This window comes from Flindersiella endophytica (genome assembly GCF_054779015.1).
In genome coordinates this window covers 1-227,403 of the sequence record NZ_BAAGYY010000020.1, presented here as the reverse complement: position 1 = coordinate 227,403, position 227,403 = coordinate 1, and the positions used below count along the sequence as shown (strand labels likewise).

Below are 227,403 nucleotides of genomic sequence, written 5' to 3'. Positions count from 1 at the left end.
AGCTCCACTTCAGATGGCCGGTCATCGGCTTGCCGATCGGTTCGCCGGTGGTGAGGTCCCAAAGCCACAACTCGGCGCTCTCGCCGCCGGCCACGGCGACCGGGCGGCCGCGCAGTTCGGTGCAGGCGAGGGCGAGCATCGCCTCGGAGTCCCAGGGGTCGGCAGGTTGGTCGCGGGTCAGCAACGGCGACATCGGCTCGCCGGTGAGGAGGTCCCAGCGGCGTACGGCCGCGGCTTCGCCCGAGCCGGCGATCAGCGCGATCGGACGACCCTCGACCATCGAGCAGGCGGTCGCGTTGATGACGAGGGACTCGCCGGCGGCGAACGGGCGGCCGATCGGTTCGCCGGTGGAACGGTCGCGGACCTGCAGGCCGTCGTCCCAGCTGCCGGTCAACGTGACCGGGCGGCCGGACAGTTCGGTGGTCGCCCATGCCTCGGCGGGTGTCGCGCCATCGGACGGTAGACCGCCCGATGGGTGCTCCGCCGACAGGTCCCACAGCCGCACCTGGTCGCGGTTGTCCGCGGTCACGGCGAACAGCCGGTGCCCGACCCTCTCCGTCACGCCGATCGCCACCGCGGAGACGCGGCCGCGGTGCCCGGACAACGGACGTCCGAGCCGCGCACCGGTGGCCAGATCCCACGCGTGTGCGACGGAATCGGTGTGGGAGCCGGTCACCGCCAACGTTCGGTCCGGCAGGACGACGGTACGAAGCTCGTCGACGTAGGTGCCGTGGCCGGTGGGCAGCGGCGCACGGACGGGTTCGCCGGTCAGCAGGTCCCAGACCCTCAGCTGGTCGTCGCTTCCGGTCACGATGACCGGCCGGGCGTCGAGCTCGCTGATCGCGACCGAGCTCAGCCAGTCCGGACTGTCGAACGTCAGGGAGCAGGTCCAGGCGTCACCAGGTCGGCTCCACACCTGCACGGTCTGGACCTTCGCGGTCACGATGACGGGCGAGCCCGCAACGGTCGCGCACGCGACTGCGACGTTGTCGTCTTCGGGATCGAGCAGTGCACTGCCACCCGGCCAGACCGCCACGGGCTCGCCGCGGGTGAACGTGACGACGACGGGAACGCCATCGCATACGGTGAAAGCGACCTCGGCGAGGTACTCATGCGGGCCGTCGAACGGCTCGCAGATCGGCCGGCCCGCCGCCAGGTCCCAGACCTGCAGGCGGCGCTCGCCGTCCTCCGAGCCGTAGCCGGCGTCTTCGTCGTCCTCGTCGTAGAAGTTCTCGGGATAGTCGTCCTCGCCGCCGGCCTCGAAGACCTCGGCCAGCGCGAGCACTCGGCCGTCGGTCTCGGTGACCGTGACGACGTGCTTCAGCTCCGCAAGAGCACCGATCGGCTCGCCGGTGGCCAGGTCCCAGGCTCGGAGGCCGTCGAAGCCACCGACCACGGCGATCGGCCGGCCGTCCAACTCGGTGACGGCCGCCGTTCGTGCCTGCTCGGGTCCGTCGAACGAGAACAGGAAAGCGGCGTTGACCCCGGTGCCGCCGGCCGACGTGACCTGCCACTGCGGCGCCGCGCCGCCAGCAACAGGTACCGCCGCGAACCGTTCCGCCAGCTCCCGCGACCCCCACCGCGCCGCGTCGAGCGACAGCAACTGCCGCCGTACGAAAGGGCTGGCATCGCGATGCTCGTGCAGCGAGGTCCGATAGACGGCGGCGGCGAGCTGCGCCGCGGCCCCGGTCGCCTGCGGCAGCAGGGGGATCACCTGTCGTGGATCGGCGTGTACGAGGAACGCGCAGTCGTCCAGACTCATGCGCGACACCCTAGCCAAACGGTCGCTCAGTCGCCGGTTGGCCGAACGCCCGCCTGCTCGATCATCAGCACGATCACGCGTTCCACGGCGATCGGACGGTGGAGTACACCCTTCGGTACGACGTAGGCCTGCCGCGGCTGAAGCTCCACCGGGGGCTCGGCTTCGAGCTCGATCCGCAGCACGCCCTCGACGACGTAGAAGAACTCGTCCTCGTTGTCGTGCTTGTGCCAGTGGTACTCACCTTCCAGCACGCCGAGCCGTACGAGCGAGTCCTTGACCTGGCAGAGGGTCTCGTTGTACCAGCGCGCGGTGTTCGCCTCGACCAACGGCCGCAGGTCGATCAGCTCGCCGGCCTCGAACCGCGGCTCCATCCGGACGTCGTACGGCTCAGGCATTCCCTGCCTCCATGGCGATCCGCTCGATCCGCGGCCGCGCGAGCGCGGCGTAGTCCTTGCTGTTCAGGGCGACCGAACGATCCAGCCGCGCGGCGTTGAAGTAGATCTCCTCCGACTCGAACAGGCCGGGATCGACGATCAGGTCCAGTGAGGGATCCAACGCGAACGGCAGGATCGTCCCGCTCACGCTGCCGGCCAGCCGTTCGGCGATGTCGCGCGAGGCGAACGAGACGTACGTTCCGTCGTACAACCGCTTGATGCCGTCCAGGTCGACCCGGCGGTCGCCCGGCACGACGGCGAGGACGAACTGCTTGTTCTTCTTGCCCAGCTTCACCATCACGATGACGCACTTGGCCGCCTGCGACACGTCGTGCCCGCGGAACCCGCTGACGACCTCCGTACGCCCTTCCGGCTCGTGGTCGATCAAGCGGTAGTCGGCCTCAGCAGACTCCAGCAGCTCGACCAGCCGGTCGTAGGCGTCACCAGCCTCGCTGGAACGCATCCTTCACCTCCGCGATCCGTTGCTCGTCCCGCCGGTAGAAGACCCATTGCCTGATCCGCGTGCCGACGATCAGGCCGGCACGCTCCAGCACTTTCAGATGCTCGGCCGCGGTCGGCTGGCTCACTCGCAGCTTGTTGGCGATGAACACCGAGCACACGCCATCGCTGACCAGATCCCCGTCGACCTGCGGCGGGAAGTGCGCCACCGGATCGCGCAGCCAGTCGAGGATCTGCAGCCTGCGCTCGCTCGCGAGCGCCTTCAACACCTCGACCGGGGGTGCGACTGGTCTCTTAGGCACTTAGCTAGTTTGCTTAATCCCTAAGCGCTTGTCAAGCCCGTCCGCGCGGGCCGGAACAAGTAGGCGTCGATACGGACGACCTGTCAGGCGGTCTCCGGCCAGCGGTTCTTGTCAGCCGAGGCACTCGGATAGCGGCCGGCGAAGCGGGCGAGTTTCAAGCCCAGATACAAGCTCATGCGGTCCTTCCCATCGTGCAGGTCCAGCCCGCCGGTCTGCTCGACCTTGTTGAGCCGGTAGTACAGCGTGCCCCGTGACAGGTGGAGCTCGTCGATGGTGGCGCGGGCGTCGGAGCCGTGGTCGAGGTAGCGTTCGACGGTTTCCAGGACTTGCGGGTCCAGTTCGGCGAGCAGCCGCGCGACTCGAGGGTCCAGGGCGTCCTCCACCGCCTCGCCCGACAGTTGGGCCAGCACGCGGTACACGCCGAGGGAGGACCACACCCCGACGCCACAGAACTCAGGGATCGCCGCGGCCGCCGTCGCTGCCATCCGGGCCTGCCGGTACGACAAGTACGCGCCCGGCGGGCGGTCCTGCGGGTCGCCCACGCCGAGGACGACCTCGCCCGCGAGCCCTGACGAGGACAGGCGGTCGGCCACTGCTCCACGTACAGCCCGGGCCGCGTCGACGACCTGGGTGGCCACCAGCCGCGCGCTGCGCGCCCGGCTCAGCACGACCGCGTGGTCGGCGTGGGCCAGGCCCAGGAACTCCGCCCGCGGGCGGACGCGGCTGACGTCGCGCAACGCCTCCGCGATCAGCGCTTTCGGCTGCGCGACCTCGGCGTCCGGAAGGCGGACGACACCGACAGCCACCTGAGCGTCGGCCTCGAGCAGGCCGGCTTCCGTCGCCTGCAGGCACGCCGTCGCGCGCAGCTCGTCGGACGGGGACAGCAGATGTCCGACGAGGTTGTCGGCGAGCCGGGAGGCCAGCAGCTCTTCGTACATCAGCAGCCCGGCATGGCGGGCGGCCGACACCGCGACCGAGAGATCGGCCTCACCGAGGCGTTGTTCGTCGTCGATCAGCCAGAGGTAGCCGATGAGGAGCCCGTGGTGGCGGACCGGGATGCAAACCCGCCCCAGGATGCCGGCGGACCGGTCGGACGGGATTCGTACCGGTGCGGTCGACGCCACGATCCCGAACTTGCGGAACCAGTCGCGCACCTCCGGCCGGGTCGTGCGGCGCAGGATCGAGTCTCTGCGTACGTCGTCGATCGGCTGGGTCTGGGAGGAGTACGCCACCATGCGCTGCTCCTCGTCCTCCAGCACGGTCGCGGCGCCGAGGCGCGTGGCCACGTCGTCGGTCAGTGCCTGAAGCTCTGTCAACAGCATGTCGCGTCCCCTTCTAGGCCAGTGGAAGTGTCGCGTTTCCGGTTCCCACACCTCCGTCCACGTTCAGGACCGCGCCCGTGACCCACGTCGCGTCGGTGGAGCAGAGGTACGCCACGGCACCCGCGATGTCGGACGGGGTGCCGGGGGACGGCCACGGCCGGCCGGACTCGATCGCTTGAACGTAAGCGGTATTCAGCGGGTTCACCGAGCTGTCGACGGCGACGAAGCCCGGCGAGACCGCGTTCACGTGAATCCGATGCGGAGCCAGCTCGAGCGCGAGCGCCTTGGTGAGCATGGTGAGCGCGGCCTTCGACGTGCAGTAGTGCGCACCACCGCGCCGAGCCCGATCGGCCGCACCCGACGTGATGTTGACGATGTGCCCCGGCCGTCCGGCGGCGACCAGCAGCCGCGCGAACTCCGTGCACAACACGTAGGGCGCGTTCAGGTTGATGTCCAGCACGCGGTCCCAGGACGCGTCGTCCAGCTCGAGCAGCAGCCGGCTGGGATAGATGCCGGCGGCGTTGACCAGCACGTCCAGCCCGTCGAGCCGTTCCCAGGCCGAACGCAGGCACTCGCGAGCGGTCCTACGATCGCTCAGGTCACCGGTGATGGACACCGCGCCGGCAAGCTCGCCGGCCCGCAGGTCCACCACCGCGACCGAGCAGCCATCGGCGACGAACCGTTCGGCGATCGCCCGGCCGATGCCGCCGGCGCCTCCGGTGACGAGGACTTTTCGCTTGCTCACCAAGCTTCTGCCTCCCAGCGAGCCTGCCCGTCCAGGCTGCGCCGCAACGCGAGATAGTCGTCGAGCGAACGCCGCGGGCCGTACGCCGAGACGATCCGCCGGGCGGCGGCCGCGTCGTCGGTGAGCAGGTCGATCACGGTCATGGCCAGGTAGATGGCGGGCTCGACAGCGGCCTGGCGGTGGTCGGTGACTTGGTACTCCGTGCCGTGCGCGGAGCCGACCGCCCCGGAGGCCATCGGGTGGCTCACCGGCATCACGTGCCCGAGGTCGCCCATGTCGGTGCAGCCGCCACGGTGCCCGCCCCGCGCGACGCCATCCGCGCCGACGATCTGGGCGGCGTTCGCCGTCAGCACCTCGTCCAGCCGAGGGTCCGGAGTCAGCGGCAGGTACGCCAGCAGCGTCTCGATGTCCAGGCCGGTGCCGAGCGCCATCGCGCCCGCTCGCAGCGCACGGTCGACCTTCTCACAGGTCTGCTTCAGCACCTCCAGCGTGCGACCGCGGATCAGCACCTCGAGCTTCGCGTTCCCTGGTACGACTCCGGGCACGGCGTCGACCTGTGTCATGACCGGATTGACGCGAACAGCCTCGTCGTCGGGGAACGTGTCGCGCTGTGCGTCGATCGCCTGAACGGCAAGGGTCGCCGCCTTGAACGCGTTGACGCCGAACCACGGCCGCCCACCCGCGTGCGCCGCCTTGCCGGTGAACCGGACGCGCTTGATGACCGCGCCGTTCATCGTGTTGCCCACGCTGAAGCGGGGCGCGCCTTCGCTGGCGGTGTGCACCAGCATCGCGAGGTCGATGTCGTCGAACTCGCCGAGCCGCAACAGCTCGGCCTTGCCCACCGGGAAGTCCAGCTTTCCCTCGGCTCGCAGCGCGAGCCGCCAGTCCACTTCGGTGAACTCCTCGGCCGGAACGGCGAGCAGCGCCACGTCGCCGGTCAGCGAGTCCATGACCGAACGCAGCCCCAGCCCGGCGCCCAGCATCGCCGCCAGCATGGCGTTGTGCCCGCACGCGTGTGCGGCGGACGTGGCGGGGTCGGCCAGCGGATGCCCGGGTACGAGCACAGCGTCCAGCTCGCCGAGCAGGCCTACGGTCGGCCCGCCCGGACGACCTCGCAAGATAGCCTTGACGCCAGTGAGGGCGAGCTTGTCGCGGTACGGAAGCTCCAGCCTCCCGAACCATTCGGCGACCTTCGAAGCGGTCGCGTGCTCGGCGTACCCAGGCTCCGGTCGCAGCATCACCTCCTGGCTGAACGCGATGATCTCGTCGGCGTGGGCCTCGATCTCCGCCCGTACACGTTTCTTGAGGTCGTCCGTCATGCCAGCGCTCCAACGGGTAGGGGACTGTTCACCGGCTCGGCCAGCAGGCTGGTGCGCAGCTGGATCGCCGCCATCAGGCGTTCGTCGGGATCGTCGAGGTCAAGTCCGCAGATCTCGGTGACCCGGCGGACGCGGTACCGCAGGGTGTTGGGGTGGATGTTCAACGTACTCGCCGCCCGGTTCACATCGCCGAACGCGTCCAGGTACGCCGACAGGCTTTCGGCGTAACACGTGTGATGCTCGCGGTCGTGGGAGAGCAACGTGGCGATCCGGCCGCGGCGCAACTCTGGGTTGGCGGCGATCAGGTCGGACAGCAGGAGCAGTTCTGCCGTGGCGCGGACATCGGAGAGCGTGGCGATCCGGCTCTGGTACGCCGACCCCGGGTCGCGAAGCAGCACGCGTAGCACCAGGTCGGCCTCCGCGCGGGACTCCCGAGCCGAGGCGAGGGTGGGGGAGAGCGCGCCGACCGCCGTCAGCACCGGATGCCGCAGCGCCCGCACGGCCCGCCGTACGAGTTCCCGGACGCGGCTCACCTGCGCCGAGTCGTCGGCGTCGTCGGTGTCGGCGTCGAGCCCGCAGCACAGCAGATCCACCCGGCCGCGCCAGATCACGGGGATCGCCGTGCTCCGGTACGCCGCCAGGTGCATCGTCAGCAGATCCGCCAGCCGGCGCTCGATGCCAGGGCTCTCGCCGGCCGGCACGCAGCTCACGACCAAGCAGGGCAACGCGGCATTGACGCCCAGCCAGGCGGCCGCCGAGGTCGCATCGGACTCGCCGGTCAGAACCTGCCGGGCCACGCTCTCGGAGAACCGCTGAGCCTGCGCTTGTACGCCCATCCGCAGCAGTAACCGCGCGGCAGGCGCTGCCGCCATCCGTAACGTCGTGATGGCGTCCGGCGCCAGCCCACTGCCGCCTTCGGCGACCCAGATCGAGCCGAGGATCTCCTCGCCGGCGCGGATCGCGATCGCCAGCCGGCGGCCGGCACCGAAGTCGGGCTCGGCGTCGATCTCGACCACCTCCTCGCCGCCGCCCCAGAGCCGGCGGTAGACGCCCTTCTGCCGAAGGCGTTCGCGGTACTGCGAAGGCCCGTGCTGGTCGAGCACCGCCTGCCTGCGCATCGGATCGTCGTCCGGGCGGAGCCTGGAGGCGACCAGCACGTCCTGCTGTGGACTGAAAACCATCACCGAACCGCCGATCGCGTCGGCCAGCGCGTTGGCGAAGCCGGTCAACGTGTGTTCGGGCAGGTCCGGCCCGGCGCCCCAGGCCGCCAGTACACCACGCAGCCGGCCGGTGAGCTGTGCCCAGCCGATCGCGGGATCGAACGCCAGCAGGCCGATTCCTGCCTGCCGCGCGATACTCGTCAAGCCGGCCCTATCGGAGACGTTGTTGCGTACGACGACAGCGGCCACACCGGCGGCCGCGGCCTCCAGGATGACCGGCGCCGGATCGGCGCCGATGGCGAGCAGCAGGTCACCTGGGCCGGCCTCCAGCCCTGCCGCGGCATCGTGGATGACCACGTCGCGTAGCGGAGTTCGGGCGTGGGAAGGCCCCGCCCACACGGTGAGCGTGGTCGTTTCCAGCAGTTGCACGAGATCGCGTACCGATGGACCGTCCATGCCTCTATTCGATACCAGGCCGCGATGACGCCGTCATTGCTTTTGTTGCCAAGGCGTGCTCCTGTCCGTCCGGACAAACGCCGGCCCGATCTTCGGTACGGACGAACCAACACAGGGGAGGCGCCGCTGGTCGAGGCTTGGCTGCATGCGACAGCTGCGCGAGGCGCTGCGGGAACTGGTCGAGGTCGAGTCGCCGTCTTCGGAGGCGCTCGCCGTGGAGCGCTGTGCGGACCGGCTGGCCGAAATCGGCCGTACCCTCACAGGTTTCGAGCCACAGCGGATCCCGCTCGAGGCCGGAACGCCGGGTGCCCTGACGTGGCGGTTCGGCGAGCCGGCCGACGCGCGTCGCGTCCTGCTGCTGGGCCACGTCGACACCGTGTGGCCGCTCGGCACGCTGGCGGACTGGCCAATCACGGACACCGGCGACCGGATGAGCGGACCGGGTGTGTTCGACATGAAGGCGGGGCTGCTGGTCGCGTTGTTCGCGCTGGCCCGGATCGGGGCCGACGCACCATTGACGTTTCTGGTCACAAGCGACGAGGAGATCGGTTCGGCGGCGAGCCGGTCGCTGATCGAGGCGGAGGCCCGGCAGGCCCAGGCCGTGCTCGTGTTGGAGGGCGCCGGCCCCGGCGGCACGCTGAAGTCGGCGCGCAAGGGCTGGTCGATCTACCAAGTACGGCTGCGAGGCAAGGCGGCACACGCGGGGCTGGAGCCGGACAAAGGCCGCAACGCCCTGGTGTGCTTGGCCGAACTCGTCCAGTCGGCGGCCACCCTGAGCCGGCCGGCGACCGGCCTGACCGTGACGCCGACGCTGGCCAAGGCCGGCACGACCGTCAACACCGTACCGGCGCAGGCGGAGTTCTCCTTGGACGTAAGGGCTTCCACAGCAGACGACCAACAGACGATCGACGCGGCGATCCGGCGGCTTGGCTCGGCCGACCGCGGCGGCGTGCGGGTCGACGTCGACGGTGGCGTGAACCGGCCACCGATGGAGCCCACGGCGGCCGGCTCGCTGCTGCGCCGGGCGGAGGCCTGCGCCGGACAGCTCGGGCTGCCCTGTCCTGGCGCCGTCACGGTCGGCGGGATCTCGGATGCGAATCTCACCGCCGCGTTGGGCATTCCGACACTCGACGGGCTGGGAGCGGTCGGTGGTGGCGCGCACGCCGCCGGCGAGTGGGTCGACATCCCTGCCACAGTTGAACGAATCGACTTGCTCACCGCGCTGGTCACGGACCTGGTCGAGCATCCGGAGGTGGGAAGGCATGACTGAACCGGTCGACGAGCCGTTCGAGGAGGATCCGCGCTACGCGATCGCCAAGCGGGAGCTGCTGCTGGCGTTGGCGTACTGGGCGGCGTTCACGATCGTCGTCACCACGACCGCCTGGCTCCTCGGGGGCGGCAAGGAGGCTTCGGAGCTGACGTTCGTCCTGGGTTTTCCGGCCTGGTTCTTCTGGTCCGTTCTGGTCGCGTGCGTGGCGTTCTCGGTCGTTCCGTACTTCATCGTCAAGTACGGCTTCACAGACGTCCCGCTCTCAGCAGACGGCGACGCGGAAGCGAGGTAAGCCACCATGCGGTGGGGCATCATCATCCCGATCTTCCTCTATCTGCTGGTGCTCGCCGGCATCGGCGCGTGGGCGTTCATGCGACGCCGCCAGGCGGCGGCCGGGTCGAAGTCCGCGGAGTACTACATCGGCAGCCGCTCGCTCGGCTGGGGCGTGCTGGTGTTCACGCTGCTCGCGACGGCGGCCAGCGCGGGCACGTTCATCGGCGGGCCGGGGCTGGTCTACCAGGGCGGCTACGGCTGGGTGCTGGTGTCGATCTTCCAGGTGCCGACGGCGTTCGTCGCGCTGTCGTTGCTCGGCAAGAAGTTCGCGATCCTCTCGCGCAAGCTGAACGCGATCACGGTCACCGACTTCCTCAAGCACCGTTACGAGAACCCGGCCGTGGTCGTGCTCGCGTCACTCGGCATCGTGCTGTTCCTGACGTCGTACATGATCCCGCAGTTCGTGGGCGGGGCTCGCGTGCTGCAGGCGGTGACCGGCGTCGACTACAACGTCCTGCTGTTCGTGTTCGCCGGCGTCGTCATGCTGTACACCGCGTTCGGCGGCTTCCTGGCCGACGCCGTCAACGACACGCTGCAGGGCATCATCATGTTCGTCGGCGGCATCGTGGTGTGGATCGTGCTGCTGTCGGCGGCCGGCGGCATGGGTCCGGTCAACGATCAGGTGATGCGGACACATCCGGAGCTGTACACGCTGCCCGGGCCGGGCGGATTCACCGCGCAGATGGTGGCGTCGTACTCCTTCCAGCTCGGGCTGATGTTCTGCGTGCTGCCGCACCTGGCCGTACGTGCGATGAGCTACCGCGACTCCAAGGCCGTGCACACGGCGATGTCGGTCGGTCCGATCATCATGACGGTGATCACGCTCGGGTTCCTGACGATGGGGCTGGTCGCGCGGTTCTTCGAGCCGTCGATGCAGGTCGGCGACCTCGCGTTGCCGACGACGCTGGTCGACGTCCTGCCGGAGGGAGTGGCGGGCGCGCTGTTCGCGGCGCCGCTGGCGGCGATCATGTCGACGGTCGACTCGATGATCCTGGTGATCAGCGGTGCGATCGTCCGTGACGTCATCGCCGGGTACGCCAGGCCGGCCTGGTCGGACGACCGCGTGGCCAAGCTCGGGCCGATCGTGAGCCTCGCGCTGGGCGGCGTTGTGCTCCTGCTGGCCTACGAGCCGCCGCCTTACCTGGAGTACCTCATCATCTACGCGATCGGCGGGCTCGAGGTCGTGTTCTTCGTGCCGTTGATCGGCGGGCTCTACTGGCGACGCGGCAACGCGCTCGGCGCCGCGCTGGCGATGGTCGGCGGGATGACGTGGTACATCGTGGCCAACCAGTGGGTGCCCGCGCTCAAGCTCGGCATGTTCCCGATCGTCACCTCGTCGGTGGTGGCGGTGGTGCTGTACGCGCTCGGCAGCCTGCTGGGGCCGAAGCCGCGCCGGGAGGTGCTGGTGAAGTTCTGGGGCACCCAGCGCGCGATCGACCAGCTCGCAGCTACGACCGGCGGCGATCGGGTCCGGTGAGCGTGCTGCCCGGTTCTCCGGGAAGCGGACTGTGGGTTCAGGCCGGCCGGCGCACCAGGCGGATGACGGGGAGTTCGCGGTCGGTCTGCTCCTGGTACTGCGCGAAGCGGGGCGAGGCGGCGATGATCTGCTGCCAGGCCTGCTCGCGTTCGGCGCCGTGGAGCTGCTCCGCGGTGACGGAGATGCTCTGGCCGGCCAGTTCGATCTCGACCTGGTCGGGGTGGGCGGCGAGGTTGTAGTACCAGGCGGGGTTCTTGGCCGCTCCGGCCGCCGACGCCACGATCAGCCGGCTGCCGTCCTCGCCGGGAAACCAGCCGACCGGCGTCTTGCGTTCGACTCCGCTCTTCGCGCCGACGGTCGTCAGCACCAGGGCGTCGAAGCCCATGAACGTGCCGCCGCCCTTGCGGCCGATCCGGTTGGCGACTCGCTGGTTGAACCATCGCATCAGCCGGCTCGCACTGGGCTGCCGCGCGCCGCGGGTTCCGTTCCGGGTGTCGAAGCTCATCTCGTTCCTCCTGGGTTCGCTGGGCAGGTAGTACGCAAGATGAACAGTACGCGGCATTAACTGTATTCCGCGTGTACGGTAAAGGCCGTGGACGTACAGGCGCGAGGGCAGGCGGACGTGGCGGCCGGGCTGGTGCAACTCAGCTATGTCGTCCAGGCCGTCTACGCGCGGGTCGCCGCCCGGCACGAGCTGACGCCCGTTCAGGCCAAGCTGTTGTGCATCCTGATGGGCGGGCCGAGGGGGATGGCCGAGCTCGCGCAGTTCCTGGGCGTGGAGAAGGCCGCCCTGACGGGACTCGTGGATCGGGTCGAGCGGCGTGGGCTGGCGAAGCGGTCGGCCGTACCCGGCGACCGGCGCGCGCTGAGCGTCACGCTGACCGACGCCGGCAGCCGGGCGATCGCCGCGTTCCACTCCGAGATGTCCGCCGAGCTCAGCGGGCTGGTCGCGCCGCTACCGGCCGACCAGCGCGAGTCGTTCGGGCGCACGATGGCCGAGATCCTGGCGTTCTGCGGGGGCCAGTGCGCCGACGCGGAGCATGTGGACGGCGCGGAATCCCGGCTCCATCGCCTACCGAAATGACCGAGCAACCGTGGTCATTGCGACCTGCCCGTGGCACATCTGCCTGGCAGATCGGCAATGACCGAGCAACCGTGGTCGTTCAGGTCGGCGATGCCTGGCTCGCGGGCCGGGGGAGCGGCTGGCCGTCGAGCTTGTCGAAGTAGGCCTCGATGTCGTCGACCCAGCGGTTGATCAGCAGGCAGACCAGCTGACGCTCGTCGTGGGGCCAGTGGGACACGGCTTCGCGCATCCAGCGTTTGATCACCGCGTGGTAGCGGTCGACCAGGGCGGTTCCCTCTGGCGTGAGCTCGATCCGCGCGACCCGGCGGTCGTCCGGGTCGATGGTCTTGGTGGCGAGGCCTCGTATGACCAGCTTGTGGACCTGCCGGGTCGCGTGCGGGCCTTCGACCTGCATCGCCTCGGCGATCTCCTTGACGCTCAGCGGCTCCTCGGCCTTGCGGATGATGCCGAGAATCTGCAGGCCGGTGCGGTCGAGCGCGATCCCGGCCTCGACGCTGGCCCGCTCGTACAGGCCGGACCTCCGCAGCGTGCGGGTCAGCCGGCTGACCGAGCTGACCGCCTCCAGCAAGTCGTCGCTCGTGTCGTGCACGGCAGAACCTCCTTGACAATTACCTAAGTTAGGTATGTATCCTACCTGGCGTTGGTTACCTACCTAAGTTATCTAATACGAAGGGTTGACATGGCACAGGCACAGTCACTGCCCGAAGCCGATACCGGACTGAGACCTTCCCCAGAGTCGACAGCTGGGCCGGCAGCCGGCCTGAGCCCCGAGCTGGACCCGGACCTGGACACCAGCGCGAAGCCTGGCTGGTCGGTGGTGATCGCGGCAGCGTTCGGCGCCGCGGTCACCGTCATCCAGCAGAGCGCGGTGCTCCCGCTGCTCCCGCGGCTGCAGTCCGAACTGGGAGCCAGCGTGACGGCCGTCAGCTGGACGTTCACGATCAGCATGCTGGTCGGGGCGGTCGCGACGCCGCTGTTCAGCCGGTTCGGTGACATGTACGGCCGCCGCCGGATGCTGCTGACCTCGTTCGTCCTGCTGCTGGCCGGCTCGGTGATCGCCGGGCTGTCGACATCGCTGCCGACGTTGCTGCTCGGAAGGGTGGTGCAGGGCTTCTCGGTCGCTGTGATCCCGCTGGCGATCGGCGTCGTCCGTGGCGTGCTCCCGAGAGAGAAGCTCGCCACCGGCATCGGAACGATCAGTGCGACGATCGGCATCGGCAGCGGGGTCGGCTTGGTGCTGAGCGGAGTGATCGCGCAGTACACCAGCGGGTTCCGCGCGGTGTTCTGGGTGATCGCCGCCCTGGCCGTACTGGCGCTGGTGTTCGGCCTGATCTTCCTGAAGGACCCGACCCCGCCGCAGGGCGGACGTCCGGACATCCCCGGCGCGATCCTGCTGGCCGGCGGCCTGGTCACGTTGCTGCTCGGAATCACCGAAGGCGCCAGCTGGGGCTGGGCGTCCGCCCGGATCCTCGGCCTGTTCGCCGCGTCGGTCGTGCTGTTCACCGTCTGGGTCCTCGTCGAGAGGCGTACGAAGGAGCCGCTGGTCGACATCAGCCTCCTGACGCACCGCGGCACGATCGGCGCGAGCGTCGCCTCGATGCTGCTCGGGTTCGCGATGTTCGGCGGGTTCTCGTTGGCACCGCAGTTCGTCCAGACGCCGGAGGCGGCGGGATACGGCTTCGGCGCGACCGTGCTGCAGGCCGGACTGATCCTGCTGCCGGCCTCGTTGCTGATGATGATCGTCTCGCCGGCGTCCGGCGGGCTGATCCGGCGGATCTCCGCACCGTACGTCGTCGCGATCGGCGCCGCCCTGACCGGCGCCTCGGAGCTGTGGCTGGTGCTGTCGCACGGGCACGTCGCCGACATGCTGATCGCGATGGCGCTGCTCGGCATCGGTATCGGGCTCGCGTACTCCGCGCTGGCCACGATGGCGATCGAGCACGTCGACCACTCCAAGACCGGGGTGGCCAGCGGCGTGAACAGCCTGGTCCGGATGCTCGGCGCCAGCATCTCCGGCGCGGTCGCTGCCGCGATCCTCGCGGCGCACGTGCTGCCGACCGCCCCGGTGCCGTCGGTCACGGGATACGAGCTGGGCTTCGGCATCACCGCGATCGGCGCCGGCGTCGCCGCGCTGTTCGCCGTCAGCTTCGGCTTGCTGAACCGGCGGCTCGCGGTCGAGCACTGAAGGGCGACTGCTCAGGGGGCCAAGTAAATCCACTGTGAACTCTTGAAACGGGGTTCACTTCTGGGAAGCAGCGCTGCACCATGGACGTTGTCGACGTTCATGGGCAGCGCTGCTCCCGTCCGACCACTCGCTCACCCCGATCCGCTTCGGAGTACCCCTGTGCCTTCACCATCCGCACGCCCTACGCCCAAAATCGCTCCCCTCGTACTCCTGCTCGGCACGATCACGGCCATTGGCCCGATGTCGATCGACCTCTATCTGCCTGCGTTTCCCACGCTGACCCGTGAGCTGTCGACGAGCGAGTCGATGGTCCAGCTCACGTTGACGGCCTGCCTGGTCGGCCTCGCGGTCGGCCAGATCCTGGTCGGACCCCTGTCGGACGCGATCGGCCGGCGCAAGCCGCTGCTGGTCGGCATGTCGTTGTACTCCGTGGCCTCCCTCGTCTGCGCTTTCGCACCGACGATCGAGGCGCTGACGTTCGGCCGTTTCCTGCAGGGCCTCGCGGGCTCCGCGGGAGCGGTGCTGTCCCAGGCGCTGCTGCGCGACCTGGTCGAAGGGCCGATGGTGGCGCGCGTGATGTCGCGCCTGATCCTGGTGATCGGTGTGGCGCCGGTGCTGGCCCCGACCCTCGGTGGGCAGCTCCTCACGCTGACCGGCTGGCGCGGGCTGTTCTGGGTTCTGACCGCGTTCGGCGTGGTGCTGACGATGGTCGTGACGTTCTTCGTACGCGAGACGCTGCCGGTCGAGCGGCGGGTGCGCGGCGGGCTGCGGGCCACCGTCGGGACCTACCGGCGGATCCTGGCCGACAAGGTGTTCCTGGCCTACGCCGCGATCAGCACGCTCGGCTTCGTGATGATCTTCGGGTACGTCTCGGGCTCGCCGTTCGCGTACCAGGAGGTGCACGGCGTCTCGCCGCAGACGTTCGGGCTGCTGTTCGGCCTGAACGCCGTCGGCATGGTGATCACGAGCCAGCTGAACGCCTGGCTGGTGCTGCGGATCTCGCCGCAGACCATCCTGACCCGAGCGGTGCCGATGTCGGCGCTGGCGGCACTGTCGCTGCTGTTCACGACCTCGACCGGACTGTTCGGCCTGGCCGGGCTGGCGGCACCGTTGTTCGTGCTGATGTCGAGCATCGGCCTGGTCCTGTCCAACTCCGGCGCGTCGGCGCTGAACCAGCACCCGGAGTCCGCGGGCTCGGCGGCGGCGTTCGTCGGCATGTCGCAGTTCGTGATCGGCGCGTTCGCCGGCCCGCTGATCGGGATCGCGGGTACGGGCACCGCGGTGCCGATGGCCGCGGTGATCACGTTCGGTGCGCTCGGCATGCTCACGATCGCGCTGCTGCTGCGCTGGCGGAAGCCGGCCGTACGCGTGCCCGCGGCCGGTGAACCGGTCGCGGAGGTGCTCACGCACTGACCTCGCCGCGCCCGGCGGGCGTGGTATCGGCTCAGGTGGCTTCCGGGGATGTGATGCTTTGCTTATGGGTCGCCACGATGAGCTGATCGCCCGGTTCACCGAACCGGAGCGCAGCCACGCCCGCAAGGTGCTCGACCACTTGGGTGGCGACTCGCTCGACTTCGCCGACCTGAGTCCGAGTGACGTACGCGGGCTGCTCTGGCTCTATCTCCCGCGCGCCTGGGGAGTCTCGCCCGACGAGTGGCCGGGGATGGCCGAGGCGCTGGCCGACATGCTCGACCTCGCCGGCCGGCCGACGCTGGCGGCGCTGGCTCGCGAGCCGGAGCTCGACGAGATCTTCGCCGCCTACGCCCGTTCGTCCGCCGAGGGTCACCGGGTGGCGCGGCTGGCGTTCGCGCGGACCGGCACCACGCCGCCCGACACCGACCTGCTGGCCTGGAGCACGTCGCCGACAGAGGTCGAGGCGCGGGCCTACAGCGAGGCGGTCCGGCTGCTCGACACCGAGGTCGCGGCCGGCACGTACGTTCCGGGCGACACCGCCCGGCGGACGAAGCTGACCACCCGCTGGCTCACCACGCCCGGCCAGGCGTTCGGCGGCCGCACTCCGCTCGCGGCCGTACGCCACGCCCGGCTGGTGCGCTGGGCGTTCGCGGGCCCACGGCAGCGGTCGGACGTCACCGGCCTCGCCGTACCCCGGCTCGTCGAGCGCACCAAGCCCGCCAGCTGGTGGGCCGACCCAGAGGCGCGCGGCTGGCTCGGCAGCGACGAGATCGAGGTCGCGATCGCCGAGCTGGTGTCCGCCGCGCTGCTCACCCAGGACGACTCGCTCGAGGTGAGCGTCGCCGACCGCGACGTGCTGACCTACGTCGCCCTCGGTGCGGTCGAGCCGATGGTGGTCGCTGCGGGCCGGACACTCTCGCCGTACCGCGTGACCGAGGCGTCGGTGCTGCGCTGGATGGACTACGGCGTGGGGCGCGGCTTCCTGCGCAGCGACTCCGGCCGCACCCAGTGTGCGTTCACCGAGTCGGGGGAGTCGGCGGCGCTCGACGCGATGGCCGTCCGGGCGTTCGGCTCCGAGTCGGCGTGGCCCTAGGGCCTGGCTCCCCACCCCAGGCGGGCTGCGGCGGCCCTGGCATCCACGCTCGCTGCGTTGGACGAAGATCGCCCGTATTCCCGACACGAACGACTCCGTCCGCCTTGCGAGCGTGGCGCCATGACCGTCCTCGCTATCCACCTGGGATGGGGAGCCAGGCCCTAGCCGGTCACGGATGTGTCAAAGCCGGGTGGGCCGGTATAACCACAGGCATGCGGATCGTGATAGCCGGTGCACGAGGGAAGATCGGGTTGCGGCTCGGGCGGCTGCTCGCCGAGCGGGGCGATCAGGTGATCGGGATCGTTCGCAATCCTTCCTACGAACCTGACCTGGTGAAGGCCGGTGTGCTGCCGGTCCTCCTCGACCTGGAAGACACCGCGGTCGATCCACTCGCCGTGGTGCTCGACGCGGCCGACGCCGTGGTGTTCGCGGCCGGCGCCGGGCCGGGCAGCGGGATCGAACGCAAGGACACCGTCGACCGGGCGGCCTCGGCGCTGCTGGCCGACGCTGCATCGCAAGCCGGCGTACGCCGGTTCCTGCAGGTGTCGTCGATAAATGTCGACAGCGTGCGCGATGGCAGGACGCCCGATGGGGTCGGCGAGGTGTTCGTGGCGTACCTGCGGGCCAAGCTGGCGGCGGAGGAAGACCTGCGTATGCGGGCGCTCGACTGGACCATCCTGCGCCCAGGCGGCCTGACCGACGACCCGGGTACGGGCCGCGTGACACTGGCAGCATCGGTCGCCCCCGGCCAAGTCCCCCGCGACGACGTGGCGACGGTGCTGGCCGCGTTGCTCGACACTCCGTCGACGAGCCGCAAGATCCTCGAACTGGTCGGCGGCGACACCCCGATCACCGAGGCGATCCAGCAGGTCGCGGGGTAGCCGAGGCGCCCGCCCAAATCCAGCGAGGCTTGGTTCGCGGCGGAGCGATCGGAGGTGGATGCTCGGTGAGATTCCAGGGCCTCAGCAACGATCAGTGCCACCAAGCCGCTTGTTTCCTCGCCGCCGCCGAGGCTGTCGTCCATCGGAACAGCGTGGTGGTGATCGACGAAGGACGTCGGTACCGGCTGAGAGTCAACGGCCGGTTGGTCCAGGTCATGTCGCAGAGGGCAGGTGACTGGCAGGTCACCGACTTCAAGCGGCCGTTCGCCGACGACACCACAGCGGTGATCCTGGTGGACCTTGGCAATGACGTGCCCGACTTCTATGTCGCGGCGGCGGACTGGCTCAGCGCGGACATCGAGCGTCGGCACAACGTGTGGCTCGACACCAAACCGAACAGACAGCGCCCCCGCACGCCGGCGAGCACACACTTCGCCATCCGGCACGACTACGTGAGGCACTGCAGGCAGAGATGGGACCTGCTGTAGTCCAAGTGCCGGTGGGTCACCTGCGGTGCATCGGAACCACTCTTGCCCATTAGCTCTGGTGTTGTCGCCAAGGCTGGAATTTCGATGCCGGGTTCGATTCCGCGCTGCTTGACGCTGTTCTCCGGTCGGCCTAGCTTCCCCGGGCAGGAGAGGGAAACCGCTTGCCCACACTGGGCGGGCGGAGGGGAGGGACGGCATGAGACTCGCGAAGTACGCAGTGGTGGCAGGGGTCGCGGTCGTCGGCATGCTGGCGCCGAGCGTTGTTACGGCGTCTGCTTCGACGGCCGGCGAGGGCACAAGTGCGGTGAGTGCGGCAGCAACGATCGAGCCGAGCGTGGTCGCCACGTTCGACACGTCGGCTGCCGGGGGAGGGGCTCGGCCGCTGATTGGCGATGTGACCGGTGACGGGCGGCTCGATGTCGTCATGATGCAGCCGCACTTCGTCGCCGACGATCGGTTCGAGGGTGCGCTGGTCGCCGCGCTCACGGCGTACGACCTGGAGAAGGGCCTGCTCTGGCAGGCCGGTCAGGTCGATCCCGCCGGCCGCAACCAGGGATCCGACATCCCCGCCCAGATCTGGGACGTCGACGGCGACGGGGACAACGAGGTCGTCGCGATCATGCATCCGGGCGGCGACGTCACCCAGACCGGCCGCTTCTACGTCTTCGACGGCCGCACCGGCCGCCTGGTCCGCGACTTCGCGCTGCCCGACCCGCAGGCCCACGACGCGGTCCAGTTCGTCAACCTCAGCGGCGGCCGCACCGCCCGCGAGATCCTGCTGAAGAACCGCTACGAGCAGGCCTGGGCCGTCGACACCAACGGCAGGCTGCTCTGGACCCACGCCGGCAACACCGGCCACTACCCCTGGGCGTACGACATCGACGACGACGGTCGCCAGGAGATCATGATCGGCTACGACATGGTCGGCCCCGACGGTCAGCTGATCTGGCGTTACGACGCACCCGGCCACACAGACTCGATGTGGATCACCGACATCACGGGCAGCAGCGACCCGGAGCTGATGCTGGGCGGCGACGCCGCGATCGCGTTCGACATCCGTACCGGCACCCAGGTCTGGCGCCAGGAGAACATCGTCGAGACGCAGAACATCATGACCGGCGACTTCATCCCGTCGCTGCCAGGTCTCGAGTCGCTCGGGCTGGACCGGATCGACCGCAGCGCGCAGGGCTACGACGGCCTGTTCCTGCTCGACGTCAACGGCGACTTCGTCTGGAAGGAAGCCCGTACGACCCGCGGCTGCTGGGGCTCGATCCCCGAACCGATCCACAACTGGACCGGTGACTACAGCGACCTGATCATGGTCTGGAACCGCGGCTGCGGCGAGCCCACGACGATCATGAACGGCAGCGGCGAGGTGATCAGCGTCCTGAACTCCGCCGCGAGACTGTGGCACGCCGACTTCTGCGGCGACGACAAGGAGGAGGTCATCGAGTACGTCCAGGGCCAGACCGTCACGATCAAGAGCAACGGTGCCTGCGACCTGGACGCCAAGGTGACCGGGCGGCCGCTGCCGGAGCCCAAGCGGCTCGGCAACTACACCCGCTACACCGCCGGCGACAGCCCGCGTGACCTGGCCGCCGGGCGCCGGCTGGCCTGCCAGGGCAGGACGTGCACGGTCGACCTCGGCCGCTGGCGGCTGCTGACCGGCGTCGAGCTGACGTTCCAGCGGGCCGGCCGGCACGACTACACGGTCGAGGTCTCCAAGGATCGCCGCCACTGGACGACGGTCGTCGACCGCCGCTGCGACGGGCCGACGGCGGCCACGCAGCCGGCCAGGTTCAGTGGCCTCGGCCGGTACGTCAGGGTCCGCTTCGACCATTCCGATCATGGCCAGAAACGCCTTGCCGGGTTCAAGGTGCTTGGCACCAGATAGGTGATCAAGCTCACAGCGAGGTGGGATCCGAAGTGAAGACTTGCTCACAATCGCTTTCGGCACATGTGATCCGGTCGGAACCGGCCGCACCCACGCTGAGGACATGGTGACGCTCTTCGAGCAACTCGGCGGCCGGCCCGGACTGACCGCCACGGTCGACGAGTTCTGCTTGCGCGCGCTCGCCGACCCGGCGCTGTCCCGTTACGTCCACGACCTCGATCCGGCCGTGGTCAAGCCCCAGCTGTACACCTTCCTGTCCGCGACGCTCGGCGGGCCCGCCACCAATGGCGGCCACCCGCCGATCGCCAGGCTGCGCGAGCACCACGTTCTCCCGGCCGAAATCCCTTCGATCCACGTCGACAACGCGCTCGGCCAGCTCGCCGAGGCGTTGCGGGCACGCGGAGTCTCAGAAGACCTGATCGGGCTCGTGATCACCGAGCTGCTGCCCGTCAAGGACGAGTTGCTCGGCGCCGGGCTGCGACCCGCGTAGGGCCGGTAGCGGCCGTCAGATAACGGTCACCCCGAGGCATTCGTCACCCATAGCCGGGTAGGTTAGGCTTGCCAAACTTCCGGCAGAAGGGTGTTCGGGCATGGCCGACCAGGCAGTGGCGCAGCGACGACGCCGCAAAGACGTCATCGCCAACTGCAAGACCTACGTCACGCGGGTCGCCCGCGCGCAGTTGCTCACGCCCCGGATGGCGCGGATCACGCTCGCCGGCGGCGATCTCGGCCGCTTCCAGAGCGCCGGGCCGGACCAGTTCGTCTACGTCCTGCTGCCCCCGGCCAGCCGCACCCAGCTCACGATCGACTCGTCGTTCACCTGGGACGGCTACCGCGCGATGCCCGAGGCCGAGCGGCCGGTCGGCGCCTACTACACCGTGCGCAAGCACCGTCCGGAGCTCGGCGAGCTCGACCTCGACTTCGTCCTGCACGGCGACGAGGGCGTCGGCTCGGCCTGGGCCACGCGCGCCAAGCCCGGCGACGAGGTTGCGGTGTGGGGCCCGCGGATCGCGTTCGAACCGCCGTCCGACACGACCTGGCGGCTGCTGGTCGCCGACGAGACCGGCCTGCCGGCGCTGGGCTCGATCTGCGAGTCGCTGCCCGCCGGCGCCAAGGTCCGCGCGATCGTCGAGGTCACCGACGAGTACGACGAGCTGCCGTTCGAGTGTGCCGCCGACGTCGACGTGCGGTGGATCCACCGCGGCTCGTCCGCTGTCGGAACCACCGGCCTGCTGATCGACGCCGTACGTGAGCTCTCGTTGCCCTCCGGCGAGCAGGTCTACGCCTGGGGCGGTGGCGAGATCCGCGCGATGAACGAGATCCGCCACCACCTCCGCAAGGAGCGCGGCCTCACCAAGGACCAGGTGAGCGTGCTGGCCTACTGGCGGCACACCAGCCACACCGACGACGACCGAGACCTCTCCGACAGCTGACCTGTACTGCCGTGCGAATGACCACGTTAACCACGGGTTTGGCGGGTTAACCACGCCCCGGGCCGTGGCGAAGCACCTGCTGGCGTGGCGAGGCACCGTCCAGCGTGGCGAAGCGCGCGTCACGTGGCGAGGCACCTAATGACCACGTTAAGCACCCAAAGCCGTGGTTAACGTGGTCATTCGCCGTCTCGCGAGAGCGCTGTGAGGCAGGCCCGGCCGCGTTCATCGGGCGCGAGGGTGGCGGTGAACATCATCGGCTCCGCGCTCATCGGGCGTCCCCGCCGCCCGCGTCCGCGGCGGTGGAGGCGAGGACGGCCGGCAGCTTGCGCCGCAGCATGCGGCCCCAGCCGCTGCCGAGCATCCACGAAAGAATCCGCCCGGCGATGCCCTGGTCGAGGCCGTCGTGCTCGAGCTCGAGTCGCGTGCCGTCGCCGGTCGGTGTCGAGGTCCGGGTCAGCTTCCAGGTCACGGTCGTCGGCCGGCTCACCCAGCCGCCGGTCCAGGTGTAGACCAGCTCGCGGGGCGGCTCGACCCGCAGCACCCGGCAGTGGATCACTCCGTCGAAGCCCGGCTTCGGCGGCATTCGCAGGGTGAACTCGTGCCCGACGACCGGCTCGAAGTCGTTGTCCATCAGCCATTCGCGGATCGCGTCCTGGTCGGTCAGGGCCGCCCAGACGAGCTCGGGTGGATAGGGGTACTCGGCGCTGTGCCGGATCGGTGCCATCAAACGTCCTCGTCTTCTGTCCGGGTGCCGTGCTTCTCGTCCAGGTATCGACCGAGCGACGTCAGGCCGGAAGACCAGAACTCGCGCAGCTGGAGCATCCACTGCAGCGCGTCCTCCATGGGTTCCGGTCGCAGGTGGTAGACGCGATAGCGGCCCTGCACGGTCTCGCGGACCAGCCCGCTCTCGCGGAGCAGGCGCAGGTGCCGGGAGATCGCCGGCAGGCTGACGTCGAACGTCTCGGCCAGCTCGCCCACGGGCCGTGGCCGGTGGCTGAGCAGCTCGAGGATCGCCCGGCGGATCGGGTGTGCGAGTCCGTCGAACACGTCGCGGTCGAGTGTTGCTGAGGTCACGGGCATCATTTAACCACATCGTTAAGCGTTGGGCGAGCGTTGTGGGCGTGGCCCGTACTGGGGCATGATCGACACGTACGGTTCCCAACGAACGCCACACCAGCGACCTGTCCGCACGGCCTGGTTGCGCGTGGCAGGATGCGGAACACGATGAAACTGCCGACCCTGCGCCGACCGCGCTCGCCCGTTCTCCCTGGCATTACGGGTCCGGCGCGTATCGACACACGCACGAAAAACCTCACCAAGCGAATGCGGCCTGGCGACATCGCGATCGTCAACCACCTCGACCTCGACCGGGTGAGTGCCGAAGCCCTGGTCGAGAGCGGTGCTTCCGCTGTGGTCAACGCCGCCCCATCGAGCTCCGGCCGCTACCCCAACCTCGGGCCCGGCATCCTGATGGACGCCGGCATCCCGCTGGTCGACGACGTGGGCCTCGACGTGTTCGCCCGGGTACGCGACGGCGACCGGCTGCGGCTGGAAGGCAGCACGCTCTTCAAGGGCGACGAGGAGATCGCGTTCGGCATCGAACAGACGCCGGAGTCCGTCGAGAAGGCCGTGTCCGAAGCGCGTGCCGGGCTGTCGACGCAGCTCGAGGCGTTCGCGGCCAACACCATGGAATACCTCCGCCGCGAGCGCGACCTGCTGCTCGACGGCGTGGGCGTGCCCGACATCGAGACCAACCTCGAGGGCCGGCACGTGCTGATCGTGGTCCGGGGCTACGACTACCGCGAAGACCTCGACATGTTGCGGCCGTACATCCGCGAGTACAACCCCGTTCTGATCGGCGTCGACGGCGGCGCCGACGCACTGCTGGAGGCGCGCTACAAGCCGAACGTCATCGTCGGCGACATGGACTCCGTCTCCGACGCGGCCTTACGCTGCGGCGCCGAGCTGGTCGTCCACGCCTACCGCGACGGTCGCGCGCCCGGGCTGGACCGCCTCGAGCGGCTCGGCCTGGAAGCCGTGGTGTTCCCGGCCACCGGCACCTCCGAGGACACCGCGATGCTGCTGGCCGACTCCAAGGACGCCGAGCTGATCGTCGCCGTGGGCACGCACAGCTCGCTGGTCGAGTTCCTCGACAAGGGCCGCTCGGGCATGGCCAGCTCGTTCCTCACCAAGCTGCGGGTCGGCGGCAAGCTGGTCGACGCCAAGGGCGTGAGCCGGCTCTACCGCGCCCGGATCCAGACCTGGCACCTCGTCGTCCTGCTGCTGGCCGGCCTCCTCGCGCTCGGTGTCGCGCTGGCGGCGACCCCGATGGGACAGGCCTGGCTCGAGTTCGGGAGCATTCGGCTGACCGACCTCTTCTACTGGCTACGAGGGTTGTTCTCGTGATCGACTTCCGCTACTTCCTGGTGACGATCGCCGCCATCTTCCTGGCACTGGCAGTCGGGATCGCACTGGGTGCCGGACCGATGAAGGGTGGCCTGGACGCTCAGCTGCGGGGCAGTGTCGAGCAGCTCGGCAAGGAGAAGAACGACCTGCGCAAGCAGATGGAGCAGATGGAGCAGATCGACAAGTACCGCGACGCGTTCGCCTCGGAGGTGGCGCCGGGCCTGATCCGGAACCGCCTCAACGGCCAGCGCGTGGTGCTCGTCGTGCTCCCGGAGTCCGACAACGGTGTGGTGAAGGGCATGCGTGACGCGCTCACCGAGTCCGGCGCGACCGTGACCGGCACGGTGCAGGTCACGCCGAAGTGGGCAGACCCGCAGCAGCGGCAGTTCCTCGACGACCTCGCCTCGCAGCTCGCGACCGGCGATGTCCAGCTGCCCGACCAGGGCTCGGCCTACGACCGTGCCGGTGCGCTGCTGGCCCGTGCGGTCGTCACGAAGGACGAGACCGCCTCCAAGCCCGACTCCGCCACGACGACGATCATGAGCGGGTTCGGCGAGGGCGAGCTGGTGAAGGCCGACGCCGACGAGCTCGGCCGGGCCGACCTGGCCGTGCTGGTCGCGCCGAAGGTTCCCGATACCCCGAAGGTCGACGCCAAGCTCGCCGACCAGGAGAACCAGGCCTGGGTCGCGTTGTGCCGGGCGCTCGACGAGGCCAGCAAGGGCTGTGTGATGGCCGGCGACGCCAGCGCCGCGGAAGACAGCGGCGCGCTGTCGGCGCTGCGCTCCGACGGCCGGGCCGCGCAGAAGGTCTCGTCGGTCGATGCGGCCAACCTGCCGAGCGGCCAGGTCGCCGTGATCTGGGCGCTGGTGGAGCAGTTGGGCGGCAAGGTCGGCCAGTACGGCTCGGTCGGCACGACCGATGGCGCGCTGCCGCAGTTCGCGAGCGGGTCGTGAGCAGGTTCCTGCGTACGGCTGGGGCCGTTCTGGCCGGTGCCGCTGTCGCGGGTGTGGCCGGGCGGCTCGCGTACCGCGCGCTGCGGTCGGCTCCGCCCGGCGGTACCCAGCGCTGGGACCGCACCAACCACCGAAGCGAGCCGGTGAGCCTGCTGCTGGGCCCGGCGGCTGTCGCCGGCGCGGCGGCCGGTGCGGTGGCCACGCCAGGGCTGTCGGTACGTGAGCGTGTCGCGGTCCTGGTCGCGGTCAGCGGCAGCGGAGTGGTCGGCTGGTACGACGACAACGACACGGCTTCGGCCGCGTCCAAGGGACTCAAGGGACACCTGTCGGCGTTGCGCCGCGGCGAGGTCACCGGCGGGCTGGTGAAGCTCGTCGGCATCGGGATGAGCGGGCTGGCCGCCGGGGTGATCCTGCGCCGCGACGAAGCCTCGCCGCTCGAAATGACGCTGGACGCGCTGATCGACGGGGCGTTGATCGCCGGCTCGGCCAACCTCGTCAACCTCCTCGACCTACGGCCGGGGCGCGCGCTGAAGGCGGTCGTGCTGGCGTCGGCGCCGGCGCTGCTCGGGCCCGCGGCTCCAGTGGTCGCGGCGCCGATCGGAGCCGCCGCCGGGCTGCTGCCCGACGACCTGTCCGAGCAGGCGATGCTCGGCGACTGCGGCGCGAACGCGCTCGGAGCAGCGCTCGGCGTGGTGGCCGCGGCCAGGGCTCCGCGTGGTGTGCGGCTGGGGCTCCTCGGCGGAGTCAGCGCGCTGGTGCTGGCCAGCGAGAAGGTCTCGTTCACGGCGGTCATCGAGAAGACGCCCGCCCTGCATCGGCTCGACCGGCTCGGTCGCCGGCCGCCGGTAGCAGCACCCAGGCCGGAATGAGCGACGGCGGCCGGACCCGGTCGCGGCGCCGCTGGCTGGCGGGACTGGCCGGTGCGGCCGTGCTGGTCGCGGTCGTCACCGTGTTCGCGCGGCTGGCCGGGTTCGGCCGATGGTTCGTGTTCTCCAAGACCGTGGGCGACACCTGCCTCGGCGACGCGTACAACACCGCCAACCAGCTGCCGAACGTCGCGTTCGAGGTGGTCGCCGGCGGGGCGCTGGCCTCGGTGGTCGTACCCGTGCTGTCGGCCGCGCTGGCCAGGCAGGACAAGCAGCAGGCCGGAACGATCATGTCGGCGCTGTTCACCTGGACGCTTGCCGCGCTGACACCTGTCGTGCTGCTCGGCGCACTGCTGGCCGAGCCGTACGCCCGGCTGATGGTCGGCGACCGTTCCGGCTGCGGTGGCTCGACCGCGGACACCGCGGCATGGATGCTGCTGGTGTTCGTGCCGCAGATCTGGTTCTACGGGCTCGCGGTCGTCGCGTCGGGTGCGCTGCAGGCGACCCGGCACTTCGTCGCTCCGGCGGCCGCGCCGCTGGCCAGCAGCCTGGTCGTGGGTGCGGCGTACGTGGGCTACGCGGTGCTGGACAGCGTTCCGGTGCTCGCCGCCGGGACCACGGTGGGCGTGGTCGCGCTGGCGCTGACCGTCCTGATCCCGCTGCGGCGTACGGGCCTGCGGTTCCGGCCGACGTTCCGGTTCCCGGAGGGCACGGGCCGGCAGGTCCGGTCACTCGCGCTGGCCGGGCTGATCGCGCTGCTGGCCCAGCAGGGCGCGACGCTGCTGATCACATGGCTGGCCAACCACCGCGGTGCCGAGGGGACGCTCACGCTCTACACCTGGGCGTTCGCGATCTTCATGCTGCCGTACGCCGTGCTGGCGGCGCCGATCGCGACGACGGCGTTTCCGCGGGCATCGTCGGCACTGGACCCCGAAGCGTTCGCGCGGTTCGCGTCGCTCGCGCTGCGGATGGTCGTGCTGGCGGGCGCGTTCGGTGGGGCGCTGCTGGGGGGCACCGCGCTGCCGGTCGCGCGCGTGTTCGTGCTCGGCCCGGGCGGCGGCTCCACGGAGGCGCTGGCGTACGCGCTGGTGGCCTTCGCCTTGGCGGTGCCGGCGTTCGGCGTGGTCACGCTGGCCGGGCGGCTGCTGTACGCCCGGTCGGCGGGAGGGCTGGCGGCCGGCGGGACGGCGTTCGGGTGGATCATGGTCGGGCTGGCGGCGGTTGTCGTGACCAGTACCGGGCAGGTGGCGGCCGGGCTGGGAGCGGCGATGTCCTGCGGCCTGCTGCTCGGTGCGGTCGCGCTGTTGTTCGGTGTCGTACGTGTCGGGGGAGCGGGCGCGCTGGCCGGGTTTCCGCGAGCTTTGCTGGTGGGCGCGGGTGGCGGGGTGCTGGCAGGCGCCGTGGCGTACCGGATCGGTGCGTTCTTCACCGGCGGCGGGCTGTGGCTGGCCCTGGCGGGTGCGATTGTGTGTGCGGTCGGCGTGATTTTGGTGTTTGGTGGGCTGGTCGCGGTGCTCGATCGAGACGATGCACGACAATTGCTGGCGAGGCTTCTCTAGCTGGTTGAGGTCAGGTGGGTGAGCGGATGCGTGTCGTCTTGGTGCTGGGACCCAGCACAGGCGGGATCGGTCAGCACGTCGCGTCGCTTGCTGCCCGGCTCACCGAGGCCGGCTGCGAGGTCAAGATCGCTGGGCCGCAGGCCACGCTGGAGCGGTTCGCGTTCACCGTGCCGTTCGTTCCGGTGGAGATCACCGCGCAGACCTCGCCCGTACGCCAGCTGGCGCTGGTGAGCGAGCTGCGCCCGTTGCTGTCGGCAGCCGACGTCGTGCACGCCCACGGCCACTCGGCGGGGTTCGTGGCATCGGCGGCTCGCCGGCGTGGCGTGCCGCTGGTGGTGAGCTGGCACAACGCCGTCCTGACCGGTGGCGCCGCGGGGGTCGCGTTGCGTGGAGTGCAGCGCGGCGTCGTCCGCCGCGCGTCGGTCGTCCTCGGCGCGTCGTCCGACCTGGTGGAGGAGGCCCGCCGGCTCGGCGCGGTCGACGCACGGCTCGCGCCGGTGGCGGCACCGCCGCTGCCACCACCGTTGCGTACGCCGGGTGAGGTGCGGATGGAGCTCGGCACCCGCGATCGCGAGCTGATCCTGGCGGTGGGCAGGCTGGCACCACAGAAGGACTACGACGTCCTGCTCGACGCGGCGGCCGAGCTCGCCACGCGCGCCGAACCACCGTTGATCGCCGTCGCCGGCGCCGGCCCCGAGCACGACCGGCTGGAGGCGCGGATCGAGGAGGAGAAGCTCCCGGTCGAGCTGCTGGGCCACCGGTCCGACATCGCCGCGCTGCTGTCTGCGGCGGACGCGGTGGTGCTGACCTCGAAGTGGGAGGCGCGGGCGCTGATCGCCCAGGAAGCGATGCGGGCGGGCGTACCGCTGGTGGCCACGGCCGTCGGCGGCATCCCCGAGCTGGTCGGCGACGCGGCCCTGCTGGTGCCGGCAGGCGACGGCGCCGCGGTGGCGGCCGCGCTGGGGCGGGTGCTGGACGAGCCGATGCTGCGCCGCCGCCTCGTCACCGGTGGCCCGAAGCAGGCCGCCAACTGGCCGGACGAGGACGAGACGGCCGCCCACATCCTGGCGATCTACCGTGAGCTCACCGACCCGCGGCACTGAGGTGAGCACCGGCCGGCCACCGAGCTGCCACCAACCTGCCACCCGGGCAGCGTTGACTCGGCGTTGAACGGCTCTGACGATGGGTAGGAGCCCCTCCACCCGGCGTAAAGGAGCCTCGCCATGGGCACGCGTCGTCTTGCCACCGCCTTGGGAACGGTGGCGCTGTCGTTGTCCCTCGCAGTGGCCGTGCTGCTCGCTGGTGCGGTGCCGGCGCAGGCGGTCACCCAGGCGCAGAAGCTCTTCGTCCTCGACTCCTGGACCCAGACGTCCGCCGACAGCCAGTCCGCGTTCCTGGCCGCCCGCGCCGACCAGGCGTCCTGGGCCGACTACGGCTACAACTGGACGACCGACCTGTGCACGGCGAGCCCGGACCAGCCGTTCGGCTGGGACTTCCGGCCGTCCTGCATCCGGCACGACTTCGGCTACTCCAACTACAAGCAGTTCGGGCTGTTCGAGCAGAACAAGGCCCGCGTCGACACGGCCTTCTACCAGGACCTGCTCCGGGTCTGTGCCCAGCAGAGCTGGTGGGAGCGCGGACCCTGCCAGAGCCTGGCCTTCGTCTACTACGAGGCCGTGAAGAACTTCGGTTCGCTGGCGTCCGGCGTCCGGAAGTCCGACCTGACCCGCACCAAGGCGATGCTCGTCCGGGCGGAGGCCGCCGCGGCCAGCCGTTCCCGATGATCCGCTGACGGTCGACGATAGGCGCGACCAGCCCGGATGCCCGCGGCATCTCGGCCCGGTAAAGATCAGGATCGCCACGCCCGAGGGATCAGCCGCAGGGCGCCTCCGCTTGGTATTGATATGAAGGAGGCACAAAACGGGACAGTCAACGTGACCGGCTGATTGCTGCCAGCAAGCGACACGCGCCGCGAGGTGCGGTACGGGCGTATTTGCCAGTTGGTTGCTAGGCTGAAAGCCCGTGGACAGGTCGAATTTCAACCAGGACGCCTCCGCCCGAACCAACCACGGGGAGATTCCTTTGGCAGCCTCGCATCCGACCAGGCACGTTTTCGTCACGGGAGGCGTCGCCTCTTCTCTGGGCAAAGGGCTGACCGCCTCGAGTCTCGGCAACCTGTTGAAGGCCCGCGGGTTGCGCGTCACGATGCAGAAGCTCGACCCCTATCTCAACGTCGATCCCGGCACGATGAACCCGTTCCAGCACGGTGAGGTTTTCGTGACCGACGACGGGGCCGAGACCGATCTCGACATCGGTCACTACGAGCGGTTCCTCGACGTCAACCTCCGCGGCTCGGCCAACGTCACGACCGGGCAGATCTACTCCAGCGTGATCGCCAAGGAACGCCGGGGTGACTATCTCGGCGACACGGTCCAGGTGATCCCGCACATCACGAACGAGATCAAGGCGCGGATCCGTGCGATGGCCGCCGCCGAGGTCGACGTGGTGATCACCGAGATCGGCGGCACGGTCGGTGACATCGAGTCGCTGCCGTTCCTGGAGGCTGCTCGCCAGGTACGCCACGACGTCGGCCGCGACAACGTCTTCTTCCTGCACGTCTCGCTGGTTCCGTACCTCGGCCCGTCCGGTGAGCTGAAGACCAAGCCGACCCAGCACTCGGTCGCTGCGCTGCGCAGCATCGGTATCCAACCCGACGCGATCGTCTGCCGGTCCAACCGCGAGCTGCCGACGAGCGTCAAGCGCAAGATCTCGCTGATGTGTGACGTCGACGAGGAAGCGGTGATCGAGAACCCCGACGTGCCGAGCATCTACGACCTGCCGAAGGTGCTCCACTCGCAGGGCCTCGACGCCTACCTCGTACGCCGGCTCAACCTGCCGTTCCGCGACGTCGACTGGACCCAGTGGGACGAGCTGCTGCGCGTCGTCCACCAGCCGGCCGACGAGGTGACGGTCGCGCTGGTCGGCAAGTACATCGACCTGCCCGACGCCTACCTCTCGGTCACCGAGGCGCTGCGCGCCGGCGGGTTCGCCCAGGACGCCAAGGTGCACATCAAGTGGGTGCCGTCCGACGAGTGCGCCAGCGCGGAGGGCGCCGCCCGGCACCTGTCCGACGTCGACGCGGTGTGCATCCCCGGCGGTTTCGGCGTGCGCGGCGTCGAGGGCAAGATCGGCGCGATCACGTACGCCCGCGAGCACCAGCTGCCGACGCTCGGCCTGTGCCTGGGCCTGCAGTGCATGGTCGTCGAGTACGCCCGTTCGGTGGCCGGCCTCGACGACGCCAACTCGACGGAGTTCGAGGACTCCTGCGCCAACCCCGTGATCGCGACGATGGAGGAGCAGCGCGAGATCGTGGCCGGCGCCGGCGACCTGGGCGGCACGATGCGGCTCGGGCTCTACCCCGCGAAGCTGGCCGAGGGCTCGCTCGTACGCGAGGTCTACGGCGAGCCGTACGTCGAGGAACGCCACCGGCACCGCTACGAGGTCAACAACGCCTACCGCTCGCAGCTGGAGAACGCCGGGTTCGTGATCTCCGGTACGTCTCCGGACGGCCGGCTGGTCGAGTTCGTCGAGCTGCCGCGCGACGTACACCCCTATTTCGTGGCCACGCAGGCGCACCCCGAGCTCCGCTCGCGCCCGACCCGGCCGCATCCGTTGTTCTCGGGGCTGGTGAAGGCGGCGATCGGCCGGCAGCGCGAGATGCAGCTTCCCGTCGAGGAGGGCATCGACGACGTCGATGTCGTGGAGGAGATCATGCAGGCTGGGGTGCGTTCGTGAGCTCGTGGCTGGACGTTCCGGAGCGCTGGCCGGTCTCCTCCTCCGAGGTCTCGCTGCACACTGGCCGGGTGATCGACGTCCGGCGTGACGTCGTGGCCAACGGTGGCGGGTTCACCCGTGACGTCGTGGTGCATCCGGGCGCGGTCGGCGTGATCGCGCTCGACGAGTCCGAGCGTGTGCTGCTCGTCCGCCAGTACCGCCATCCGGTCGGGCACCGGCTGCTCGAGCCGCCGGCCGGCCTGCTCGACGTCGAGGGCGAGGACTACCTCGTGGGGGCGCAGCGCGAGCTCTACGAAGAGGGCCACGTGCGCGCGACCGACTGGCGGGTGCTGGTCGACCCGTTCACCTCGCCGGGGATGACCACGGAGTCGCTGCGGATCTACCTCGCGCGCGGCCTGTCGGAGGTGCCGGAGTCCGAACGCCACAACGGCGTCCATGAGGAGGCCGACATGCCGGTGACCTGGGCGCCGCTGGACGAGCTGGTCGAAGGCGTGCTCGCCGGCAACCTCCACAACCCGACGATGGTGATGGGCGTCCTGGCCGCCTGGGCCGCGCGCAACGGCAAGGGCTACGACGCCCTGCGCCCAGCCGACAGCCCATGGCCCGCCCGCGAGGCCATTCCGCGCTGAAGGCGCGGCTCGGGTCCTCATCCGGCTGCGTCCTAAATCGGATGCGCCCGCCCTGCACCGGGGTCTAGCGTGGTGGTCGCCGACGTCTTCGGATGTCCGCCCGGCCGCCGCGCAGCAGAAGTCCTTGTCCTGGCCGCCTGCTCACTTTCTGCGAGCAGTTGCGGCGTACTGACGCATGTCTCGTCACAGGAGTACCTCGGTGTCCCACGAAACCACTGCACCCTTTCTCAGCGCACTGCGCATGCTCGTCGTGTTCGTGGCGCGGACCGCGCCGCTGCGCTTCACCGGATTCGTCGCACTCGTTGTCGTCGAGGGCTCGCTCGGGCCGGTCGTGATGGCGGCCAGCGGGCTGGCGGTCGCTCGCGCCCAGCCTGCGTTCGGGGCCGGCATCGACTCGCCGGAAGCCCGTGACCTGGCGCTCGCGATCGGCGCGGTCGGACTCGTGTTCGCCGTTGGGCAGGTTCTCGCGCCGATCCGCAACGCCGTGGCCGCCACGATCGGCTCGATGGTCGGCCAGCGGATGCGCGAGAGCCTGCTCACCGCGACGCTCGGCCCGCCGGGTGTCGCCCACCTCGAGGACAGCCAGACCGCCGACGAGATCCAGCGGGCAGGCGAGTACGAATGGGCCGACCTGGCGCCGCAGACCCGGATCGTCCAGGAGTTCGGCAGAGCCATGCGGTCCGTCGTCACCGGCGCCGGCGCCGCGATCCTGCTCGCCGGCTTCGCCTGGTGGGCGCCGCTGCTGCTGATCGCGGGCGCGCTGGCCACCCACGTCTGGATGGCGGGGAACGAGTACCGGATCATCGAGCAGCGCGAGGAGTACGCCACGCTCGATCGCCGGGCCGACTACTTCCGCGACCTGGCGCTCGACCCGCCCGCGGCCAAGGAGGTCAGGTTGTTCGGGCTGGCCGGCCTCCTCGCCGGCCGGACGCGGCAGAACCGCACGGCGTTTCTCCAGCACGTGTGGCGCGCCCGCCGGGCCGGGCTGCTTCCCGTTCTCGGCACGATCGGCACGATCGCGGTCGCGAGCGCGCCGGTGATCGCCGCGCTGGCGTACGGAACGCTCGCCGGCCGGCTGAGTGCCGCCGAGCTGACCGTCTACGTACAGGCGATCCTGGCGCTTCGGATGCTCGGCAACGGGCTGCTCCAGACCTGGTGGGTACGCCAGGGCGCCGCCGCGATCCCGCACCTGCTCGGGTTGGAGGAGCGCACCCACGCGAGGGGCTTCCGAGCCGAGGGCACGGTGCCGGCGAACGCCATGCCATGCGAAGGAATCCGCCTGCAAGGTGTCAGCTTCCGCTATCCGGGCCAGGACCGGCCGGTGCTCGACCGGCTCGACGTCGAGATCCCTGCCGGCAGTTCGCTCGCGATCGTCGGCCGCAACGGTGAGGGCAAGACCACGTTGCTGAAGCTGCTGACCAGGCTCTACGACCCCGACCAGGGTGCGATCCTGGTCGACGGGCACGACCTGCGCGACCTCGATCTGGGTTCCTGGCGGGCGCAGGTCGCCGTGATCTTCCAGGACTTCATCCGGTTCGAGCTGAGCGCCCGCGAGAACGTCGGGCTGGGCCGGGTTGGGGAATCGGACGATCTGCCGGCAGCCGAGCGAGCCGCCGACCGGGCCGGCGCGCGAGACCTGATCGAGCAGTTGCCGGCCGGCTGGGACACGGTCCTCGCCCGGCACTACCGCGACGGCATGGACCTGTCGGGCGGGCAGTGGCAGCGGATCGCGCTGGCTCGTGCCCTGCGCGCGGCCGAGGGCGGGGCGAAGCTGCTCGTACTGGACGAGCCGACCGCCGCGCTCGACGTACGTGCCGAGGCCGAATTGTTCGACCGGTTTCTCGAGCTGACGGCCGGCACGACGACGCTGCTCGTCACGCACAGGCTGCCGAGCGTCCGGCACGCCGACCGGATCGCTGTGCTCGAAGGCGGGCGGATCGTCGAGCTCGGCACCCACGAGCAGCTGCTGGCGGCCGGCGGCATCTACAGCGAGATGTTCCGCCTGCAGGCACAGCGATTCAACGGCGACGGCACTGCCGTCGAGGGCTTCGAGCCCGAGGAGGTCGCGAGCGATGCGTGACAAGGACCTGCCCGGCTCGCTGCGGACGCTGGCGTTCACGTTCCGGATCGCGGCCCGGAGCCATCCGGCGCTCGCGGCCGGCACGTTGCTGCTCGTACCCGCGGGCTGGGCGCTCGGCAGCCTGGACGCGTTGTGGTTGAAGCACCTGGTCGACGGTGCGATCGGAGGCCACGCCCGAACGGTGGTGCTGGCCGCCTCCCTGCTCGTCCTCACCGAAATCCTCGGCTGGATCTCGGGTGGGCTCGGCCAGCGGGTCCAGCAGACGTTCCAGGACAAGGCCGGAGTGGTCCTGGAGGAACGGCTGATCCGAACCTCCGCGGGCATGAACGGCATCGAGCATCTCGAACGCCCGGAGTACCTCGACCGGCTCGATCCGCTGCGCAAGGAGACCTGGATCGTCCACTGGACGTTCGAGGCGCTCGGCGAGACCGTCGGCGCGATCGCCCAGACCACGTTGACGATCGTGCTGCTCGCCTCGCTACATCCGATCCTGATCCTGCTGCCGCTGTTCGGCGTGCCGGCGGTGCTCGCCGCCCGAGCCGGCGCCGCGCGCGAACGGAACGCGCAGGAACGCACCGGCGAGGAGCGCCGGCTGCTGCGGCACCTGGTCACGCTCGGTTCGAAAGCCTCGCCTGGTAAGGAGATTCGCGTGTTCGGCCTCAGCGGGAGGCTGCTCCAGCTGAACCGCGACACCTGGCGGCGCGAGCACGCCGTTCGTACCCGCGTGGTGTGGACGGGCGGACGATGGAACGCCGCGGCGACGGTGTTGATGGCTGTGGGGTTCACCGCGACGCTGCTGCTGGTCGCGTACGGCGTCGTCACCGGCCGGGCTACGGTGGGCGATCTGGTGCTCGCGATCGTCCTGGCCCAGAGCATGAGCGCAAACCTCGGCATGGTCGTGGGAATGACGGAGTGGCTGGTCAGCTGCCTCGGCATCGGCAGCCGGTTCCTCTGGTTGCACGACCGCGCCGAAGCCGAGCGTTCGGCCGCGACGGTAGGGCCCGCGTCCGTACCGTCCCGGCTGACCGACGGGATCTCACTACGTGGGTTGAGTTTCCGGTACCCGGGTACGGAACGGCCGGTCTTCGACAACCTGACGTTGCGCTTGCCGGCGGGGAGTGTGACGGCGATCGTCGGCGAGAACGGGGCCGGCAAGACGACGCTCGTGAAGCTGCTGTGCGGCATGTACGCGCCGGACGGTGGTGCGGTGCTGGTCGACGGTCACGACCTGCGCGACCTCGACCTGCCGGAGTGGCGACGGCGTTGCGCGGGTGCGTTCCAGGACCACGCGCGGTTCGAGCTCACGGTGCGGCAGGCGGTGACGCTGGGGGAGCCGTCGCTGTACGAGGATGCCGCTGCTGCTGAGCGCGCCCTGGCCGCCGCTGGCGCGGAGGATCTGGCCGGCACACTGCCGGGCGGGCTCGACACGCAGCTGGGCGCGACCTGGCCGGGCGGGACCGAGCTGTCGGGCGGCCAGTGGCAGAAGGTGGCGCTGGCGCGCGGGCTGATGCGTACCGATCCGTTGCTGACCGTACTCGACGAGCCGACGGCGGCGCTGGACGCGCAGACCGAGGACACGCTCTTCGCGAGGTATGCCGCGGCCGCCCGAGAGCGCCGCTCGACGGGCGGCGTGACGTTGCTGGTGTCGCACCGGTTCTCGACCGTACGGGCAGCCGATCACATCGTCGTGCTGGACCAGGGCCGGGTCGTCGAGCAGGGCGACCACGAGACCCTGCTGCGACTGGGCGGGCGTTACGCGGAGCTGTACGAGCTGCAGGCCGCCGGATATCGGTGACCGGGAACGGGACCAGGCCCGGTCAGCTGCCGTTGGTGGCCGACCAGGCCTGCTCGGTCAGGTCCGCGAGCTGTGCGGGCGTGAGCTTGGTCTTCGAGCTGTAGTAGGACGCCGAGATGCTGAGGTCCTCGGTAGACTTGATGCAGTAGGACGTGTCGTACTTCTCGTCCTTGCCCGAGCGATACTCCACGCACCAGATGCCCGGCTTGGGCTCGGTCACCCGGGTGCCCTGGGGATCTTGGCGGGTGACCCAGGTGACGGGCCGCTGCATGATGTGGCGCAGGGCGAGGACGGTCATGGACTGCTTCTCCTCGCCGGAACCCTTGCTGTATTCGCGAATGTCGGCGGAGGAGTCGAACGCCTTGTCGTAGGTCTTGATGGTCTGATCCCGCAGATAGGTGGCGTCGTCACCGCTCACGCCCTCGAAGCCGGCCAGGCTCGCCGGCAGCGCGACCGGATCGTGGTTGCCACTGTCGCTGGACCGGGTGAACCAGAGGAAGCCGGCGGTGCCGCCGAGCGCGAGCACCAGGACAGCCAGCACGATCACCGTGGCGACCAGGCCCTTGCGTCCACCGGGTGGCTTCTCGTCCGGCGTGGGTCCGAGCCAGCCGGCGGGTGCCGGCGCCTGGCTGAGCGGCTGCCGGCCGGGCTGCTGGCCGAACGGTTGCCCGGGCTGCATCGGCTGAGTCGGCTGGGTTGGCTGCTGGCCGTACTGACCCGGATGTGGCTGACCGTACGGCCCCGGCTGGCCCGGCTGGCCCGGCTGGCCGGGCTGCGGCTGACCAGGCTGACCGGGCGGTCCGTACGGCTGCCGAGGCGGCTGGCCCGGTCCGTACCCACCACCAGGCTGCTGTCCTCCGGGCGGCGGGTATCCCTGCGGCCCGGACGGCGGTGTCGGAGTGCTCACAACAAACAGGATCGCACGCCGCGGCCGGGACCGGTCCTACATCGGAGTCGCGTACACCAAGGTGTTGCCGGTGAACGTCGAACCGTCGAACCAGCAGGTGACCAGCACGAGCCGGCCGCCTGGATACTCGCGGTCGTCGATGCTTCCCGCCTCGTTCGCGACCGTGCTGAACGGCTGGTCCGGTACGACCCGCTCCACCCGGTAAGCGACGGTGCGGCCCTCGACTTCCACGTCGATGGAGTCGCCCGCGCTCAGCCGGCTGATGTATCCCAGCGCGCCGTCGCCGATGCCCGCCACACCGGACCGCTTCTTGGTGTGGCCGATCAGCAACGTCGTGCCCTTGGGCGAGCCTGGCAGCGGGCCACCGCTCCACCAGCCGATCTGGTCCGGATCGCTTGGTGGGCTGAGGATGCGGTACTTCGGATCCGACGGGTCGGTGCTCATCCCGACCTCGTGTACGGGTGCGTCGACCTTCAGCTTCGGGATCACCAGGCGGGCGAACGAGTGCTCCGACACCTCGGTGGCGGAGTCCTCGATGGAGGCCTGGCTGCGTGCCCGTGCCTTGGGCGGCAGGCCGCTGTCCGGAACGTCCGCCTCGTTCCCCGGGTTGGCCGACGTGGTTCGTTCGGAGGCACTGGAGGTTGGTGCTCCGACCTCGGACTGCTGAGGTCGGAGCACCAGGTAACCCGTGAGCACCAGCGCCACGCCGGCCACCAGGGAAAGCCAGGTGAGGGCTTTCTTATGCACTGCGCGAGAACCGGTTCCGATACACGGGCACGGCAAGCCGTGCGAGTCCGGCGATCAGCAGTGCCGCGCCGGCGAGCAACGCGATCCAGCCGAGACCGCCGGGAAGACCCGAGCCGCCGGCCGGAGTGGAGTCGTCGATGCCACCGTCGAACGCGGTTGGCCCGGGCGACGGAGTGCCCGTGGTCGTGGCGGTCGGCGTGGGCGTACCGGTCGGAGCCTCCGTCGGCGTCTCGATGACGGTCGGCGTCGGCGTGGGAGTAGGTGTCTCTTCGTCTTCGCAGGTCCCGGTCCAGAAGACCTTGTACTTGTCGAAGTCCACCTTGCCGCCGACGTCGGTGACCTTCACATCGACCTTGATGTGCACGCCCTGGTTGGTCGCGGTGAGGCCTTCGGTGTCGAGCTTGTACGACTCGGTGTGAGTGGCGGTGTCACTCGGTGAGTTGCCGCCCTCGAACGTGAACGAGCTCCGGCCTTCGACGGCCGTGACGACGGCATCGCCGCTCGGATCCTGTGCGGTGAAGACGACCTCGGCGGTGTTGGTGCCTTCGTCGAATCCGAAGAACTGAACGGTGAACCCGCATCCAACGTGCGGTTCGTTGGACGGGTCGCTGTCGACGGGAGCTTCGTCGATCTTCACCGAGCCGTTGGCGCCGGGCGGCTGGTCGCCGCCGGTCGCGGAGGCCGGCTGTGCGAGTGCCACGGCGCCGAATGCGGTCAGCGCGAGGCCAAGAAGTGCGGTAACAACACCGCTGCGACGGATGCGGCCTGTCATCCGTCGGGTCGTGCCTGGGACGTTCATCGCTTCCTTTGGTGGTAAGAGGCGGTGAGTAAGTACGGATGGAACCCCCGAGGCATGTACTTCTACTCGCAAACGTGGGGTTAGGTTGCGAAGTTATGCAGGCGTTGCCAGAGATCGTCCTTCTGTCCGGATCCGGTCGTGTCCGATGACTACTCCCGCGATACGGATCGTGGCGGAACGGTTCGGCCTCGGCGAGGTGCTCGACGCACATCCGGTCCAGGAGGCATGGTCGAACGAGGTGGTCCGGGTACGCACCGCCGAGCGGACGTACGCGCTCAAGCTCTTTCCGTCCGGCTTCACCGCGGATCGGCTCACGACGCTGCGCGAGGCGATGGCGTTCGAGGCCGCGGTGCTGGAGTCCGGGCTGGTGCCGATGCCACAGCCGGTCGCCGCCGACGGTGGCTGGCTCGCCGAGATCCCAACAGAGGCAGAGATCCGGCTGGCTCGGTGTCACGAGTGGGTGACCGGCACGCCGGCGAGTGCCGCGCAGCGTGGAGCGGAGTGGATCCGGCAGGCCGGTCGGATTCTCGGCGTACTGCACGCGATGCACGTGCCCGGTGGTGACAGCTCGCAGCTGCGCGGACCCGACCGCGAACGCTGGAATCGGGCCGTGTCCGATGCGGCTCGCGCCGGGTTCGCGTGGGCCGGCCGGCTGGCGGCGCTCACGCCGGTAGTCGACGACCTCGCGAGCCAGGTCGAGCAGGTCCGCGCCGAACGCCGTCCGATGCGGTTCAGCCACCGCGACTTCGACCCGAAGAACGCCGTCGTGCTGTCGGGCGACCGGATCGCCGTCACCGACTGGGACTACGCCGGACCGGTACTCCCGGACGTCGAACTGGTCGTGGCGGCGATGTCGTTCGCGAACCCGGACGATCCGGACGGCAGTGCGCGAGCCTTCGTCTCGGCCTACCGCGCCGCCGGCGGTGACGCCGAACCGAGCGACCCACTCGGCCTCGCCGTCGAGACCGCCGACATCGACTGGCTGCTACGCAACGTCGAAGCCTGCGTCCGAGCAGACGCCAACGCCGACGACCTGCCCGCCCGCCATGAAACGGTCGATCACCTCATCGACGACTACCGCGCCGCCCCAGCCGACCTACGCGCGTGGGCGGATCGCATCAGTCACGTGTGCGGATGAGGACTGTGGTGGGCGGTTTCGGCGCGGCCCCGGCCAGCCTGTGCGCGTGGGCGGATCGCGTCAGCGCGCGAGCACGCGCCCACCGAATCGGGCGTGCGACTCAGCCCTCGAGAACCTTGTCGGCTGTGATCGGGAGGTCGCGGATGCGGACACCGGTCGCGTGGTAGGTGGCGTTGGCGATCGCGGCGGCGGTGCCGACGATGCCGATCTCGCCGATGCCCTTGGCACCCATCGGGTTGACGTGCGGGTCGTCCTCGTCGATCCAGGTGGCTTCGATCGAGCCGGTGTCGGCGCACGTCGCGATGTGGTACTCCGCGAGGTCGTGGTTGACCACGTGGCCGAACCTCGGATCCACCACGCTCGCCTCGTGCAGCGCCATCGACAGCCCCATCGTCATGCCGCCGATCAGCTGCGAGCGTGCCGTACGCGGGTTGACGATCCGGCCGACGGCGAAGACACCGAGCAGGCGCGGCACCCGGATCTCACCGGTGGCGGCGTGCACCCGGACCTCGGCGAACTGCGCGCCGAAGCCGTGCATCGAGTACTCCTTGGCCGCCGGGTTCGAGGGTGTGCCGGCCTGCGCCTGCGCTCCCGGCGAGGGCACGGCACCATGCTGCTCGCGGAACGCCTCGGCGGCCGCCACGATCGTGCTGCCCCAGGACGCGATCCCGGTCGACCCGCCTTCGACCGACGCGGCCGGCAGGTCGGTGTCGCCGATTCGCAGCTCGATCCGGTCGACCGGAACGCCGAGTGCGTCCGCGGCGATCTGAGCCAGCGCGGTCCACGTTCCGGTGCCGATGTCGGCGGCACCGATGTCGACGGAGTACTTCTGGTCCGGCCGGTACTGGATCCGTGCGACCGAGCCTCGCATCCGGCGCGCCGGGTACGTCGTGCCCGCGACTCCGGTGCCGACGAGCCAGTCGTCCTCCTGCCGTGCGCCCGGCACCGGCGAGCGCCCCGACCAGCCGAACCGCCGCGCACCTTCGCGTAGGCAAGCGACCAGGTTGCGGCTGGAGAACGGCAAGCCGGTCTCCGCGTCGATCGCCGGCTCGTTGCGTACCCGCAGCTCGATCGGATCGACCGCACAGGCGACGGCCAGCTCGTCCATCGCGGACTCGAGCGCGTACATGCCGGGGCACTCGCCGGGCGCCCGCATCCACGACGGCACCGGAACGTCCAGCGCGGCCAGCCGGTGACTCGTCGCGCGGTTGGGCGCGGCGTACATCATCCGCGTGACGACGGCCGTCTGCTCGGCGAACTCCTTGAACCTCGAGGTCTGCTCGATCACGTCGTGCGCGATCGCCGTGATCCTCCCCGTTCCGTCGGCGCCGATCCGGACCCGCTGGATCGTCGGTGTGCGGTAGCCCACCAGCGCGAACAGCTGCTGCCGGGCGAGCGCGAGCTTCACCGGCCGGCCCGGGCAGACCTGAGCCGCGAGGACGGCCAGCACGTTGTGCGCGTGCGGCATGCCCTTGGAACCGAACCCGCCGCCGACGTACGGCGAGACCACGCGCAGCTGTTCGAGCTCGAGCCCGAAGACACCGGCCAGCGTCTTTCGTACGGTGTGCACGCCCTGCGTCGAGTCGAAGAGCGTGAGGTTCTCCCCGTCCCAGCAGGCGATCGTGGCGTGCGGCTCCATCGGGTTGTTGTGTTCCATCGGCGTGGTGTAGGTGTGGTCCACCGTCACCGGCGCCGTGCTGAGCGCCGACTCCACGTCGCCGTCGGAGGTGTCGGACGGGAAGCTGGGGTTGACCTTCTCCGGTGTGTACAGGTCGTCGCGATCGGCGTGCAGCTCGACGTCCGCGTCGGCTGTCTCGTACGCCACACCGACCAGATCCGCTGCCTGGCGGGCGATCTCGGCACTCTCCGCGACCACGGCTCCGATCAGCTGACCGCGGAACGCGACCTCATCCGACTGCAGGACTGCCAGTTCCCGGTCGTCATCGCTTGCCAGCCTCGGCGCGTTCAGATGGGTCAGCACGGCCAGCACACCGTCCAGCGCCTCGGCCAGGGCGGTGTCGAACGCTGTGATCCGGCCGCGCGCGATCGTGGCCTGCAACGGATGGACGTACGCCGGCGACTCGACGGGCTGCTCGTAGGCGTAGGCCGCCGTTCCGGTCACCTTGGGCACGCCGTCGGCCCGGACCAGCGCCTGCCCGACCGCATGTGGTTCCAGCCGGGAGGTCATGTGGCTTCCTCTCGTGCGGCGAGGTCACGCAACACGGTCACGAGCGTCTGCCGCAGCATCGGCAGCTTGAAACCGTTGCCTGACAGGGGATTCGCCGCATCGAGCTCGGCGTCGGCCGCTCGCTCGAAACTGGTACCGGAGGCGTACGCGCCGTACAGCGCGGCCTCCGCCCGCGACGCCCGCCACGGCTTGTGCGCGACGCCTCCGCACGCGATCCGTACGTCTCGTACGGTCCCGTCGACGACGTGCAGGGCGGCAGCGACCGACACCAGCGCGAAGGCGTACGACGCCCGGTCGCGTACCTTGCGGTAGGTCGAGCAGCCCGCGAACGCAAGAGCGGGCAGCTCCACGGCGGTCACCAGGTCACCGGGCTCGAGAACGGTGTCGCGTTCGGGTGCGTCGCCGGGCAGCCGGTGCAGGTCGACGAGCGGGATGGAGCGTTCGCCGGACGTACCGAGCACGAGCACGCGGGCGTCGAGGGCGGCCAGCGCCACCGCCAGGTCGGATGGATGTGTGGCCACGCAGTGCCCGGACGCACCGAAGATGGCGTGGTAGCGGTTGTAGCCCTGGATCGCCGGGCAGCCGGTGCCGGGCTCGCGTTTGTTGCAGGGCGTCGTGACGTCCTGGAAGTACACACATCTCGTGCGCTGCAGCAGGTTTCCGGCCGTGGTGGCGACGTTGCGGAGCTGGCCCGACGCGCCGGCCAGCAGCGCCTCGGCCAGCACCGGATAGTGTTCGCGGACCAGCGGGCTGGCCGCCAGCTCGCTGTTGCGGACGGACGCACCGATCCGCAGGCCACCGCCCGCGAGCGGCTCGATCCCGTCGAACGGGAGTGCTGTGACGTCGACCAGCAGGTCAGGCGAGGCGACACCCAGCTTCATGTGGTCGACGAGGTTCGTTCCGCCGCCGAGGTACGTCGCTCCTGGACGGTCCGCGACGAGGGCGACCGCGCCGGCGGCGTCGTCGGCGCGTACGTAGTCAAACGGCTTCATGACCGGCCGCCTCCCTGATGGCGGCGACGATGTTGACGTAGGCGCCGCAGCGGCAGAGGTTGCCGCTCATGCGTTCCCGCACCTCGTCGTCGGTCAGCTCGACCGGGCCGGCGAGGTCCTTGGTGACGTGGCTGGGCCAGCCGGCCTTGACCTCCTCGAGCATCCCCACGGCAGAGCAGATCTGGCCGGGCGTGCAGTAGCCGCACTGGAAGCCGTCATGTGTCAGGAACGCCTGCTGTACGGGGTGCAGGGCTTCGCCGTCGCGCAGCCCTTCGGCGGTGGTGACCTCGGCTCCGTCGTTGGCGACCGTGAACATCAGGCAGCTCAACGTCCTGCGGCCGTCGAGGAGCACCGTGCAGGCGCCGCACTGACCGTGGTCGCACCCCTTCTTCGGAGCGGTCGCGTGGAGCCGCTCGCGTAACGTGTCGAGCAGCGTCGTCCTGGTGTCCAGCGACAACGTGTGCCACTCTCCGTCGACCCGCAGCCTGACCGTCGCCTCCATGGGACCTTCCTCGCACCGCTCGGTGGTCGCACGGTGCTACCCCGCGGCAGCGGGACGAAACGGGACCCAGCGGCGGTCGTCAGTGCCCGGTGTCAGTGCCCGGTGTCAGTGCCCGATGTAGGTGCGCGGGTCGGTCGTGAGGGGCTGGCCGTTGATCCAGCGGGAGAAGCCGTCCGGGTCGCGGGCGGCGAGCTCGTCAAGGGTGAGTTGGCGGATCTCAACGATCCACTCGAGAGTCGACAGCAGGTGCGCGGCGCGCAGCCGCTCGCCGGTCAGGTGCCAGAGCAGGCAGAGGTCCTCCTCGGTGGCCTCGTGCAGCGCGAGGGCGAGGTCGGAGCCGGGCCAGGACATCATCTCGGCGATCCGCCAGGGACGGTGCTTGCGGCGCCGGCTCCGTACGACGCGGACCACCACGACGGCCGCGCCCGCCGCGAGCATGGCCGGCACCGTCCACGCGGAGCAGGCGATCAGGCAGATCACGCCGACGGCGGTCCAGAACCACGCGAGCACGGCGCCCAGCGTGCGAACCAGACCGTGCACGCTGGCGCCGCCGCCGGAGTCGAGCAGAGCCCACGCGCCGTACCCGACGACAACCAAGGAGAACGGGAACAGCGCGACCAGCACGGCCCGCTGCCACGAGACGGACAGGACGAGCCCGGTCAGGCCCGCCGATCCGGTGAGGTATGGCATCCAACGCACGAACCGCCGCAACCGCCGGTCGTCGGCACCCGCTGCCATGCGGTCGCATTACCCCGGACCGGCCCGCTCAATCGCTGCGGAGTGCGCCCAGCACGAACGACTCGACCGTTCGCGCATAGCGCTCGGGCTCCTCGAACTGCGCGAAGTGACCGGACTCCTCGAACAGCTCCACCTGGCCGAGTCGAACGTCGGCGTGGAACCGCTCGATCTCGACCGGGCTGGTGACGGGATCGGTGACGCCCTTGATCAGCAGCGCCGGCTGGGTCAGGCGGGACAGCAGCGGCAGCAGGCTCTCGGAGAAGCTCTCCGTCGCCTGCAGCGCCTTCGTGAACGCGACGGCGCGCTGCTGCAGGTCGTCGTCGAGCGTGACCGAGGGCAGGTAGTCGTCGAACCGGGCGAGGATCTCCGGCTGCTTGACGTACAGCTCCATCCGCCGGCTGCCGAGCTGGTGCAGCACGTTCATCCGGATCTGCCAGCGGTCGCCGGCCAGCGGTGCGTCGTCGGCGAGCAGCTTCTCCGCCTCGGCGATGGCATCGGTCAGCCCGGCGTCGGCGAGCAGGGGGAGCGCGAGCTGCATCATGTTCCGGGCGCTCAGCATCATGTCCAGCGGCGGGTTCTCGAACACGACCGCGGCGACGGTGCCGGGGTGGGCCGCGGCGTAACGCAGCGCGAGCCGGCCGCCGTACGAATGGCCGAGGATCGCCCAGCGTTCGACTCCGAGCTCGTCGCGCAGGGCGTCGAAGTCGTCGACCAGGTCGTTCTCCGACAGCTCGGCGCCGGGCGGCAGCGCGTCGGAGTGGAGGACACCGCGTTGGTCCAGGCCGATCAGCCGGAGCCGCTGCGACAACCGGTCGCCCTGGGCGTGCATGAAGTCGTACGCGCCCTGGCCGGGACCGCCGTGCAGGTAGAGCAGAGCGGGGGCGTCCCGCGGGCCGCGGATGTCGGCCCACAGCCGGGCTCCGCGTACGGACAGGTAGGTCATGAACGGTTAGTCTGAACGAGTCGACTGGATGCGGCTAGGGTTCCGCCCGGTTTACGCGCACAGCGCACAGCGCCGCGCGTGGTGGGGACTGGTCCGAGCGCCGCAACCCGCAAGGGCATCTGAAGGGACAAAAGCCTGGTCGAGTGACGTCGGCACGTCTAGCCGTGCCGTCAGTCCAGGGAGCCCCAGGTGCCCGATGTCGTTGCCACGCTGCGCACATGGCGTGGCGTTCTCACTCGACCCCACGTCCTGTCCACGTTCGTGACCACGGGAGCCGGCCGGCTGGCCAGGGCTTCCGCACCACTTGCCGTCGTCTTCGTCGTCGCGGCGTCGACCGGTTCGTACGCCTGGGCCGGCGTGGCCGCGGGCGTCCTCACCCTGGCCGATGCCGCCACCGCGCCGGCGAAGGGCCGGCTGGCCGATCGGTACGGCAGGACCCTCGGGTTGCTGCCCGGCGTACTCGGCTACGCAGTCGCGCTGCTCGCGCTCGCTGTGCCGGCAGACGCCAACCAGGCCTGGACCCTCGCCTGCGCTGCGGTGGCCGGTGCGTGCGCGCCGCCGATCTCGGGCTGCGTCAAGTCGCTGCTGCCCGCCCTCGTCCCGGAGGGTGGTGCCCTGAGGGCGGCGTACGTCCTGGAGTCCAGCGTGCAGCAGCTGCTGTTCTTCGCCGGTCCCGCCTACGTGGCGGCCGTGACAGCCTGGTCCTCGGCCCGCGTGGCGCTGAGCGGCGCCGCGCTGTGCACGGTCGCCGGCGTGCTGGCATTCGTGGTGCTCACCCGGCAGGTTCCGCCCGGAGGGGATCCGCAGCCGTCGGGCGAACAGCCTGGTGGCGAGGGTGGTCCGCAGGCGGAGGGTCGTGGCCCGGAAGGTGGGCCGGCGGCTGGCGGGGTGGGTTCGCGGCCGGCAGGTGAGCGCCCGGGTAGCGGCGATGGTGCGCGAGCGGAGGATTGCGGCCCGGCGGGTGGGCCGGCGGCTGGCGGGGTGGGTTCGCGGCCGGCAGGTGAGCGCCCGGGTAGCGGCGATGGTGCGCGAGCGGAGGATTGCGGCCCGGCGGGTGGGCCGGCGGCTGGCGGGGTGGATCCGCGGTCGGGCGTGCGCCCTGGCGGCGGAGATGATGGCGTTCGTCGGGCGCAGGCGGAGGCTCGCGCCCCGAAGACTGGACCCGCAGCTGGCGGGATGGATCCGAGCTCGTGGGAGGAGCGCAGCGGTGGCGCGGGTGGTGCGCAGCGCGCCCCGAGGGGTGGAGCGCTGGCTGTGCCGGCCGTGCTGGTACTCACGCTCGTGACGCTGCTGCAGAGCATCGCGTTCGGTGCGAACAGCGTGGCGGTCGCCGCGGTTGCGGGGGAGGGCGGTGTGCCGAGCGCTGCCGGTTTCGTGCTGGCGTTCGGGCCGGTCGGCGGGTTGGTGGGTGGGCTGCTGATCGCGCCCGGTGGTGGGCGGCGGGCGCCCGCGAGGCTGGTATGGATGCTGCTGGTCGCCGCGGCCTGTTACGCGCCGATGGTGGTGTTGCCGCTGCCGGCCGTCGCTGCGTGTTTGTTCGGGGCCGGGCTGGTCGTGACGCCGCTGGCCGCGACGTGCTATCTCCTGCTGTCCGACGCGGCGCCGGCCGGGCTGCGTACCGAGGCGTTCGCGTGGCTGAGCACGGCCGTGGCCACCGGCTCCGCGATCGGATCGGCGGTCGCGGGTCAGGTCGCGGAGCTCGCCGGTGCCCGGACCGCCCTGCTGATCGCCACTGGTGCCGTCCTGGCAGCGGCGGCGGCCGGGGCTGCCGGCGGTGGAGTTCTGCGCCAGGGGCGTAATGCATGAGAGCCGGGCGCCGATTACGGGTACGGTCGTCGTTTGTGCGTGCGGATTTCGAGGACTACCTCGAGAATGTGCTCGGGCCGGTCCGGGTCGAGCAGGACCAGTCGTGGGACCACGGCGAGGCCGACGTTCTCAGGGTCGTCGACGCGGACGGGGTGACGTGGTACGCCAAACGCCACCGTCGCAAGGAGCATCACGTTCGCGAGTTGGCGGCCTACCAGGACTGGGTGCCGGCGCTCGGCGAGCGTGCTCCCAGGCTGCGCGCGTTCGACGAGGAGTTGCAGGTACTCGTGCTGTCGGCCGTCCCGGGCGAGGCCTACTCCAACCTGCCTCCCGACCTGCACCACCAGGCCGGCGCGCTGCTGCGGCGCTTCCACGACGTGGAGTTCCTCTCGCCGTGGACCGACTTCGCGGCGGAGAAGCGGGCGGAGCTGGAACGCTGGGCCGCCCGCTCCGACGGCCTGCTCGAGCCGCGCGAGGTCGACTTCGTTCGCTCGGAGGTACGCGGGTTCGAGCGGCTGCCGGCGCCGCCGAGGGTGCCCTGCCACTTCGACTACAGCCCGCGCAACTGGCTGGTCGCCGACTCGACGGTCTACATCATCGACTTCGAGCGTGCCCGCCCGGAGATCTGGATCAACGACGTCGGGCGGCTCTATTTCGGTGACTGGCAGGGCAACCCGGCACTGCGCGAGGCCTTCTGGGACGGGTACGGCCGGGTACCCGCCGCCGACGACCTGGCGTTACTGATCGGCGGGTACGCCCTGACCGCGATGTCGACGATCATCTGGGCGCGCGAGCACAACGACCAGGCGTTCGAGGCGTGGGGCCGCGACCTGCTGGCCGGACTGATGCGGCGGGCGTATGGCTAGACGTCGCTCTGGATGTCGAAGGTGCCGCCGCAGCGCCAGTAGATGCCGAACTCGCGGTCGAGGAACTCGAAGTCGACCAGCGTGCGCCGCAAGGTGACGTAGTCGTCGTAGACCGCGAGCAGGATGCGGTTGACCTCGACCTCTTCGTAGGTGCGGCCCGGCTCGAACAGCATGGCCACGCGGTCGAGCAGGATCAGCTGCTTGGACTGCTTGGCGGGGAAGCTCACGATCCGGCCGCCCTTGACGAATGCCCCCAACACCTTTCGCACGGCGAGGTCGTCGGTGTCGCGGACGGCCAGGGCTACATCGGCAGGGATGGCAGGAGTCGAAGTGGAGGGCATGCCTTCACGATCGCACGGGCCCGGCGACGTTGTCATCGCTATTTCGGGGTCCCGGGTCGTCCCCGGAAGGGGACTGCCAGCGCCTCCAGCGCACGATCGACGTCGACGGTGGTGGAGTAGGCGTGGAACGAGACCCGCAGCCGGCCGTCGCGGACGGCGGCGCGGATGCCCGCGGCGGCCAGCCGCTCGTCGGCGCCCGGAACGTCGGCCGACACGATCGCGGAGTTGCCCGGCGGTAGGTCGAGGCCGGCGCGGAACCGGTTGGCCAGCGCGACGTTGTGCTCGTGGACCCGCTCGACGCCGATCTCGACCAGCAGCTCGACCGCCGGTGCGGCGCCCACCCAGCTGAACCATGCCGGTGAGACGTCGAACCTGCGGGCGTCGGTGGCGAGGTTCATCGGGCCGTAGTAGCCGGAGTGGACGTCCTCGGCGGCGTACCAGCTCGCGTTGACCGGGCGCAGCGTCGCGCGGAGTCGCGGCGAGAGATAGGCGTAGGCGGTGCCCCGCGGCGACATCAGCCACTTGTAGCCGGCGACCACCACGGCGTCGGCCTTCGGCCAGTCGAGCGGCAGCCACCCGGCGGCCTGGCTGGCGTCGACGACGAGGAACGCGCCGACGGCGCGGGTGGCCTCGACCAGCTCGTCGAACGGCGCCACCTCGCCGGTCGAGGACTGCACAGTGCTGACCGCGACCAGGCTCGTCCGCGCGTCGACCGACTCGACCAGCTTGTCGAGTGGGACGGTCTCAATCTGGATGCCGCGATCCTTCTGGACCAGCCAGGGAAACAGGTTCGACGTGAACTCGATCTCGGGCACGACGACCTTGGCGCTGTCTGGCAGGGAGGCGGCGATCGTGCCGATCAGGCCGGCGGCCGTGCTGCCGACCGCGACGTCGCCAGCGGGTACGCCGAGCAGCGTGCCGAACGCGGCCCGGGCGCGCCCGGTCGACTCGTCCCAGCCCTCCCAGCTGACTCGGCCGTGGCGCCACTCGTCGAGGGCGTTCTGCATCTCCTGGAAGGCGGCGCGAGGCGGCAGGCCGTACGACGCGGTGTTCAGCCAGCCCGGCTGGGCGTCCCAGAGCTCCGGCTCGATCTTGGGTTTGGTCTCCACGGGTTCAGGCTCTCACCTCCGTTCAAGTGCGTACTCGCTGCGCATCCCCAGGTCCAATGTGGGAATATTTGCTGGATCCGAGGTCGATTTCGGAAAATAACTGCTCTCGAAAGGGCATCTGCCGTGAAAATCGGTGTTCCGAAGGAAGTCAAGAACCACGAATATCGCGTCGCCATCACCCCGGCAGGCGTGCACGAGCTCACCCGGCTCGGCCACGAGGTCGTGATCGAGCGGTCGGCCGGCGAGGGATCCTCGATCCCGGACGCCGAGTTCGAGACCGCGGGTGCCCAGATCCTCGACACCCCTGAGGACGTCTGGGCACAGGGCGAGCTCATCCTGAAGGTCAAGGAACCGATGCCGGTGGAGTACGACCGGATGCGCAAGGACCAGGTGCTGTTTACGTACCTGCACCTGGCCGCCAACCGCGACTGCACCCAGGCGCTGCTCGACAGCGGGATCACGGGGATCGCGTACGAGACCGTGCAGCTGCCCGACGGGTCGTTACCGCTGCTCGCGCCGATGAGCGAGGTGGCCGGGCGGCTCGCACCGCAGGTCGGGGCGTACAACCTGATGCGACAGGGCGGCGGGCGCGGCGTGCTGATGGGCGGCGTGTCGGGCGTGTACGCGGCCAAGGTCGTCGTGATCGGGTCCGGAGTCTCCGGACTGAACGCGGCGGCGATCGCGCTGGGCATGCAGGCCGAGGTGCTGCTGCTCGACAAGAACATCGAGAAGCTGCGACAGGCCGACCGGCTGTATCGCGGGCACGTGCAGACGGTCGCGTCGAACGCGTACGAGGTCGAGCGCGCGATCCTCGACGCCGACCTGGTGATCGGCGCGGTGCTCGTGCCGGGCGCCAAGGCTCCACGACTGGTGACCAACGAGCAGGTCGCGCGGATGAAGCCGGGCAGCGTGCTGGTCGACATCTCGATCGACCAGGGCGGCTGCTTCGAAGACTCCCGCCCGACCACCCACGACGAGCCGACCTACGGCGTGCACGACTCGCTGTTTTACTGCGTGGCGAACATGCCGGGTGCGGTGCCGCACACCTCGACGTACGCGCTGACCAACGTCACGCTGCCGTACGTCGTGGAGCTGGCGGGTCGCGGCTGGCGCGAAGCCTGCCGCGCGGACGACGCGCTGGCCAAGGGCCTGTCGAGCCACGAGGGCCACCTGCTGAGCCGGCCCGTCGCGGAGGCGCACGGCCTGGACCACCTGGAGATCCCCCAGCTGCTGGCGGCGTGAGCATCGCCCGCCGCGCACCCGCGCGGCGGGCAGCACCGGAACTGGAGCCCGCGTGGCCCGCGAGGCCGCGGGAGGCGCTCGACGGCAGTGGACGAAGGCGGGGCGAGAGCTGGAGTTCGGTCATGTGAAGACCGTAGCGGCGAGCACCGACAGAACTACGCCGTGCGATCGCAGCGCTCTCTAGAATGGGCCGATCATGAGCCTGGACCGGGCCACCAGCGCCTACCTCGACCACCTCGGCGTCGAGCGTGGGCTGGCCGCGAACACGTTGGCGTCCTACCGCCGTGACCTGCGGCGATACGCCGAGTTCCTGGCCAGCAGGGATGTGCTGGAGATCGGGCGGGTCGCGGGCACCGACATCTCCGACTTCCTGATCCGGCTGCGCGAGGGCGACGCCGACCATCCGCCGCTCAGCGCCAGCTCGGCCGCCCGCACGGTCGTCGCGGTCAGGGGCTTCCACAAGTTCGCGCACAAGGAAGGGCTCACGTCCGCCGATCCCGCCTGCGACGTGAAGCCGCCTTCGCCACCCCGCAGGCTGCCGAAGGCGCTGCCGTTCGCCGAGGTCGAGCGGATCCTCAACGCCGCCGGAGGGGACACACCGCGTGCGTTGCGTGACCGGGCCCTGCTCGAGCTGCTCTACGGCACCGGCGCCCGGATCTCCGAGGCGGTCGGCCTCGACGTCGACGACCTCGACCTGGAGTCCGGTGCGGTGCTGCTCAGTGGCAAGGGCGGGAAGCAGCGACTCGTCCCCGTCGGCTCGTACGCCAGGCAGGCCGTCTCGGCCTACCAGGTCCGCGCCCGCCCGGCCCTCGCCCGCAACGGCAAGGGCACGCCCGCGCTGTTCCTGAACGTACGCGGCGGCCGGCTGTCGCGGCAGAGTGCCTGGACAGTTCTACGCAATGCCGCCCAAACCGCCAAGATCACCGCGGAGGTCTCACCGCACACCTTGCGACATTCCTTCGCGACACACCTTCTGGACGGCGGCGCAGACGTCCGAGTCGTACAAGAATTGCTTGGACACGCATCGGTCACGACGACCCAGGTCTATACGCTCGTCACGGTCGACAAGCTGCGTGAGGTCTACGCGGCGGCGCACCCACGGGCCCGGGGCTGACCGGCCGACCCCGATAGAGTCAGCCAACCGCACACTCAGGCGATCGCACTTTTAGGAGGGAGCGAAACCGTGAGCGACGAACTCGAGCTGGAAGACAGTGAGGAAGTCGATCCCCGTCCACGGGTGAAGTTCCCCAAGCCACCCCGTCCCACCAGCCACGGACCGGCCCGCGTGGTCTCGATCTGCAACCAGAAGGGCGGCGTCGGCAAGACCACGACCGCGATCAACCTGGGTGCGTCGCTGGCCGAGCTGGGCTTCAAGGTCCTGCTGGTCGACTTCGACCCCCAAGCTTCGCTGACGATCGGTCTCGGCTTCGACCCGACGGCGCTCGAAGGCTCGACGTACGAGCTGGTGATCGAGCGCGGCACGCTGCCCGAGGACATCCGCCTCAAGACCAGCGTCGACGGCCTCGACCTGCTGCCCAGCGACATCACGCTGTCCGGCGCCGAGATCCAGCTGGTCACCGAGGTCGCCCGCGAGATGACGCTGTCCCGCGCGATCGAGCCGGCCATCCCTGAATACGACTACATCCTGATCGACTGCCAGCCCTCGCTCGGCCTGCTCACGGTCAACGCGCTCACCGCGTCCGACGGCGTGATCATTCCGCTGGAGTGCGAATACTTCGCCCGCCGCGGTCTCGGCTTCCTGGTCGACGAGACGATCAACAAGGTGCAGGACCGCATCAACCCCAAGCTCAAGATCGACGGCATTCTCGCGACGATGTTCGACATGCGGACGCTGCACGCGCGGGAGATCCTCACCGAGGTCGTCGAGCAGTTCGGCGAGATCGTGTTCCACACGCTGATCACCCGGACCGTGCGGTTCCCCGAGACCAACAAGCTCGGTGAGCCGATCACCACCTACGCCCCGGGCAGTGTGGCGGCCAACGCCTACCGCCAGCTGGCCAGAGAGCTGATCTCCCGGCAGTGACGGAGCTACTCGACAACGCGGCAACGCTTGGTGACGACGCCGGGGAGGCGGCGGTGGCTGGCGGTGAAGACGGTGGCAGCAGCGGCTTCACTGTGCGGCTCACCAACTTCGAGGGCCCGTTCGACCTCCTGCTCGGCCTGATCGCCAAGCACAAGCTCGACGTCACCGAGGTCGCGTTGTCGGTCGTGACCGACGAGTTCATCGACTACATCCGCGCGTTCGGCACGGAGTGGGAGCTGGACCAGACCACGGAGTTCCTGGTGGTCGCGGCCACCCTGCTCGACCTGAAGGCGGCCAGGTTGCTGCCCCAGGGCGAGGTCGAGGACGAGGAGGACCTCGCGCTGCTGGAGGCGCGCGACCTGCTGTTCGCGCGGCTGCTGCAGTACCGCGCCTACAAGCAGATCGCCGGGTTGCTGGGGGAGCAGCTCGCCCGCGAGGCGCGGCGGTTCCCGCGGGCGGTCGGGCTGGAGGAGCGCTTCTCCGGCGCGCTGCCGGAGGTGCTGATCGGGCTGGGTGTCGAGGAGTTCGCCAAGCTGGCGGCGCAGGCGCTGAAGCCCAAGCCGGTGCCCGTGCTCTCGCTGGCGCACATCCACCAGCCGCGGGCGTCGGTACGCGAGCAGGCCGCGGTGCTGGTCGAGCGCCTGCGGCGGCAGCGGTCGACGACGTTCCGGGCGCTGACGGCCGACTCGCCCAACCTCGTGACGACGATCGCGCGGTTCCTGGCGCTGCTGGAGCTGTTCCGGGAGGGCGCGGTGGCGTTCGAGCAGCCGGCGCCGCTGGCAGAGCTGACGATCAGATGGTCTGGCTCGGACGACGGAGAAGTCGCCGTCGGCGACGAGTTCGACGAGGGCGACGGCCCCTTGCGATTGGTGGTAGACGGTGACGGGGACGACGAGCCCACAGACGACTTCGGCGCCGAACCCGGAGACGCCGAACCCGGAGACGAACCCAGCAGCGAACCCAGAGCCGAACACGGAAACGAAGACGGTGACGACGACGGAACCGCAGACTGACGGCACCCAGCCGGACGACAACCAGCCGAGCGAGGAGCAGGCTGAGGCGCGTTCGGCGAGCTCGATCGTCGCCGACCTGATCCAGGAGATGAGCGGCGACGAGCGGCCGCCGGGCGACGAGCCCGAGACCGAAGCCGAGCTCGCGTCCAGGCCGGCAGCCGAGCCGGAGGCCGAGCTCACGGCCGAGCCGATGCCCGCGCCCGAGGTCGAGCCGGAAGAGCCTGCCGAGCCAGAAGCGGAAGCCGCCGAGCCGGAGCCGTCCACAGCAGCCGCCGAAGCCGAGGACGTCGACCTACCGGCCGGTGAGCCCGAGGCGCTGATCGAGCTCGCGGTCGATCCGGGTGCCATCGAAGCGATCCTGCTGGTCGTCGACGAGCCGCTGACCGCGATCACCCTCGCCACCGTCCTCGACCGGCCGGAGCATGCGGTCACCGAGGCGTTGCGCGGCTTGGCGATGGCCTACGACGCCGAGCAGCGCGGGTTCGACCTGCGCGAGGTCGCCGGTGGCTGGCGGCTCTACACCCGTGAGGAGTACGCCGAGGTCGTCGAGAGGTTCGTGCTCGACGGGCAGCAGGCCAAGCTGACGCAGGCGTCGCTGGAGACGCTGGCCGTGGTCGCGTACCGGCAGCCGGTCAGCCGTTCGCGGGTGTCGGCGATCCGCGGAGTCAACTGCGACGGCGTGATGCGCACGCTGATCGCGCGCGGGCTGATCGAGGAGGCCGGGCTCGAGGGTGAGAGCGGTGCGACGCTCTACCGCACGACCTCCTACTTCCTCGAACGCCTCGGCCTCAACTCGCTCGACGAGTTGCCGGATCTCGCGCCCTACCTCCCGGAGATGGACGAGATCGAGGACGCGATCCACGCCGAGTCCGCCCTCCCGTCGCCCGCCGCCGACGACGCAGACGATGCCGATGACGCCGACGACGCCGACGACGCAGCCGGCGTGCCGGCCGGGCAGGAGCCGGACGACCGGTGAACGACGAAGGCATCCGCCTGCAGAAGGTCCTCGCGCAGGCCGGTCTGGGCAGCCGCCGGGCCGCGGAGATCCTGATCGCCGACGGCAGGGTCGAGGTCAACGGCCAGGTCGTCGACGTGCTCGGCGCCCGGGTCGACCCCACCAGTGACATCATCCGCGTCGACGGCGAGCGGGTCGTGACCGACGTCAGCAAGGTCTACCTCGCGCTGAACAAGCCGCGCGGTGTCGTCAGCACGATGAGCGACCCCGAGGGCAGGCGCACACTGGAGGAGTTCGTCGCCGACCGCGAGGAGCGGCTCTACCACGTCGGCCGGCTCGACACCGACACCGAGGGCCTGATCCTGCTGGTCAACGACGGTGAGTTCGCCCACCGCATGACCCATCCGTCGTACGGCATCCAGAAGACCTACATCGCCGAGGTACCCGGCCCGGTCGCGAAGTCCCTCGGCCGACGCCTGCGCGAGGGCGTCGAGCTGGACGACGGCCCGGTGACGGTCGACGGCTTCCGGATCGTGTCGCAGACCGGCGGCAAGGCGATGGTCGAGGTCGTCATCCACGAGGGCCGCAAGCACATCGTCCGGCGCCTGCTCGCCGAGGTCGGTCATCCCGTCCGCCGGCTGGTCCGTACCCAGATCGGCCCGGTCAGGCTCGGCGACCTCCGCCCGGGTGCCACTCGCGACCTGACGTCGAAGGAGCTCAGCGTCCTGCTGGACGCCGTGGGCCTGTAACACCCCCGATTCGGGTATAGCGCGCCGCAAGCGAACTGAAAGTCCGGTTCGCCAAGCTGTCGGCAACTCACAAGGGGGTTCGACGAGATGACGACATGGAAGACTGAACGCTGGGTGCTCGCCTTCGACGCGTCGTGTGCGCGTTGCCAGGCGGTCTCCCGGGCGGTCGAGCGGGCCAGCCAGCATCGGCTGGAGGTGCACCCGCTCGCCGACGACGACGTGAAGCGCTGGCGCGCGCAGGCGCTCGGCCCGGATGCGGCCTGGGCGCCGACCCTGATCCGGGTACGCGGGGGCGGGCGCGCCCGGGCGTGGACCGGCCTCGCGATGGGTGCCCGGCTGGTCCGGCGGCTCGGCCCGGCCGCGACCGTACGCCTGCTGCGTGCGCTGAGCGACCTCCGCCGGACGACAGCCGCCGAGTCCGGCCGTGCGGCCGGCACGCTGGGCCGGAAGGGATTCCTCCGGCTGGGTGCGGGCATCGGGATGGCCGCAGGCCTCGTGCTCGCCGGCAACGGCACGGCGTTCGCCGACGAGCTGACGACGGCACGCGGCTGGGTCCGCGCGAACGCGGACCGGCTGCCGCACCGCTACGACGACGTGGTCGCGCATCCGGTCGCGTACCGCCGGGCGATCTTCGAGGCGCTGCCCGCCGACGTACGCAGCCGGCTGTGGGTGGAGCACCTGCGGCGCTACGGTGCCGACTATCCGGGGTTGTCGGCGAAGCAGGCGGGCGTCCTCGACCGCGCGAGGGCGGTCGCTGGCAGGGTGTCGATGTTCGAGCCCGGCGACCGGTCCGAGGCGCTCGCGCAGGCCCGGGACGTACGACAGGCCGCGATCGACGCGTTCGGCAAGGACGAGGCCCGTCGCATCCTCGCGACCCTCGGCCCGGCCGACCGGTCGGGCGTGGCGGGCGGGGTGCGCCCGCAGGTCGCCGACTGTGAGTGCAGCGAGCAGAGCGACTGGTGCGCGCCGGACTTCAACTGCACGGACTGCTCGTGGAACTGCTGTGACGAGTCGAGCTGGGGATGCGGTGACTACTACGCCTACCCGTGCGACGGCATCTGCCGGTAGCGGCGGTCAGGTCTTGTCCTGGTCGGAGTCGGCGGAGAAGACGATGACGCCGAGGTATCCCTCGTCCTGGTCGACGATCTTCATCAGCATGCTGTCGTCGTAGATGGAGTCGCCGTCGTTGAAGGTGTCGCGGCCGGTGTGCCCGGAATAGGGCTCGGCCGCGAACACCTTGCTGTTCAGCTTCTCGTCGAACATCAGCTGGGTGGTCAGCACCCGCTCGCGGCTGAAGTGCACCATCGCGTGGATGTGGACGGTACGCCCGCGATACCAGCCGGGCCAGATCGTGGTGAAACGCACGATGCCATCGGCGTTGGTGACCTGTGCGCCTCGCAAGTAGCGCTTGTCGTCCTGCGGCTCGAGGTCGCCGCCTGACTGACCGCCGCCTTGTCCCGGTCCGCCGGACCCGCTCGACATCGCCTCCGCGCCGGAGTACAGCCCGGCGGCGTCGCAGTGCCAGATCTCGACGACGGCGTTGGCCAGCGCCTTGCAGGTCTCGCTGTCCTGCACCTTGATCGCGAGGTCCAGCCGTGTGCCCTCACGGTCCTCGCGGATGTCGGAACGTACCTTGTCGGCGTCGAAGTAGTACGGCCCCTGGGTCGTCTCCTCCGTCAGCGTGCAGGTCGAGGCATCGGCGAACAGGTCCGCCAGTTCCGTACTCGACGTGCTCGGCGTGCTGGTCGTCGACGGGCTCACCGTCTCGCCGGTGGACGTCTGTACGTCCGACCCGCCGCACGCCGCCAGCAGGCCGCCCAGTCCGATCGAGCTGATGCCCGCGAACAGTGTCCGCCGGCTCACTCGCTGGCCTTCGTGATCGTGTTCCATGTGCACACGGTAAGCAGCCGGCTTGTGAGCTGGCTGTGAGTCCGCTTTGCCGATGCTGTCGAGCTCGCCGGTCCCGGCCAGGCGGCCTGAGCGTTGCCGGCCGGGTGTCGCGGGCAGGATGGATGGCATGACAAGCGATCGACGGCGGACACCGAACATCCTGCTGATGCACTGCCATGACGTCGGGCGTTTCCTCGCCTGTTACGGCATCCCGACCGTACGCACGCCCAACCTCGACGCGTTCGCCGCCGACGGCGTGCGGCTCGCGCAGGCGTACGCGACCGCGCCGCAGTGCAGCCCGTCCAGGTCGTCGCTGTACACCGGTCGCTGGCCGCACAACAACGGCGTGATGGGGCTGACGCACTCCCACTTCGCCTGGGATCTGCACGCGGGGGAACGCCACCTGGCGACGGAGTTGCGGGACGCGGGCTACGACACGGCCCTGGTCGGTGTGCACCACGAGTCGCGTGTACGGCCGGACGACGAGCTCGCGCAGCGTCTCGGCTTCGACGAGGTTGTCACCGGCGGCTTCGCCGACGTCGTGGCCGACCGGGCGGTGGAGCGGCTGGAACGCCTGGCCCGCAACGAGAAACCGTTCTACCTGCAGGTCGGGTTCATCGAGCCGCATCGGCTGGGCGGCAAGCGCGACCCCGACGGTGTGATGGGCTTCCTCGGCAACCACCTCGAGCCCGACACCGAGCTGGGCGTGACCGTTCCGCCTTACCTGGTTGACGATGCCGGAGCACGCACCGAGGCCGGCGAGCTGCAGGGCGCCGTCCGGTTCATGGACGAGGCAGCCGGCCGCGTGCTGGACGCACTGCGTGCGTACGGGCTCGAGGACGACACGCTCGTGCTGTTCACCACCGACCACGGAATCGCCTTGCCGCGCGCGAAGTGCACGCTCTACGACCCCGGCCTCGAAGTCGCGATGATCGCCCGCTGGCCCGGCCGCGGCTGGACCGGCGGCGTCGTACGCGACGAGCTGATCTCCAACCTGGACGTGGTTCCCACGCTGCTCGAGGCCCTCGGGCTCCCGGTGAGCGACCGCATCCAGGGCCGGAGCTTCCTCGGCCTGCTGGACGGTTCCGGCTACGAGCCGCGCGACGAGATCTTCGGCGAGATCACCTACCACGACTACTACGACCCGCGCCGCTGCGTTCGTACGAAGGACCACAAGCTGATCGCCAACTTCAGCTCGGCGCCCGCGTACATGGACTCCAGCCAGTCGTGGAAGCGCCGCTCGACACCCAAGCAGGATCCGCGGGAGTACCACCCGCCGTACGAGCTGTACGACCTGGCCGCAGACCCCGACGAGCTCAACGACCTGGCGGGCGATCCGGAGTACGCCACCGTGGAGAAGGAGCTGCTGGCCCGGCTCGGCGCGTGGATGCGGGAGACCGGCGACCCGCTGCTGGCCGGCGCGGTCGCCAACCCGCTGCAGAACCGCACGGTCGACGCGCTCCTGTCACGTTAGGCGGTGCCGTCGAGGATGAGGTCGGCCACGCGGTCGGGGTCGTCGCTCATCGGCACGTGACCGCAGCCGGGCAGCGTCACGTGCCGGGCGAGGGGCAGCAACGCCCTTGCCCGGTTGGCCTGCCGGGGCAGCAGCAACCGGTCCTGGTCACCCCATCCGATCGTCGCGCGTTCGCTGTCGATGCCGTCCGGGGCGAAGCGATACCTCTTGCTGTGCGGCAGGATGGCGCCGAGCCCGGGTTTGGTGAAGCCGTGCAGGCCGGCCGTCAGGTCTTCGATGGTCAGGTTGCGCGGCCGCGCGAAGTAGAACGCGGTGAGCGCCGCCCGGATCGGCTCGACCCGGATCAGCTTGTCCACAACGGGATCCGGTAGCCGGTTCAGTGACTGCGTCGACCGCAGCACGGCGGAGGCGTAACGGATCTCCCAGGCCGACCAGAAACCGGCCGGTGACAACGCCACAGCGGTCTTGACGACATCGCGGCGAAGCAGCTCCAGCGCGATCGCGCCGCCGAGCGAGTTGCCCACCACGTCCGGGCGGTCCTCCAGCCCGAGCGAGGCGGTGAACTGCGAAACGTGGTCGGTCAGCTCGGGTATGGCCAGGCGCCCTGCGGGCAGCGGCGACTCGCCGTGCCCCGGCAGGTCGACGGCGAAGATCTCACGCTCGACGGCGAGCCGCGGGGCGACCGCCCGCCACGCGATACGACTGTGACCGATGCCGTGCAGCAGCACCAGCGGCCGGCCGGACCCGGTTCGTTCGTACGCCAGCGTCATGCGTCCCATTCTCCCGGTCCCGGGTCGCCCCCAGGCAAGCGCGGCCAGACACGCGTGGTTCCGACTGTCGGCAAGCGACCGGCCGCCAGGTCTCCGACTCCTGCCCTTGTGTGGGCGACCCGGTGCCGGAAAGACTCTCGGCATGGCAACCGACGTCGTGGTCGAGACGACTGGTCTCACCAAGTACTACGGCAGGCAACGCGGGCTCGAGCAGCTCGATCTGACCGTCCACGCCGGCGAGGTGTTCGGCTACCTCGGGCCGAACGGCGCCGGCAAGACGACGACGATCCGCCTCCTGCTCGACCTGATCCGCCCGAGCAGCGGCACGCTGCGGGTGCTCGGCACGGAGCCGCGAAGCCGCGCAGGTGTGGCGAACAGGCGCCGGATCGGCTACCTGCCGGGCGAGCTCGCCTTCGACGGCCGCGAACGGGTCGACACGTTCCTGCGCTTCCTCGGCGACTCCAGGGGCGGCGTCGCCAAGAAGCGGATCGACGAGCTCGCCGAGCGGCTGGCGCTCGACACGTCCCGGGTAATCCGCGGCCTGTCGAAGGGCAACAAGCAGAAGGTCGGCCTGGTGCAGGCGTTCATGCACGAGCCGGAGCTGCTCATCCTGGACGAGCCGACCAGCGGGCTCGATCCCCTGATGCAGCAGGAGTTCCTCCAGCTCGTCCGCGAGAGCCGGGACGCCGGGCAGACCGTCTTCATGTCCTCGCACGTACTCGCCGAGGTGCAGGAGAGCGCCGACCGGGTGGGCATCGTGCGGGAGGGGCGGCTGATCGCGCTCGAACGCGTCGAGTCGCTCGGCAAGCGCGCGGTTCGGCAGGTGCAGATCCACTTCGACGCGCCGGTGCCGGCCGATGCGTTCGAGGAGCTGTCCGGTGTCAGGGACCTGCGGATCGACGGCCCGATCCTGCGGTGCACGGTCGACGGCCGGCTGGACCCGCTGGTCAAGGCGGCGGCGAAGTTCACCGTCGTCGACCTGATCAGCGCCGAGCCAGACCTCGAGGAGACGTTCCTCAGCTACTACTACGACTCGCGGGAGACGGTGGACGATGCCCACGCTGACGCTCAAGACGCTTCGTGACGACCGGCGGGCACTGATCGGCTGGTCGCTCGGGCTGGCCGCCGTGGTCGCGATGTACCTCGCGTTCTATCCGTCGCTGAACACGCCCGACATGCAGCGGTTCATGGGCGACTTCCTTTCGAGCATGCCGGAGGGCGTGGCCGCCGCGATGGGCTGGAACAGCTTCCTCGGCGGTGCCGGCTATCTCGAGGCGACGGTCTACAACCTGTACGGCCCGATCCTGCTGATCGCGGCCGCCGCGGTCTTCGGCAACCGGGCCATCGCGGGCCCGGAGAACGCGGGCACGCTCGACATCTACCTCGCCAACCCGATCGGCCGCCGTCCGTACGTGCTGCAACGCTTCGCCGCGCTGACGGTCGAGGTGCTCGTGATCGGCGTCGTGGTGTGGCTGACGGTCGCGCTGCTCAACGTCGCGGTGGACCTGGAGGTCCCGCTCGCCAACATCACGGCGGCGACCGCCGGCCTGACCCTGCTGGGCCTGTGCTTCGGCGCGATCGCCGTCGCCACCGGCGCGATCGCGGGCCGGCGATCGGCGGTGCTGGCGGTCACGCTCGGGTTCGCGGTGGTGAGCTATCTGGTGCGCGCGGTCGGCGTGCAGGTCGATCTGATCCACGACCTGCGCTGGCTCTCGCCGTTCTACTACTACCTGGGCGGCGACCCGTTGCGCGAAGGCTTCGATGCCGTGGGGCTGCTCGTGCTCGCGGGCGTCAGCGTGCTCTTCGTCGCGATCGCGGCCGTCGCGTTCGAACGCCGCGACGTGGCCGTCTAGGTTCGGGACCGATGTCCGACAGCCCTCCGGACCAGCCCGGCCGGACTGACCGCACTGGCCAGTCCGGCCAGCTGGGCCGGTTCGAGAAGCTGACCGAGCTGGTCGCGCGGGCGTCGTCGTCCGGCCGGCTGCCGGATCACGACGACCTGGACGTGTGCCGCCAGGTGGGCGGCAGCGCGGCCGAGGCGGGCGTCGCGCTCCCCGCGCTGGTCGATGCGTACCTGCGAGCCGTCGAGGCCGCCTGGCCCACGCTGCCCGGAGTCGCGAGCGCGACCACGGCGAGCGACGTGCGACGCGGCGGACAGGCGGTGTGGCTCGCCGTCCGGCGGAGTGTCGCGGCGCTGGCCGACGGCTACGAAGAGGCCGGCCGGCATGCCGTACGCCGGTCGGAGGCCGATCTCCGGGCGTTCGTCGACGACCTGCTGTTCGGCCGCGGCGATCTCGGGCGGCTGGCCGAACGCGCGCAGCGGTACGGCCTGCACCTGGCCAGCGCGCACCAGGTGATCGTCGCGCGCTGCCCGGACGACACCGACCAGACGGCGCTCGCCCGGCGGATCGACCAGGCGCTGGCAGGCCGGTTCGGCGGGCCGAACGTCCTGGTGGCGACCAAGGCCGAGCTGGTCGTCTGCGTGGCACCCGGCGGGCTGCGGGGTGTGCCGGGGGAGTTCGCCCACCAGCTCGTCCTCGCGCTCGGCACCGACAGCGGCTGGCAGATCGGGGTCGGGCGCCCGCATCCGGGGCCGGACGGGATCGTGCGTTCGTACGAGGAGGCGGTCAACGCGCTGGAGCTCGGCGACCGGCTGGAGCTCCGGCAGCCCGTACTCCATGCGGCGGACCTGCTGGTGTTCTCGGTGCTGCTGCGGGACCGGGCGGCGATGGCCGATCTGGTGACGACGGTGCTGGGTCCGCTCCTCGACGCGCGGGGCGGGCCGGAGCCATTGCTGGAGACGCTGACGGTTTTCTTCGAAACGCATGGAAACGTGACCGCGACGGCCCGGCGACTTTTGGTCAGCGCGCGGGCGGTGACATATCGGTTGGAAAGGGTTGAACGTCTGTCCGGATATTCGGCGACCGACCCGACGCAGCGGTTCACGCTGGAAGCGGCGGTTCTCGGCGCCAAGTTGATGGACTGGCCGGGGAAATCTCTGGCGTAACCTTCGTGCGGTTTGGGCCGTTAGTATCACGCAAGAGATCGGCGCTGCTCGGGATTGTGCCGTGGGAGGGGAAAACTCGCGTGAGCGAGGGTCTGCCGAAGTCAGGCACGCGTGTGGGTAGATATCGGCTGCAGGATCGGCTCGGCCGCGGAACCATGGGCGAGGTCTGGCGCGCGTACGACAGCCGGCTCAAGCGCGCGGTCGCGATCAAGCTGCTCGATCCGCTGCAGAACGATCCGACAGAGCTCGAACGTTTTCTCCAGGAAGCCCGTGCGCTGGGCAGGCTGAACCATCCGAACGTCGTCACGGTTCATGACGTGGGGGAGTGGCAGGCGAACGGGAGCAAGCAGCCGTTCATCGTGATGGAGCTGCTCGCAGGCCGGACGCTTGCCGACGAGCTGGCCGAGCGCGGGCAGTTGCCCGCCGCCGACGTACGCGCTGCCGGAATCGCGATCGCGAGCGGCCTGCTGGCCGCCCACTCGGCGGGGGTCGTGCACAGAGACCTGTCGCCCGACAACCTGATGCGCGGCGCCGACGGCACGCTGAAGCTGGTCGACTTCGGCATCGCTGACATCGGAAGGCGAGGCCGGTTGACCCGCCCCGGCATCCTGCTGGGCTCGGTCAGCTACGTCGCACCCGAACGGGTGAAGGGCGACCGTGCCGACGCGCGGTGCGACCTCTACAGCCTGGGATGCGTGCTGTACGAGCTGCTGTGCGGGCGGCCGCCGTTCGACGGCGACCTGGTGACGATCGCGTTCGCGCATGTTTTCGGCGACGTGGCGCCGCCGAACTCCGTCCGGCCGGACGTACCCGACGACCTCGACGCGATCGTGCTCGCGTTGCTGGCGAAGGAGCCCGCCGCACGTCCACCGACGGCGGCGAGCGTGGTGGCGGCGTTACGCGATGGTGTCGCGCTGCCTCCCGCGCCCCGGCTGGAGCCGGCGGGAGCCGGCAGCGGGCGGAGACGCGGCCGGCTGGCGCGCCGGGCGACCAGCCTGTTCGCCGCGGTCGCGGCGCTGATCCTGGTGATCGGGCTGTCGTCGTGGCTGGCACCCGACGTGGACCGGCCGGCGAAGGCGGCAACGCCCTCGGTCGCCCCGGCGCCGGACGACGTAACCCAGCAAGCCCTGACCACTCCGACCCGACGACCGACGCTGCATACCCGGACCTACGTCTGGCCGCCGTCGACCAGCCAGCCGCGCCCGGCCAGCACCGAGCAACAACCGGTGCCGACCGCGACAGCCACGACGGTCGTCACCGTTCCACCGACGTCGGAGCCGACGTCCGTGCCGACGGGCGAGCAGCAGAAGCCGAAGAAGCCCAAGAAACCGAAGAAGGACAAGGGCTAGGGCACGTACTGGTTCAGGTTGAGCCACGACTGCTCGCTGTCGAGTGAGTCGGTGTGTGGCTCGCGGAACAGCTGGACGTATCCGCTGATCTCCGCCAGTGCCCACCAGAGGTGGTACATCTCGATGGCTTCCGGGCGCGGGCCGACCGGGCCGGCGTGCTCCTGGTAGGCCGCGAGGTAGTCGGACGGGCCGTCCTCCTCCAGTGCGGCCAGGTCGCGCTCGCGCGGTGCGAGCATGGCGGAATCCCAGTCGATCAGGCGCAGCCGGCCGTCGGGCGTGCGGAGCACGTTCGCGCTGTGCGGCTCGCCATGCGTCACCACCCACGGGTCGTCCGAGGCCTCGATCGTGCGGACCAGGTCGTCGTAGTGCACGAGCCTGCGGTGGATGCCGTCGAGCGCTCCGGCCAGCAGGCGCCGGGTCGGCTCGGCATATGGTCCGGTCGTCCAGGGTTGGTCGAGCCGGCCGAGGGCGGTCAGCAGCGCCACCCGGCCGGGTAGCGCGGAGTCCCAGGACAGCAAGGCCTCAGGTGGTTTCGCCGCGTGCAGCCGGCCGAGAATGCCGGCGATCTGCGAGCGATCGTCCGGATCCGTCCACGCGCCGTCGCCTGCCCGCTGACCGTCGAGATAGGGCCGCACCTCCAGCGTCCAGTTCGGCAGGATGTCACGCACCAGGGTGTCGTCGCGGTCGGGCAGTGAGGCCGCGGCGAACTCGTAGCCACGATCGGCCAGCTCCTTCGTCGCGCGTGCGGCTGCCCGGGTCGCCGTCCGGGTGTGCTCTGCCGTCGGGCCGAGCCAGCTACCGGCCGGATTCAGGTAGTTCGCGGTCACAAACCATCGCGTTCCGTCGCCCATGGCGGCGATCCAGTGGTAGCAGCCGAACCCAACTGGGGCGTACGTCACCTCGGTGGCATGGAAACCCCAATGGTTCTCGAGCAACCTCGCGATGTCGTCGCAGGAGATGTCGGCCGGCTCGTCTTTCATGCCGCGACCTTAGGGGGTCAGATGGTCACGTTGTCCACTTCAAATGTCTGGACGGTCCGGGCCGGGAACCAGGAGCGGAAGCTCTTGCCGGACAGTACGGTGTCGGCCGGATGGCTGCCGTAGCGTTCGCCGCCGGAGTCGGTCACCGTGGTCCAGCGGCGTACGGTCCCTCCGCTCGCGCCGCCGACGGTCGTGAAGCGCGACAAGTCGTAGGTCACCCATTGGGCGGTGTCGTAGTTGGCCGTGACGAGCACCAGCCGCCGCGCGCTCGAGTCGTACGCCGTGACGGTGTTGACGTCGCCGCTGTCGAGGATGCGCATGCCGGGGCGGATGTGCCGGGAGTACTGCGCGAACACCCAGTACTTCGGCTCGACCGCGCCAAGCGTGCCTTGCTTCTGCGTCGGGCTGAACGACGCCCGCAGGAAGCCCCAGCCCGCGGTGCCGTCGATCGCCTGCCAATAGACCCATGCCGTCGGGTGCAGCCACCGGATGTCGAGGCCGAGGTTGGTGGCCATCCGCATCCCGCTGCCCGTGCCGTCGCCGTACTCCGACTGCCACAGCGGCTTGCCGGCCGCGCGAATGTCGTTGTACAGCAGGTCTCTGCGGCCGCCTTCGTACTGATAGCCGTGGACGTTGACCCGCCCGACGGCCGCTCGCGCGGCGGCCGGGAACGCGCTCCACGTGCTGCGCGCCTGGTCGTAGAGGCTCTCGTCGGACGCCGAGACCAGCGTGCCGGTGAGCCCGCGGGAGTTCAGCTCGGCACGGAGGTACTGCACGATCTGCTGCTGGATGCTCGGGCTGATGTGACAGCCCTCCTGGGTGCCGGTGGCCGTCCACCAGGTCGCGGCCGGTTCGTTGAACGCGTCGACCGAGTCGAACTCGATGCCCCAGTGGTCGCGCGCGTACGCGGCGACGGTCGCCAGGTAACGCGCGTGCTGCTGATAGTTCCACGACTGCAGGTTGTCGCCGCCTCCGGCGGCACCGGACGGGTTGTGGTTGACGCACATCCACCACATCGGCGAGTTCGAGAACAGCTCGAACTGGTTGGCTCCGCGGTCGCGCGCTTTCAGCAGCATGGCCCGCTGCTCGGCGTCGACCGACCAGTTCCAGCTGGACGATGCCGGGTCGGTGCTGTTCCAGTCCAGCCAGTAGCCCTCGAGCTGCTTGTAGCGCGGGATGTTCGGCGAGGCGACCATGCTCTGGCCGTCGACGGCGTTCCAGCTGCACCCGCCCGCGTTGAACCGCACGATGTTGAGGCCCAGGCCGGGCAGCTGCTGCCCGCCGTACGACACGGTGTTGCGCGTGAACAGCAGGTCGGCTACGTCGTCGCGCGTTCCGAAGACGTTCGCCCACCAGCACAGCGAGGTGCCCCAGCCTTCCCACGTGCCCCAGTTCGTCGCGGGGTTGGGCGTCGTGGAGTAGTCGGCGTGTGCGACGCCGGTCTGCTGCAGGCCGGCCGCCACCATCGCGGCTCCCGCGGCGCTCGCACCGAGCAGCCGCCGCCGGGTGAGTGTCTGGTCCATGTCGCCAGAGTGGTCGTGATTTCACAAAGCGACAACCCCCTGGTCGTAGTCGAAATCACGAAAATGTACGCTCCGACGTGATACCGCGCCGAGCCAGCAACAGGGGGTACGGATGTCCTGGCAACCGGGACCGTACGGCAACAACCCGCAGCAGCCGCAACAGCCGCAGCAACCGCCCGCCCAGCAGGGATTCCCCGGCTACCAGCCGGGCGGCCCACAACCCGGGCCGCAGCCCGGCGGGGGTGGCTGGCCTCCTGCCGGTGGGCCCGGAGGTCCTGGCGGGCCGGGTGGTCCCGGTGGTTACGGTGGGCCTGGCGGTCCAGGTGGTTACGGCGACTACGGCCCGCCGCCGAAGCAGGGCCCGAACACCGGCGTCATCATCGCGATCGTCGTGGTGGCCGTCCTGCTGATCGGCGGCCTCGGCACCGGCGCGTACTTCCTGTTCATCAAGAAGGACAGCAAGACCGCCTCCGACGACACGGGCCTGCCGCCGTACAACCCCACACCGACCGACTCGCTGGCCGCGATTCCCCAACCGGCGTGGGAAGCGAAGGTGCCCCAGGGCTGGGACAGCAACCGGACGAACACCATGCTCGGTTCGTGGATCGGCGACGACGTGGTGGTGCGCGGCCAGCGTGACAGCGTGGTCGCCTACAGCCTCAAGGACGGCAAGGCCGCCTGGCAACTGCCCGCCGAGGGCGTCGGCTTCTGCGGCATGAGCTCCACCACGCACGATGGCGTCGGCTACCTCAGCTACGGAACGCTCAGCGGTGACGACATCGCCTGCACCAAGCTGCAGGCTGTCGACGTCGCCACCGGGAAGCAGCGCTGGGACGCCGACGTCGCGGGCGGCGAGGAGAATCCGCCCGAGGAGAACGACGGCCAGCGGCCCGAGGTGTTCGGCGACGTCGTGGCGACCCGTGCCGACGGTGGAGCCGAGCGCACGCTGAAGGCCTACGACGCCGGCTCCGGCGCCGCTCGCTGGACGTTCGTCGGTACGGCCAACAACCCGCTCGGCGACGGAGACTGCGGGCTGGAGGACCGTCGGCTGTCCAAGGACCTCCTGCTGGTCGTCGCCGGCTGCGCGCCACAGGCCAGGACGTTCGGCAAGGAACAGACCATCGTCTTCGCGATCGACCCCGCGACCGGCAAGCCCCGCTGGGCGACGCCGGTCCCCACCGAGCTGGTGGAGGAGGGCGACGCCAACGACGTCCATCTCGTGGGCTCCGACTACCCCGCCATCAAGATCGAACCCAGCAGCGGCTCGGCGTCCCAGGACGTGATCGTCGGGCTGGACCCGGCCTCCGGAAAGCTCGGAACCCCTATCCGCACAGAGGATCAGAAGCTGTCCCTCACCGCCAACGGGAACCCGCGCATGATGAGCGAGGTCACGGTCGCTCCGACGCTCTCCAACGACTCGATGCTGGTCGTCCGGGTCAAGTCGGACGAGACCCTGGACGCCCCGGACGGTCAGATCGGCTCGTGCGTCACACCGGTCGGACTGATGGCGTTCGATCTCAAGCAGGGCAAGGCGTTGTGGGACAAGCCGGCGGCGCTGTCGTGTGACCTGTCCATCGTCGGGTTCGACGGCGCCAACGTGCTCGTCATCGATGCCGGCGGCCCGGGCGACAAGGGGCCGCGGCTGCTGTCGGTCGACCCTAGCGGCAAGCCCACCCCGGTGAAGCAGCTCGGCGCACCCCGTGACGGAGATCGGCTGCGCAAGCTGTATCCCGGACCGGCGTACATCAAGAACGACCAGCTCGTCCTGGTTCCGGAGAACTCGAGCAGTCTGTTCCCGTACTTCGCGCTCGGCTTGCCAATGAAGTGAGTCCGCCTGGGACGGGCAGACAGACCCTAGGATGTGCGGGTGGTTGACCAAGGCCTGGTGAACGAGCGCTATCGGCTCGACACGCTGCTCGCCCGTGGCGGCATGGGCGAGGTGTGGCAGGCATATGACCTGACGTTACGACGTACGGTCGCGCTGAAGATACTCGCGGTCGACACCACGTCGCCGACCGACAGGGAGCGGTTCGCCCGCGAGGCGCAGTCGGCCGCGCGGCTCAGCCACCCCAACGTGGTCGCGGTCTACGACTACGGTGCGTGGAACGACCGTCCGTATCTCGTGATGGAGCTGCTGCAGGGCCAGACGCTCAGCCGGCTGCTGGACGAGCGCGGGCCGTTGCCGGTGGAGCAGGTACGCGACATCGGCGCGCAGGTCTGTGCGGCGTTGCAGGCCGCGCACGCCGCGGGCTTCGTGCATCGCGACATCAAGCCGAGCAACCTCATCCTGACCAACGAGGGTGCGGTGAAGGTCGTCGACTTCGGGATCGCCGGTGTGGTCGACGACGCGTCGACCCGGCTGACCCAGGCCGGCACGATCGTCGGGACGGCGGCCTACCTCGCGCCGGAACGCGTGCACGGCCATGCGGCGGAGGCAGCCAGCGACCTGTACGCGCTCGGCTGCGTGCTGTACCAGTTGCTGTGCGGCTCGACACCGTTCGACGGCGGGATGACCGCGATCGTCTACGCGCACATCCATCAGGCGCCGGAGCCTCCGTCGGCGCATCGCCCCGACCTGCCGGCCGACCTCGAAGGCCTGTTGCTCGCCCTGCTGGCGAAGGATCCGGGGCAGCGGCCGACCGCGGAAGCAGCCCGGGCGGCGCTGCGCGAACCCGCGACGCAGGTGATCGCGGCGCCGCCGCAGACCGCTGCCTACGCCGTGCATGCTCCGCCTGCCGGCAGGCCCGCCGAGACGGAGGCGCCGCCGGCGCCGGTATCGGCGGGCGTCGCGGGTGAACGGAGGCGGACGCAGCTGCTGATCGGCACGGCGGTCGCGCTGGTCGTGCTGGCGGCCGCGGGCCTGTTGTGGTGGGCCGTCTCCGGCGACCGTAACTCGCTGGCCGACCCGCCGCAGAACACCCAGCCGGCCGTCCAGACCACCGAACCGTCCGCACCGTCGGCCACACCGACGCCCACCCCTACCCCAACGCCGACGGAGACACCGACCGCCACGCCGACGCGGGAGCAGCAGCGGCCGCCGTTCGGCACCCGGGCCTGGCTGGAGGCGTTCGACCGGCAGTTGCGGCGGCTGACGCCTGGCGAGGACATCGACGCCGACGTACACAAGCGGCTGACCGAGCTGACCGAGAAGGCGCTGAATGCCTACGACGAGGGCAGGCCGCAACGAGCCCGGCGCTACACCTGGGACCTGGTCCGGGAGGTTCGCGAGGCACGGGACGACGGCGCCGTTCTCGTCCAGACCGGGCCGCTGCGGGACCTGATCGACCGGATCGGCCAGCAGCCCGGTGGACACGACAACGACGACTCCGGAGACGGCAAGGGCGACGGCTGAACCCGCAGGTCGCTCTCAGCCGTTGTTCGTACGACCCACGTAGATGTTGCGTGCCCGGTAGTACGTGTCGCTGGTCGGTCCCGGCGAGCCGGACGAGCCTTCCATCTGCAGGTTGATGATGATGTAGAACGGCGCGTTGACGAAGTTGGCGCCACGGTGCTGGCCGACCCAGGTGCCGTCGAGGTAGTAGTGGATGTCGACGTCCGTCGCGTTCACCTTCGTGATCCAGGCCCGGTATCCGTGCCAGGCCGCGGGATTCGACACCGTGACGATCGTGCTCGACCACTGGCCGCTGGCGTTCTTGTAGGTGTTGAACCAGTTGCGGTTGTCGCCCTTGTACTCCAGGATGTCGCTCTCCGGCGGCCAGCTGTTGACGCCGGTCAGCCAGAACGCCGGCCACGTACCGCGGGCCGACGGCGCCTGGAACTCGCCCTTGACCTCCCAGTTGGGGTACTGGTCGTTGACCAGCACGTGCTGCTTGGCGTGGATCGCGCCGGAGTGGTAGTGGATCGGCAGGTGCGGGTCGGACGAGCTGGTGCCCTCGTCCCAGGTGATGCGGGTGGCCTTGAGGACCAGCACGCCACCGGACTCGAGGTAGATGTGGTTGTGGTCGGTCGAGCTGCCATACATCCGGGCCGAGCCGTTGTGGTCGGAACCCCAGGGATACAAGTAGTTCCAGGTCGACTGGAGCGCGCTGTAGCTGGCGAAGGTGTTGGTGTCGATGACGGTCTCCCACGCCTGCGCGGTGTAGTCGGCGAACGCCGGGCGCTGAACGCCCAGGGCCGCGCCCGCGATGCCGGTACCACCCACGAGCAGGAACTTCCTTCGGTTGAACGCCACTGCGATTCCTCCTTCAGTTACTCCTGATGGTCGTAGACGCGGACGTACTCGACGTCGAACGAGTTCGGGAACGGCGTGGTGGCGTCCGGTGGGCCGCCGCGATCGGCGTTCATCCAGACGCCGCTGTTGAGCACGACGTACATCGCCTTGTCCGGAACGTAGTCCCCGGTGAACTCGCCGGTTGGCCTGCCGTCGATCAGGAAGACGGCACGGCCGGGCTCCCACAGCAGCGCGTAGGTGTGCCAGCCGGTCGTGGGCGCTTGGTCGTAGGTCCACTGGCCGTTCCACTGGACGTCCGGCCAGGAACCGGAAGCGATGCCCTGGAACATGCCTTCGTTGCCGCCGAACCACTCGGCGATGTCGAACTCCGGCGGCCAGGTGCGGTCCTGCGGCACCAGCCAGAACGCGGGCCAGAGTCCCTTGCCCGCTGGGTATCTCGCGCAGATCTCCCAGTAGCCGTAGGTGTGGAAGAACTTGTCGTGGGAGGACAGGAAGCCCTCCGTGTAGGCGTACGTGCCCGGCGGGTCGGTGCCGACGACCGGCTCGTCGTCGGTGATCAGGTGGAGCTTTCCGTTGCGTAGAACGACGTTCTCGTCGACGGCGTAGCTGCCGTACGACGAGTTGTGGTAGTGGCCACCCTGCCTGCCGGGGAAGTCCATCACGGTGTTCCAGTTGCGGCGGTCGAGCCGCGGCGAGCCGAACTCGTCGTTCCAGATCAGTTCCCAGCCGCGACCCGGCGGCTTGGAGTGGGCGCATGAGGCGCCGGCAGCATCGGCGGCTCCTGCGGCTTCGGACGCTGCGGCGGGAGAGACGGGTGCGGGTGCGGCGGCGAGCACTGCCGCGCCGAGAACCGGCGCCAGCAGAAGAGTGAAGAAAGAACGTCGAGACGGCATGCGGAACTCCACGGGCAGTGCCTGTTCCCGGGACGGGAAACTGCTTTCCCTGCATTAAGGGCTCGCACCGGATGTCTGTCAAGGTCGTTCGACTCGGTTGGCCGTCGTTTGGTGGGAAGATGGGGAAATGACCACGCTGAGATGGCAGGAACTGGACCGGGAAACCCTTCGAGAGCTGCTGCCGGAGGCGCTCGTGGTGTTGCCGATCGGCGCGACCGAGCAGCACGGTCCGCATCTGGCCACCGGCACCGACGCGTTGCTGGCCGGAACCGTCGCCGAGCGCGCGATCGCACGAATGGCCGACTCACCGCGCCCGCTGATCCTCGCCCCGACGATCCCGGTCGGCGCGTCCGACCACCATCTGCCGTTCAGCGGGACGCTCTCGCTGCGCGTGGAAACTCTGCTCGACCTCCTGCTCGACCTCGCCCGTTCGGTCGCAGCCTGCGGTGGTCAACGGATGGTGATCGTCAACGGCCACGGCGGAAACCGCGGCGTCTGCTCGGCCGCCGCCGCTGCGGCCTCGACGCGCCACGACATCGCGGTCGCCTACCTCGACTACTGGTCGTTGATCCGGGGCACCGATGCCGCCGCCGACGACGTCAACGTGCCCGGTCACGCCGGCGAGTTCGAGACCTCCCTCGTGATGGCAGTCGATCCAGCACTGGTCAAGGACCGCACCGAACGCGACATCGTGCCGGCCCAGCCCGCGGTCGACTCGGTGGAGATCGCCGTCCAGTCCGCCTGGACCGTCATCCAGGGCTTCACCGACGACCCCGCCCGCGCGACGGCCGTGCAGGGGCAAGCCTGGCTCGACCATCTGAGCGTGGAGCTGTCCACCCGCCTGGTCCAGCTCGCCAAAACGCTCTAGCTCACTGCCGGTTGGCCTCGATCAGCTTCGACGAGCGCACCGGCTTGAACAGCACGATCCAGCTCACCACGGCGATCGGTACGAGCGTGAGGGCGATCCACATCCCGGCGCCGTCGGCGACGTCGGTCCGGACGAGCGTGACCCAGCCGACTCCTGTGACGAGTGCCTGGCTGATGCCCGTCGCCACCCGGGCGCTGCGGATCCGTAGCGCTGCGTCGACCACGCTGTCGTCGACTGCCGGGCCGCGGATCACGCTGAGCCACACCGCACAGCCGCCCGCGGCGACTGCTGCCAGGAAGCCGGCCAGCAGCAGCCACTCCGGCAGCGCGTCGGCGTTGGGCCCGCCGAACCCCCTGTCGATCAGGTTCACCGTTATCCCGGCGAGCGTGACCACGGTGACGAAACCGTACAGAACAAGGGCGAGTCGTGGCACCACGTCCGAGACGCCCCGGCGGAGCAGCACTGCCGAACGGCGGCCACGCAGTGCGGGACGAAGAACCGCGGCCAGCTCGCCGATCAGCACGCTGAGGAGGACAGTGCAGAGCAGGAGGACGAACGGGTCGCGGTAGAGCAGGAGAAAGACGGGAACGGCGATCACAGCGAACTGCGCCAGCTGCAGGCGCTCCTGTCGTTTGAAATACCCGGCGGCCAGCTCGCCCTGCTCGGCGGTGGGTCTTCTGACGCCCCAGCGACGCAGCACCGCGATGCAGCGCACCGGTTCCGGGTGCAGGTTGACCAGCACTGCCACGGCCACCGACAAGGCAACCGTCGTGGCGAGGAAGTCCGCCAAATCCTTCGACATCACGATCCCCCAACCGTTTGTATCAAACAGTTGGCACAATGATGCACGAACGCCCGCCTGGGCGCAAGCGGTCAGCTCCAGCTGGATGGTGCGTGGCTGCCGAGCAGGGTCAACAGGTTGCCGCCGAGGACGCCGGACCGCTGGTCCGAACTGATCGTCGACCAGTCGAGGATGCGTTTGAGCTCGGCCTTCGGCACGGTGTACGGCGCGTCGGTGGAGAAGACGCACCGGTCGGTGCCGATCTCCGGGTCGCCGGCGAACTCGCTCAGCACGGTGTCCCACGGTGCGTACGAGGTGTCGGCGAAGAGGTTCGGCGCGTGCCGCAGTGCCGGAGCCGCGTCGATCCAGAAGTCGGTCGCGCCGCTCCTGCCCATCAGGAAACGTACGTCGGGGAAGCGCCGTGCCAGGCTGGCCACCGGCAGCGGAACGGCGGAAGGCGGCGTGCCCGTCCGGATGTAGACGAGCCAGCCGACCTCCCGCGCGTACGCCAGCAGGGGGTCGACCAGGCCGTCGAGCACGTCGAAACCCTGCAGCACCGGATCGACGGCCAGCGCCACCGCCCCACCGTCGAAAGCCCGGCGCAACTCCTCGACAGGAGACGGCTGCCACGGGTTGGCGACGGCGTACGCGGCCAGCCGCCCGTCCGAAGCGGCAACGACCGCGGCCAGCCCACGGTTCGCCTCGCGGTTGGACCACGCGATGCCCGCCTCGTCCGGCGCGACCAGCGCCCCGGAGATGCCGAGCTCGGCCATCGTCGTCAGCAGGGCATCGGCCGACAGGTCGACCTCGCGGCCCTTGCCCACTCGCACGTGCGCGTCCAGGATCACTTCAGCACTCCCGTCAGTCCCAGCGCACCAAGCGCGTCGGCGTTGATGATCTGCTCGATGTGCTCCTCCGGCACCCGGGGGAGCCTGGTGCCTTCCACGATGTCGTTCACGGCGCGCAGGCCCGCCATCGCCTCAGCGGACGTCGCGATCGGATAGTCGGAGCCGAACAGCAGCTTCCGCGGTACGTTCCACTCGCTGGCGAACGTCAGCGCCTCCCAGCACAGCCACGGCCGCAGGTAGATCGACGAGATGTCGGCGTAGACGTGCGGATGCTTGCGGACCACGGCGATCGTCTCGCGGACGAACGGATGCCCCAGGTGCGCCATCACGATCCGCAGCTCCGGGAAGTCGAGCGCCAGGTCGTCCATCGCCAGGGGGTACGTGTAACGCAACGGTGCTTCGCGAATCGGCGACGTGCCCTGATGGAACACGATCGGCAGCCCGGCCCGCTGGCAGTAGGCGTAGAGCTCCCGCGCCTGTTCGCACAGCGGGTCGAAGTTCTGGTAGTTGGGCCCGAGCTTGATGCCCACCAGCCCGAGCTCGCGACAGCGCTCCACCTCGTCGAAAACGTCGGCCTGCAACGGGTTCACCGACATGAAGCCGATCCGCCGGCCGGGCGCGTCGGCGACGAACTCGGCGGTCGCGTCGTTGGTGCGTTCGGGCCGATACGGCAGACCCGTCGCGTGCAAGGGATCGTCGACCGCGATGTTGAACACGATCGTCACGTCGGCGGCCGACTGCTGCGAGTCGTAGTCGGCCCAGGAGTTGGTGGTCACCACCGGCCGGTCGGAGCGCCAGTTGTCGTACGACAGCCGCTCATCGTCCGGCACCGCCTCGCGGTGCGTGGGCGTGTGGTTGTGTACGTCGACGATCAACGAAACCTCCGGATGATGTCGGGCCGAAGCTCGACGCCGAGCCCGGATCCCTTGGGCAGCTGAACTTTCCGCCCGTCACTCGGCAGCGGCTCGAGCAGGATGTCCTCGGCGTAGTAGTGCGCGCCGATGATGTCGGACGGAAACGCGGTCGTGAGGCCGGGCAGCGCTGCCGCCACGTGCACCTGGGCAGCCGCGCCGACGCCGAGCTCGCCGTTGGAGCCGATCAGCGAGCGCAGTCCGAACGCGTTGGCCACCACGCCCTGTTCGACGGCCCGGCCGGGCCCGCCCGCCTTGCCGACGTAGACGCTCACGACGTCGGCGGCTCCCGCGCGGATCACCCGGCGCAGGTCGGCAAGTCCGAACACCGACTCGTCGGCCACGATCGGGAAGCCCGCCGAACGCAGCTCCGCCATGCCTTCCAGGTCGTCGGCGGCGACCGGTTGCTCGACGAACGCGATGTCGTGGCCGGCCAGCCCCGCGATCGCCCGCCGGGCTTCGGTACGGCTCCAGCCGCAGTTGGCGTCCACGCCGAGGAAACCGTGCGGCCCGACCAGCGCGCGGGCCTGCGCGACCCTGGCCAGGTCGCCGTCGACGCCGAGTCCGACCTTGACCTTGAACGCCTGGAATCCGGCATCGGACGCGGCGGCGTGCACGCGTTCGAGGTAGGCGCCGTCGCCGGACAGCGACAGCTTGATGGGGATCTCGGTACGCAACGGTCCGCCGAGCGCCTCCGCGAGTGACACGTCGAGGCTCCTGGCGTAGGCGTCCCACAGCGCGATCGCCACGCCGGCCTTGGTGAACGGGTTGCCCGCCAGCACGTTGTCCATTGCCTGCTCGAGCGTGGCCACCGGCGTGAGCGGCCGGCCGACCAAGACAGGGGAGAGCACCTGGCGGATGAGGTGCTGCGCCGTCACACCGTCCTCGCCACTCCACAGCGGTGTCGCGCTCACCTCGCCGACGCCCTCGATGCCGTCGTCGGTGACCACCCGCACCAGGCAGAAGTCGGAATGGGAGTGCGCGCCCTTCGAGCCCTGGACGACCAGGTCGGTACGGGCCGGCAGGCTGATCAGCGCGGTGTGGACGGCGGCGACCTTCGGCGTCCTCGTGCTCATGCGGTCGAGCCAAGCAGGGCGCGCGGGTTGGCGTCAAGCATTGCTTTGCGCTGGTCCGCGGTGATGCCCCAGCCGTCGATCTCCTCGATCCGCGCGACGGCATAGTGTTGCGCCGCCTGGTCGGACAGCCCTGCATCGGTGCCGAACAACACCTTGCCGGCCGGCGCCTCGGCGAGGATCCGGCGGGCGGCGTACGGCGGCGTGCCGCAGATGCAGAGATAGAGATTCGGCGTCTCCTGTACGGCGACCAGCGCCTCCCGCCAGCAGTCGTGCAGGCCACCATGGCCGAGCACGACGGGCAGCCGCGGGTGCCGGCGGGCGAGCGCCGCGATCTGCAGCGGTGTGGAGTAGGGCGGCGTGCCGTCGTGGCTGAGCAGGATGCCGCCGGCAGCGGTCACGACGTCGCAGATCGGGTCGAGCGAGCGTTCGTGCATGGAGAAGCCCTGCAGCCAAGGGTGCAGCTTGAGCCCGCGCATGCCGAGCTCGCCAAAGCAGCGTTCGGTCTCGGCGACCGCGGTCGCCTGCCGCGGGCTCACTGTGCCGAACGCGTACATCCGGTCGGGAAACTCGCCGACGAACGCGGCCACCTCGTCGTTGGCCTCCGGCGTCGGGTTGAACAGGCCGTCGTGGCTCAGCACGACCGCGACGTCGATGCCCGCGGAGTCCATGAACGCGGCGAACTCCGCCGCGCCGAACGCGGCGCCGGCGAGCCAGGTCGCGCTCTTCCAGGCTGGGGTGTGGGTGTGGAAGTCGATCACGAACGATCCTCCTGCGCGGCGATTCGTACGACACGTTCGCTGAGTTCGAGGGCGGCGAGCGCTTCGGGCAAGCCTGGCACGGCCCGGTCCGTCTCGCCTCGGATCAGGGCGACGAACCGGTCGAGCTGGCGGTCGAAGCACCTGCTGGTCCGGTCGGCGGGCTGGTCGAAGACCTCGACGCCGTCGTTGGTGTGCGAGGTCAGCCGGAACGTGAAGCCGTCCAGCACGGCGTAGCCCTTCTGCGCAAGGAAGCTGAGCTCGCAACGTGGCAGCTGGTCGGTGAGCCAGCCGAACTCGCAGAGCGCGGTGGTGCCGCCGGCGTAGGCCAGCCGAGCGCCGATCAGGTTCGTCCGGCCCTCGGTTGACATGGCCCAGGCGTCGGCGACCGTCGCGGGCGCGTCGTCGAGCAGGAACGCCAGCCAGTCGAAGAGGTGCGAGCCCTCGTGCATGACGGGCGGGCCGTGCTCGAGCGTCCGGCGGATCCGCTCGGCATGCCCGGGGTGGGCGGGATCGAGCCGCTCGTCGTAGATGTGCGCGCGGATGAGCAGCGGACCGTCAAGTGGGCCTTGCCGGATCCAGCCGCGCAGCCTGGCAAGCGCCGGATCGTGCCGGTACGTCAGACCGGCCTGCAGCCGGGTGGTGTCGGCCTGGGAGAGTGCGGTGAGTGGCGCCGCGGCAGCCACGGAGGTGGCGATCGGCTTCTCGGCGAGGACGAAGTGCCCTTGGCGTAACAGGGCGGCCGCCAGCTCGGTGGTGACCCACGGCGGTGTCGCCAGCACGAATCCGTCAACCGGCCCGGGCAGATCGTCGATACTGGGAAAGGTGGGCACGTCCACCCGCTCGCGGCGTTCCGCCAGCGGATCGACAGCGGCTACGAGCTCGGCGACAGGGGAGCGGAGCAGGGCAGGCAGGTGTGCCGTCACTCCGATGTCGCCGAGCCCGACCAGCGCCAGCCGGACCGGCGGACGTCCGTCACCCACTGGCGCCTGCCTCTGGTATTTCGAATATGTATCCGTTAATTCGAACAAAGCGTAGCTTCGCCGGGCGTCTGGCTTCAACCCCCTGGGTAGGACTGGACAGGCGGTAATCTTTGTGTCAAGGTATTGATACAAACTGTTCTCTGGGGGGAGTAACGATGCCAAACCTTGGCCCAACCGAGCTGATCCTCGGCGGCTTCGTCCTGCTGGTCCTCGCCGCGATCGTCCTGACCGTAGGGCGCGCGCTGAGCCCGTCGACCGAACGATGCTCGAAGATCCTGCGCCGCTGGGGCGTGGAGAAGCCCAGCGGTGAGCAGGCCGACTTGCTCGCCGGCTTGCTGGTCATCGAGCTGGGTGCGATCGTGCGCCCAGCGTTCAACGGCAGGCGGTCAGCCGTGCTGGTCCGGCGCGGCGTCACAGACCTGCTGCCGCGTTACGCGATCGTCTCCTACGGCCTGGTCACGGTGACGGGACTCGCGTCGGTCGTCGTCAACCTGCTGACGCCGAACCGCTCGTGGGCGCTCCCGGTCGGCTATCTGGTGCTCGTCGCGGCCGCCGGAGCGATCGTGTGGGCGTGCCTGTTCCGAGCCCCGTTGTTCGACGACGCTGTGCTCGACGCCGCGCTGCGTGTACGCTCGGCCAGGGTCTCGACCGGCGTCAGCCTGCTGCTCCTGTCGTTCCTGTCGATGGGTGTGTTGCTCGTCTACGTTCCCTGGTCGGCGCCCGCCTTGATCCTGATCGGCTTGATCAACTGGATCGGTCTGCTCAATCCCTTGGGGAAGCAACGTTTGGTGGAAGCGAGTAAGTGACACAAGCAACTCCGAGGATCGTCGTCGACACCGGTAACGGCGTGCCGCCGTGGCGGCAGGTGCGCGACCAGATCACCGCGTTCGTCGAGCACGGGAAGCTGCCGATCGGCGCCCGGTTGCCGACGATCCGCCAGCTGGCCGGCGACCTCGGGCTGGCGCCCGGCACGGTGGCGCGGGCCTACAAGGAGCTCGAGGCCGACGGCATCCTGCGCACGGCCCGCCGGCACGGCACGGTGGTCGCGGCCGCGCCGAAGGGAGCGCAAGACCCGTTGCGCAAGGCCGCGCAGGACTACGTCGACACCGCCCAGGCCATGGGCGTCGACGCCCGCGAGGCGACCGCGATGGTGCAGCGGCTCTACGAGCTGAGCGAGGGCAGGTAGTCCGCGAACTCCTCGAGGAAGCGATCGACCATCGCGACCTCTTCGGCGTCGAGGGTGTGGGCGGGCGCGCGGCAGTAGGCGCTGTCGAACAGGCCACGGCGTACCGACACCAGCTTCTCGGCGGCGACGATCAGCTCGCTGTGCAGCATCCAGTAGGAGATGTACGGCAGCAGCCTGGTGTGCAGCTCCACAGCCGCTTCGGTCTTGCCGGCCTCGAACAGCCGCCACAGCTCGACGTAGATCTCGGTGAACGAGCAACCCGGCTGCACGCCGATCGACCCACGGCGGACCGCATCGGGCAGCTGTACGCCGGCGTAGCCGACCATCGCGGGCAGCGGCGGGTCCTGTGCTCGCAGCGCGCCGATGAGCGCGCCCGGCGGTGTCGACTCGACCTTGACCAGGGCGAGGTTCGGATGCGAACGGGCGATCTCGGCGATCGAGACCGCGTCGAGGCTGGTGCCGGTCTGGTTCGGCGCGTACTGCAGGACGACCGGTGTCGGCGCGACGGCAGCCAGCACCGCCTTCACATGCGCGCGGACGGCCGCCGCCGGCGGGCCGAGGAAGTGCGGCGGCAGCAGGTTGATCAGGTCCGCGCCCTCGGCGACCAGCCGCACCGAACGGTCGACCGCGAGCTTGGTCGAGTGGTCCTGCACGGCCATCACGGCGGCCGCGTCCGTACGCGATCTGGTGTAGTCGAGCAGGATGGAGGTCAGCCGCCCGCGCTCGTCCTCCGACAGCTTGTGGTACTCCGAGGCGAAGCCCGGGAACATCACGCTGGTCACACCGGCGCCGAAGACGTACGACACCACGCGGCCGAACCCGGCGTAGTCGACCTCGCCCTCGTCGGTGAACGGCACCTCGAGCACGGGCGTGACACCGCGCACCAAGCCTGCTTGACCCGAGTCGCGCTCGGCCGAAGCCGAGTCGGATACAGCCACGTACGCCTCCTGAGGGTTGTCCATCATGTATAGCGCTGCCCGTTCACGATCAGCGCGCGCAGGCCGGGCACCGGCGGCCGGTGCACGACGACCCGCGGTGCCTCACGCCGCCACTGCCCGTCGTAGGTGACGAGGAGCTCGTCGCCGCTGCGCCGGAACCGCAACGACACCGGGCCGTACAACGTCGGCATCCGCTCGAAGTACGTATCCTCCGTATCGCTCAGCCAGGCGAGTGGGCACAGCCGGAGCAGGTGCAGCTCGCCCTCGGCCAGCGAGTCGTCGATCACCGCGTGCCGCAGCAGCCAGGTGATCAGCCCGGTCGCGCAGAGGTTGCCGTACATGCCGTGCCGGTGCTCCGACGCGATGTAGGTCTGGTCGGAGATGCCGCCGGTCAGCAGGCCGTACATCCCTTCCAGGTAACGCGATCGGTCGCCCAGCTGCCAGCTGTGGAAGATGTTCCAGCTGTAGCACTGCTCGCCGGACGACTGCTCGTGGATCAGCACGGGCCGGTCGATCGGGTTCGGTCGCAGGCCGTACAGCCGCGTGTTCGGGCCCACCCGGAAGAACTCCACGGCCGAACGCATCAACGGGTCCGCCGCGTCCATCAGGCCGGTGTAGACCAGGAACATCGCGCCGGCGTCGAGCAGCACCAGATCGCCGAACGGATGCGCCTTGGCCGGCTCGACGAGGTTCGCCTGCGGCACCGGGTGGCGCACGCCGGACGGGTCGGTCCAGCGCGGCGCTTCGGCCGCCCGCGCCCGGTAAGCCTCGACCGTCCGCTGCTTGAACATCTCGGCGAACTCCGCGAACTCCCCGGCCCGTGGATGCCCGAGCCTGTGCAGCAACCGCACCGACGAGCGCAGGCCGAGGTAGCACCAGCCCTGGTTCCAGACCGACACCACCTCGAGCAGCTCGTCGGTGGCGACGGCCGGCGGCAGCAGGCCCGGCACCCCGTCGTGCCCGGTGGTCGCGCATGCGTCCTTGATGAAGTCGCAGGCCCGCACGATCGGCTCGATCCAGTGCGCGATGAAGTCCTCGTCGTCGGTCAGCAGCGCGTGGTACGCGAGCTGGTGGAGCACCGCGCCGTGGTCGCACATCCAGTCGAACGACGTCAGCGTCTTCGGCGTCGAAAGGTAGCCCGGATGCTTCTCGTACGCCTGCCCCGGCGGTTTGACCGAGCCCTGGTTGGCGTGGAAGATCTCGGAGTGCCGGGCCACGACGTCGTGGTAGCCGAACAGGTCGAGAAACATGTGGCTGACCATCGACGTCGGCGTCGCCCACAGGCAGTCGTAGCCGTAGGAGCCGGTGAGGAACGACACCTCGCCGTTCTCCGGGTTGGTCTCGGCGACAACCTCGGCGAACTGCAGCGAGCGCTGGAGCATCTCGTCGACGTACGGCTCGGGTACGTGCACGCGCGCCGCGGTCTCCGGCGAAGCCGACCAGTACGGCTCGGTCTCCGCCAGCGCGCCTTCCCAGCCCAGGTCGAGCTCGGCCTGGAAGTCCTGCGTGGCTTGGGGAGTCATCGCCAGCAGCAGGTCGACGTGCGCGCCCTCGCGGACGGGCAGCTCGACTCGCAGGTTGGACGTGCCCTCGAGGGCGCCGTCGGCCAGGGAGAGCTCGGTGCCCTCACCCGGCTGCGCGGCGAGCCGGACGCCCGCCGCACCCTCGGAGATCAGCCGGTCCTGACCGACCGCTCGCATCGTCAGCCCGCCAGGGACGGCGGCGTGCTCCGGTTCCGCGCGCAACGTGACGCCGTCGTCGAGACGGTACGGAACCCAGTCCTTCACCCACACCTTCGACAGGCCGACGCCGAACGCGAACCGGTCAGGGGCGCGCACCTCGTCGACATGGACGACGGACAGGCGAAGCCAGGCGTACAAGGGCTCCACGCCCGTCCGCACGACCGGCGCGCCGGGCACATGGGCGAAGATCTCCTGGCGCATCACGAGCCCGGCCTGCGACGGCCACTCCGTCCACAGCACCGGCGTCCGCAGGTCCTGCCGCCAGCCCTGGATGCCGAAGCCCTGGTCCAGCTTGTAGAGCGGCGTCGGGTCCCGGGGGAGTGGCGGCTGGTCACCGTCGTCGTACATCGCGAACGTCAGCTGGAAATCCTTGCCGCGAAACGGCTCCGCGTGCGGCCGCTTCATCAGGCTCGGGCACGGCTCGGCGATCACGATGCCGTTGTAGACCACGTTGAACCGGAACTGGTGGTCCTTCCAGCCGATCGGCGTCCAGACGTTGCGCTGCTTGGGCCACCAGGACAGCGCGGTGCGGACGTCAGGCTCCGGCTGCACGGTGATACTCGCGCGCGACGGCTTCGAACGAACGGCGTGGCCGGTCGGGCACCACGATCTCGTTCGACGGCACCAGCACGCCGTTGGAGCTGGTGAGGGTCCACGCGTCCGTGCTCTCGAAGCCCGGGTTCTCCACGGTGAAGCCGATCGTCTCGACATGGTCGAAGCCGACGTCGACCGGGAAGTCGTCGCCAGTGCCCTCCACCAGCCGGAACGCCAGCTTGGCCTCGGTCTTGCCGCGCAGGTGCTCGGTCAGGTCGATCGGGCCGTGCAGCGTCGAGCACTGCTGCCACAACGCGAACGTCTGGTTGGTGACGTCCTCGTGCCAGACCACCACGTCGTCGATCAGCGCCTGCTTGAGGTGCTTTCCGCTCCGCGGTCCGTTGCCGAGCCGCCCGCTGTAGTAAACGCTGTGCCAGAACGAGATCTCGTGTCGTGGCGCGTCCGGGTCGACGCGGACGACCTGCGAGGCCTCCGCGTACCAACCCTCGTCGGTGCGGCGCGGCGGCACCAGGAAGCTCAGCCGGCCGTCGCCGTACATCGCCTTGTTGATCGAGCTGATCGTGGGCGCGTCGTCGAGCTGCAGGCCGTACGCCGTGACGCCGGCGATCCGGCCGTCGGCCGCGTACTCCAGCCCGGTCCGCACGACGGCCGCGGAGTACTCCGGCGTCGGCTCGTTCCACGCGTCGAGGAAGCGGCCGGTGTAGACCAGCAGCACCAGGCCGAGGTTCCACGGCTCGATCGCCTTGCGGATCTCGTCGAGGTTGGGGCCCGTGCTCTCCGACACGACCGTGTTGATGTTGTGGCCGTCGAGGAACGGATAGAGCACGAGGTCGAGGTAGGGCCCGTACTTCGCCATGAACTCCTGGCTGGTCGCGGCATGGAAGTACGTGCAGAGGTAGAACGCCAGGTCCGGGTTGATCCGCTGGGAGATCTCGCGCATCTCCGCTACGTAGTCGGTCGTGAACGTCTCCTGGTTGAACTCGAAGTCGTCGATGCCCCAGGCCTTGACGTTCGGGTGCTCGACAGAGAGTTCGGCGCAGGCGCGGGCCCAGGCGAGGTAGTCCATGACGTACGGATAGGAGGCGCGGCCGCCCTGGCGGGAGGTCTCGGTCGGCGGCACGAGGTAGATCCAGATGTCGATGCCCGCTGCCGCCGCCGCGGGCGCGAACTCCTGCCGCAGGTCGTCCCAGTCGGTCGGCGAGTCCCAGATGCCGTAGATGTAGGTGTTCGCGCCGAGTTCGGTCAGTTTGGCGATCATCGCGGGCGTGTCGATGTGACGGTAGCCGTCGGCCCTGGGCTCGGTCTCGCGCAGGGTGGCGCCCACGGTGTTGCCGCCGCACTGGGAGGCCCGGATGCCACCGGGCGGAACGATCTGCTCGTACGTCATCGGGCTCTTGACTCCAGAGGTCGGCTGTGCTTATCTCTCATATCACGAATATACGTCTCTGATTTTGTAGATGTTAAGTCACACAATCGCTGGCTGCAAGGGGCGGATGATGACATCGAACAATGAGCAGCGGGGACCAACACAGGGGCCGATGCGGGGACTGAGCCGCCGCGACCTGATCCGGGCCGGCGGTGCCGCGATGGCCGGAGTCGGCCTGCTGACATCGTGCTCGTTCTTGTCCACGGACCCGGCCAAGCAGGCCGGACCGAAGGCGGCGGCATCCGGCGCCAAGGAGTCGCCGATGCTCGCCGCGCGGGTCAAGGCCGGCACGTTGCCGAAACTCGCGCAGCGGATCCCGAAGGACCCGATGGTGGTCAAGCCGCTGACCGAGCCCGGCGTCTACGGCGGCACGATGCAGCGCGGCCAGATCGACATCAACGCCGACGGCCTGCAGTACATGGGCTGGGCAGGCCTGGTCGAGTGGACGCCGACCGTCCCACCGAAGGTGGGTCCGGGACTGGCCAAGTCGTGGGACGTCGGCGAGGACGGCAAGGTCTACACGTTCCACCTGCGCGACGGCGTGAAGTGGTCGGACGGCAAGCCGTTCACGACCGACGACATCATGTACGTCTACGAGCACGTGCTGCTCAACAAGACGCTGAACCCCATCTTCCCGGGCTGGATGTCGTCCGGTGGCAAGCCGGGCACGTTCGTCCAGGTCGACAAGCTGACGTTCCGGATCGAGTTCGAGGAACCGAACGGCCTGCTGTTGAAGTACATGTGCTTCGTCGGCACCTTCACCAACGGCAGCGTCAACCCGATCCTGCAGCCGAAGCACTACATGAGCCAGTTCCACCCCGACATCGCGGGCAAGGAGAAGGTTCAGGCGATCATCAAGCAGGCGAAGGTCGCCGCCTGGGAGGACCACTACCACAACCAGCACAACCACTGGAAGAATCCCGACCTGCCGGTGCTCGGTCCGTGGATGGCCAGCTCGGCACCCAAGGGCAACAACGCCCGCGCCGAGCGGAATCCGTACTACTGGAAGGTCGATCCCGACGGCCGGCAGCTGCCCTACATCGACAAGGCCGTCTACACCATCCTCGACCAGGAGACGTTCGGTCTGCGCGCCGCCAACGGCGAGATCGACCTGGCGGCATGGGACCTCAGCTACCAGTCGGCGCCCCTGCTGATCAAGAACCAGCAGGACAAGGGATATCGCTTCCTGCGCTGGAAGCCGGACGGCCTGTTCCACGCCATCAACCTCAACCAGAGCCACCCCGATCCCGTGCTGCGCAAGCTGTTCCAGGACGTCAACTTCCGGGCCGGCGTCTCGCACGCGATCAACCGGGAGGAGATGCGCGACGCGCTGTTCGCCGGGCAGGGCAGCCTGCAGCATCCGTGTGCGCAGCCGGAGGACCCGTACTTCGAGAAGGGCATGGGGATGCGCTTCACGGAGTTCGACGAGGCCAAGGCCAACGACTACCTGGACCAGGCCGGGCTGACCAAGCGGGGCGGCGACGGCATGCGGCTGCGGCCGGACGGCAAGCCGATGAAGCTGGTGGCGCAGACGTTCACCGTGGGAGTGGGCGTGCCGACCATCACGATCCTGGAGTTCGTCAAGCGGTACTGGGCGAAGGTCGGCATCGACATCGCGCCCAAGCAGATCTCCTCGGAGCTGTGGTACGCCAGCATCGGCAACGGCAACTTCGACCTCAACTGCTATCCGCCTGCCGGATACCTCTGGGACATCGACTCGCTGTGGTACATCCCGACCAACGGGCTGACCTACTGGGCGCCGAAGTACGGCAACTGGTACGGCGACCCCAAGGGCAAGTACTCCATGGAGCCCACCGGCGACATCCGGCAGCTGCAGGTGCTGTACGACCAGCTGGTCAAGGAAGCCGACGACAACAAGCGGCTCGAGCTCGGCCGGCAGATCCTGCGCCTGCACGACAAGAACGTCTGGATCATCGGCACCGTGCAGTCGTCGTTCGCGCCCGTCGTCGTCTCCGGTGACATGGGCAACGTGCGCGAGCAGTCGGTGGCGAGCTACCGGACGCTCTACGAGGCCGCGCTCGATCTGTCGCAGCTGTACTTCAAGAACCCCGGCAAGCACACCTGACCGGGTGGGAGAGGGTCGATGGTCCGGTACCTGTTCAGACGCCTGCTCTACATGATCCCGACGGTGTTCCTGATCTCGCTGGTCTCGTTCGTCATCATCCAGCTGCCGCCGGGCGACTACCTGAGCACGGTCGTCTCCAACCTGTCACGGCAGGGCCAGACCGTCGACCCGGCCCAGCTGGTGGCGCTGAAGGAGCGCTACGCCCTGGACCAGCCGGTCATCGCGCAGTACTGGAAGTGGATCACGAACATCGTGTTCCACCTCGACTTCGGCCAGTCGTTCGAGTACAGCCGCTCGGTGTCGTCACTGCTGGCCGAGCGGCTGCCGTTGACGCTCGTCCTCGGCATCACCGCGCTGCTGTTCGGCTGGGTGGTGTCGCTTCCGGCCGGCATCTTCTCCGCGGTGCGGCGCTACTCCATCGGCGACTACGCGATGACCGCGATCGCCTTCCTGGGCATCGCGATCCCCGGATTCCTGCTCGCGCTGACCGTGGCGTACATCCAGTTCCGCTACTTCGGCAAGAGCGTCGGCGGCCTGTTCTCACCGGACTACGTGGACGCCGGCTGGAACCTCGGCAAGCTGCTGGACCTGCTCGACCATCTGTGGCTGCCGATCGTCGCGCTGTCGATCGGCGGTATCGGCGGGACGATCCGGATCCTGCGGGCCAACCTGCTGGACGAGCTGCGCAAGCCGTACGTCGTGACGGCGCGGGCGCGCGGGCTTTCAGAACGGGCGCTGATCGCGCGCTATCCGGTGCGGGTCGCGCTGAACCCGTTCATCGCGACGGTCGGCTGGGTGCTGCCGGCGCTGTTCGACGGCGAGGTCGTGGTCGCGACCGTGCTGGGCCTGCAGACGACCGGGCCGTTGCTGCTCGGTGCGTTGCAGAGCCAGGACATGTACCTCGCGGGCAGCATCATCTTCATCGCCTGCGTGCTCACGGTGTTCGGGACGCTGGTCTCCGACATCCTGCTGGCGCTGGTCGATCCCAGGGTGCGAGAGGGGTACGCGTAGATGGCGAAGGCAGCGACCCCGGAGGCGGCCGCGACGGACGAGGTGTTCTTCGCGCCGCAGTACAAGCTGGTCTGGTGGCGGTTCCGCAAGAACAAGCTCGCCGTGGTCGGCCTGCTGGTGATGGGGCTGATCTACCTGATGGCGGCGTTCTGCGAGTTCTGGGCGCCGGCCACGCAGGACCACTATCGCGCGACGTACTCCTACGCCCCGCCGCAGCGCATCCACGTCACGTGGGACGGCGGGCCACACCTGTTCGTCTACGACTACAAGTCGCGCGCCAACCCCGAGACGTTGCAGCGCGAGTTCGTCGTCGACAAGTCCCAGCGGGTCGCGCTGCGGTTCTTCGCCAAGGGCGAGGAGTACAAGCTGTGGGGACTGATTCCCTCCGACCGGCACTTCTTCGGGCCCGTCGAGGCCGGCGAGCCGTACTACCTCTTCGGTGCCGACGAGCAGGGCCGGGACGTGCTGTCGAGGATCGTCTACGGCTCCCGGATCTCGATGTCGGTCGGGCTGATCGGCGTGGTTCTCTCGCTGGCGCTGGGGATTCTGCTCGGGGGCATCTCGGGCTACTTCGGCGGGCTGACCGACACCGTGATCCAGCGGGCGATCGAGTTCATCATGTCGGTGCCGTCGCTACCGTTGTGGCTGGGGCTGGCGGCCGCGGTGCCGGCCGGCTGGGGGCCGTTGAAGACGTACTTCGCCGTCACGCTGATCCTGTCGCTGATCGGCTGGACCGGGCTGGCCCGGGTGATCCGCAGCCGGTTCCTGCAGATCAGGTCGGAGGACTACGTGCTCGCGGCCGAGCTCGACGGCGTACGCCGGATGCGTATCATCCTCCGGCACATGCTGCCGGCGTTCACCAGCCACATCATCGCGACGCTCACGTTGTCGATCCCCGGCATGATCCTGGGCGAGACGCTGCTGTCGTTCCTCGGGCTCGGGCTGCAGCCACCCGTCGTGAGCTGGGGCGTGCTGCTGCAGGAGGCGCAGAACATCCGGGTGCTGTCGCAGGCGCCGTGGATGCTCCTGTCGGGTGCGGCCGTGGTGATCGCGGTAATGGCGCTGAACTTCCTCGGTGACGGCTTGCGAGATGCGGCGGACCCCTATGAAAGCTGAGCACGAAGCGCCTCCGGCCACCACCCTGCTGGACGTACGCGGGCTGAAGACGCAGTTCAAGCTCGCCGAGGGCGTGGTGCGGGCGGTCGATGGCGTCGACCTGACCGTGCAGGCCGGCGAGACGCTTTGCGTGGTGGGGGAGTCCGGCTGCGGCAAGAGCGTGATGGCCCGCTCGATCCTGCAGCTGGTCGAACCACCCGGGCGGATCGTCGGCGGCTCGATGTCGTTCCGGCCCGACGCCGAAGGCGAGGCGGTCGACCTGGCCAAGCTCAACCCCAAGGGCGCCGAGATGCGGCGGATCCGCGGCAAGGAGATCGCGATGATCTTCCAGGAGCCGATGGTGTCGCTGTCGCCGGTGCACACGATCGGGCACCAGATCGCGGAGAACCTGCGTACGCACGAGAACCTCACCAAACGGGAGGCCCGCGTGCGGGCGATCGACGAGCTGGCGGCGGTGGGGATTCCCAGGCCGGCGGAACGATTCGACGCCTACACGTTCCAGCTGTCGGGTGGCATGCGGCAGCGGGCGATGATCGCCCTGGCGCTGGCCTGCCGGCCGAAGCTGCTGATCGCCGACGAGCCGACGACCGCGCTCGACGTGACCACGCAGGCGCAGATCCTCGAGCTGCTGCAGGGGTTGCAGGAGCAGCTCGGCATGGCGGTCATGTTCATCACCCACGACCTGGGTGTGGTGGCCGAGATCGCGGACCGGGTGACGGTGATGTATCTCGGGCTGGTCGCCGAGGACTGCCTGGTCGACGACCTGTTCCACGATCCGAGGCATCCGTACACGAAGGCGTTGCTGCGTTCGGTGCCGGTGATCGGCCCGCGGTCCACCCGCCGGCTGGAGACGATCCGGGGCGCTGTGCCGCATCCGCACAACCGGCCGAAGGGCTGTCCGTTCCACACCCGTTGCGACGACTTCGAACCGGAGCTGTGTGACGCCGCCGTGCCTGAACTCGTGAGCGCCTCCGGCCGGTCGGTGCGTTGCGTGAAGGAAGAGCTGGCATGACCGAAGACCTGCTGCGGGTGAAGCAGCTCTCGATGCGGTTCAAGGTGTCGCACGGCTTCCTCGGCATGGGCGGGCACATGACGGTGAACGCCGTCGAGGACGTCGACCTGACCGTACGGCAGGGCGAGACGCTCGGCCTGGTTGGGGAGTCGGGCTGCGGCAAGACGACGCTCGGGCGCTGCATCCTGCGTGCGTACAAGCCGACCGCGGGCGAACTGCTGTACCGCAAGGGCGACGGCTCGACCGTCGACCTGGCGCGGCTGGGACGGGAGGCGTTGCGTCCGTACCGGCGGGAGATCCGCACGATCTTCCAGGACCCGAACTCCTCGCTCAACCCGCGGATGACCGTCGGGCAGATCGTCGGTGAACCGTTGAAGGTGAACGGCCTGGCACAGGGGAGCGAGCTCACCGACCGGGTGGCCGAGGTGCTGCGGCTGGTGGGGCTGCGGGCGGAGTACATGCGGCGTTACCCGCATGCGTTCTCCGGCGGCGAGCGGCAGCGGATCGGGCTGGCGCGGGCGCTGATCACGCGGCCGCGGCTCGTGATCGCCGACGAGGCGGTCTCGGCGCTGGACGTGTCGGTGCGCAGCCAGATCCTCAACCTGCTGGAGGATCTGCAGGAGGAGTTCGACCTCACCTACATCTTCGTGTCGCACGACCTGTCGGTGATCCAGCACCTGTGCGACCGGGTGGCGGTGATGTACGTCGGGCGGATCGTCGAGCAGGCGCCGACCGCGGAGCTGTACGCGCGGCCGCGGCACCCGTACACCGAGACCCTGCTGCGGGCCGTTCCGTTCCCCGATCCCCGGCTGCGCGGGCAGCGCCGGCGGGTGCCGCTGCGGGGCGAGGTGCCCGATCCGGCGGATCCGCCGCACGGGTGTACGTTCCATCCGCGTTGCCCGTACGCCGAGGATCGTTGCTCGGCTTCGGAGCCGTCACTGCTGGAGGTTGGTGGGGGACTGTCGCGGTGCCACTTCGCCGATCGGCTGGAGCTCGGCGGTGTGGGAGGTGGGTAGCTACCTTTCGGGCCGATACGCTGCGGACATGGATGGGGTGAGGACGTGAGCGGGCAGAAGGAGAAGCCGGCGTCGCCGTCCACTGACCGTGCGCTGACCGTGCTGGAGACGCTCGTCGAGGCGGACGGGCCGTTGACGCTGACCAGCCTGGCGAAGGAGGCCGGCGTTCCGCTGGCGACGTGTGCGGCGATCGTGCAGACGCTGGAGTCGCGTGGCTATGCACAGCGGCAGGTCGTGGGGCGTTCGCACTTCTGGCGGCCGTCGCTGCGGTTGTACGGCCTGGCGTCCGGGCTGGTTCGGAAGCTGGACCTCGTACGCGTCACGCAGCCGCACCTGCGCTCGTTGTCCGAGGCGGTCGGGATGCCCGCGCACCTGGGTGTGCTCGACGGCGCCTCGATCGTCTACGTCGCCAAGGCAGCGACGCCCGGCTTCATCCAGTTCGACACGTTCGTCGGCAAGGTGGCCCCCTACAACCTCACCGCGTTGGGCAAGGCGATCGCCGCGCACCTGCCGGAGGCGTCGCTCGGGCCACTCCTCGACCGGATGGCGAAGGGGGCCGGGCCGCACGCGCAACGGCCGAGCAAGAAGGCGCTGCAGGAGGAGCTGGCCGCGATCCGTGCACAGGGCTTCGCGGTGGAGGACGAGGAGGAGCAGGCGGAAATCGCGTGCATCGCCGCGCCCGTCTTCGACGCGAGCTCGACGGCGGCCTACTCCGTGGGTATCACCGGGTTCGCGCGCGAGGTGATGCGTGAGAAGTACGACCTCGCGGTGGCCGCGGTGCTGCAGGCCGCGAAGTCGATCTCGGCCGAGCTCGGTGGCGCGTAACCGCACGCCGGCGCCGCCCAAGGTGCCGGTAGAGCTGACTCCTGGCGATGGCCGGCTGGTGAGCGATCAGACGTATTCCGGCATGGGGTTTCGGGAGCTCGAGCCGGCCTGCGAGGAACTGGTGCTGTCCGAGCTGGACGGGTGCCGCTTCTCGAAGGTGAGCCTGGCGGGGACGCGGCTGCACCGCGTGATCTTCTCCGACTGCGAGCTCGTCCAGTGCGATCTCGCCAACGTCGAGTCGCACGACTCGTCGTTCGTCCGCGTGCGCGTGACGACGAGCCGGCTGATGGGGATGAACGGCGTCAACACCCTCTGCCAGGACGTGACGTTCGAAGGCTGCCGGGCAACTCTGGCGGCGTTCCGGTTCTCGCGGTTCAAGCAGGTGGTCTTCCGCGACTGCGACCTGCGGGAGGCGAGCTTCCAGGAGTCGGACCTCACCGGCGTACGGTTCGAGGGCTGCGACCTGACCGGCGCGCAGTTCTCCGGCGCCCGGATGGCGGGGACACGCCTGAGCGACTGCGTGCTGGCGGGCGTGCGCGGAGTCGACAGCTTCCGCGGCGCGATCGTGGCCGGGAACGACCTGCTCGGGCTCACGTACAGCATGGCCGGCGCTCTGGGAATCACCATCGACAACGGCGAGGAGTGAGTGAGGCGTCAGCGGCCGATGACGACGAAGGCGCGCAGGGCAGCGGGCTTGTTGCCGGGGTCCTTGAAGCGGAACGCCGTGGTCTCCTGCGACTCGAGCTCGTCGGTACGGATGCCGTCCAGCTGCTCGAGGTCGTAGCAGATCAGCAGGTCCAGCCGCAGCGGCACACCGCCGCGATCGACGGGTGGGCCGTGGAAGAAGTCCGACACGAAGTCGCCCATGGTCGAGCCGCTGTCGGCGTGGGTCGACGACAGGCCCGTCGGGCCCACCGTGCAGGGGATCGCGTGCAGCTCGACGCCCTGTGGGCCGTAGTAGTCGTGCAGCACCGGTACGCGCGCCGGGTCGTAGCGGTCGGTGCCGAGCTCGGTGATGGCCGCGATCAGCCGGTCGACCGTCTGGCCGGGGTGGTCCTGCAGGCTGATCGCGCGGATGGCGTACCGGCCCGGGTCGAGCGCCTTGGCCACGAACGCGTCGAGCTTGTGGCCGATCGCGAGGTGGTCAGGCTCCGCGTCGACGGTGTATTCCGGCAGCGCGATCGTGTGGGTCGGTATCACTTCTCGACCTTGGTGTCGGGCAGCTCGATGCGCAGCGTGCACGGAGCCTGGCACGCGTGGTTGATCGCCGGCAGCGGGTGGTTGTCGACCGGCTTCGCGTTGCGGATCGTGAGCCATGCCAGCACTCCGCCCAGGCCGCACAGCACCGCCGAGATCAGCATCGCCATCGGAAAGCCCGCCGCCAGCGACCCTTCGGCGCCGTCGATCCCCGCGACGCCCGGGAGTACGGCGACCGCGAGCAGACCCGCCACCCGGGACACCGCGTTGTTGACGCCCGACGCCGCGCCCGCATGCTGTTCCGACACCGCCCCCAGTACGGCGGACGTCAGCGGCGCCACCGTCAACGCCAGCCCGAGCCCGAACACCACGACGGCCGGCAGCACCGTCGTGAGATAACTCGTCCCCGGCCGTACCATCGCCATCAGCGCGAGCCCGCCCCCGGCGAGCAACGGTCCGGCGGACATCGGCACCCGCGGCCCGATCCGCTGCGCCAGCGCGCCCATCCGCGACGACAACAGCAGCATGACGATCGTGATCGGCAGCGTCGACAGCCCGGCCTCCAGCGCGGAGTAACCCATCGTCTGCTGCAGCTGCAGCGTCAGCAGGAACAGCGCCGCACTCAGTGCGCCGTACATCGCGAACGTCGTGAGGTTCGCCCCGGTGAACTGCCCCGACCGGAACAGCTCCAGCGGCAGCAGTGGCTCCGCCACCCGGCGTTCGATCAACGGGAACGCCGCCAGCCCGATGACCCCGACCGGCAACGCGACGAGCGTCATCGCGTTCCAGCCCTGAGCGGGCACCTCGATCAGGGTGTACGTGACCCCGGTCAGCCCGGACGTCACGGCCAGCGCCCCCCACACGTCCAGCCTGCCGGTGGTGCTCGTCGCGCTCTCCGGTACGTGCTTGAGCACCACCCAGATCGCCATCAGCGCCAACGGCAGGTTGAGCAGGAACACCAGCCGCCACGAAACCGCGTCGACCAGCCAGCCGCCGAGGAACGGCCCGATCGCCGACGACACGCCGGAGAACCCGGCCCACGTACCGACCGCCTTGCCGCGGTCCTCCGGCCGGATGACGCCGTCGATCAGCGCGAGCGACCCGGGTACGAGCAGCGCGCCGCCCACGCCCTGCACCAGCCGGGCGACGATCAGCGTCCCGCCGGTCGGCGCGATGCCGCAGGCCAGCGATGCCACCGAGAACGCGATCAGCCCGATCAGGAAGATCTTCCGCCTGCCGTAGCGGTCGCCGAGCGCGCCGCCGAGCAGGAGCAACGCGCTGAGCGTCAGGAGGTAGCCGTCGAGGACCCACTGCTGGACCACCAGCCCTCCGCCCAGCTCGTCGCGGATCGCCGGCAGGGCGACGTTGACCACCGTGCCGTCGAGAAAGGCCATCCCGGAACCCAGAACGGTCGCGACGATCAGCCACCGGCCTGCCGTCGAGTCCAGCCGCAACGTGCTCATGCGACCCAGCTTCCCGCACATTTGGGCGGCATACATGGTGTTGACGCGGTCCGTGACGAAAGACCGGGTACACTTGCTCCGGCGGTGGCACGATGTCACCGCGATTGCGTGTCAGCAGCCTTGCTCGACGCGCGCGGTCGCCTCTCGAAGCGTTCCGATCCACCCAGGCCCTTGACGACGGCCTGCCACGGTCGAGCCCACCGCAGATGCCGCGGCCGACGACCGACCCGACATGTGACCGGAGCTCATCACTTAATGCCACAGGCACCCCGCCGTGCTCGCAGCGCGGCCAGCTCGTCCCGCCGTTCTTCCTCTAACTTCAGCCGTCGCGGCCGCCGCGGCGGACCCTCGGTCGCGGGGAGCGGACAACTCAGCCCCGCGAAGGAGCGCGACCGCGCCCTCGATGCCGCGCTCGACGCCGCGGCCGCCGAAACGCCCGAGAACCTCCCCGAGACGTTCGCCGAGGCGGGTGTCCCCGGCCGGCTCGTCGACGCTCTCAGCCGGCGCGGCATGACCGCCCCGTTCGCGATCCAGTCCCGTACCCTCCGCGACGCCCTGTCCGGCCGCGACATCCTCGGCCGGGCGCAGACGGGCTCCGGCAAGACGCTGGCGTTCGGCGTCCCGATGCTGGCCCGGCTGGGCGAGCAGGTCGGCACCCGCGCGGCCGGTTCGCCGGGCGGGCTGGTGCTCGTACCCACCCGTGAGCTCGCGCAGCAGGTCACCAACGTGCTGCGGCCGCTGGGCCGTGCGCTGCAGGTCGACGTGCTCGAGATCTACGGCGGCGCGTCCATGCGCAAGCAGGTGTTCGGCCTGCGCGACGGCGCCGACCTCGTGGTCGCCACGCCCGGACGCCTGATCGACCTCGTGGAGCAGGGCGAGTGCGACCTCAGCCAGGTCGAGATCACCGTCCTCGACGAGGCCGACTTCATGGCCGACCTCGGCTTCATGCCGGCCGTCACCAAGCTGCTCGACATGACGCGTTCGGGCAGCCAGCGCATGCTGTTCTCCGCGACGCTCGACCGCGGTGTGGGCGAGCTCGTCGAGCGTTACCTCGACAACCCCGCCTTCCAGGCGGTGGCTTCGGCCGCGGCGCCCGTCGAGTCGGTCGACCACCGGGTGTTCGTGCTGTCGCCCGACACCAAGGTTCCGGTCGCCGCCGAGATCGCCGGGCGGCCCGGCCGCACGCTGTTCTTCGTTCGTACGAAGCACGGTGCCGACCGGCTGGCCAAGCAGTTGCGCCGCGAAGGCGTGGAGGCAGCCGCGATCCACGGCGACCTCAAGCAGGGCGCCCGGCGGCGTGCGCTGTCGAGCTTCGCCGGCGGCGAGCCGCGCGTGCTGATCGCGACCGACGTCGCAGCGCGTGGCATCCACGTCGACGACGTCGACCTCGTGGTCCACTTCGACCCGGCCGGCGACCACAAGGACTACCTCCACCGCTCCGGCCGCACCGCCCGCGCGGGCGCGACCGGCACGGTCGTGTCGCTGGTCTTCCCCGACCAGCGGCGTGAGGTGAACCGGCTGCACGAGAGCGCGAAGGTCAGCGCCAACACAGTCGACGTCGAGCCCGGCCACGACGCCGTGCGCGAGGTGGCAACCTCCGGCACGCCGATCGTGATCCGGCGGCAGGACTTCGACCGCCCCCGCCGCCCGCGGCGCGAGGGTGGCGGCGGTGGCTACCGCTCCGACCGCCCGCGTGGTGAGCGCACGGACCGCCCCCGTGGCGACCGTTCCGACCGCTTCCACAGCGACCGTTCGGGATCGGACCGGCCGCGCGGTGAGCGGTCCGACCGGCCGCGTACTGAGCGCTCGGATCGCCCGCGTGGCGAGCACTCCGACCGTCCGCGCGCTGACCGTTCGGACCGCCCCCGCGGAGAACGACCGGACCGTCCGCGCACCGAGCGCTCGGACCGGCCGCGCACGGACCGTTCCGACCGCCAGCCGCGTGGTGACCGTCAGCCGCGCACCGAGCGGCAGCCGGGCAAGCCGGAGCGCCAGCCGCGTCCGGACAGCTCCCGCGCCAAGAAGCCTCGCCACCGCCAGGCCAGCCGGGTGAGTTAGGCAAGCAACTCACGACGGCGGTCGCCGCGGGCCAGTTCGGCCCGGGGCGGCCGCCGTTGCCATTGGGGCGAGTCCACGTGCCGGTCTCGCTGCGATCACCGAGCTGGGCACCGGCCGCTACAACTCAACGCGGGCCGTCATCGGTTGCCCGGAAATCCTTACGTCGCCGCTGACGCCGCGCTCAGGGGGTGACCTTGGCGGCCGTGATGCGCACCGTCGCCCACTGTGGGTTCGGACCGGCGAAGCCGGGATACGGTCCGCCGGTGTATTTGTGCGACAGCTCGTCGATCAGCGCGCCATCCGGGTCGGCCTCGATGGTCGCCGTGCCCTGGACCTGTGCGCTCACGTAGGGATCGGCGCGATCGAACACCACCACGGTGGCGCGTGGATCTCGCTTCAGGTTGGCGATCTTGCGCCGGCTCATGGGGAGCGCGAACAGAAGGTCGTCCTCGTCGCGCTTCACCCACACCACGGTCGAGTGCGGCCTGCCATCAGGCTCGATCGTCGACAGCACGGCGAAATTCGCACTGTCGAACAATGTGCGGGTGGTGTCGTTGAGCGTTGCCATCTGCGCGTCCTCCTCGACTCGCGAAACCGACGACGGCCACGCTACGCCCTGCCACCGACAGTCCCTGCCGAGCGCTCAGGCCGCGGCAGCGAGCTCGGCGCGGTCGCGGGTGCTGAGGGCGACCGCCGTCGCGGCTGCGATGGTGAGGGCGGCGCCGAGCATGTGGATGCCGACCAGGATGACCGGGAGGTCGGTGACGTACTGCACGATGCCGACCAGGCCCTGGCCCAGCTCGGCCGCCAGCAGCCACACCACCGCCCGCTGGGCTCGCCGCGGTGCCCGCACCGCCCGGAAGCCGAACAGCAGGCCGATCGTGAGGCCGATCAGGACACACACCACATCCGCGTGGAGCTGGCTGATGGCCTGGGTGTCGAAGCCCGTACGGATGGCCTGCGCGTCGCCCGCGTGGGGGCCGCTGCCGGTGACCAGCGCGCCGACGTAGAGCACCACGAACGTCCAGCCGAACGTGAGCCACGCGAGCACCCGTAGCGGCTGCGGCACGCTCGCCGAGACCGCCCCGCCCGGCTCACTGGCGCGGCGGACGAGCAGGGTCGACCCCACGACCAGGACCATCGACAGCATGAGGTGTGGCGCGACCCAGACCGGGTTGAGGTCGGTCAGGACGGTGATCCCGCCCACCACGGCCTGCAGCGGGATGCCGAACGCGAGCAGCGTCGCCAGCAGCCGGACGCCGGGCCGGCGCGGCTGGTCGCGCATCGCCGCGATCCAGGTGAGGATCGCCACGACGACGAGGACACCGGTGAGGGTGCGGTTCCCGAACTCGATCACGCCGTGGACGCCCATCGCACCGTGCGGCGTCCACGACTCGTCGGTGCACCGGGGCCAGGTCGGGCAGCCCAGGCCGGAGCCCGTCAGCCGGACCGCGCCGCCGGTCACGACGATGCCGATGTTCGCGACCAGCGAGGCGATCGCCAGGGCCCGAAGGGGGATCGTTTCAGGGTGAGGTAGCCGCACGGTAACAAGCCTAGACGGGGTACGACAACGCGTCGTAGGTCAGTCGGCCGCGACGTCGGCCGCAGTGCCACCGGTGAGCCGGACGAGCTCGTCGAACGTGGTGGGGAACACCGTGTGAGCCTCGCCGCCGGCCGCCCAGATCGTGTCGTACTTCTGCAGCCAGGTGTCGACGAACGTACGCAGCCGGGTTGGATGCCCCACCGGCGCGACTCCGCCGACCCGCTGCCCGGCCGCCGCGAACACGAAGTCGGGATCGGCGCGCTTCAGCTTCTGCAGGCCGAACGTCCGCGCCACCAGCTTGGTGTCGACCTTGTGCGCGCCGCTGGCGAGGATGAGCACCGGCTCGTCGCCGGCGGCGAAGATCAGAGAGTTCGCGATCGCGCCGACCTCGCACCCGAGCTCGGCGGCCGCGGTGGCGGCGGTCGGCACATCCACCTGCAGATGGACGACCTCGCCGGTAGCGCCACCCTCGCGCAGGGCGGCCACGACTTTCTCGACAGCGGAATCGGTCATGGTCGAAGACGATAACTTGGCAGGATGTTCAGGAAGAAGCTGGAGTCCCTGCTGGGTGACTCGTTCGAGCTCCGCCGGCAGCGACGCGCGGGCACCTGGACGCACCAGCAGGTAGCCGCCCGCGACGAAGGCTCTCCGCTTCTGGTCGATGTGGTCGGCGACCTCGACAGTCAGCCGCGGAAGCTGGTGTTCATGCTCCCCGGCGGCGGCCTGAACTTCGCCGCGAACTACTTCACACCGGCCTACCGCAACCTCGCCCACTTCCTTCGTAAGCAGGGACTCTGCGCGGTTGGCATCGGGCCCCGCCCGGGCGGGCTGGCCAGGCTCAAGCAGGATGCGCACAAGATCATCTCGTTGTTCAGCGAGCGTCTGGACATCTCCTACGACCTCGTGGGCCACTCCGCGGGCGGCGCGCTCGCTCTCGACTACGCCGCCACCTACGACGACGGCCTGGAACGGCTCATGGTCATCGACACCACCGGTGCCTTCACCGAGCCGGACCTGCGCCGGCGCGCGGCCGAGTCGCTGGCCGGCGCACAGGCCTTACTCGACCAGGGCCGGACGACGATTCCGATCGGCCTCGGCGGGCTGATCGAGAAGGCCGTCCAGGATCCGTGGGGCGCCTCCGCGGTGCCCTGGCCACCGGACCGTACGAAGGCCTTCACCAACCAGGGCGCTGCCCTTTTCGCGCTGATCAACACCGGCAGCCTGCCCGGCCTGACGAACTGGATCTACCACGGCGGTCTGATCGCGGGCCGCTACACGTTCGGCGAGAACCCGGCGGACGACACGTTCGAGATCGCCCACTCGCCGCTGCACGTACTCCACGAACAGGCCCGCAAGCTCGACACCGAAGCCGCCTCGACCGAGCTGATCCGCGACCTGCTGGCGATCTGGTCCGGCGAGGAGAGCGTCTACCAGATCGATTGGTCGAACATCCGCGCCGACGTCTCTTGGGTGAACGCGGAGCTCGGCCGCGGCGACCATCGGCAGGGCGCCGAGTTGATCCGCCAGGCAGGCAACGAGAACGTCCAGTTCACCGTCGTCGACGACTACGGCCACGGCGACCCGGTCTGGAGCACAACGGCAGCCGAGGACTACTGGGAGCTGCTCAGTCCCAGCGGAACGTCTTCGCCGTAAGCAACCCCGCGACCAGAGCCCACAGCGCCAGCACGCCGAGAGGCATCCACGCCAGCCCATCACCCGCCAGGAAGACCGATCGCATGCCTTCGGCCAGGGCGCCCGACGGCAGCCAGGACGTCAAGCCGGCAAGGAGACCGGGGTACTCCGACGCGGGCAGCACGGTCGCGCCGGCGATGAGCAGCACGAGGTAGACGAGGTTGGCCGCGGCCAGCGTCGCCTCCGCACGCAGCACACCCGCCATCAGCAACGCGAGCGAGGCGAAGGCCGCCGTGCCCACGATCACCAGCAGCACGAACGCCAGAACCCGCCCCGGGCTGAGCTCCGGCCGCCACCCCAGCAGCAGCCCGGTCACGCCGATCACCACGATCTGCAACAACTCCACGAACGACACGGCCAGCGCCTTGCCGGCCAGCAGCCCGTGCCGGGGGAGCGGTGAGGCTCCGAACCGCTTCAGTACGCCGTACCGTCGCTCGAAGCCCGTCGCGATCGCGAGGCTGGTGAACGCGGTCGACATCACCGCCAGCGCCAGGACGCCCGGCACCAGCACGTCGATCCGCCGCCCGGGGCCCAGCGCGATCGGCGCGTACGCCCCTGCGAACAGCACGAGCAGCGGGATCACGGCCGCCAGCAGCAGTTGCTCGCCGTTACGCAGCAGTAGCCGGGTCTCCATCCGCCCCTGCGCGAGCACCATCCGCCCGAGCGGTGCCGCGCCCGGCCGCGGGGCGAACACGCCCGGCGCGCTCACGAGCGCAGCTCCCGGCCGGTCAGCTCGAGGAAGACGTCCTCCAGCGTGTGCCGCTCGACCGCGAGCCCGTCCGGCATCACGCCGTACGAAGCGCACCAGGCGGTGACCGTCGCCAGCAGCTGGGGGTCGATGGTGCCGATCACGAGGTAGTTGCCCGGCGACGACTCGCGTACCCGGCAACCCTCCGGCAAGGCCACGGCCAGCGACCGGACGTCGAGCCCGGCCGGGCCCTTGAACCGCAAGGTGTTCTCCGCGCCGCGCTCGGTCAGCTCGGCCGGCGAGCCCGCCGCGATCACAGAGCCGCGGTCGACCACATAGACGTGATCGGAGAGCTGTTCGGCCTCTTCCATGTAGTGCGTCGTCAGCACCACGGTGACACCGTCGCGGCGCAGGTCGCGCACCAGCGACCAGGTGGCGTGCCGCGCCTGCGGATCGAGCCCCGCGGTCGGCTCGTCGAGGAACACGAGCTCGGGGCGCCCGACGATCGCGCAGGCCAGGCCGAGCCGCTGCTTTTCGCCGCCGGACAGCCGGCGGTACGGCGTGCGCCCGCACTGGCCGAGCCCGAGCCGCTCGACCAGCATGCCGACGTCGAGCGGGGAGGAGTACATCCGCGCGAAGTGCCGCAACAGCTCCTCCGCGCGTACGCCGGACCAGGCTCCGCCCTCCTGCGGCATCACACCCACCCGCGCGGAAAGCCGCCGGTGGTCGGCGAGGGGCTTCAGCCCGAGTACGGAGATTCGGCCGTGCCGCGGCTTGAGGTAGCCCTCGCAGGCGGAGATCGTCGTGGTCTTGCCGGCACCGTTGGGGCCGAGGATGGCGGTGACGGTGGCGCGTTCGACGGCGAGACTGAGCTTGTCGACCGCGGTCACGGCATTGCGACCGTGGCCGTATGTCACGACCAGCTCGTCGACCTCAACCGCCAAGTCACCCACGTTTGGCGAGTGTAGAACCGTCAGCCGGAAACGGCGGTAACGGCCTGCTCACAGGCCTCGTACGCGGCGCGCAGGGCCTGCACGGGCTCGCCGCGCGGAACGAACTCGTGGCCTACGAATCCGTCGTATCCCGTGCCCGCGATCGCCCGGAAGATCGGCGGGTAGTTCATCTCCTGGGAGTCGTCCAGGTCGTGCCGCCCGGGGTTGCCCGCCGTGTGGTAGTGCCCGAAAGATCTGTGATGATCCTGGATCGTGCGGATCAGATCGCCCTCCATGATCTGCATGTGGTAGATGTCATAGAGAAGCTTCACGCGCGGTGACCCGACCTGCTCCACGACCCGCAGGCCCCACCAGCTGCGGTCGCAGTGGTAGTCGGGGTGGTCGACCTTGCTGTTCAGCAGCTCCAGCACCAGCGTGACGCCGGCCTCCTCGGCGGCCGGCGCGACCCGGCGCAATCCCTCGGCCGTGGCCTCGATGCCGGCCTCGTCGGACAGGCCCTCGCGGCTGCCACTGAAGCAGATCAGGTTCGCGATGCCCCAGGTCTGGGCGAGCTCGAGGTTGGTGAGGATCTCCCGCTCGATCCGGTCGTGGTTCTCCCGGCGGTTCAGCCCCGACTCGATCGACGCGTGCCCGCCGTACGACGCGAGCCGCAGCCCGTGATCCTTGACCAGCTGCCAGTGGTCCGGCCCGACCAGCTCGGTGGCGGCATAGCCGATCCGCGCCGCGCCGGCGACCAGCTCCTCCGGCTCGATCCCGTTACGTGCGAACGACCACCACGCGAACGACTGCTTCAAAGCGCCCATGTCACAAGGAGTAGCACGGCGTGGCGGCCAGCGGTGCGCGGCTGGCCGCACCCGGTCGGCCAGCCGCGTACCCACTCTCTCCCGAAGCGTCAGAACAGCGTCAGACCTTCGGCACCTTGAGCTTGCGCCAGCTGGCCGGGCCGGGGAATCCGTCGGCGTCGGCGCCGTTGAAGCCGAGCTTGCGCTGGAACAAGGCGTACGACTTGCGGTCCGCCTCGCCCCACTGCGGCCCGGGACCCACTTCGAACGCCGAGCACTTCTCCGCCACCAGCCGCCTGCCCATCCGGGTGATCAGCGCCGATCGCGGCTTGCTCTTGAAGAACGCCTCGCCGGGGAACGGAGCGAAGTCGCCGCTCGCCGCGGATCCGGCGTAGTCCGGTCGCCCGAAGCCCGCGACCGTCTTGTTCTTCTTCTTGGTCTTCCAGTTCCGCGCGACCCGCGCGACGCGGTTGTCGTAGTTGCCCTCGACCGTCCAGAACTTGCCATCCTCGCCGACCTGGGCGACGAAGCCCACGTGCTGCACGCCGTGCGGCCCGCCTGCGATGTAGAACAGGTCGCCGACCTTGGGGTCTGCCGTCGCCTCGTGCCAGCGGCCACGCGCCTTCCACTCCTTGACCTGGACCGAGCAGCGCGCGGACCACGGGACGAGCGAGCGGTCGCCGGCGTTGTGGGCGACCCACATCGTGAAGATCGCGCACCACGCGGTCTTCACGCCGTAGAAGTCGTGGAACTTCTTCGGGCCCAGGCCCACCTGTTTCTTGGCCAGCTTCAGCAGGTTGGACGCGTGTACGTGCGACACCGACTTCGGTCCGCCCAGCAGGCCGAGCTTGCTGACGGGATCCGGATCGGCGTCGGCCAGCGAGTCGTCCTCGTCGATGACGAGCACGTCGAGCTCAGCCAGTTCTTCCTTGGTGGCGATGTCTTCCTGGTTCGCGAGCATGTCTGCCATGGCCCGCCCCCTTTTTTCGTGAATCGGACTCACGACGATCCGCGTCACGGACCGGGGCGGCAAGGGCCGTCCGGACAGGAATTCGGGCAAGGTTGCCTTGTCAGGCTCTCAGAGCTCGATCGGATGGTCCGGTGGCGACGTCAGGACGTCCGCCAGCAGGTCGGGCAGTCCCTCCGGCAGGAACGACTGTCGTACGCTCGCCGCCTCCATTTCCTCCTGCGCCCACCAACGGTGCTCGCGGACGACGGAGCGCTGGTCGACCGCGGCGCGCGTGCGGCCGAGGAAGTAGCGCTCGAGCACCCGGACCGTCTGGCCGGACCAGAGCACCTCGCGATCCAGCGTCCAGACGCACGGGCCGATGTCGAGATCCCCGATGCCGGTCTCCTCGAACACCGAACGCAGCGCGGCTTCATCCCAGCTCTCGCCCCACTCGACGTCGCCGCCGACGAGGATCCAGAACTCGGACGAAACAGGCGAGCCGGGCAGGACGATCGCGTCGTCCCGCACCTTGATCATGAGGACCCGGTCGTGCTCGTCGAGCAGGATCACCCGAGAGCTCGTACGGCGGGGAATGTCGGACACCGGAGGAGTCTAGGGGTGTCCTGTAAGTGTCGCCGGGCTGCGGCGGCCCTGGCCCCACGCTGGCTGCGTTGTCGTCGATCGCCGGAGGCCCTTCCTGGCTCCTCCTCCGGCTGTGCCCACCCCCACGAACGGCGCCATGCGCCGCGCGCTTGACCGGCGACCCTTGGAACAGATCGTCTAGGCCGATCTGTCGCCCGTTTGGGTGGGTTAGGTATGCCTGGCTGGTCTGCCCCAGCTATTAAAGGCACAATGGTGTTGTGAAAAACCTGCGCGAGCCCGCCGAGGGCCAGGACACCGCCATGGTGCCTGGTGAGGGCGATGCGGCGCAGGTTGCTCAGGAGGGCCACCAGCGCACGCGCGAACGGGTCGCCCGCCTGATCATGGAGCACGGACCGCAGACCGCCGCCGCTTTGGCGGAGGCGCTCGGTGTGACTCCCGCCGCAATTCGCCGCCATCTCGACGCGATGCTGGCCGACGGCGTGGTCGAGGCTCGTCAGCAGCGTATTCGCGGCCCGCGCGGGCGCGGCCGTCCGGCGAAGGTGTTCGTTCTCACAGACACCGGCCGCGATGCCTTCTACCAGGCCTACGACGCGCTCGCGTTGAGCGCTCTGCGCTACATCAAGGAAACGGCCGGTGAGCAAGCGGTCACCGAGTTCGCTCGCCGCATGGTTGCCCGGCTCGAGGATCGTTACCGCAGCATCGCGGAGACGTATCCGGACGGACCGGGAACAACCGCGCTGGCCGAGGCGCTGACCGAAGATGGGTACGCTGCCTCGGTCCAGCCCGCCCGGCTCGGTGAGCAGCTGTGCCAGCACCACTGCCCGGTGGCGCACGTCGCCGAGCAGTTCCCCGAGCTGTGCGAGGCGGAGACCGAGGTGTTCTCCCGTCTGCTCGGGCGCCATGTCCAACGACTTGCGACCATCGCGCACGGCGACGGCGTGTGCACCACGCACGTACCCCGTGCGGACGTCGCCGACGTCGCCAAGGTCGGGCAAGAACCAGCAGATAACCAATCCACCGGAACACGGGTCCGGACCGGAGGGACTACTTCATGACCAGCACCGCGCATCCGGAGCTCGAAGGCCTCGGCCGCTACCAGTGGGGATGGGCCGATTCCGACGCAGCCGGAGCGACCGCACAGCGCGGCCTCAACGAGGACGTCGTCCGCAACATCTCGGCGCTCAAGAACGAGCCCGAGTGGGTGCTCGACATGCGGCTACGCGGTCTGAAGCTGTTCGGCCGGAAGCCGCTGCCGACCTGGGGTGCCGACCTGTCGACGATCGACTTCGACAACATCAAGTACTTCGTGCGCTCCACCGAGAAGCAGGCCACCACCTGGGACGACCTGCCCGAGGACATCAAGAGCACCTACGACAAGCTCGGCATCCCCGAGGCGGAGAAGCAGCGCCTGGTCGCCGGTGTCGCTGCGCAGTACGAGTCCGAGGTCGTCTACCACAAGATTCGTGAGGATCTCGAGGAGCAGGGTGTCATCTTCCTCGACACCGACACCGGGCTGAAGGAACACCCCGAGCTGTTCAAGGAGTACTTCGGCACGGTCATCCCGCCGGGCGACAACAAGTTCGCCGCGCTCAACACCGCGGTGTGGAGCGGTGGCTCGTTCATCTACGTGCCGCCGGGCGTGCACGTCGAGATCCCGCTGCAGGCCTACTTCCGGATCAACACCGAGAACATGGGCCAGTTCGAGCGGACGCTGATCATCGTCGACGAGGGTGCCTACGTGCACTACGTCGAGGGCTGCACGGCGCCGATCTACTCCACCGACTCGCTGCACTCCGCTGTGGTCGAGATCATCGTGAAGAAGAACGCGCGCTGCCGCTACACCACGATCCAGAACTGGTCCAACAACGTCTACAACCTCGTGACCAAGCGGGCGACCGCCGCCGAGGGCGCGACGATGGAGTGGGTCGACGGCAACATCGGGTCGAAGATCACGATGAAGTACCCCGCGATCTACCTCATGGGCGAGCACGCCAAGGGCGAGACGCTCTCGATCGCGTTCGCGGGTGAGGACCAGCACCAGGACGCCGGCGCCAAGATGGTGCACTGCGCGCCCAACACGTCCTCGACGATCATCTCCAAGTCGGTGGCGCGTGGCGGTGGCCGCACCTCCTACCGCGGCTTGGCCGAGGTGCGTGAGGGTGCCGCGGGCTCGAAGCTCAACGTCAAGTGCGACGCGCTGCTGATCGACACGATCAGCCGCTCCGACACCTATCCCTACGTCGACGTCCGCGAGGACGACGTGCAGATGGCCCACGAGGCGACCGTCTCCAAGGTCAGCGAGGACCAGCTGTTCTACCTCATGAGCCGCGGGCTCAACGAGGACGAGGCGATGGCGCTGATCGTGCGTGGGTTCGTCGAGCCGATCGCGCGCGAGCTGCCGATGGAGTACGCCCTGGAGCTCAACCGGCTGATCGAGCTGCAGATGGAAGGCGCAGTCGGCTAGCGGCATACCCCAAGACCTGTCCCGTTCGTACGAAGAAGAAAGAGCGACTTGCTGTCATGCCCGAGATCAAGCCTCACTCCCATGGAGCGGGTGCGGAGAAGCCGGCTTCACACCTGCACCCGAGTGGCTCGGCTGCGGTCGAAGACCACCCGGTGCCGACCGGCCGTGAGGAGATCTGGCGCTTCACGCCACTGAAGCGGCTGCGCGGCCTGCACCAGGACGCCCCGCTCGGCAGCGGTGACCAGCACACGGTGGAGTCCGCCGCCGATCCGGCCGTGAAGGCCGAGACCGTCGCCGCTGACTCCGCCGGGGTCAAGGGCGCCTCCGGCTACCTGCCGATGGACCGCGTGAGCGCCCGCGCGTGGGAGGCCTCGCAGCGGGTGTTCCGGATCACCGTTCCGAAGGACACGGTGGCCGAGACCGCGAGCGTGTTCACCCACCGCGGCAACGGCATCGACGAGGCGGCCGCCGGCCACGTGCTGGTCGAGGCCGAGCCGTTCAGCCAGGCGACGATCGTCCTGCAGCACGAGGGCTCGGCGGTGCTCGCCGACAACGTCGAGATCGTCGTCGGTGACGGCGCGCATCTCACGTTCGTCTCGGTGCAGGACTGGGCCGACGACTCGGTGCACCACAGCGCGCACCACGCCAAGGTCGGCCGCGACGCGACGCTGCGGCACATCGTGGTGTCGTTCGGCGGCGACCTGGTGCGGATGACGGTCTCGACCGAGTACGCCGGTCCCGGCGGCGAGGTCGAGTCGCTCGGTCTCTACTTCGCCGACCAGGGTCAGCACCTCGAGCACCGGCTGTTCGTCGACCACAACCAGCCGCAGACCCGCAGCAACGTCGACTACAAGGGCGCGCTGCAGGGCAAGGGCGCCAACACCGTGTGGATCGGCGACGTGCTGATCCGCAAGGTGGCCGAGGGCATCACGACGTACGAGCACAACCGCAACCTCATGTTGACCGACGACTGCCGGGCGATCTCCGTGCCCAACCTCGAGATCGAGACCGGCGAGATCGAGGGCGCGGGTCACGCCAGCGCGACCGGCCGGTTCGACGAGGAGCAGCTGTTCTACCTGCAGTCGCGCGGCGTTCCGGCCGACGAGGCCCGCCGGCTGGTCGTCTACGGCTACTTCGCCGACATCCTGCGGCGGATCGGCGTTCCGGAGCTCGAGGAGCGCCTGATGCAGGCGGTCGAACGTGAGCTCGAGCGCGGCTCCAGCCTGGCCCCGGCCTCCATTGGAGGAGGCGGCGCGTGACGTTCGTCAAGGCCTGCCCGCTCGCGGAGGTCGCCGAGGGCAGTGCCGTCGGCGTCGAGGTCGACGGCGTGCCGGTCGCGATCGTGCACAGCGACGGCGGCGAGGTGCACGCGATCCACAACGTGTGCTCGCACGCCGAGGTCGCGCTGTCCGAAGGCGACGTCGAGGACGGTGAGATCGAGTGCTGGCTGCACGGCTCGCGCTTCGACCTGCGCAGCGGGCAGCCCACCGGCCTGCCGGCCACCGAGCCCGTACCCATCTACCCCGTCAAGGTCGACGGCGACGACGTGCTGGTCGACATCGAGAACCCTTTGAACTACAAGGAGAACTAACCCCGTGAGCACGCTTGAGATTCGCGACCTGCACGTCTCGGTCGAGACCGAGGCCGGTCCGAAGGAGATCCTGCGCGGGGTCGACCTGACCGTGAAGTCGGGGGAGACCCACGCGATCATGGGCCCGAACGGCTCGGGCAAGTCGACGCTGGCGTACTCCATCGCCGGCCACCCGAAGTACCAGATCACCAGCGGCTCGGTGACGCTCGACGGCGAGGACATCCTCGCGATGACCGTCGACGAGCGGGCGCGGGCGGGGCTCTTCCTCGCCATGCAGTACCCCGTCGAGGTCGCCGGCGTCTCGGTCGCCAACTTCCTGCGTACGGCCAAGACCGCGATCGACGGCCAGCCGCCCGCCCTGCGTACCTGGGTGAAGGACGTCAACGGCGCACTCGACCGGCTCGGCATGGACGGCGACTTCGCGCAGCGCAGCGTCAACGAGGGCTTCTCCGGCGGTGAGAAGAAGCGCCACGAGATCGTGCAGCTGGAGCTGCTCGACCCGACGTTCGCGGTGCTCGACGAGACCGACTCCGGCCTCGACATCGACGCGCTGAAGGTCGTCTCCGACGGCGTCAACCGCTTCCACAACAAGGGCGACAAGGGCGTGCTGCTGATCACGCACTACACCCGGATCCTTCGTTACATCAAGCCCGACTTCGTGCACGTCTTCGTCGACGGCCGGATCGCCGAGGAAGGCGGACCGGAGCTGGCCGACAAGCTCGAGGCCGAGGGCTACGCCAACTACCTCAAGGCCGCTGCGAAGTAATCGATAGGCAGGCGCGAAACCGATGACCGTGTCAGGGCTGGACCCGCAGGAGCTGGACCGGATCCGCAAGGACTTCCCGGTTCTCGAACGTGTGCTGCCGAACGGCCAGCCCCTGGTCTATCTCGACAGCGCCAACACCTCGCAGAAGCCGCGCCACGTGATCGAGACGCTCGACGAGCACTACGAGCGCCACAACGCCAACGTGGCCAGGGCGATGCACACGCTCGGCCAGGAGTCGACAGAGGCGTTCGAAGCCGCGCGCACCAAGATCGCGGAGTTCGTCAAGGCACCGAGCGTCGACGAGGTGATCTTCACCAAGAACGCCTCGGAGGCGCTCAACCTCGTCGCCAACACGCTGGCCTGGGCGGACGCTCCGTACGGCGTGAAGGCCGGCGACGAGATCGTCATCACCGAGATGGAGCACCACTCCAACATCGTGCCGTGGCAGCTGCTCAGCCAGCGGACGGGCGCGACGCTGAAGTGGTTCGGCTTCACCGAGGAAGGCCGCCTCGACCTGTCGAACGTCGACGAGCTGATCAACGAGCGCACCAAGGTGGTCTCGCTGGTCTACGTCTCCAACATGCTCGGCACGGTCAACCCCGTACGCGAGATCGCGCAGCGGGCGCACGAGGTGGGCGCGCTGGTGGTCGTCGACGCGTCGCAGGCGGTGCCGCAGCTGCCGGTCGACTTCTCGACGCTGGGCGCGGACTTCGTGGCGTTCACCGGGCACAAGATGTGCGGGCCGACCGGCATCGGGGTGCTGTGGGGACGGCGCGAGCTCCTCGTGCAGCTGCCGCCGTTCCTCGGTGGTGGCGAGATGATCGAGGTCGTCCGGATGGAGCGCTCGACCTACGCTCCGCCGCCCTACAAGTTCGAGGCGGGCACGCCACCGATCGCACAGGCGATCGGGCTGGGTGCCGCGGTCGACTACCTCTCGGCGATCGGCATGGACAACGTGGCCGCGCACGAGCAGGCGATCCTGGCCTACGCGCTCGACGGGCTGAAGTCGGTCAGCGGCCTGACGGTCCTCGGACCGCAGGAGGCCGTGGATCGTGGCGGCGCGATCAGCTTCGAGATCGACGGCGTGCATCCACACGACGTCGCGCAGGTGCTCGACGAGCTCGGTGTCGCGGTGCGTGCGGGGCACCACTGCGCGTGGCCCGCGCATCGCCGGCTGGGCGTGCAGGCCTCGACCAGAGCCTCGTTCTACCTCTACACCACCACCGCGGAAATTGACGCGCTGGTCGACGGCGTTGAGCAAGTGAAGAAGTTCTTCAAGGTGTCTAGCTAGGGACGTAACTGACGATGCAGGTCGAGGCGCTGTACCAGGAGATCATCCTGGACCACTACCGCAGCCCCCACGGCAAGGGACTGCGGGAGCCGTACGACGCCGAGGTTTACCACATCAACCCCACCTGCGGCGACGAGGTGACGCTGCGGGTGCAGGTCGTCGACGGAGTGGTTCAGGACGTGTCGTACGACAGCCAGGGTTGCTCGATCAGCCAGGCGTCGGCATCGGTGCTCTACGACCTGGTGCGCGGCAAGAGCGTCGACGACGCGATGAAGCTGCACGAGGAGTTCCTCGGGCTGATGCAGTCCAAGGGGCAGCTCGAGCCCGACGAGGAGGTGCTGGAGGACGCCGTGGCGTTCGCCGGCGTCTCCAAGTACCCAGCGCGGATCAAGTGCGCGCTACTGTCGTGGATGGCCTGGAAGGACGCGACGGCCCAGGCGCTGGACGGCAGTGGTGACTCGAATGGCTCGAATGGAGAGGGTCGATGACCGAGGCGACGAAGGTTTCCGAAGACGATCTCCTCGAGGCGATGAAGGATGTCGTCGACCCCGAGCTCGGCATCAACGTCGTCGACCTCGGACTGGTCTACGGCGTGCAGCTCGGTGACGACGGCACGGCGACGCTCGACATGACGCTGACGTCGGCGGCGTGCCCGCTCACCGACGTGATCGAGGACCAGACGCAGATCGCACTCGACGGGCTGGTCGACGCGTTCCACATCAACTGGGTGTGGATGCCGCCGTGGGGTCCCGACAAGATCACCGACGATGGGCGCGAGCAGCTGCGGGCGCTCGGCTTCAACGTCTAGCTCGCACGCTCCGTGATCTCGGCTGAGCGGTTCGCCGCCTTCCTGGCCGCCGCTGTCGTGCTGGCGGCGATTCCCGGGCCAGGCATGCTCTACGTCGCCGCGCGCACGCTGGGCGGCGGCCGGCGCGAAGGGCTGATCTCGACTGCCGGCACCGCGATCGGCGGCAGCGTGCACGTTGTGGCCGCGGCGCTGGGGCTTTCTGCTCTGCTGGCGACGTCGGCGGTGGCGTTCACGGTCGTGAAGTACGTCGGTGCGGCCTATCTCGTGCTCCTGGGCCTGCGACTGCTGTGGCAGGCCCGCCGGCAGCTGGCCGCGGTCGAGACCGTGGCGCTGCGGGGCGTCGGCTCGGGGTGGGCGGCGTTACGTCAAGGCGCGCTGACGGAGGCGCTCAACCCGAAGACCGCCTTGTTCTTCCTGGCGTTCGTGCCGCAGTTCGTCGACCCGGCGGGCGGCTGGGTGATCCTGCAGTCGGTGGTGTTCGGCGTGATCTCTGTGACGCTCAACAGCCTGGCCGACATCGTGGCCGTGGGCCTTTCGGGCGTCGTACACCGTCGGCTGGCCCGGCAGGGCGGCCCGGCGCCGCGCTGGCCGAAGGTCGCGTCCGGCAGCGCGCTGCTGGCGCTCGGCGGATATGCGGCTGTCGAGGGCTAGTTTTCGTTGTATCGTTTCGATTCGTGGTGAGTCCCGAGTCAGACAGATGCGCGCCGCCGGTTGCTCGGCGGCGGGCTGCCTGACCGTTTTCTTTCACCGGTCTGTGATCGACCTCGCATCCAGCGACCGGACACGTGTGTCCACATCCGTGTCTTTCGTCCGGGAGTCGATCCGTGCCTTTCTTCGTTCATGTCCTCAGCCTTGCCGTGTTCGCGCAGGGCACGTCGGAGTTCATGCTGGCCGGTCTGGTGCCGGGAATCGCCGCCGACCTGGAGCCACGCGGCGGAGCCGCAGATGACACAGCGGTGGGTGCCGCCGCGAGCGAGCTTCGCGCTGTTGTTCGCGACCCGGGTCATCGCGGCGGTCGTCAACGCCGGGTTTCTCGCGGTCGCGATGTCGGTGGCGACCGCGCTGGTGCCGCCCTCGAAGCACGCGCGCGCCACGGCCGTACTCATCTCGGGCGTGACGCTGTCGTGCGTGGCCGGCGTACCGGCCGGCGCGCTGCTGGGTGCGTGGGCCGGCTGGCGTTCGGTCTTCTGGGCGGTGGCGGCGCTGGCGCTGGTCTTCCGTTCTGCACCAAAGGGCGCGAGCCGTACGGAGGTGTCGCTCCGGCAGGAGGCCCGCGCGCTGCGGTCGCGGCCCGTGCAGGTCCCCCTCGTACTCGCGGCGCTGGTCAACGGCGCCACGTTCGCGACGTTCGCCTACCTGGCGGTGATCGGAACGGAGGTCGCTCGGCTGCCGGAGGTCGCCGTTCCGGCCCTGCTCGCGGCGTTCGGCGTGGGCTCGTTCGCGGGTGTGACGGCGGCCGGCCGGCTGGAGGACGGCCGGGCGCTGGTGCCGGCGGCTGTCGTGCTGCCCGCCGGGTGGGTGTTGCTGGCCGTGGCCGGTGGGCAGGTGATCGCGCTGTTCGGGCTCGCGCTGGTGCTGGGCGCGTTGTCGTTCGGCGTCGGCTCGACGCTGGTGGGCCGGGTTATGCGGGAGGCGTCGGCGGCGCCGGCGCTGGGCGGGGCGTTCGCCACGGCGGCGTTGAACGTCGGTGCGTTCGCCGGCCCGTTGCTGGCCGGCGTCGCGACCGAGACCACGCACGACTACCGGGCTGCCGCCTGGGTCAGCGCCATCCTGGCCGCGGCGGCGCTCGCGATGCTCGCCGCCGCGCCCCAGCGCTGACGCGTCAGTCGATCAGCTTGTCCAGCAGCTCGAACGTGGGGTACGGCTGGTTGTAGTCGCCGAAATGGCCGTCGTCGCGGACGATCTGGGTGCCGCCGAGCCGCTCGAACATCGCACGGCCCTGCTTGTCGTCGCAGCCGTACGGGTCGTGGCGGGAGTTGACGAGGTAGAGGTCGCGGACGTGGGCGCGGATCGCGGCCCAGTCGTACTCCGGCTGCAGGACGGGCTCGTCGCTGGTGTTGGGCTGCGTGGAGTAGCCGGCGACCAGGATCGCCTGCGCGACGGGCACCTCGATGTGCTGGAGGACAGCCAGCAGCAGTGCCGCGCCACCGGAGTGGCCGACCAGCACGGTCTGCTCGTCGAACGCGTGCGCGGCCAGCACTTTTGGCAGGAACGTCGCGATCGGCTCGACGTTGAGGTCGGGATAGTGCGGCACCTCGACGGCGTAGCCGCGCTTGGTCAGCTGGTCGCGCAGCCACGGCAGCCATACGACGTCGGGGTTGGCGTTCGTCCCGTGGAAGATGATCGCCTTGCGGTTCATGTGCGTCTGGTCCTCTCCGGTGTCCGGTGCTTTCGAAGAGGACATCGGAGCCCGGTCCTCGCCTTCGACATTTCCGGCGGCACTTCTGCCGACAGTTTCATGCGACACAATATGCCGATGATCACAGGCGCTCATTCCCTCGTCTACAGCAGCGACCCCGACGCCACTCGCGCGTTCTTCCGCGACGTCCTGGAGTTCCCGTACGTCGACTCCGGCGGCAACTGGCTGATCTTCGCGCTGCCGCCCGCCGAGGTCGCCGTACACCCCGGCGAGACCGGCGGCAGCGAGCTCTACCTGATGTGCGACGACATCGACAAGACGGTCGCCGAGCTCGCCGGCAAGGGCGTGGAGTTCGACGGCGGGATCGTCGAGGAACGCTGGGGACGGCTGGTCAGCGTACGGGTGCCCGGCGCCGGCACGCTCGGGCTCTACGAGCCGAAGCATCCGATCGCGCCGCACTGAGGGGGCACATCCCGGGGCCCGTTGCGCCCGGCTTGACGTTGTTTGTCCGGTAACGTGCCGCGGGTGGGCACAGCACTCATCCTCGTGATCGTCATCGGCGGCACGCTGCTGTTCGCCGGCGGCCTGATCTGGTTCCTGGTTTGGAACGGCCGCCAGGTCGCGGCCGACGAGAAGGCGGCGCTCGGGCGGCTGCGGCAGGAACTGCCCCAGCGCGGCTGGACGTACGCCGAACGCGACGACCGGTTCGCCGAGGTCTACAACGCGCAGCAGGAGCGCCTTCCGCGCGATCCGATGCGCCCGTTCGTGGGCCCGCCGAAGGCGTCGGCCGCCCGCGACGTGATCACCGGCACCCACCGCGGGCGCCCGTTCCTCGCCGCGACGTTCCGGGCTTCGGCCAACGGCCAGGTCGCCGACAACCTCTGCATCTGGGTGCGAACCCCCGCTGTCCGTCCGTACGTCGACCTCACCAAGACGGTCGCGCTGGCCAGCTCCGTCAACGAGGCCATCGGCCGCGACCTGCGTACGGGAAACCCCGACTTCGACCGGGCGTTCGACGTCACGACCGACGATCCGCAGTTCGCGCTGGCGGTGCTGACGCCGCGGCTGGCGGAGTTCCTGCTCACCACCGACCGCGACTACCGCGGAGTCTGGCTCCAGGCCGACTTCGTCGACGCCAGCGATCAGGTCCGCGACCACCGCGACCCGCGCCACCTGCTGCCGGCGCTCGACTTCCGCTGCGACATCCTCGACCGCATCCCGCCGCAGATCTGGGGCTAGGCCGTTCCCGGCGGAGTTCCGCCGGTGCCACGACCGGGGCCGCGGCGAGGCTGACGCCGCTGGGCGAGCTCACGCTCCGTCACCGGCAGCGCCGTCGAACCTGGGCAACACGATGCGGAAGCGGGCGCCCTCACCGACCGCCGTCTCGAGCTCGACGCGGCCGCTGTGGGCGGTCACGAGGGACTGGACGATCGCCAGGCCGAGGCCGGCCCCGCCGCCCTCGGCGCGGTTGCGCGAACTGTCGGCCCGGTAGAAGCGGTCGAAGGCCCGCCCGGCCTGCTGCTGCGACAGCCCCGGCCCTTCGTCCGCGATCTCGAACACGGAAGACCCATCCAGCGTTCCGACGCCGATCCGGACGGGTGTTCCCGGCGGCGTGTGGGCGATCGCGTTGCCCAGCAGGTTGCTCACGACCCGCCGCAGCCTGGCCTCGTCGCCATTGACCGGGGCGGGTCCGGCGGGCCCGTCGCCGCCGGGGCCCGTCAGGGTCACCGGACGGGTCGGGTCGAGCGCACGCAGGTCGTGGCGAGCGTCCGACGCCAACGTACGAAGGTCCATCGGCGTCGGCTCGACGACGACGGCCGACTCGTCGAGCTGGGCCAGCAGCAACAGGTCCTCGACGAGCTCGACCAACCGCGCCGACTCGGCCTCGATCCGGCTCATCGACAGCTCGACGTCGGCCCGCTCCGGCAGCGCGCCCATCCGGTAGAGCTGCGAGAACCCCTTGATGCCGAACAGCGGCGTACGCAGCTCGTGGCTGACGTCAGAGACGAACCGCCGCATCCGGGCCTCCGACTCCGCCCGCGCGGTGAACGCCTGCTCCAGCTGGCTGAGCATCGTGTTCAGCGACGCAGAGAGCCGGCCGACCTCGGTGTTCGGCCCGGCCAGCTCCGGTACGCGATGCGACAGGTCGCCGCTCGCGATGTCGGCCGCGGTCTGCTCGATCCGCCGCAGTGGTGCCAGCCCGGCCCGGACGGCGTACCAGCCCGCCACCGCGAGCACGGCCAGCAGGACGAGCCCGGTGCCGAGCGTGATCGCCCGCAACCGTCCGATCGTCGCGTCGATGCCGGCCAGCGAGGCCGCGACGACGACCGAGCCGTCCGACGTCGCGTGCGGCATCGCGAACACGCGCCAGCGGGCCGAGCCGTTCTTGGCCCGTACGTCGAAGCCGGCTCCGCCGCGCGCTTCCACCGCCGAACGGGTCAGGCCGTCCAGCTCGGGCACGTCGTTCGCCGCCACCGGCTCGGCGCGCAGCTGGTGGCGGACCGTTCCGTCGGCGCCGACGTAGGCGATGTAGCGGCTGCCGAGGAACTCCAGCGCCCGCGAGACGTTCTCCTCCGTCATCGCGTCAGGTCCGGTCGCCATCTGCTCGACGGGCGCGTTGGTCAGGACCTGGGCCAGCGGCTCGAGCTGGTCGTCGATCCGGCCGATCAGGTAGCCGTGCAGCAGCGTGCCGACGACGCCGCCGCTCACCAGCAGCCCCACTCCGAGCAGGCCGACCGTGAGCACCAGCAGCCGGGCGCGGACGGAGAGCCGGCGAATCCGCGCGATCATTTCGGCCTGCGGACGACGTAGCCGACGCCGTGGACGGTCTGGATCAGCCTGGTCTCGTCGACGTCGACCTTGCGGCGGAGATAGCTGATGTAGGTGTCGACGATGCTGGCGTCACCGCCGAAGTCGTACTGCCAGACCTCCTGCAGGATCTGGGCTTTCGACACCACCCGGCCGACGTTGCGCAGGAGGTAGTGCAGTAGCCGGAACTCCGTCGGCGACAACCGCACCGGCTCGCCGTTGCGCGACGCCTGGTGCCCGTCCGGGTCGAGCTCGATCCCGCCGACGTGGAGGACCGCGTCGGCGGAGCCGTTGGTCCGGCGCAGGATCGCGCGGATCCGGGCGATCAGCTCGTGCAGGTCGAACGGCTTGGTCACGTAGTCGTCGGCGCCGAGCGTGAGCCCGGCGACCTTGTCGGAGGTCTGGTCGCGCGCGGTGAGGAACAGCACCGGCACGTGCCCCCCGGCCGGGCGGGGCTGCTCGCGCAGCCGCCGGACCACTTCGAAGCCGTCCATGTCGGGCAGCATCACGTCGAGCAGGACGAGGTCGGGCGGCTCGGCCACCGCCGACAGCAGCGCCTCCGCGCCGGTCGCCGCCGAGCGTACGGTGAACCCGGCGAACCGCAACGTCGCCGACAGCAGCTCGCGTACGGTCGGCTCGTCATCGACTATGAGCAGGCTTTCCATGGCTCTCATTCTGGTTGAGCTTGCTGAGCGCGGTCGCTGTCCATCCACCTACCGCTCCGGCGGCCAGGCCGAAGGTCAGCGCCGAACCCGCCGAACCCCAGCTCACCCGAGACCGAGGTGAGCAACGCGCAGGCGAGCAGCGTGCCGCCGGCGGCGAGGGCGGCCCGGACCGGGCGGGCTGCCCGCAGCCCGATCGCGAGCACGATGATGACCGAGCAGCCACCCGCGACCAGCCGCGGCCAGCAGCCCTCGGGCAGCCCGTCGAGTCCGGGCACGTCGACGACGAACGGCACACCGAGCCCGTACGGCACCGCCAGGCCCACGGCGTTCGGTGCGCCGAGCAGCGCCAGGCCGGCGACCTGCGGCCGGCCCCTGAACCAGGCCGGCCGCGAGCCCGCCGAGCAGGCAGAGCCCGCTCGCCGCCAGCAGGACGACGCCGATCGCCGGCACCGACCGCCGGACCGGCTCGAAGCGCAGTCCACGGCACCCCGGCCGGGCAGCTCGACCGTTCCGGTGCCCGCGAGCGTCACCAGCCAGGCGAGCACGCCGCAGGAAAGCAGCGTGGCACCGGCCCGGACGGCCAGCCCCGCCGAGCCCGGCTCGCGACGGCGGAGCGGAAGGGCGTAGACCGCCACCAAGGCAAGGACTCCGGCGCACGTCACACCCAGCGGCAGCGCGCTGAGCGTGCCCTGCAACGGAACCACCCGGGTCTCCAGCGCCAGCTCCACGTCACCGCCGGCGGCCACCGCGACCACCGCCGCGACGAGGCCGCCCGGCACCGGCACGTCCAGCAGCGCGCATCCACCCGCCGCCAGGCCCTGCAGGACGTGAGCCCCTAGACATTGCGGGTGCGGCCAGCAGCCGGCCCCGCAGGGGCATGGCCGTCGGCGTGGTCCGGATCATTCCGGTGGCGTGCTCGGACGTGACGACCATGACGCCGAGGACGCTGATCACCAACTGCACAAGGAAGAACGACTGCAGGCTCTGCATCGTCGGGTCGAATGCCGCCTGCTCGCCGGCCGTCATGTCGGTATATCGGCGGGCCGTGCTGGACGTGACCAGCGCGCTCATGCCGATCCCGATGACGAGCAGGGCCAGCAGCGTGTAGGCCGTGGACCGCAGGCTGCGCAGCTTCGTCCACTCCGAGCGGGCCAGGTCCGCGAACGTAACCGTGTTCATCGGCCCGCTCCGTACTCCACCGACCCGCTTCCTGGCGACGCGTTCCAGCCCGACCAGCGCGAGCACCTCCTCGACCCGCTTACGCGGCAGGTGGTTGCTCCGGGCCAGCCAGAGCAGATGGTCGTACGCCCGGCGTGGCCCGTGCACGGCCGGCGGGTCCAGCAGCGCGCCGATCTCGCGCAGGGGCGCGCCGGCAGGTCGGCGTAGCCGGATCGCTGGCCTTCTCCTGTGGAGATCTGGGAGAATACTGAGAGCGCGTGGATACGTACCCACCGTTCGTGCGGAGGCCGATTCCGGAAACACTTTGTAAGAAGCAGGTTGCGGCCCTTGCAGTGACACGTTCATAGACGAGAGGTTTGGGCAGGAGGGTTTGTGCCCAAAACTGTCCGATCCGCGGGCTGTTCAAGCACACCCGAGCACAGATGCTGGAGGATCAACTCGTGTTGTCTCGTCGCGAGACGCTGAAGCTCCTCGGCGGGGGAATCGCGGGGAGCGCTCTGCTCGCCGCATGCGCACCAGGAGGTGATGCCGCCAGGCAAGGCGAACTGGCCGAGTTCCACGGCGGCACCGACTATCTGCTCCCGCCGGTCGGTCACTTCAACTACCTGCTGGGCGTACCCGACTCGATTCTCGGTGACATCTTCTACACCGACCTCTTCCTCACGCCGCCGGCGATGTACCGGTGGAAGGAGAAGAAGTGGGAGCCGATGCTCGCCGAGTCGTGGAAGCTCGACCCGGAGGCCAAGACGTTCACGCTGACCCTCAAGAAGGGTCCGACGTGGAGCGATGGCAAGCCGATCACGAGCAAGGACGTCGTGAGCACCTACTGGTGCAACCGCGCGCTCCGCAACACCGCGTGGGAGTACCTCACCAACGTCGAGGCGAAGGACGAGCAGACCACGGTCTTCACCATGGGTGAGGCCTCGACGGTGCTCGAGCGCTACATCCTGCGCCAGCGCATCCTGAGCGACGCGCACTACGGCACGTTCGCCGACGAGGTGAAGAAGTTCTTCGACGCCGGCTCCGACCTGGACGGCAAGGGCGGCAGCGCGCTGGTCCAGAAGCTGCAGAAGTTCCGCCCGGACGAGGCCATCGTCAGTGGTCCCTTCAACTTCGACTACAAGAACATCACCGACGCGGAGCTCACGTTCGTCAAGAACGACAAGGGCTATGCCGCCGACAAGGTGGCGTGGGACCGGATCGTCGTCCACAACGGCGAGACTCCGGTGATCAGCCCGCTCGTGCTGGCCAGGAAGATCGACTACGCGACGCACGGCTTTCCGGTGGCGACCGAGAAGGCCATCATCAAGAAGGGCTACCGGATCATCCGGCCGCCGGTCTATTCCGGCCCGGCGCTGCTGTTCAACATCGGGAAACTCCCAGAGTTCTCTGACGTCAACGTACGCCGCGCGCTGGCGCACGCGGTCGACCGTAAGCAGAACGGCGAGGTGTCGCTCGGCAAGTCCGGTGTGGGCGTCGACAAGATGGCCGGCTTCTCCGAGAACCTCCTCAAGGACTGGCTGTCCGAGGAAGACATCGCGAAGCTGGATCCCTACGAGTACGACCAGGCCAAGGCCGCCAAGCTGCTGCAGCAGTCCGGCTGGAAGAAGCAGGGCGGCGGGTGGGTCAAGCCCGACGGGAAGCCCGCGAAGTACACCCTCGTCTTCCCGGCGGAGTTCGCCGACTGGTCGGCCGCGGGCAAGGACCTCGCAAGCCAGTTGTCGGCCTTCGGCATCAACGTCACGCCGAAGGGTGTCACGGCGACCCAGCAACCGATCGACGTCGACAAGGGCAACTTCGAGCTCGCGATCCAGGCCTGGGGCGCGTCGGACCAACCGCACCCGCACTTCGCGTTCACCCAGGCGCTGTTCACCCACAACATCCCGATCGCCAAGAACCAGGGCGGCAAGGGGATGGGCTTCGAGCTGAAGCAGAAGACCGAGGCGTTCGGCGAGCTCGACCTCGAGAAGGTCGTCGTCGAGGCCGGCGAAGGGCTCGACGAGGCCACGCAGAAGAAGAACGTCACGACCGCGGCGATCGCGTTCAACGAGCTGCTGCCGCTGCTGCCGTTGTTCGAGCGGTACGGCAACAACCCCTGCCTGGAAGGCGAACGCGTCGACAAGTGGCCGCCGGACAGCGACCCGTTGCTGCAGAACGCGCCGTACGCCGACAACTTCACCGTGATGCTGATGTACGAAGGCAAGCTGAAGCCCAAGAAGGCGTAGCACCTCGTCCGGCAAAACTCCAGAGAGGAAGCGGTATCCCAGGTGATCGGATTCCCCAAGGCGGATGCGCAGTCGGCGGACTGGTCCCGGCGCCGGATCGCTCCGGCGTTCGGTACGCGCGGGATGGTGACCGGCCAGCATCCGCTGGTCGCGCAGACCGGGCTGGACATCCTGAAGAACGGCGGGAACGCGGTCGACGCCGCGGTCGGTGCGGGGCTGGTCGCCGCGGTCGTGATGCCGGAGATGTGCGGGCTGGGCGGCGACCTGTTCGCCGTCCTGCACGATCCGGCATCCGGCCGTACGTTGTCGGTGCAGGGGAGCGGCATCGCTTCCCGGCACGCGACGATGGAGCAGATGCGGCGGGCGGCGGAGACCGCGTCTCCGGCATTTCGTGGACGTGGGCCGTTCTCAGTGGCGGTGCCGGGCATGGTCCACGGCTACTTCACGTTGCTGGAGAGCCTTGGGACGAAGAGTTTCGCCGAGCTCGCCGAGCCCGCGATCCACTATGCCGAGGGGTATCCGATCTCCCCGGTGGGCGTGTCGTTCATCGACAAGTTCGCCGAGCTGCTGGCGGCGTTCCCGGCGTCGGCAGCTGTGTTCCTGCCCGGCGGCGCGCCGCCGGTGCCGGGGTCGATCTTCCGCCAGACCGGGCTCGCCCGGACGCTGCGGCTGATCGCGGAGGGCGGGCCGTCGGTGTTCTACTCGGGCGAGATCGCGGCCCAGATCGCTGCCGCTGTTGCCGAAGCGGGCGGTGAGCTCGGGGTCGACGACCTGCGCGACCACACGACCGACGTCACCGAGCCGCTCTCGACGACGTACCGCGACTACACCGTCTACGAGACCCGCCTGCCCAGCCAGGGCCTGATCGTACTGGAGGCGCTGAACATCGCCGAACAGTTCGACCTGCGCGCGATGCGGCTCGGCAGCCCGCAGGCAACGCACACGCTGGTCGAGGCGACCCGGCTGGCGTTCGCGGACCGGCACGGCCACTGCATGGACCCGGCGTTCGGCCGTTCGCCGGTCGACGTACTGCTCTCGAAGGACTGGGCGAAGGAGCGGGCCAGGGAGATCGGCTCGACCGCCAACCCCACCATCCAGCACGGCGAGATCGCGGCCGGCGACACGACGTACCTGAACGTCATCGACGGCAACGGGATGATGGTCTCGCTGATCCAGTCGGTGGCGGCGAACTTCGGCAGCGGCATCGTCGCCGGCGAGACCGGGGTCGTGCTGAACAACCGGGCCAGCCAGCTCTCGCTGGTCGACGGGCACCCGAACGTCTTCGAGCCGGGCAAGAAGACCGTGCACACGTTGAACTGCTACCTCATCGCCGACCCTGCGGGGAAGCCGGTGCTGGTCGGCGGCACGCCGGGCGGGGACCGGCAGCCGCTGTGGAACGTGCAGGTCATCACCGGCCTGATCGACGCCGGGTGGGACGCGCAGCAGGCGATCGAGCAGCCGATGTGGTTCGGTGCGCGCTTGCCGGATGGCGGTTTCGAGATGTCGCTGGAGGCCCGTGCGGGCGAGGCGACGCACCGGGCGCTGGCCGAGCGCGGGCATCGGGTCGAGCTGGTGGATGACTGGGCTTGTGAGAGTGGGGTGCAGGTGATCGCCAGGGACCCTGTGACCGGTGTGCTGGTGGGCGGCAGCGATCCGCGCAGCGAAGGCCTCGTACTGGGGTTCTGACCACCCAACTGGCGCTCGAAGCTGCGCGCAAGCTTCCCCCGGCGCGTGGTTCAGGACGGCTTCTCGACCACGATCGGCGGCTCGACCAGGTGGGTACGCGGCTCCTGCACCGGTGCGATCCAGGGTGCGTCCACCGGGTCGTCGGGTGCGGCCCGCCAGTGTTTGGAGACCTTGTCGACCGCGACGGGGTAAATCGTGAGCGAGCCGTCGCCGCTGATGCGCATGCGCAGGAAGCTCTTGGAGTCTTCGATGTTCTGACCCGCGAACAGTTCGTTGATGTTGATCGAGAACCGGCCGGCGACCAGGAAGTACAACGCGACCAGCTCGGTGCCCACCACTGCTGAGATCGGGCCGTAGATGCCCGCGGCCAGGAGGACTCGCCAGACCCAGTCGAGGTCCGCCGAGGGCAGGGCGTTCCAGAGCAGGCTGCCCAGGAGGCCGAGACCGATGTGGGCCAGCCCGTGAGCGGTGCCAAGCGCTCGGTTGAGCCACACCCGGCGGCCTCGGCCGGCCAGGGCGATCGTGCTCACCAGGACGAACGCCGACATGCCGACCGACGCCGCGGTCAGGAGGTGTTCCTGGCTGGACACGAACGCCAGCATCAGCAGCGTGTGGATCACGCCGATCGCCGCGTCGAAGCCGGGGTTGCGCGCGACCAGTCGCCAGAAGACGCCCAGGCTGAACCGGTTCGACTCGCTCTTGGACGGATAGGTCTCCTGCAGGTGGTACTTCTTCGGCCGGCTCGCGCTGCGGGCAGTGGCGTCGGAGGCGGGAGTGGAGATCTCCTCGGGCAGCTGGTCGGTGCCGTAGAGGAACGCGCCACCACCGCCACAGGTGACCAGGTGCGTGGGCGCGGTGCCCGCACCGGTGTCGGTGTTGCCCGGATCGGGAGCACCGGAGTCCAGGGGCACTCGCTTGTAGCGGGCGTAGTGGTGCAGGTCTCCGGTCAGCAGCACCGAGCAGGTCGCGCCGGTCGGCTGGATCACCCGGCGCAGGAAGAAGTCGATCGGGTCGTAGGAGCCGGGGGAGTCCTTCTGCTTGACCCAGCCGGGCTGCGGCAGGCAGACCAGCACGCGGTCGCCCGGCCCGAGCCGGCGGGCGACGTCGGCGAAGTACTCCATCTGCGGATGGTCGATGTAGGCGGAGATCTGCGTGTCGACCGCGAACAGCCACCAGCGGTGGGGCAGCTGCAACGCGAAGTAGCTGCGCGCCTGCTGGGTGCGCCATCCACCGATCCAGCCGTCCTTGGCGAACACCCGCAGAAAGGCGGTGAGCCCGTCGTACCAGTCGTGGTTGCCCGGCAGGGCGTACAACGACGGCGGTTGCGCAGGCGGCGTCGGAAGCGCCGAGCGATAGGGCCCGCGGAAGCGGTTTTCGTAGGCCTGCCAGCTCGGCGTCGGATAGACCTGGTCGCCGCCCATCACGAGCACCTGGCCGCGCGGCAGGGTGCGGACCTCCTCCGAGTCCCGCGACTCGGCGACGTCGAGGGAGGGCTGGGCCAGCAGCCACGCCATGGAGTACGTCGCGTCGAAGCCGTCGCCCAGATCGCCGATGTAGTCGAACCAGAAGTCGCCGTCGCCGTTCTGGGTGCCGGAGTGGTCGTGCACGCGCGACGGGAGAACGCCTTGCAGCTCGCGCTTGTCGAGGTAGGCGCCGAAGAACTCCGCTCCGAGCACCCGGACGGCAGTGGAGGTCAGCAGTGGCGGTGACAGCCAGCGGACCGGCCGGGCGGGGTGGAACTTGATCTGGTCCGGCTGGAGGCTGGTCGGTCGCGGGCGGGCCGGCTCGGGCGCAGGAGTTTCGGACATGATGTCTGCAGGTTACCGACCGCCGCTGGAACAGCCGAGAGCTTTGGACATACTCCTACTCATGTTTGCCCAAAAGGACCTCACCGTCGGCGCCGAACGGATCGGCCGTTGGCTGTCCGGCTTCGAGGAGCGCCACGGCGCGACGACCTACGCGGCGGAACCGTCGGTCGTCGTCGTGACGGCGGCCGACGGCTCGGTCGCCGAGGTCGAGGTCCCGTACCCACCGCTCGAGGTCGACAGGGCACTGCCGTACGGCGGGTTGCTCGAGCATGCCGGACGCGACCGCAAGGTCGGCGTGCTGCTGGTGCGAAGAGGTGGGTACGCCGCCGGCGTCTTCGACGGCAGCGCGCTGGTCGCCTCGAAGGTCGGATCGCGTTTGGTACAAGGCCGGACGGCGGCCGGCGGCTGGTCGCAGCAACGCTTCGCGCGTCGCCGGGAGAAGCAGGCCAGGGAGGCGTTCGAGGCGGCCGCCGAGGTCGCTGCCAACGTGTTGCTTCCGCACGCGGCCGAGCTCGACGCGCTGGTGCTCGGTGGTGACAAGGCCGCGACCCAGCAGGTGCTGGAGGATCCACGGCTGGCGCGGCTCAGGGAGCTGGTGGCGGCGACGTTCCTGAACGTCCCGGATCCGAAGCTGGCGGTACTGCGCGAGACGCCGAAGCAGTTTCGCGTCGTACGGATCAAACTCAGCGAGGCCGGCGGTGTCAGCGATGTCAGCGGGGCACAACCGGATGAGCGGCCCTGAAGTCGGCCACGGCCTCGGCCACCAGGTCGATCCCGGCCCGGTCGGTGCCGTCGACCCAGCAGATCACCTCCGACATTCCCTCGGCCTGCCAGGCCGAGAGCGCGTCCGAGATCGCGAGCGCGTCGCCGGGTAACGGCGTGCGCCGGGTGTCGGGAACCGCATCCTTGCCGGGATAGGCGATCCGTACGCCCACGCTGCGCGCCAGTGTGGACGGATCGCGGCCGATCGACTCGCAGATCCGGCTGAGCTCGGCGTTGGTGTCCACGAAGTCCTGCTCCGGCCGGCCGTACCAGGCGAGGTTCCAGGCGTCTGCCAGCTCGGCCGTCAACCGCAGCATGCGCGGCCGCCGCCCTGCGACCAGGATCCGGGGCACCGGCCGGCCCGGCCGCTGGCGTACGGGCGCTTGGTGAATGGAGTGGAACGGACCGGCGTAGGTGTCGTGCCCGTAGCGGAGCATGCCGCAGATGATCCGCAGCGAGTCGGCGAAGCGCCCGGCGCGGTAGTCGAACGGCACCCCGAACGCCCGGAACTCCGGACGATGCCACCCGGCGCCGAGCCCGAGCACGAGCCGCCCGTCGCTGACTTCCTGAAGCGTGTCGGCCATCCGGGCCAGCACGCTCGGCGGCCGGAACGCCGTGCAGAGCACGAGTGTGCCCAGCCGGATCGTCGTGGTCGCCTCGGCGAGCGCGCACAGCACGCTCCAGGCCTCCCACGGCGATCCGATCGCGTCGTCAGGATCGAGCCCCAGCAGGTGATCCGCGAACCACACGGTGTCGAGCCCGGCGGCCTCGGCATAGCGCACCAGGGCCCGGATCTCGGCGTACGACTGTGGTACGCCGGGACCCGCCAGCTCCGCCAGCGAAACAATCGCGCCCACCTGCATGCCAGCAGGATAGACCCGGAAACCGCCGAAACAGTGGGCTTTCCGCAGTACGTTCTCCGGGCGTGGTCCAGCCGGCGGGGATCGGCAGCCTGGCCAGGGCCTAGGCGATCTGTTCCAAGGGGTCGCCGGTCAAGCGCGCGGCGCATGGCGCCGCGCTGGCAAGGCGGAGGAGGAGCCAGGAGGGGCCTCCGGCGATCGACGACAACGCAGCCAGCGTGGATGCCAGGCGTCGCGCGTCAGGCGACCCCTTGGAATAGATCGTCTAGGGAATCTCGCTGGGATCCACGTCGGTGGTGGTGGCGTTGCCTCCGACGGTCGGCTGCAGGCCGATCTGCTGCACGGTCGTCTGGACGTAGCCGCCGCCGTAGACGGTCTTGAAGACCGCGATGTCGTCGAACTTCTTGAAGCCGCAGTTGCGTGTGAACGACTTGGACCCGGCGTCCCAGTCCTCACCGATGGAGTAGTAGATGGTGTACGAGCCGTCCTTGACACCCTTGACGGTGAACTTGGCGCCGCTGCGGACGTAGACCGTGAACGCCGCGCTCTTGCCCTTGGCCAGCGTGATGATCGTGTCGCTTTCGGTGCCGTTGTCGATCTCGAGCCGGCCGCGGCCCGACCGGTTGCCGGGGCGAACGAACGTGCCGTTGCTCAGCCGGCGGTTCTGCGCCTTGGGGGTCTTGGGTACGGACAGCTGGACCGTGATGCCGGCCGAGCCGAGCCCCTTCACCGCAGCCGGCAGCTGGCTGAAGCTCTCGAGCCCGCCGAGGCTGGACAGCACCGACGAAGGCGCGCAGAGCTCCTTGTCGCCCACCGACTCCTGTACGCCGGACAGGTCGGTCACCAGCTGGTTGAGCGACTCGATCAGTGCCGCGTGTTGGGTGGTGGCGTTGTCGGGTGGACGGATCGCCTGCAGGGCGGTGATCGCATCGCTGGCGGCCGACGTGGTCTGGGTGAGCTGCTTGTCGACTCCGGGCAGCCCCTTGCCGGCCGGGATCGCCGCGAGCGCGGTGGCCAGCGGCTTGATCGCCGTGGCGACGTCGGCCTGGTAGTCGTTCGGGTCGACCGTGGGCGTGGGGGTGGCGGTCTTCGTCGGCGAGCTGCTGGCCCCGCCCGTGGAGTCGCCAGGATCGTCGGAGCTGCAGGCGACCAGCCCACCGAGCGCCAGCACCGCTCCGAGCGCCATCACCACAGGTCGCCGCATTGCCCGAGTTCGCACGCTGCCGTCCCTTCCTGTCACCCCACGTTCGGCTGGGACCATCCTAAGGTTTGGGCCGGCGCTATATCGGTTGCGCAAGCCTTTCGAGCCCTGGAACGATCGCGCCCAGCCGACGTTACGCCGACGAGAGGAGGTGGTGCCCCATGTGCCCGACTACAGCCACGTGCCTTGGAGGCCACCTTGTCCACCCCTTCCACCGTCAGCTCCCCTCGACCGTCTCTGGCTAGATCCGCCCCCGCTGTCACCCGCATCCTGCGGGAGCTCGCGGCCTACCGGCTGCGGATCGCCTTCTATGTTCTCCTGCTGGTCGCCGCCGCGGCCGGCGGAGTCTGCGTACCCCTGCTCACCCAGCGCCTGATCGACGACGGCCTGGTCCCGCGTACCGGCGAGGTCGTGGTCACGATGTCGGTCGCGATCCTCGCCGTCGGGCTGGCCGGTGCCGCCGCCCGCTCGGCTGGGGGAGCCTTCGGGTTCCTGATCGGCGGGCAGCTGGGCTTCGACCTGCGCGTCCGGCTCTACCGCCACCTGCAGAGGATGCCGCTCGCGTTCTTCGCGCGATCCCAGTCCGGAGCCCTGCTGAGCCGGATCTCCACCGACGTGGTGGCCGCTCAGGGCCTGCTGCAGATGTTCTTCGGCACGCTGGTCGGCAACCTGGTGGCGGCGGGCATCGCGGTCGCCGCCATGGTCGCGCTCGACCCGCTGCTCACCCTGCTCGTACTGGCGTTCGCGCCGCTCCTGCTCGTGCCCGCCCGGTTGTTCTCCGGGCGCCTCCTCGGCTATGGCCGCCTCCAGGCGGAGGAGTCCAAGCGGATGATGGCGCACCTGACCGAGCGGCTGAACGTCGGCGGTGCGCTCACCGGCCTGGTGTTCGGGCACCGCGAACGCGACCTGGCCGCCTTCTCCGAACGCGCGGCCGCCTCGCGCGACGCCTGGGCCGGTCGGAACGTCATGTTCGCCAAGGCGGAGTCGATGGTCGGCGTGCTCGGGATCTGCGGATACGCCGCCGTCACCCTGGTTGGCGGACTGGCCGCGGTACGTGGCGCGGCGACCGTCGGAACCGTCGTCGCCCTTGTGGGCTTGGTCAGGCTCGTCTACGACCCACTGGTGACGATCGTGCAGCGCGGGCTGGACCTGACCTCCGGTCTGGTCGCGTTCGAGCGGGTCTACGAGGTACTCGACCTCGAACCCGCGATGCCCGAACCCAGTCACCCGGTGCGGTTGTCGCGGGCGACGGGCAGAGTGGAGTTCCGGGACGTCTGGTTCCGCTTCCCGGAACCGGCCGAGGTCACGTTGCCGTCCCTGCTCGCCGATCCGGCGGAAAGCTTTACGGCCAACGCGGATCGGCCGGTCTGGGCGTTGAGAGACGTGAGCTGGACGGCCGAGCCGAGCACGATGACAGCCGTCGTGGGTCCGACCGGTGTCGGCAAGACGACGTTGACGTCGCTGGTGTCCCGGTTGTACGACCCCACGCGCGGCTCGATCCGCTTGGACGGCGTCGACCTGCGCGACCTGTCGGCCCACGACCGGTGGTCCGCGATCGGTGTCGTGAGCCAGGACGCCTACCTGTTCAACGACACGCTCGCTGTCAACCTCCGCCTGGCACACCCGGACGCGACGCTCGACGAGCTGCGAGACGCGTGCGAACGCGCTCAGCTCGGAGACTTGGTGGACCGTCTGCCCGACGGCTTCGACACCGTGGTCGGGGACCGAGGGTACCGGCTCTCGGGTGGCGAGAAGCAGCGAGTCGCCCTGGCCAGGGTGTTCCTGACCGGCGCCAGGGTCGTCGTCCTCGACGAGGCGACCGCCCACCTCGACACCCAGACCGAGGCAGCTGTACAAACCGCGCTCGCTGAGACGCTCCGAGGCTGCACGCTGATCGTCGTAGCACATCGACTCACCACGATCCGGGGCGCTGACCAGGTCCTGGAGGTGAACAACGGCACGGTAACCGCCCGCAGGGAAACTCGGTCGGGAGGGCCGATATCAGCGTAGGCTCTCGAAGGTGGGATTCAGCAAACAGATCCGCGGCGCGATCCTCCCGTTCCGCCGCTGGCTCGGTGACCGTACGCACACGGTGCACATCGACACCGCTGTGGATATGGTCGAGCTGCTCCTCGAACTCAAGGTGAACTATCTCGATCCCGATCCGTTCGCCTGGCCCCGAGGAGAGATCGAACGTCTGCTGCTGTCCGTCGTCCCACGCAGGGTGATCGACGGCGACCCGTCCGACGGCTCGACCGCGGCGTCGCTCGGCACGTTCCTGGAGTTCCTGTACGAAACAAAGCGCTTCGGTGGCGAGTCGGCGCCCTATCACACGTTGCTGCTCGAGCTCGCCGCCTCGGCCGAGGAATATCCCGACCTGATGGGCCGGCCGGTCGCGGGCCCGATGCTCGACGCGGTGCGCGACAGCGACGGCGTGCTGCGCGAGCTCGACCTCGACACCGGCACCTACGACTCGGACGACACCGACGACTCGGACGACACCGGCGAACTGGACGAGGTGAACGCCGAGATCGTCAGCCAGATCATCGGAGGTGCCGCCGACCTGCCACTCGTCCGGCTGGCGTCCGACGCCGACCTGGCCAAAGCCGCGCGTGACGCGCCCGTCTTCGCTTCGCTGCGTGCGCTGCTGAAGGCGGTCGGCACCGGGCGGCGGGTCACCAAGACCGAGGTACTGACGCTGGCCGACGCCAAGGCGGTGATCGCGGAGCTCGGGCTCGACCGCGACAGTACGACCGCCGAGTTCAAGAGCGCGCGCGAGGTCGACTCCCTCGACCGGCTCTGGACGATCGCGCTCGAGGCGCAGCTGCTCGAGCTGCGTGGCCAGCGCGTCGTGCCGGGCGTACTCGCCGACAGCCTCGACGGCCTGGAGGACCTCGAGCTGGTCGAGGTCTGGCAGACCATCGCCGACACCGCGCTCGGCTGGTGGGCCAACCGGCTCTGGCCGCCGCAGCTCGCGCTCGCGCTGCACTGGATGCTGCTGCACGCCTACACCACCCGCCAGCCGGTGGCGTTCGCCGACGCGATCCGCCGGGTCGAGCACCACGAAGGCCCCCGCTGGGCCGAGCGGGCCGGCCCGCGCTCGCCGGAGATCGTGCGGGCCCAGGACCGGGCCTACCTCACGATCCTGCGCACCGCGGGTGAGCAGTTGGAGCACGTCGGATACGTCGAGCTGCACGGTGACGCGCTGCGCCTGACCCGGCTCGGCGACCTGGCCGTGTCGTGGACGCTGGAGTTCCTCGGGCTCGACCCGCCGACCATGGGCCCGGCGGAGGACATCGGCGCCGAAGACCTCGTACACGCCTGGCCGACCCTCCCGGAAGACGACGCGCCCGCGCTGCTCCAGGAGTGGGTCGGCACCCGCGGTGCCGCCTCGGCGGTCGCCGCACTGCTCGACGAAGCGGCCAGCGCGCCCGTGCCCACGCATCGGGCGCTCGCGCTGATGATCGCCGAGCAGGTCGGATCCGACGGCGTGGTCGACGCCTATCAACGCGCGCTTGACGTACCCGCGCTGCGTCCGTACGCCCACAACTGGTTGTTCCGGCACGGGCACGCCGACCAGCCCTACGCCCGTCCCGAGGACCGGGCCTACATGATCATCGACGAGCTCGCCGGCATGATCGGCCTGGTCGGCGACCACGGTGCGGCCGAGGGCCTGGCCGAGATGGTCGACACCGCCGAACAACTGAGCTTCCTGGCCGGTGTCTGGCAGTGCGAACATCCCGACCTGGTGACAGTGCTCACCGCGATCGGCGACCTCCACGACGACGCCGCGGTACGCAAGGCGGCCAAGAAGTCGCTGTTCAAGGCACGCACCCGCTCGGTCAACGCCTGACCGCGGCCTCACTCACTCAGTCAGCCGGCCTTGGCCGAACCACCTGCTCAGCGCGGTACGCAGCTGGGTCTCGTCGCCCTCGGCCCCGGCCCGTTCGGCGGCCCGATCGGCAGGTCGGCACCCAGAACACGACTGATGAGACTCCCAGCGGGCACGTTTCTGCGAAATGGGGCTAGAAGTTGATCATGTGGCCGGCCAGGCCGTGCACGGCCTCCTTGACGGCCTCGCCCAGGGTCGGGTGGGCGTGGACGTTGCGGGCCACCTCGTGCACCGTGAGATCCCACTGCTGGGCCAGCGTCAGCTCCGGCAGCAGCTCGGTCGCCTCCGGGCCGATGATGTGGCCGCCGAGCAGCTCGCCGTACTTCTTGTCGCTGATCAGCTTCACGAAACCGCCGGAGTCGCCGAGGCCGTGCGCCTTGCCGTTGGCCGTGAACGGGAACTTCACGACCTGCACGTCGAAGCCCTGCTCGCGCGCCTGCTCCTCGGTGTAGCCGAACGACGCGATCTGCGGCTGGCAGTAGGTCGCCCGCGGGATCATGATGTAGTTGAGCTCCATCGTCTCGGCGTTGCCGATCGTCTCGGCGGCGATGATGCCCATCGACTCGGCCGCGTGCGCCAGCATCAGCTTGGCGGTCACGTCGCCGATCGCGAAGATGTGGGGGACGTTGGTGCGGCAGCGCCCGTCGACGGCGATCGCGCCGCGCTCGGTCAGCTCCACGCCGGTGTTCTCCAGGCCGTAGCCCTCGACCCGCGGCTGGAAGCCGATCGCCTGCAGCACCTTGTCGGCCTCGAGCACCTGCTGGCCGTCCTTGGACGACACCGTGACGCGTACGGACGAACCGGAGTCGTCGATCGCCTCGACGCGAGTGGAGGTGAGCACGCTGATCCCGAGCCGCCGGTAGCGCTTGGCCAGCTCGGCCGACACCTCGGCGTCCTCCAGCGGCACCATCCGGTCAAGGAACTCGACGATCGTCACCTGCACGCCGTAGTTGTGGAGGACGTAGGCGAACTCGACGCCGATCGCACCCGCGCCGGCGATGACGATGCTGCGCGGCAGCTGCTCGGACAGGATCTGCTCTTCGTAGGTCACCACCCGCTCCGACAGCGACGTGCCGGGCAGCAGCCGGGTGCTGGCACCGGCAGCGATGATGACGTTGGAGAACGTCACGGTCTCGGAGCCGCCGTCGGCCAGCGCGACCTGCAGCGTGTTGGCGTCGGTGAACGTGCCGCGTCCCTCGAACTGCGTGATCGCGTTCTTCTTCATCAGGAAGTGGACGCCCTTGACCCTGCCGTCGGCGACCTTGCGGCTGCGCCGGAACGCCTCGCCGTAGTCGAAGCTGACCTGGCCGTCGACCTGGATGCCGAACGTCTTGGCCTCGTGGTTGAAGATGTGTGCGAGTTCGGCGTTGCGCAGGAGGGCCTTGGACGGGATGCAGCCGACGTTGAGGCAGACACCGCCCCAGTAGCGTTCCTCAACGATCGCGGTGCGCAAGCCGAGCTGAGCCGATCGCACGGCCGCGGTGTATCCACCAGGACCGGCGCCAAGGACAACGACGTCGAAGTGCTGTGTGCTCACAGCTCAAACCCTAGGACGTCGAGGCAAGCCGCCGGACGCCTGGGCATCGTCGCAGGTCCGGGAGCGTCGGCGGGCGCGCGAGTACGATCCGTCCATGGCGAGTTCCGATCCGCTCGACAACCTCCGTCAGATCTGCCTTGCGTTGCCCGAGGTCACCGAACGGCTGAGCCACGGCGAGCCGACCTGGTTCGTGCGCGGCAAGAAGACGTTCGTGTCGTACTCCGACCACCACCACGGCGGCCCGCTGGGCTTCACCTGCGCCGCGCCGGAGGGCGTGCAGCAGCTGCTCGTCGCCAACGAGCCCGAGCTGTTCTACCGGCCGCCCTACGTCGGTCACCGCGGGTGGATCGGTGTCTACCTCGATGCCGGCCCGGTCGACTGGGACCGGATCGCGGAGCTCGTCGAGGACGCCTACCGGGTCATCGCGCCCAAGACGCTAGTTGCGCGGCTGTCGCAGCCTGCAGCTCCTCCGAGACCGGGCGACCAGCCGGCCGGTACGTGACGCAGATCAGGCCGGGCTCCTCCGGACGGGCGATCAGCCAGTTCGTCCGCTCGGCCTTCGCCCACCCCTGGTTGTGGTTCTCCCAGTCGAGGTGATGGACGAACGCCTGCACGTCCAGGTCGATCGTCGCCGAGGTGCTGAACGCTCGATCCGACGCGGCCGGCGGATTGACCACCTCGATGCCACCCGTGCTCTCGATCACGAGATCGCCGGCCCGCACCCCGGCCGGATCGAGCAGCGTACCGCCGTCGTCGCCGAACGACAGCGAACCGGTGCCGCTCAGCCCGTCCACGCCGGGGAGCTTGCGGGCAGGCACGCCGGTGGCGTACGGAAGGCCCGCGAAACAAGGCCCTCGCACCGCGTCGGCGTCGTAGGCGATCAGCATCCGGACCGCGGAGCCGTCGAGCAGGAACCTCGTGCGAACGCCTGGCTGGGAAGGAAATCCGATGCCGCGCCACCCGTCGCCGATGCACTGGATGACCTCGGTTCCGGCCGCCGTGAGGAGGTACGGCACCTGCTCGGCCGTGAACACCACGGACGTGTCGCCGTCGCGTTGCTTGTACGGCGTGGTGCTCTCCGCGAGCTCGCCGCGATACCACCTCGACTGGTCTTCCAGCTGCCAGATCGTCATGTACGCGAAGTGGCCGTTCGGCAGGTCCGGATGGTCGCCGACGTTGTAGAAGTACGAGAGTCGCTGCTCGCCGAGGAAGCGGCCGAGGTCGCTGCGCAGCACGCCGCTGTAGGCCCGCAGTCCGAGCACCGCTTCGAATCCCGCGTGCTTCTCGAAGTGCCGCGGCCCGCCGTAGTCGAACCCGCGGGCCGACAGCCGCAGGTCGAGGTAGCGCGCCATCTCCAGCCCGTCGTCGTAGAAGACCTGCTCCCCGCTCACCAGGTAGCCGGCGTAGACGAACGACAGCCCGATCGAGCCGTAGTTCTGGTCGAAGCCGGAGGAGTGCTCGCCGAAGTAGGACAGCCCGCGGTCGGTCTCGCGATGCGGCCGGAGCACGTCGAGGTAGACGCGCATGGCGTCGGCCCTCAGCCGGTCGGCGTCGGCGGCGCGGCCGAATCGCCTTAGCTGGTTGGACACTTCGAGCAGCCCGACGACCGCGCCGATGGCCTGGTTGTCGGCGTCCTGGATGTTGAACTCCGAGACGGTGGTGAGCCAGGTCCAGTAGCTCTCGCCGAGCGCGAACAGCGCGTCGCGTTGCTCGTCGGTGAGCAGGTCGTCGCCGTACTTCAGTACGTTGCCGGCCTGCAGCAGTGCCCAGGCCGTCGTCGGCCAGTCGCCGAACGCGGAGGCCGCCGGATCCTCGACCTGGTAGGGCGCGTAGGCCTCGCCGCTGCCCGTACGCCGCAACCAGCGTTCGTAGCCGGGGTTGTCGTCCCGGTAGACGCGGTTGGCGAGGAACCAGTCGATGCTGCGGCGGAACGGCTCGACCAGCCTTGTTTCCTTGCGATCCGACCGCTGCCACGCGAACGCGACGAGCGAGGAGACGCCGAGCGAGTTGTCGCCGATGTCGTAGACCTGCCCGGGCACTTCGAACGAGCCGTCCGGGCTCTGGTTGGCGAGCACGCGGTCGATCGCCGCAGCGAGGACGCGGTCGTAGTCGGTCGGAACGTCGTGCAGGTGCACGCCATGGGTCGAGATCACGGGCATCAGGCTATGGCGTCGACGAAAGGAAAGGCGACGTGGCGGTCCGGCAGACCCAGCCCACTAGATCCCTGCGAAGCCCGGACCGCCACGTCGCGCGCACTACCGTAGCGGACGGGGAGAGCTAGGGGTTGATCACCCTGCCGACAGTGAGGGTCGACATCCAGTGCCGGATCAGCGAGTTGTCCGGACGATCGCCCAGCCGGCGGCGGACCTCGCCGTAGAGCCGGTCCCGCTTGGCCCGGTCCATCGCGATGTGACCGGAGAACGTGTCGAGCAGCGCGAGGTACTGGTCGGCGGTGTAGCGCAGCCCCCAGACGTACCGCCGCACGCCGACCACCTCGAACTGTCCGGACGCCTCGAGCTCGCCGGCGATCGAGTCGTGTACCTCCTCCGGCAGGGGCGGCGGGAACTGGTCGCCGGGCAGGCCCTCGCCGATCTCGTCGTAGACCTGCTGGATCTCGGTGAAGAACGGGTCGAAGTCCTTCGGGAACGCGTGCCCGGCGCCCCAGACCGCGAGGTGCCCACCCGGCCGGAGCACAGCGGCCGCATTGGCGTACTTGACGTCCTGGTCGATCCAGTGCCAGGCGGTGGCGGCGTAGGCCAGGTCGTACGCGTCCTCGGCCTTCCACTCCTCGAACGGCGTCGTCACGACGGAGACGCCAGGGAAGGCGGCGAGGTTGTGCCGTGCCTGCTGGGCGAGGTCGGCGCCGAGCTCGATCGCTGTGATCCGGAAGCCCCGCCGGGCCAGGGGGAGCGTGGCCTTCCCGGGGCCCGGGCCGATCTCGAGCAGGTCGGCCGGCGGCTGCAGCCCGGTCAGCTCCAGCAGGTCGTCGTACAGCTCTGTGGGGTAGTCGGGCCGGGCGTCCTGATAGGTGGCGGCGGCAGCGTCGAAGGTGGCGCGCAGCTGTGCGCCGGAGGGTTCTGGGGGCATGGGGTCATCCTGGCAGCCGCCCGGCTCCGGCCGCATCCGAGTTTGCGTGCAGGCGGAGGATGCCCTCGGCCGCCTCCGCCAGCTGTTCCCGCAGCTCGGCGGGTTCGAGCACCTCGATCGCATCCGCCATGCCGAGCAGGTAGAACCGGGCCTCGAAGGCGTTCTCGAACAGCATCTCCACGTTCGACCAGCCGTCGGGCAGTTCCTCGACCTCGACGATCTCCGTGCTCGGCGCCCAGGTGAGCCGTGCGTACGCGGTCTGCCGTACACGCAGCAGGACGCGGTAGACCCTGCGCTGCTTGAGGAAACTCTCCCACGAGGACGTCCAGTACGCCGGCAGGTCGAAGCCGTCCGGCCGCTCGAACGCCTCGTCCGTCAACTCGGCGTTGCGAATGCGCTGGACCTTGTACGTACGAACGGCGCCATCGGGCCGGGCGGCGACGAGGTACCACGTGCGGTGCTTGGCCACGAGCCCGAGCGGCGACACAGCGGCAGCCTGCGGCCACGAGCCGTAGAGCAGGGCGATCTTGCGCTGCTCCCACAGGCCGCGCTGCAGGACGTCCAGTGCGGCCGCGCCGGCCGCGTCGACGCCGGACCAGTCGGTGTGGTCCACGAGGATGCGCTGCCGGGCGTACTCCGCGTCCTGCCTGGCGTGCGCCGGCAGCGCGGAGAGCAGCTTCAGCACGGCGGTGTCGGCGGCCTCCGACAGGCCGAGGTCGGCGAGCACGGATGCGGTCCGGCCGACGAAGATGCTGGCGGCCTCCGCGGGTGTCAGGCCTCCGACGTTGACGCGGTAGTCCTTGGCCAGCGTCCAGCCACCACCGCGGCCGCGGACGGCGTAGACAGGGATGCCCGAGAGGCTCAGCGACTCCAGGTCGCGCTGGATCGTGCGCGTCGACACCTCGAGGCGCTCGGCGAGCTCACGTGCGGTCAGCTGGCCGGACGACTGCAACAGCAGGATCAGGCGTAGTAGCCGTTCCGCCCTCATGTCCGTCCCATGGGTGTCATTGTGTCGGAAAAATAGGACATCCGATGGCGACGACTCAGGGGATTCTCAGGGCTCCATCGGGTGAGTTCCGGAACACAAGGCGGCGCTGGAACGGTTGGATAGTAATGAACGGGTAAAGACCGCGCTGGAGCGTGTTCTCTCGAAGGGGGCAGTGATGGTCATGACGGCACCTGCCGTCCGTCGAGCGAGCCGCGAGCTGCGCGGCCGAGAGCTCACGGAGCTGCACTACCCCGCCAACTCGCTGGTGCTGCTGGCCGGAGTCCCCGGGGCGGGCAAGAGCACGCTGCTGCGGCGGATGAGCTGGGAGTCCGGCGGCCGCAAGGTCCGCGTCCTCGACTCCACCGACGTCCGCGCGTGGCTGCAGCCGGTGCTCGGGCGACTGCCGTACGCCAGATGGCGTCCGGTCGTGCACACGCTGCACTACCTCCGGGTCGTCGGGGCGATCGCGCTCGGCGGGCCACTCGTCGTACACGACTGCCTGACCAGGCCGTGGGTGCGCTGGGCGTTCGGGACGCTGGCCCGCGGAACCGGGCTGCGCGTGCACCTGCTGCTGCTCGACGCCACCGAGCAGGAGGCGCTGGACGGGCAGCGAGCCCGCGGCCGGCAGGTCCGCGAGGACAGCTTCCGCCTGCACTGCCGGCGGTGGCGCAAGGTGCTGCGGATGGCCGAGCAGGATCCCGCCCGGCTGGTTCAAGGCGCGGAGTCGGCCGTGGTGCTGGACCGGCGGGCGGCCGCCCGAGTCACCACGATCCGCTTCCGCTGAAGCCGCGAATGACCACGCTAACTACGGAAATTCGGGCTTGGCCACGCGTCGACACGTGGCCAAGCACGGTCTGACGTGGCGAGGTTCGCCACGCCCCTAGGTCCTTAACCACGTCCCGGCGCGTGGTTAACCAGCCAATCGCGTGGTTAACGTGGTCATTCGCGGCGGGCTCAGCTGAAGTTCGGGGTGCGCTTCTCCAGGAACGCGCGTACGCCCTCGGAGTAGTCGGCGGACTCGACGGAGTCGTTGCGTAGCCGGGTGGTGGTGTCGTCGTCTTCGACCTGGCCCGCCACGATGCGGTTGACCATGACCTTGGCCGCGCGGACGCTGACCTGCGAGCGGCCGGCGATCAGCCGGGCGAAGGCGTAGGTGTGCGACTCCAGGTCGTCGGCCGGCAGGACCTCATCGAGCAGCCCGAGTGCCTGCGCGCGGTCGGCAGGCAGATGGCTCCCCGACATGAGGATCCACTTGGCGCGGGACGGGCCGACCAGGTCGACCAGGCGTTTGGTCGACTCCAGCCCATAGACGACACCGAGCTTGGCCGGCGTGATGGCCATCGTCGCGGTGTGGTCGCCGAAGCGCAGGTCGGCGGCCAGGGCGATGCCGCACCCGCCACCGATGCAGTAGCCGCGGATCATCGCGATCGACGGCTTGGCGAGGCCCGCAAGCGTTCGTTCGGCGACGGCGACCTGTGCGTTGTAGACCTTGGCGGCCTCGGCGGTTCCGCGTACGGACTCGAACTCCGCGATGTCGGCGCCGGAGGCGAACGCCCGCTCGCCGGCACCGCGCAGCACGATCACGCGGACGTCCGGATCGGCGTCGAGCTCGGTGAACAGCCGGGGGAGCGCGCCGAACATCTCGAACGTGATCGCGTTGTGCCGCTCGGGCCGGTTGAACGTCACGGTCGCGACGTGGTGGTCGCGCGTGACAAGCAAGGAGTCCATCGCTCCCAACCCTCCCACCTCGGCGCCACTCTGCTAGGCGATGCGGCTCCGCCGCGTGGCCCCAGCCGATCAAGATCAACTCGATCGGCGAACCAAGATCAATATGAGATAGCGTCTAACCGCACCGTGGGATCGCGGAACACGTTGTGATCTCGCCATTCAGGAAACCAGAGGGACTGGGGTAGCGTGGCAACGGATCGCCAGAGCCAAGTCACGAACGGTATTTACACAACCGACGACACGGACGACGACATGGATGACGCAGCTGAAGGCGGCGCCAAACAAAGGCGCGGGGTGCAGTCGATCAACCGGGCCGTTGCCATCCTGAAGTGCTTCGACGCCGACCATCCCCGGTTAGGGATCACCGACGTTTCACGGATGACGGGGCTTTCCACCAGCACGGCTCACCGCCTGCTGACATCGATGATGGACAACGGCCTGATCCGTCAGATGTCCGACCGTAAGTACACGCTCGGATCGATGCTGATCCAGCTCACCCGCAGCGGCGCGGTTCCGAGCTCGTTGCGCGATGCCGCCATCCCGATGATGGAGAAGCTGCGCGACCGCGTGGGCGAAACCATCGGGCTGCACGCGCTGCTGCCGAGCTACGAGCGCGCGGTGATCGACCAGGTCGAGAGCCGGGAGCCGCTGCGGCGCACCTACACAGAGTTCGGCCAGCCGATCCCGTTGTCGCTCGGCGCGCCGGGCAAGGTGTTGCTGGCTCACCTGCCGTACGAGCTGCAGGAGCAGATCCTGACCAAGCCGATCCCGCAGGCCACGCCGGCCACACCGACCGACGCGCACGAGCTGCGGGCGCAGCTGGCCGAGATCCGCAACCGCAACTACGCCCTCTCGTTCTCCGAACGCACGGCCGGCATCCGCACGATCGCCTCGGCGGTGTTCGAGGCGGGCGGCAACCTGCTGGCGTCGATCAGCGTTTCGGCGCCGGCGATCCGGATGGCTCCGGAGAAGATGGTCGAGCTCGGGCCGGAGGTCGCCGACACCGCGTGGAAGATCTCGGAGACGCTGGGTGCCAGCCGGAGCATGATCGGCCGCACGTTGACCGCCGCTTCACCGTTGCCGGAGTAACCGCTTACCCACGCCCTGGTCATGGTGGCCGCAGGCCGGACTGGCGCAGGGTGATGTTGAGCCTGGCCCCGTTCGGGGCACTGTCCAGGCCGATGCCGGCCGGACCGGTGCCGGGGTAGGTCCTGGGTACGCCGTGGTAGGCCAGCCGGGAAGGCCCGCCGAAGACGAACAGGTCGCCGGACTCGAGCCGGACGTCGGTCCAGGGTTTGGAGCGGGTCTCGGTGTTGCCGAAGCGGAACACGCAGGTGTCGCCGAGGCTCAGGGAGACCACGGGCGCGAGACTCTGCTCGTCCTTGTCCTGGTGCAGGCCCATCCTGGCCTCGGCGTCGTAGAAGTTCACCAGGGCGATGTCCGGCTGGTACGCCTCGGCCTGTGCAGGATCGGCGTACGCGGAGGAGACCGCCCGGCGCCCGAGGTCGGCGAGCCAGCCGGGGAACGGCTTCACCGGCGAGCCGTCGTCGGCGACTTTGGTGTAGGTGTAGGGCCGCCAGTGCCAGCCGAGGCAGACCGTGCGTACCGACATCACACCGCCGTTCGGCAGCTTGGTCTGCCGCATGCCGGCCGGTCCCTGCGCCCACTCCCGGCACACCTCCACCAGCCAGCGCTGCTCGTCGACGTCCAGCCAGGCGGGTACGTGCACCGCTCCCTCGGCGATCTCGCGCCGTTCCGCACCGAACAACGTGCCCATGCGCCCGAGTTTGTCAGGCGCCGCCAACCGTCACGCGCCCAGCTTTGGCCGCCTCGTCACCGGGCAACGCCTCCAGCACGCACCTAGGCTCGAAATCGGCCGGGACCTCAGAAGCGCTCACAGTGCCCACGCAGTCCCAAACAGTGGAGGAACCACATGTCCGAACCCCGTCGCCTGCCTGCCAGGGACCTCGCGCTGATCGCGCTGTTCGCCGGGCTGATCGCGGCGCTCGGGCTTCCCGGCACGCTCAACCTCTTCGGCAACGCCGTACCCGTCACCGCGCAGACGTTGGGGGTGATGCTGGCCGGCTCGATCCTCGGTGCCAAGCGCGGCTTCCTCGCCGTGCTCGTGTTCGTCGCCCTGGTAGCGGCCGGCCTGCCCTTGCTCGCCGGCGGGCGGGGCGGGCTCGGCGTGTTCGCCGGACCGTCGGTCGGCTACTTCCTCGGCTGGCTGCCTGGCGCCTGGGTCGTGGGCTGGCTCACCGAGCAGGTGCTGGCCCGCGGCGGCAAATACTCCCTGCCGATCGGCTTGGTCGCGAACGTCGCCGGCGGCATCCTGGTCGTCTACGCGCTCGGGATCCCGTTGCAGGCTTGGCGGATCGGCACGTCCGGCCTGGTCGCGACCGCCGTCGCCGCGCTGGTCTACCTGCCTGGCGACCTGATCAAGGCCGTGGTCGCGACGCTGGTCGCCAAGGGCGTGCACACCGGCTACCCGACGCTCGGGAGAACAGGAGCCGAACGCAGTGGCGGAACTCCACAGTGATCGTTTGGCTACAAGCTGTACGGTCCATTCCGATGCCTATTTCACGTGATGTCGTCCGCCGAGCCGCCGCCCAGCCCGATCGCCTGGCGATCACCGGGCCGGGTGGCGACGTCAAGTTCGGCGAGCTGGCGGCCCGCGCGCGCCAGCAGTCCGCAGTCATTCCCGAAGCCAGGATGGTCCTTGACGACGCCGATCCAAAAGCTCTGATCACCGGACTGCTCGCCGCCGACCTGGCGGGCGTCGCGGCGATCGTCGTCGACCACGCCTGGCCCAAGCCCGTACGCCACGCCGCCGTCGCCGAGGCTGACCGGTTGCTCGCGAAGTACGGATCGGACATCCGGCTCGTCGTGTTCACGTCCGGCAGCACGGGCACACCCAAGCCTGTGGTGCGTACGTCGACCTCGTGGACGCACAGCTACCCGACGTTCTCGGCCATCACCGGTGTCGAGGAGCACGACACCGTGCTGATCCCGGGCCGGATGTCGGGCAGCCTGTTCCTGTTCGGGGCGATCCACGCGCTCACGATGGGCGCCGCCGTCCACCTGCTGCCGCAGTGGTCGGCCCGGCAGGCCGCGCGGGCCGCGCGCGAGTGCACGGTCGTCCACGTCGTGCCGTCGATGCTCGCCGCGCTGGCGGCCGAGGGTGTGCAGACCCAGTCCAAGCTGCGGCTGGCGATCTGCGGAGGCGCGGAGCTGGCGCCAGACGTCGAGGGCGCGGTCACCGAGGCAGGCATCGAGGTCGTCGAATACTACGGCGCCGCCGAGCTGTCGGTGGTCGGCGTGCGGACCGCGGGCTCGCCGCCGGGCCGGTTCCGCGTGTTCCCTGGCGTCGAGGCCGTCGTGAAGGACGGCCTGCTCTGGGCGAAGAGTCCCTACCTCGCGGCCAGTGCCTTACGCGACGCCGACGGCTTCGCGTCGGTAGGCGACCGGGCCGAGGCGCTCGACGACGGGAAGTTCCTCGTCGGTGGCCGCACCGGCCAGGCAATCACGTCGGGTGGCGTCACTGTGCAGCCCGACGGGGTGGAGCGGGTGCTGCGCGGGCTGCCGTTCGTCGCCGACGTCGTGGTCGTGGGTGTGCCGCATGCCGAGCTGGGTGAGGTCGTCGCCGCGGTGATCGAGCCCACCGACGGCCTCTCGCCCGGGCTCGGTGCGCTGCGCACAGCCGTCGCCGGGAGCCTGCCGGCAGCCGAGCGACCGCGCCGGTGGTACCTCATCGACCGGTTGCCGCGTACGGGCTCGGGCAAGCTCGCCCACGCCCAGGTCCGGTCCGGGCTGGCCGACGGCACGTTGGAGGCACGTCCCCTGACATGAGACAGGTCTGAACCAGGGATGAACCAGGGATGAAACAGCCATGAGCGCCGTGATCGTCGCGGCCCGGCGCACACCGATCGGCACCGCCGGACGGGCGCTGGCCGGCCTGCGGGTCGAGGAGCTGGCAGCGCCGGTGCTGCGGGCACTGGTCGCCGAGCTGGCTTCGAGGCCCGGGCTGCGGGGCCGGCCGGTCGACGACGTGGTGCTCGGCAACTGCATGGGGCCGGGCGGCAACCCGGCCAGGGTGTCGGCGCTGGCGGCGGGTCTCGGCGTCTCGGTCACCGGGCTCACCGTCGACCGGCAGTGCGGCAGCGGGCTGGCGGCGATCACTGTGGGAGCGGCGGCGGTCGAGGCCGGGCGCGCATCGCTCGTGCTGGCGGGCGGCGTCGAGAGCGCGTCGACGGCGCCGATCCGGGCCTGGCGAGACTCTGGGGAGACCTACGATCGGGCGCCGTTCGCGCCGGAGCCGTTCGCCGACCCCGAGATGGGCGAGGCCGCCGACGCGCTGGCCCGGTCGGCCGGGATCAGCCGCCGCCGGCAGGACGAGTACGCCGTGCGCAGTCATGCGCGCGCGGTGGCCGCCTACGAGCGCGAGCGGTTCGACCAGGAGCTTGTCCCGGTCGGAGGTCTGGATCGCGACGAGCGGGTACGCACCGGGCTCTACAGCCGGCCCGACCGGCTGGCGCGGCTGCGGCCGGCGTTCGTACCTGACGGCACGGTCACCGCCGGCAACTCCTGCGGGATCAGCGACGGTGCCGCGGCGGTCGCCCTCGTACCCCACGAGCTGCGCGCCGGTGCGCCGGGCTTGCGGATCCTCGACTGGGAGTGCGCCGGCTGCGACCCGGCGCTGCCGGGGATCGGACCTGTGCCGGCGATCCGGAACCTCCTTGCCCGGCAGGGCTGTACTGTGGCCGACCTCGCCGCGGTCGAGATCGTCGAGGCGTTCGCCGCGCAGGTGCTCGCGTGCACCGACGCGCTGGGCCTCGACCCCGAGGTGGTCTGCCCCGACGGTGGGGCACTGGCGCTCGGCCATCCGTGGGGCGCTTCCGGCGCGGTGGCGATGGTGCGGTTGTTCAGCCGGCTCGCCGGCCATGACAATGGGCCCGGAAGAGGCCTCAGAAACCAACTCGGACTCGCTGCCGCGGCGATCGGCGGCGGCATGGGGATCGCCTGTCTGGTGGAAGCCGTTCGATGATCGAGCTGTTCGACGTCACGCACCGGTACGGCTCGCGCGTGGTGCTGCGCGAGGTGTCCGTGCGCCTCACCGAGCAGCGGATCGGCGTGATCGGCGCCAACGGCTCGGGCAAGTCGACGTTCGCGCGGCTGCTGAACGGACTCGTGGTGCCGTCGACCGGTCGCGTGCTGGTCGACGGGCTCGACACCCGGCGGCGTGGCGCGGACGTGCGCAAGCGGGTCGGCTTCGTCTTCACCGACCCCGACGCGCAGGTCGTCATGCCGACCGTCGCCGAGGACGTCGCGTTCGGCCTGCGGAGGCGCGGGCTGTCCCGGAACGAGATCTCGCGGCGGGTGTCGGTGGCCTTGGAGCGTTACGGGCTGGCGTCCTACGCCGACCATCCGGCTCACCTGCTGTCTGGCGGCCAGAAGCAGCTGCTGGCGCTGGCGGGCGTCCTCGCGACCGAGCCCGAGACGCTCGTGTGCGACGAGCCGACCACGCTGCTCGACCTGCGCAACGCCCGGATGGTCGCCGGGCTGCTGGCGTCGCTGCCACAGCGGATCGTGCTGGTGACCCACAACCTCGACCTGCTCGACGGCTTCGACCGCGTCCTGGTCTTCGACGAGGGGCGGCTGGTCGCCGACAGCACACCGGCCGAGGCCGTCTCGGCCTACCTCAAGCTGGTCGACGGATGAGCGGGCTGGGGTTGTACGTGCCGGGCGCCTCGGTGCTGCACCGGGCACCCGCCGGGCTGAAGCTGGCGGGGCTGGCGGTCGCCGCGGTGCTGGCGCTTTGGTCGCCGGTCACGCTGGCGGCGTTGGGATTCCTCGTGGTCGCCGGCTTCGTGGTGGCGCGGGTGCCGTGGCGCGTCGGGTGGGCGCAGGTCGCACCGGTGTCGTGGTTCGCCGTTCCGTTGCTGGCGTTCCAGTGGGTGTTCGCCGGCCCGGCGCGCGCGGTGCTCGTCGTCGGGCAGTTGGTGGTGCTCGTGCTGCTGGCCGCGCTGGTCACGCTGACGACGCGCGTACTCGCGATGGTCGCGGCGTTCGAGTGGATGCTGTCGCCGCTGGCGCGTGTCGGCGTCCGGCCGGATCGGGTCGGGCTGGTTCTGGCGTTGACGATCCGGTGCGTGCCGCTGGTGGCACAGGCCTATCAGCAGGCCAGGGAGGCGCAGCGAGCACGCGGGCTGGAGTGGAGCGCGGTGGCACTGGTGGTGCCGCTGATCGTGCGCCTGCTCAGGAAGGCCGACGCGATCGGCGAAGCCCTCGCCGCCCGCGGGCTCGACGACTGACCGCTGCAAAACCCAAATGACCACGGGCCCGTGGGCATTTGGGTTTGCCAGGTGGACTTGCCACGGGTGGGTCGCAATGACCGAGCAACCGTGGTCATTGCGCCGAGGGCGGCAGCAGGCGAACCGCACGCGTGTTGAGATAGCGGCGCTGCTGCGCGTTCGTCGCCCGGGAGGCGGCGAGCAGGTACGCCTCACGCGCGCCGCCCAGATCACCCGCCATCTCCAGCAGGTGCGCCCGCACCGCGGGCAGCCGATGGTCGGCCGCGAGCTTCTTCTCCAACGGCTCGAGCAGACGCAAGCCGTCAGCAGCCCCATGCGTCATCGCCACAGCGACCGCGTGGTTCAGTGCGATCACGGGGTTGCCGGCGTTTCCCGGCAGCCGGAGCAGGACCTCGTACAGCGCGGTGATCTGCGGCCAGTCGGTGGCCTCGGCGCTGGCCGCCTCGTCGTGCAGGGCGGCGATCGCGGCCTGGACCTGGTACGGGCCGGTGTCGCCGCGGGGGAGTGCCTGCTCGACCAGCGCGAGGCCCTCGGCGATCTGCCCGGCGTTCCACAGCCGCCGGTCCTGCTCGGCCATCGGCACCAGCGACCCGTCCGGTGCCGTACGAGCGGGCCGCCGCGCGTCGGTCAGCAGCATCAGCGCCAGCAGCCCGGTCACCTCGCTGTCGTCCGCCGTCGACTCGCCCAGCAGCCGGTGCAGCAGCCGGGTCAGCCGGATCGCCTCCGCGGCCAGGTCGGCGCGCTGCAGGTCGGGCCCGGCCGTGGCGGCGTAACCCTCGTTGAAGATGAGATACAGCACGTGCAGGACGGCTGCGAGCCGCCTCTCGCGTTCGGCGGGCGGCGGCAGCGCGAACGGCACGCCGCTGTCGCGGATGCTCTGCTTGGCGCGGGTGATCCGGCGCGTCATCGTCGCCTCGGGTACGAGGAACGCGCGTGCCACCTCGCCCGTCGTGAGCCCGCCGACCGCGCGCAGTGTCAACGCGATCTGCGACGCCGGCGACAGCGACGGGTGGCAGCACATGAACAGCAGCACGAGCGAGTCGTCGGCCGCTCCGGAGGAGTCTGCCCCCGGCACGACCCAGTCGCTCGGCAGTGCCCACTGCGCCACGGTGTCCTCCCGGCGCTGCCGAGCCTGCTCACTGCGCAGCAGGTCGGTCAGCCGCCGCGAGGCGACGGTGATCAGCCAGGCCCGCGGGTTGTCCGGTACACCTTCGGACGGCCACTGTGTCGCCGCCGCCAGCAGCGCCTCCTGTACGGCGTCCTCGGAGGTGTCGAAGTGGCCGTACCGCCGGACCAGCGCGCCGAGGACCCGCGGCGCCAGTTCGCGCAGCAGGTCCTCCAGCTCGACGGGGCGCAACGGCGCTCTGCTATCCGGCCCAGCCGTCCGGCTCCGGCGGATGCTCGTCGATCGGCCGGATGTCGACATACCACTCACGCCCGAGATCGGTGCCGGCCGGATGCGGCGTGTCCGCCAGCTTGGCGGCGATCTGCGTGGCCCGGTCGAAGCTCTCGCACTCCACGACCGTGTAGCCGGCCAGCACCTCCTGGGTCTCGGCATACGGGCCGTCGGTCACGACCGGCACTCCGTCCTTCACCGACACCCGGCGCGCGTGCGCCGGCGCCGACAGCCCGCGTGCGTCGACGAACTCGCCGGACTCCACCAGGTCGTTGTTCCACTTGGTCATGAACTCGTGCATCGCGGTGACGTCCTCGGCCGTCCAGGCCGGCTGGCCAGGGTTGTCCTTGCCGGTCAGGAAGTCGTAGTCGTGCTGCGAGCCCATCATCATGATCATGTACTTCACGGTGTCTCCTTCGCAGGTGGCGCGGGTTCGGCGCCGCTCACCTGAGACGTCGATCCCCCCGGACCGGACCGGACATCCTCCTGAGCGAATTCTTCCAACCTGCGGCTCGGCGTCACCGTCTCGAGCCGGGCGATCGCGTCGAACCAGCCGCCCAGCGTGCCGTTGGTCATGTTGTGCGAGGCGTCCCGGCCCGGGTCGTAGGTGGGTCCGATCGCGCGGAGCAGGGCCGGTGCGGTCAGCCACGTCCGTACGGTGTCCGGCGCCTCCGAACGCAGGTCCAGCAGGTACGTGCCGCCGGGCAGCTGGTCGTCGGCGAAGTCGGCCCGCGGCGGCGGTACGTCCCGCGGCTCCCACCAGCCGGGGACGCCCTGGTTGACCGAGCCGTGCCCGAAGCAGGTGGCGATGGCGACATACTGCTCGCCGAACCGTGCACGCAGGTGAGCGCCCGTGCTCATCCGCTCGCGGTCGTCGGCGACGTGGACGTTGTGCGCCCAGTAGGCGAGCTTCGAGCCGGTCTGCTCGTGCCACCGCAGGAGGTTCTCCGCCATCTTCTGGTCGCGGTGGGCGAAGCGCTGCTCCGGCGGACAGGCGCGGAACTCCGGGCTGGACTGCACGTCGGCACCGACGAACCGGACGGGATCGTCGGGGTGCGCCAGGTTGTACGCCCGCATCCACTCCAGCACGCCGAGGATTTCCGTCGTACGCCAGACGACGATGCTGTCCCTGAGCAGCTCGCGCAGGTCGCCGGCACCGGTCGTGACGTAGGCGTCCAGCCGCCGTCCCTGCGGCTCGTCCTCCTCCCAGCCGACGGCCCGGAAGCCCAGGTGTTCGACGAGGTTGACCAGCATGCGGTGCTTGGTCGTGAACAGCTCGTGCGCGCCGTGCGCGGACTCGCCCAGCCCGACGACGGCCGCGTCGCCGGTGATCCGGCGCAGTGGCTCGACATCGGCGGGTGAGTGGGCGTTGCGGCGGATCCAGGCGGTGATATCGGCATCGGGCACAAGGCATTGTGGATCGTGCCTCGGCGAAACGCGGATGCGCCCTGGCGCACCCACCCCGTACACTTGGCCGCATGTCTACGCCCCGGACTTCTTAGCTCCGACACACAAGTCCTGACGACCACTGTGTGCTCGACCTTATCCGGAGCGTTCTTTCATGATCACTGCAAGTAAACTCGAACTCCGTGCCGGCGCGCGGCTGCTGCTCTCCGACGTCTCGTTCCGCGTAGCGGCTGGTGACAAGGTCGGTCTGGTCGGCCGTAACGGTGCTGGCAAGACCACGCTCACCAGGGTGCTCGCCGGCGAGGGCCAGGCTGCCGCGGGCACCGTCACCCGGTCCGGCTCGGTCGGCTACCTCCCGCAGGATCCGCGTACCGGCGACCTCGAGGTGCTGGCAAGAGACCGCGTACTCTCCGCGCGTGGCCTGGACGCCACCGTCCGGGCGCTGCGCAGCGCCGAGCTGGAGATGTCGTCGGCGGCCGGCAGCGCGCGCGACAAGGCGATGCGGGCCTACGCCCGGGCCGAGACCGAGTTCCTCGCCGGCGGTGGCTATGCCGCCGAGGCGGAGGCCGCGCAGGTCACCGCGAGCCTCGGGCTGCCCGACCGCGTGCTGGCCCAGCCGCTGCGTACGCTCTCCGGCGGCCAGCGCCGGCGCGTCGAGCTGGCCAGGATCCTGTTCTCCGGCGCCGACACGCTGCTGCTGGACGAGCCGACCAACCACCTCGACGCCGACTCCATCGGCTGGCTGCGCGACTTCCTGAAGGCGTTCAAGGGCGGCCTGGTCGTGATCAGCCACGACGTCGGATTGCTCGAGACAACCGTCAACCGCGTCTTCCACCTGGACGCCAACCGGGCCGAGCTCGACACCTACAACGTCGGCTGGCGCACCTATCTCGACCAGCGCGAGGCCGACGACCGGCGGCGCAAGCGCGAGCGGCACAACGCCGAACGCAAGGCCGGCGCCCTGCTCGCGCAGGCCGACAAGATGCGGGCGAAGGCCACCAAGGCGGTCGCCGCGAAGAACATGGCGCGGCGCGCCGAGCGGATGCTGTCGGAGCTGGAGGACGTCCGCCGGTCCGACAAGGTGGCGAAGATCCGGCTGCCGCAGCCGGCGCCCTGCGGAAAGACTCCGCTGTCGGCGACCGCGCTGTCGAAGTCGTACGGCTCGCTCGAGGTGTTCACCGACGTCGACCTGGCGGTCGACAAGGGCAGCCGGGTCGTCATCCTCGGGCTCAACGGCGCCGGGAAGACGACGCTGTTGCGGATCCTTTCCGGACTGGAGAAACCTGACACCGGATCGGTCGTACCCGGGCACGGGCTCAAGCTCGGCTACTACGCGCAGGAGCACGAAACGCTCGACCTCGATCGAACCGTCTCGGAGAACATGGCGTCGGCCGCACCCGACCTGACCGATGGCGAACGCCGTAAGGTGCTCGGCTCGTTCCTGTTCAGTGGCGACGACGTGGACAAGCCGTCCAGCGTGCTGTCCGGCGGCGAGAAGACCCGCCTGGCACTGGCGACGCTGGTCTGCTCCAGCGCGAACGTCCTGCTGCTCGACGAGCCCACCAACAACCTCGATCCGCTGTCCCGGCAGGAGATTCTCGGAGCGATCCGGAGCTACGGCGGATCCATCGTGCTGGTGACCCACGACGAGGGTGCTGTGGAGGCGCTCGAGCCGGACCGTGTCCTGCTGCTTCCCGACGGCGACGAGGACCTCTGGAACGCCGATTATGCCGACCTCATAGCTCTTGCCTGAGGCTTTTCGGTGTCCTGAGGGGATTTCGTGATCACGCACATCTAGCCAGCAGGCATGGCCGGGTCGATCATGGGGCATTGATGACAGTGATCAGGCGATCATGTAGCTCATCAGTGGGAGGCATCAGGTGGCCGAAACTCTGAAGAAGGGCTCCCGGGTGACCGGCGACAGCCGCACCCAACTCGCCCAGAACGTGAAACGACAGTACGACAACGGAGAGAGCATTCGCGACATCGCGGAGTCGACCGGGCGGTCGTATGGCTTCGTGCATCGCTTGCTCAGTGAGTCCGGTGTCAAGTTACGCGGTCGTGGCGGCGCGACGCGTGCCAAGAAGCGAGCCGGCTGACGGCTCGTACGCGGCACGTGTCGCCCGCCTCGGCGGGCTGAACGGGGTCTCAACCGTCTGTACAGCGGGGACACCGGGGACACTGGGGAAACCACACTGGGGATCACAGGGGACACTGAGAAACTCTGGGAACAACAGCCGCACCACTCCGGTTGCTGCTGACTGGGTCGCAGACCGCGGCCTGGCAGCTGCGATCAGTGGGAGCGAACCTTGTCGATGGGCTTTGGCGGCTGGGGGATGATGCGGTCCTTCAGCTCGGACCGGAACATCGCTCGCAAGAAGCTTGCTCCTGGAACGTTTCGCAGAATCGTACGATTCGCCCGGCCGTACACCTGGCTGATCGGCGGACTCGTACTCCTGATCGCCATTGACGCCGGATTGAGTGCTGCCAATCCGCTGATTTATCGAGAAATCATCAACCAAGGTGTGCTCGGTAAAGATGTTGGATTGGTGATCACTCTGGCTCTTGTGATCGCCGGTATTTCCGTGGCTTCCGCAGCGATGAGCCTGGTGCAGCGCTATTTCAGCTCGCGGATCGGCGAGGGCCTGATTTTCGACATGCGGTCGAAAGTTTTCGCCCACATCCAGCGCATGCCGATCGCGTTCTTCACGCGTACGCAGACGGGCGCGCTGGTCTCGCGGATCAACAACGACGTGCTGGGCGCGCAGCAGGCGTTCACGTCCACGATGTCGGGCGTGGTCAGCAACCTGCTGACGGCGGTCATCACGCTGGTCGCGATGTTCATCCTGTCGTGGCAGATCACGCTCGTGGCGCTGGTGATGCTGCCGCTGTTCCTGCTGCCGGCGCGCTGGATGGGCCGCAAGCTGCAGGCGATCACGCGTGAGTCGTACGACCTGAACGCCCAGATGAACGCGATGGTGACCGAGCGCTTCGGCGTGGCGGGGGCATTGCTGGTCAAGCTGTTCGGCCGGCACGAGGCCGAGGACGAGGGATTCACCAAGCGGGCGGGCCGGGTACGCGACATCGGTGTCACGCAGGCGATGTACTCGCAGGTGTTCTTCATCGCGCTGATGCTGGTCGCCTCGCTGTCGGTCGCGCTGGTCTACGGCTGGGGTGGCGTACAGGCGGTCAACGGAATCCTCGACGTCGGCACGCTGGTGGCGATGACGGCGTACCTCACGCGGCTGTACGGCCCGCTGGCGTCGCTGTCGAACGTGCACGTGAGCATCATGACGGCGCTGGTGAGCTTCGAGCGGGTGTTCGAGGTGCTCGACCTGAAGCCGATGGTGGCCGACGCTGCGTCGGCGCGGGCGCTTCCGGCGTCGGCGCCGAGCAGCCTGGCGTTCTCGCACGTGCGGTTCCGCTATCCGCGGGCCGACGAGGTGTCGCTGGCCTCCCTGGAGACGGTGGCGGTGCTCGACCAGACCAAGCCGGTCGAGGTGCTGCACGACGTGTCGTTCACCGTCCAGCCGGGGCAGCTGGTGGCGCTGGTCGGGCCGTCCGGGGCGGGCAAGACCACGATCACGGGCCTGGCGACCCGCCTCTACGACGCGACGAGCGGCTCCGTGCTGGTCGGCGGCGTCGACGTCCGCGACCTCACCCAGGACTCCCTGCGCGCGGCGATCGGCGTCGTGACGCAGGACCCGCACATGTTCCACGACACGATCCGGGCCAACCTGCTGTACGCCAATCCGTCCGCCACCGAGGACGACCTGGTGACCGCGCTGGAGGCGGCACAGATCTGGGGCCTGGTGTCAGGTCTCGCGGACGGCCTGGACACCGTAGTGGGGGAGCGTGGCTACCGTCTGTCGGGCGGCGAGAAGCAGCGGCTGGCGATCGCGCGCCTGCTGCTGAAGGCCCCTCGTTTCGTGGTGCTGGACGAGGCGACGGCCCACCTGGACTCCGAGTCCGAGGCGGCGGTGCAGCGCGCCCTGGCGACGGCTCTCGAAGGCCGGACCTCCCTGGTGATCGCCCACCGCCTGTCGACAGTGCGCGACGCCGACCAGATCCTCGTCCTCGACGAGGGCCGCATCGTGGAGCGGGGAACGCACGAGGAACTGCTCGTGCAGGGCGGCACCTACGCCGACCTGTACCAAACCCAGTTCCGCCCCCAAGCCGACGCCGCGCCGGCCGTCTGACCTACGACCGCCGTGCGCCCTCGGCTACCGCGGCGGGCGGCTAGAGCTGCCGGGAGATCCCGCCGTCGACGGGGATCGAGGCGCCGGTGACGTAGGCGGCCATCGGAGACAACACGAACGCCGCCACCCGGCCGAAGTCCTCCGGTGCTCCGATCCGCCGCAGCGGAACGCCGGCTTCGACCCGGCGCCGGTAGTTGTCCGGGTCGCCGCTCTGGGCCGCCAGCTCTTGCACTCGGTCGGTCTCGATCGTGCCGGGCAGGAGGCTGTTCACGCGGATGCCGCCCGGCCCCAGCTCGTCGGCCAGGGTCTTGGCCACGCCGGCCAGCCCGGGCCGTAGACCGTTGGAGATCGCGAGATTCGGCTGCGGCGAGCGGGCCGAGCTCGACAGCACGAACGCGATCGAGCCGCCGTTGCGGCAGGCCGCCGCGACCGCCCGGGCCAGTCGGATGGCACCCAGGTAGATCGACTCGAAGGCGGTACGCCAGTGCTCCTCGGGCGTGTCCATGGCCGAGCCCGCCGGCGGGCCGCCGACCGAGATGAGGGCACCGTCGAGGCGTCCCCACTTCGCCATCGCGGTGGCGACCAGGCGTTCGGCCGAAGCCGGATCGGCGTTGTCGGCGGCCACGCCGACCGCTCGCGCGGTGCCCAGGCTGCTGGCGGTGCGTTGTACGCCGTCCTCGCCGCGGGCGGAGATCACGACATACGCACCTTCGGCCACGAGCACCTCGGCGGTCGCCCGGCCGAGACCTCGGCTCGCACCCGTCAGCAGAAACACTCGGTCACGAACGCCAAGATCCAAAGCTCACCACCCTGCCGGCCCTGCTTACAGTTCGCATGTGGTTCCCGACCCTGCGAAACATCGGACTCACAGTACAGGTTGGACAGCCGGCCACTCCAGTACAACCCGGTGAAATGTGATCACAAATAGACCGTTCGGGCGTGCCTGCCCAGGGGCTATTACCGTTGGTGGCGTGACGGTTGACCTCGCCGAGCAAGTCTCGGACTGGCTGCGCGCGGCCGATGTCGTAACGGTGCTCACCGGCGCCGGAATCTCCACTGACTCCGGCATCCCCGACTTCCGCGGACCGCAGGGCGTCTGGACCAAGAACCCCGCCGCCGAACGCCTCTCGACGTTGCAGGACTACCTCGCCGATCCCGCCGTACGCGCGGAGGCCTGGCGCCGTCGCACCGACAACCCCGCGTTCGTCGCCGAGCCGAACGCCGCCCACCACGCGCTGGCCGAGCTCGAGCTCCACGGCATGCTCGACACCATCGTCACGCAGAACATCGACGGCCTGCACCAGAAGGCCGGCTCGGTGCACGTCATCGAGATCCACGGCACGGCACTGGAGACCGTCTGCATGTCGTGCGGCGACCGGCGTCCGATGGCCGAGGCGATCCGGCGCGTGCGGGCCGGCGAGACCGACCCACCGTGCGGTCGCTGCGGCGGAATCCTCAAGTCCGCAACGATTTCGTTCGGCCAGGCCCTCGACGCCGACGTGCTGGCCGCGGCCGAGCGGGCGACCCTGGGGTGCGACCTGTTCATCGCGATCGGCACGTCGCTGCAGGTCTATCCGGCCGCCGGCCTGTGCGACGTGGCGCGTTCGGTCGGCGCCAAGCTCGCCATCATCAACGCCCAGCCGACACCGTACGACGAAGTGGCCGACGCCGTGATCCGCGAGCCGATCGGCGAGGTCGTACCCCGGTTCGTGCAAAGCTGAGCGTCCGATTGAGGTCTGACCCGACGGTCCGCGCCCTGCCGACCGGTACGCTGACCGATCGATGAGAACGATTCCCACGCCAGGGCAGCTGGCCTGGCAGCGCGCAGGCTTCGGCATGTTCTGCCACTTCGGCATCAACACCTTCCACGACAAGGAGTGGAGCGACGGCACACTGCCGCCGTCCGGCTTCGACCCTTCAGCGCTCGACGCCCGGCAGTGGGTGCAATCCGCGGTTGACGCAGGCATGCGCTACGTCGTGTTGACGGCCAAGCACCACGACGGTTTCTGCCTGTGGCAGACCGACACCACCGACTACTCCGTACGTTCCTCGCCGTGGCGTGCGGGCCGCGGCGACGTGGTGGAGGAGCTGGCGGGCGCCTGCGCGGACGCCGGCCTGGGCTTCGGGCTGTACCTCTCGCCGTGGGATCGCAACGCGTCCTGCTACGACGACTTCGAGGCGTACGACGACTTCTACGCGCGGCAGCTGACCGAGCTGTGCACGCGGTACGGCAAGCTGTTCGAGGTCTGGTTCGACGGCGCCGGCTCCGAGGGCCACGTCTACAACTGGGACCGCATCATGTCGGTCGTCGGGGAGCACCAGCCGGACGCGATGGTGTTCAACATGGGCCGCCCCACGATCCGCTGGGTCGGCAACGAGGACGGCCTGGCCGCCGATCCGTGCCGCTACGTCGTCGAGAGCACCGAGGGCAACCACGCCGGCGCCGATCAGGTGGCGCTGTCGGGTTACCTGCCGCCCGAGTGCGACGTGCCGATCCGCGGCAACTGGTTCTGGCAGAGCGACGACGTGCACACGTTGAAGAGCCTGCGGCACCTGCTGGGCATCTACTACCGCTCCATCGGGCTGGGCGCCGGCCTGCTGCTGAACGTTCCGCCCGACCGGCGCGGCCTGCTCGACGACGCCGACGCCGCCCGGCTACGGGAGCTCGGCGAGGAGGTACGGCGGCGATTCTCCGCCGGCGCGCCTGCCGAGCTCGACGTGGACGGAGGCGGCGTCGTGACGGCCCGTTTCGCCGAGCCGACCCGCTTCGACCACCTCGTGCTGGAAGAGGACCTGAGCGCGGGACAGCGCGTCGACGGCCACGAGATCGTGGTCGACGGCCAGGTGGTGGCCGCCGGCCAGACCGTCGGCGTACGGCGGTTCCAGGTGTTCGGCGAGGTGACGGCCTCGGAGGTGCGGATCCGGCTACGCGGCGACCAGCCCGTGCTGGCAGCGGTCACCGCGCACGCGACCGGCCACTCGACGATCCCGGAGCTCGAGGAGCAGGTCCGCCACGTGGACGGCAAGGTCGACCGCCCCGCCTGATCCTCGCGACCGAAACGGAACCTTCGGTTCGGTCCAGGTGCTCTACTCCTTTCGAAGGGGGTGGGGAATGGCCGGCGAGGCGGAGCGGGCGTTCGGCGACTTCGTGGCCGCGCGCTACGGCAGCCTGGTGCGCTCGGCGTACCTGCTGACGGGCGATCTCGGGCATGCCGAGGACCTGGTGCAGACGTCGCTCATGCGCACGTACGGCTCCTGGCGGAACCTCGCCGATCCCGCGAACGCCGAGGCGTACACGCGCAAGGTCATGGTCCGGCTGGCGACTCGCTGGCGGAGGCGCAGATGGAGCGGAGAGGCGCCGACCTTCCCGCTGCCGGAGCCGCCGACGCCGGACCAGGCAGCCGACCTCGACCTGACCGACGCCGTTCGCCGCGCGCTGCGCTCGTTGCCGATCGCGCAGCGAGCCGTGCTGGTCCTGCGCTACTACGAGGATCGGACCGAGGCCGAGATCGCGGAGCTGTTGGGCTGTTCGGTAGGAACGGTGAAGAGCCGGGCGAGCCGCGCCCTGGCGACGCTACGTTCGGCCGGCCTGCTGCCCGCCGAACCCTCCGCCGACGGCGAAAGGGCGCGCCATGGGTGAGTACGAGAATGTCAAGGCGCTCCTGACGCGAGTCGCGGAGGCCCCCGGAGCGGAGTTCCGCGATCCAGTGGGCCGGCTGCTCCAGCGGATCCACCACAGGCGCCGGCGCCGGCGGGCCGTAGCCGTCGGGTGCGTGGCCGCGATGATCGTTCTCGCGCTGGTGGTTCCCACGATGGTCAGCCGCCGCAACGCCGGCAGTCCCGAGCCGGCGGAGTCGACGAAGGCCGCCAAGAGCATCGCCGTCCTCGCCCACGGGCGATGGTCTGCGCTGCCCGAGGCACCGGTCCCGGCGCGTTCCGGAGCGTCGGCCACCTGGACCGGCAGCCAGTTGCTGGTGTGGGGAGGAGCGACCCACGACAGCCGGGCCGAACCCGGATCCTGGCAGCCCCTCCTGCGGTCCGACGGTGCTTCGTACGATCCCAGGACCCGGCGGTGGGAGAAGCTGCCGCCCGCTCCGCTGAGCCCGCGGCTGCACCCGGCGTCGGCGTGGACGGGACGGGAGTGGCTGCTCTGGGGCAGCGACGACAGCATCCAGGAACCCGGAGAGGAGAGCACGGACGGCTTCGCCGACGGTGCCGCCTACAATCCGCGGGCCAGGGCCTGGCGGAAGCTTCCGCCCGCGCCACTCGGCAAGAACATCGACGCCCGGGCGGTGTGGACGGGCCAGGAGATGGTGATCGTCAGCGGAGGCCGTTCCGGCGGGATCGCCGCGTACGATCCGGACCGGAACAGCTGGCGGAAGCTCCCTGCCCTGCCGCTCGAATCGGACTGGGTGCTGGACGGCACCACTCCGGTCTGGGCCGGAGGCCGGTTGTACGTGTGGGCCAACTGGTACATCGACGCGGGTCCCGGGCAGGAACCGTACAGATACCGCACGGACGTCTTCGAGTTCGACGCTGCTCGCGCCCGATGGGAGCGGCCCGCGTTCACCGGTGACGTGCCACCCGGCATGGCCGGCGAGTGGGCCTGGACCGGCACCGAGCTGGTCATGCCCGCGCTGGTGACGTACCAGCCTGCCGGCGCCGTGGGCGGCTCAGACCCGGTGGAGCCGCCGGGTTACGCCCTGGACCCGGGCACGGGTCGCTGGCGCCGGACGGCTCCGGCACCGCTGGGCGGCGCCACACGGATGACGATCTGGACGGGCGACGCGTACGTCACCATCGTCGGTGCCCTGGTGCCGACCGGTGTCCAGCTCGGGCAGGTGACGGCGTGGGACGCCGGGCGAAACCGCTGGACCCAGCTCGCCCGGGCGCCGTACACGTCCGGCGAGCAGGATGCGGTGGCGGTATGGACCGGGCGTGAGCTGCTGGTGTGGGGATCGTTGTTCCCCGCCGGCTACACGGGGAACGAGTGGTACAAACAGGGCCGATCCATGGGTATGCGGCTCGGACCCTAGACGATCTGTTCCAAGGGGTCGCCGGTCAAGCGCGCGGCGGATGGCGCCGCGCTGGCAAGGCGGAGGAGGAGCCAGGAGGGGCCTCCGGCGATCGACGACAACGCAGCCGGCGTGGATGCCAGGCGTCGCGCGTCAGGCGACCCCTTGGAACAGATCGTCTAGAGATCGGGCGCCCGGCGGAGCCAGTCGGCCAGGTCGGCCGGCAGCGTAGGCCTCGGGCGGTCACCGGGTGCGCAGAGCAGGATCCGCGAGACCCGGCCGGCGATCCGGATCCGGTGGTCGAGCGCGGTGATGTAGCCCGCCCGTTCCACCTGGTCCGGCAGGTCGAGGTCGGCGTCGACGATCAGGCAGGCGACGCCGGCGGGAGAGAGTATGGTCGCGAGCTCCGCCAGGAAACGGCCGGGGGAGCGGGCCAGGCTGCCACCCCGCTCGACGGCGAGCTCCCACGGCGGGTTGGTGACCACCGCGTCGATCGAGCCGGCGCGGAACGGCAGCCGCCCGGCATCGGCTCGCAGGAACGTCACACCGGCGCCGGGCCCAGCGGCGTTCACCCTAGGAGCGTCCAGGCCGGCCCGGTCCGCGTTCGCGCGCGCGTTGGCCAGCCGCTCGTCGTCGAGATCCGCTCCCAGCAGCCGAAGCCCGCCGCCGGCGCGTCCCAGCTCCACGAGGATCGTTCCGTCACCGCAGAACGGGTCGGCCACCACGCTGCCCGCGCGCGGGCTGACCAGCCGGCCCAGCGCCGCGGCCAGCGGCGGGTGCAGCGTCCCCGGTCCGGTGGAGAGCTTGTACGCCCGCCGGTGCATCGGCCGCTCGGCGAGCCTGAGCGCCGCCACCGCCACCGGGCCGTTCACGAACAGCCGGACCGTCAGGTCGACCGGCCCGTCCACCCCGTGCACCGGGTCGCGTTCGGCGAACGAACCACCGATCCGGCGCGCCAGGCTGGCTCCCGCCGCGCCCTCCAGCGCGTACCGGTTGAACCGCCGCCGCCCGTCCAGACTCACGACCACATCGAACCGGGGCCGGTCAGGCAAGCCGCGGATCGACCGCACCCAGTCCAGCGCGGGCTTCCAGTCGAGGGTGCGCAGCCGCGCGGCCAGCTGGTCGGGTACGTCCTTGGTCGTGCCGACGTCGCCGACCTGGCCGACCCGCAGGAACACGTCGTCGACGGTGGACAGCTCCGCGAGCTCAGGCGCCGCGGACGGCAGGCCAAAGCCCACCTCGCGGTTGCCGAGCCGAACCTTCCGTGCGGTGGGCAGCAGCTGACGCACCTCGTCGGCCGCCACCCACTCCAGCCCGCGGATGGTGCGGGCGATGACGTTCACCATGCTGCGAGTACGGAGAGCAGAGGCGTCAGGTCCCGCCGCCGTCGATCATGTCGGTGCCCGCGCCCACGACACCCGCTCCCGCTGCGCCCATGCCGACGCCCGCGGGTACGTGGATCGTGCTGAGATCGACGACCGCCTTGCCCTTGCGCCGCTGCCGCGACTCGAGCCACTGAGCGAGCTTGGACAGCGCGTAGTTGATGGCGATGTAGATCGCCGCGGCCACAATGCCGGCCACGAACGGGTTGTCCTCGTCGGCGTAGAGCAGCTTGATCGTCGACGACAGCTGCTCGGTGGAGATGATGTAGCCGAGCGCGGTGTCCTTCAGCGCGACTACGCACTGGCTGATGATCGCCGGCAGCATGGTCGTGATCGCCTGCGGGGCCAGGATCAGCAGGACCACCTGGGTCTTGCGCAGCCCGAGCGCGTACGCCGCCTCCGACTGCCCGCGCGGCACGGCGTTCAGGCCGGCCCGGAACACCTCCGCCAGCACCGAGCCGTTGTAGAGCATCAGCGCGAGGACCAGGGCACCGAGGCGTTCCGTGGTGGTGCCGAACGCCAGGAAGATGAACAGGATCAACAGCACCAGCGGCACGGCGCGGAAGAACTCGACGACCGCCATCGACGGCCAGCGGAAGATCGCGCGGTCGGAGATCCGGCCGATCGCGAACACCAGGCCGAACACGACCGACAGCACGATCGCGATCCCGGCCGCCGTCAAGGTCTGCGTGATGCCGATGCCGATCGCGACGAGCCACTCCGGGTCGCCCAGGAACTCCCACTTGTCGGGCGTGATCTGCTCGTTGCCCCACAACCGCCAGCCGGCGTAGGCCAGCAGTGCGAGCAGGACGAGGGAACCGATGATCCCGCCGATCAGGTGGCGCCGCCGGGCGGCGGGACCGGGAACATCGAAAAGTACGGAACTCATCGGACCACCGCCAGCCGTCGCTCCAGCAACGACGAGATGCCGGAGATCACGAACACGATAATGACGTAGCCGAGCGAGATGCCGATGAACGCGGGCACCAATGCGCTCGGGTGTTTGGTGTTGATGTAGTCGATGAAGTAGGTCGCCTCGACGACACCGAATGCTTCCGCGACCGCGGTGTTCTTGGCCAGCGCGATGATGACGCTCGCCATCGGCGGCAGGACGGAACGGATCGCCTGCGGCAGCACGATCAGGCCGAGTGTCTGGCCGAACGTCATCCCGATGGCTCGGGCCGCTTCGGCCTGCCCGGGGTTGACCGCGTTGATGCCGGAACGCAGCACCTCGCACACGAACGAGGCGGTGTAGACCGTCAACGCCACGGTGGCACGCGCCTGGAAGCTGATCTGGACACCGATGAACGGCAGTCCGGCGACGGAGACGATGAAGAGGATCACCAACGGTGTGTTACGGAAGATCGTCACATAGCTCGTTCCCGCGGCGCGAAGCACGGGAATGGGTGACACCCGCATGGCGGCCAGGATCGTGCCGAGAACCAGCGCGCCCAGCGCTGAGAACACCAACAGCTGAATGGTCAGCCAGAAGCCGCTCAGCAGCCGGGGCAGATTGTCGATCAGGACGTCCACGTCAGGACCGGCCTCCTCGGGTCAGTGGAGTCAAACCTCGGTAGAGCTCACAAATAGGGCTCAAGCGAACAAACGCTGCCCGGTGCACGCGTTACGTGCGCACCGGGCAGCGGCGGTCCTTACGAGCAGGGGTCCGGCTTCGGCGCCGACGGTGCGTCCACGCCGGCCTTGCCGAGTGTCTCGTCGAACGCCTTCTTCCAGTAACCGTCGGTCTCGGACTGGGTGATCGCCTTGTTCAGGAAGGTGCACATGGCGGTGTCACCGTGCTTGTAACCGATGCCGTAGCGCTCCTCGCTGAACGGCTCACCCACGACCTTGAGCTTGTCGGGGTCGTCGGCGGCGTAGCCGAGCAGGATCGCCTCGTCCGTGGTCACGGCCTGGACCGAGCCGCTCTTCAGCTGCGTCACGCACTCGGAGTACGTGCCGAACGGAGCCGGCTGGGCTCCGAACTTCTCCTCGACCTGCGTGAGCGACGTCGAACCGGTGACCGAGCACACCTTCTTGCCCTTGAGGCTCGGGCCGCCCGTGATGGAGTTGTCGTCCTTGCGGACCAGCAGGCCCTGGCCGGTGACGAAGTAAGGGCCGGCCTGGCCGACGATGCCGCGGCGCTCGTCGTTGATGGAGTACGAGGCGAGCACCAGGTCGACCGTGCCCTTCTGCAGGAAGGGCTCGCGGTTCTTGGAGACCGTCTCGATGAACTGGATGTTCTTCGGGTCGATGCCGAGCTGGCCCGCGATGTACTGCGCCATCGCCACGTCGAAGCCGTCGAAGCTGCCGTCCGGCTTCTTGTAGCCGATGCCGGGCTGGTCGAACTTGATGCCGATCTTGACCTTGCCGGCCTGGTTGAGCTTCTCCATCGTCGAGCCGGCGGCGAACTTCGGGTTCTCCGCGACCGTCACGTCGGTCACGGTCCCGCCGCCACTTCCACAAGCGGTCATGGCGAGGGCGGCGACGGCCCCAACGGCCAGCAACCGCAGTCCTCTCAGTCGCATGACGTCCCTTTCTCACTGATTTGTCGCTGCTGCAGCAGTGTTGGTTGTTGGCTAAGTATCTCGGGATGAGGGTGCGATCGAGAAAGATTTCACGGGCGCGGCGCAGCGCGCGTACACATTTACGGCGCTCGATCCCCGTGTCCGTCTCTATCTACGTCGCCACCCCCTTGGCGTCAGTGCTTGAGAATCTTTGAAAGGAAGTCCTTCGCCCGTTCGGACTGAGGGTTGTTGAAGAACTCTTCCGGCGCCCGCTCCTCGATGATCTGGCCATCGGCCATGAACACCACCCGGTTGGCGGCGTTGCGGGCGAAACCCATCTCGTGCGTGACGACCACCATGGTCATGCCACCTTGCGCCAAGTCGATCATGACGTCAAGGACTTCCTTGACCATTTCGGGGTCGAGCGCGGACGTCGGCTCGTCGAACAGCATGACCTTGGGCTCCATGGCCAGCGCCCGGGCGATCGCCACGCGCTGCTGCTGGCCGCCGGACAGCTGGGCGGGGTACTTCTCCGCCTGGTTGGCCACGCCCACGCGGTCGAGCAGGCGGGTGGCCTTCTCCTCGGCCTCGGCCTTCGGGACCTTGCGGACCTTGATCGGGCCGAGCGTGACGTTGTCGAGCACGGTCTTGTGCTGGAACAAGTTGAACGACTGGAAGACCATCCCGACGTCGGCGCGCAGCTGGGCGAGGGCCTTGCCCTCGGCCGGCAGCGGCTGCCCGTCGAGGAGGATCTGACCCGAGTTGATCGGCTCCAACCGGTTGATCGCCCGGCACAGGGTGGACTTGCCACTGCCGGACGGGCCGATCACGACGACGACCTCACCGGGGTCGATGGCGAGGTTGATGTCTTGCAGGACGTGCAGCTCGCCGAAGTACTTGTTCACCTGATCAACGACCACCAGCGGGCGGTTGCCACCCGTTGCCGGCAGGTCTGCCGGCTGCTCGCTCGTCTGCGTCATGACAGGGGAAGTTACAGTGAGTTGGCCCGAGACGCGAGCGCAGCCGTGTAACAACTCATGACAAACGCGGATGGTAACGGTCTGGTCGCGGATTGGCGAGCGGCTGGTGTGTTTTCGCTGGCAGGAACAGGACAGGCCTTCCCGGCCGGACGGCGCTGACGCTATATCTGGGCGTGTCGGCTGCCTACCGGCCCGGCCGATCGCCGGGTGCGGTCGGGCGGTGGTGAGTGGGGGTCGAGCCAGTGGCGGGCTTGGCTGGTGGTCAGCTGACCTTGGCTGGTGGTCAGCTGACCTTGGCGGGGCTGGCGGCCCAGGTGTTGCAGGAGCCGGGGCTTTCGGTGCGGAAGCCGGCTTTGGACCAGGTGCCGTGGTTGACCCGGCCGCCGTGGTCGCGGATGCCGCCGCCGTATTCGTCGCCGTAGTGGTCGTGGAGGCACAGTATCCGCTGGCTGCGGGCTTGGCTGGTGGTCAGCTGACCTTGGTGGGGCTGGCGGCCCAGGTGTTGCAGGAGCCGGGGCTTTCGGTGCGGAAGCCGGCTTTGGACCAGGTGCCGTGGTTGACCCGGCCGCCGTGGTCGCGGATGCCGCCGCCGTATTCGTCGCCGTAGTGGTCGACCAGGAACATCCACTGTCTGCGCGCTTCGCCGGTGATCGGGTAGGTCGGCTGGTTGGCGCCCCAGAACACGCTGCCGAAGCAGGAGGCCTGCAGCTCCAGCCGGCGGCTGAGCTCGAGCTCGGCGTCGTTGCTGCCGGCGTTCTGCCGATCCGTAGCGTAGGCGTCGAAGATGCCGACGAGGTTCTGCACGTGGTGGCCGTACTCGTGCGCGGTCTGGAAGCTGGCGAACATCCGGGCGTAGACCTTCTGGTACTGCTCCGGATATTTGTTGTACTGGTTTACGTCGTCGTCCCACTTCATGTAGATGGTCTCGTTGGTCGGGCAGTAGAACGCGCGTACGTAGTCGCCGCACGGCGTGTCGACCGAGCCGGACCACAGCACCAGCTTCGGCGCGCGGAACTCGTAGCCCGCCTTCTCGACCAGCGACGGCCAGGACCTGTTGAGGCAGGCGATGATGCTCTTGTAGTACTTCTCGACGCCCGCCCGGTTCGACGGCATCGAGTCCGACTCCTGACACGACACCGAGGCCAGCGTCCCGGCGGTGTAGAGCTTGTTCTCCTTGAGGATCTGCTCCCGCGTCTTCCCGGTGGGCAACGGCGAGTCGGTCGTCGTCGGAGACGGGCTCGGCGAGGCCGACTGCGCGCTGCTCGGCTTCGTCTGCGGGGTGGCGGAGTTGGTCGCCGACGTCGAGGTCAGCGGATCGGCCAGCGTGGAGTTGCCCTGGCGCAGGAAGTACCAACCGAGCCCGCCCACGCCGGACAGGACGAGCGCGCCGACGACCACGAACACGACGATCGGGCCGGCTCCACGCTTGCGCTTGGGCGGCGAGCCCCAGTCGTCGTCATCGTCGTCGTCGTAACCCCAGCCGGGTGGCTGCTGCCCGGGCGGTTGCTGGCCTGGGTACGCGGGGTAGGGCTGCTGTCCGGGATAGGGCTGCTGCCCGGGGTACGGCTGCTCGCCGGGATACCCCCGCTGCGCCGGACCCGGAGGCGGGTACTGCTGACCCGGATACTGCTGCTGACCTGGGTACGCCTGCTGCCCGCCGCCAGGCGGCTGCTGCTGCTGATAGGGGCCGGGCTGCGGCTGGTCCGGATACTGCTGCGGCTGGCGCGGCGGCTGCTGGTGAGGTTGCGGCTGCTGGGGCTGTGGCTGCTGTGGTTGCTGAGGCTGCGGTTGCCGCGGGTACTGCTGCGGCTGTTGCGGCTGAGGTTGGGGCTGCCAGGGCTGCGGCTGCTGAGGCTGTTGTGGTTGCGGCTGCGCCGGCCTGCCCGGCACCCACCCGCCGGACTCGGAAGGGCGGGCCGGCCACTGCCGCCCACCCTGGCCGGATTGATTGGAGCCGGACCCGTACTGAGGCTGGTCTGGCACGCCTGCCGGCCCGGATGGTTCCCCATACGGGTCCGGGCCCGGCGGAGGGCCCCATTGATGACCTGCCATGTCAACCCCTCGGATACGCGTCGCGCGCGGCAGCCGAGACGCGGCGCGCGAGAACGGTCCGCCCAACCATAGCCAGCAAAGCTCACGTCAGGCCAAGGCGACGGACCGTCACCATCGAACCGGACAACCCGTGTCCGAACCGCTGCGGCGTGCTACCTGTCTCAGTACACCTGTTCCGGCGACGCTGTGAAGGTGTTGCAGACGTTCGGGCTCTCGGCCTGGAATCCGCGTTTCGCCCAGAACGCGTGGCTCTGCTTGTCGCCGTGGTCGCGGACGCCCTCGGGGTTGTAGTTGTCGCCGGAGTGCTCGACGAGATAGAGCCAGGTCTCGCGGTTGATCCCCGAGATGGGGTACGACGACTGATTGGCCCCGAGGAACGCGTCGCCGAGGCAGCTGGCCTGCAGTTCGACCCGCCGGGACAGCTCGAGCTGCTTGTCCTGCGACGCGGCTTCGTATCTCAGCTCGGAGTAGGCCCGCATGATGCCGACGAGATTCTGGATGTGGTGGCCGTACTCGTGGACGACGGTGTGGGTCGCGCCCATCCGGGCGTACGCCCGCGCCTCGTTGGAGCTCTCGGCGGTGTACTGCTTCACGTCGCCGGACCACTCCATATAGATGGTCTCGTTCGGCGGGCAGTAGAAGGAAACCGAGCCGTTGACGAAACCGCAGGGCGTGTCGATCGAGCCGGTCCACATCAGGATCGTCGGCGGGTGGAAGCTCACCCCGGCCTTGGTCATCGGCGCCGGCCAGCCGCGGCGCAGGCAGTTGGCGACCGTGGCGTAGTACGTACGGATCGCGTCCTTGCTGGCCGGAGCCGTGCCGGACTCGCGGCACGAGACCGACTGGATCGGCCCGGACTGGTAGAGCTTGTTGGCCTCCGCCACCTGCTCGTAGTCGACGCCGTTCTTCTGCTGCTGCGGGTCGGACGTGTTGGTCGGCCCGGGCGTCGGGTCGTCGCTGGGGACCTCGGTCTGCGTGGGCAGCGGCTCGCTGGTGTAGGTGGGTACGGCGGGGATCGTCGGCCGGGACCAGGTGGGCGCCGGGTCGGCGATGTCGTCCTCGTCGCCGCCACTGGCCGCCAGCGCGATCGCGAACAGCCCGATCGGCGCGGCGACCGCGAGCAGCACGATGAGGACGATCAGCCCGGTGTTGCGCCTGCGAGGCGGCGGCGGGCCGCCGAAGTTCGGGCCCCAGCCGAAGCCGGGGCCAGGCCCACCCAGGCCACCTGGGCCGCCCGGCCCACCTGGTCCGCGCGGTGGCCAGCCCGGCGGTCCCTGCGGTGGTCCAGGCGGCGGACCGTACGGCGGACCCTGTGGAGGACCTGGCGGCAGACCCTGCGGCGGGCCAGGGTAGGAGCCTTGTGGACGGGGCTGAAACGGTCCCTGGGGTCCTGGCATAGTGGGGCCGGCCTGCGGATACGCACCGGGGTAGCCGGTAGGTTGCGGTGGCGGAGCGCCCGGTGGATATTGTTCCGCTTGCGGAAATTGTCCAGCGGGAGGACCGAATTGATGTCCAGCCATCTAAGCCCCTCGTATTCTGCGTGCCGCGCCGCGCTCACCGCGGGAACGTCCGCGCGTTCTGTGGGCGTTCACGGCGTTGTCACCCGGTTGGTGATGCTCGTTCTGCTTGCCGGGTTGGCGGTGTTCGGGCCTACTGTAGCCAGCGCGCAGGCGGCCACCGAACTTCCGAAGGCCGACTCGTTCGAAAGTGTTGTCCGGGTCGAACGCAATGGGATCGTGAAGGTTTCCGAGACCTGGAAGCCAAGCAATTCCGCGGATGGCGGGTTCTACACCGAGATCGTCACGCGGCTGCATTTCCAGGACGACATCGACCACGTCATAGAGCTCAGTGACGTGACCGCCTCCGTCAACGACAAGCAGGCCACCCCGCAGGTCAGCACCGAGGGCGATGTCACGACCATCCGCGTCGACGACGCCGGCAAGGGCGACACCGTCAAGTTCGAGTACTCCGCCAAGGGCGCGGTCACCGAGACCTCAACAGGCACCGAGTTCCGCCTCACCCCGCTGCACGGCCTGGGCGGCGTGAAGGAAGCCGTGGTCAACCTCAGCAGCCCGGCGCCTTCGTACATCCGCTGCAACGCCGGCCCGCTCGGCGGTTCCTCGCCGTGCACGCTGTCCCAGGCAACCGAGGGGACTCCGTTCTTCCAGCAGCGCAACCTCGCCGCCGGCCAGACCATGACCGTGATCGCCGGCTTCGCACCGGGCGAGGTGCAGGCGAGCACGATCGTGGACTACCGCAAGTCGATCCGGCGTGCGTTCCTCGCCGACCCGGTGCACCTGGGCGTGACGGCCGCCGTGCTCGTGCTCGGCGGCGTCGTCCTCTATCTCCTCTACCTCCGCCGCGGCCGCGATGCGACCGATCCGGGTCGCGTGGTGCCGGCCTCGCTGTTCAGCCGTTCGCACGACCACGTCTCGTTCGACCCGCCACAGGCGCTGCGCCCAGGTGAGATCGGCACGCTGATCGACGAGCGAGTCGACCCGGTAGACGTCACTTCGAGCATCCTCGACCTGGCCGTACGCGGGCACCTGACGATCACCGAGCTGTCGCGTACGGGCGAGTTCGCCCGCGCCGACTGGCTGCTGACCCGCACCGGCCGCGAGCCCGACCCGCTGCAGCCGTACGAGCAAAGCCTGCTCGCCGGTGTCTTCGGTGAGGGCGAGGAGGTCAAGGTCTCCGAGCTCGGGCCGAAGGTACGCGCCCAGCTCGGCGCGATCCAGGACGCCCTCTACGACGAGGTGGTCAAGCACGGCTGGTTCGCCGAGCGGCCGGACCGGTCGCGTTCGAAGTGGTCGACGATCGGGCTCGCGCTCGTGGGCGGCGGCGTGGTGCTCACGCTGCTGCTGGCGTTCCTCACCACGTGGGGACTGCTCGGCCTGGCCGTCGTGGCGCTGGGCGCCGCGCTCACGCTGCTCGGCGCGTACATGCCGGCCAAGTCGCCGGAGGCCGGCCGGGTCGTCGGGCAGATCGCGTCGCTGCGTGGCGAGCTGCTCGAGCTCGACATCGACAGCCAGCTGCCGCACGACCGGCACGAGGAGCTGTGCTCGCGCGCGCTGCCGTACGCCGTCGTGCTCGGCGGTGCCGACCGCTGGATCGACGCACTGGTGGCCACCGACACCGACGACCTCCCTGACGAGGGGTTCTCGTGGTACCGGGGCCCGGAGAACTGGCACCTGCAGGATCTCCCGGACTCCCTGAAGAATCTCACGATCAGCCTGACCGGCGCGCTGTTCTCGCGCTAGTCCGCCAGGACGTTTGGAGGGAGAGACGATGTCCGGTCAGTGGGGACCGCAACCCGGCGGGCAGCAGCCGGGGCCATACCAGCAGCCGCAGCAGCCTCAGCAACCGCAATATCCGCAACAGCAGCCGTATCCACAGCAGCAGGGCGGGTTCGTGCCGCGGCCGCCGGGCGGACCCGGTGGGCCGCCGCAGGGCGGTGGGTTCGGTGGCGGCGGCTGGGGCTCTCCGCCGCCCGGTGGACCGGGTGGGCCAGGCGGGCCGGGCGGCCCCGGTGGACCCGGCGGTCCGGGTCGTCCCGGCAGCCCGTGGGGACCACCGCCGCGTCGGAGGGGCAGCAACGGCGCGGTGATCGTGCTGGTCGTGCTCCTTGGTGGCGGGTTCGTGCTCGCCGCCCTGATCGGTGTCGTGGCGGCGCTGTCCGGTGGCTCGGACGACGACTACACCTCGATCGAGTCGACCTACACGCCGACGCCGTACGTCTCACCGACCTACTCCTCGTACACCTCGACGCCGTGGTCGCCTTCGCCCGAGGAGTCGACTCCGGAGGAAGAGGACACGCCGGAGCCGGAGGAGACCGAGACGACGCCGCCCAAGCCGAAGGGCCCGCCGCCGACGACTGTGCTGAAGCAGAACAAGCTCTACTCCGCGGGCTCCATGCGCTCGGTCGGCTGCCGCGAGGCGGGCACGCCGCCGTCCAGCCAGTCGAACGTCCAGGCCTACTACAACCACATCTTCGGCTGCCTGAACCGGGCCTGGGCGCCAGTGGTGAAGCGGGCGGGCTACCAGTTCCGGGCGCCCGAGATCATCATGTGGACCGGCTCGGTCGAGACGCCGTGCGGTGACTACGTCCGCGCGTTCTACTGCGGCACCAACGAGACCATCTACATGAAGTGGGACGACGACGTAAACCAGTACAACAAGTTCCCCGAGCAGTACCAGAAGGTCTACGCCCGGATGTTCACCACGTTCCAGAGCTCGCACGAGTACGGCCACCACGTGCAGTGGCTCACCGGGATCGGGCCGGCGTACAACCAGATGTGGGACCAGACCAGCGACTACAACGCACAGCTCGAGCTGTCGCGGCGGCTGGAGCTGCAGGCGTCCTGCTTCGCCGGGGTGTTCGACGGCGCGAACCAGCCGTCGTACCCCATCACGGGCGAGGCCCGCTACCAGTGGATGTACCTCGTCGACCACTACGGCGACGAGTACGGCGAGCGACGTGACCACGGCAGCCGGAAGAACCACGGTCCGTGGTCGAAGGGCGGCTTCAAGTCGGAGAGCCCGAAGTCGTGCAACACCTGGAGCGCTTCGTCGGCCAGGGTTTCCTAGCCGTACGCTTGGTGGGTTATGACACGGTCGTATGAGGTCAGGACCTTCGGGTGCCAGATGAACGTCCACGACTCCGAGCGGCTCTCCGGGCTGCTGGAGGACGCGGGTTACGTTCGCGCGCCGGAGGGTGAGCCGGCCGACGTGGTGGTGCTCAACACCTGCGCTGTGCGCGAGAACGCCGACAACAAGCTCTACGGCAACCTCGGCCACCTGGCGCCGAAGAAGGCCGGCCGGCCCGGGATGCAGATCGCGGTCGGCGGGTGCCTGGCGCAGAAGGACAAGGGCGAGATCGTCCGGCGGGCGCCGTGGGTCGACGTGGTCTTCGGCACGCACAACGTCGGCTCGCTGCCGGCGCTGCTGGAGCGGTCGCGCGTGCTGGGCGAGGCGCAGGTCGAGATCAAGGACTACCTCGAGACGTTCCCGTCGACGCTGCCGTCTCGCCGGGAGTCGCCGTACGCCGCGTGGGTGGCGGTCAGCGTCGGGTGCAACAACACCTGCACGTTCTGCATCGTGCCGGCGCTGCGCGGCCGGGAGAAGGACCGGCGGCCGGGCGACGTGCTGGCGGAGGCCCAGGCGCTGGTGGCCGAGGGCGTCGTCGAGGTGACGCTGCTGGGCCAGAACGTCAACGCCTACGGCGTGGAGTTCGGCGACCGGTTCGCGTTCGGGAAGCTGCTGCGGGCCTGCGGCGAGATCGACGGCCTGGAGCGGGTGCGTTTCACCTCGCCGCATCCGCGCGACTTCACCGACGACGTGATCGCGGCGATGGCCGAGACGCCGAACGTCATGCCGCAGCTGCACATGCCGCTGCAGTCGGGGTCCGACGCCGTCCTGCGTACGATGCGGCGGTCGTACCGGCAGGCGCGCTACCTCGACATCGTGTCGAATGTGCGGGCCGCCATGCCCGACGCGGCGATCACGACCGACATCATCGTGGGCTTCCCGGGCGAGACCGAGGCGGACTTCGAGGAGACCCTGCACGTGGTGCGGGAGGCGCGGTTCTCCGGCGCGTTCACGTTCCAGTACTCCAAGCGGCCCGGCACGCCGGCCGCCGACATGGACGACCAGGTGCCGAAGGCCGTCGTACAGGAGCGCTACGAGCGGCTCGTCGACCTGGTGGAGAAGATCGCCTGGGAGGAGAACCAGGCACAGGTGGGTCGCCAGGTCGAGCTGCTCGTCGCCGAGGGCGAGGGCCGCAAGGACGCCGCGACCGCCCGGCTCACCGGCCGCGCCCGCGACAACCGGCTCGTCCACTTCGCCAAGCCGAGCGAGGACGTCGTCCTCCGGCCGGGCGACTTCGTGGAGGTCGAGGTCACCTACGCCGCGCCACACCACCTCGTCGCCGACGGCCAGGTGTTGGCGGTACGCCCCACCCGCGCCGGCGACCTCTGGGAAGCTCGCCAGGGCAAGCCCCAGCCGGCCGAACCGGCCGGCGTCATGCTCGGCATGCCCACGCTGCGCCAGTCCTGAGCCGACGGCCTCGCACCCGCTGAGCCGCCGGCTCACGCGCCCTCAGGCGGTGCCGTGTCAGGTCAGTGGCCCGAAGAACGCGCGCAGGTCCGACGCGAGCTCGGCAGGTGCCTCCATCGCCGGGAAGTGCTTGCCACGCTCGAACTCCGACCAGTGGGCGTCCGGTGGGGCGGGGACGAGCTTGCGGACCGTCTCGTCGGCGCCGAAGACGGCGATGCCCTGCGGGACGGCCGGCTGCGCGCCCCAGTCGGACGAGTGCGCCTGCTCGTACAGCGTGTGCGCCGCCCACGCGCCAGCTCCGGTGAACCAGTACAGGCTGACGTTGGTCAGCAGCTGGTCGCGGTCGGTCGGGAGGTCGGTCCAGTCCGCGAACTTCTCGGCGATCCAGGCGAGCTGCAGCAGTGGCGAGTCGACCAGGCCGTAGCCGATGGTCTGGGGCCGGGTGTTCTGGATGGCCAGGTAGCCGGAGCCGTCCCGGCGGAAGTCGTCCATCCGTTCCAGGATCAGCTTGTCCACCGGGTCCGAAGCGTCGAGCCCGTCGGCCATGCCGGGGATGAACGTCGCCGTGGCCGCGGCGGTCAGCGGCTCGGTCACCACGTGTACGCCGAGGACGTGCGAGCCGTCCAGGCCCGCCACCGCGCCGGAGACCCCCGCGCCCACGTCACCGCCGTGGACGCCGTAGCGCGAGTAGCCGAGCCGGCTCATCAGCTCGATCCACGCCCGGGCGGTACGCCCCATCGTCCAGCCCGTGCCGCTCAGCGGAGTCGAGAACGCGTAGCCAGGCAGCGACGGCGCGACGACGTGGAACGCCTGCGCACCCTCGTCCTCCGGCGCGACCAGCGGGCCGATCAGCTGCAGGAACTCCGCGACCGAGCTCGGATAGCCGTGCGTGATCAGCAGCGGCTTCGCATCGGCGCGGTCCGATCGGACGTGCTGGAAGTGGATGCGCTGCCCGTCGATCTCGGTGACGAACTGTGGGTACTCGTTCAGCCGGGTCTCCTGGGCGCGCCAGTCGTACCCCGTCCGCCAGTACTCCGCGAGCGACTTCAGGCTGTCCAGCGGCATGCCCCGGCTCCGGCCGACGCCGGGCAGCTCGCCGGGCCAGCGTGCGGAGCCCAGCCGGTCGTGCAGGTAGTCGAGCTCGGACTGCGGGATCTCGATGCGGAACGGGCGGATCGCGTCGCTCATGGTGTGGTCTCCTGTGCAGGGCTGTCGGGTTGACAACTACGACGCTAGAAGCAATCGCGGAAAGATTCTTTCCGCAATGTCGGGCAGAATCGAAGAATGTGGGAAACCTCGGCCCGGCTGCTTCGCCTGCTGTCGCTGTTCCAGGCCCGGCGCGACTGGACCAGCGCCGAGCTCGCGGAACGCCTGAACGTCACCACCCGCACCATCCGCAACGACGTCGACCGGCTGCGCGGCCTCGGCTACCCGGTCGACGCGCGACCTGGCGTGGCAGGCGGCTACCGCCTCGGCCAGGGCGGCTCGCTGCCGCCGCTCCTGCTCGACGACGACGAGGCCGTCGCCGTCGCGATCGGGCTGCGGACGGCCGCGAGCGGATCGATCGCCGGCATCGAGGAGACCTCGCTGCGGGCGCTCGCCAAGCTGCAGCAGGTCCTTCCGTCCCGGCTGCGGCACCGGGTCGGCGCGTTCCAGAACTACCTCCTGCAGACGCCCCGGCGCAGCCAGGTCGACCCCGACGTACTCACCACGATCGCCGGCGCCTGCCGCGACCATGAGCGACTGCGGTTCGGCTATCGGACCCACGCGGGCGCCGAGAGCCGCCGCGAGGTGGAGCCGTACCGCCTGGTCCACGACGGCAGGCGCTGGTACCTCGTCGCCTGGGACCTCGGCAGAGACGACTGGCGGACGTTCCGGGTCGACCGCATCGAGCCCAAGCCGCCGAACGGGCCACGTTTCACACCTCGCGAGCTGCCACCCGACCGCGAGGTCGTCGACAACGTGACGCGGGGGGTGGGGGAGGCAACCTGGCGATATCGGGCAAAGGTGATCGTGCACGCGCCGGCCGATCACGTCCGCGCCCGGATACCGATCCCCGTCGACGTCGAGCCGCTGGCCGACGACCGCTGCGCGTTCGAGCCCGGCTCGGACCATCCCCAACTGCTCGCGCTCTACCTCGGCATGCTCGACGCCGACTTCGAGATCGTGGACGCGCCCGAGCTCGTGGACGAGTTGGGCAAACTGGTCAATCGTTACCAGCGCGCGGTCGGCGCGAGCCGGGAAAGTAGTCAAGAAAGTAAAGAAATGCCTTCCGGCTAAGGCGAAACCGCGATGCGCGGAACGCCCCACCCGAGGTGGTCGTCGAATCCTGTGTCGCTTCTGCTTCTGGTGGAGGAGGACGTCGAAAGCCGTACCGCTTCGGTACGCGCCCTTACACACCGAGGGCATGTCGTCCTCGGCGTCCCGGACGCGGTGGCGGCGCTGCGTGCCGTCCTCCAGGACCACCCCGACCTGGTCCTGCTCCATCTCGTCGACGACCTGGACACCGTGGGTGTCCTGAAGATGCTCCACACTCCGACGATCGTCGTCGGTACAAGGGACGCGGAGCCCGAGATCGTCCGCCTGCTCGACGCCGGCGCCGACGACTACCTCGTCAGGCCGTTCGGTGCCGACTACCTCGACGCCCACATTCGCGCGGTGCTGCGCCGGGCCAGCGACCAGCAGCCGCATCCGCCCACGGTCGTGGGCGGTCTCCACATCGACGCCCGCGCGAGGGTGGCGACGCTGGACGGCAGCCTGCTCGAGCTGACCAGGCTGGAGTTCGAGCTGCTGCTCTACCTCGCGCGCCGGCCGGGCGAGGTCGTGTCGAGGCAGCGCCTGCTCACCGAGATCTGGTGCGAGACCTACGGCGGCTCCGACAAGACCGTCAATGTCCACTTGTCCGGATTACGCAGAAAACTTGGCGAATCCGCGGGTTCGCCGCGCTATCTGCACAGCGTTCGCGGAGTGGGTGTCAAGCTGCTCGCGCCTGTGACTGTTCCTGTGACTGTTCCTGGGCCCGCGCTCACGTCCATAACACGTAACGGATGTACGAAACCACGACAATCGCAGCTGTGACGACGAGGAAGATGAAGAAGTAGAACGTCCATGCCCGTCTGCGGTTGAGTCGGCCCACGAACCTAGACAGTATCGAAAAGCTCCGTATGTACACGCTCTTCTGGAATTCCCAACTTGTTCAAGGCGTCCAGGACGCCGCCGACCATCGCGGGAGGACCGCAGAGAAAGAAGTCCGACTTCAGCAACGGGACGGGAATGCCCGAATACTGCGGGAAGAGATAGCGCCCGAGCAGCTCGGCGTCGACTCGCCCGGTTTCACCCGGCCACAGGTCAGGCGGCTTCGACAGCACCTCGACCATCCACAGCCGGAGCCGGCGCTGCAGCAGCCGTAACTCTCCCCGGCACAGCAGGTCGTCGACGGTACGAGCCGCGGTGACGAGCAGGATCGGCCGCGGGTCGCGATCGCTGGCGAGCGTACGCAGCATGCTGAGCATCGGAGTGAGCCCGACACCGCCGGCGATGAACACCAGGCTCGGCGTACGCAGCCCGTCCATCGTGAACGAGCCGTGCGGGCCGTCGATGTAGATCCGCCGGCCCGGCCGCATCGCCGCCAGCAGCTCGGTGAAGTCGCCGGACTCCTTGATGATGAACTCCTTGCGGGCCGGGTCGTTGGCCGACGACGCGGCGGTGAACGGGTGCTCCTCGAACGTGTACGGCGAGCCGCTGAACTTCAGCCAGAAGAACTGCCCGGCCCGAAACGTCATGCCGGAGTGCCGGTGCGCCCGCAGGACCAGCCCGGCCGACGTGGGGGAGTAGATCCGCACCTCGCCCACGACGTACGGCCGAAGCCTGGAGCGCAGCGAACGCCAGACCCAGCGGTAGCCGATGACCGCGAGAGCGGAGGTGAGCAGCATCGTGAACCAGATCCGGGTGGCGAGCCGGTCGACCATGTTCTGCAGCCAGAGGATGTGCAGCGCGGTGCCGGCCAGCATCGCGAACGCCAGGCAGATGTGGGCCAGCCGCCAGCCTTCGTACCTCGGTTTTCGGCGCCGCCGGGTGGCCGCGAGCAGGACGATCAGCAGCAGGGCGACGGTCGCCGTGGTCGCGGCCCAGACCCTGGGCGGCGCGTTCCGCAGGTCGAGGATCGCGAGCCCTTTGGGATCGGACGCGACGACCAGCAGGATGTGACCGAGTACGAAGACGACCGCGAGCACGGCGATCGCACGATGCACCCGCAGGACGGTCTCGATGCCGAGCTGAGCGGTGAACGTCCGCACGCGCGACGGCAGCGCGAACGCCGCCACCATCAGCGAAGCGGCGACCAGCCCGGCGGCCAGGGACAGCTCGGCGACCATCCCCTCGGTCCGGTTCGGGCCGGCCGCGATACTCATGCCGAGGGGGACGACCACCATCGCGAGCAGGATGACCGCCCACACCCGAGCGGCGCGACCACGCAACGTGGCCCTGCGGCGGGGACGGTAGGAGTTGCGGGTGGCTCTGTGCGTGATTGTCGAGACAGGGGGCTCAGAGCTCATGCCGGGCGCGCTCCTCGTTGGCGTGGGATATGCCGTGGGATGTGCCGATGGATCTGGCAGCCACGCCCCTGGCCGCTGAAACAATTCAAGCGGAACCAGGTTCGGGGAGGGTTAAGCGCGCGCTATTTCCGCGCCAGGCCCGTGCACCGTCTGTGCGGCCGTCTGCACCGTGCCGGACAGGGTCTACGGAGCGGGCGTGAGGCCTTCGAAGGCGACGTCCCAGCCGGCCGGGAAGCCGGGCGCGTGGCGGTCCGGTGCGCCGTCCCACCCCGCGGCCATCATCGCGGTCGCGAACAGCAGGCCGCCGTTGCCGGGCAGGTAGAGCGGCAGCTGCGGCAGCTTCTGGAAGTTGTGCCCGTTGGCCAGATAGCCGTTCTTCGGTGATTCCAGCAGCAACGCGTCCACGGCCAAGGCGGGCTCGTCGAGGCGGGCGGCCGTCATCGCCAGCAGGGGATAGTCCCAGCCCCAGGTGTCGCCGAGCTCCCAGGACGACAGGACGTACCGCAGCGTCTCGCGCATCACATCGTGCGAGACCACGCCGATGTCCGGTACGAAGCCGAGTGCTCCGACCATGGTCGGATGGCCTTCCGGCCGGGTCTGCGGGTGCTCCAGCTCGACGTAGCGGCCGTCCCGCACGGGCAGCGGCGCCAGCCGGCGCGCCACGTCGTCCCAGTGCGGCACCCGTTCCAACCCGAGCCGCTCGCGCCAGCACTGCGCGGTCCGCAGGCCCCAGGCCCAGTACGCCAGCTCGAACGCCGGGTTGAGCGACTTCGCCCGTTTCCGGAACGCCTTCTCCTGCGCCGACGTGAGCGGCGGGCCGAGGCTGAACCGGCGGCCACCGAACACGGCGTACGACGCCATGAACTCCGCGGTCTCGAACACCAGCGGCGCGTACCGCTCGCCGGAGCCGGCGTCCGACCCGGCCCGCCGCAGCAGCTCGGCGTAGTAGATCGGGTGGGGCTGCTGCCAGATCAGGAACGCGCCGACGTCGCTCGGGCTCTCCCGGCCCTCCGGTCCGATCTGCTTCGGCCAGCGGGCACCCCGGTAGCCCTGCCGCGTGGCATAGTCCCTGGCCCGCGGCAGGATCCGCTCGTACCAGGGCAGGCTGCGCTCGAGCAGCGGCGCCCGGCCCCACAACGCGAAGTGCGCCGCGTGCCACCAGTGCATCTCGAGGTGGAACTTGCCGCGCCAGCTGTTGGTGACCAGGCCGGTCTCGGCCGGCGGGGTCGAGCCGGCGCAGTTGACGGCGGTGAGGTACTGCGACAGGACGACGCGCCGCTCCAGCTCGGCCGCTCGCGGATCACTGCCACCGAGCTCCAGCGCACCACCCGTCGACCAGAAGTCCGCCCAGTGCCGCGCGGCCGCTTCGAACGTCGCACCCGCCGACGGCAGCTCGGACTCTGCGGGCCCCGGCCCGAACCGGGCGACCAGCTCGAGCTCACCGGATCCGCGGGTGTGCAGGATGAACGCGTGCGGTCCCACCTGGTCCAGCGCCGCTCCGGGCGACCAGGCGAGCGCGACGTGGTGGACGTCGGCGTCGAGCATGCGGCGCAGGTCCGTGCGCTGGTCGGACGCGGGACGGACGCCGGTGAAGTGCCGTTCGGGAGAGTTCCAGTCGCAGCACTCCACCCAGTCGCCGCTGGCGTACGGGAAGCGGATCTCGACGGCCAGTGCCTTGGATGCGAGCAGCTCGGACGAGATCCGGACCGCGAGCAGCGAGTCGGCCGGGTGGCAGGCGGTCGTCACCCGTACGGGCGTACCGGAGAGGACGAACCGGCTGTCGATCCGGCCGTGCCACAGGTCGAGCCGCTGCTGGACGCCGGTCAGCCCGCCGGCGTCCAGCCGGGACCCGTCGGCGCGGATGAACCCGATCCGCCCGAGGTCGATGCGATGCGGGTTCTCCCGCAGCCAGGCGGCAGCCTGCTCGTGCCGGCCGGACTGGTTCGGGTCGCCGGTCGTGAGGTACCGCACCGAACGCCCGTCGGCTGTCGTCGCGTCGGCGTAGGAGTCCTCCAGGGAGTACCCCTCGGGGTTCGGCGCGGAGTGCCACGCCCACTGGGCCTGCGTGTGCAGCGGCATGCCCTCGGAATGGAACGCTTCCAGACTCTGCAGCCCGGTCACGTCGACGGTGAACGCGAACTCGCCGTTACCGACCGACAGCGGCTCGAGCGGATCGGCGGTCGTACGTATGACGGCATGCCGGTCCACCAGCGCACGCCGGTCGATGCTCTGATTGCCCGGCTCTCGCGGCCCACGGCCGCCCGGACCCACCTCACTACTACTGCTCACACGTTCTCCGAGGGCTGCCGGAAGAGGTCGAATCGCCGGTAGCCATTCAAGTCGAACGGACGGCTCGGCCGCGCCCAATCCGCGATTCCCGTCCCAGAACTCAGCTCGGAGAAGAGCTTTCCCTGCCACGCCGCGGTATCGATGGCCCGTTCGATGTCGCGCAGGTAGACCAGCCGGTCGACGTCCTGGTTGCTCTCCACCAGATGCCCGGCGGGAATCTCCAGCGGCCGGCCCGCGGACTCGTACATGCCGTTGAGCGAACGCACGTAGCTCTCGGTCAGTTCGAGCGGGCAGCCCAGCCGCGTGGCGTCGCCGCGTACGACGTCGACCAGGTTGCCCAGCAGCCGGTCGCGCTCGACGGGCTCGTTCAGCTCAGGGATGACGGAGGACTCGAGCCGGCCCTCGGTGTAGTACGCCGTCGCGGAACCGAGTGAGCCTTTCGCGAAGATGGCCGGCGAGGTCTGCTCCCGCGCGCACAGTGTCGTCGCGAGCACGATCGTGCGGCCGCCCTGCGTCATGATCCGCACGCTGGACGTGTCGTCGCCCTCGATCGTCGAACGGCATCGATACAGCTCGGCCTGGACGGTCGCGGGCACCGCGGGCTTGGTCACGTCGTCGCCGGCGACCAGCAGGCAGTTCATCAGCGCGTGCGCCAGCGGGTTGGTCAGCGTGCCGTCGAGCACCGGAAGCCCTTGCTGTACGAGCTTTCCGGCCCAGCCCGAGCGGTTGTAGTACGAGTCGGAGCGCTGCCAGCACGCGATGCCACCGATCAGCTCGATCTCGCCGAGCGCACCACTGCGGATCGCGTCGCCGAGCGCGAGCACCGCGGGCGAGCCGGCGGTCTGGAAGCCGACCTGGACGTGCAGGCCCTTCTGCTGCTGCAGCGCGAGCAGGCGGTCGAAGTCCTGCACCGTGACGACGGGCGGCTTCTCCACCAGGACGGACGCGCCATGGGTCAGGGCTTGCTCGATCATCTGTGCGTGCAGGTGGATCGGCGTGCTGATGACCGCGATGTCAACCTTGGCTTGCCGCAACAGCTCGAGTGCGGAGCCGTAGCCGGGAACGGTCCGGCCGAACGCCTCCGCGATGACCTGGCCGGCGTCGGGGGACACGTCGGCGTAGGCCGCGAGCTCCGCACGGCCCGCCTGTTCGAGCAGCGCCGTGCCCCGAACGTGAGTCCGGCCGTAGCCGTTGACGCCGATCAGGCCGATCCTCGGAACCCCGGCTGTGTCTGTCCGGGGGCGACCCTGGAGCCCGAAAACGCTTTCCACGCGGTCAATGTTAGGCCACAGACGTGGTCGGACCGGTTACGCAGCTCGACCGACTCCGGCCGGACGCTGCTCGCCATCGTCCTCGGCCATGGCCGGCTCCTGCTCGGGCCGGCCGCCGCGGCCGAACAGGTTGCGCAGCATCCAGAACAGCGCGCCGAGCGGGATCTCCAGGACGAACGTGAAGATCGAGAACAACAGGACGGCGCTCACGGCCGGCCCGGCCGGCGTGCCGGTGGCCACCAGCAGAGCGGCGGAGCCCGCCTCGGCGATGCCGAAGCCACCCGGCGTCACGACCGCGGCCGTCAGCAGGCGGCCGAGCGCGAACGCGGCGATCGCGACCGGGATGCTGACCGCCGCGCCGGTCGCCCACAGGCAGAGCCAGAACAGCACGGCCTGCAGCGCCATGTAGACCACCATGCCGGCGGTCAGCCGCGGCCACTGAGTGCGGAGGACCTCGTGGGTCTGCTCGCGCATCCGGTGCAGCGAGGCGCTGATCCGGTGCGGCTCGGGCCGGACCTTGGCAGGCAGCAGCCGCGCCAGCCGGTCGGCCGCCCTGCCCACGGCCTCGGCGCCGCGGTCCCAGGCCAGCGCGACGATCAACGCGGCCACGACCGCGATCAGGCCGACCAGCGCACTCGCCGCGGGCACCGCGATGCGCGCGTCCGGGACCTGACCGGCGAGGAGCAGGGCCGCGATGCCGACCGCGGGCAGCAAGAAGCGCGCGAGGAGGTTCCACACGCCGGTGACCAGCGTGGATACCGCGACTTCGGCGCGCCCGAAGCCCCAGCGCCGGCAGATCGAGAACGTCAGCGCGACACCGGCGGCCCCGCCGAACGGCATCAGGTTGCTGATCGCGCTCCCGGTGGCGTTCAGCGTGAACGCCTGGCCGTGGGTGAGCCCGCGCAGCGACGCGGTGAAGACGAAGGTGTAGGCCCACAGGCCGGCGATCCAGACCACGAACAACCCGGCGAACACCAGCGGGTCGAGCTTGGTCAGCTCGTGCCAGATCGCGCCCCAGTCGACACCGACGAGGTAGGGCATGGCGACGACGACGCCGCAGGCCAGCAGCAGCGACAGTACGGACAGGAGGGTGCGGACGCGGCCTTCGAGCAGCTTCTCCATCAGCCTGTCAACCCTCCAGAACGTGCCCGAGCCGGACAGCCGGCGTGCGGTCACGTTCGACATACCACTCTGTGCCTAGTACCCAGCCGAAGACCGGCCAAGGCAACATCCGCAGCGCTGCCAGCGTACGGATCGAAGAGCCACCACCCGCCTGGGTCGCGTGCGCCTTCAGGCTGGCCCGCTTGGCCCGCGCGTAGTGGCGTACGTCGATCTGGTGCGTGATCTCGGAGCCGGAGGCGTACGCCCGCTCCTGCTGCGCCATGAAGCCCGGTGGAAAGCGGTAGACCCGGCCGACCAGGCGGAGCAGCTTCAGCAGCCGGTCGCGGTCGACAGTGCTCTCGAGGACCCGGTGCGTGCCGGCCAGCGCGGCCGCGCGGTAACCGACCGTGTGGACCTGCCGGTGGTCGGCGTGGCCATAGCCGCCGGACGGGTCGTAGACCGTGAGGACGTCGGCGTTCTCCTCTGTGAGGATCGCGGCGAGCCGCTCGGCGGCCTTCTCGACGTCGGCCGAGGCGAACGGCTCCCGGCCGTCCGGCGTGGGCTCGGCGTCACCGTCGATGCCGGAGTCGGCGTAGCCGAGGAACTCGACGCGAGCGCAGCCGAGCACCTTGGCGGAGGCCTCGAGCTCGTCCAGGCGTAGGTCACCCAGCGTCTGGCCGCCAGCGCCGCCTGACACCGCGTCCGCGGCGGCGAGCCCACGGTCACCGGCGGTCGCGACGACGAGCACGACCCGATGCCCCTCGGCCGCGAGCATGGCCATCGTGCCGGAGGTGTAGAGCGCCTCGTCGTCGGGATGCGCGTGGAAAAAGACGCACGTTCGCCGGTCGGTCATGGGTCAAGCCTGACAGTTCTTACGCCCGAATTACCCCGCTGTCAGGGTCGAGTCGGGGTATTCCCAGGGACTTCACCTGCGTTATTCGTGCGCCGAGTTAGGGAAGATGACCGCATGGCCAAGGGAATCGGCGTTTACTTGTCGACGCGGCTTGCGGGGAGCAACGGATGAAAATCGTTCATATCAGTGATTGTTTCCTCCCGAGGCTCGGCGGCATCGAGATTCAGGTCGCCGAGCTGACGAGACTGCAGAAAGAGCACGGGCATCGGGTGAGCGTGATCACCGCGACGCCCAATCGGTCGCGTACCGCGCCGGACCACCCGGCCGACGTGCGCCGGATCATCGCGCCCTTGCCGTGGGAGCTTCCCGTGCATCCGCGAGCTGGTCACGAGCTGCGGGGGGCGTTGGAGGAACTACGACCGGACGTCGTACACATCCACATCGGAGTGGTGTCGCCGTTCGCCTGGTCGGGGGTGCGCGAGTCGGTGCGGCTCGGGCTGCCGACGGTGGTGACCGTGCACAGCTTGTGGGACCCCGTGACCCAGGGCATCTATCGCACGCTGGATCGGCTGGTGGGCTGGCGAGGCTGGCCGATGGTCGGTACGACCGTGAGCACGGCCGCCGCGGCTCCGATCCGCGCGGTCGCGGGTGGTGGCGTCGACGTCGGCGTGGTCGGCAACGGGATCGACCCGGCCGGCTGGCGGCTGTCTTCCCGGGGCACAGCCGGTGCCGGAGCCGGTTCCGGAGCGGGTGCTGCCGGAGCGGGTGCTGCCGGGGACGACGTCGTACATGTGGTCGCGGTCGGAAGGCTGGCGCCGCGGAAACGGCCGATCGCGCTGCTGCGCGTTCTGGGTGCCGCGCACCGGCGGCTGCCGCCGGCCGTTCAGCTGCGAGCGACGATCGTCGGCGACGGGCCGGCCCGGCCGGCGATGGAACGCCACATCCTGCGCAACGGCCTCGGCAGCTGGGTGCGGCTCGCGGGCCGCCTCGACCGGTCGGAGATCCAGCGGGTGCTCGGAACGGCCGACGTGTTCGTCGCGCCGGCGATCAAGGAGTCGTTCGGTATCGCGGCACTGGAAGCTCGTACGGCCGGCGTCCCGATCGTGGCGTACACCCGCAGCGGTATCTCCGACTTCGTTTCGTCCGGCGTCGAAGGGCTGCTGGCCGACACCGAACCCGGCATGGTCGACGCGATCGTCCGGCTCGCCGGCGACGCGCAGTTGCGGCACCGGATCGCGGCGTACAACCGGGCCACCGAGCCGACCGACTGCAGTTGGCCGGCGACGCTGAAGGGCTTCGACGAGCAATACCACGCCGCCCGCGAACGGGTGGGCCTCCTTCCGGTTGACTAGCCGATCCCGCACAATGGTGCGATGGTGACCACGTTGAAGGACGTCGCGGAGCTGGCGGGCGTGTCGGCCAAGACCGTCTCGAATGTGGTCAATGGGTACGTCCACGTGTCGGTCGAGACGCGGCAGCGGGTCGAGGAAGCGATCGAGCGGCTGCAGTACCGCCCGAACCTCTCCGCGCGGAGCCTGCGGCGCGGGCGTACCGGCGTGATCGCGCTCGCGGTGCCCGAACTCGATGTGCCCTACTTCGCCGAGCTGGCCCGGCACCTGGTCTCCGCGGCCGGCGGTTACGGCTGGACGGTGCTCGTCGACCAGACCGAGGGCGTGCAGGAACGCGAACGCGAAGTGATCGGCGGGATCCGCGACCAGCTGATCGACGGTCTGATCCTCAGCCCGCTGGCGCTGACCGCCGACGACCTCGCCGACCGGCGCGACGCGACGCCGATGGTGTTGCTGGGCGAGCGGATCCACCATGGGCCGGCCGACCACGTGGTGATCGACAATGTGGCCGCCGCACATCTCGCGACGTCTCACCTGATCGGGTTGGGGCGCTCCCGGGTCGCGGCGATCGGTGCGCAGAAGGCGCCGTCGGGGATGACGGCGAGGGTGCGGCTGTCCGGATACAAGCAGGCGCTGACCGATGCGAAGCTGCCGTACCGCGCGTCGCTGGTCGTGCCGACCGAGCGTTTCCACCGGCGCGACGGTGCGGAGGCGATGGCGCGGCTGCTCGACTCGAAGTCGCCGCCGGATGCGGTGTTCTGCTTCAACGACCTGCTGGCGTTGGGGGCGCTTCGTACGCTGGCCGAGCGCGGGGTGCGGGTGCCCGACGACATCGCGGTGATCGGTTTCGACGACATCGAGGACGGGCGTTACTCCACGCCTACGTTGTCGACGATCTCGCCCGACAAGGCGAAGATCGCGGAGCTGGCGGTCGACCTGCTGAACCGGCAGCTCGGCGGCAGTGGCAAGCCGGGGCAGGCCTCCACCGAAGGGCCGCAGGAGATCTTCGCGCCGTACACGCTGGAAGTCCGCGAGTCGACTCAGGGCCGCTGACCGGCCGCGTCGGTGGCGAGTCGGCGGAACCGCGCGAGCGCCGCCGAGGCGTTGCCCGGCATCCAGGCCAGCGCCATCTCCCAGGTGGGCAGCGGATCGCTCAGCCTGCGGTACGACACGAGTGCCGGATCGATCGGGGGAGCAGGGCTGATCAGCACGGACACCCCGAGCCCGGCGGCGACCATCGCGACGATCGTCGGGGCGTCCATGGCGTGCTGCACGACATTGGGTGTGAAGCCGGCCTGCCGGCAGGAGTCCAGGATCAGGTCGTATCCGGTGGAGCCGGACTCCTTGGTGTACAAGACGAACGGCTCGCCGGCGAGCGCGGCCAGCGAGATCTCGGACCGGCCGGCCAGCCGATGGCCCGCCGGAACCACGGCCACCATCGGATCGTGCGCGAGCGACAGCAGCTCCAAGCCGGCGATGCCCGCCGTTCCGGTGGCGTCGGCGGGCTGCCGCGGCCGGAGCAGGCCCGCGTCGAGCTGACCGTTTCGTAGCGCCGCGATCTGTTGCAGTGTGGTCATGAACGTGGCCTCGACATGTACGTCGGGAAAGGCCGTCCGGAACCGCCGGACCAGCCGCGGCAGCAGGTCGTACGTCGCGGACTGGACGAATCCCAGCCGCAACGTGCCGAGCTCGCCCTGCGCGGCCCGGCGCGCGTCCCGGCGGGCGGTGTCGGAGCGGCTGAGGATCTCGTGGGCGTGGGCGAGGAGGACCTCACCGGCGGTCGTCAGCTGTATCCGCCGGTGCGCCCTGCTGAACAGCTCGACGCCCAGATCGCGTTCCAGGGAAGCGATCTGGCGGCTCAACGTGGGCTGCGCGAGGTGCAGCCGGGCGGCGGCCCGGCCCATGTGCAGGTCCTCGGCGACCGCGGCGAACGATCGAAGCTGGTAGAGCTCCACCTGCCGAACGATGTCACAGCCGCATCGAGTAGTCCAGTATCTTGCATTGGACGTATCGATGCTGCGGCCATAGCGTCGAACGACATGGAGCAACGATTTCTTGGCCGGACCGGGCTACGGGTCTCCGAGCTGTGCCTCGGCACGATGACGTTCGGCGGCGACACCGACGAGGCGACCGCGTACGCGATGCTCGACGCCTTCGTCGAGGCCGGCGGCACGTTCATCGACACCGCCGACGGCTACTCCGGCGGTGCCGCGACCGACATCCTCGGCCGCTGGCTGAAGCACCAGCAACGCGACGACCTCGTGATCGCGACGAAGGTGTACCACCGCATCGGCCCCGCGCCGAACGACCGGGGCAACGGGCGCAAGCACATCCTCGCGGCCGTCGAAGGGAGCCTGCGCCGGCTCGGCACCGACTACATCGACCTGTATCAGACCCACGTCTTCGACGAGCACACGCCGTTCGAGGAAACCCTTTCCACGTTGGACATTCTCGTACGCAGCGGCAAGGTGCGGTTCGTCGGTGCGAGCAGCCACGGCGGCTGGCAGACCCAGAAGGCGATCGACCTGGCGCGGCAGCACAGCTGGGAGCCGTACACCTGCCTGCAGTTGCTCTACAACCTGCTCGACCGCGACATCGAGTGGGAGCTGGTGCCGCTGTGCGCGGCCGAAGGGCTGGGGTTGATCGCGTGGAGCCCGTTGCGGATGGGCTTCCTGGCCGGGCGGTACCGCAGGGGCCTGTCGGCGCCGCCGTCCGACACCCGGATCGAGCGCCTGAACGAGAACGGGGATCCGATCTGGACCCACTACGCGACCGAGGAGACCTGGCGGGTCCTCGATGTCGTCTCGGCCGTAGCGGCGGAGGCCGGCCGGAGCGTCGCGCAGGTTGCGCTGCGCTGGCTGATGCAGCGCCCGGCCGTCACCGCGCCGATCATCGGCGCCCGCACGATGGAGCACTTCGAGGACAATCTGGGCGCGCTCGGCTGGAGCCTGACGGAGGACCAGATGAAGAGGCTCGACACCGTGAGCGAGCGGCGGCTGCCCCACCCGTACGACGTCCAGGCCTGGGCACGAACGCTTCCGTAAAGAACGGCCGCCGGGCTTCGGCCCGTGGTACTCACCGGCCGGCACCACACCGGCGTCGCGGCTGACGAGCGGTTCGCTCGAGTCCGGAACGGGCTATTTCTATACGGTTCGGACGGTTGTCTCCAACGTGACATCTCCTCTGTCAGCGGTCGTTGACGCCCGCACCTTCACTCCAACCAGCGTGACGACCGTCTATCTGAAAGCGAACTGCGTCGTGCTCGCGGATATCGCGGGTAAGCTGCCGATCGTCCGGCAGGGAAGCCCGCCGTTGATATGGCAGGGCAACACGGGCGCATCCGTAGGGCCGGGCGGCACCGTGGCGCTCGGGCCGGCGGTGGCGCACGGGCTTATCGTGGTGCCGGCGACGAACCGGCTCACTGTGTTCGGATGAGTACAGATCGAGTAGCCTCCAACGGGGAAGGGCCAGCCGGAGGAGGGAGCACGGGTGCGGCAGAGCGCGGCACAAGCGGCAGCGTTCTTTCGGGAGGTTGTTCGAGACGGCGTGGTCTGGACCATGCGCGACGGTGGCGGCTTCCCGGCCCCGATGACCAGTGAGGGGCAGCGTGCGATGCCATTCTGGTCCAGGAAGTCCCGCGTGTTACGCATCATCGACGCCGTTCCGGCCTACTCCGGCTTCGAGCCGGAGGAGATTTCGCTGGAGGAGTGGCGCACTCAGTGGCTCGCGGGGTTACGCCGCGACAACATGCTCGCCGGGGTCAACTGGAGCGGCGCGGAGGCCGCCGGGATGGACCTCGAGCCAGACGACGTGATCGCCCGGCTGACGGCCGCCGAGCAGGAGCATGTCAACGGCGCCAGCAGGTCGAACGTCTCGTAGCAGGGGTCAGAGCCCGGCGAGTGCCGCGCGCAGCGCCTCGCGTTCGGCGGGGTCGCACGGCGGGCCGTACGGGTCGTTGGCCAGGTCACCGGGCAGGATGCCCTGCCACTCCGCCGCCCAGGCCATCCGCTGGACGTAACCCTCCATCGGCTCCCGGAACGTCAGGGCAGCCAGCGCGTCCAGCCGAGCCGAGGCGGCGACGAACTCCGCGTAGTCCTCGCGGTTCCAGGCGTCCAGGACGGCCACAGAGAGCGCAGGCAGCGCCGCGGCGATGCCCACCAGCGCGGCGTCCGCACCCCACATCAGCGAGGGGCCGTACATCCGGTCTTCGCCTGTGAGAACAAGGGTTTCCGGCGCCTGCCGGCGGACGACGGCGATCAGGTCCTGACACGCCATCGCGTCGTCGAGCAGTGCGAGCTTGACGCCATCGACGAACGGCAGCGCGGCCAGTTCGGCGACGGTCGCGGAGTCGTACTGGCAGCCGCTGGCTCGTTCGTACAGAACGAACGCCACCAGCGGGATCCCGAGCTCGCCGCCCAGCTTCTCGTGCAGGCCGACGATCCGTTCGCGCGACGCACCGGGCGGAGGGTTGACGAGGAGCGCGGTGGCTCCCGCCGCGATCAGCCGCTCGCCGAGCCGGAGCAGGGTGTCGTCGGAGGAGTCTGCGGAGCCTCCGGCCGCCACGCCCAGCCCGGCGACCACCGGCAGTCCGGACACCGAGGAGTATTCCTCGACCAGCCACGCGAGCTCCGAAGCCGGCAGCCGCGCGCCGCGCCCGGTGTGTGCACCGACGGCCAGGCCGCGGACTCCACCGTCGCGTATCGCCGTTATGTAACGATTGGTAGCCGCTCGGCCGACGCTGCCGTCGGATCGGAAGGGTGTGAGCGCCGCCGCGACCACGCCGCCACGCAACCGCTCCAGCCGATTGCCGGCGCCGGTGGATCCCGCCGTTTCTGTGCCCGTTTCTGGCCGGCCCACGGATTGCATCACGACGACATTACTCCTGTTTCTTCCCCTGGCAGCTTCACTACCCGTAACCTACGTTCATGGTGCTGACATTCGGTGTCGTCGGCCCCACCGACCTGTCTCCGCGGGTCGCTGAGGTCGTAGACACCATGCCTGGGTTGACCGCCGTACCTCTGTCGTACGGCGACGAGCACGAGACCCCGAAGCTCATGGCGGATCACGTCGACGACGTGGACGCCTGGCTGTTCACCGGGGTCGTACCACACGAGATCGCCAAGGGGGCGGGAAAGATCGCACAGCCCGCCGAGCACGTTTCCTATAGCGGGGTGACGCTGCTCGGCACACTGTTCCGGCTTGCGCAGGAAGGACGCGATCTGTCGAAGCTCAGCATTGACACGCTCGCTCCGGGCGAAGTCGGCGAAACCCTTGCTGTGGCAGGGCTGTCCATTCACACCGCACGCACGATGGAGTACGAGCCGACGGTTCAGTCGGGGGACTTCGTTGAGTTCCACCGGCAGGCTCGGGCCAAACATGGTGCGAAGGTGGCGATTACCTGTCTGCGGTCGGCATACGACGTACTCCGGCACGAAATGCCGGTCGTCCGTCTGGCGCCGTCGCATCGCGACATTCGCGAAGCGATCGACGCACTCGAGCTGCAGACACAGAGCCGACACCATTTCGACGCCCAGGTGGCGTTGGGATTCGTCGAACTAGATACACCAGACAGTGCGTTGGAACGCGACCTCGGTGAACTGGGCGGTGCCGTGGTCCGGATCGACGGAGAGCGCTACTTGCTGGTGACCACACGCGGTCCGCTCGAACGGGCGACCGACAACCTGCGTGCCGCGCCGTTCCTCGAACGGCTCGCCGCACGGCACGACTCGGTACACGTCGGACTCGGCGTGGGCCGCTCGGCCGGCGACGCGGCCGCGAACGCCTCACGCGCGCTCGCCCGGGCGCGACTACAAGGCGAGGTGGCGGCGGTACTCGCCGCACCGCACGACAACGACCGGGTGCTGGCGCGCGAGGACCGCAGTCCGGAAGCGCGTACCGACCTGTCGCGGCTGGCGGCCCGGCTCGGCATGAGCCGGCGTACGTTGCAGTCGTTGCGCCACTACCTCTCCGACCAGGCCGAACCGCTGGTGACGGCGGCCGAGCTGGCGGAGGCGTTCGAAGTCCAGGAACGCAGCGCAAGACGCCTGCTGAAACGGCTCGAACGTGCCGGGGCGGCGATTCCGGTCGGCACGATCAACGAAGGTCAGATGGGCCGGCCCCCGGTCATCTACCGCGTCGACCTCTAGCCGAGGCCGACCGTACGTCCGAGGGCCACGGACGCCACGACCCGGCCTGGATGTGCCACCCGACCAGGGATCGGCGGTACAGCCAGGCCGTACAAGTGCGTCCGGGAGTGGCGTCAGCCCATGATGGCGACCATGTCGCTGGTCACCTCGTGCTGGAGCGGCTCACCCGCGACGAAGCGGGCCACCTCGTCGGCGATGATATGGCCGGCTCGCCAGCGGGCGTCGAGGGTGCCGCCGGCCTCATGGGGCACCAGCAGGACGTTCGGCAGCGCCCGGAACGGGTGGTCGGCCGGGAGGGGTTCCTCGTCGAAGACGTCGAGGCCGGCGTCGATGCGGCCCGTACTCAGCTCGGCCAGCAGCGCGTCCTGGTCCACGAGCCACGAACGTGCGATGTTCACCAGCACCGAGTCGTCCGGCATCAGGGCGAGTTCGGCCGCGCCAACGAGGTGTCGCGTCTCCGGCGTGACGGGCGCGTGCACCGCCACCACCTTGGACGTACGCATCAGCTCCGGCAGCGAGACCTTCGAGACACCCAACGCCAGGGCGTCGGCGGCTGAGAGGTACGGGTCGTAGACCTGCACCTGCGCACCCAGCGCCCGCACCATCCCGATGTACGACCGCCCGCACCGCGAGGCCCCGACCACGCCGACCACCGCCGTGGACAGCTCGCGCCGCGCGGGCGCCGTCTTGGCAGTCGGCCAGTCCGCGTCGGACGCCCGCAGCGCGTGGTCGAAGCGGTGCAGCCGGTGCAGCAACGCCAGCGTGTGAGCCAGCGCTGCCTCCGCGACCGCCGGCGCCATCGCCTGCCCGGCCTGCGTCACGCGTACGCCCGCCTCCCACGAGGCCGCGGTGACGTACGGCTTGACACTGGCCGCCGTGTGCGCGAGCAGCCGCAGATCGGGAGCCCGCTTCAGCAGGTCCGAGGACAGGGCCGGATTGCCCCACGCCGTGATGACGATCTCGGCGCCCTCAATCAAGTCGCCGTAGACCGCCGGAGAGCGATGGTCCCCGGCGACAAGCCGCAGCGACGCGACCGACTCCAGCCTCTCCCAGGCCTCGGCCGTGAAGAACAGCGAACGCAACGCCTCCGGCACCGCGACAGCGGCGACCGGCCGGCCAGCAGAAGATTCAGCTGAGCCACTCGTCAAGGTGCTCCTCCACGAACGCGTCGTCGGTCAGCTCAGGATAGGCCCGGCACACGCGCTCGATCTCGGCCTGCTGGCCGGGGGAGAGCGTCTCGTGCGGTTCCAGGCACCAGGTCCCCGCAAGCAGTCCTTGACGCCGTAACACCTCGTGTACGCCGGCGATGCAGCCGGCGAAGCCGTGGGCGGCGTCGAAGATCGCCGCGTTGGCCTCGGTGAGCCGAACCCCTTCGTCGAGCGTCTGCCGCAGCAGGGCGTGGTCGCCGTTCCAGGCCTGCCGCGTCCGTTCCAGGAGCAGGACCGCCTGCCGCGTCCACACCGCCCACTGGCCGAGCAGCCCGCCGACCATCCGCCGCCGCACGACCTTGCCACCCACCGAAACGTCCAACGGGGTCAGCAGATCGGGCACGATCGTGTCGTCGTTGCCGGTGTAGATCGCCACCTCGGAGCCGCGGTCGGCCGACGCGATCCCGCGTACGGCCTCCAGCGTGCGGTAGCGGTCGAACGGTGCGACCTTCACGCCGACCACGCACGGCAGGTCGGCCAGCTGCCGCCAGAACTGCGTCGACAGGTAACGGCCGCCCACGGCCTCCTGCAGGTAGAACCCGATGACGGGCAGCACCTCGCCGATCGCCTTCGCACGCAGCAGGAGGTCCTGCTCGTCGAGGTGCGGCGAGGCCGGCGGGCCGAGCAGGACGGCCTGATAGCCAAGCCTGGCGGCGATCTCGGTCTCCTCGACGGCCTGGTGCACGTCGCCGCACACGCCGGCGATCCGCAGGAACGGCCGGTCGATGCCCGCCGCGTCGATCGTGTCGCGGGTCAGCTCCAGCAGCGGCTCGAACAAGCCTGCCGAACGGATCGCGAACTGGGTCGTGTGTACGCCGATCGCGACCCCACCGGCGCCGGACGCGATGTAGTAGCGCGTCAGCGCCCGTTGCCGACGCTCGTCGAGCTGCCGCTCGGCGGTGAGGGCGAGCGGATGGGCGGGAATCACGCAGCCCTGGGAGAGAAGCCGGCTTTCGCCGGCCGGAAGCGATGCCGTCATCGTGTTCAGAACCGCCCGTCCCGACGTTCGAACTTGGTTGGTTTGTCCCACAGGACGCCGCCCTTCCGGATCCAGTCGGCCTGCGCCTCGATCAGCTGGCGGAGCGAGAGGTCTGGATAACCGAACAGTCCGTGGCAGCGGCCGGCGTTCGACAACAACGCTGTCGGCGCTTCCGTACCGGTGATCTGTGGTGTGGTGTCGAACAGCTGCCCGTAGATCCGGGCGATCTCGCGCACCGAGGCCGTCTCCGGCCCGGTGACGTTCAGCGTGAACGCGGGAGCTGCGGCCAGGCGCAGCGAGCGCAACGTGACCTCGTTCGCGTATCCCTGCCAGACGACGTTCACGTGCCCGGTCGTGACGTCGACGGGCAGGCCGTCGTGGACCTTCCGGCCGATGTCGGCCAGCACGCCGTACCGCAGATCGATCGCGTAGTTGAGCCGGATCAGCGCGACCCGCGTGCCGCGGTGCTCGGCGGCGTACTCGAAGACGCGCTCTCGGCCAAGGCACGACATGGCGTACTCGCCGACGGGATCCGGTGCGTCGTCCTCGACACTGCCGCCCTCGCTCACCGAGACCAGTGGATAGACATTGCCGGTCGAGAACGCCGCGATCCGTGAGCCGGCGAAGCGTCGCGCCACCGCGCTCGGGATCAGCACGTTGGTGGCCCAGGTGCCCGCGGGCTTCCCGGTCGAGCCGAACTTCGCGCCGGCCATGAACACGACGTTGGCGGCGTCCGGGAGCGCGGCCAGGTCGTCGTCGGCGTTCAGGTCGTACGTGACGGTCTCGACGCCGGCATCCTTCAGTTGCTGCTCGACGGCCTGGTCGGTCCACCGCGACACGGCGATGACTCGACGACGGTCGCCGCCCGCCTCGCTCAGCTGGTCCAGGGCTCGCCTGGCCAGCCGGCACAGGCTGGGCCCCATCTTGCCTCCGGCGCCGAGCACCAGGAGGTCGCCGTCGATCGCACCGAGGTCCGCGAGCAGTCCCGCGGACGGCGTCGACAGCCGATCCTCCAGCTCCGCCTCGTCGGCGAACACAGTTGTACGCACCCGCGCGCCCCTCTAGTCGAACTAACGGTCTAGACCGTATCTCTTGCCAGTCTCATCGTCAATGAATTCGTACGGCTTCGGCAAGCGGATGACCAGATCCGGAAGGTTCCCAAAAGGGGAGGCTTGTGCACGCAGGCGCCGGCCGTCGACGGCTCACACTACGGTGGGTAGCACATCCGGTGCGATTTGCGTGGTTACGAGTAGGGTGATCCAGGGCCTGGCGAGGCAGGCGGCCGTGCTGGGCTAGCGTCTTCGAGAGCCCAACGTTGGGGTCACCGGGCCCATCACCACCACAAACATCCCCCGCACGGAGGACAAATGCACGACGACCGGAGCCTGGTCGAGAACCGTCTCGCCCGCGCGCTACGGCAACGGATCCAGCCCGCGCTCTACGGCGACACGGTGCAGCTCGACATCGAGATCTGGCGGACGCCAGGTGAGCCGGTTCCGGTCGCCGATGCGCTGGCCGCCGACTACAAGCCCGCCTCGCTCGGCGACGTCTGGGGCGCGCCGTGGGGCACCGCCTGGTTCCGCCTGACCGGCCAGATCCCGCAGGAGTGGGACGGCCGGCCGGTCGAGGCCGTCATCGACCTCGGCTTCGGCGGCGGTCCCGGCTTCTCGGCCGAGGGCCTCGCCTACACCAAGGACGGCGAGCCGATCAAGGGCCTGTCGCCCGACAACCACTACGTGCCGGTCAGCGGCCTCAACTCCGGTGGCGTCAACGGCACGGCGGCCGCGCTGGCCACCGGTGGTGAGAGCTACCAGATCTACGTCGAGGCCGCGGCCAACCCGACCGTCATCGAGTGGCCCGACTTCGCACCCAACAAGTACGGCGACAAGGAGACGGCCGGCGACGAGCCGATCTACGACATCCGCCGCGCCGACCTCGCACTGGTCAACGTCGAGGTCTGGCACCTCCTCCGCGACATCGAGGTCCTGCAGGGCCTCATGAAGACCCTGTCGAACGAGCTGCCGCGGCGCGCCGAGATTCTGCGCGGCCTCGAGCGTGCGCTGGACGCCCTCGACTACGACGACATCGCCGGCACCGCGGGTGAGGCCCGCGAGCAGCTCGCGCCGCTGCTCGACAAGCCGGCCTACGCCTCGGCCCACCAGATCTCGGCCGTCGGCCACGCGCACATCGACTCGGCCTGGCTGTGGCCGCTGCGCGAGACCGTCCGCAAGGTCGCTCGCACGGTCTCCAACGTCACCGCGCTGGCCAAGGACAACCCCGGCTTCCGGTTCGCGTTCTCCCAGGCCCAGCAGCACGCCTGGATGAAGGAGCACCACCCGAAGGTCTGGAAGCGACTGAAGGAAGGCGTCGAGAACGAGCAGGTCATCCCGATCGGCGGCATGTGGGTCGAGTCCGACACCAACATGCCCGGCGGTGAGGCGATGGCCCGCCAGTTCGTGCACGGCAAGCGCTTCTTCCTCGACGAGTACGGCATCGAGACCGACGTCGTGTGGCTGCCCGACTCGTTCGGCTACTCCGCCGCGATGCCGCAGCTGGTGAAGCTGTCCAACTCCACGTACTTCCTCACCCAGAAGATCTCCTGGAACCAGACCAACAAGTTCCCCCACCACACGTTCTGGTGGGAGGGCATCGACGGCACGAAGGTCTTCACGCACTTCCCGCCGGCCGACACCTACAACGGCATGGTCACCGCCGAGGAGCTGGAGCGCGCCCAGCGGCAGTACGCCGACAAGGGCGGAGGAACGCTCTCGCTGCTGCCGTTCGGCCACGGCGACGGCGGTGGCGGACCCACCCGCGAGATGCTCGCCCGCGCCGAGCGGTTCTCCGACCTGGAGTCCGCTCCCAAGGTGCGCATCGAGCACCCGAAGGACTTCTTCGACGCCGCCCGGGCGGAGTACAACGCGCCGGTCTGGCTCGGTGAGCTCTACCTCGAGCTGCACCGCGCGACCTACACCTCGCAGGCCAAGACCAAGCAGGGCAACCGCCGCAGCGAGCACCTGCTGCGCGAGGCCGAGCTGTGGTCGACGGCCGCGGCGGTGGCGGGCAAGCTCGACTACCCCTACGACGATCTCGACCGGATCTGGAAGGCCGTGCTGCTGAACCAGTTCCACGACATCCTGCCGGGCAGCTCGATCCACTGGGTGCACCGCGAGGCCGAGGAGACCTACGCCCGGCTGGCGGTCGAGCTCGAGGAGATCATCGGCAAGGCGCAGAAGGCCCTGGCCGGTGACGGCGACGAGACGATCGTCTTCAACGCCACGCCTTTCGACCTGCACGGCGTTCCGGCGCTGGGTGCGGCCGTCGCGCACGGCTCGCACGCTCCGAAGGTGTCGGCGAGCAAGGCCGGCGGCACCATCCTGGTCGACAACGGGCTGATCCGCGTCACGATCGACGAGCGGGGCCTGCTGACCTCGGTCTACGAGATCGAGTCCGAGCGCGAGGCGATCGCACCGGGCCAGGCCGGCAACCTCCTGCAGCTGCACGTCGACACGCCGAACCTCTGGGACGCGTGGGACGTCGACCCGTTCTACCGCAACAAGGTCACCGACCTCGTCGACGTCGACTCGATCGAGATCGTCAGCTCCACCGACGAGGAAGCTGTCGTCGAGATCAAGCGGTCGTTCAGCAGCTCGACGATCAAGCAGACGCTCACGGTGCGTTCGGGCCAGTGCCAGGTCAACGTCGACAACGAGATCGACTGGCACGAGAAGGAGAAGTTCCTCAAGGCCGCGTTCCCGCTGGACGTGCGGGCGGACCGGTCGGCGTCGGAGACGCAGTTCGGGCACCTCTACCGCGACACCCACACCAACACCTCGTGGGAGGCCGCGAAGTTCGAGATCTGCGCGCACCGCTGGATCCACGTCGCCGAGCCGGGCTACGGCCACGCGATCGTCAACAACTCCACCTACGGCCACGACGTGACCCGCGAGGCTCGCGAGGACGGCGGCACCACGACGACCGTCCGGCTCTCGCTGCTGCGCGCGCCGCGCGTGCCCGACCCGGTCACCGACCAGGGCGAGCACAAGCTGTCGTACGCCCTGGTGCCGGGCGCCGGCATCCCGGAGGCCGTCGAGGAGGGCTACCGCATCAACCTGCCGGCCCGCCACCTGACCGGTGCTCAGGGTGTCGAGCCGCTGGTCGAGATCGACAACCCCGCGGTTGTCGTCGAGGCCGTCAAGCTGTCCGACGACCGCGACGGCGACGTGGTGGTGCGGCTCTACGAGGCGCACGGTGGCCGGGCCAGGGCGCGGCTCACCACGTCGTTCGACCTCGGCACCGTGGTCGAGACCGACCTGCTGGAGCGGCCGCTGCTCGCGTCCGACGGCCAGCCGACCGGTATCGCGTCCAACGGGCGCGCGGAGCGGATCGACGTCAACGACGGTGGCGTCGACCTGGCCCTGCGTCCGTTCCAGGTGCTGACGCTGCGTCTCAAGCGCGCCTGACCGCGCCCCTTGCGAATGACCACGTTAACCACGTGTTTGGCTGGTTAACCACGCCCCGGGGCGTGGCCAAGGTCGGAATTACGTGGTTAACGTGGTCATTCGCGGCGGAGCAAGAGGGGAAGATGGGCGGTATGACCGAACGTCCGAAGATCGCGCGCAGGCTGCCGCGGTGGGCCGAGCTGAAGCCGCTGCTGCATACCAAGAAGATCGAGCTGGATCCGACCCGGCGACGACTGGACTCCGCGCTCACGATCGCCGACCTGCGCAAGCTCGCGAAGCGGCGCACGCCGCGCGCGGCGTTCGACTACACCGACGGCGCCGCCGAGGGCGAGGTCAGCCTGCGGCGGGCGCGGTCGCTGTTCAACCGGCTGCAGTTCAACCCGAGCGTGCTGCGCGACGTCTCCAAGGTCGACCTGAGCACCACGATCCTCGGACGGGAGTCGGCCTACCCGTTCATGTTCGCGCCCACGGGCTTCACCCGCATGATGCAGCACGAGGGCGAGCCGGCCGTGGCCCGCGTCGCGGAGCGCACCGGCATTCCGTACGGCCTGTCGACGATGGGCACGACGTCGATCGAGGACGTCGCGGCCGCCGCGCCGGACGCCGACAAGTGGTTCCAGCTCTACGTCTGGACCGACCGCGGTGCCGGCGAGGAGCTGATGAAGCGCTCTGCGGAGAACGGCTTCACCACGCTGATCCTGACCGTCGACGTGCCGGTGGGCGGCGCCCGGCTGCGCGATGTGCGCAACGGCATGACGATCCCGCCCACGCTCACGCCGAAGACCATCCTCGACATGGGCATGCACCCGGCGTGGTGGTTCAACCTGCTGACTACCAAGCCGCTGGCGTTCGCGACGTTGTCGGAGTGGCCCGGCACGGTGGCGGAGCTGCTCAACACCATGTTCGACCCTTCCGTCACGTTCGACGACCTCGCGTGGATCCGGGAGTTCTGGTCGGGATCGCTTGTGGTGAAGGGAATCCAGAACGTCTCGGACGCCGAGAAGCTCGCCGACCTCGGTGTCGACGGCGTCGTGGTCTCCAACCACGGCGGCCGGCAGCTCGACCGGGCACCGGTGCCGCTGGAGCTGCTGCCGCGGGTCGTCGACGCGGTGGGGGACCGGACCGAGGTCTACGTCGACACCGGCGTGATGTCGGGCGCGGACGTGGTCGCGGGCATCGCGCTCGGTGCCAAGGCGGTCATGATCGGGCGCGCGTACCTCTACGGCCTGATGGCGGGCGGCGAACGTGGCGTGGAGCGAACCGTCGAGATCCTCGGCGCCGAGGTCAAGCGCACGATGCAGCTGCTGGGCGTCAACTCCGTGGCGGAGCTGAACCGGTCGCACGTCACGCTTCCAGAGGTGCCGTTCTAGGTCGTCTCGGGGTTGCGGAGCACGGGCTCAGGGTGATGTCCGGGATGTCCTGCGTGCATCCGGCCGACGGGCGAGGCAGGATGGGTCTATGCCTCTGTACCAGCAAATCCCGTGGGCGCTGATCTGCATCAGCCTGAGCGCACTGGGCGGGCTGATCACCTTCCTGGTGTTCCGGAGCCGCGGCAAGGCCGCGGGGTTCCGCGCGCTCGGCTGGGCGTTGCTGCCGCTGGCGATCTGGCTGACCGGCATCGCGCGGCTGCTCTACACCGTAGTTTCAGAGGCCGTGCGCTGGGTCACGTCGCTGGTGTTCTCGCCGCAGGTGTGGGCCGGCGCCGTCTTGTTCATCCTGTCGTTCATCCTCCTGGGCGGCGCGGGCTGGGTCCGCCGTCGCCGGCGGTCCGCCAAGATCAAGGCCGGCGAGGAGGCCGAGCCGGGCGGCCAGCCCGCTCTGACGTCCGGCTCCAGTTCCGGCGCTGACGCGAAGGCCGCCGCGAAGCCGGAGAAGAAGGCCCAGCCGAAGGCCGTCGACAAGTCCAAGAAGGGCGGCGACGACCCGCTGGCCGGCTTCGAAGACGTCGACGCGATCCTGAAAAAGCGCGGCATCAGTTGACCTCCCAGCCCGGCCGGCCCGGCTGGGTGGCTGCTTCCCGATCCGGGTCGTCCGGAGTGACGACGACTTCGTGCGCTGACAAAGTCACCCGGCGAATCGCAGGAGTGCGATCCGCCGGGTGACGACGTCTTGGTCTGAGTGCGTTCGGGCCCGGTCAGGCGTTCTCGTCGCGGTTCTGGTCGCCGCCGAGATTGCCCATGGCGTCCTTGGCCTTGTCCGCACCCTGGTCGATCTGGTCGCCGTACTTGCCGCCGGTCTTCTCGTCGGCGAAGTCAGCGGCCTTGTCGATGCCTTCGTCGGCCTTGTCGCCGTGCTGGCCGACCATCTCGGACGCCTTGTCCTTGATCTTGTCGAACATACTCATCTAGGACCCTCCTTATCGGGTGCCTCGTGATGCCCCGGCACGATTGAAGGGGCTCTTCGCAAACGGTCTACCCGCAATTCGTCCCGGAATACACCACAACAGCCAGAAAGAGTGCTCGTGTCGTTGTCACAGAAGGTAGTCGCCGTCGTGGGTCCGACGGCCGCCGGCAAGTCGGACCTCGCCGTCGAGCTGGCCGTTCGCCTGCGGGGCGAGGTGGTCAACACCGACTCGATGCAGCTCTACCGCGGCATGGACATCGGCACGGCCAAGCTCACCGAAAGTGAACGACGTGGCGTACGTCATCACCTGCTCGACATCCTCGACATCGGGCAGACCGCGACGGTGGCGGAGTTCCAGCAACGCGCCGTAGCCGCTATCACCGGCTGTCACGAGCGTGGCGCGACGCCGGTCCTCGTCGGCGGATCGGCGCTGTACGTCCGCGCGGTGCTGGACGGCTTCGAGTTCCCCGGCACCGATCCGGCGATCCGGGCCCGCCTGGAGGAGGAGCTGGGCACGGTCGGCGCGCCCGCGCTGCACCGGCGCCTGACTGAGATCGACCCGGCCGCCGCCGGGCAGATCCTCCCGACCAACGGGCGCCGGATCGTGCGCGCGCTGGAGGTCATCGAGCTCACCGGCGGGCCGTTCGTCGCCGCCCTGCCGACGCACGCCTACGCGTACGAGGACGTCCGCCAGATCGGCCTCGACGTACCGCGCGACGTGCTCGACAAGCGGATCGAGCAGCGCGTTCGGCTGATGTGGGACGCCGGACTGGTCGAGGAGGTACGCCGGCTGGAGACCGCCGGGATCCGCCACGGCCTGACCGCGAGCCGTGCGCTCGGGTATGCCCAGGTCCTCGACTTTCTCGCAGGCGACGCCACCGAGGAGGAGGCGAAGGATGCCACGATCCGCGCCACGCGCCGCTTCGCCCGCCGTCAGGACGCCTGGTTCCGGAAGGATCCGCGGATCCGGTGGCTGCCGTACGACGCCGGCGATCTGGTCGACCGGGCCCTTGCTCTCGCCCTGTAGAGCAACCATGATCGGGTAATGCGTCGACGCTACGTCCTCATGGCAGGAATGGCTCTGCTCAGCACCGCGCTGTTGCCTGGCGCTGCCGGAGCCACCACCCAGATCAGCGATGCGAAGGTGCCGGTCGCCGAGGGCTACGGCGGTGCCGTGGCCACGGTCGACCTGGACGCCACCAAGGCCGGAATCGAAGTGCTCCGGCACGGCGGCAACGCCGTCGACGCCGCTGTCGCGGCCGCCGCGACGCTCGGCGTCACCGAGCCGTTCTCCAGCGGTATCGGCGGTGGTGGCTTCTTCGTCTACTACGACGCCCGCACCCGTCGCGTCCACACGATCGACGGCCGCGAGACCGCACCGGCCAGTGCCACCGACACCTACTTCATCGACCCGCAGACCGGCCAGCCGCTCCCGTTCGAGCAGGCCAGGGTCAGCGGGCTCTCCGTCGGCGTGCCCGGCACGCCGCTCACCTGGAAGACCGCGCTCGACCGCTGGGGCACCTGGTCGCTGGCGCGTGCGCTCGGCCCGGGCACCCGGGTCGCCGACCACGGGTTCGTCGTCGACTCGACGTTCCGGTCGCACATCCAGGAGAACATCGACATCTTCGACGACTTCACCACCTCGCGCGATCTCTACCTGCCCAACGGCGGCCTGCCGCCGCTCGGTTCGACGTTCCGCAACCCCGACCTGGCGGACACCTACCGCGTCCTGGCCCGCAAGGGTGTCGGCGCGCTCTACCAGGGTGGGCTCGGCCGTGAGCTGGTCGACACCGTGCAGCACCCGCCGATCGCGTCCGACGCCGATCGCGTGGTCCGGCCCGGCGTGCTGACAGCGCGCGACCTGCGGACGTACGACGTGGAGTTCCGCGACCCCACCCGGGTGCGTTACGACGGGCTCGACGTCTACAGCATGGGTCCGCCGTCGTCCGGTGGCTCGACGGTCGGCGAGGCGCTGAACATCCTGGAGAACCTCGGCCTCTCCGAGCAGGACAAGACGGCCTCGCTGCACAAGTACCTCGAGGCGAGCGCGCTGTCGTACGCCGACCGCAACCGCTACGTCGGCGACTCCGACTTCGTGGACGTACCGCTGCGTGAGCTGCTGTCGCAGGACTTCGCCGACGAGCGGGCCTGCCGGTTCGAGCCGGACCAGGTGCTGCCGAAGCCGGTCGCGCCGGGCGTCCCGGACGGCGACTACTCCGGCTGCGGGACGGCGGCCGCCGGCTCGACACGGCAGAACGACGGCCAGTCGACCACTCACCTCACGGCGTCCGACAAGTGGGGCAACGTCGTGTCGTACACCTTCACGATCGAGGCCACGGGCGGCAGCGGGATGGTCGTGCCGGGCAGGGGATACCTGCTCAACAACGAGCTGACCGACTTCAACTTCGCCCCCACGCAGGGCACCGCGCCCGACCCGAACCTGCCCGGTCCGAGCAAGCGGCCGCGCTCGTCGATGTCGCCGACGATCGTGCTCGACCACGGCAAGCCGAAGTTGGCGCTCGGCAGCCCGGGTGGAGCCACGATCATCACCACCGTGCTGCAGACGATGGTGAACCGCCTCGACCTCGGCATGGACCTGCCGGACGCCCTGGCGGCACCGAGAGCGTCCGCGCGCAACACCGCCTTGCAGGCCGAGCCCGCGTTCCTGGAGTCACCCGAAGGCCAGGCCCTGAAGGCGATGGGCCACTCCTTCGCGTCCGTACCCGAGATCGGTGCCGCGACCGGCATCGAGTTCCTCGGCAGGGGACGTACGCAAGCGGTCGCCGAGCCCGTCCGCCGCGGCGGCGGGTCGGCGATGGTCGTCTGGCCGGCCGGCTGACAAGTCAGACCGCCGGTCCAGAATTGGTCAACCAGTCGACCGGTCGGCTGGTTGACCAAGTCTGGCCCCCGCCCTACGTTGAGGCGGTGAACCCTCGACATAGCGGCCAGACCGATCCGTTCCGTGTCGGCCTGACCCGTGACTTCCTCACCTCTGAAGGAAAAGTCGGCTGGGGCGACATCGGGCTGGCGGCTCTCGACGCCGATCCGCGAGTCGCCTGGGAGTTCCTCGAAGCCGACGCCACCGAGCTCACCGCCGAGGCGGTCGACGGGTACGACGCGCTGATCGTCCTGCTGCCCAAGGTCACCGCGGCCACGCTCGCCGGCAACCAGCGCTTGCGCGTCGTCGCCCGGTTCGGCGTCGGCTACGACAACGTCGACATCGGTGCCTGCACCGAGCAAGGCGTCCTTGTCACGATCACGCCCGACGGTGTACGCCGGCCGGTCGCGGTCTCGGCGCTGACCATGGTGCTCGCGCTCTTCCACCGCGTCCGGGAGAAGGACGAGCTCGTGCGTACCGGCCGCTGGCACGACAAGCTCGACTACCTCGGCACCGGCGTGACTGGGAAAGCGCTTGGCATGGTCGGCCTCGGCAACATCGGCCGCGAGCTGGCCAAGCTCTGCGAGCCGTTCCAGATGCGCCTGCTGGCCAGCGACCCGTACGCCGATCCCAAGCTGGCGAGGGAGTCCGGCGTCGAGCTGGTCGACCTCGACCGGCTGATGGCCGAGTCCGACGTCGTGGTCGTCACGGCCGCGCTCACCGAGCAGACCCGAGGGCTCGTCGATGCCGACCTGCTCGCCCGGATGCGACCGTCCGCGTTCCTCGTCAACGTCGCGCGCGGCCCGATCGTGGATCAAGCCGCGCTCACGAAAGCGCTTACCGAACGTAGGATCGCCGGCGCCGCACTTGACGTGTTCGGCACCGAACCACCCGCCCCCGACGACCCGCTGCTCGCGCTCGACAACGTCCTGCTGGCACCGCACGCCATCGCCTGGACCGACGAGCTCGCGCTCGGCAACGGCGGCAGCGCGATGCGGGCCGTCCTCGACGTCGCCTCCGGGCGCGTGCCGAAGCACCCCGTGAACCCGCAGGCACTCGAGCACCCACGTTGGAAGGAATCGCGATGAGCCAGAGCGTCAAACAGTTGCTGGGCAACGGCGAGCTCGTCGTCGGCACGTTCGTGTTCGAGTTCGCCAGCAACGGCATCGGCCGGCTCGCCGCGGGTGCGGGCGCCCAGTTCGTCATCTATGACACCGAGCACACCGGCTGGGGCTGGGAGACGGTCGGCCGGCTGGTCTCCACGACCAGACCGACCGGCATCGAGACGTACGTACGGGTTCCGGCGGCGCAGCGTGACGAGATCTCCCGTGCGCTCGACGTCGGCGCGCAGGGCGTGATGATCCCGATGGTCGAGTCGGCCGAGCAGGCGCGCGCGATCGTGTCGTGGGCGAAGTACCCGCCGGACGGCATCCGGGGAGCGGCGTTCGGCGTCGCGCACGACGACTACGTGCGTGCCGACAACAAGGCGTACATGCGAAAGACCAACGCCGACACCGTGATCCTCCCGCAGATCGAGACGGTGGACGGGCTCGCCAACGTCGAGGAGATCGCGGCCGTCGACGGAGTCGACGTGCTGTGGGTCGGACACTACGACCTCACCAACAGCCTCGGGATCCCGGGTCAGTTCGACCACCCCGACTACCTCTCCGCGCTCGACCGGGTGGTGAAGGCGGCGCACGCCAACGGAAAGCCCGCCGGCTTCATGGCCGGCAGCCAGGCGGAGGCGGCGATGCTCGTCGAACGCGGCTTCCGGATCCTCGCCTACGGAGGCGACCTGTGGGTGTACCAGGACGCGCTGCGATCCGGCATCGAGCAAGTCCGGACCCTGCGGTGAGCGGCTTACAGAGTGCCGGGAGTGCCGGCAGCACCGGGAGTACCGGACGGCGGCGCATCGTCGTCGTGCTGGACGACGACCCGACCGGCACCCAGTGCGCGCAAGATGTTCCGGTTCTGCTCGAACCGCGCAGTGACCCGGAGCCGTTGCTTTCGGGTGTGAACTCCTGTTATGTCCTGACCAACAGCCGGGCCCTGCCGGCCGACCAGGCCGTCGAGCTGCTGCACGACATCCGTAGCCGGATCAGCGCCGCCGCCGGCCGGCTCGGTGCCGACGTCGAGTACATCCTGCGCGGCGACTCGACGCTGCGCGGCCACGTGTTCGCCGAGTCGGACGCCTTCGGCGCCTCGGGCAGTGTGCTGCTGTTCGTTCCGGCGTTCCCGGACGCCGGCCGGGTGACGATCGGCGGAGTGCACTACGTCCAGGTCGGAGGCGAGCGCCTGGCCGCCAACCAGACCGAGTTCGCCTCCGATCCGGTGTTCGGCTACTCCGCCGGCACGATGGTCGAGTGGGTACGCGAGCTGGGCCACCGGCCCGCGGTCGCACCCGGCCTCGACGTCGTACGCGGTGCGGGCGGTGAGCTGGCCAAGGTCCTCGAGGACGCAGCTCCAGGCACGGTGGTCGCCCCGGATGTCGAGACCAACGAGGACCTCGAGCGGATCTCCGTGGCGCTGGACGCCGCCCGCGCCACCGGCAAGCAGGTCGTGCTGCGCTGCGCGGCGCCGCTCGCGGCCTTCCGGGCTGGACGCCAGGCCGTCGACATGCTGGCCAGCCCGATCGAGCGAGCGCCGGGTGCCACCCTGGTCGTCTGCGGCTCGCACACCCAGGCCAGCACCCTGCAGCTGAAGGCACTCGCGCGGGCACTGAAGGTGCCGATCCGGATCGTCTCGACCGGCCCGGCGCTCGCCGACCCCGCCCGGGTGGGCGCGTTCTACGCCGAGGTGCTGGCCGCCGACCTCGACCGGAACGGCGTCGCGATCGTCGCCAGCGAACGCGACCGGCAGGCCGAGCACGACTCGTTCGAGCACGGCGCGCGCGTGATGCGCGCGCTGTGTGCGGCGATCTCGCCGTTGCGCGGGCGCTTCACCGCGATGATCGCGAAGGGCGGCATCACCTCGGCCGACGTCGCGCGGCACGGTCTCGGCGTACGGTCGGGACACGTCCGCGGTCCCGTGCTCACCGGGGTCTCCGTGTGGGACCTGGCCATGCCCACCCACGGCCCGGCCAATGGCCCGAACCACGGCCGGAACCACGGGCGGGGCGGTGCCGGCATCACCTACGCCGTCGTGCCCGGCAACGTCGGCGAACCCCGCACGCTGGTGCGGGTGGCCGAGGCGTTCGGGCTGCTCGACAAGAGCACCGGTGGGGTGGAACGCCGTGTCGGAACGCGCTGACCTGCCGTTCGTGCTGACTTCGCGGCCGCGCGAGAGCGCGGTCGCCGACATCGCGCGCCAGTTGCTGTCGCAGCTGCTGTCCGGCCGGGTCGCACCGGGTACGCGCCTGCCGTCCGAACGCCGGCTCGCAGAGAGCCTGCAGGTCGGGCGGTCGACGATCCGGGAGGCCCTGAAAGCGCTGGACGTGCTCGGCATCATCGAGGTCCGGCAGGGCGACGGCACGTACTTGCGGCAGAGCACGTCCGACCTGCTCCCGCAGGCGATCGAGTGGGGCCTGATGCTCGGCCGGCCCCAGGTGCTCGACCTGATCGAGGCCCGCCGGCACATCGAGATGTCGATCGCAGGGCTGGCGGCCGAACGGGCGTCCAGCGAGGACCTCGCGTTGCTCCGCGGTCACCTGGAGGGCATGCGGGTCGCCACCGACGGGGCGGCCTTCGTGGAGGCGGACGTCGCGTTCCATCTGGCGCTGGCCAAGGCCGCGGGCAACACCGTACTGAACGACATCCTGGTGAGCATCCGCTCGCTGCTGCGGGTGTGGATCCGGCGCGCGATCAGCGAAGCCGGCGAGACCGGGAGCACGGTCGAGGAGCACGCGGCCGTGTTCGAGGCGGTGCTGGCCCGATCGCCGCAGCGCGCGACCGACGCGATGCGTACCCACCTGGACCAGGCCGGCAAGCGACTGCTCGACTCACTGCGGACACAAAGGGGAGAGGTTGGCTGATGGAGTACACCCTGCTGGGGCAGAGCGGAGTGAAGGTTTCGCGGATCTGCGTGGGTACGGGTACCTACGGCGTGGCGCCGACCGAGCGTGAGGCCGACCGGGTCATCCATGCGGCGCTCGACCTCGGCATCAACTTCTTCGACACCGCCAACACCTACGGAAACCTGCCGAAGTTCGACCGGCCCGGCGTTCCGCCCGCCGCCGAGCGCGAGCCGGCCGAGCGGATCGTCGGCCGGGCGCTGGCCGGCCGGCGAGACGACGTGGTGCTCGCCACCAAGTCCGGTGAGCCGGCGGGAGCCGGGCCGATCGGGCCGAATGAGCGCGGCCTGTCGCGGAAGCACATCTTCCAGCAGCTGGAGAACAGCCTGCGCCGGCTCGGCACCGACTACATCGACCTCTACTACGCGCACCTTCCGGATCCCGGCACGCCTCTGGAGCAGACACTTTCGGCCTACGACGACCTGGTGCGGCAGGGCAAGGTCCGTTACGTCGCGCTGTCCAACCATGCGGCGTGGCAGCTCACGCACGCGCTGTGGATCGCCGACGACCGGCGGTTCAGCAGCGCTCCGGTGGCCACGCAGTCCCGCTACAACCTGGTCGACCGCCGCGTCGAGCAGGAGATCGTTCCCGCCTGCGTACGGTTCGGGCTGTCGATCGTCGCCTACAGCTCGCTGCACGGCGGCCTGCTGGCCGGCTCGGACGTGGTGGCGCGGGAGTTCTCGGGCTGGAAACGCTGGAGCGAGGCCGGCTTCTCCGAGCCGGAGCTTTCGATCGGGCGGCAGGTGGAGGCGCTGAGCCGGGAGTGGGGGCTGCGGCCGAACGAGGTTTCGCTTGCCTGGTTGCTGTCCCGGCCCGCGGTGGCCACAGCGATCGTCGGCGCCGAGACCGTCTCGGAGATCACGGCGAACGCCGAAGCGGCTGCCGTCGTACTGGAGCAAGAACAGCTTGACGCCCTGAGCGCGCTGACGGTTGCGGGGCACGCCTAAGCTGGTGGCCGTGAGCTCGCGAACAGCCCGGACAGTCCAGTGGGCCAAGGGGCACGGCACGGAGAACGACTTCGTTCTGCTGCTCGACCCCGACGGCCAGGCCTACTCCGACCTCGACGCCGGGATGGTGCGGCTGCTCTGCGACCGGCGGCGCGGTGTCGGCGCCGACGGGGTGCTGCGCGTGGTCCGCGCCGACGCGATCGAGGACGGCAAACCCTACCTCGACCAGGCTCGCTGGTTCATGGACTTCCGCAACGCCGACGGCTCGACCGGCGAGATGTGCGGCAACGGCGTGCGCGTGTTCGCGCGGTTCCTGGCCTCGACAGGGTTCGCTTCGGCGTCGGGTGTGGTGCCGGTGGCCACCCGGGCCGGGCTGCGTCCGGTGCGCTGGGAAGCCGACGACCGGCTGACCGTCGACATGGGCAAGCCCGAGTTCCCGCCGAGCGAGGGGCTGACGATCACCGCCAACGGGCACACCTGGCCGGCCACCGCGGTCGACATGGGCAACCCGCACGCGGTCGCCTACGTCGACGACCTGGACGACCCGGGTGCGCTGGTCGAGCAGCCGTCGTGGAGCCCGGCCGAGGTGTTCCCCAAGGGAGTCAACATCGAGTTCGTCGTGCGCCGGGGCCCGCGGCACTACGCCATGCGGGTGCACGAGCGCGGCGTGGGGGAGACGCGCTCCTGCGGCACGGGCACCTGCGCGGTGGCGGCCGTGAGCGTGGAGCCGTCGGAGGACCGGCCGGTGACGTACACGATCGATGTGCCTGGCGGTAGTCTCGACATCACGTTCCGCGAGGATGGGCATCTGGAGATGACCGGGCCCGCGGTGCTCACCTCCCGCGGCACCATCCAGATCTGAGTCAGATCTGAGCAGATCTGACTCAGGGCAGGTCGCAGGTGTAACGGATGTCTTCCGTACCCGACTAAAGACGTATGAGAGAACACGACCTGCGGGGGAGTCGGAATGTCGGCGGGCGGCGGTAACGTCATGATCATGGCAAGCACACCAGTCCCGCGCCAACGGGATGACGCGGATGGAGAGTCCCCTACCGGGGAGATCCTGTCCGCCGACCTGCTCCGGCAGGTGCGTGCCCGACGTCGCCAGGCCAAAGCCCGGCGCGCCGCGGTGCTGCGTTCGCTCGCACTGCTCCGGTCCACGGGATACCGCGACTCCTGACCGGCGTGTGAACGACAAAGTCGCTGGCCGACCGACCGGCGACCGTGCCACCATGGGTAAAGGCACGGTGCTACGGGAATCCGGTGGGCACCCAGTGACGTTGATGGAGATGTATGAGTAAACCAAACGAGGCTTACGTCGAATCCGAGTTCGAGGACTTCGAGGACGACGACCTGATTGAGTTCTCAGATCTCCACAACCAGCCGACAGGCGCGGACGATCCGGACACGGGTGAGCTGGACCTCGAGGATCGCTACGCGCTACGCCGCGTGGCCGGGTTCTCGACGGAGCTCACCGACATCACCGAGGTCGAATACCGGCAGCTGCAGCTCGAACGAGTCGTGCTCGCCGGCGTCTGGACCGAGGGCAGCGCGGAGGCAGCCGAGAGCTCGCTGCGTGAGCTGAAGTTGCTGTCCGAGACCGCGGGTGCCGAGGTGCTCGAGGGCGTGATCCAGCGCCGTAGCCGGCCCGACGTCGCGACCTACATCGGTCGAGGCAAGGTCGACGAGCTCGGCGACATCGTGCTGTCCACCGGCGCCGACACCGTGATCTGCGACGGTGAGCTCAACCCTGCCCAGCTGCGCAACCTGGAAGAACGCCTGAAGGTCAAGGTGATCGACCGCACCGCGCTGATCCTCGACATCTTCGCCCAGCATGCGAAGAGCAAGGAAGGCAAGGCGCAGGTCGAGCTCGCCCAGCTGTCGTACTTCCTGCCACGGCTGCGTGGTTGGGGTGGCAACCTCTCCCGGCAGGCCGGTGGTCGTGCCGGTGGCGGCAACGGCGGTGTGGGTCTGCGTGGTCCTGGTGAGACCAAGCTCGAGATCGACCGGCGCCGGATCCGTTCCCGGATGTCCAAGCTGCGGCGCGAGATCGCGGCGATGGGCACCGGTCGTGAGACCAAGCGGCTGCGCCGGCGGCGTAACGCCGTCCCGTCGGTCGCGATCGCGGGCTACACCAACGCCGGCAAGTCGTCGCTGCTCAACCGCCTCACCGGAGCCGGTGTGCTGGTCGAGGACGCGCTGTTCGCCACGCTCGATCCGACGACCCGGCGCGCTTCGACGCCCGACGGCCGGCTGTTCACGCTGACCGACACGGTCGGTTTCGTCCGGCACCTGCCGCACGAGCTGGTCGAGGCGTTCCGTTCGACGCTGGAAGAAGTCGCCCAGTCCGACCTGATCGTCCACGTCGTCGACGGCTCCGACGCCGACCCGGAGGGTCAGATCGCGACCGTTCGCGAGGTGCTGGCCGACACAGGTGCGCAGGACGTGCCCGAGATCATCGTGATCAACAAGGCAGACCTGGCCGATCCGGTGACCGTGCAGAGCATCCTGTCGCACGAGAAGGACGCGTTCGTGGTGTCCGCGCGCACCGGTCAGGGCATCGACAAGCTGCTCGCCGCCGTCAGCGACGCGCTGCCGCGGCCGGAGGTCGAGGTGCGTGCGCTGGTTCCCTACGTACGCAGCGATCTGGTGGCCAAGGTCCATGAGCACGGCGAGGTGCTGGAGCTCGAGCACACCGGTGACGGCACGTTGCTGCACGCCCGGGTGAACCCCGCCTTGGCGGCCGACCTCAACAGCTTCGCCACCAGCTGATTCTGTCCTGGGTCCTACCGGGCGCGCTTGTCCCGGCTGCGGTTCTGTGGGTTGGTGCTGGGATTCCCCGGTTCTGTTGTCTCGCCTGGAAGCGCCATGTCGGGTGGACCGGTCAGGACCCGCTCACAGCGATTTCGACGACCGGCGGCTGGTCGGCGGCACTGGCGACGGCAGCTACCTCAGGTCACGGCGGCCGCCGGCCGGCAGGGCGGAGGACCGGTATCGGGCCCACCCGATGTTCCTCGTGTTCGGCGCTGTTGGATGCATCCTCGGCTTCTGGTTCGTTCTTGTGGGCTGCACGACCTGAAGGAGTATGCTCAGCGCGTCTTTTCGGGGTCTGACAACAAACTGGGGTTGATGAGACGTGTTGATAGCTGGCGTGATCCTGCTCGTCGTGGGCGCCGTGATCGGTTTCTTCGCGTGGCGTTCCAAGGAGAAGGAACGCAAGATGATCACCACCGAGACGCTGACCAGCCAGGCGCTCGGCGAGCTCGCGGCCGCCGCGGCGGCCGCTGCCGGCCCCGGTGCGTTCCGGCACACCTGCGAGGTGACGGGCACCGTTCAGCCCGGTCCGGGTGGTGCGCTGAAGTCGGAGCTGTCCAGCACCGAGTGCGTGTGGCACAAGCACGTGGTGAGCCGCAAGTACTGGGAGACCCGTCGCGAGCGCGACAGCGACGGCGACTACCACACGCGCCGCGTCGAGAGCTGGGAGCGCGTGGCCGAGCGCAAGTCCGACCAGCCGTTCACGCTGGTCGACGAGCAGGGCTCGGTCGGCGTCCACGTGGGCGGGAAAGAGCCGGACGGGGTGGAGCAGGTCGTCGACCGGTTCGAGCCGAGCAACGAGCAGCACGGCACACAGCTGTCGTTCGGCGGCTTCAGCCTCAACCTGGGTGGCGGTCGTGAGGGCACGATCGGCTACAAGTACGAGGAATGGGTGCTGCGTCCGGGCCGCCGGCTCTACGTACTCGGTGAGGCCAGCGACGCCTCCGGCGCGATCGTGGTCACCAACCCGTCGATCATCTCGACGAAGGACGAGCAGCAGCTGATCCAGGAGGCGCGCAGCAGCCAGCGCTGGCTGACGATCGGTGGCTCCGTGGCCGCGGTGGCCGGCGTGGTGCTGATCATCGTCGGCGCGGTGACCTGAGCAGCCGCTGATCTGGATCCGACCGCGGCCCTGGCCCTGGCCAAATGACCACGGTTGCTCGGTCATTGCGACCTGCCCGTGGCAGATTCGCCTGGCACATCGCAAATGACCGAGCAACCGTGGTCATTGCGGCGCGACCCGTTGGCGCTCGGCGGGGTCGCTCAGCCTGCGGAACGTGGAGCCTTGGTCCGCTTCTCGTCAGCCAGGAGCCAGGCCGCGATCACGCCGCCGATCGCTCCGAACAGGTGGCCCTGCAGCGAGATCCCGTCCTGCGGAAGTAGCCCTCCGAGCAGCGAGCCGCCCCAGACGAAGACGACCACCAGGCCGACCAGGATCTGCAACGCGCTGCGGTTGAAGATGCCGCGCACGACGAGGTAGAGCGCGTAGCCGAACACCACGCCGCTCGCGCCGATCGTGACCGAGCCCGGTGCCGAGAACAGCCAGACGCCGATGCCGCTGATCAGCCCGACCACGACGGTCACCGACAGCAGGCGGCCCGCTCCACCGACCGCGATCATCGCGCCCATCGCGAGCAGGGGAATCGAGTTGGAGATCAGGTGCCCGAAGCCGAAGTGCAGGAACGGCGCCGCGGCGATCCCGGCCAGGCCTTCGACCGAACGCGGATGGATGCCGAAGTTGTCGAGCGCACCACCCGTTCCGGTGTCGACGATCTCGAGCACCCACATCAGACCGATCATCAAAGCCAGCAGCTTCAGGCCGGACATCCATCGGCGGCCGCCGTCGGTGGCGCCGGGCATGTTGCTCGAACCCGAGTACGTCATGCCTCTACCATGCCTGACGCAGCCAAGAAACCGGTGGACTTCTCAGCCATCTCTTAGCACCCGCTTTCGGTGGACTTTCGGTGGCGGTTTCGGTGTCTTTTCCGGGGCCGGGGTCGCCCCGGAAAGACCAGCCGGGTCGTCTCTCAGTCGCCCGAACGTCCGCCGAGGTGAGTGGCGAGGAACGCCTCGGTCGCGGAGTAGTAGGTTTCGCGGTTCTCCGGCCGGGCCAGCCCGTGTCCCTCGTCCTCGAACAGGAGGTATTCGTGGGGCAGGCCCTTCTCCTTCAGGGCGTTCACGATCTGCTCGGCCTCGTCCTGCTTGACCCGCGGGTCGTTGGCGCCCTGCGCGACGAGCACCGGGATCCGGATGTCTCCGACCTTCGACAGCGGCGACCACTCCCAGAGCATGTCGTTGTCGGTCTCCGGGTTGCCCACCTTGGCGTACATCAAGGCGATTTGCGGCTTCCAGTACTCCGGAATCGTCTCGAGCAACGTGAGCAGGTTGGACGGTCCGCACAGGTCGACCGCGCAGCGGAACACGTCGGGCGTGAACGCGGCGCCTGCCAGCGCGGCGTATCCGCCGTACGACCCGCCCATGATGCCGATCCGGTCGCGGTCGATCACGCCCTGCGCGACGAAGTGCTCGAGCGCGTCGAGCAGGTCGGTGTGCATCGTGCGGCCCCACTGCTTGTCGCCGAGGTTGCCGAACGCCTTGCCGTAGCCGGTGGAGCCGCGGAAGTTGACCTGGATCGCGACGTAGCCGCGGTTGGCCAGCCACTGCACCTCGGGGTTGTAGCCCCAGACGTCGCGCGCCCACGGGCCGCCGTGGACGTCGAGCACGGCCGGCAGGTTCGTACGCGCGACATCGCGCGGGTACGTGACGTAACCGTGCACCTCGACGCCATCGCGGGCGGTGAACTCGAACGACTCCATCACCGCGAGCTCGTAGTCGTCGAGTTCGGGCTTGTGGGAGAACAGGAACGTCAGGTCGCCGCGCTCGAGGTCGTGGATGTAGTGACGGGCGGCGCCGTCGGAACGAAGCACCGAGACCAGCCAGACCCGGCCGGACCGCTCGGACCTGGAGATGGCGAGCTCGCCGTCGATCCGCTGGACGGCGAGCAGCCCGCGGACGCGCTCGACCGCCCGGGCGTAGTCCTCGTCGAGGAAGACCCACTCCTTGCGGTCCTTCCTGAACACGACGGCCTGGGGGGTACGGGTGGCCGGGTCGACCTCGACCGCGTCGACGTCGTAGGTGTCGTCGCCGGCCAGCAACGTGTGTTCGCCGGTGGCCAGGTCGACGGCGTACAACCGGGAGGCGTTGGCGTCGATCGAGCTTTGCAGGTAGAGCGTCTTGCCGTCGCGGGAGAACTCCTCCAGGCCCGTGGTCAGCGTGTCGGAGGGCGGCACCTCGAGCCAGGGCTTCAGCTCCGCCGGGTCGTCGCTCGCGGGGTCGTTGAGGTAGTAGACCAGCCCGCCTTCGGGCGTGAGCGACACAGCACCGCGTACGTTGAGGTCGGTGTCGGCGATCCAGCCGGCGTAACCGGGGTTCTCGCGCACCTTGGTGAGCTCGCCGCTCGCTATGTCGAGGGTGTAGAGGTCGTGCAGCTCGGGCCTGTCCTTGTTGAGGCCGAGCAACATGCGGTCGGGCGTCCAGCGGTTGTGGCCGAGCACGTGAACCTGCACGTCGGCGAACGGTGTGACGCTGCGCTCCTCGCCGGACTCGAGGTCGAGGAGGTGCAGCTGCCAGTTCTCGTTGCCGCCCTCGTCCTGCAGGTAGAACAGGTGCTTGTCGTCGTGGCAGAACCCGAACACCCGGATCCCGCGCCCACGATCGTGTGTCAGCGCCTTTGCCTCACCCGGCGCCTCGAGCGGCCCCACCCAGACGTTGAGCACACCCTCCTCGGGGGCGATATAGCCCAGCCGGGTGCCGTCGGGCGAGATCGCCGGACTGGCATACGTCGGATTCCCGAACAGTACGGACCGAGGAATGAGCGGCACTGCGTCGTAGGTCATGGAGAGATCGAATCACATCAAGCCAAGCCGTGCGCACCCCAACAACCAAGTGTCGCTTTGAGCACACGTCGCCACTGCGGGCCGGGGCGTGCTCGGGTCTTCGGGTGGCCGTGGTGGTGCGGTGTCGTGCCTGGATCACAGCGCCGGCTGGTCGGCTGTGTGGTGGTGTGATGGTGTCGTGGTCGTGGTCGTGGTCGTGGTCGGGGTGGTGGGTGTGTCGGCTTTCGCGCCGGCTGGGTGGCTGAGTGGGGTGTGGGTGGCGTTGCTGTGGGCGATCGTGTGGTCTTGGCCGGCGTGTGGGGTGGGGGTGCCGGGCGGTTGGAGCGAGGTGGGGTCTTCCGGATCACCGCGGTTGCGCCGGACCGGCGGTGTTGGCATCTGCTCGCCGGCCGCCTCGTGGTCGGGCGTGGCTGATGCCGCTGGTAGGTGCCGGTCAGCCGGTCGGTGGCGTGGGCCGGGTCGCCGATGCGGACTGTGAGTCTGGGTTACATGGCAGGCGACAGTCCTCGCCCCCACCGATCCGCAGGTAGCGGCGGCCCGGCGTTGGGTGGCCGATCTCTGCTGCTCGGCCGCCGACACCGCGTACACCGCCGACACCGGGCGACTCCACCTGCTTCGACCCTGGGGCGTGCTCCGGAGGACTCCGGGTGGCCGCGGCGATGCGGAATCGCCCCTGGATCACCGCGGTGCGCCGGGCCGGCAGCGTTGGCACCTGCCGGCCGGAGGTGCCGTGGCGAGGCGGAATCCTCTGGATCACGGCGATGCCGCCATCGCACGCCCGGTACGTCAGACGGCGCGGAGGCCGTCACACACCACGGCGAGTAGGCGGCGCAGCGGTTCCTTGCCCTGCCGCCGGTCGGTGCTGGTGAGTACGCCCGTCAGCAGCGCGAAGACGTCGGCGATGCTGACGTCCGCGCGGACCTGGCCGGCGTTCTGGGCGCGCTCGAGCAGCCGGCCCACCACGTCGTACATCTCCGTGACGGTCGTGGACTTCGCGGCCTCGAATTCCACGCCGGTGCCGGCGAGCGCCTCCTTGAACGCGCCGTTGTCCGCGCCTTCCTCGGCGGCGTCGGCGAGGAACGCGAAGAACGCCTCGCCCGGATCGTCGGCGGCCAACAGGGTGTGCACACGGTCGAGCATGGCCCGCATGTCCTCGAGGACGATCGCCTCGAAGAGGGCTTCCTTGGTGGGGAACTGCCGGTAGATCGTGCCGACGCCCACGCCGGCCCGGCGGGCGATCTCCGGCATGGGTACGGCCAGGCCGTCGGCGGCGAACGCGGCTTTGGCCACGGCGAGTACGCGGTCGCGGTTGCGCTGGGCATCCGCGCGCAGCGGCCGGGGCATCCCGCACCTCCCAACTCTCCAACGAGACGTTTGACAACCGGAATGCAGATTCCGTATAGTCTAAAACGGAATGGCCATTCCGAATCTACATCCGATTCTAGATCGTAGGAGAGTCCACATGGCCACCACCGAGGCCCCACTCGCGCACTACCACCTGCTCGGACGTACCGGACTGCGGGTCTCCCCACTCGCGCTGGGTGCGATGACGTTCGGCATCGACGGTTCCGAGTCCGTCGGCATCTGGGGAAGCTGGGGCTCCGACGAGGAGACCTCGCGCGCGGTCCTCCACCGCTACCTCGACGCCGGCGGCAACTTCGTCGACACCGCGGTCAACTACGGCGGCGGCAGGAGCGAGGAGCTGCTCGGCAAGTTCATCCAGGAAGCCGGCGTACGCGATCGGGTCGTGCTCGCGACCAAGTACACGATGACCGTGGACCCCGGCAACCCCAACGGCGCCGGCAACGGCCGCAAGAACATGATGGCGTCACTCGACGCGTCGCTGCGCCGGCTGCGCACCGACTACGTGGACCTCTACTGGATGCACGCCTGGGACCGGATGACGCCGGTCGAGGAGGTGATGTCGACGTTCGACGCGCTCGTCCGGGCCGGGAAAGTGCGTGCGGTGGGCTTCAGTAACGTGCCGGCGTGGTACGTCGCGAAGGCGCAGCTCACGGCGCGGTCGTACGGCTGGGAGCCGGCGGCGGCGCTCCAGTTGCAGTACTCCCTGGTCGCGCGCGAGATCGAGCACGAGCTCGTGCCGGCCGCGCTCGACCTGGGCCTGGGCGTCGTGCCGTACTCGCCGCTGGCGAGCGGATTCCTCAGCGGCAAGTACGCACGCGTCGCCGAGGGCGTTTCCGGGGACGGGCGGCTGGAGCAGCTCAAGGCGCTGGCTCCGGAGCTGGCCGAGCATCCCGAGCAGGACTGGCAGGTACTCGAGGTGCTGTCGAAGGTCGCGTCGGAGGTCGGGAGGACACCGGCACAGGTCGCGGTGAACTGGGTCGCGCAGCGCCCGGGCGTGGTGTCGACGTTGATCGGCGCCCGTACGGTCGAGCAGCTGGAGGACAACCTGGCCGCGCTGACGTTCGACCTGACGGCAGAGCAGCGAGCTCGCCTGGACGAGGTGAGCGCGCGGAAGGCGTTCGGACTGGACCGGGCGTTCGCCACCCAGGTGGGCCGCCAGATGCTCACCGGAGGTGTGGAGATCAGCCGGGAGCCGGCCTGGTTCCGGGGGTAGTGTGCTGGCGTGATCGTGCCCCGTCTGGTGCTCGCGGCCGTGGTCGGCGCTCTTGTCGCCGGCCTGGCCGCGTGCACGAGCGGTGGCGGCGAGGAGGTGCTGGGTCGCGAAGGGCTGCGGACCTTCCGGATGACGAGCCCGGCCTTCGCCGAGGGCAAGGCCATCCCCGCGAAGTACTCCTGCGACGGCGCCAACGTCTCCCCGCCTCTGACCTGGTCGGGCGTACCGGCCGGCACCAGGAGCCTCATCCTCGTCGTGGACGACCCGGACGCGCCGAGCGGCACGTACGTCCACTGGATCCTCGGCGGGCTGGCTCCCTCGACGCGCTCGCTCGCCGAGAACTCCGTACCGGCCGGAGCCTGGCAGGCACCGAACAGCGCGGACGACAGGGCCTACACCGGCCCCTGCCCACCGAGCGGCACCCACCACTACCGCTTCACGCTGTACGCCCTGTCCAGCCAGATCGCGAGCGACGTGTCCCGCGGCGAAACCCTCGCCCGCATCGGCGACGCGGCACTCGCGTCCGGCCGGCTGACCGGCACGTACCAGCGCCGTTAGCCGCGCCCTCGCCCGGAACGTCGCTGTCGCGGGTGGTTGTGGATGGCGCCGGACAACCTCCTCCCGATGTCCAGTCGAAGGGGGACGCTCGCCGACTCCGTGGCGCACCGGCTCTTTCGCTCGCATCGAAGAGGCGGCACTCAGCTCGAGCCGGCCGCCAGAGCAGGTGCCAACGCCGCCGGTCCGGCGTACCGCGGTGATCCAGGGGCGATTCCGCATCGCCCGGCCACCCAACGCCCCGCGACTGCTACCTGCGGATCGGTGGGGGCGAGGACTGTCGCCTGCCATGTAACCCAGACTCGCAGTCCGCATCGGCGACCCGGCCCACGCCTCCGGCCGGCTGACTGGCACCTACCAGCGGCATCAGCCACGCCCGACCACGAGGCGGCCGGCGAGCAGATGCCAACACCGCCGGTCCGGCGCAACCGCGGTGATCCGGAAGACCCCACCTCGCTCCAACCGCCCGGCACCCCCACCCCACACGCCGGCCAAGACCACACGATCGCCCACAGCACGCCGCCCACACCCCACTCAGCCACCCAGCCAGCGCGAAAGCCGACACACCCACCACCCCGACCACGACCACGACCACGACACCATCACACCACCACACAGCCGACCAGCCGGAGCCGTCATCCAGGCACGAGTCCGCACCCGCCACGGCCACCCGAAGACCCGAGCACGCCCCGGCCGAGATCGCTCGATCGGTGCCGAGAATTGACCGCATCCACATCGGCGTCCGGCCGGGCCGGCGGACACGGCCGCAGCAAGCCAGTGGCGCGGGATCGGCCACCTGCCGTCGAGGTCTCGGGCTCTTGACGCCGTCGGCAAATGTTCGGTCAAGGGGGTTCGCGGCACCGGCTGGAGTGCGGCCGGGAGTGTCGGTCCAGGGGTATAACCTCTCCGGATGGCCGACTCTGGCACTGACACCGATCCTCAGGTCCGAAGCATGCTGCACGGCGCCGTCGAGGCGCTGGGCGGTGTCGAGCGGCCTGGGCAGGTCGCCATGGCCAGCGCGGTCGCTCAGGCGATGGAGTCCGAGGAGCACCTGCTCGTCCAGGCGGGCACCGGCACGGGCAAGTCCCTGGCCTATCTCGTACCCGCGTTCCTGCATGCGCTGAGATCCGAGAAGCCGGTGGTGGTGGCCACGGCGACGCTCGCGCTGCAGGCGCAGCTTGTCGGACGTGATCTGCCCAACCTGGTCGAGGCGATCGGCAAGCGGATGCGCCGCAAGCCCAACTTCGCGATCTTCAAGGGTCGCCACAACTACGCCTGCCTCCACCGCGTCCGCGACGGCGTTCCGGACGACCAGGGCACGCTCGTCGACGTCGCGCCGTCCGGGCCGATCGGCAAACAGGTCGTCGCGTTACGCGAGTGGGCGACCAAGGAGGCCGAGACCCAGGGCACCGGCGACCGCGACGACGCGCCGACCCATCAGGACCGCGCGTGGTCGCAGGTTTCGGTGTCGGCCAGGGAGTGCCTCGGCGACCGCTGCTTCTACTACGACGAGTGCTTCTCCGAACGCGCCCGCAACGAAGCCCGCAAGGCCGACGTCATCGTCACCAACCACGCGCTGCTCGCCATCGACGCGATGGAGAACCGCATCGTGCTGCCCGACCACGACGTCGTGGTCGTCGACGAGGCGCACGAGCTGGCGGCCCGCGTCACCGGCGTCGCGTCCGCCGAGCTCTCTCCGCAGATGGTCGGACGAGCCAGCCGGCGGGCGCGCGCGTTCTGCACCAACGGCGAGGCCGACCCACTCGAAGACGCCGGCGACGCGCTCAACAACGCGCTGGTCGCCCTCGAGCCCGGCCGGCTCGACAAGCTGCCGGCCGAGCTCGCCGACGCAGTCGCTCTCGTACGCGACTCCGCGCGCGCCGCCTCGTCCGCTTTCCCCAAGAAGAACGACGACACCGAACGCGAAGCCACCCTGCGCGCCGCCAAGACCGCCGTCGACCAGGTGCGTACCGTCGCCGAGCGGATCGCGGAGATGTCGCAGTACGACGTGGTGTGGATCTCCTCGCGCGAGCAGTTCGGCCCGCAGCTCGAGGTTGCCCCGCTGTCGGTGTCCGGCCTGCTGCGCAACCGCATCCTCGGCGACCGCACCTGTGTGCTCACCTCCGCGACGCTCAAGCTGGGCGGCGACTTCGACGCCTCCGCGCGCTCGGTCGGCCTTCGCCCGGAAGAACGCCTCGAAGACGACGAGACCGCCGAGGACAAGCTCGACGTCGAGCTGGAGGAAGACCCGGAGGAGCCCGACAGCGCCGAGGACGCCGAGAGCGACGACCTGCCGGCCCCCTGGCGCGGCCTCGACGTCGGCACGCCGTTCGACTACGGCAAGCAGAGCATCCTCTACGTCGCCCGCCGCCTCCCGCCGCCCGGGCGCGGCATCTCCGAGCACGCGCTCGACGAGCTCTGCGGCCTGATCGAGGCGCTCGGCGGCCGCACCCTCGGCTTGTTCTCCTCCCGCCGCGCCGCCGAGGAGGCCGCCGAGGTCGTACGCGAGAAGCTCGGCTTCACCGTGCTGTGCCAGGGCGACGGACAGCTCACCGAGCTGCAACGCAAGTTCGTGGCGATCCCCGAGAGCTCGCTGTTCGGCACGCTCTCGCTGTGGCAGGGCCTCGACGTCCCCGGCGACACCTGCCAGCTCGTCGTGATCGACCGCATCCCGTTCCCACGCCCCGACGACCCACTGATGTCGGCCCGCCAGCGCGCCGTCGACGACGCGGGCGGCAACGGCTTCATGTCTGTCGCCGCTACGCACGCAGCCCTGCTGCTCGCCCAGGGAGTGGGCCGCCTGATCCGCCGCTCCAGCGACAAGGGCGTCGTCGCCGTCCTCGACTCCCGCCTGGCAACGGCGCGATACGGCGGCTTCCTGCGCAACTCCCTGCCTCCGATGTGGTACACCGCCGATCCCAACATCGTGATGGGCGCCCTCAAACGCCTCCGCGACAGTGTGACGGACTAGTGTTCCAGCCAACGACATGAAACAGGCGGCCCAGCCGAAGCCGGGTCGCCTGTTTCGATGCAGAGAGGTAGGGCTGTCCGCTATCAGTTCGGGCAGAGCCCTCACCGGAGGAAAGCAGCTTCCTGCCCTAGTGGGGGGTGATGCGATTCACCGTAGTTATCACCGTCCTCGCTGTTACTGGTTGGGGAGCGGGTTGGGAAGCGGGCCCGGGTTCGGCGCGGGCGGCGCCGGGACCTTGGGCACACCAGGCACCTCGGGCGTGCCGGGCACCGGCGGCAGCGGTACGGGCAGGTCCGGGAGCGGCAGGCCGCCCAGCAGGCCACTGAGCAGCCCGGTGATCAGGCTGATGACCGCCTTGAGCAGATCCTGGATCGGTCCGAGACCGGGCAGCGGGAGGTCCGGCGCCGGCAGCGGCAGGTCCTCGGCAGGCTCCATCACGTCGAGCACCATGTCGACGGCGCCCATGTTGCCCTGTGTACGAAGCACGTTCTGGATGGCACGGCTGTCAGGCAGGTCACCGACGTTGAAGCCGGCGGCGCGTGCGCGGTCCGCGGCTTCGTCGACCCTGGCGAAGTCCGACGCGTCGACGACCTTGATGGTGCGGGCCGGCGACTTGCTGTCGACGCTCGACAGGCTGCGTTTGATCTGCCTCGCGTGGTCGGTCGTCTGCTGCAGTTGCAGCCGGGTGTCCTTCCACTGAATCTCGAGCGAGTCCCTCGTAGTATCGGCAGCGGCCGCGGGCAGGGCGATAGCTGTGGTGAGCGCCAGGCCCGCGACAATGGCGATACCTCGTCGAATGAGTTTGGACATGAGGTGAATGCCTCCTAGTCGACAGAACGACCTTGCGTTTTCGTTCCGTGATCACCTGATTACGTCCCCGACCTGAACAGAGGTCTAAACATCAGTTTTGCCGGGGAGCAAACGCGTTATGAATGACGCCGGCACGATCGAGGCCATTGATCTCAGCAAGCGTTACGGTTCGACGCTTGCCGTTGATGGGTTGTCGTTTCAGGTGCGGCCGGGAATCGTCACCGGATTCCTCGGGCCAAACGGATCTGGCAAATCGACGACATGCGGATGATTCTTGGTTTGGACAATCCGACGGGGGGTACAGCGCGAATCAACGGAAAGCCCTATCGGCGGTTACGCGTGCCTTTACGCGAAGTCGGCGCGTTTGATCGACGCCAAAGCCGTCCACGGTGGGCGCAGCGCCTGCTAACAGGGCAGCACTCGACCGCGGTGAAACTGAGCACGGTCGACCGCGACATTGATGGCAGGACGAGCCGGTCAACGGGCTCGACCCCGACGGCATCCTCTGGATCCGCAACCTGATGAAGGCGTTCGCCGCCGAAGGACGAGCCGTCTTCGTCTCCAGCCGCCCGAAGCCCTACGTGGATTGGTACATCGGCGCCATCTGCTCGAGGCGCTCGGCGAACTCGTGGCGGCCAAGATCGTGGTAGGCGCGCGCCCACAACGGCTTGGCCGCGGCGAACGGAAACCCGTCCGCGACGATGAAGGAGTCCTTCAGCCCGGCCAGCGCGGTGGCGGGGTATCCCGCGTCGAGCGCTCGGGCGGCTTCCGCCAGCACCTGCTCCATCGGCACGTCCGGCCGGTCCGCGACGACCGGATCCCAGTCGGCGAACGCGGCCACGGGGGCGAGCACGCCGATGCCGTCGTAGCCGGCCTCGTTGCGCCAGCCGTCGGGGACGTCGAACTCGATCTCGACCTCGTCGTCCCGCACGACGATCGTCTCGCGCCACGACGACCCGGCGTACGTGCGGTTCGGGTCCGGGTGGACCCCGAGCTCGGCGGCCAGCCGACCGATCCGCTCGCCATAGCGGTCACTGGATCGCCGTAACGCCCACGACAGCATGAACTCCAGCCCAGCTCGCGTGTCCGCACCGATCAGCGTGAATCCGTGGTCGTGACCGCTGGTGAGCGCGACCTGATGGTCCGTGCGTCCGAGCTCGGGTGCCGGCACCAGCCAGCCGACGTACGCGCCGGTGCCCAACGCGCCGAACGGGACGAACTCCGGCGTCGCGAAGTGCGGAACAGCCTGCCGGCGGTCGTCGTCGGTGAACTCCGGATAGCCGTCGGATCCCTCGGGCGGTCGCGGAAACCTCGTGAGGTCGAACATGAAGTCGACGTGCGTCGCCAGCAGGAGGAAGTCGTAGCTCTCGTTCTCCACATAGAAGTCGTACGCGTGCCGCCAGGCGATGTCGATCAGCGTACGCAGCGCGGGTGGCGTCGGGAACGAGAACAGGTCGTCAATCCACGGCGGCGGCGTCGAGGTCATGGCGCCTGACCATACCGATGTTGGCCAGCCGGTCGCCGGGGTGGAGAGTGCGCCGCAGACATAGACTCATCGCGTGGCTGACCTTGGTCTTTGGCGTTCCGTACGCCCGCTCGTCGTCGGTTTGGCGGTCGGGCTGGCGACGGTCGCGCTCACCGGGTCGACGGCCACCGCGACCGGCAGCGGCACCGAGCAGACGGCCGCCGCCCCGAAGGTCAAGGTGATGGGCCCGGTCCAGCAGCAGGCGCCGTGTGCCTGCGAGAACCAGGTCGGCGCTCTCCTTGCCGGCAAGCCGCGACCCGTCGCACCTGGCGGCCGGACTCGGATCGCGATCGACGCCTGGGGCAAGGGAGTCGGCCAGGTCGGCGGCACGGTGAACGCCGCGGAGCTGCCGAAGGGCTGGCAGGTCACGCCGGCCAGCCGCTCGTACACCGTCAAATCCGGCGGGTCGGCGACCAGCAAGCGGCTGACCTTCGAGGTCGTCGCACCGGCCGCGGCCAAGCCGGGCACGTACACGCTGGTGTTCCGGACCATCCCGTTCTCCGGCACCGACTCGCCCCGGCTCGAAGTCGCGCTGACCGTGCGCTGAGCACACCTTCCGTTGATCGGTAATTCACGCTACGCTGTCGTGGGAGCGCTCCCATTCGAGACGGCAGGAGCTTCCCGATGCGTCAAGCGGTCGTGGGTCGATGGATCACGGTGGTCAGCGTGGTGGCGGCGATCGGGTGTACGAGCCCAGCCGCGAGCAGCTCGTCGGCTGCGCCGGCGCCGGCGCAGCCCGCGTACCGCAACGCGTCCCTGACCGTTCAGGACCGCGTCGACGACCTGCTCGCACGCATGTCGGTCGACGACAAGATCGGTCAGCTCACCCAGGCCGAACGCGGCGCGCTCAACCCCGAGCAGGACCTCGCGACCTACCGCATCGGCTCCGTGCTGTCCGGAGGCGGCTCGGCCCCGTCGCCGAACACCGCGACCGGCTGGGCCGACATGTACGACCGCCTCCAGCGGATCGCGTTGTCCACTCCGCTCGGCATCCCGATGATCTACGGCGTCGACGCCGTGCACGGCCACAACAACGTCCGCGGCGCCACGATCTTCCCGCACAACATCGGCCTCGGCGCGACCCGCGATCCCGCTCTCGTCGAGCGGATCGGCCGGGCGACCGCCGAGGAGGTCTCCGGCACCGGCATCGACTGGGACTTCGCGCCCTGCCTCTGCGTGGCCCGCAACGACCGCTGGGGCCGTACGTACGAGTCGTTCGGCGAGACGCCGGACCTGCCGACGGCGATGACGACGCTGATCACCGGCCTGCAGGGGAGTGCGCTCGACCAGCCCGGCTCGGTGCTCGCGACCGCCAAGCACTACGTGGGCGACGGCGGTACGACCGGCGGCGTCGACCAGGGCAACACCGAGCTCGGCGAGGCGGAGCTGCGCGCCATCCACCTGCCACCGTTCCAGGCCGCGGTCCAGCGCGACGTCGGCGCGGTGATGGTGTCGTTCAGCAGCTGGAACGGCCAGAAGCTGCACGGCCACAGCTACCTGCTCAACACCGTGCTGAAGGGCGAGCTCGGCTTCCAGGGCTTCGTGGTGTCGGACTGGGCGGGCATCGACCAGCTCGACGGCAGCACCGGCTTCACCGGAGCCGAGATCAGCCAGGCGATCAACGCGGGCATCGACATGGTGATGGTGCCCAACGACTACAGGCGTTTCGTCGACCTGCTACGCCAGGAGGTGAACGCCGGGCGCATCTCGGCCGCGCGGCTGGACGACGCGAACCGGCGGATCCTGACCAGGAAGTTCGAGCTCGGCCTGTTCGAGCGCCCGCTGACCGATCGTACGTACACCTCGACGGTCGGATCGGCCGAGCACCGCGCGCTGGCCCGGCAGGCGGTACGAGAATCCCAAGTACTGTTGAAGAACCAGAACGGCGTGCTGCCGCTGCCGAAGACCGGCAAGATCTTCGTCGCCGGCAAGTCGGCCGACAACATCGGTTACCAAAGTGGCGGCTGGACGATCACCTGGCAGGGCGGCAGCGGTGCGACCACGCCCGGAACCTCCATCCTGCAAGGGATCCGCTCCGCGGTGACCTCGCCGGGCACCGTGACCTACGACCGCCAGGGCAACGGCATCGACGGCAGCTATCAGGCCGCGGTCGCCGTCGTCGGCGAAACCCCTTACGCCGAAGGGCAGGGCGACCGCCGGCAAGGCATGGGCCTGGACACCGAAGACCTGACCACGCTGAGCCGCCTGCGCGCCTCTGGCGTCCCGGTCGTCGTCGTCCTGGTGTCCGGTCGCCCGATGGACATCGCGAGCCAGCTGCCGAACTGGACCGCGCTGCTGGCCGCGTGGCTCCCCGGCACCGAAGGCAACGGCGTCGCCGACGTCCTGTTCGGCGACTACCGGCCGACCGGCAAGCTCCCCATGACCTGGATGCAGAACGTCTCCCAGCAACCGATCAACGCCGGCGACGGCAAGACGCCGCTGTTCGCGCAGGGCTTCGGCCTCACGTACTGAGATCCACGAGTGGAAGGCCACTCGTCAGGCGGATCCGCTGTCGCGGCGCCGAGGCTCGGCCGGTCAGTCGTCGATGCCTTGGGGGAGCGGCAACCGCACCCGCAGGGTGTCGGCCGGGCCGAGGAAGTGGTGGGCGTCGGCGCAGCGGACCTGGACGTGTTCGACCGGGCCGGCGGTGCTGGCGAAGCGACCACGCGTGGTGACAGTTGCGGGCAGGCCGCATTCAGGACAGTCGTAAAGCATGATGAATCCCCCGTAGAACCCCACCGTGACGCGAGACATTCCCGCGCTTGAATTTCTTCATGATGCCAGACGCCTGGGTGCATGATGGGTTACGTGGAGCAAGGTTTGCCGGAAACGCCCGATGCGCTCGCCCGTGCGCTCGCCGACGCGGGCTATCTCGCCGACGACGGATTGTCGACGGCCGGCTACCTCGCGTTGCGGCTCGGCCGGCCGCTGTTCCTCGAGGGCGATGCGGGCGTCGGCAAGACCACGTTCGCGCAGGCGCTGGCGCAGGCCACCGGCGCCAACTTCGTTCGCCTGCAGTGTTACGAAGGCCTCGACGTGGCGCAGGCGCTGTACGACTGGGACTTCACCCGCCAGATCCTCCACCTGCGTACGGTCGAGGCCACGGCCGATCATCCCGATCCGACCAGCGTCGAGGCGAGTCTCTACGACCGGCGGTTCCTGATCGCCCGCCCGCTGCTGCAGGCGCTGGAGAGCACGCCGTGCGTACTGCTGATCGACGAGATCGACCGCGCCGACGACGAGTTCGAAGCGTTCCTGCTGGAGCTGCTCGCCGAGTCGGCGATCACGATCCCCGAGCTGGGCCGGATCGAGGCCGCGCAGCCGCCGTGGGCCGTGCTCACCAGCAACCGGACCAGAGAGGTGCACGACGCGCTCAAGCGGCGCTGCCTCTACCACTGGGTCGAGCATCCCGGCTTCGAGCGCGAGGTCGAGATCCTGCGTACCCGCCTGCCGGAGATCACCGAACGACTGGCTGTCGGCGTCGCCGCGGCGATCGGGCGGATCCGCGAGCTCGACCTGATCAAGCCGCCGGGCGTGGCGGAGTCGCTCGACTGGGCAAGTGCGCTGGCAGCGTTGGGCGCGCAGCGGCTCGACCCCGACATCGCGGCGGCGACGCTCGGCGCGGTGTTGAAATACCGCGAGGACGCCGAACGCGTCCAGTCCGCCGGACTGGCGGAGCTGATCGGGGCGAACTGACATGGCGCGCGACGGCCGCGACATCACCGAGATCCTGCTGGGTTTCGCGCGGGTGCTGCGTGAGGCGGGTGTCGACGCCACACCCGACCGCGTGCAGACCATGGTCGCCGCAGCCGACCAGCTCGGCGTCGAGAGTGGCCGCGGCGTCTACTGGGCCGGCCGGCTCGCGCTCTGCACCACGGCCGACGACCTCCCGATCTACGACGCGGCGTTCGAGGCCTACTTCGGCGGTCGCGCACCGCATCGGACCACCACCATGCCGGCGGCGGTACAGCGCCGGTCGTCGGTCAACGTGCTGATACCCGCATGGCAGTCCGGGGACGGCGCCGACCTGGCCGCCGATGACCCGGCGCCGGTGCTGTTCGCCAGTGATCAGGAGATCCTCCGGCACCGTGACACAGCCGAGCTGACCCCGCCGGAACGCGAGGAGGTACGCCGGCTGATCGCGATGTTCGAGCCGCAGACCGCCCCTCGCCGTACCCGGCGCTACCGCCCGGCGGCCAAGGGCCCGGTCGACCCGAACCGTACGGTCCGCAACCTCCTGCGGGCCGGCGGCGAGCCGGCGCGGCTGGCGTACAGGCGGCGCCGCCCGAAGCCTCGCCGGCTGATCCTCCTGCTCGACGTGTCGGGCTCGATGGCCGCCTACACCGACACGCTGCTGCGCTTCGGCCACGCCGCGGTCCGCCGCCGGCCGGGTTCGACGGAGGTGTTCACGATCGGCACACGGCTGACCCGGATCACCCGGCCCTTGCGGCACCGCGATTCCGACACTGCGATGCGCGCGGCCGGCGAGGCGATCCCGGACTGGCGCGGCGGCACCCGGCTGGCCGACTCGGTGAAGGCCTTCCTCGACCGCTGGGGACGCCCCGGCCTGGCCCACGGCGCGGTCGTCGTCCTGTGCAGCGACGGCTGGGAACGCGGCGACCCGGCCGAGCTGGCCGAGCAGATCGCCCGGCTGTCGCGGCTCGCGTACCGGCTGATCTGGGTCAATCCCCACCAGGGCAAGCCGGGTTACGCTCCACTCGTGGGCGGGATCGCCGCGGTCCTGCCCTATGTCGACGACTTCGTGGCGGGCCACAGCCTGGACGCGCTGGAGCAGGTCGTGGAGGTGATCGCACGTGCGTGAGGTGCTCGACAGCAGCCGGTGCCGGTGCCGAGGGCGCGCGGCGTGGGACCCGGCGGGTGAGGTGGCGGAGGTGATCGCACGTGCGTGAGGTGCTCGACGAGCTGGCCGGCTGGTGGCAGGACGACGAGCCGGTCGGCATGGTCACGGTGATCGACACCTGGCGCTCGGCCCCACGGCCGGCGGGCGCGACCATGCTGGTCGGCCCGGACGGAACCGCGGTCGGCTCGATCTCGGGCGGCTGTGTCGAGGGTGCCGCCTACGAACTGGCCCGCGAGGTGGTGGAGTCCGGCGAGCCCGCCCTCACCCGCTACGGCATCAGCGACGAGGACGCGTTCTCCGTCGGCCTGACCTGTGGTGGGCTGCTCGACGTCTACGCCGAACGGGTCGACCGTCAGCGCTTCCCCGAGCTCGGCGAGGTGGTTACCGACATCCGGGCCGGCCGTCCCGTCGCCGTCGTGACCTGTGTCGGCGTGCCGGACGAGGATCCGGAGCAGCGGCGCGGCCGGCACCTGGTGATCTGGCCCGACCGTACGGCCGGCTCGCTCGGCCTCGAACGGCTCGACCAGGCCGTCACCGACGACGCTCGTGGGCTGCTCGCGTCCGGCCGGACCGGCGTGCTCCGCTACGGCTACGACGGCGAGCGCCGGCTCGACGACCTCACGGTGTTCGTGGCCAGCTTCGCCGCGCCGCCACGGATGGTGGTGTTCGGTGCGATCGACTTCGCCGCCGCCGTCGCGCGGATCGGGACGTTCCTCGGTTACCGCGTGACGGTGTGCGACGCCCGCCCGGTGTTCGCCACCCGGCGGCGGTTCCCCGACGCCGACGAGGTGGTGGTCGCCTGGCCGCACAAGTACCTCCGCGCCGAGGCCGACGCCGGCCGGATCGACGAGCGTACGGTGGTCTGCGTCCTCACCCACGACCCCAAGTTCGACGCGCCCGCGCTCGAGGTCGCGTTGCGGCTGCCGCTGGCGTACGTCGGCGCGATGGGCTCCCGCCGCACCCACGACGACCGGCTGAAGCGGCTACGCGAGCTGGGTGTGACCGAGGCGGAGCTGGAACGGCTGGCGTCGCCGATCGGACTCGACCTCGGGGCGCGCACGCCGGAGGAGACCGCGGTGAGCATCGCCGCCGAGATCATCGCGGCCCGCTGGGGTGGCAAAGGCGAGCGCCTGACGGCGCTCGATGGCCGGATCCACCATGAGGGTGCCTGAATTCTTCACATCGGGGGGCACGGGGGTCGTCCCCCCGGAAAAAGTACGAATTGCTCGGGCCAAAACCCTTGCGTCACCCCTCAGAGCGGGCATTACCTGGGGTGTAGTGCGGGCCGAGGCCCCACCGCTCGGCCCAACACGACGACGCGTGGAGGGCCCATGGCCAAAATCAGCATGACGGTCGACGGCATCCGCTACGACGATGATGTCGAACCTCGTACGCTCCTGATCCATCACCTGCGGGAACGCCTCGGCAAGGTCGGAACGGTGGTGGGCTGCGACACCAGCAACTGCGGCGCGTGCACCGTCCTGATGGGCGGCAAGAGCGTGAAGAGTTGCTCCGTGCTCGCCGTCCAGGCCGACGCCCAGGAGATCACCACCATCGAAGGACTCTCGAACGGCGGACCTGACGGGCTGCACCCCGTACAGCGTGCCTTCCACGAGAGCCACGCCTTGCAGTGCGGCTTCTGCACCCCCGGAATGATCATGGCGGCGGTCGACCTGCTGGCCGAGAACCCCGACCCCTCCGAGGACGAGATCCGCGAAGGACTCGAGGGCAACCTCTGCCGCTGCACCGGCTACCAGAACATCGTCCGGGCCGTTCAGGCCGCCTCACAGTCGATGCGCGTCAAGGCCGCCTACGAGGACACGGCCGAGGAGCCCACCACAGCGGCGGCCGAGCAGCCGGAGGAGGTGCAGGCATGACGGCGACCGAAGAGCGCTCCGGCCCTGGAACGGTCCCGGAGGTCGGCAACAAGCGCCGCCGCAAGGAGGACGCGCGGCTGATCACCGGCCGTACGGTCTGGACCGAGAACATCGCGCTGCCCGGCATGCTGCACCTGGCGATCCTGCGCAGCCCGATGGCGCACGCGCGGATCACGAGCATCGACGTCGGCCCGGCCCTCGAGGTGCCGGGTGTGGTCGCCGCGTTCAGCGGTCGCGACGTCGCCGGCTCGCAGGGCTCACTGCCGTGCGCCTGGCCGGTGACCGAGGACATCGTGCACCCCGACCACCCGCCGGTGGCCGTCGACGAGGTGCGCTTCGCCGGCGAAGCGGTCGCGGTCGTCATCGCCCGCAGCCGGAGCGAGGCGCAGGACGCGATGGAGGTCATCGAGGTCGAGTACGAAGAGCTGCCGGTCGTCCTCGACATGGAGGTCGCGATCGCCGAGCAACCTGGAGAGAGCGCGGCCTTGGTCCACTCCGACAAGGGGACCAACAAGAGCTACACCTGGGTCTACGACTCCGCACAGACCGGTACGGGCGGCGATGTCGCCGAGGCCGCCGAGCAGAGCGAGATCGTCATCGAGCGCCGCTACGTCCAGCAGCGGCTGATCCCGGCGTTCATGGAGCCGCGCAGCGTCGTGGTCGACCCGACCGGCGACCAGATCACGATGTGGTCGGCGACGCAGATTCCGCACATCCTGCGGGTGATGCTCGCGATGGTCACCGGCACGCCCGAGCACAAGATCCGGGTGATCGCACCCGACGTCGGAGGCGGCTTCGGCGGCAAGCTCCAGGTCACGGCCGAGGAACTGATCGTGTTCATGGCCGCGCAGCGCACGGGCAAGCCGGTGAAGTACACCGAGTCGCGCTCGGAGAGCCTGCAGTCGGCCCACCACGGCCGCGACCAGATCCAGGACATCGTGCTGTCGGCACGCGCCGACGGGACGGTGACCGGGCTCTCGGTCAAGCTGCTCAGCAACATGGGTGCCTATCTCGGGTTGGTCACGCCGGGAATCCCGTTGCTGGGCGCATTCATGTACAACGCGATCTACAAGTTCCCGGCGTACCGCTTCGAGTGCACGGGCGTCTTCACCAACACCACGCTGACCGACGCCTACCGAGGTGCGGGCCGGCCGGAGGCGACGTACGCGATCGAACGGATCATGGACGAGCTCGCGGCCGAGCTCGGCGTCGACCCGATCGAGATCCGCCGGCGCAACTGGATCAACCGCGAGGAGTTCCCGTTCGACACCGTCGCCGGGATGACCTACGACTCAGGCGACTACGCCGCGGCGACCGACAAAGCCCTTGCGTTGCTGGGATACGACGAGCTGCGTGCCGAGCAGGCGGCCCGGCGGGAGTCCGGCGATCCGGTGCAGCTCGGCATCGGCGTCTCGACCTACACCGAGATGTGCGGGCTGGCGCCTTCGCGGGTGCTGGGCGCACTGCGCTACGGTGCCGGCGGCTGGGAGACCGCCTCGGTACGAATGCTGCCGACCGGCAAGGTCGAGGTGGTGACCGGCACCTCGCCGCATGGCCAGGGTCACGAGACGGCGTGGAGCCAGATCGTGGCCGACCAGCTCGGCGTTCCGTTCGACGACGTCGAGGTGCTGCACGGCGACACCCGTACCGCGCACAAGGGCATGGACACCTACGGTTCGCGCTCCCTGGCGGTCGGCGGCATCGCGCTCGTCAACGCCTGCGAGAAGGTGATCGAGAAGGCCAAGCCGGTCGCGGCCCACATGCTCGAGTGCGACCCGAAGGACCTCGAGTGGTCCGGAGGCGCGCTGCGGGTGCGGGGCACGCCGGACGCGTCGAAGACGCTGGCCGACTGCGCGCTCGCGGTGTTCGCGGCGCACGACCTGCCCGACGGCATCGAGGCGACACTGGACGCCGACGCGACCTACGACCCGGTGAACTTCTCCTTCCCGCACGGCACGCACCTGTGCGCGACCGAGGTCGACACCGAGACCGGGCGCGTGACGATCCGCAAGTACGTCGCGGTCGACGATGTGGGGAAGGTGATCAACCCGCTGATCGTCGAGGGCCAGGTCCATGGCGGCATCGCGCAGGGCATCGCCCAGGCGCTGTTCGAGGAGGCGGCCTACGACGAGGACGGCAACCTGCTGAGTGGCACGTTCGTCGACTACACGCTGCCGAGCTCGGCCGACCTGCCGATGTTCACGACCGACCGGACCGAGACACCCGCGACCGACCATCCGCTCGGCTCCAAGGGCGTCGGCGAGGCCGGCACGATCGCGTCCACGCCGGCCGTGGTGAACGCGATCGTCGACGCGCTGCGGCCGTACGGTGTCAACGACATCCCGATGCCGTGCACGCCCGAACGGGTGTGGCGCGCGGTCCGGGAGGCACGTGGCACGGAAGGAGGTGCGGCGGCATGATTCCCGCTGCATTCGACTACATCCGACCGGGGAGCCTCGAGGAGGCCGTCCAGGTGCTCCACAACTCCGGCGACGACGGAAAGGTGATCGCCGGTGGCCAGAGCCTGATTCCGTTGCTGCGGTTGCGGATGGCGGTGCCGGGCCTACTCGTCGACCTCGGCGGGCTGCCCGGCCTGCGTGGCGTACGCGACGACGGCGACGCGCTCGTGATCGGGGCGATGACCACGCACGACGAAGTGATGCGCGACCCACTGGTCGCGTCGCACGCACCGCTGCTGGCACAGGCGACCGCGACGGTGGCCGACCGGGCCGTACGGCATCTCGGTACCTTCGGCGGCTCGCTGGCGCACGCCGACCCGGCGGGTGACCTGCCCGCGGTGGCGACCGCGCTGGACGCGTCGTTCGTGCTGGCCGGGCCGGACGGGGAACGTACCGTCCCGGCGGGCGAGTTCTTCGTCCACTTCCTCACCACGGCGATGGCACCGGACGAGGTGCTGGTGTCCGTCCGCGTGCCGAAGCTGGATCCGTCCGCGGGCTGGGGCACGCACTACGAGAAGTTCAACCGCGTCGCCCAAGCCTGGGCGATCGTCGGTGTGGCCGCGGCTGTCCGTCGTTCGAACGGCTCGATCGCCGAGGCCAGGGTCGCGTTGACCAACATGGGAGCGACCCCGATCCGGGCCACCGGCGTCGAGGAGATGCTGGCCGGTGCGCCTGCGACCGCCGAGTCGTTGGGCGCTGCTGCCGCTCGGGCATCCGAGGGAACGCAACCGGCGAGCGACCTGTCCGGCTCGGCCGACTACCGCCACCAGTTGGCGCAGGTGCTCACTCGTCGAGCACTCGCGACGGCCGGGGCGATCGGATCGGAGTAGCTTCATGCGGCTTGACCACAGTTTCACCGTCCCCGCACCCGTCGACGAGGCGTGGGCCGTATTGCTCGACGTGCCACGGATCGCGCCGTGCATGCCCGGTGCCGCCCTCGAGTCCTTCGACGGCGAATCCTTCACGGGGACGGTGAAGGTCAAGCTCGGCCCGGTATCACTCACCTATCGAGGTAAGGGCCGCTTCGTCTCCTCTGACGAAGCGGCCCACCGGGTCGTCATCGAGGCATCCGGTCGCGAGGCCCGGGGAAGCGGCACCGCCGCGGCGACCGTGACGGCGTCGATGGAGGCCGAGGACGACGCCTTGACGCGGGTGGACGTGGCGACGGAACTGAAGATCACCGGCCGGCCCGCCCAGTTCGGCCGCGGCATGTTGTCGGATGTCGGTGGGAAGCTGATCGGGCAGTTCGCGGACTGCCTGGAAGGAAAGCTTTCCGAGACTCGGCAGGAGAGCCGCCAGGAGGCGCCGCCGGAGGAGACGGCTGCCGCTGTCGGAGCGGTCGACCCCGCAGCCGATCCGATCGCGGCCCGCGAACCCGCGGCGGCGGCGACCAAGTCCGCCGAAGAGCCGAAGCCGATCGACCTGCTCGAGGTGACCGGCGCGGGAGCGATGGCCAAGAAGTACGGCCCGTACGTCCTGCTGGGCCTGGTCATCGTCGCGATCGTGCTCTGGCTCGCGTTGCGCTGACTCTCGCTGTCAGCAAGCGGACATCGACGGATGGCCCTGCGGCGCCGTTCCTAGCGTGTGACAAATGCTGGTCGTCTTGGGCGTCTTTCTCGGTGTGGTACTTGGCGGAACCTCCGGCGCGGTGGCCGGGGGTGGGTCGGCTCCTGGACGGGGACTGATCGGCGCGTACGGCGGCCTGGTGTGCGGGGCGCTGATCCTCGGCGGCATCGGCGGGCGGATGCTAGGCCGTGTTTCGAAGTCGGGCGTGTCGTGATCGTCGACAAGTGAGGTCTCCGGTAGAGGGGTTCATCGACCAAGACGAACCTCATACGCGGAGACCTCGT

General features: G+C 69.6%; 211 protein-coding genes and 2 pseudogenes (1 of these 213 only partly in view). 122 read left to right on the top strand and 91 right to left on the bottom strand.

Annotation, left to right across the window (positions count from 1 at the left end; genetic code table 11):
- The 8 genes from ACYVF6_RS24095 to ACYVF6_RS24060 form a co-directional block, all read right to left on the bottom strand.
- A protein-coding gene (locus tag ACYVF6_RS24095; protein ID WP_460524764.1) for a WD40 repeat domain-containing protein crosses the window boundary here: on the bottom strand, positions 1-1,762 show its 5' portion. The gene continues 425 nt to the left of window position 1, outside the view; the window shows 1,762 of its 2,187 coding nt (coding positions 1-1,762); its start codon is at positions 1,760-1,762; its stop codon lies off the left edge, out of view.
- A gap of 26 nt (positions 1,763-1,788) precedes the next feature.
- On the bottom strand, positions 1,789-2,157 hold the full coding sequence (locus ACYVF6_RS24090; protein WP_460524763.1) for a cupin domain-containing protein: 369 nt from the start codon (positions 2,155-2,157) through the stop codon (positions 1,789-1,791).
- A complete protein-coding gene (locus ACYVF6_RS24085; RefSeq protein WP_460524762.1) occupies positions 2,150-2,659 on the bottom strand; it encodes a YbaK/EbsC family protein in 510 nt (169 codons plus the stop codon). Before ACYVF6_RS24085 ends, ACYVF6_RS24090 begins: the two co-directional genes overlap by 8 nt.
- On the bottom strand, positions 2,637-2,957 hold the full coding sequence (locus ACYVF6_RS24080) for an ArsR/SmtB family transcription factor (protein ID WP_460524761.1): 321 nt from the start codon (positions 2,955-2,957) through the stop codon (positions 2,637-2,639). Before ACYVF6_RS24080 ends, ACYVF6_RS24085 begins: the two co-directional genes overlap by 23 nt.
- Positions 2,958-3,040: 83 nt before the next feature.
- Positions 3,041-4,279 (bottom strand): PucR family transcriptional regulator, encoded by a 1,239-nt coding sequence (locus ACYVF6_RS24075; RefSeq protein WP_460524760.1) that lies wholly within the window; start codon positions 4,277-4,279, stop codon positions 3,041-3,043.
- A 13-nt stretch (positions 4,280-4,292) separates the two neighbouring features.
- The gene (locus ACYVF6_RS24070) at positions 4,293-5,024 is read right to left on the bottom strand and encodes an SDR family NAD(P)-dependent oxidoreductase (protein ID WP_460524759.1); all 732 of its coding nucleotides are present in this window, start codon (positions 5,022-5,024) and stop codon (positions 4,293-4,295) included.
- Entirely contained in the window at positions 5,021-6,343 is a 1,323-nt protein-coding gene (locus ACYVF6_RS24065; protein WP_460524758.1) for a zinc-binding metallopeptidase family protein, read from the bottom strand. The genes ACYVF6_RS24070 and ACYVF6_RS24065 overlap by 4 nt, the downstream gene beginning before the upstream one ends.
- A complete protein-coding gene (locus tag ACYVF6_RS24060; RefSeq protein ID WP_460524757.1) occupies positions 6,340-7,959 on the bottom strand; it encodes a PucR family transcriptional regulator in 1,620 nt (539 codons plus the stop codon). Before ACYVF6_RS24060 ends, ACYVF6_RS24065 begins: the two co-directional genes overlap by 4 nt.
- Positions 7,960-8,104: 145 nt before the next feature.
- Here ACYVF6_RS24060 and ACYVF6_RS24055 point away from each other — a divergent pair, with 145 nt between their 5' ends.
- Genes ACYVF6_RS24055 through panF form a run of 3 tightly spaced genes read left to right on the top strand, consistent with a single transcriptional unit; the run spans position 8,105 to position 11,039 of the window.
- Positions 8,105-9,229 (top strand): zinc-binding metallopeptidase family protein, encoded by a 1,125-nt coding sequence (locus ACYVF6_RS24055; protein ID WP_460524756.1) that lies wholly within the window; start codon positions 8,105-8,107, stop codon positions 9,227-9,229.
- Positions 9,222-9,521: a YhdT family protein gene (locus tag ACYVF6_RS24050; protein WP_460524755.1), complete on the top strand. Its 300-nt coding sequence runs from the start codon at positions 9,222-9,224 to the stop codon at positions 9,519-9,521. The genes ACYVF6_RS24055 and ACYVF6_RS24050 overlap by 8 nt, the downstream gene beginning before the upstream one ends.
- 6 nt (positions 9,522-9,527) lie before the next feature.
- Positions 9,528-11,039: an SLC5/6 family protein gene (gene panF / locus ACYVF6_RS24045; RefSeq protein WP_460524754.1), complete on the top strand. Its 1,512-nt coding sequence runs from the start codon at positions 9,528-9,530 to the stop codon at positions 11,037-11,039.
- A 37-nt stretch (positions 11,040-11,076) separates the two neighbouring features.
- Here panF and ACYVF6_RS24040 read toward each other — a convergent pair whose 3' ends face one another.
- Entirely contained in the window at positions 11,077-11,544 is a 468-nt protein-coding gene (locus tag ACYVF6_RS24040; RefSeq protein ID WP_460524753.1) for a PNPOx family protein, read from the bottom strand.
- Between the two features lie 87 nt (positions 11,545-11,631).
- Here ACYVF6_RS24040 and ACYVF6_RS24035 point away from each other — a divergent pair, with 87 nt between their 5' ends.
- Positions 11,632-12,123, top strand: coding sequence for a MarR family winged helix-turn-helix transcriptional regulator (locus ACYVF6_RS24035; protein ID WP_460524752.1), 492 nt, complete (start codon positions 11,632-11,634; stop codon positions 12,121-12,123).
- A gap of 79 nt (positions 12,124-12,202) precedes the next feature.
- Here the strand turns inward: ACYVF6_RS24035 and ACYVF6_RS24030 are convergent, their stop codons facing one another.
- Positions 12,203-12,712, bottom strand: a complete 510-nt coding sequence (locus ACYVF6_RS24030; RefSeq protein ID WP_460524751.1) for a MarR family winged helix-turn-helix transcriptional regulator — start codon at positions 12,710-12,712, stop codon at positions 12,203-12,205.
- A 90-nt stretch (positions 12,713-12,802) separates the two neighbouring features.
- On the opposite strand from ACYVF6_RS24030, the gene ACYVF6_RS24025 reads away from it, so the two are divergent.
- From ACYVF6_RS24025 to ACYVF6_RS23990, 8 genes are all read left to right on the top strand, one after another.
- Positions 12,803-14,308: an MFS transporter gene (locus ACYVF6_RS24025; protein ID WP_460524750.1), complete on the top strand. Its 1,506-nt coding sequence runs from the start codon at positions 12,803-12,805 to the stop codon at positions 14,306-14,308.
- 159 nt (positions 14,309-14,467) lie between these two features.
- Positions 14,468-15,721 carry a Bcr/CflA family multidrug efflux MFS transporter gene (locus ACYVF6_RS24020; protein ID WP_460524749.1) on the top strand — a complete coding sequence of 418 codons (1,254 nt, stop codon included), beginning with the start codon at positions 14,468-14,470 and terminating at the stop codon, positions 15,719-15,721.
- 64 nt (positions 15,722-15,785) lie between these two features.
- Positions 15,786-16,814 carry a hypothetical protein gene (locus tag ACYVF6_RS24015; protein WP_460524748.1) on the top strand — a complete coding sequence of 343 codons (1,029 nt, stop codon included), beginning with the start codon at positions 15,786-15,788 and terminating at the stop codon, positions 16,812-16,814.
- Positions 16,815-17,026: 212 nt separating this feature from the next.
- The gene (locus ACYVF6_RS24010; protein ID WP_460524747.1) at positions 17,027-17,695 is read left to right on the top strand and encodes an NAD(P)H-binding protein; all 669 of its coding nucleotides are present in this window, start codon (positions 17,027-17,029) and stop codon (positions 17,693-17,695) included.
- Positions 17,696-17,760: 65 nt separating this feature from the next.
- Positions 17,761-18,183: a hypothetical protein gene (locus tag ACYVF6_RS24005; protein ID WP_460524746.1), complete on the top strand. Its 423-nt coding sequence runs from the start codon at positions 17,761-17,763 to the stop codon at positions 18,181-18,183.
- A 196-nt stretch (positions 18,184-18,379) separates the two neighbouring features.
- Positions 18,380-20,077 carry a rhamnogalacturonan lyase family protein gene (locus ACYVF6_RS24000; RefSeq protein ID WP_460524745.1) on the top strand — a complete coding sequence of 566 codons (1,698 nt, stop codon included), beginning with the start codon at positions 18,380-18,382 and terminating at the stop codon, positions 20,075-20,077.
- Positions 20,078-20,180: 103 nt separating this feature from the next.
- Positions 20,181-20,567, top strand: a complete 387-nt coding sequence (locus ACYVF6_RS23995; protein ID WP_460524744.1) for a globin domain-containing protein — start codon at positions 20,181-20,183, stop codon at positions 20,565-20,567.
- Positions 20,568-20,667: 100 nt separating this feature from the next.
- Complete coding sequence (locus ACYVF6_RS23990; RefSeq protein WP_460524743.1) at positions 20,668-21,510, top strand: siderophore-interacting protein; 843 nt, start codon at positions 20,668-20,670, stop codon at positions 21,508-21,510.
- Between the two features lie 265 nt (positions 21,511-21,775).
- Here the strand turns inward: ACYVF6_RS23990 and ACYVF6_RS23985 are convergent, their stop codons facing one another.
- Positions 21,776-22,234: an SRPBCC family protein gene (locus tag ACYVF6_RS23985; RefSeq protein ID WP_460524742.1), complete on the bottom strand. Its 459-nt coding sequence runs from the start codon at positions 22,232-22,234 to the stop codon at positions 21,776-21,778.
- Positions 22,234-22,584: an ArsR/SmtB family transcription factor gene (locus ACYVF6_RS23980; RefSeq protein WP_460524741.1), complete on the bottom strand. Its 351-nt coding sequence runs from the start codon at positions 22,582-22,584 to the stop codon at positions 22,234-22,236. The genes ACYVF6_RS23985 and ACYVF6_RS23980 overlap by 1 nt, the downstream gene beginning before the upstream one ends.
- Before the next feature lie 138 nt (positions 22,585-22,722).
- On the opposite strand from ACYVF6_RS23980, the gene steA reads away from it, so the two are divergent.
- The 10 genes from steA (at position 22,723) to ACYVF6_RS23930 (ending at position 35,593) form a co-directional block, all read left to right on the top strand.
- The gene (gene steA / locus ACYVF6_RS23975; protein ID WP_460524740.1) at positions 22,723-23,916 is read left to right on the top strand and encodes a putative cytokinetic ring protein SteA; all 1,194 of its coding nucleotides are present in this window, start codon (positions 22,723-22,725) and stop codon (positions 23,914-23,916) included.
- Complete coding sequence (locus tag ACYVF6_RS23970; RefSeq protein WP_460524739.1) at positions 23,913-24,869, top strand: copper transporter; 957 nt, start codon at positions 23,913-23,915, stop codon at positions 24,867-24,869. Before steA ends, ACYVF6_RS23970 begins: the two co-directional genes overlap by 4 nt.
- The gene (locus tag ACYVF6_RS23965; protein ID WP_460524738.1) at positions 24,866-25,738 is read left to right on the top strand and encodes a hypothetical protein; all 873 of its coding nucleotides are present in this window, start codon (positions 24,866-24,868) and stop codon (positions 25,736-25,738) included. Before ACYVF6_RS23970 ends, ACYVF6_RS23965 begins: the two co-directional genes overlap by 4 nt.
- Positions 25,735-27,294 (top strand): murein biosynthesis integral membrane protein MurJ, encoded by a 1,560-nt coding sequence (gene murJ, locus ACYVF6_RS23960; protein ID WP_460524737.1) that lies wholly within the window; start codon positions 25,735-25,737, stop codon positions 27,292-27,294. Before ACYVF6_RS23965 ends, murJ begins: the two co-directional genes overlap by 4 nt.
- Before the next feature lie 26 nt (positions 27,295-27,320).
- Complete coding sequence (locus ACYVF6_RS23955) at positions 27,321-28,397, top strand: glycosyltransferase family 4 protein (protein ID WP_460524736.1); 1,077 nt, start codon at positions 27,321-27,323, stop codon at positions 28,395-28,397.
- A gap of 120 nt (positions 28,398-28,517) precedes the next feature.
- Positions 28,518-29,078 (top strand): phospholipase, encoded by a 561-nt coding sequence (locus ACYVF6_RS23950; protein ID WP_460524735.1) that lies wholly within the window; start codon positions 28,518-28,520, stop codon positions 29,076-29,078.
- Between the two features lie 298 nt (positions 29,079-29,376).
- Positions 29,377-31,089, top strand: a complete 1,713-nt coding sequence (locus tag ACYVF6_RS23945; protein ID WP_460524790.1) for a CTP synthase — start codon at positions 29,377-29,379, stop codon at positions 31,087-31,089.
- Positions 31,086-31,718, top strand: a complete 633-nt coding sequence (locus tag ACYVF6_RS23940; RefSeq protein ID WP_460524734.1) for an NUDIX hydrolase — start codon at positions 31,086-31,088, stop codon at positions 31,716-31,718. Before ACYVF6_RS23945 ends, ACYVF6_RS23940 begins: the two co-directional genes overlap by 4 nt.
- Before the next feature lie 199 nt (positions 31,719-31,917).
- Positions 31,918-33,798, top strand: a complete 1,881-nt coding sequence (locus ACYVF6_RS23935) for an ABC transporter ATP-binding protein (protein ID WP_460524733.1) — start codon at positions 31,918-31,920, stop codon at positions 33,796-33,798.
- The gene (locus ACYVF6_RS23930; protein ID WP_460524732.1) at positions 33,791-35,593 is read left to right on the top strand and encodes an ABC transporter ATP-binding protein; all 1,803 of its coding nucleotides are present in this window, start codon (positions 33,791-33,793) and stop codon (positions 35,591-35,593) included. Before ACYVF6_RS23935 ends, ACYVF6_RS23930 begins: the two co-directional genes overlap by 8 nt.
- A gap of 22 nt (positions 35,594-35,615) precedes the next feature.
- Here ACYVF6_RS23930 and ACYVF6_RS23925 read toward each other — a convergent pair whose 3' ends face one another.
- From ACYVF6_RS23925 to ACYVF6_RS23915, 3 genes are read right to left on the bottom strand one after another with little or no spacing between them, the layout of a single operon-like run.
- Positions 35,616-36,500, bottom strand: coding sequence for a hypothetical protein (locus tag ACYVF6_RS23925; RefSeq protein WP_460524731.1), 885 nt, complete (start codon positions 36,498-36,500; stop codon positions 35,616-35,618).
- A gap of 36 nt (positions 36,501-36,536) precedes the next feature.
- Positions 36,537-37,247: a class F sortase gene (locus ACYVF6_RS23920; protein WP_460524730.1), complete on the bottom strand. Its 711-nt coding sequence runs from the start codon at positions 37,245-37,247 to the stop codon at positions 36,537-36,539.
- The gene (locus ACYVF6_RS23915; protein WP_460524729.1) at positions 37,240-38,019 is read right to left on the bottom strand and encodes a hypothetical protein; all 780 of its coding nucleotides are present in this window, start codon (positions 38,017-38,019) and stop codon (positions 37,240-37,242) included. Before ACYVF6_RS23915 ends, ACYVF6_RS23920 begins: the two co-directional genes overlap by 8 nt.
- 172 nt (positions 38,020-38,191) lie before the next feature.
- On the opposite strand from ACYVF6_RS23915, the gene ACYVF6_RS23910 reads away from it, so the two are divergent.
- Positions 38,192-39,184 carry a phosphotransferase family protein gene (locus ACYVF6_RS23910; RefSeq protein ID WP_460524728.1) on the top strand — a complete coding sequence of 331 codons (993 nt, stop codon included), beginning with the start codon at positions 38,192-38,194 and terminating at the stop codon, positions 39,182-39,184.
- 100 nt (positions 39,185-39,284) lie between these two features.
- Here the strand turns inward: ACYVF6_RS23910 and ACYVF6_RS23905 are convergent, their stop codons facing one another.
- The 5 genes from ACYVF6_RS23905 to ACYVF6_RS23885 form a co-directional block, all read right to left on the bottom strand.
- Positions 39,285-41,372, bottom strand: a complete 2,088-nt coding sequence (locus ACYVF6_RS23905) for a xanthine dehydrogenase family protein molybdopterin-binding subunit (protein ID WP_460524727.1) — start codon at positions 41,370-41,372, stop codon at positions 39,285-39,287.
- Positions 41,369-42,364, bottom strand: coding sequence for an FAD binding domain-containing protein (locus tag ACYVF6_RS23900; protein WP_460524726.1), 996 nt, complete (start codon positions 42,362-42,364; stop codon positions 41,369-41,371). Before ACYVF6_RS23900 ends, ACYVF6_RS23905 begins: the two co-directional genes overlap by 4 nt.
- Entirely contained in the window at positions 42,351-42,866 is a 516-nt protein-coding gene (locus ACYVF6_RS23895; RefSeq protein ID WP_460524725.1) for a CoxS/CutS family dehydrogenase iron-sulfur subunit, read from the bottom strand. Before ACYVF6_RS23895 ends, ACYVF6_RS23900 begins: the two co-directional genes overlap by 14 nt.
- A gap of 105 nt (positions 42,867-42,971) precedes the next feature.
- On the bottom strand, positions 42,972-43,604 hold the full coding sequence (locus ACYVF6_RS23890) for a hypothetical protein (RefSeq protein WP_460524724.1): 633 nt from the start codon (positions 43,602-43,604) through the stop codon (positions 42,972-42,974).
- Positions 43,605-43,632: 28 nt separating this feature from the next.
- The gene (locus tag ACYVF6_RS23885; RefSeq protein ID WP_460524723.1) at positions 43,633-44,547 is read right to left on the bottom strand and encodes an alpha/beta fold hydrolase; all 915 of its coding nucleotides are present in this window, start codon (positions 44,545-44,547) and stop codon (positions 43,633-43,635) included.
- Between the two features lie 189 nt (positions 44,548-44,736).
- On the opposite strand from ACYVF6_RS23885, the gene ACYVF6_RS23880 reads away from it, so the two are divergent.
- On the top strand, positions 44,737-46,353 hold the full coding sequence (locus ACYVF6_RS23880) for an MFS transporter (RefSeq protein WP_460524722.1): 1,617 nt from the start codon (positions 44,737-44,739) through the stop codon (positions 46,351-46,353).
- Between the two features lie 35 nt (positions 46,354-46,388).
- Positions 46,389-47,219: a phosphotransferase enzyme family protein gene (locus tag ACYVF6_RS23875; RefSeq protein WP_460524721.1), complete on the top strand. Its 831-nt coding sequence runs from the start codon at positions 46,389-46,391 to the stop codon at positions 47,217-47,219.
- On the opposite strand, the gene ACYVF6_RS23870 is transcribed toward ACYVF6_RS23875, so the two are convergent.
- Entirely contained in the window at positions 47,216-47,560 is a 345-nt protein-coding gene (locus ACYVF6_RS23870) for a DUF2087 domain-containing protein (protein ID WP_460524720.1), read from the bottom strand. The two genes, ACYVF6_RS23875 and ACYVF6_RS23870, sit on opposite strands and share 4 nt — an antisense overlap.
- 38 nt (positions 47,561-47,598) lie before the next feature.
- Entirely contained in the window at positions 47,599-48,669 is a 1,071-nt protein-coding gene (locus ACYVF6_RS23865; protein ID WP_460524719.1) for an aminotransferase class V-fold PLP-dependent enzyme, read from the bottom strand.
- Positions 48,670-48,792: 123 nt separating this feature from the next.
- Here ACYVF6_RS23865 and ald point away from each other — a divergent pair, with 123 nt between their 5' ends.
- From ald to ACYVF6_RS23830, 7 genes are all read left to right on the top strand, one after another.
- Positions 48,793-49,911 carry an alanine dehydrogenase gene (ald, locus tag ACYVF6_RS23860; RefSeq protein ID WP_460524718.1) on the top strand — a complete coding sequence of 373 codons (1,119 nt, stop codon included), beginning with the start codon at positions 48,793-48,795 and terminating at the stop codon, positions 49,909-49,911.
- A gap of 196 nt (positions 49,912-50,107) precedes the next feature.
- Complete coding sequence (gene xerD, locus ACYVF6_RS23855) at positions 50,108-51,025, top strand: site-specific tyrosine recombinase XerD (protein ID WP_460524717.1); 918 nt, start codon at positions 50,108-50,110, stop codon at positions 51,023-51,025.
- A gap of 69 nt (positions 51,026-51,094) precedes the next feature.
- Complete coding sequence (locus ACYVF6_RS23850) at positions 51,095-51,955, top strand: ParA family protein (protein ID WP_460524716.1); 861 nt, start codon at positions 51,095-51,097, stop codon at positions 51,953-51,955.
- A 53-nt stretch (positions 51,956-52,008) separates the two neighbouring features.
- Positions 52,009-52,968, top strand: coding sequence for a segregation and condensation protein A (locus tag ACYVF6_RS23845; protein WP_460524789.1), 960 nt, complete (start codon positions 52,009-52,011; stop codon positions 52,966-52,968).
- Positions 52,943-53,944 (top strand): SMC-Scp complex subunit ScpB, encoded by a 1,002-nt coding sequence (gene scpB, locus ACYVF6_RS23840; protein WP_460524715.1) that lies wholly within the window; start codon positions 52,943-52,945, stop codon positions 53,942-53,944. The genes ACYVF6_RS23845 and scpB overlap by 26 nt, the downstream gene beginning before the upstream one ends.
- Complete coding sequence (locus tag ACYVF6_RS23835; RefSeq protein WP_460524714.1) at positions 53,941-54,672, top strand: pseudouridine synthase; 732 nt, start codon at positions 53,941-53,943, stop codon at positions 54,670-54,672. The genes scpB and ACYVF6_RS23835 overlap by 4 nt, the downstream gene beginning before the upstream one ends.
- 87 nt (positions 54,673-54,759) lie before the next feature.
- Positions 54,760-55,740, top strand: coding sequence for a bacteriocin fulvocin C-related protein (locus ACYVF6_RS23830; RefSeq protein ID WP_460524713.1), 981 nt, complete (start codon positions 54,760-54,762; stop codon positions 55,738-55,740).
- A gap of 6 nt (positions 55,741-55,746) precedes the next feature.
- Here the strand turns inward: ACYVF6_RS23830 and ACYVF6_RS23825 are convergent, their stop codons facing one another.
- Positions 55,747-56,562, bottom strand: a complete 816-nt coding sequence (locus ACYVF6_RS23825; protein WP_460524712.1) for an intradiol ring-cleavage dioxygenase — start codon at positions 56,560-56,562, stop codon at positions 55,747-55,749.
- A gap of 127 nt (positions 56,563-56,689) precedes the next feature.
- Between ACYVF6_RS23825 and ACYVF6_RS23820 the strand changes: the two genes are divergently transcribed.
- A complete protein-coding gene (locus ACYVF6_RS23820) occupies positions 56,690-58,036 on the top strand; it encodes a sulfatase family protein (protein ID WP_460524711.1) in 1,347 nt (448 codons plus the stop codon).
- Here the strand turns inward: ACYVF6_RS23820 and ACYVF6_RS23815 are convergent.
- On the bottom strand, positions 58,033-58,806 hold the full coding sequence (locus tag ACYVF6_RS23815; RefSeq protein WP_460524710.1) for an alpha/beta fold hydrolase: 774 nt from the start codon (positions 58,804-58,806) through the stop codon (positions 58,033-58,035). The two genes, ACYVF6_RS23820 and ACYVF6_RS23815, sit on opposite strands and share 4 nt — an antisense overlap.
- Positions 58,807-58,948: 142 nt before the next feature.
- On the opposite strand from ACYVF6_RS23815, the gene ACYVF6_RS23810 reads away from it, so the two are divergent.
- The 4 genes from ACYVF6_RS23810 to ACYVF6_RS23795 all read left to right on the top strand — a co-directional run bounded on the left by ACYVF6_RS23810 (position 58,949) and on the right by ACYVF6_RS23795 (position 63,162).
- Positions 58,949-59,890: an ABC transporter ATP-binding protein gene (locus ACYVF6_RS23810; RefSeq protein WP_460524709.1), complete on the top strand. Its 942-nt coding sequence runs from the start codon at positions 58,949-58,951 to the stop codon at positions 59,888-59,890.
- Positions 59,859-60,659 carry an ABC-2 transporter permease gene (locus tag ACYVF6_RS23805; RefSeq protein WP_460524708.1) on the top strand — a complete coding sequence of 267 codons (801 nt, stop codon included), beginning with the start codon at positions 59,859-59,861 and terminating at the stop codon, positions 60,657-60,659. Before ACYVF6_RS23810 ends, ACYVF6_RS23805 begins: the two co-directional genes overlap by 32 nt.
- 11 nt (positions 60,660-60,670) lie before the next feature.
- On the top strand, positions 60,671-61,813 hold the full coding sequence (locus ACYVF6_RS23800; RefSeq protein ID WP_460524707.1) for a PucR family transcriptional regulator: 1,143 nt from the start codon (positions 60,671-60,673) through the stop codon (positions 61,811-61,813).
- An 80-nt stretch (positions 61,814-61,893) separates the two neighbouring features.
- Positions 61,894-63,162 carry a serine/threonine-protein kinase gene (locus tag ACYVF6_RS23795; protein WP_460524706.1) on the top strand — a complete coding sequence of 423 codons (1,269 nt, stop codon included), beginning with the start codon at positions 61,894-61,896 and terminating at the stop codon, positions 63,160-63,162.
- On the opposite strand, the gene ACYVF6_RS23790 is transcribed toward ACYVF6_RS23795, so the two are convergent.
- Together ACYVF6_RS23790 and ACYVF6_RS23785 are read right to left on the bottom strand one after the other, a co-directional pair.
- Positions 63,159-64,142 carry a phosphotransferase gene (locus ACYVF6_RS23790; RefSeq protein WP_460524705.1) on the bottom strand — a complete coding sequence of 328 codons (984 nt, stop codon included), beginning with the start codon at positions 64,140-64,142 and terminating at the stop codon, positions 63,159-63,161. The genes ACYVF6_RS23795 and ACYVF6_RS23790 overlap by 4 nt on opposite strands.
- Before the next feature lie 17 nt (positions 64,143-64,159).
- Positions 64,160-65,665, bottom strand: a complete 1,506-nt coding sequence (locus ACYVF6_RS23785; RefSeq protein WP_460524704.1) for a glycoside hydrolase — start codon at positions 65,663-65,665, stop codon at positions 64,160-64,162.
- A gap of 112 nt (positions 65,666-65,777) precedes the next feature.
- Between ACYVF6_RS23785 and ACYVF6_RS23780 the strand changes: the two genes are divergently transcribed.
- Positions 65,778-67,493, top strand: a complete 1,716-nt coding sequence (locus tag ACYVF6_RS23780) for a PQQ-binding-like beta-propeller repeat protein (RefSeq protein WP_460524703.1) — start codon at positions 65,778-65,780, stop codon at positions 67,491-67,493.
- Positions 67,494-67,532: 39 nt separating this feature from the next.
- Positions 67,533-69,017, top strand: a complete 1,485-nt coding sequence (locus ACYVF6_RS23775) for a serine/threonine-protein kinase (protein ID WP_460524702.1) — start codon at positions 67,533-67,535, stop codon at positions 69,015-69,017.
- Between the two features lie 15 nt (positions 69,018-69,032).
- Here ACYVF6_RS23775 and ACYVF6_RS23770 read toward each other — a convergent pair whose 3' ends face one another.
- Positions 69,033-69,857 (bottom strand): glycoside hydrolase family 16 protein, encoded by an 825-nt coding sequence (locus ACYVF6_RS23770; protein ID WP_460524701.1) that lies wholly within the window; start codon positions 69,855-69,857, stop codon positions 69,033-69,035.
- 17 nt (positions 69,858-69,874) lie between these two features.
- The gene (locus ACYVF6_RS23765; RefSeq protein ID WP_460524700.1) at positions 69,875-70,750 is read right to left on the bottom strand and encodes a glycoside hydrolase family 16 protein; all 876 of its coding nucleotides are present in this window, start codon (positions 70,748-70,750) and stop codon (positions 69,875-69,877) included.
- A 127-nt stretch (positions 70,751-70,877) separates the two neighbouring features.
- Between ACYVF6_RS23765 and ACYVF6_RS23760 the strand changes: the two genes are divergently transcribed.
- Positions 70,878-71,618 (top strand): creatininase family protein, encoded by a 741-nt coding sequence (locus tag ACYVF6_RS23760; protein WP_460524699.1) that lies wholly within the window; start codon positions 70,878-70,880, stop codon positions 71,616-71,618.
- A 1-nt stretch (position 71,619) separates the two neighbouring features.
- Here the strand turns inward: ACYVF6_RS23760 and ACYVF6_RS23755 are convergent, their stop codons facing one another.
- The 6 genes from ACYVF6_RS23755 to ACYVF6_RS23730 all read right to left on the bottom strand — a co-directional run bounded on the left by ACYVF6_RS23755 (position 71,620) and on the right by ACYVF6_RS23730 (position 76,972).
- Positions 71,620-72,420, bottom strand: coding sequence for a hypothetical protein (locus ACYVF6_RS23755; protein WP_460524698.1), 801 nt, complete (start codon positions 72,418-72,420; stop codon positions 71,620-71,622).
- Between the two features lie 71 nt (positions 72,421-72,491).
- The gene (locus tag ACYVF6_RS23750; protein WP_460524697.1) at positions 72,492-73,247 is read right to left on the bottom strand and encodes an amidohydrolase family protein; all 756 of its coding nucleotides are present in this window, start codon (positions 73,245-73,247) and stop codon (positions 72,492-72,494) included.
- Positions 73,244-74,122, bottom strand: a complete 879-nt coding sequence (locus ACYVF6_RS23745; RefSeq protein WP_460524696.1) for an amidohydrolase family protein — start codon at positions 74,120-74,122, stop codon at positions 73,244-73,246. Before ACYVF6_RS23745 ends, ACYVF6_RS23750 begins: the two co-directional genes overlap by 4 nt.
- The gene (locus tag ACYVF6_RS23740; RefSeq protein WP_460524695.1) at positions 74,119-75,234 is read right to left on the bottom strand and encodes a mandelate racemase/muconate lactonizing enzyme family protein; all 1,116 of its coding nucleotides are present in this window, start codon (positions 75,232-75,234) and stop codon (positions 74,119-74,121) included. Before ACYVF6_RS23740 ends, ACYVF6_RS23745 begins: the two co-directional genes overlap by 4 nt.
- Positions 75,231-75,992 (bottom strand): amidohydrolase family protein, encoded by a 762-nt coding sequence (locus ACYVF6_RS23735; protein WP_460524694.1) that lies wholly within the window; start codon positions 75,990-75,992, stop codon positions 75,231-75,233. Before ACYVF6_RS23735 ends, ACYVF6_RS23740 begins: the two co-directional genes overlap by 4 nt.
- On the bottom strand, positions 75,989-76,972 hold the full coding sequence (locus ACYVF6_RS23730) for a Gfo/Idh/MocA family protein (protein WP_460524693.1): 984 nt from the start codon (positions 76,970-76,972) through the stop codon (positions 75,989-75,991). The genes ACYVF6_RS23735 and ACYVF6_RS23730 overlap by 4 nt, the downstream gene beginning before the upstream one ends.
- Positions 76,973-77,127: 155 nt before the next feature.
- On the opposite strand from ACYVF6_RS23730, the gene ACYVF6_RS23725 reads away from it, so the two are divergent.
- Entirely contained in the window at positions 77,128-77,778 is a 651-nt protein-coding gene (locus tag ACYVF6_RS23725; protein ID WP_460524692.1) for a hypothetical protein, read from the top strand.
- Positions 77,775-78,158, top strand: a complete 384-nt coding sequence (locus tag ACYVF6_RS23720; RefSeq protein WP_460524691.1) for a GntR family transcriptional regulator — start codon at positions 77,775-77,777, stop codon at positions 78,156-78,158. Before ACYVF6_RS23725 ends, ACYVF6_RS23720 begins: the two co-directional genes overlap by 4 nt.
- Here the strand turns inward: ACYVF6_RS23720 and ACYVF6_RS23715 are convergent.
- From ACYVF6_RS23715 to ACYVF6_RS23705, 3 genes are read right to left on the bottom strand one after another with little or no spacing between them, the layout of a single operon-like run.
- Positions 78,134-79,096 carry a dihydrodipicolinate synthase family protein gene (locus ACYVF6_RS23715; protein WP_460524690.1) on the bottom strand — a complete coding sequence of 321 codons (963 nt, stop codon included), beginning with the start codon at positions 79,094-79,096 and terminating at the stop codon, positions 78,134-78,136. The genes ACYVF6_RS23720 and ACYVF6_RS23715 overlap by 25 nt on opposite strands.
- A gap of 23 nt (positions 79,097-79,119) precedes the next feature.
- Positions 79,120-81,390, bottom strand: a complete 2,271-nt coding sequence (locus tag ACYVF6_RS23710; protein WP_460524689.1) for a hypothetical protein — start codon at positions 81,388-81,390, stop codon at positions 79,120-79,122.
- Entirely contained in the window at positions 81,374-82,780 is a 1,407-nt protein-coding gene (locus ACYVF6_RS23705; RefSeq protein WP_460524688.1) for a hypothetical protein, read from the bottom strand. The genes ACYVF6_RS23710 and ACYVF6_RS23705 overlap by 17 nt, the downstream gene beginning before the upstream one ends.
- 151 nt (positions 82,781-82,931) lie before the next feature.
- Between ACYVF6_RS23705 and ACYVF6_RS23700 the strand changes: the two genes are divergently transcribed.
- Genes ACYVF6_RS23700 through ACYVF6_RS23670 form a run of 7 tightly spaced genes read left to right on the top strand, consistent with a single transcriptional unit; the run spans position 82,932 to position 90,531 of the window.
- The gene (locus ACYVF6_RS23700) at positions 82,932-84,905 is read left to right on the top strand and encodes an ABC transporter substrate-binding protein (RefSeq protein WP_460524687.1); all 1,974 of its coding nucleotides are present in this window, start codon (positions 82,932-82,934) and stop codon (positions 84,903-84,905) included.
- Positions 84,906-84,923: 18 nt separating this feature from the next.
- Positions 84,924-85,916, top strand: a complete 993-nt coding sequence (locus ACYVF6_RS23695; protein WP_460524686.1) for an ABC transporter permease — start codon at positions 84,924-84,926, stop codon at positions 85,914-85,916.
- On the top strand, positions 85,917-87,032 hold the full coding sequence (locus ACYVF6_RS23690; protein WP_460524685.1) for an ABC transporter permease: 1,116 nt from the start codon (positions 85,917-85,919) through the stop codon (positions 87,030-87,032). It begins immediately after the preceding gene.
- Positions 87,022-88,044 (top strand): ABC transporter ATP-binding protein, encoded by a 1,023-nt coding sequence (locus ACYVF6_RS23685; protein WP_460524684.1) that lies wholly within the window; start codon positions 87,022-87,024, stop codon positions 88,042-88,044. The genes ACYVF6_RS23690 and ACYVF6_RS23685 overlap by 11 nt, the downstream gene beginning before the upstream one ends.
- A complete protein-coding gene (locus ACYVF6_RS23680; RefSeq protein ID WP_460524683.1) occupies positions 88,041-89,060 on the top strand; it encodes an ABC transporter ATP-binding protein in 1,020 nt (339 codons plus the stop codon). The genes ACYVF6_RS23685 and ACYVF6_RS23680 overlap by 4 nt, the downstream gene beginning before the upstream one ends.
- Before the next feature lie 45 nt (positions 89,061-89,105).
- Positions 89,106-89,885, top strand: a complete 780-nt coding sequence (locus ACYVF6_RS23675) for an IclR family transcriptional regulator (protein WP_460524682.1) — start codon at positions 89,106-89,108, stop codon at positions 89,883-89,885.
- Positions 89,886-89,943: 58 nt separating this feature from the next.
- A complete protein-coding gene (locus ACYVF6_RS23670) occupies positions 89,944-90,531 on the top strand; it encodes a pentapeptide repeat-containing protein (RefSeq protein WP_460524681.1) in 588 nt (195 codons plus the stop codon).
- A gap of 8 nt (positions 90,532-90,539) precedes the next feature.
- Here the strand turns inward: ACYVF6_RS23670 and ACYVF6_RS23665 are convergent, their stop codons facing one another.
- On the bottom strand, positions 90,540-91,085 hold the full coding sequence (locus tag ACYVF6_RS23665; RefSeq protein ID WP_460524680.1) for a hypothetical protein: 546 nt from the start codon (positions 91,083-91,085) through the stop codon (positions 90,540-90,542).
- Entirely contained in the window at positions 91,082-92,545 is a 1,464-nt protein-coding gene (locus ACYVF6_RS23660; RefSeq protein WP_460524679.1) for an MFS transporter, read from the bottom strand. Before ACYVF6_RS23660 ends, ACYVF6_RS23665 begins: the two co-directional genes overlap by 4 nt.
- A 255-nt stretch (positions 92,546-92,800) precedes the next feature.
- On the opposite strand from ACYVF6_RS23660, the gene ACYVF6_RS23655 reads away from it, so the two are divergent.
- Entirely contained in the window at positions 92,801-94,603 is a 1,803-nt protein-coding gene (locus ACYVF6_RS23655) for a DEAD/DEAH box helicase (protein WP_460524678.1), read from the top strand.
- A gap of 181 nt (positions 94,604-94,784) precedes the next feature.
- Here ACYVF6_RS23655 and ACYVF6_RS23650 read toward each other — a convergent pair whose 3' ends face one another.
- From ACYVF6_RS23650 to ACYVF6_RS23640, 3 genes are all read right to left on the bottom strand, one after another.
- Entirely contained in the window at positions 94,785-95,171 is a 387-nt protein-coding gene (locus ACYVF6_RS23650; RefSeq protein WP_460524677.1) for a PPOX class F420-dependent oxidoreductase, read from the bottom strand.
- Between the two features lie 75 nt (positions 95,172-95,246).
- A complete protein-coding gene (locus ACYVF6_RS23645; protein WP_460524676.1) occupies positions 95,247-96,146 on the bottom strand; it encodes a COX15/CtaA family protein in 900 nt (299 codons plus the stop codon).
- Between the two features lie 39 nt (positions 96,147-96,185).
- Positions 96,186-96,659, bottom strand: a complete 474-nt coding sequence (locus tag ACYVF6_RS23640; protein ID WP_460524675.1) for a YbaK/EbsC family protein — start codon at positions 96,657-96,659, stop codon at positions 96,186-96,188.
- 24 nt (positions 96,660-96,683) lie between these two features.
- Here ACYVF6_RS23640 and ACYVF6_RS23635 point away from each other — a divergent pair, with 24 nt between their 5' ends.
- The gene (locus ACYVF6_RS23635; RefSeq protein ID WP_460524674.1) at positions 96,684-97,799 is read left to right on the top strand and encodes an alpha/beta hydrolase; all 1,116 of its coding nucleotides are present in this window, start codon (positions 96,684-96,686) and stop codon (positions 97,797-97,799) included.
- Here the strand turns inward: ACYVF6_RS23635 and ACYVF6_RS23630 are convergent.
- The 5 genes from ACYVF6_RS23630 to ACYVF6_RS23610 form a co-directional block, all read right to left on the bottom strand.
- Positions 97,771-98,547 (bottom strand): ABC transporter permease, encoded by a 777-nt coding sequence (locus ACYVF6_RS23630; protein WP_460524673.1) that lies wholly within the window; start codon positions 98,545-98,547, stop codon positions 97,771-97,773. The genes ACYVF6_RS23635 and ACYVF6_RS23630 overlap by 29 nt on opposite strands.
- Positions 98,544-99,479 (bottom strand): ABC transporter ATP-binding protein, encoded by a 936-nt coding sequence (locus ACYVF6_RS23625; RefSeq protein ID WP_460524672.1) that lies wholly within the window; start codon positions 99,477-99,479, stop codon positions 98,544-98,546. The genes ACYVF6_RS23630 and ACYVF6_RS23625 overlap by 4 nt, the downstream gene beginning before the upstream one ends.
- A gap of 20 nt (positions 99,480-99,499) precedes the next feature.
- Entirely contained in the window at positions 99,500-100,282 is a 783-nt protein-coding gene (locus ACYVF6_RS23620; RefSeq protein WP_460524671.1) for a hydroxypyruvate isomerase family protein, read from the bottom strand.
- A 100-nt stretch (positions 100,283-100,382) separates the two neighbouring features.
- The gene (locus tag ACYVF6_RS23615) at positions 100,383-101,231 is read right to left on the bottom strand and encodes a peptidoglycan-binding protein (protein ID WP_460524670.1); all 849 of its coding nucleotides are present in this window, start codon (positions 101,229-101,231) and stop codon (positions 100,383-100,385) included.
- Positions 101,232-101,339: 108 nt separating this feature from the next.
- Positions 101,340-101,813: an NUDIX domain-containing protein gene (locus ACYVF6_RS23610; protein WP_460524669.1), complete on the bottom strand. Its 474-nt coding sequence runs from the start codon at positions 101,811-101,813 to the stop codon at positions 101,340-101,342.
- A 257-nt stretch (positions 101,814-102,070) separates the two neighbouring features.
- On the opposite strand from ACYVF6_RS23610, the gene ACYVF6_RS23605 reads away from it, so the two are divergent.
- The 10 genes and pseudogenes from ACYVF6_RS23605 to ACYVF6_RS23560 all read left to right on the top strand — a co-directional run bounded on the left by ACYVF6_RS23605 (position 102,071) and on the right by ACYVF6_RS23560 (position 110,551).
- Positions 102,071-102,868: a helix-turn-helix transcriptional regulator gene (locus ACYVF6_RS23605; RefSeq protein ID WP_460524668.1), complete on the top strand. Its 798-nt coding sequence runs from the start codon at positions 102,071-102,073 to the stop codon at positions 102,866-102,868.
- On the top strand, positions 102,865-104,277 hold the full coding sequence (gene sufB / locus ACYVF6_RS23600) for a Fe-S cluster assembly protein SufB (protein ID WP_460524667.1): 1,413 nt from the start codon (positions 102,865-102,867) through the stop codon (positions 104,275-104,277). Before ACYVF6_RS23605 ends, sufB begins: the two co-directional genes overlap by 4 nt.
- A gap of 56 nt (positions 104,278-104,333) precedes the next feature.
- Entirely contained in the window at positions 104,334-105,536 is a 1,203-nt protein-coding gene (gene sufD, locus ACYVF6_RS23595) for a Fe-S cluster assembly protein SufD (protein ID WP_460524666.1), read from the top strand.
- Entirely contained in the window at positions 105,533-105,868 is a 336-nt protein-coding gene (locus ACYVF6_RS23590) for a non-heme iron oxygenase ferredoxin subunit (RefSeq protein ID WP_460524665.1), read from the top strand. The genes sufD and ACYVF6_RS23590 overlap by 4 nt, the downstream gene beginning before the upstream one ends.
- 4 nt (positions 105,869-105,872) lie before the next feature.
- Complete coding sequence (sufC, locus tag ACYVF6_RS23585; protein ID WP_460524664.1) at positions 105,873-106,634, top strand: ABC transporter ATP-binding protein; 762 nt, start codon at positions 105,873-105,875, stop codon at positions 106,632-106,634.
- A gap of 22 nt (positions 106,635-106,656) precedes the next feature.
- A complete protein-coding gene (locus tag ACYVF6_RS23580; RefSeq protein ID WP_460524663.1) occupies positions 106,657-107,925 on the top strand; it encodes a cysteine desulfurase in 1,269 nt (422 codons plus the stop codon).
- Positions 107,926-107,939: 14 nt separating this feature from the next.
- A complete protein-coding gene (gene sufU, locus ACYVF6_RS23575) occupies positions 107,940-108,413 on the top strand; it encodes an iron-sulfur cluster assembly scaffold protein (RefSeq protein WP_460524662.1) in 474 nt (157 codons plus the stop codon).
- Entirely contained in the window at positions 108,410-108,733 is a 324-nt protein-coding gene (locus ACYVF6_RS23570; protein ID WP_460524661.1) for a metal-sulfur cluster assembly factor, read from the top strand. Before sufU ends, ACYVF6_RS23570 begins: the two co-directional genes overlap by 4 nt.
- A 12-nt stretch (positions 108,734-108,745) precedes the next feature.
- Complete coding sequence (locus tag ACYVF6_RS23565; protein WP_460524660.1) at positions 108,746-109,384, top strand: LysE family translocator; 639 nt, start codon at positions 108,746-108,748, stop codon at positions 109,382-109,384.
- Positions 109,385-109,557: 173 nt separating this feature from the next.
- Positions 109,558-110,551, top strand: a pseudogene (locus ACYVF6_RS23560) (MFS transporter).
- 4 nt (positions 110,552-110,555) lie between these two features.
- Here the strand turns inward: ACYVF6_RS23560 and ACYVF6_RS23555 are convergent.
- A complete protein-coding gene (locus tag ACYVF6_RS23555) occupies positions 110,556-111,137 on the bottom strand; it encodes an RBBP9/YdeN family alpha/beta hydrolase (protein ID WP_460524659.1) in 582 nt (193 codons plus the stop codon).
- A gap of 72 nt (positions 111,138-111,209) precedes the next feature.
- On the opposite strand from ACYVF6_RS23555, the gene ACYVF6_RS23550 reads away from it, so the two are divergent.
- Positions 111,210-111,554, top strand: coding sequence for a VOC family protein (locus ACYVF6_RS23550; RefSeq protein WP_460524658.1), 345 nt, complete (start codon positions 111,210-111,212; stop codon positions 111,552-111,554).
- Between the two features lie 63 nt (positions 111,555-111,617).
- Positions 111,618-112,331 (top strand): DUF3137 domain-containing protein, encoded by a 714-nt coding sequence (locus ACYVF6_RS23545; protein ID WP_460524657.1) that lies wholly within the window; start codon positions 111,618-111,620, stop codon positions 112,329-112,331.
- Positions 112,332-112,400: 69 nt separating this feature from the next.
- Here the strand turns inward: ACYVF6_RS23545 and ACYVF6_RS23540 are convergent, their stop codons facing one another.
- The 4 genes from ACYVF6_RS23540 to ACYVF6_RS23525 are packed head-to-tail and all read right to left on the bottom strand — an operon-like array spanning position 112,401 to position 115,891.
- Positions 112,401-113,882 carry a sensor histidine kinase gene (locus tag ACYVF6_RS23540; RefSeq protein ID WP_460524656.1) on the bottom strand — a complete coding sequence of 494 codons (1,482 nt, stop codon included), beginning with the start codon at positions 113,880-113,882 and terminating at the stop codon, positions 112,401-112,403.
- Positions 113,879-114,565 carry a response regulator transcription factor gene (locus ACYVF6_RS23535; RefSeq protein ID WP_460524655.1) on the bottom strand — a complete coding sequence of 229 codons (687 nt, stop codon included), beginning with the start codon at positions 114,563-114,565 and terminating at the stop codon, positions 113,879-113,881. Before ACYVF6_RS23535 ends, ACYVF6_RS23540 begins: the two co-directional genes overlap by 4 nt.
- A gap of 5 nt (positions 114,566-114,570) precedes the next feature.
- Positions 114,571-115,350 (bottom strand): hypothetical protein, encoded by a 780-nt coding sequence (locus tag ACYVF6_RS23530; protein WP_460524654.1) that lies wholly within the window; start codon positions 115,348-115,350, stop codon positions 114,571-114,573.
- Entirely contained in the window at positions 115,295-115,891 is a 597-nt protein-coding gene (locus ACYVF6_RS23525) for a hypothetical protein (RefSeq protein ID WP_460524653.1), read from the bottom strand. Before ACYVF6_RS23525 ends, ACYVF6_RS23530 begins: the two co-directional genes overlap by 56 nt.
- Positions 115,892-116,184: 293 nt before the next feature.
- Here ACYVF6_RS23525 and ACYVF6_RS23520 point away from each other — a divergent pair, with 293 nt between their 5' ends.
- A complete protein-coding gene (locus tag ACYVF6_RS23520; RefSeq protein ID WP_460524652.1) occupies positions 116,185-117,969 on the top strand; it encodes a periplasmic substrate-binding domain-containing protein in 1,785 nt (594 codons plus the stop codon).
- 42 nt (positions 117,970-118,011) lie between these two features.
- A complete protein-coding gene (gene ggt / locus ACYVF6_RS23515) occupies positions 118,012-119,655 on the top strand; it encodes a gamma-glutamyltransferase family protein (protein ID WP_460524651.1) in 1,644 nt (547 codons plus the stop codon).
- Between the two features lie 50 nt (positions 119,656-119,705).
- On the opposite strand, the gene ACYVF6_RS23510 is transcribed toward ggt (ACYVF6_RS23515), so the two are convergent.
- Positions 119,706-121,463, bottom strand: coding sequence for a metallophosphoesterase (locus tag ACYVF6_RS23510; protein ID WP_460524650.1), 1,758 nt, complete (start codon positions 121,461-121,463; stop codon positions 119,706-119,708).
- A 61-nt stretch (positions 121,464-121,524) separates the two neighbouring features.
- On the opposite strand from ACYVF6_RS23510, the gene ACYVF6_RS23505 reads away from it, so the two are divergent.
- Positions 121,525-122,205 carry an acVLRF1 family peptidyl-tRNA hydrolase gene (locus tag ACYVF6_RS23505; protein WP_460524649.1) on the top strand — a complete coding sequence of 227 codons (681 nt, stop codon included), beginning with the start codon at positions 121,525-121,527 and terminating at the stop codon, positions 122,203-122,205.
- Here the strand turns inward: ACYVF6_RS23505 and ACYVF6_RS23500 are convergent.
- Both ACYVF6_RS23500 and ACYVF6_RS23495 read right to left on the bottom strand, forming a co-directional pair.
- A complete protein-coding gene (locus ACYVF6_RS23500) occupies positions 122,174-123,088 on the bottom strand; it encodes an LLM class oxidoreductase (protein WP_460524648.1) in 915 nt (304 codons plus the stop codon). The genes ACYVF6_RS23505 and ACYVF6_RS23500 overlap by 32 nt on opposite strands.
- Before the next feature lie 262 nt (positions 123,089-123,350).
- Entirely contained in the window at positions 123,351-124,304 is a 954-nt protein-coding gene (locus tag ACYVF6_RS23495; protein ID WP_460524647.1) for a hypothetical protein, read from the bottom strand.
- Positions 124,305-124,484: 180 nt separating this feature from the next.
- Between ACYVF6_RS23495 and ACYVF6_RS23490 the strand changes: the two genes are divergently transcribed.
- Positions 124,485-126,296, top strand: coding sequence for an ABC transporter ATP-binding protein (locus ACYVF6_RS23490; protein WP_460524646.1), 1,812 nt, complete (start codon positions 124,485-124,487; stop codon positions 126,294-126,296).
- A gap of 10 nt (positions 126,297-126,306) precedes the next feature.
- On the top strand, positions 126,307-128,139 hold the full coding sequence (locus ACYVF6_RS23485; protein WP_460524645.1) for a hypothetical protein: 1,833 nt from the start codon (positions 126,307-126,309) through the stop codon (positions 128,137-128,139).
- 172 nt (positions 128,140-128,311) lie between these two features.
- Here the strand turns inward: ACYVF6_RS23485 and lpdA are convergent, their stop codons facing one another.
- Positions 128,312-129,715 (bottom strand): dihydrolipoyl dehydrogenase family protein, encoded by a 1,404-nt coding sequence (lpdA, locus tag ACYVF6_RS23480; protein WP_460524644.1) that lies wholly within the window; start codon positions 129,713-129,715, stop codon positions 128,312-128,314.
- 94 nt (positions 129,716-129,809) lie between these two features.
- On the opposite strand from lpdA, the gene ACYVF6_RS23475 reads away from it, so the two are divergent.
- Positions 129,810-130,217: an MmcQ/YjbR family DNA-binding protein gene (locus tag ACYVF6_RS23475; protein WP_460524643.1), complete on the top strand. Its 408-nt coding sequence runs from the start codon at positions 129,810-129,812 to the stop codon at positions 130,215-130,217.
- On the opposite strand, the gene ACYVF6_RS23470 is transcribed toward ACYVF6_RS23475, so the two are convergent.
- The 3 genes from ACYVF6_RS23470 to ACYVF6_RS23460 form a co-directional block, all read right to left on the bottom strand.
- Positions 130,135-131,868 carry a hypothetical protein gene (locus ACYVF6_RS23470; RefSeq protein ID WP_460524642.1) on the bottom strand — a complete coding sequence of 578 codons (1,734 nt, stop codon included), beginning with the start codon at positions 131,866-131,868 and terminating at the stop codon, positions 130,135-130,137. The genes ACYVF6_RS23475 and ACYVF6_RS23470 overlap by 83 nt on opposite strands.
- Before the next feature lie 124 nt (positions 131,869-131,992).
- Positions 131,993-132,802, bottom strand: a complete 810-nt coding sequence (locus ACYVF6_RS23465; protein WP_460524641.1) for a class I SAM-dependent methyltransferase — start codon at positions 132,800-132,802, stop codon at positions 131,993-131,995.
- Positions 132,803-132,806: 4 nt separating this feature from the next.
- Positions 132,807-133,790: a helix-turn-helix transcriptional regulator gene (locus ACYVF6_RS23460; RefSeq protein ID WP_460524640.1), complete on the bottom strand. Its 984-nt coding sequence runs from the start codon at positions 133,788-133,790 to the stop codon at positions 132,807-132,809.
- A gap of 181 nt (positions 133,791-133,971) precedes the next feature.
- Here ACYVF6_RS23460 and ACYVF6_RS23455 point away from each other — a divergent pair, with 181 nt between their 5' ends.
- Positions 133,972-134,574 (top strand): AAA family ATPase, encoded by a 603-nt coding sequence (locus tag ACYVF6_RS23455; protein ID WP_460524639.1) that lies wholly within the window; start codon positions 133,972-133,974, stop codon positions 134,572-134,574.
- 170 nt (positions 134,575-134,744) lie between these two features.
- Here ACYVF6_RS23455 and ACYVF6_RS23450 read toward each other — a convergent pair whose 3' ends face one another.
- Positions 134,745-135,518, bottom strand: coding sequence for a Clp protease/crotonase-like domain-containing protein (locus ACYVF6_RS23450; RefSeq protein WP_460524638.1), 774 nt, complete (start codon positions 135,516-135,518; stop codon positions 134,745-134,747).
- Positions 135,519-135,704: 186 nt separating this feature from the next.
- Between ACYVF6_RS23450 and ACYVF6_RS23445 the strand changes: the two genes are divergently transcribed.
- Positions 135,705-136,607 (top strand): IclR family transcriptional regulator, encoded by a 903-nt coding sequence (locus tag ACYVF6_RS23445; protein ID WP_460524637.1) that lies wholly within the window; start codon positions 135,705-135,707, stop codon positions 136,605-136,607.
- Between the two features lie 19 nt (positions 136,608-136,626).
- Here the strand turns inward: ACYVF6_RS23445 and ACYVF6_RS23440 are convergent, their stop codons facing one another.
- Positions 136,627-137,295, bottom strand: coding sequence for an alpha-ketoglutarate-dependent dioxygenase AlkB family protein (locus tag ACYVF6_RS23440; RefSeq protein ID WP_460524636.1), 669 nt, complete (start codon positions 137,293-137,295; stop codon positions 136,627-136,629).
- Between the two features lie 156 nt (positions 137,296-137,451).
- Here ACYVF6_RS23440 and ACYVF6_RS23435 point away from each other — a divergent pair, with 156 nt between their 5' ends.
- Genes ACYVF6_RS23435 through ACYVF6_RS23415 form a run of 5 tightly spaced genes read left to right on the top strand, consistent with a single transcriptional unit; the run spans position 137,452 to position 141,829 of the window.
- The gene (locus ACYVF6_RS23435) at positions 137,452-138,057 is read left to right on the top strand and encodes a biotin transporter BioY (RefSeq protein WP_460524635.1); all 606 of its coding nucleotides are present in this window, start codon (positions 137,452-137,454) and stop codon (positions 138,055-138,057) included.
- A gap of 32 nt (positions 138,058-138,089) precedes the next feature.
- Positions 138,090-139,367 carry a class I adenylate-forming enzyme family protein gene (locus tag ACYVF6_RS23430; protein ID WP_460524634.1) on the top strand — a complete coding sequence of 426 codons (1,278 nt, stop codon included), beginning with the start codon at positions 138,090-138,092 and terminating at the stop codon, positions 139,365-139,367.
- 40 nt (positions 139,368-139,407) lie between these two features.
- Positions 139,408-140,562, top strand: coding sequence for a thiolase family protein (locus ACYVF6_RS23425; RefSeq protein ID WP_460524633.1), 1,155 nt, complete (start codon positions 139,408-139,410; stop codon positions 140,560-140,562).
- Positions 140,559-141,236 carry an energy-coupling factor ABC transporter ATP-binding protein gene (locus tag ACYVF6_RS23420; protein ID WP_460524632.1) on the top strand — a complete coding sequence of 226 codons (678 nt, stop codon included), beginning with the start codon at positions 140,559-140,561 and terminating at the stop codon, positions 141,234-141,236. Before ACYVF6_RS23425 ends, ACYVF6_RS23420 begins: the two co-directional genes overlap by 4 nt.
- Positions 141,233-141,829, top strand: coding sequence for an energy-coupling factor transporter transmembrane component T family protein (locus tag ACYVF6_RS23415; protein WP_460524631.1), 597 nt, complete (start codon positions 141,233-141,235; stop codon positions 141,827-141,829). The genes ACYVF6_RS23420 and ACYVF6_RS23415 overlap by 4 nt, the downstream gene beginning before the upstream one ends.
- A 94-nt stretch (positions 141,830-141,923) precedes the next feature.
- On the opposite strand, the gene ACYVF6_RS23410 is transcribed toward ACYVF6_RS23415, so the two are convergent.
- Genes ACYVF6_RS23410 through ACYVF6_RS23400 form a run of 3 tightly spaced genes read right to left on the bottom strand, consistent with a single transcriptional unit; the run spans position 141,924 to position 144,632 of the window.
- Positions 141,924-143,186, bottom strand: coding sequence for an RNA polymerase sigma factor (locus ACYVF6_RS23410; RefSeq protein WP_460524630.1), 1,263 nt, complete (start codon positions 143,184-143,186; stop codon positions 141,924-141,926).
- Between the two features lie 10 nt (positions 143,187-143,196).
- Positions 143,197-143,622: a YciI family protein gene (locus ACYVF6_RS23405; protein ID WP_460524788.1), complete on the bottom strand. Its 426-nt coding sequence runs from the start codon at positions 143,620-143,622 to the stop codon at positions 143,197-143,199.
- A gap of 5 nt (positions 143,623-143,627) precedes the next feature.
- Positions 143,628-144,632, bottom strand: a complete 1,005-nt coding sequence (locus tag ACYVF6_RS23400; protein ID WP_460524629.1) for an erythromycin esterase family protein — start codon at positions 144,630-144,632, stop codon at positions 143,628-143,630.
- A 154-nt stretch (positions 144,633-144,786) separates the two neighbouring features.
- Here ACYVF6_RS23400 and ACYVF6_RS23395 point away from each other — a divergent pair, with 154 nt between their 5' ends.
- From ACYVF6_RS23395 to ACYVF6_RS23385, 3 genes are all read left to right on the top strand, one after another.
- Positions 144,787-146,385, top strand: a complete 1,599-nt coding sequence (locus ACYVF6_RS23395) for an ABC-F family ATP-binding cassette domain-containing protein (RefSeq protein WP_460524628.1) — start codon at positions 144,787-144,789, stop codon at positions 146,383-146,385.
- A 127-nt stretch (positions 146,386-146,512) separates the two neighbouring features.
- Positions 146,513-146,731: a helix-turn-helix domain-containing protein gene (locus ACYVF6_RS23390; protein ID WP_460524627.1), complete on the top strand. Its 219-nt coding sequence runs from the start codon at positions 146,513-146,515 to the stop codon at positions 146,729-146,731.
- Between the two features lie 216 nt (positions 146,732-146,947).
- Positions 146,948-148,831, top strand: coding sequence for an ABC transporter ATP-binding protein (locus tag ACYVF6_RS23385; RefSeq protein WP_460524787.1), 1,884 nt, complete (start codon positions 146,948-146,950; stop codon positions 148,829-148,831).
- 40 nt (positions 148,832-148,871) lie between these two features.
- Here ACYVF6_RS23385 and ACYVF6_RS23380 read toward each other — a convergent pair whose 3' ends face one another.
- Positions 148,872-149,606 carry a Rossmann-fold NAD(P)-binding domain-containing protein gene (locus tag ACYVF6_RS23380; RefSeq protein ID WP_460524626.1) on the bottom strand — a complete coding sequence of 245 codons (735 nt, stop codon included), beginning with the start codon at positions 149,604-149,606 and terminating at the stop codon, positions 148,872-148,874.
- 196 nt (positions 149,607-149,802) lie between these two features.
- On the opposite strand from ACYVF6_RS23380, the gene ACYVF6_RS23375 reads away from it, so the two are divergent.
- The 4 genes from ACYVF6_RS23375 to ACYVF6_RS23360 all read left to right on the top strand — a co-directional run bounded on the left by ACYVF6_RS23375 (position 149,803) and on the right by ACYVF6_RS23360 (position 153,867).
- Positions 149,803-150,552, top strand: a complete 750-nt coding sequence (locus ACYVF6_RS23375; protein ID WP_460524625.1) for an SIR2 family NAD-dependent protein deacylase — start codon at positions 149,803-149,805, stop codon at positions 150,550-150,552.
- 61 nt (positions 150,553-150,613) lie between these two features.
- Positions 150,614-151,876: an alpha-L-fucosidase gene (locus tag ACYVF6_RS23370; protein ID WP_460524624.1), complete on the top strand. Its 1,263-nt coding sequence runs from the start codon at positions 150,614-150,616 to the stop codon at positions 151,874-151,876.
- A gap of 67 nt (positions 151,877-151,943) precedes the next feature.
- On the top strand, positions 151,944-152,471 hold the full coding sequence (locus ACYVF6_RS23365) for a SigE family RNA polymerase sigma factor (RefSeq protein WP_460524623.1): 528 nt from the start codon (positions 151,944-151,946) through the stop codon (positions 152,469-152,471).
- Positions 152,464-153,867 (top strand): Kelch repeat-containing protein, encoded by a 1,404-nt coding sequence (locus tag ACYVF6_RS23360; protein WP_460524622.1) that lies wholly within the window; start codon positions 152,464-152,466, stop codon positions 153,865-153,867. Before ACYVF6_RS23365 ends, ACYVF6_RS23360 begins: the two co-directional genes overlap by 8 nt.
- Positions 153,868-154,025: 158 nt before the next feature.
- On the opposite strand, the gene ACYVF6_RS23355 is transcribed toward ACYVF6_RS23360, so the two are convergent.
- The 7 genes from ACYVF6_RS23355 to ACYVF6_RS23325 all read right to left on the bottom strand — a co-directional run bounded on the left by ACYVF6_RS23355 (position 154,026) and on the right by ACYVF6_RS23325 (position 161,891).
- Positions 154,026-155,192, bottom strand: coding sequence for a methyltransferase domain-containing protein (locus tag ACYVF6_RS23355; protein ID WP_460524621.1), 1,167 nt, complete (start codon positions 155,190-155,192; stop codon positions 154,026-154,028).
- 25 nt (positions 155,193-155,217) lie between these two features.
- Complete coding sequence (locus tag ACYVF6_RS23350) at positions 155,218-156,117, bottom strand: amino acid ABC transporter permease (RefSeq protein ID WP_460524620.1); 900 nt, start codon at positions 156,115-156,117, stop codon at positions 155,218-155,220.
- Positions 156,114-156,761: an amino acid ABC transporter permease gene (locus tag ACYVF6_RS23345; protein ID WP_460524619.1), complete on the bottom strand. Its 648-nt coding sequence runs from the start codon at positions 156,759-156,761 to the stop codon at positions 156,114-156,116. The genes ACYVF6_RS23350 and ACYVF6_RS23345 overlap by 4 nt, the downstream gene beginning before the upstream one ends.
- Before the next feature lie 119 nt (positions 156,762-156,880).
- Entirely contained in the window at positions 156,881-157,753 is an 873-nt protein-coding gene (locus tag ACYVF6_RS23340; protein WP_460524618.1) for a glutamate ABC transporter substrate-binding protein, read from the bottom strand.
- A gap of 173 nt (positions 157,754-157,926) precedes the next feature.
- Positions 157,927-158,712 (bottom strand): amino acid ABC transporter ATP-binding protein, encoded by a 786-nt coding sequence (locus ACYVF6_RS23335; protein ID WP_460524617.1) that lies wholly within the window; start codon positions 158,710-158,712, stop codon positions 157,927-157,929.
- Positions 158,713-159,180: 468 nt separating this feature from the next.
- Positions 159,181-160,695: a neutral zinc metallopeptidase gene (locus ACYVF6_RS23330; protein WP_460524616.1), complete on the bottom strand. Its 1,515-nt coding sequence runs from the start codon at positions 160,693-160,695 to the stop codon at positions 159,181-159,183.
- Positions 160,696-160,925: 230 nt separating this feature from the next.
- Positions 160,926-161,891, bottom strand: coding sequence for a neutral zinc metallopeptidase (locus ACYVF6_RS23325; protein WP_460524615.1), 966 nt, complete (start codon positions 161,889-161,891; stop codon positions 160,926-160,928).
- A gap of 486 nt (positions 161,892-162,377) precedes the next feature.
- Between ACYVF6_RS23325 and ACYVF6_RS23320 the strand changes: the two genes are divergently transcribed.
- From ACYVF6_RS23320 to miaB, 3 genes are read left to right on the top strand one after another with little or no spacing between them, the layout of a single operon-like run.
- On the top strand, positions 162,378-164,024 hold the full coding sequence (locus ACYVF6_RS23320) for a DUF2207 domain-containing protein (protein WP_460524614.1): 1,647 nt from the start codon (positions 162,378-162,380) through the stop codon (positions 164,022-164,024).
- A gap of 28 nt (positions 164,025-164,052) precedes the next feature.
- Complete coding sequence (locus ACYVF6_RS23315) at positions 164,053-165,351, top strand: neutral zinc metallopeptidase (protein ID WP_460524613.1); 1,299 nt, start codon at positions 164,053-164,055, stop codon at positions 165,349-165,351.
- Between the two features lie 18 nt (positions 165,352-165,369).
- Positions 165,370-166,818: a tRNA (N6-isopentenyl adenosine(37)-C2)-methylthiotransferase MiaB gene (gene miaB, locus ACYVF6_RS23310; protein WP_460524612.1), complete on the top strand. Its 1,449-nt coding sequence runs from the start codon at positions 165,370-165,372 to the stop codon at positions 166,816-166,818.
- A gap of 57 nt (positions 166,819-166,875) precedes the next feature.
- Here miaB and ACYVF6_RS23305 read toward each other — a convergent pair whose 3' ends face one another.
- A complete protein-coding gene (locus tag ACYVF6_RS23305) occupies positions 166,876-168,006 on the bottom strand; it encodes an epoxide hydrolase family protein (RefSeq protein ID WP_460524611.1) in 1,131 nt (376 codons plus the stop codon).
- A gap of 96 nt (positions 168,007-168,102) precedes the next feature.
- Here ACYVF6_RS23305 and ACYVF6_RS23300 point away from each other — a divergent pair, with 96 nt between their 5' ends.
- Both ACYVF6_RS23300 and ACYVF6_RS23295 read left to right on the top strand, forming a co-directional pair.
- Positions 168,103-169,098 carry a helix-turn-helix transcriptional regulator gene (locus ACYVF6_RS23300; RefSeq protein WP_460524610.1) on the top strand — a complete coding sequence of 332 codons (996 nt, stop codon included), beginning with the start codon at positions 168,103-168,105 and terminating at the stop codon, positions 169,096-169,098.
- 51 nt (positions 169,099-169,149) lie between these two features.
- Positions 169,150-169,896, top strand: a complete 747-nt coding sequence (locus tag ACYVF6_RS23295) for a response regulator transcription factor (protein WP_460524609.1) — start codon at positions 169,150-169,152, stop codon at positions 169,894-169,896.
- 62 nt (positions 169,897-169,958) lie between these two features.
- Here ACYVF6_RS23295 and ACYVF6_RS23290 read toward each other — a convergent pair whose 3' ends face one another.
- From ACYVF6_RS23290 to ACYVF6_RS23270, 5 genes are all read right to left on the bottom strand, one after another.
- Positions 169,959-171,371 (bottom strand): ferredoxin reductase family protein, encoded by a 1,413-nt coding sequence (locus tag ACYVF6_RS23290; RefSeq protein ID WP_460524608.1) that lies wholly within the window; start codon positions 171,369-171,371, stop codon positions 169,959-169,961.
- Between the two features lie 183 nt (positions 171,372-171,554).
- Positions 171,555-173,660, bottom strand: coding sequence for a hypothetical protein (locus tag ACYVF6_RS23285; RefSeq protein WP_460524607.1), 2,106 nt, complete (start codon positions 173,658-173,660; stop codon positions 171,555-171,557).
- Positions 173,657-174,931 (bottom strand): Gfo/Idh/MocA family protein, encoded by a 1,275-nt coding sequence (locus tag ACYVF6_RS23280; protein WP_460524606.1) that lies wholly within the window; start codon positions 174,929-174,931, stop codon positions 173,657-173,659. The genes ACYVF6_RS23285 and ACYVF6_RS23280 overlap by 4 nt, the downstream gene beginning before the upstream one ends.
- A gap of 36 nt (positions 174,932-174,967) precedes the next feature.
- Positions 174,968-176,107: a lysylphosphatidylglycerol synthase transmembrane domain-containing protein gene (locus tag ACYVF6_RS23275; protein ID WP_460524605.1), complete on the bottom strand. Its 1,140-nt coding sequence runs from the start codon at positions 176,105-176,107 to the stop codon at positions 174,968-174,970.
- Positions 176,061-176,885, bottom strand: a complete 825-nt coding sequence (locus ACYVF6_RS23270) for a PIG-L deacetylase family protein (protein ID WP_460524604.1) — start codon at positions 176,883-176,885, stop codon at positions 176,061-176,063. The genes ACYVF6_RS23275 and ACYVF6_RS23270 overlap by 47 nt, the downstream gene beginning before the upstream one ends.
- A gap of 167 nt (positions 176,886-177,052) precedes the next feature.
- Between ACYVF6_RS23270 and ACYVF6_RS23265 the strand changes: the two genes are divergently transcribed.
- Together ACYVF6_RS23265 and ACYVF6_RS23260 are read left to right on the top strand one after the other, a co-directional pair.
- Positions 177,053-178,237, top strand: coding sequence for a glycosyltransferase family 4 protein (locus tag ACYVF6_RS23265; RefSeq protein ID WP_460524603.1), 1,185 nt, complete (start codon positions 177,053-177,055; stop codon positions 178,235-178,237).
- A 21-nt stretch (positions 178,238-178,258) separates the two neighbouring features.
- Positions 178,259-179,287: a LacI family DNA-binding transcriptional regulator gene (locus ACYVF6_RS23260; RefSeq protein ID WP_460524602.1), complete on the top strand. Its 1,029-nt coding sequence runs from the start codon at positions 178,259-178,261 to the stop codon at positions 179,285-179,287.
- Here ACYVF6_RS23260 and ACYVF6_RS23255 read toward each other — a convergent pair.
- The gene (locus ACYVF6_RS23255; protein ID WP_460524601.1) at positions 179,275-180,189 is read right to left on the bottom strand and encodes a LysR family transcriptional regulator; all 915 of its coding nucleotides are present in this window, start codon (positions 180,187-180,189) and stop codon (positions 179,275-179,277) included. The two genes, ACYVF6_RS23260 and ACYVF6_RS23255, sit on opposite strands and share 13 nt — an antisense overlap.
- Before the next feature lie 84 nt (positions 180,190-180,273).
- On the opposite strand from ACYVF6_RS23255, the gene ACYVF6_RS23250 reads away from it, so the two are divergent.
- The 3 genes from ACYVF6_RS23250 (at position 180,274) to ACYVF6_RS23240 (ending at position 182,113) form a co-directional block, all read left to right on the top strand.
- Positions 180,274-181,278 carry an aldo/keto reductase gene (locus tag ACYVF6_RS23250; RefSeq protein ID WP_460524600.1) on the top strand — a complete coding sequence of 335 codons (1,005 nt, stop codon included), beginning with the start codon at positions 180,274-180,276 and terminating at the stop codon, positions 181,276-181,278.
- 181 nt (positions 181,279-181,459) lie between these two features.
- Entirely contained in the window at positions 181,460-181,669 is a 210-nt protein-coding gene (locus ACYVF6_RS23245; RefSeq protein WP_460524599.1) for a hypothetical protein, read from the top strand.
- 54 nt (positions 181,670-181,723) lie between these two features.
- Complete coding sequence (locus ACYVF6_RS23240) at positions 181,724-182,113, top strand: DUF2750 domain-containing protein (RefSeq protein ID WP_460524598.1); 390 nt, start codon at positions 181,724-181,726, stop codon at positions 182,111-182,113.
- Between the two features lie 6 nt (positions 182,114-182,119).
- Here the strand turns inward: ACYVF6_RS23240 and ACYVF6_RS23235 are convergent, their stop codons facing one another.
- Positions 182,120-183,100 carry a dihydrodipicolinate synthase family protein gene (locus ACYVF6_RS23235; RefSeq protein WP_460524597.1) on the bottom strand — a complete coding sequence of 327 codons (981 nt, stop codon included), beginning with the start codon at positions 183,098-183,100 and terminating at the stop codon, positions 182,120-182,122.
- Positions 183,101-183,159: 59 nt separating this feature from the next.
- Here ACYVF6_RS23235 and ACYVF6_RS23230 point away from each other — a divergent pair, with 59 nt between their 5' ends.
- Positions 183,160-184,380 (top strand): hypothetical protein, encoded by a 1,221-nt coding sequence (locus ACYVF6_RS23230; RefSeq protein ID WP_460524596.1) that lies wholly within the window; start codon positions 183,160-183,162, stop codon positions 184,378-184,380.
- Between the two features lie 113 nt (positions 184,381-184,493).
- Here ACYVF6_RS23230 and ACYVF6_RS23225 read toward each other — a convergent pair whose 3' ends face one another.
- Genes ACYVF6_RS23225 through ACYVF6_RS23215 form a run of 3 tightly spaced genes read right to left on the bottom strand, consistent with a single transcriptional unit; the run spans position 184,494 to position 187,616 of the window.
- Entirely contained in the window at positions 184,494-185,528 is a 1,035-nt protein-coding gene (locus tag ACYVF6_RS23225) for a hydroxyacid dehydrogenase (protein WP_460524595.1), read from the bottom strand.
- On the bottom strand, positions 185,509-186,567 hold the full coding sequence (locus ACYVF6_RS23220; protein ID WP_460524594.1) for a dihydrodipicolinate synthase family protein: 1,059 nt from the start codon (positions 186,565-186,567) through the stop codon (positions 185,509-185,511). Before ACYVF6_RS23220 ends, ACYVF6_RS23225 begins: the two co-directional genes overlap by 20 nt.
- Before the next feature lie 5 nt (positions 186,568-186,572).
- On the bottom strand, positions 186,573-187,616 hold the full coding sequence (locus tag ACYVF6_RS23215; protein ID WP_460524593.1) for an NAD-dependent epimerase/dehydratase family protein: 1,044 nt from the start codon (positions 187,614-187,616) through the stop codon (positions 186,573-186,575).
- A 318-nt stretch (positions 187,617-187,934) separates the two neighbouring features.
- Between ACYVF6_RS23215 and ACYVF6_RS23210 the strand changes: the two genes are divergently transcribed.
- The 3 genes from ACYVF6_RS23210 (at position 187,935) to ACYVF6_RS23200 (ending at position 193,010) form a co-directional block, all read left to right on the top strand.
- Positions 187,935-191,030 (top strand): alpha-mannosidase, encoded by a 3,096-nt coding sequence (locus ACYVF6_RS23210; RefSeq protein WP_460524592.1) that lies wholly within the window; start codon positions 187,935-187,937, stop codon positions 191,028-191,030.
- Between the two features lie 131 nt (positions 191,031-191,161).
- A complete protein-coding gene (locus tag ACYVF6_RS23205; RefSeq protein WP_460524591.1) occupies positions 191,162-192,400 on the top strand; it encodes an alpha-hydroxy acid oxidase in 1,239 nt (412 codons plus the stop codon).
- Positions 192,401-192,488: 88 nt separating this feature from the next.
- The gene (locus tag ACYVF6_RS23200; protein ID WP_460524590.1) at positions 192,489-193,010 is read left to right on the top strand and encodes a hypothetical protein; all 522 of its coding nucleotides are present in this window, start codon (positions 192,489-192,491) and stop codon (positions 193,008-193,010) included.
- A gap of 154 nt (positions 193,011-193,164) precedes the next feature.
- Here the strand turns inward: ACYVF6_RS23200 and ACYVF6_RS23195 are convergent, their stop codons facing one another.
- The gene (locus ACYVF6_RS23195) at positions 193,165-193,374 is read right to left on the bottom strand and encodes an antitoxin (RefSeq protein WP_460524589.1); all 210 of its coding nucleotides are present in this window, start codon (positions 193,372-193,374) and stop codon (positions 193,165-193,167) included.
- Between the two features lie 117 nt (positions 193,375-193,491).
- Here ACYVF6_RS23195 and miaA point away from each other — a divergent pair, with 117 nt between their 5' ends.
- From miaA to ACYVF6_RS23140, 11 genes are all read left to right on the top strand, one after another.
- Positions 193,492-194,400 carry a tRNA (adenosine(37)-N6)-dimethylallyltransferase MiaA gene (gene miaA, locus ACYVF6_RS23190; protein WP_460524588.1) on the top strand — a complete coding sequence of 303 codons (909 nt, stop codon included), beginning with the start codon at positions 193,492-193,494 and terminating at the stop codon, positions 194,398-194,400.
- 39 nt (positions 194,401-194,439) lie between these two features.
- Positions 194,440-196,212 (top strand): gamma-glutamyltransferase, encoded by a 1,773-nt coding sequence (gene ggt, locus ACYVF6_RS23185; RefSeq protein WP_460524587.1) that lies wholly within the window; start codon positions 194,440-194,442, stop codon positions 196,210-196,212.
- An 86-nt stretch (positions 196,213-196,298) separates the two neighbouring features.
- Complete coding sequence (locus ACYVF6_RS23180) at positions 196,299-197,339, top strand: 2-hydroxyacid dehydrogenase (protein WP_460524586.1); 1,041 nt, start codon at positions 196,299-196,301, stop codon at positions 197,337-197,339.
- The gene (locus tag ACYVF6_RS23175; RefSeq protein ID WP_460524585.1) at positions 197,336-198,106 is read left to right on the top strand and encodes an HpcH/HpaI aldolase family protein; all 771 of its coding nucleotides are present in this window, start codon (positions 197,336-197,338) and stop codon (positions 198,104-198,106) included. The genes ACYVF6_RS23180 and ACYVF6_RS23175 overlap by 4 nt, the downstream gene beginning before the upstream one ends.
- Entirely contained in the window at positions 198,103-199,500 is a 1,398-nt protein-coding gene (locus tag ACYVF6_RS23170) for a four-carbon acid sugar kinase family protein (RefSeq protein ID WP_460524584.1), read from the top strand. Before ACYVF6_RS23175 ends, ACYVF6_RS23170 begins: the two co-directional genes overlap by 4 nt.
- Positions 199,484-200,221, top strand: a complete 738-nt coding sequence (locus tag ACYVF6_RS23165) for a FadR/GntR family transcriptional regulator (protein ID WP_460524583.1) — start codon at positions 199,484-199,486, stop codon at positions 200,219-200,221. The genes ACYVF6_RS23170 and ACYVF6_RS23165 overlap by 17 nt, the downstream gene beginning before the upstream one ends.
- Entirely contained in the window at positions 200,221-201,207 is a 987-nt protein-coding gene (locus tag ACYVF6_RS23160; RefSeq protein ID WP_460524582.1) for an aldo-keto reductase family protein, read from the top strand. The genes ACYVF6_RS23165 and ACYVF6_RS23160 overlap by 1 nt, the downstream gene beginning before the upstream one ends.
- A gap of 10 nt (positions 201,208-201,217) precedes the next feature.
- Positions 201,218-202,069: a diaminopimelate epimerase gene (dapF, locus tag ACYVF6_RS23155; RefSeq protein ID WP_460524581.1), complete on the top strand. Its 852-nt coding sequence runs from the start codon at positions 201,218-201,220 to the stop codon at positions 202,067-202,069.
- Positions 202,070-202,204: 135 nt separating this feature from the next.
- Entirely contained in the window at positions 202,205-202,387 is a 183-nt protein-coding gene (locus ACYVF6_RS23150) for a hypothetical protein (RefSeq protein ID WP_460524580.1), read from the top strand.
- Positions 202,388-202,500: 113 nt separating this feature from the next.
- Positions 202,501-203,979 carry an HflX GTPase family protein gene (gene hflX / locus ACYVF6_RS23145; protein WP_460524579.1) on the top strand — a complete coding sequence of 493 codons (1,479 nt, stop codon included), beginning with the start codon at positions 202,501-202,503 and terminating at the stop codon, positions 203,977-203,979.
- Between the two features lie 364 nt (positions 203,980-204,343).
- On the top strand, positions 204,344-205,123 hold the full coding sequence (locus ACYVF6_RS23140; RefSeq protein WP_460524578.1) for an E3 ubiquitin ligase family protein: 780 nt from the start codon (positions 204,344-204,346) through the stop codon (positions 205,121-205,123).
- Between the two features lie 161 nt (positions 205,124-205,284).
- On the opposite strand, the gene ACYVF6_RS23135 is transcribed toward ACYVF6_RS23140, so the two are convergent.
- From ACYVF6_RS23135 to ACYVF6_RS23120, 4 genes are all read right to left on the bottom strand, one after another.
- A complete protein-coding gene (locus ACYVF6_RS23135; RefSeq protein ID WP_460524577.1) occupies positions 205,285-205,905 on the bottom strand; it encodes a rhomboid family intramembrane serine protease in 621 nt (206 codons plus the stop codon).
- 143 nt (positions 205,906-206,048) lie between these two features.
- Entirely contained in the window at positions 206,049-207,917 is a 1,869-nt protein-coding gene (locus tag ACYVF6_RS23130; RefSeq protein ID WP_460524576.1) for a S9 family peptidase, read from the bottom strand.
- 135 nt (positions 207,918-208,052) lie between these two features.
- Positions 208,053-208,295 carry a hypothetical protein gene (locus ACYVF6_RS23125; RefSeq protein WP_460524575.1) on the bottom strand — a complete coding sequence of 81 codons (243 nt, stop codon included), beginning with the start codon at positions 208,293-208,295 and terminating at the stop codon, positions 208,053-208,055.
- 408 nt (positions 208,296-208,703) lie between these two features.
- A complete protein-coding gene (locus ACYVF6_RS23120) occupies positions 208,704-209,261 on the bottom strand; it encodes a TetR/AcrR family transcriptional regulator (RefSeq protein ID WP_460524574.1) in 558 nt (185 codons plus the stop codon).
- Between the two features lie 118 nt (positions 209,262-209,379).
- Between ACYVF6_RS23120 and ACYVF6_RS23115 the strand changes: the two genes are divergently transcribed.
- From ACYVF6_RS23115 to ACYVF6_RS23105, 3 genes are all read left to right on the top strand, one after another.
- Positions 209,380-210,495 carry an aldo/keto reductase gene (locus ACYVF6_RS23115; protein WP_460524573.1) on the top strand — a complete coding sequence of 372 codons (1,116 nt, stop codon included), beginning with the start codon at positions 209,380-209,382 and terminating at the stop codon, positions 210,493-210,495.
- 9 nt (positions 210,496-210,504) lie between these two features.
- Complete coding sequence (locus ACYVF6_RS23110) at positions 210,505-211,053, top strand: YbhB/YbcL family Raf kinase inhibitor-like protein (protein WP_460524572.1); 549 nt, start codon at positions 210,505-210,507, stop codon at positions 211,051-211,053.
- 907 nt (positions 211,054-211,960) lie between these two features.
- The gene (locus ACYVF6_RS23105; RefSeq protein ID WP_460524571.1) at positions 211,961-214,021 is read left to right on the top strand and encodes an ATP-dependent DNA helicase; all 2,061 of its coding nucleotides are present in this window, start codon (positions 211,961-211,963) and stop codon (positions 214,019-214,021) included.
- Positions 214,022-214,195: 174 nt separating this feature from the next.
- Here ACYVF6_RS23105 and ACYVF6_RS23100 read toward each other — a convergent pair whose 3' ends face one another.
- On the bottom strand, positions 214,196-214,831 hold the full coding sequence (locus ACYVF6_RS23100; protein WP_460524570.1) for a hypothetical protein: 636 nt from the start codon (positions 214,829-214,831) through the stop codon (positions 214,196-214,198).
- A 118-nt stretch (positions 214,832-214,949) separates the two neighbouring features.
- Here ACYVF6_RS23100 and ACYVF6_RS23095 point away from each other — a divergent pair.
- A pseudogene (locus ACYVF6_RS23095) lies at positions 214,950-215,397 on the top strand (ATP-binding cassette domain-containing protein); the annotation flags it as partial.
- An 11-nt stretch (positions 215,398-215,408) separates the two neighbouring features.
- Here ACYVF6_RS23095 and ACYVF6_RS23090 read toward each other — a convergent pair.
- Entirely contained in the window at positions 215,409-216,317 is a 909-nt protein-coding gene (locus ACYVF6_RS23090) for a hypothetical protein (RefSeq protein WP_460524569.1), read from the bottom strand.
- 73 nt (positions 216,318-216,390) lie between these two features.
- Between ACYVF6_RS23090 and ACYVF6_RS23085 the strand changes: the two genes are divergently transcribed.
- Positions 216,391-216,903 (top strand): hypothetical protein, encoded by a 513-nt coding sequence (locus ACYVF6_RS23085; protein WP_460524568.1) that lies wholly within the window; start codon positions 216,391-216,393, stop codon positions 216,901-216,903.
- A 77-nt stretch (positions 216,904-216,980) separates the two neighbouring features.
- Positions 216,981-218,828 carry a glycoside hydrolase family 3 protein gene (locus ACYVF6_RS23080; RefSeq protein WP_460524567.1) on the top strand — a complete coding sequence of 616 codons (1,848 nt, stop codon included), beginning with the start codon at positions 216,981-216,983 and terminating at the stop codon, positions 218,826-218,828.
- Between the two features lie 63 nt (positions 218,829-218,891).
- On the opposite strand, the gene ACYVF6_RS23075 is transcribed toward ACYVF6_RS23080, so the two are convergent.
- Positions 218,892-219,071, bottom strand: a complete 180-nt coding sequence (locus ACYVF6_RS23075; protein WP_460524566.1) for a hypothetical protein — start codon at positions 219,069-219,071, stop codon at positions 218,892-218,894.
- 93 nt (positions 219,072-219,164) lie between these two features.
- On the opposite strand from ACYVF6_RS23075, the gene ACYVF6_RS23070 reads away from it, so the two are divergent.
- From ACYVF6_RS23070 to ACYVF6_RS23035, 8 genes are all read left to right on the top strand, one after another.
- Positions 219,165-220,052, top strand: a complete 888-nt coding sequence (locus ACYVF6_RS23070) for an AAA family ATPase (protein WP_460524565.1) — start codon at positions 219,165-219,167, stop codon at positions 220,050-220,052.
- A 1-nt stretch (position 220,053) separates the two neighbouring features.
- On the top strand, positions 220,054-221,178 hold the full coding sequence (locus tag ACYVF6_RS23065) for a vWA domain-containing protein (protein ID WP_460524564.1): 1,125 nt from the start codon (positions 220,054-220,056) through the stop codon (positions 221,176-221,178).
- An 80-nt stretch (positions 221,179-221,258) separates the two neighbouring features.
- Positions 221,259-222,389, top strand: coding sequence for an XdhC family protein (locus ACYVF6_RS23060; protein ID WP_460524563.1), 1,131 nt, complete (start codon positions 221,259-221,261; stop codon positions 222,387-222,389).
- A 159-nt stretch (positions 222,390-222,548) separates the two neighbouring features.
- Positions 222,549-223,094 (top strand): (2Fe-2S)-binding protein, encoded by a 546-nt coding sequence (locus ACYVF6_RS23055; RefSeq protein ID WP_460524562.1) that lies wholly within the window; start codon positions 222,549-222,551, stop codon positions 223,092-223,094.
- Positions 223,091-225,514, top strand: coding sequence for a xanthine dehydrogenase family protein molybdopterin-binding subunit (locus tag ACYVF6_RS23050; protein WP_460524561.1), 2,424 nt, complete (start codon positions 223,091-223,093; stop codon positions 225,512-225,514). Before ACYVF6_RS23055 ends, ACYVF6_RS23050 begins: the two co-directional genes overlap by 4 nt.
- Positions 225,511-226,383, top strand: a complete 873-nt coding sequence (locus ACYVF6_RS23045; RefSeq protein ID WP_460524560.1) for an FAD binding domain-containing protein — start codon at positions 225,511-225,513, stop codon at positions 226,381-226,383. The genes ACYVF6_RS23050 and ACYVF6_RS23045 overlap by 4 nt, the downstream gene beginning before the upstream one ends.
- A gap of 4 nt (positions 226,384-226,387) precedes the next feature.
- On the top strand, positions 226,388-227,080 hold the full coding sequence (locus ACYVF6_RS23040; protein WP_460524559.1) for an SRPBCC family protein: 693 nt from the start codon (positions 226,388-226,390) through the stop codon (positions 227,078-227,080).
- A gap of 64 nt (positions 227,081-227,144) precedes the next feature.
- Positions 227,145-227,333: a hypothetical protein gene (locus ACYVF6_RS23035; protein WP_460524558.1), complete on the top strand. Its 189-nt coding sequence runs from the start codon at positions 227,145-227,147 to the stop codon at positions 227,331-227,333.
- The last annotated feature ends 70 nt before the right edge of the window (positions 227,334-227,403 follow it).

What these genes read in the sequence shown, in the direction of transcription:
- ACYVF6_RS24090 (WP_460524763.1), bottom strand. Translation starts at nt 2,157, where the DNA reads ATGCCTGAGCCGTACGACGTCCGGATGGAGCCGCGGTTCGAGGCCGGC.
- ACYVF6_RS24085 (WP_460524762.1), bottom strand. Translation starts at nt 2,659, where the DNA reads ATGCGTTCCAGCGAGGCTGGTGACGCCTACGACCGGCTGGTCGAGCTG.
- ACYVF6_RS24075 (WP_460524760.1), bottom strand. Translation starts at nt 4,279, where the DNA reads ATGCTGTTGACAGAGCTTCAGGCACTGACCGACGACGTGGCCACGCGC.
- ACYVF6_RS24065 (WP_460524758.1), bottom strand. Translation starts at nt 6,343, where the DNA reads ATGACGGACGACCTCAAGAAACGTGTACGGGCGGAGATCGAGGCCCAC.
- ACYVF6_RS24060 (WP_460524757.1), bottom strand. Translation starts at nt 7,959, where the DNA reads ATGGACGGTCCATCGGTACGCGATCTCGTGCAACTGCTGGAAACGACC.
- ACYVF6_RS24055 (WP_460524756.1), top strand. Translation starts at nt 8,105, where the DNA reads ATGCGACAGCTGCGCGAGGCGCTGCGGGAACTGGTCGAGGTCGAGTCG.
- ACYVF6_RS24050 (WP_460524755.1), top strand. Translation starts at nt 9,222, where the DNA reads ATGACTGAACCGGTCGACGAGCCGTTCGAGGAGGATCCGCGCTACGCG.
- panF (WP_460524754.1), top strand. Translation starts at nt 9,528, where the DNA reads ATGCGGTGGGGCATCATCATCCCGATCTTCCTCTATCTGCTGGTGCTC.
- ACYVF6_RS24040 (WP_460524753.1), bottom strand. Translation starts at nt 11,544, where the DNA reads ATGAGCTTCGACACCCGGAACGGAACCCGCGGCGCGCGGCAGCCCAGT.
- ACYVF6_RS24025 (WP_460524750.1), top strand. Translation starts at nt 12,803, where the DNA reads ATGGCACAGGCACAGTCACTGCCCGAAGCCGATACCGGACTGAGACCT.
- ACYVF6_RS24015 (WP_460524748.1), top strand. Translation starts at nt 15,786, where the DNA reads ATGGGTCGCCACGATGAGCTGATCGCCCGGTTCACCGAACCGGAGCGC.
- ACYVF6_RS24010 (WP_460524747.1), top strand. Translation starts at nt 17,027, where the DNA reads ATGCGGATCGTGATAGCCGGTGCACGAGGGAAGATCGGGTTGCGGCTC.
- ACYVF6_RS24000 (WP_460524745.1), top strand. Translation starts at nt 18,380, where the DNA reads ATGAGACTCGCGAAGTACGCAGTGGTGGCAGGGGTCGCGGTCGTCGGC.
- ACYVF6_RS23995 (WP_460524744.1), top strand. Translation starts at nt 20,181, where the DNA reads ATGGTGACGCTCTTCGAGCAACTCGGCGGCCGGCCCGGACTGACCGCC.
- ACYVF6_RS23990 (WP_460524743.1), top strand. Translation starts at nt 20,668, where the DNA reads ATGGCCGACCAGGCAGTGGCGCAGCGACGACGCCGCAAAGACGTCATC.
- ACYVF6_RS23985 (WP_460524742.1), bottom strand. Translation starts at nt 22,234, where the DNA reads ATGGCACCGATCCGGCACAGCGCCGAGTACCCCTATCCACCCGAGCTC.
- steA (WP_460524740.1), top strand. Translation starts at nt 22,723, where the DNA reads ATGCGGAACACGATGAAACTGCCGACCCTGCGCCGACCGCGCTCGCCC.
- murJ (WP_460524737.1), top strand. Translation starts at nt 25,735, where the DNA reads ATGAGCGACGGCGGCCGGACCCGGTCGCGGCGCCGCTGGCTGGCGGGA.
- ACYVF6_RS23955 (WP_460524736.1), top strand. Translation starts at nt 27,321, where the DNA reads ATGCGTGTCGTCTTGGTGCTGGGACCCAGCACAGGCGGGATCGGTCAG.
- ACYVF6_RS23950 (WP_460524735.1), top strand. Translation starts at nt 28,518, where the DNA reads ATGGGCACGCGTCGTCTTGCCACCGCCTTGGGAACGGTGGCGCTGTCG.
- ACYVF6_RS23930 (WP_460524732.1), top strand. Translation starts at nt 33,791, where the DNA reads ATGCGTGACAAGGACCTGCCCGGCTCGCTGCGGACGCTGGCGTTCACG.
- ACYVF6_RS23915 (WP_460524729.1), bottom strand. Translation starts at nt 38,019, where the DNA reads ATGACAGGCCGCATCCGTCGCAGCGGTGTTGTTACCGCACTTCTTGGC.
- ACYVF6_RS23910 (WP_460524728.1), top strand. Translation starts at nt 38,192, where the DNA reads ATGACTACTCCCGCGATACGGATCGTGGCGGAACGGTTCGGCCTCGGC.
- ACYVF6_RS23905 (WP_460524727.1), bottom strand. Translation starts at nt 41,372, where the DNA reads ATGACCTCCCGGCTGGAACCACATGCGGTCGGGCAGGCGCTGGTCCGG.
- ACYVF6_RS23900 (WP_460524726.1), bottom strand. Translation starts at nt 42,364, where the DNA reads ATGAAGCCGTTTGACTACGTACGCGCCGACGACGCCGCCGGCGCGGTC.
- ACYVF6_RS23895 (WP_460524725.1), bottom strand. Translation starts at nt 42,866, where the DNA reads ATGGAGGCGACGGTCAGGCTGCGGGTCGACGGAGAGTGGCACACGTTG.
- ACYVF6_RS23890 (WP_460524724.1), bottom strand. Translation starts at nt 43,604, where the DNA reads ATGGCAGCGGGTGCCGACGACCGGCGGTTGCGGCGGTTCGTGCGTTGG.
- ACYVF6_RS23885 (WP_460524723.1), bottom strand. Translation starts at nt 44,547, where the DNA reads ATGACCTACCTGTCCGTACGCGGAGCCCGGCTGTGGGCCGACATCCGC.
- ACYVF6_RS23870 (WP_460524720.1), bottom strand. Translation starts at nt 47,560, where the DNA reads ATGCCCTCCACTTCGACTCCTGCCATCCCTGCCGATGTAGCCCTGGCC.
- xerD (WP_460524717.1), top strand. Translation starts at nt 50,108, where the DNA reads ATGAGCCTGGACCGGGCCACCAGCGCCTACCTCGACCACCTCGGCGTC.
- ACYVF6_RS23830 (WP_460524713.1), top strand. Translation starts at nt 54,760, where the DNA reads ATGACGACATGGAAGACTGAACGCTGGGTGCTCGCCTTCGACGCGTCG.
- ACYVF6_RS23825 (WP_460524712.1), bottom strand. Translation starts at nt 56,562, where the DNA reads ATGGAACACGATCACGAAGGCCAGCGAGTGAGCCGGCGGACACTGTTC.
- ACYVF6_RS23820 (WP_460524711.1), top strand. Translation starts at nt 56,690, where the DNA reads ATGACAAGCGATCGACGGCGGACACCGAACATCCTGCTGATGCACTGC.
- ACYVF6_RS23815 (WP_460524710.1), bottom strand. Translation starts at nt 58,806, where the DNA reads ATGACGCTGGCGTACGAACGAACCGGGTCCGGCCGGCCGCTGGTGCTG.
- ACYVF6_RS23810 (WP_460524709.1), top strand. Translation starts at nt 58,949, where the DNA reads ATGGCAACCGACGTCGTGGTCGAGACGACTGGTCTCACCAAGTACTAC.
- ACYVF6_RS23805 (WP_460524708.1), top strand. Translation starts at nt 59,859, where the DNA reads ATGCCCACGCTGACGCTCAAGACGCTTCGTGACGACCGGCGGGCACTG.
- ACYVF6_RS23800 (WP_460524707.1), top strand. Translation starts at nt 60,671, where the DNA reads ATGTCCGACAGCCCTCCGGACCAGCCCGGCCGGACTGACCGCACTGGC.
- ACYVF6_RS23790 (WP_460524705.1), bottom strand. Translation starts at nt 64,142, where the DNA reads ATGAAAGACGAGCCGGCCGACATCTCCTGCGACGACATCGCGAGGTTG.
- ACYVF6_RS23785 (WP_460524704.1), bottom strand. Translation starts at nt 65,665, where the DNA reads ATGGACCAGACACTCACCCGGCGGCGGCTGCTCGGTGCGAGCGCCGCG.
- ACYVF6_RS23780 (WP_460524703.1), top strand. Translation starts at nt 65,778, where the DNA reads ATGTCCTGGCAACCGGGACCGTACGGCAACAACCCGCAGCAGCCGCAA.
- ACYVF6_RS23765 (WP_460524700.1), bottom strand. Translation starts at nt 70,750, where the DNA reads ATGCCGTCTCGACGTTCTTTCTTCACTCTTCTGCTGGCGCCGGTTCTC.
- ACYVF6_RS23760 (WP_460524699.1), top strand. Translation starts at nt 70,878, where the DNA reads ATGACCACGCTGAGATGGCAGGAACTGGACCGGGAAACCCTTCGAGAG.
- ACYVF6_RS23755 (WP_460524698.1), bottom strand. Translation starts at nt 72,420, where the DNA reads ATGTCGAAGGATTTGGCGGACTTCCTCGCCACGACGGTTGCCTTGTCG.
- ACYVF6_RS23740 (WP_460524695.1), bottom strand. Translation starts at nt 75,234, where the DNA reads ATGAGCACGAGGACGCCGAAGGTCGCCGCCGTCCACACCGCGCTGATC.
- ACYVF6_RS23725 (WP_460524692.1), top strand. Translation starts at nt 77,128, where the DNA reads ATGCCAAACCTTGGCCCAACCGAGCTGATCCTCGGCGGCTTCGTCCTG.
- ACYVF6_RS23705 (WP_460524688.1), bottom strand. Translation starts at nt 82,780, where the DNA reads ATGACGTACGAGCAGATCGTTCCGCCCGGTGGCATCCGGGCCTCCCAG.
- ACYVF6_RS23700 (WP_460524687.1), top strand. Translation starts at nt 82,932, where the DNA reads ATGCGGGGACTGAGCCGCCGCGACCTGATCCGGGCCGGCGGTGCCGCG.
- ACYVF6_RS23695 (WP_460524686.1), top strand. Translation starts at nt 84,924, where the DNA reads ATGGTCCGGTACCTGTTCAGACGCCTGCTCTACATGATCCCGACGGTG.
- ACYVF6_RS23690 (WP_460524685.1), top strand. Translation starts at nt 85,917, where the DNA reads ATGGCGAAGGCAGCGACCCCGGAGGCGGCCGCGACGGACGAGGTGTTC.
- ACYVF6_RS23685 (WP_460524684.1), top strand. Translation starts at nt 87,022, where the DNA reads ATGAAAGCTGAGCACGAAGCGCCTCCGGCCACCACCCTGCTGGACGTA.
- ACYVF6_RS23680 (WP_460524683.1), top strand. Translation starts at nt 88,041, where the DNA reads ATGACCGAAGACCTGCTGCGGGTGAAGCAGCTCTCGATGCGGTTCAAG.
- ACYVF6_RS23660 (WP_460524679.1), bottom strand. Translation starts at nt 92,545, where the DNA reads ATGAGCACGTTGCGGCTGGACTCGACGGCAGGCCGGTGGCTGATCGTC.
- ACYVF6_RS23655 (WP_460524678.1), top strand. Translation starts at nt 92,801, where the DNA reads ATGCCACAGGCACCCCGCCGTGCTCGCAGCGCGGCCAGCTCGTCCCGC.
- ACYVF6_RS23650 (WP_460524677.1), bottom strand. Translation starts at nt 95,171, where the DNA reads ATGGCAACGCTCAACGACACCACCCGCACATTGTTCGACAGTGCGAAT.
- ACYVF6_RS23640 (WP_460524675.1), bottom strand. Translation starts at nt 96,659, where the DNA reads ATGACCGATTCCGCTGTCGAGAAAGTCGTGGCCGCCCTGCGCGAGGGT.
- ACYVF6_RS23635 (WP_460524674.1), top strand. Translation starts at nt 96,684, where the DNA reads ATGTTCAGGAAGAAGCTGGAGTCCCTGCTGGGTGACTCGTTCGAGCTC.
- ACYVF6_RS23620 (WP_460524671.1), bottom strand. Translation starts at nt 100,282, where the DNA reads ATGGGCGCTTTGAAGCAGTCGTTCGCGTGGTGGTCGTTCGCACGTAAC.
- ACYVF6_RS23615 (WP_460524670.1), bottom strand. Translation starts at nt 101,231, where the DNA reads ATGGCAGACATGCTCGCGAACCAGGAAGACATCGCCACCAAGGAAGAA.
- sufB (WP_460524667.1), top strand. Translation starts at nt 102,865, where the DNA reads ATGACCAGCACCGCGCATCCGGAGCTCGAAGGCCTCGGCCGCTACCAG.
- sufD (WP_460524666.1), top strand. Translation starts at nt 104,334, where the DNA reads ATGCCCGAGATCAAGCCTCACTCCCATGGAGCGGGTGCGGAGAAGCCG.
- ACYVF6_RS23580 (WP_460524663.1), top strand. Translation starts at nt 106,657, where the DNA reads ATGACCGTGTCAGGGCTGGACCCGCAGGAGCTGGACCGGATCCGCAAG.
- sufU (WP_460524662.1), top strand. Translation starts at nt 107,940, where the DNA reads ATGCAGGTCGAGGCGCTGTACCAGGAGATCATCCTGGACCACTACCGC.
- ACYVF6_RS23570 (WP_460524661.1), top strand. Translation starts at nt 108,410, where the DNA reads ATGACCGAGGCGACGAAGGTTTCCGAAGACGATCTCCTCGAGGCGATG.
- ACYVF6_RS23555 (WP_460524659.1), bottom strand. Translation starts at nt 111,137, where the DNA reads ATGTCCTCTTCGAAAGCACCGGACACCGGAGAGGACCAGACGCACATG.
- ACYVF6_RS23550 (WP_460524658.1), top strand. Translation starts at nt 111,210, where the DNA reads ATGATCACAGGCGCTCATTCCCTCGTCTACAGCAGCGACCCCGACGCC.
- ACYVF6_RS23540 (WP_460524656.1), bottom strand. Translation starts at nt 113,882, where the DNA reads ATGATCGCGCGGATTCGCCGGCTCTCCGTCCGCGCCCGGCTGCTGGTG.
- ACYVF6_RS23535 (WP_460524655.1), bottom strand. Translation starts at nt 114,565, where the DNA reads ATGGAAAGCCTGCTCATAGTCGATGACGAGCCGACCGTACGCGAGCTG.
- ACYVF6_RS23510 (WP_460524650.1), bottom strand. Translation starts at nt 121,463, where the DNA reads ATGTCCGAAACTCCTGCGCCCGAGCCGGCCCGCCCGCGACCGACCAGC.
- ACYVF6_RS23505 (WP_460524649.1), top strand. Translation starts at nt 121,525, where the DNA reads ATGTTTGCCCAAAAGGACCTCACCGTCGGCGCCGAACGGATCGGCCGT.
- ACYVF6_RS23500 (WP_460524648.1), bottom strand. Translation starts at nt 123,088, where the DNA reads ATGCAGGTGGGCGCGATTGTTTCGCTGGCGGAGCTGGCGGGTCCCGGC.
- ACYVF6_RS23475 (WP_460524643.1), top strand. Translation starts at nt 129,810, where the DNA reads ATGGCGAGTTCCGATCCGCTCGACAACCTCCGTCAGATCTGCCTTGCG.
- ACYVF6_RS23465 (WP_460524641.1), bottom strand. Translation starts at nt 132,802, where the DNA reads ATGCCCCCAGAACCCTCCGGCGCACAGCTGCGCGCCACCTTCGACGCT.
- ACYVF6_RS23460 (WP_460524640.1), bottom strand. Translation starts at nt 133,790, where the DNA reads ATGAGGGCGGAACGGCTACTACGCCTGATCCTGCTGTTGCAGTCGTCC.
- ACYVF6_RS23455 (WP_460524639.1), top strand. Translation starts at nt 133,972, where the DNA reads ATGACGGCACCTGCCGTCCGTCGAGCGAGCCGCGAGCTGCGCGGCCGA.
- ACYVF6_RS23450 (WP_460524638.1), bottom strand. Translation starts at nt 135,518, where the DNA reads ATGGACTCCTTGCTTGTCACGCGCGACCACCACGTCGCGACCGTGACG.
- ACYVF6_RS23440 (WP_460524636.1), bottom strand. Translation starts at nt 137,295, where the DNA reads ATGGGCACGTTGTTCGGTGCGGAACGGCGCGAGATCGCCGAGGGAGCG.
- ACYVF6_RS23435 (WP_460524635.1), top strand. Translation starts at nt 137,452, where the DNA reads ATGTCCGAACCCCGTCGCCTGCCTGCCAGGGACCTCGCGCTGATCGCG.
- ACYVF6_RS23430 (WP_460524634.1), top strand. Translation starts at nt 138,090, where the DNA reads ATGCCTATTTCACGTGATGTCGTCCGCCGAGCCGCCGCCCAGCCCGAT.
- ACYVF6_RS23425 (WP_460524633.1), top strand. Translation starts at nt 139,408, where the DNA reads ATGAGCGCCGTGATCGTCGCGGCCCGGCGCACACCGATCGGCACCGCC.
- ACYVF6_RS23420 (WP_460524632.1), top strand. Translation starts at nt 140,559, where the DNA reads ATGATCGAGCTGTTCGACGTCACGCACCGGTACGGCTCGCGCGTGGTG.
- ACYVF6_RS23415 (WP_460524631.1), top strand. Translation starts at nt 141,233, where the DNA reads ATGAGCGGGCTGGGGTTGTACGTGCCGGGCGCCTCGGTGCTGCACCGG.
- ACYVF6_RS23405 (WP_460524788.1), bottom strand. Translation starts at nt 143,622, where the DNA reads ATGATCATGATGATGGGCTCGCAGCACGACTACGACTTCCTGACCGGC.
- ACYVF6_RS23395 (WP_460524628.1), top strand. Translation starts at nt 144,787, where the DNA reads ATGATCACTGCAAGTAAACTCGAACTCCGTGCCGGCGCGCGGCTGCTG.
- ACYVF6_RS23385 (WP_460524787.1), top strand. Translation starts at nt 146,948, where the DNA reads ATGGGCTTTGGCGGCTGGGGGATGATGCGGTCCTTCAGCTCGGACCGG.
- ACYVF6_RS23370 (WP_460524624.1), top strand. Translation starts at nt 150,614, where the DNA reads ATGAGAACGATTCCCACGCCAGGGCAGCTGGCCTGGCAGCGCGCAGGC.
- ACYVF6_RS23365 (WP_460524623.1), top strand. Translation starts at nt 151,944, where the DNA reads ATGGCCGGCGAGGCGGAGCGGGCGTTCGGCGACTTCGTGGCCGCGCGC.
- ACYVF6_RS23360 (WP_460524622.1), top strand. Translation starts at nt 152,464, where the DNA reads ATGGGTGAGTACGAGAATGTCAAGGCGCTCCTGACGCGAGTCGCGGAG.
- ACYVF6_RS23355 (WP_460524621.1), bottom strand. Translation starts at nt 155,192, where the DNA reads ATGGTGAACGTCATCGCCCGCACCATCCGCGGGCTGGAGTGGGTGGCG.
- ACYVF6_RS23350 (WP_460524620.1), bottom strand. Translation starts at nt 156,117, where the DNA reads ATGAGTTCCGTACTTTTCGATGTTCCCGGTCCCGCCGCCCGGCGGCGC.
- ACYVF6_RS23340 (WP_460524618.1), bottom strand. Translation starts at nt 157,753, where the DNA reads ATGCGACTGAGAGGACTGCGGTTGCTGGCCGTTGGGGCCGTCGCCGCC.
- ACYVF6_RS23335 (WP_460524617.1), bottom strand. Translation starts at nt 158,712, where the DNA reads ATGACGCAGACGAGCGAGCAGCCGGCAGACCTGCCGGCAACGGGTGGC.
- ACYVF6_RS23320 (WP_460524614.1), top strand. Translation starts at nt 162,378, where the DNA reads ATGCTCGTTCTGCTTGCCGGGTTGGCGGTGTTCGGGCCTACTGTAGCC.
- ACYVF6_RS23315 (WP_460524613.1), top strand. Translation starts at nt 164,053, where the DNA reads ATGTCCGGTCAGTGGGGACCGCAACCCGGCGGGCAGCAGCCGGGGCCA.
- miaB (WP_460524612.1), top strand. Translation starts at nt 165,370, where the DNA reads ATGACACGGTCGTATGAGGTCAGGACCTTCGGGTGCCAGATGAACGTC.
- ACYVF6_RS23305 (WP_460524611.1), bottom strand. Translation starts at nt 168,006, where the DNA reads ATGAGCGACGCGATCCGCCCGTTCCGCATCGAGATCCCGCAGTCCGAG.
- ACYVF6_RS23300 (WP_460524610.1), top strand. Translation starts at nt 168,103, where the DNA reads ATGTGGGAAACCTCGGCCCGGCTGCTTCGCCTGCTGTCGCTGTTCCAG.
- ACYVF6_RS23290 (WP_460524608.1), bottom strand. Translation starts at nt 171,371, where the DNA reads ATGAGCTCTGAGCCCCCTGTCTCGACAATCACGCACAGAGCCACCCGC.
- ACYVF6_RS23270 (WP_460524604.1), bottom strand. Translation starts at nt 176,885, where the DNA reads ATGACCGACCGGCGAACGTGCGTCTTTTTCCACGCGCATCCCGACGAC.
- ACYVF6_RS23265 (WP_460524603.1), top strand. Translation starts at nt 177,053, where the DNA reads ATGAAAATCGTTCATATCAGTGATTGTTTCCTCCCGAGGCTCGGCGGC.
- ACYVF6_RS23260 (WP_460524602.1), top strand. Translation starts at nt 178,259, where the DNA reads ATGGTGACCACGTTGAAGGACGTCGCGGAGCTGGCGGGCGTGTCGGCC.
- ACYVF6_RS23250 (WP_460524600.1), top strand. Translation starts at nt 180,274, where the DNA reads ATGGAGCAACGATTTCTTGGCCGGACCGGGCTACGGGTCTCCGAGCTG.
- ACYVF6_RS23235 (WP_460524597.1), bottom strand. Translation starts at nt 183,100, where the DNA reads ATGCAATCCGTGGGCCGGCCAGAAACGGGCACAGAAACGGCGGGATCC.
- ACYVF6_RS23230 (WP_460524596.1), top strand. Translation starts at nt 183,160, where the DNA reads ATGGTGCTGACATTCGGTGTCGTCGGCCCCACCGACCTGTCTCCGCGG.
- ACYVF6_RS23220 (WP_460524594.1), bottom strand. Translation starts at nt 186,567, where the DNA reads ATGACGGCATCGCTTCCGGCCGGCGAAAGCCGGCTTCTCTCCCAGGGC.
- ACYVF6_RS23210 (WP_460524592.1), top strand. Translation starts at nt 187,935, where the DNA reads ATGCACGACGACCGGAGCCTGGTCGAGAACCGTCTCGCCCGCGCGCTA.
- ACYVF6_RS23205 (WP_460524591.1), top strand. Translation starts at nt 191,162, where the DNA reads ATGACCGAACGTCCGAAGATCGCGCGCAGGCTGCCGCGGTGGGCCGAG.
- ACYVF6_RS23200 (WP_460524590.1), top strand. Translation starts at nt 192,489, where the DNA reads ATGCCTCTGTACCAGCAAATCCCGTGGGCGCTGATCTGCATCAGCCTG.
- ACYVF6_RS23195 (WP_460524589.1), bottom strand. Translation starts at nt 193,374, where the DNA reads ATGAGTATGTTCGACAAGATCAAGGACAAGGCGTCCGAGATGGTCGGC.
- ggt (WP_460524587.1), top strand. Translation starts at nt 194,440, where the DNA reads ATGGCAGGAATGGCTCTGCTCAGCACCGCGCTGTTGCCTGGCGCTGCC.
- ACYVF6_RS23175 (WP_460524585.1), top strand. Translation starts at nt 197,336, where the DNA reads ATGAGCCAGAGCGTCAAACAGTTGCTGGGCAACGGCGAGCTCGTCGTC.
- ACYVF6_RS23160 (WP_460524582.1), top strand. Translation starts at nt 200,221, where the DNA reads ATGGAGTACACCCTGCTGGGGCAGAGCGGAGTGAAGGTTTCGCGGATC.
- ACYVF6_RS23150 (WP_460524580.1), top strand. Translation starts at nt 202,205, where the DNA reads ATGGCAAGCACACCAGTCCCGCGCCAACGGGATGACGCGGATGGAGAG.
- hflX (WP_460524579.1), top strand. Translation starts at nt 202,501, where the DNA reads ATGAGTAAACCAAACGAGGCTTACGTCGAATCCGAGTTCGAGGACTTC.
- ACYVF6_RS23135 (WP_460524577.1), bottom strand. Translation starts at nt 205,905, where the DNA reads ATGACGTACTCGGGTTCGAGCAACATGCCCGGCGCCACCGACGGCGGC.
- ACYVF6_RS23130 (WP_460524576.1), bottom strand. Translation starts at nt 207,917, where the DNA reads ATGACCTACGACGCAGTGCCGCTCATTCCTCGGTCCGTACTGTTCGGG.
- ACYVF6_RS23125 (WP_460524575.1), bottom strand. Translation starts at nt 208,295, where the DNA reads ATGCCAACACCGCCGGTCCGGCGCAACCGCGGTGATCCGGAAGACCCC.
- ACYVF6_RS23120 (WP_460524574.1), bottom strand. Translation starts at nt 209,261, where the DNA reads ATGCCCCGGCCGCTGCGCGCGGATGCCCAGCGCAACCGCGACCGCGTA.
- ACYVF6_RS23115 (WP_460524573.1), top strand. Translation starts at nt 209,380, where the DNA reads ATGGCCACCACCGAGGCCCCACTCGCGCACTACCACCTGCTCGGACGT.
- ACYVF6_RS23105 (WP_460524571.1), top strand. Translation starts at nt 211,961, where the DNA reads ATGGCCGACTCTGGCACTGACACCGATCCTCAGGTCCGAAGCATGCTG.
- ACYVF6_RS23100 (WP_460524570.1), bottom strand. Translation starts at nt 214,831, where the DNA reads ATGTCCAAACTCATTCGACGAGGTATCGCCATTGTCGCGGGCCTGGCG.
- ACYVF6_RS23090 (WP_460524569.1), bottom strand. Translation starts at nt 216,317, where the DNA reads ATGACCTCGACGCCGCCGCCGTGGATTGACGACCTGTTCTCGTTCCCG.
- ACYVF6_RS23080 (WP_460524567.1), top strand. Translation starts at nt 216,981, where the DNA reads ATGCGTCAAGCGGTCGTGGGTCGATGGATCACGGTGGTCAGCGTGGTG.
- ACYVF6_RS23075 (WP_460524566.1), bottom strand. Translation starts at nt 219,071, where the DNA reads ATGCTTTACGACTGTCCTGAATGCGGCCTGCCCGCAACTGTCACCACG.
- ACYVF6_RS23065 (WP_460524564.1), top strand. Translation starts at nt 220,054, where the DNA reads ATGGCGCGCGACGGCCGCGACATCACCGAGATCCTGCTGGGTTTCGCG.
- ACYVF6_RS23055 (WP_460524562.1), top strand. Translation starts at nt 222,549, where the DNA reads ATGGCCAAAATCAGCATGACGGTCGACGGCATCCGCTACGACGATGAT.
- ACYVF6_RS23050 (WP_460524561.1), top strand. Translation starts at nt 223,091, where the DNA reads ATGACGGCGACCGAAGAGCGCTCCGGCCCTGGAACGGTCCCGGAGGTC.
- ACYVF6_RS23045 (WP_460524560.1), top strand. Translation starts at nt 225,511, where the DNA reads ATGATTCCCGCTGCATTCGACTACATCCGACCGGGGAGCCTCGAGGAG.
- ACYVF6_RS23040 (WP_460524559.1), top strand. Translation starts at nt 226,388, where the DNA reads ATGCGGCTTGACCACAGTTTCACCGTCCCCGCACCCGTCGACGAGGCG.
- ACYVF6_RS23035 (WP_460524558.1), top strand. Translation starts at nt 227,145, where the DNA reads ATGCTGGTCGTCTTGGGCGTCTTTCTCGGTGTGGTACTTGGCGGAACC.